The sequence below is a fragment of the Methylophaga sp. UBA2012 genome, from assembly GCF_002335235.1.
GTDB lineage: Bacteria > Pseudomonadota > Gammaproteobacteria > Nitrosococcales > Methylophagaceae > Methylophaga > Methylophaga thalassica.
In genome coordinates this window covers 115,344-283,559 of record NZ_DDCG01000003.1, presented here as the reverse complement: position 1 = coordinate 283,559, position 168,216 = coordinate 115,344, and the positions used below count along the sequence as shown (strand labels likewise).

At 43.6% G+C, this 168,216-nt stretch carries 173 protein-coding genes, 2 tRNA genes, 1 pseudogene and 1 riboswitch (1 of these 177 cut by a window edge); of the genes and pseudogenes, 56 read left to right on the top strand and 120 right to left on the bottom strand.

Annotated elements, in window-relative coordinates; translation table 11 throughout:
* The first annotated feature begins 420 nt into the window (after nt 1-420).
* Entirely contained in the window at nt 421-2,292 is a 1,872-nt protein-coding gene (locus tag B2248_RS04605) for a sulfatase-like hydrolase/transferase (protein WP_273178527.1), read from the top strand.
* Between the two features lie 186 nt (nt 2,293-2,478).
* Nucleotides 2,479-3,234: a lipopolysaccharide kinase InaA family protein gene (locus B2248_RS04600; RefSeq protein ID WP_273178529.1), complete on the top strand. Its 756-nt coding sequence runs from the start codon at nt 2,479-2,481 to the stop codon at nt 3,232-3,234.
* 7 nt (nt 3,235-3,241) lie between these two features.
* Here the strand turns inward: B2248_RS04600 and B2248_RS04595 are convergent, their stop codons facing one another.
* Entirely contained in the window at nt 3,242-3,613 is a 372-nt protein-coding gene (locus B2248_RS04595) for a cupin domain-containing protein (RefSeq protein ID WP_273178531.1), read from the bottom strand.
* A 26-nt stretch (nt 3,614-3,639) separates the two neighbouring features.
* Nucleotides 3,640-4,407 carry a class I SAM-dependent methyltransferase gene (locus tag B2248_RS04590; RefSeq protein WP_273178533.1) on the bottom strand — a complete coding sequence of 256 codons (768 nt, stop codon included), beginning with the start codon at nt 4,405-4,407 and terminating at the stop codon, nt 3,640-3,642.
* 117 nt (nt 4,408-4,524) lie between these two features.
* Between B2248_RS04590 and B2248_RS04585 the strand changes: the two genes are divergently transcribed.
* The 3 genes and pseudogenes from B2248_RS04585 to B2248_RS04575 all read left to right on the top strand — a co-directional run bounded on the left by B2248_RS04585 (nt 4,525) and on the right by B2248_RS04575 (nt 6,196).
* Nucleotides 4,525-4,953, top strand: coding sequence for a helix-turn-helix domain-containing protein (locus tag B2248_RS04585; protein WP_273178535.1), 429 nt, complete (start codon nt 4,525-4,527; stop codon nt 4,951-4,953).
* Between the two features lie 24 nt (nt 4,954-4,977).
* Nucleotides 4,978-5,307: pseudogene (locus B2248_RS04580) on the top strand (hypothetical protein); the annotation flags it as partial.
* A gap of 160 nt (nt 5,308-5,467) precedes the next feature.
* Complete coding sequence (locus B2248_RS04575) at nt 5,468-6,196, top strand: alpha/beta hydrolase (protein ID WP_273178537.1); 729 nt, start codon at nt 5,468-5,470, stop codon at nt 6,194-6,196.
* Between the two features lie 19 nt (nt 6,197-6,215).
* On the opposite strand, the gene cysK is transcribed toward B2248_RS04575, so the two are convergent.
* The 24 genes from cysK to B2248_RS04455 form a co-directional block, all read right to left on the bottom strand.
* Nucleotides 6,216-7,172, bottom strand: a complete 957-nt coding sequence (gene cysK / locus B2248_RS04570; RefSeq protein WP_273178539.1) for a cysteine synthase A — start codon at nt 7,170-7,172, stop codon at nt 6,216-6,218.
* Between the two features lie 71 nt (nt 7,173-7,243).
* A complete protein-coding gene (locus B2248_RS04565) occupies nt 7,244-7,459 on the bottom strand; it encodes a DUF2007 domain-containing protein (protein ID WP_007147060.1) in 216 nt (71 codons plus the stop codon).
* A 55-nt stretch (nt 7,460-7,514) separates the two neighbouring features.
* Complete coding sequence (locus B2248_RS04560; RefSeq protein ID WP_007147059.1) at nt 7,515-7,976, bottom strand: CBS domain-containing protein; 462 nt, start codon at nt 7,974-7,976, stop codon at nt 7,515-7,517.
* 22 nt (nt 7,977-7,998) lie between these two features.
* Nucleotides 7,999-8,196 (bottom strand): (Na+)-NQR maturation NqrM, encoded by a 198-nt coding sequence (gene nqrM, locus B2248_RS04555; protein ID WP_273178544.1) that lies wholly within the window; start codon nt 8,194-8,196, stop codon nt 7,999-8,001.
* Nucleotides 8,197-9,414 carry an NADH:ubiquinone reductase (Na(+)-transporting) subunit F gene (gene nqrF, locus B2248_RS04550; protein ID WP_273178784.1) on the bottom strand — a complete coding sequence of 406 codons (1,218 nt, stop codon included), beginning with the start codon at nt 9,412-9,414 and terminating at the stop codon, nt 8,197-8,199.
* Nucleotides 9,414-10,022 (bottom strand): NADH:ubiquinone reductase (Na(+)-transporting) subunit E, encoded by a 609-nt coding sequence (gene nqrE, locus B2248_RS04545; protein ID WP_007147056.1) that lies wholly within the window; start codon nt 10,020-10,022, stop codon nt 9,414-9,416. The genes nqrF and nqrE overlap by 1 nt, the downstream gene beginning before the upstream one ends.
* A complete protein-coding gene (locus tag B2248_RS04540; RefSeq protein WP_007147055.1) occupies nt 10,023-10,685 on the bottom strand; it encodes an NADH:ubiquinone reductase (Na(+)-transporting) subunit D in 663 nt (220 codons plus the stop codon).
* 3 nt (nt 10,686-10,688) lie between these two features.
* Nucleotides 10,689-11,513 (bottom strand): Na(+)-translocating NADH-quinone reductase subunit C, encoded by an 825-nt coding sequence (locus tag B2248_RS04535; RefSeq protein WP_273178547.1) that lies wholly within the window; start codon nt 11,511-11,513, stop codon nt 10,689-10,691.
* Between the two features lie 4 nt (nt 11,514-11,517).
* Complete coding sequence (locus tag B2248_RS04530; protein ID WP_273178549.1) at nt 11,518-12,726, bottom strand: NADH:ubiquinone reductase (Na(+)-transporting) subunit B; 1,209 nt, start codon at nt 12,724-12,726, stop codon at nt 11,518-11,520.
* A 3-nt stretch (nt 12,727-12,729) separates the two neighbouring features.
* Nucleotides 12,730-14,079, bottom strand: a complete 1,350-nt coding sequence (locus tag B2248_RS04525) for a Na(+)-translocating NADH-quinone reductase subunit A (protein WP_273178551.1) — start codon at nt 14,077-14,079, stop codon at nt 12,730-12,732.
* Between the two features lie 130 nt (nt 14,080-14,209).
* Nucleotides 14,210-15,367 (bottom strand): MFS transporter, encoded by a 1,158-nt coding sequence (locus B2248_RS04520; protein WP_273178552.1) that lies wholly within the window; start codon nt 15,365-15,367, stop codon nt 14,210-14,212.
* Nucleotides 15,368-15,376: 9 nt separating this feature from the next.
* A complete protein-coding gene (aroC, locus tag B2248_RS04515) occupies nt 15,377-16,474 on the bottom strand; it encodes a chorismate synthase (protein ID WP_273178554.1) in 1,098 nt (365 codons plus the stop codon).
* Between the two features lie 25 nt (nt 16,475-16,499).
* Nucleotides 16,500-17,858 carry a magnesium transporter gene (gene mgtE / locus B2248_RS04510; RefSeq protein ID WP_007147049.1) on the bottom strand — a complete coding sequence of 453 codons (1,359 nt, stop codon included), beginning with the start codon at nt 17,856-17,858 and terminating at the stop codon, nt 16,500-16,502.
* A gap of 180 nt (nt 17,859-18,038) precedes the next feature.
* Entirely contained in the window at nt 18,039-19,787 is a 1,749-nt protein-coding gene (gene ptsP, locus B2248_RS04505) for a phosphoenolpyruvate--protein phosphotransferase (protein ID WP_007147048.1), read from the bottom strand.
* Entirely contained in the window at nt 19,784-20,053 is a 270-nt protein-coding gene (locus tag B2248_RS04500; RefSeq protein ID WP_007147047.1) for an HPr family phosphocarrier protein, read from the bottom strand. The genes ptsP and B2248_RS04500 overlap by 4 nt, the downstream gene beginning before the upstream one ends.
* Nucleotides 20,050-20,457, bottom strand: coding sequence for a PTS sugar transporter subunit IIA (locus tag B2248_RS04495; protein ID WP_007147046.1), 408 nt, complete (start codon nt 20,455-20,457; stop codon nt 20,050-20,052). Before B2248_RS04495 ends, B2248_RS04500 begins: the two co-directional genes overlap by 4 nt.
* A gap of 117 nt (nt 20,458-20,574) precedes the next feature.
* Complete coding sequence (locus tag B2248_RS04490; protein ID WP_273178558.1) at nt 20,575-21,093, bottom strand: HPr kinase/phosphorylase; 519 nt, start codon at nt 21,091-21,093, stop codon at nt 20,575-20,577.
* Between the two features lie 2 nt (nt 21,094-21,095).
* A complete protein-coding gene (locus B2248_RS04485) occupies nt 21,096-21,557 on the bottom strand; it encodes a PTS sugar transporter subunit IIA (RefSeq protein ID WP_007147044.1) in 462 nt (153 codons plus the stop codon).
* Nucleotides 21,558-21,570: 13 nt separating this feature from the next.
* Nucleotides 21,571-21,897: a ribosome hibernation-promoting factor, HPF/YfiA family gene (gene hpf / locus B2248_RS04480; protein WP_007147043.1), complete on the bottom strand. Its 327-nt coding sequence runs from the start codon at nt 21,895-21,897 to the stop codon at nt 21,571-21,573.
* A 35-nt stretch (nt 21,898-21,932) separates the two neighbouring features.
* Nucleotides 21,933-23,387: an RNA polymerase factor sigma-54 gene (locus B2248_RS04475; protein WP_273178561.1), complete on the bottom strand. Its 1,455-nt coding sequence runs from the start codon at nt 23,385-23,387 to the stop codon at nt 21,933-21,935.
* A 94-nt stretch (nt 23,388-23,481) separates the two neighbouring features.
* The gene (gene metF / locus B2248_RS04470; RefSeq protein WP_007147041.1) at nt 23,482-24,333 is read right to left on the bottom strand and encodes a methylenetetrahydrofolate reductase [NAD(P)H]; all 852 of its coding nucleotides are present in this window, start codon (nt 24,331-24,333) and stop codon (nt 23,482-23,484) included.
* Between the two features lie 62 nt (nt 24,334-24,395).
* Entirely contained in the window at nt 24,396-25,706 is a 1,311-nt protein-coding gene (gene ahcY / locus B2248_RS04465) for an adenosylhomocysteinase (RefSeq protein WP_007147040.1), read from the bottom strand.
* 21 nt (nt 25,707-25,727) lie between these two features.
* Complete coding sequence (metK, locus tag B2248_RS04460; protein ID WP_273178564.1) at nt 25,728-26,888, bottom strand: methionine adenosyltransferase; 1,161 nt, start codon at nt 26,886-26,888, stop codon at nt 25,728-25,730.
* Between the two features lie 91 nt (nt 26,889-26,979).
* Nucleotides 26,980-27,059: riboswitch (S-adenosyl-L-homocysteine riboswitch) on the bottom strand.
* A 71-nt stretch (nt 27,060-27,130) separates the two neighbouring features.
* Nucleotides 27,131-27,823, bottom strand: a complete 693-nt coding sequence (locus B2248_RS04455; protein WP_273178566.1) for a M48 family metallopeptidase — start codon at nt 27,821-27,823, stop codon at nt 27,131-27,133.
* 72 nt (nt 27,824-27,895) lie between these two features.
* On the opposite strand from B2248_RS04455, the gene dusA reads away from it, so the two are divergent.
* Nucleotides 27,896-28,888 carry a tRNA dihydrouridine(20/20a) synthase DusA gene (dusA, locus tag B2248_RS04450; RefSeq protein ID WP_273178568.1) on the top strand — a complete coding sequence of 331 codons (993 nt, stop codon included), beginning with the start codon at nt 27,896-27,898 and terminating at the stop codon, nt 28,886-28,888.
* Here dusA and B2248_RS04445 read toward each other — a convergent pair.
* Complete coding sequence (locus tag B2248_RS04445; protein WP_007147036.1) at nt 28,885-29,667, bottom strand: ABC transporter permease; 783 nt, start codon at nt 29,665-29,667, stop codon at nt 28,885-28,887. The genes dusA and B2248_RS04445 overlap by 4 nt on opposite strands.
* A 5-nt stretch (nt 29,668-29,672) precedes the next feature.
* On the bottom strand, nt 29,673-30,587 hold the full coding sequence (locus B2248_RS04440; protein ID WP_273178569.1) for an ABC transporter ATP-binding protein: 915 nt from the start codon (nt 30,585-30,587) through the stop codon (nt 29,673-29,675).
* Between the two features lie 70 nt (nt 30,588-30,657).
* Here B2248_RS04440 and mutH point away from each other — a divergent pair, with 70 nt between their 5' ends.
* Together mutH and B2248_RS04430 are read left to right on the top strand one after the other, a co-directional pair.
* Nucleotides 30,658-31,329, top strand: coding sequence for a DNA mismatch repair endonuclease MutH (mutH, locus tag B2248_RS04435; protein WP_273178571.1), 672 nt, complete (start codon nt 30,658-30,660; stop codon nt 31,327-31,329).
* Nucleotides 31,330-31,389: 60 nt separating this feature from the next.
* Complete coding sequence (locus B2248_RS04430) at nt 31,390-32,703, top strand: GGDEF domain-containing response regulator (RefSeq protein WP_273178573.1); 1,314 nt, start codon at nt 31,390-31,392, stop codon at nt 32,701-32,703.
* Here the strand turns inward: B2248_RS04430 and prmB are convergent.
* The 7 genes from prmB to hxlA (B2248_RS04395) all read right to left on the bottom strand — a co-directional run bounded on the left by prmB (nt 32,700) and on the right by hxlA (B2248_RS04395) (nt 38,926).
* Nucleotides 32,700-33,626 (bottom strand): 50S ribosomal protein L3 N(5)-glutamine methyltransferase, encoded by a 927-nt coding sequence (prmB, locus tag B2248_RS04425; protein WP_273178575.1) that lies wholly within the window; start codon nt 33,624-33,626, stop codon nt 32,700-32,702. The two genes, B2248_RS04430 and prmB, sit on opposite strands and share 4 nt — an antisense overlap.
* Nucleotides 33,623-35,032 carry a 3-isopropylmalate dehydratase large subunit gene (leuC, locus tag B2248_RS04420; protein ID WP_273178576.1) on the bottom strand — a complete coding sequence of 470 codons (1,410 nt, stop codon included), beginning with the start codon at nt 35,030-35,032 and terminating at the stop codon, nt 33,623-33,625. The genes prmB and leuC overlap by 4 nt, the downstream gene beginning before the upstream one ends.
* Before the next feature lie 144 nt (nt 35,033-35,176).
* Nucleotides 35,177-35,716: a 6-phospho-3-hexuloisomerase gene (gene hxlB / locus B2248_RS04415; RefSeq protein WP_007147030.1), complete on the bottom strand. Its 540-nt coding sequence runs from the start codon at nt 35,714-35,716 to the stop codon at nt 35,177-35,179.
* Between the two features lie 11 nt (nt 35,717-35,727).
* Entirely contained in the window at nt 35,728-36,363 is a 636-nt protein-coding gene (gene hxlA / locus B2248_RS04410) for a 3-hexulose-6-phosphate synthase (RefSeq protein ID WP_007147029.1), read from the bottom strand.
* A gap of 166 nt (nt 36,364-36,529) precedes the next feature.
* Complete coding sequence (locus B2248_RS04405; RefSeq protein WP_273178579.1) at nt 36,530-37,513, bottom strand: transaldolase; 984 nt, start codon at nt 37,511-37,513, stop codon at nt 36,530-36,532.
* Between the two features lie 144 nt (nt 37,514-37,657).
* Entirely contained in the window at nt 37,658-37,972 is a 315-nt protein-coding gene (locus B2248_RS04400) for a hypothetical protein (protein WP_273178581.1), read from the bottom strand.
* A 312-nt stretch (nt 37,973-38,284) separates the two neighbouring features.
* Entirely contained in the window at nt 38,285-38,926 is a 642-nt protein-coding gene (gene hxlA, locus B2248_RS04395; protein ID WP_007147026.1) for a 3-hexulose-6-phosphate synthase, read from the bottom strand.
* A gap of 193 nt (nt 38,927-39,119) precedes the next feature.
* On the opposite strand from hxlA (B2248_RS04395), the gene B2248_RS04390 reads away from it, so the two are divergent.
* Together B2248_RS04390 and dhaK are read left to right on the top strand one after the other, a co-directional pair.
* On the top strand, nt 39,120-39,965 hold the full coding sequence (locus B2248_RS04390) for an HAD-IIA family hydrolase (RefSeq protein ID WP_273178583.1): 846 nt from the start codon (nt 39,120-39,122) through the stop codon (nt 39,963-39,965).
* 24 nt (nt 39,966-39,989) lie between these two features.
* Nucleotides 39,990-40,976 carry a dihydroxyacetone kinase subunit DhaK gene (gene dhaK, locus B2248_RS04385; RefSeq protein ID WP_273178585.1) on the top strand — a complete coding sequence of 329 codons (987 nt, stop codon included), beginning with the start codon at nt 39,990-39,992 and terminating at the stop codon, nt 40,974-40,976.
* Here dhaK and dhaL read toward each other — a convergent pair.
* The 9 genes from dhaL to B2248_RS04340 all read right to left on the bottom strand — a co-directional run bounded on the left by dhaL (nt 40,973) and on the right by B2248_RS04340 (nt 49,393).
* Complete coding sequence (gene dhaL, locus B2248_RS04380; RefSeq protein WP_273178587.1) at nt 40,973-41,602, bottom strand: dihydroxyacetone kinase subunit DhaL; 630 nt, start codon at nt 41,600-41,602, stop codon at nt 40,973-40,975. The genes dhaK and dhaL overlap by 4 nt on opposite strands.
* 84 nt (nt 41,603-41,686) lie before the next feature.
* Nucleotides 41,687-42,136 carry a nickel-responsive transcriptional regulator NikR gene (gene nikR / locus B2248_RS04375; protein ID WP_007147022.1) on the bottom strand — a complete coding sequence of 150 codons (450 nt, stop codon included), beginning with the start codon at nt 42,134-42,136 and terminating at the stop codon, nt 41,687-41,689.
* An 86-nt stretch (nt 42,137-42,222) separates the two neighbouring features.
* Nucleotides 42,223-43,593 carry a type III glutamate--ammonia ligase gene (glnT, locus tag B2248_RS04370; protein ID WP_273178589.1) on the bottom strand — a complete coding sequence of 457 codons (1,371 nt, stop codon included), beginning with the start codon at nt 43,591-43,593 and terminating at the stop codon, nt 42,223-42,225.
* A gap of 26 nt (nt 43,594-43,619) precedes the next feature.
* On the bottom strand, nt 43,620-44,384 hold the full coding sequence (locus B2248_RS04365) for a creatininase family protein (protein WP_273178590.1): 765 nt from the start codon (nt 44,382-44,384) through the stop codon (nt 43,620-43,622).
* The gene (locus B2248_RS04360) at nt 44,384-45,292 is read right to left on the bottom strand and encodes an ABC transporter ATP-binding protein (RefSeq protein WP_273178592.1); all 909 of its coding nucleotides are present in this window, start codon (nt 45,290-45,292) and stop codon (nt 44,384-44,386) included. The genes B2248_RS04365 and B2248_RS04360 overlap by 1 nt, the downstream gene beginning before the upstream one ends.
* A gap of 9 nt (nt 45,293-45,301) precedes the next feature.
* A complete protein-coding gene (locus tag B2248_RS04355; RefSeq protein WP_273178594.1) occupies nt 45,302-46,249 on the bottom strand; it encodes an ABC transporter permease in 948 nt (315 codons plus the stop codon).
* A 107-nt stretch (nt 46,250-46,356) separates the two neighbouring features.
* Entirely contained in the window at nt 46,357-47,322 is a 966-nt protein-coding gene (locus B2248_RS04350) for an ABC transporter substrate-binding protein (RefSeq protein WP_273178595.1), read from the bottom strand.
* A gap of 470 nt (nt 47,323-47,792) precedes the next feature.
* A complete protein-coding gene (locus B2248_RS04345) occupies nt 47,793-48,998 on the bottom strand; it encodes a porin (protein ID WP_273178597.1) in 1,206 nt (401 codons plus the stop codon).
* A gap of 319 nt (nt 48,999-49,317) precedes the next feature.
* A tRNA-Phe gene (locus B2248_RS04340) sits at nt 49,318-49,393 on the bottom strand.
* A gap of 139 nt (nt 49,394-49,532) precedes the next feature.
* On the opposite strand from B2248_RS04340, the gene B2248_RS04335 reads away from it, so the two are divergent.
* Nucleotides 49,533-50,624: a hypothetical protein gene (locus B2248_RS04335; RefSeq protein WP_273178599.1), complete on the top strand. Its 1,092-nt coding sequence runs from the start codon at nt 49,533-49,535 to the stop codon at nt 50,622-50,624.
* Nucleotides 50,625-50,665: 41 nt separating this feature from the next.
* Nucleotides 50,666-53,782, top strand: a complete 3,117-nt coding sequence (locus B2248_RS04330; protein ID WP_273178601.1) for an efflux RND transporter permease subunit — start codon at nt 50,666-50,668, stop codon at nt 53,780-53,782.
* 70 nt (nt 53,783-53,852) lie between these two features.
* On the opposite strand, the gene B2248_RS04325 is transcribed toward B2248_RS04330, so the two are convergent.
* The 5 genes from B2248_RS04325 to B2248_RS04305 all read right to left on the bottom strand — a co-directional run bounded on the left by B2248_RS04325 (nt 53,853) and on the right by B2248_RS04305 (nt 60,074).
* Entirely contained in the window at nt 53,853-54,959 is a 1,107-nt protein-coding gene (locus B2248_RS04325) for a hypothetical protein (RefSeq protein WP_273178603.1), read from the bottom strand.
* A gap of 28 nt (nt 54,960-54,987) precedes the next feature.
* On the bottom strand, nt 54,988-56,649 hold the full coding sequence (mutL, locus tag B2248_RS04320) for a DNA mismatch repair endonuclease MutL (protein WP_273178604.1): 1,662 nt from the start codon (nt 56,647-56,649) through the stop codon (nt 54,988-54,990).
* A gap of 33 nt (nt 56,650-56,682) precedes the next feature.
* Nucleotides 56,683-58,029, bottom strand: a complete 1,347-nt coding sequence (locus tag B2248_RS04315) for an N-acetylmuramoyl-L-alanine amidase (protein WP_273178605.1) — start codon at nt 58,027-58,029, stop codon at nt 56,683-56,685.
* Between the two features lie 98 nt (nt 58,030-58,127).
* Entirely contained in the window at nt 58,128-58,583 is a 456-nt protein-coding gene (tsaE, locus tag B2248_RS04310; protein WP_273178606.1) for a tRNA (adenosine(37)-N6)-threonylcarbamoyltransferase complex ATPase subunit type 1 TsaE, read from the bottom strand.
* A gap of 9 nt (nt 58,584-58,592) precedes the next feature.
* The gene (locus tag B2248_RS04305) at nt 58,593-60,074 is read right to left on the bottom strand and encodes an NAD(P)H-hydrate dehydratase (protein WP_273178607.1); all 1,482 of its coding nucleotides are present in this window, start codon (nt 60,072-60,074) and stop codon (nt 58,593-58,595) included.
* Nucleotides 60,075-60,118: 44 nt separating this feature from the next.
* Between B2248_RS04305 and queG the strand changes: the two genes are divergently transcribed.
* Nucleotides 60,119-61,189, top strand: a complete 1,071-nt coding sequence (gene queG / locus B2248_RS04300) for a tRNA epoxyqueuosine(34) reductase QueG (RefSeq protein ID WP_273178609.1) — start codon at nt 60,119-60,121, stop codon at nt 61,187-61,189.
* A gap of 54 nt (nt 61,190-61,243) precedes the next feature.
* A complete protein-coding gene (locus tag B2248_RS04295) occupies nt 61,244-63,181 on the top strand; it encodes a methyl-accepting chemotaxis protein (RefSeq protein ID WP_273178611.1) in 1,938 nt (645 codons plus the stop codon).
* Here B2248_RS04295 and B2248_RS04290 read toward each other — a convergent pair whose 3' ends face one another.
* The 6 genes from B2248_RS04290 to orn form a co-directional block, all read right to left on the bottom strand.
* Nucleotides 63,182-64,561, bottom strand: coding sequence for a sensor histidine kinase (locus B2248_RS04290; RefSeq protein ID WP_273178613.1), 1,380 nt, complete (start codon nt 64,559-64,561; stop codon nt 63,182-63,184). It lies immediately after the preceding gene.
* Between the two features lie 58 nt (nt 64,562-64,619).
* Complete coding sequence (gene phrB, locus B2248_RS04285) at nt 64,620-66,011, bottom strand: deoxyribodipyrimidine photo-lyase (protein ID WP_273178614.1); 1,392 nt, start codon at nt 66,009-66,011, stop codon at nt 64,620-64,622.
* The gene (locus tag B2248_RS04280; protein ID WP_273178616.1) at nt 66,011-67,549 is read right to left on the bottom strand and encodes a cryptochrome/photolyase family protein; all 1,539 of its coding nucleotides are present in this window, start codon (nt 67,547-67,549) and stop codon (nt 66,011-66,013) included. The genes phrB and B2248_RS04280 overlap by 1 nt, the downstream gene beginning before the upstream one ends.
* Before the next feature lie 5 nt (nt 67,550-67,554).
* Nucleotides 67,555-69,027, bottom strand: a complete 1,473-nt coding sequence (locus B2248_RS04275) for an exonuclease domain-containing protein (RefSeq protein ID WP_273270557.1) — start codon at nt 69,025-69,027, stop codon at nt 67,555-67,557.
* Entirely contained in the window at nt 69,020-69,178 is a 159-nt protein-coding gene (locus B2248_RS04270) for a DUF2256 domain-containing protein (RefSeq protein ID WP_007147002.1), read from the bottom strand. Before B2248_RS04270 ends, B2248_RS04275 begins: the two co-directional genes overlap by 8 nt.
* Nucleotides 69,179-69,244: 66 nt before the next feature.
* Entirely contained in the window at nt 69,245-69,802 is a 558-nt protein-coding gene (gene orn, locus B2248_RS04265; protein WP_273178620.1) for an oligoribonuclease, read from the bottom strand.
* A 114-nt stretch (nt 69,803-69,916) separates the two neighbouring features.
* Between orn and B2248_RS04260 the strand changes: the two genes are divergently transcribed.
* Both B2248_RS04260 and B2248_RS04255 read left to right on the top strand, forming a co-directional pair.
* On the top strand, nt 69,917-71,161 hold the full coding sequence (locus tag B2248_RS04260) for a M48 family metallopeptidase (RefSeq protein ID WP_273178622.1): 1,245 nt from the start codon (nt 69,917-69,919) through the stop codon (nt 71,159-71,161).
* A 1-nt stretch (nt 71,162) separates the two neighbouring features.
* Nucleotides 71,163-71,447 (top strand): c-type cytochrome, encoded by a 285-nt coding sequence (locus B2248_RS04255; RefSeq protein WP_273178623.1) that lies wholly within the window; start codon nt 71,163-71,165, stop codon nt 71,445-71,447.
* Here the strand turns inward: B2248_RS04255 and B2248_RS04250 are convergent.
* The 4 genes from B2248_RS04250 to trxB are packed head-to-tail and all read right to left on the bottom strand — an operon-like array spanning nt 71,440 to nt 75,235.
* Complete coding sequence (locus B2248_RS04250; RefSeq protein WP_273178625.1) at nt 71,440-72,471, bottom strand: GGDEF domain-containing protein; 1,032 nt, start codon at nt 72,469-72,471, stop codon at nt 71,440-71,442. The genes B2248_RS04255 and B2248_RS04250 overlap by 8 nt on opposite strands.
* A 56-nt stretch (nt 72,472-72,527) precedes the next feature.
* Nucleotides 72,528-73,805, bottom strand: a complete 1,278-nt coding sequence (locus B2248_RS04245) for an MFS transporter (RefSeq protein ID WP_273178627.1) — start codon at nt 73,803-73,805, stop codon at nt 72,528-72,530.
* A gap of 3 nt (nt 73,806-73,808) precedes the next feature.
* The gene (locus tag B2248_RS04240; RefSeq protein ID WP_273178629.1) at nt 73,809-74,249 is read right to left on the bottom strand and encodes a universal stress protein; all 441 of its coding nucleotides are present in this window, start codon (nt 74,247-74,249) and stop codon (nt 73,809-73,811) included.
* A gap of 50 nt (nt 74,250-74,299) precedes the next feature.
* The gene (gene trxB, locus B2248_RS04235; RefSeq protein ID WP_007146995.1) at nt 74,300-75,235 is read right to left on the bottom strand and encodes a thioredoxin-disulfide reductase; all 936 of its coding nucleotides are present in this window, start codon (nt 75,233-75,235) and stop codon (nt 74,300-74,302) included.
* A gap of 134 nt (nt 75,236-75,369) precedes the next feature.
* Between trxB and B2248_RS04230 the strand changes: the two genes are divergently transcribed.
* The 3 genes from B2248_RS04230 (at nt 75,370) to B2248_RS04220 (ending at nt 79,689) form a co-directional block, all read left to right on the top strand.
* On the top strand, nt 75,370-77,667 hold the full coding sequence (locus B2248_RS04230) for a DNA translocase FtsK (protein ID WP_273178631.1): 2,298 nt from the start codon (nt 75,370-75,372) through the stop codon (nt 77,665-77,667).
* Between the two features lie 64 nt (nt 77,668-77,731).
* Nucleotides 77,732-78,364, top strand: coding sequence for an outer membrane lipoprotein chaperone LolA (gene lolA / locus B2248_RS04225; protein WP_273178633.1), 633 nt, complete (start codon nt 77,732-77,734; stop codon nt 78,362-78,364).
* Nucleotides 78,361-79,689 (top strand): replication-associated recombination protein A, encoded by a 1,329-nt coding sequence (locus tag B2248_RS04220; RefSeq protein ID WP_273178635.1) that lies wholly within the window; start codon nt 78,361-78,363, stop codon nt 79,687-79,689. The genes lolA and B2248_RS04220 overlap by 4 nt, the downstream gene beginning before the upstream one ends.
* Nucleotide 79,690: 1 nt before the next feature.
* On the opposite strand, the gene B2248_RS04215 is transcribed toward B2248_RS04220, so the two are convergent.
* The 3 genes from B2248_RS04215 to B2248_RS04205 are packed head-to-tail and all read right to left on the bottom strand — an operon-like array spanning nt 79,691 to nt 81,993.
* Complete coding sequence (locus tag B2248_RS04215; protein WP_273178636.1) at nt 79,691-80,464, bottom strand: class I SAM-dependent methyltransferase; 774 nt, start codon at nt 80,462-80,464, stop codon at nt 79,691-79,693.
* Complete coding sequence (locus tag B2248_RS04210) at nt 80,436-81,422, bottom strand: cytochrome D1 domain-containing protein (RefSeq protein WP_273178638.1); 987 nt, start codon at nt 81,420-81,422, stop codon at nt 80,436-80,438. Before B2248_RS04210 ends, B2248_RS04215 begins: the two co-directional genes overlap by 29 nt.
* A 7-nt stretch (nt 81,423-81,429) precedes the next feature.
* Nucleotides 81,430-81,993: an SRPBCC family protein gene (locus tag B2248_RS04205; RefSeq protein ID WP_273178639.1), complete on the bottom strand. Its 564-nt coding sequence runs from the start codon at nt 81,991-81,993 to the stop codon at nt 81,430-81,432.
* 216 nt (nt 81,994-82,209) lie between these two features.
* Here B2248_RS04205 and B2248_RS04200 point away from each other — a divergent pair, with 216 nt between their 5' ends.
* The 10 genes from B2248_RS04200 to hisC are packed head-to-tail and all read left to right on the top strand — an operon-like array spanning nt 82,210 to nt 89,734.
* Complete coding sequence (locus B2248_RS04200; protein ID WP_007146988.1) at nt 82,210-83,013, top strand: ABC transporter ATP-binding protein; 804 nt, start codon at nt 82,210-82,212, stop codon at nt 83,011-83,013.
* Nucleotides 83,010-83,789 carry a lipid asymmetry maintenance ABC transporter permease subunit MlaE gene (gene mlaE, locus B2248_RS04195; RefSeq protein WP_007146987.1) on the top strand — a complete coding sequence of 260 codons (780 nt, stop codon included), beginning with the start codon at nt 83,010-83,012 and terminating at the stop codon, nt 83,787-83,789. Before B2248_RS04200 ends, mlaE begins: the two co-directional genes overlap by 4 nt.
* An 8-nt stretch (nt 83,790-83,797) precedes the next feature.
* Complete coding sequence (mlaD, locus tag B2248_RS04190) at nt 83,798-84,262, top strand: outer membrane lipid asymmetry maintenance protein MlaD (RefSeq protein WP_202796155.1); 465 nt, start codon at nt 83,798-83,800, stop codon at nt 84,260-84,262.
* A gap of 12 nt (nt 84,263-84,274) precedes the next feature.
* Nucleotides 84,275-84,895: an MlaC/ttg2D family ABC transporter substrate-binding protein gene (locus tag B2248_RS04185; RefSeq protein WP_139031946.1), complete on the top strand. Its 621-nt coding sequence runs from the start codon at nt 84,275-84,277 to the stop codon at nt 84,893-84,895.
* The gene (locus tag B2248_RS04180) at nt 84,892-85,197 is read left to right on the top strand and encodes an STAS domain-containing protein (RefSeq protein ID WP_273178643.1); all 306 of its coding nucleotides are present in this window, start codon (nt 84,892-84,894) and stop codon (nt 85,195-85,197) included. Before B2248_RS04185 ends, B2248_RS04180 begins: the two co-directional genes overlap by 4 nt.
* A gap of 19 nt (nt 85,198-85,216) precedes the next feature.
* The gene (locus B2248_RS04175) at nt 85,217-85,438 is read left to right on the top strand and encodes a BolA family protein (RefSeq protein ID WP_007146983.1); all 222 of its coding nucleotides are present in this window, start codon (nt 85,217-85,219) and stop codon (nt 85,436-85,438) included.
* Between the two features lie 23 nt (nt 85,439-85,461).
* On the top strand, nt 85,462-86,745 hold the full coding sequence (gene murA / locus B2248_RS04170) for a UDP-N-acetylglucosamine 1-carboxyvinyltransferase (RefSeq protein ID WP_273178645.1): 1,284 nt from the start codon (nt 85,462-85,464) through the stop codon (nt 86,743-86,745).
* A complete protein-coding gene (hisG, locus tag B2248_RS04165; RefSeq protein ID WP_007146981.1) occupies nt 86,738-87,382 on the top strand; it encodes an ATP phosphoribosyltransferase in 645 nt (214 codons plus the stop codon). The genes murA and hisG overlap by 8 nt, the downstream gene beginning before the upstream one ends.
* Nucleotides 87,375-88,676 (top strand): histidinol dehydrogenase, encoded by a 1,302-nt coding sequence (hisD, locus tag B2248_RS04160; protein WP_273178647.1) that lies wholly within the window; start codon nt 87,375-87,377, stop codon nt 88,674-88,676. Before hisG ends, hisD begins: the two co-directional genes overlap by 8 nt.
* 2 nt (nt 88,677-88,678) lie before the next feature.
* On the top strand, nt 88,679-89,734 hold the full coding sequence (hisC, locus tag B2248_RS04155; RefSeq protein ID WP_273178649.1) for a histidinol-phosphate transaminase: 1,056 nt from the start codon (nt 88,679-88,681) through the stop codon (nt 89,732-89,734).
* Here the strand turns inward: hisC and B2248_RS04150 are convergent, their stop codons facing one another.
* Nucleotides 89,735-90,289, bottom strand: a complete 555-nt coding sequence (locus tag B2248_RS04150; RefSeq protein WP_273178651.1) for a DUF4124 domain-containing protein — start codon at nt 90,287-90,289, stop codon at nt 89,735-89,737.
* A 125-nt stretch (nt 90,290-90,414) separates the two neighbouring features.
* Between B2248_RS04150 and B2248_RS04145 the strand changes: the two genes are divergently transcribed.
* Complete coding sequence (locus tag B2248_RS04145) at nt 90,415-91,170, top strand: sulfite exporter TauE/SafE family protein (protein WP_273178653.1); 756 nt, start codon at nt 90,415-90,417, stop codon at nt 91,168-91,170.
* A 3-nt stretch (nt 91,171-91,173) separates the two neighbouring features.
* Here the strand turns inward: B2248_RS04145 and pyrE are convergent, their stop codons facing one another.
* The 6 genes from pyrE to B2248_RS04115 all read right to left on the bottom strand — a co-directional run bounded on the left by pyrE (nt 91,174) and on the right by B2248_RS04115 (nt 95,762).
* Nucleotides 91,174-91,818, bottom strand: a complete 645-nt coding sequence (gene pyrE, locus B2248_RS04140; protein WP_273178786.1) for an orotate phosphoribosyltransferase — start codon at nt 91,816-91,818, stop codon at nt 91,174-91,176.
* On the bottom strand, nt 91,814-92,416 hold the full coding sequence (metW, locus tag B2248_RS04135) for a methionine biosynthesis protein MetW (RefSeq protein ID WP_007146975.1): 603 nt from the start codon (nt 92,414-92,416) through the stop codon (nt 91,814-91,816). Before metW ends, pyrE begins: the two co-directional genes overlap by 5 nt.
* Entirely contained in the window at nt 92,416-93,564 is a 1,149-nt protein-coding gene (gene metX / locus B2248_RS04130; protein ID WP_007146974.1) for a homoserine O-succinyltransferase MetX, read from the bottom strand. The genes metW and metX overlap by 1 nt, the downstream gene beginning before the upstream one ends.
* Before the next feature lie 64 nt (nt 93,565-93,628).
* Entirely contained in the window at nt 93,629-94,198 is a 570-nt protein-coding gene (locus tag B2248_RS04125) for a YggT family protein (protein ID WP_007146973.1), read from the bottom strand.
* Entirely contained in the window at nt 94,191-95,024 is an 834-nt protein-coding gene (gene proC, locus B2248_RS04120; RefSeq protein ID WP_273178654.1) for a pyrroline-5-carboxylate reductase, read from the bottom strand. The genes B2248_RS04125 and proC overlap by 8 nt, the downstream gene beginning before the upstream one ends.
* 48 nt (nt 95,025-95,072) lie before the next feature.
* Nucleotides 95,073-95,762, bottom strand: coding sequence for a YggS family pyridoxal phosphate-dependent enzyme (locus B2248_RS04115; protein WP_273178656.1), 690 nt, complete (start codon nt 95,760-95,762; stop codon nt 95,073-95,075).
* Nucleotides 95,763-95,852: 90 nt separating this feature from the next.
* On the opposite strand from B2248_RS04115, the gene B2248_RS04110 reads away from it, so the two are divergent.
* The 3 genes from B2248_RS04110 to B2248_RS04100 all read left to right on the top strand — a co-directional run bounded on the left by B2248_RS04110 (nt 95,853) and on the right by B2248_RS04100 (nt 99,040).
* A complete protein-coding gene (locus B2248_RS04110) occupies nt 95,853-96,890 on the top strand; it encodes a type IV pilus twitching motility protein PilT (RefSeq protein WP_007146970.1) in 1,038 nt (345 codons plus the stop codon).
* Nucleotides 96,891-96,901: 11 nt separating this feature from the next.
* Nucleotides 96,902-98,044: a PilT/PilU family type 4a pilus ATPase gene (locus B2248_RS04105; RefSeq protein WP_007146969.1), complete on the top strand. Its 1,143-nt coding sequence runs from the start codon at nt 96,902-96,904 to the stop codon at nt 98,042-98,044.
* 159 nt (nt 98,045-98,203) lie between these two features.
* Nucleotides 98,204-99,040 carry an OmpA family protein gene (locus tag B2248_RS04100; protein WP_007146968.1) on the top strand — a complete coding sequence of 279 codons (837 nt, stop codon included), beginning with the start codon at nt 98,204-98,206 and terminating at the stop codon, nt 99,038-99,040.
* 568 nt (nt 99,041-99,608) lie between these two features.
* On the opposite strand, the gene B2248_RS04095 is transcribed toward B2248_RS04100, so the two are convergent.
* Nucleotides 99,609-101,381, bottom strand: coding sequence for a methanol/ethanol family PQQ-dependent dehydrogenase (locus B2248_RS04095; protein ID WP_273178659.1), 1,773 nt, complete (start codon nt 101,379-101,381; stop codon nt 99,609-99,611).
* A 501-nt stretch (nt 101,382-101,882) separates the two neighbouring features.
* Between B2248_RS04095 and B2248_RS04090 the strand changes: the two genes are divergently transcribed.
* Nucleotides 101,883-102,182: a hypothetical protein gene (locus B2248_RS04090; protein ID WP_007146965.1), complete on the top strand. Its 300-nt coding sequence runs from the start codon at nt 101,883-101,885 to the stop codon at nt 102,180-102,182.
* On the opposite strand, the gene B2248_RS04085 is transcribed toward B2248_RS04090, so the two are convergent.
* From B2248_RS04085 to yihA, 11 genes are all read right to left on the bottom strand, one after another.
* Nucleotides 102,183-102,896 (bottom strand): hypothetical protein, encoded by a 714-nt coding sequence (locus B2248_RS04085; RefSeq protein WP_273178662.1) that lies wholly within the window; start codon nt 102,894-102,896, stop codon nt 102,183-102,185. It lies immediately after the preceding gene.
* A 14-nt stretch (nt 102,897-102,910) separates the two neighbouring features.
* Nucleotides 102,911-103,732 (bottom strand): phosphate ABC transporter ATP-binding protein PstB, encoded by an 822-nt coding sequence (pstB, locus tag B2248_RS04080; protein ID WP_379008298.1) that lies wholly within the window; start codon nt 103,730-103,732, stop codon nt 102,911-102,913.
* A gap of 20 nt (nt 103,733-103,752) precedes the next feature.
* Complete coding sequence (pstA, locus tag B2248_RS04075) at nt 103,753-104,658, bottom strand: phosphate ABC transporter permease PstA (protein WP_007146962.1); 906 nt, start codon at nt 104,656-104,658, stop codon at nt 103,753-103,755.
* Entirely contained in the window at nt 104,655-105,632 is a 978-nt protein-coding gene (gene pstC / locus B2248_RS04070; RefSeq protein ID WP_273178665.1) for a phosphate ABC transporter permease subunit PstC, read from the bottom strand. Before pstC ends, pstA begins: the two co-directional genes overlap by 4 nt.
* A gap of 122 nt (nt 105,633-105,754) precedes the next feature.
* Complete coding sequence (pstS, locus tag B2248_RS04065; RefSeq protein ID WP_007146960.1) at nt 105,755-106,813, bottom strand: phosphate ABC transporter substrate-binding protein PstS; 1,059 nt, start codon at nt 106,811-106,813, stop codon at nt 105,755-105,757.
* 313 nt (nt 106,814-107,126) lie between these two features.
* Nucleotides 107,127-107,528 (bottom strand): hypothetical protein, encoded by a 402-nt coding sequence (locus tag B2248_RS04060; protein WP_007146959.1) that lies wholly within the window; start codon nt 107,526-107,528, stop codon nt 107,127-107,129.
* Nucleotides 107,529-107,695: 167 nt separating this feature from the next.
* Nucleotides 107,696-107,772: transfer RNA gene (locus B2248_RS04055), tRNA-Arg, on the bottom strand.
* 102 nt (nt 107,773-107,874) lie between these two features.
* Nucleotides 107,875-110,376, bottom strand: a complete 2,502-nt coding sequence (locus tag B2248_RS04050; protein WP_007146958.1) for a glycogen/starch/alpha-glucan phosphorylase — start codon at nt 110,374-110,376, stop codon at nt 107,875-107,877.
* Between the two features lie 20 nt (nt 110,377-110,396).
* Nucleotides 110,397-110,948: a c-type cytochrome gene (locus tag B2248_RS04045; protein WP_273178668.1), complete on the bottom strand. Its 552-nt coding sequence runs from the start codon at nt 110,946-110,948 to the stop codon at nt 110,397-110,399.
* Nucleotides 110,914-112,170, bottom strand: a complete 1,257-nt coding sequence (gene soxC, locus B2248_RS04040; RefSeq protein WP_273178669.1) for a sulfite dehydrogenase — start codon at nt 112,168-112,170, stop codon at nt 110,914-110,916. The genes B2248_RS04045 and soxC overlap by 35 nt, the downstream gene beginning before the upstream one ends.
* A 12-nt stretch (nt 112,171-112,182) precedes the next feature.
* On the bottom strand, nt 112,183-112,809 hold the full coding sequence (yihA, locus tag B2248_RS04035; RefSeq protein ID WP_040576641.1) for a ribosome biogenesis GTP-binding protein YihA/YsxC: 627 nt from the start codon (nt 112,807-112,809) through the stop codon (nt 112,183-112,185).
* Nucleotides 112,810-112,900: 91 nt separating this feature from the next.
* On the opposite strand from yihA, the gene B2248_RS04030 reads away from it, so the two are divergent.
* The 4 genes from B2248_RS04030 to B2248_RS04015 all read left to right on the top strand — a co-directional run bounded on the left by B2248_RS04030 (nt 112,901) and on the right by B2248_RS04015 (nt 117,469).
* Entirely contained in the window at nt 112,901-113,509 is a 609-nt protein-coding gene (locus B2248_RS04030; RefSeq protein WP_007146953.1) for a c-type cytochrome, read from the top strand.
* Between the two features lie 90 nt (nt 113,510-113,599).
* Nucleotides 113,600-115,603 carry a cytochrome c biogenesis protein ResB gene (locus tag B2248_RS04025; RefSeq protein ID WP_273178673.1) on the top strand — a complete coding sequence of 668 codons (2,004 nt, stop codon included), beginning with the start codon at nt 113,600-113,602 and terminating at the stop codon, nt 115,601-115,603.
* A gap of 42 nt (nt 115,604-115,645) precedes the next feature.
* Nucleotides 115,646-116,803 (top strand): c-type cytochrome biogenesis protein CcsB, encoded by a 1,158-nt coding sequence (ccsB, locus tag B2248_RS04020; protein WP_273178674.1) that lies wholly within the window; start codon nt 115,646-115,648, stop codon nt 116,801-116,803.
* Nucleotides 116,804-116,833: 30 nt separating this feature from the next.
* Nucleotides 116,834-117,469, top strand: coding sequence for a thiol:disulfide interchange protein DsbA/DsbL (locus tag B2248_RS04015; RefSeq protein WP_007146950.1), 636 nt, complete (start codon nt 116,834-116,836; stop codon nt 117,467-117,469).
* A 30-nt stretch (nt 117,470-117,499) separates the two neighbouring features.
* Here B2248_RS04015 and mltF read toward each other — a convergent pair whose 3' ends face one another.
* The gene (gene mltF / locus B2248_RS04010) at nt 117,500-118,900 is read right to left on the bottom strand and encodes a membrane-bound lytic murein transglycosylase MltF (RefSeq protein WP_273178676.1); all 1,401 of its coding nucleotides are present in this window, start codon (nt 118,898-118,900) and stop codon (nt 117,500-117,502) included.
* A gap of 157 nt (nt 118,901-119,057) precedes the next feature.
* On the opposite strand from mltF, the gene yegQ reads away from it, so the two are divergent.
* Nucleotides 119,058-120,404, top strand: a complete 1,347-nt coding sequence (yegQ, locus tag B2248_RS04005) for a tRNA 5-hydroxyuridine modification protein YegQ (RefSeq protein ID WP_273178678.1) — start codon at nt 119,058-119,060, stop codon at nt 120,402-120,404.
* On the opposite strand, the gene tadA is transcribed toward yegQ, so the two are convergent.
* Nucleotides 120,401-120,853, bottom strand: a complete 453-nt coding sequence (gene tadA / locus B2248_RS04000) for a tRNA adenosine(34) deaminase TadA (RefSeq protein WP_040576640.1) — start codon at nt 120,851-120,853, stop codon at nt 120,401-120,403. The two genes, yegQ and tadA, sit on opposite strands and share 4 nt — an antisense overlap.
* Nucleotides 120,846-122,114 (bottom strand): lipid IV(A) 3-deoxy-D-manno-octulosonic acid transferase, encoded by a 1,269-nt coding sequence (waaA, locus tag B2248_RS03995; RefSeq protein ID WP_273178681.1) that lies wholly within the window; start codon nt 122,112-122,114, stop codon nt 120,846-120,848. Before waaA ends, tadA begins: the two co-directional genes overlap by 8 nt.
* 76 nt (nt 122,115-122,190) lie before the next feature.
* On the opposite strand from waaA, the gene lpxL reads away from it, so the two are divergent.
* Nucleotides 122,191-123,108: an LpxL/LpxP family Kdo(2)-lipid IV(A) lauroyl/palmitoleoyl acyltransferase gene (lpxL, locus tag B2248_RS03990; protein WP_273178683.1), complete on the top strand. Its 918-nt coding sequence runs from the start codon at nt 122,191-122,193 to the stop codon at nt 123,106-123,108.
* Here the strand turns inward: lpxL and B2248_RS03985 are convergent, their stop codons facing one another.
* The 4 genes from B2248_RS03985 to B2248_RS03970 form a co-directional block, all read right to left on the bottom strand.
* Nucleotides 123,109-123,591: an acyloxyacyl hydrolase gene (locus B2248_RS03985; RefSeq protein ID WP_273178685.1), complete on the bottom strand. Its 483-nt coding sequence runs from the start codon at nt 123,589-123,591 to the stop codon at nt 123,109-123,111.
* A gap of 131 nt (nt 123,592-123,722) precedes the next feature.
* Complete coding sequence (rpsI, locus tag B2248_RS03980) at nt 123,723-124,112, bottom strand: 30S ribosomal protein S9 (protein ID WP_007146943.1); 390 nt, start codon at nt 124,110-124,112, stop codon at nt 123,723-123,725.
* Nucleotides 124,113-124,124: 12 nt separating this feature from the next.
* Complete coding sequence (gene rplM / locus B2248_RS03975; protein ID WP_007146942.1) at nt 124,125-124,553, bottom strand: 50S ribosomal protein L13; 429 nt, start codon at nt 124,551-124,553, stop codon at nt 124,125-124,127.
* Nucleotides 124,554-124,638: 85 nt separating this feature from the next.
* Entirely contained in the window at nt 124,639-125,436 is a 798-nt protein-coding gene (locus B2248_RS03970) for an undecaprenyl-diphosphate phosphatase (protein ID WP_007146941.1), read from the bottom strand.
* A 132-nt stretch (nt 125,437-125,568) separates the two neighbouring features.
* On the opposite strand from B2248_RS03970, the gene B2248_RS03965 reads away from it, so the two are divergent.
* A complete protein-coding gene (locus tag B2248_RS03965; protein WP_273178689.1) occupies nt 125,569-129,426 on the top strand; it encodes an FAD/FMN-binding oxidoreductase in 3,858 nt (1,285 codons plus the stop codon).
* A gap of 72 nt (nt 129,427-129,498) precedes the next feature.
* Here the strand turns inward: B2248_RS03965 and B2248_RS03960 are convergent, their stop codons facing one another.
* From B2248_RS03960 to yeiP, 4 genes are read right to left on the bottom strand one after another with little or no spacing between them, the layout of a single operon-like run.
* Nucleotides 129,499-129,843 (bottom strand): HopJ type III effector protein, encoded by a 345-nt coding sequence (locus tag B2248_RS03960; RefSeq protein WP_273178690.1) that lies wholly within the window; start codon nt 129,841-129,843, stop codon nt 129,499-129,501.
* 10 nt (nt 129,844-129,853) lie between these two features.
* A complete protein-coding gene (locus B2248_RS03955; protein ID WP_273178692.1) occupies nt 129,854-130,522 on the bottom strand; it encodes a nitroreductase in 669 nt (222 codons plus the stop codon).
* 4 nt (nt 130,523-130,526) lie between these two features.
* Complete coding sequence (locus B2248_RS03950; RefSeq protein WP_007146937.1) at nt 130,527-130,901, bottom strand: YbaN family protein; 375 nt, start codon at nt 130,899-130,901, stop codon at nt 130,527-130,529.
* A gap of 9 nt (nt 130,902-130,910) precedes the next feature.
* The gene (gene yeiP / locus B2248_RS03945) at nt 130,911-131,477 is read right to left on the bottom strand and encodes an elongation factor P-like protein YeiP (protein ID WP_007146936.1); all 567 of its coding nucleotides are present in this window, start codon (nt 131,475-131,477) and stop codon (nt 130,911-130,913) included.
* A 157-nt stretch (nt 131,478-131,634) separates the two neighbouring features.
* Between yeiP and ylqF the strand changes: the two genes are divergently transcribed.
* The 10 genes from ylqF to gnd all read left to right on the top strand — a co-directional run bounded on the left by ylqF (nt 131,635) and on the right by gnd (nt 139,044).
* A complete protein-coding gene (gene ylqF, locus B2248_RS03940) occupies nt 131,635-132,552 on the top strand; it encodes a ribosome biogenesis GTPase YlqF (protein WP_273178694.1) in 918 nt (305 codons plus the stop codon).
* 51 nt (nt 132,553-132,603) lie between these two features.
* Nucleotides 132,604-133,125, top strand: a complete 522-nt coding sequence (locus tag B2248_RS03935; RefSeq protein ID WP_273178695.1) for a Slp family lipoprotein — start codon at nt 132,604-132,606, stop codon at nt 133,123-133,125.
* A gap of 100 nt (nt 133,126-133,225) precedes the next feature.
* Entirely contained in the window at nt 133,226-133,414 is a 189-nt protein-coding gene (locus tag B2248_RS03930; protein WP_007146933.1) for a hypothetical protein, read from the top strand.
* Nucleotides 133,411-133,665, top strand: coding sequence for a hypothetical protein (locus B2248_RS03925; RefSeq protein WP_007146932.1), 255 nt, complete (start codon nt 133,411-133,413; stop codon nt 133,663-133,665). The genes B2248_RS03930 and B2248_RS03925 overlap by 4 nt, the downstream gene beginning before the upstream one ends.
* Before the next feature lie 21 nt (nt 133,666-133,686).
* Nucleotides 133,687-133,902 carry a hypothetical protein gene (locus tag B2248_RS03920; protein WP_007146931.1) on the top strand — a complete coding sequence of 72 codons (216 nt, stop codon included), beginning with the start codon at nt 133,687-133,689 and terminating at the stop codon, nt 133,900-133,902.
* 124 nt (nt 133,903-134,026) lie between these two features.
* Complete coding sequence (locus B2248_RS03915; RefSeq protein WP_273178698.1) at nt 134,027-135,289, top strand: porin; 1,263 nt, start codon at nt 134,027-134,029, stop codon at nt 135,287-135,289.
* A gap of 37 nt (nt 135,290-135,326) precedes the next feature.
* Nucleotides 135,327-135,857 (top strand): FMN-binding protein, encoded by a 531-nt coding sequence (locus tag B2248_RS03910; protein ID WP_273178700.1) that lies wholly within the window; start codon nt 135,327-135,329, stop codon nt 135,855-135,857.
* A gap of 3 nt (nt 135,858-135,860) precedes the next feature.
* Nucleotides 135,861-136,580 carry a PepSY-associated TM helix domain-containing protein gene (locus tag B2248_RS03905; RefSeq protein ID WP_273178702.1) on the top strand — a complete coding sequence of 240 codons (720 nt, stop codon included), beginning with the start codon at nt 135,861-135,863 and terminating at the stop codon, nt 136,578-136,580.
* Between the two features lie 41 nt (nt 136,581-136,621).
* Nucleotides 136,622-137,581, top strand: a complete 960-nt coding sequence (locus B2248_RS03900; RefSeq protein WP_273178703.1) for a nucleotidyltransferase domain-containing protein — start codon at nt 136,622-136,624, stop codon at nt 137,579-137,581.
* Nucleotides 137,578-139,044, top strand: a complete 1,467-nt coding sequence (gnd, locus tag B2248_RS03895) for a decarboxylating NADP(+)-dependent phosphogluconate dehydrogenase (protein ID WP_273178705.1) — start codon at nt 137,578-137,580, stop codon at nt 139,042-139,044. Before B2248_RS03900 ends, gnd begins: the two co-directional genes overlap by 4 nt.
* Nucleotides 139,045-139,087: 43 nt before the next feature.
* Here the strand turns inward: gnd and B2248_RS03890 are convergent, their stop codons facing one another.
* From B2248_RS03890 to guaB, 10 genes are all read right to left on the bottom strand, one after another.
* Nucleotides 139,088-139,966 carry an SdiA-regulated domain-containing protein gene (locus tag B2248_RS03890; protein WP_273178707.1) on the bottom strand — a complete coding sequence of 293 codons (879 nt, stop codon included), beginning with the start codon at nt 139,964-139,966 and terminating at the stop codon, nt 139,088-139,090.
* Nucleotides 139,967-140,134: 168 nt separating this feature from the next.
* Nucleotides 140,135-140,530, bottom strand: coding sequence for a phosphate-starvation-inducible protein PsiE (locus B2248_RS03885; RefSeq protein WP_273178708.1), 396 nt, complete (start codon nt 140,528-140,530; stop codon nt 140,135-140,137).
* A 258-nt stretch (nt 140,531-140,788) separates the two neighbouring features.
* Nucleotides 140,789-141,013 (bottom strand): hypothetical protein, encoded by a 225-nt coding sequence (locus B2248_RS03880; protein WP_273178710.1) that lies wholly within the window; start codon nt 141,011-141,013, stop codon nt 140,789-140,791.
* Between the two features lie 12 nt (nt 141,014-141,025).
* Nucleotides 141,026-141,175: a hypothetical protein gene (locus B2248_RS03875; RefSeq protein WP_273178711.1), complete on the bottom strand. Its 150-nt coding sequence runs from the start codon at nt 141,173-141,175 to the stop codon at nt 141,026-141,028.
* Nucleotides 141,176-141,524: 349 nt separating this feature from the next.
* Nucleotides 141,525-141,833 carry a DUF3144 domain-containing protein gene (locus tag B2248_RS03870; RefSeq protein ID WP_273178713.1) on the bottom strand — a complete coding sequence of 103 codons (309 nt, stop codon included), beginning with the start codon at nt 141,831-141,833 and terminating at the stop codon, nt 141,525-141,527.
* Nucleotides 141,834-141,954: 121 nt separating this feature from the next.
* Nucleotides 141,955-143,271 carry an MFS transporter gene (locus B2248_RS03865; protein WP_273178714.1) on the bottom strand — a complete coding sequence of 439 codons (1,317 nt, stop codon included), beginning with the start codon at nt 143,269-143,271 and terminating at the stop codon, nt 141,955-141,957.
* A gap of 33 nt (nt 143,272-143,304) precedes the next feature.
* Nucleotides 143,305-143,736, bottom strand: a complete 432-nt coding sequence (locus B2248_RS03860; protein ID WP_007146919.1) for a DUF6524 family protein — start codon at nt 143,734-143,736, stop codon at nt 143,305-143,307.
* Between the two features lie 125 nt (nt 143,737-143,861).
* Nucleotides 143,862-144,137, bottom strand: a complete 276-nt coding sequence (locus tag B2248_RS03855; protein ID WP_273178716.1) for an acylphosphatase — start codon at nt 144,135-144,137, stop codon at nt 143,862-143,864.
* The gene (guaA, locus tag B2248_RS03850) at nt 144,128-145,705 is read right to left on the bottom strand and encodes a glutamine-hydrolyzing GMP synthase (RefSeq protein ID WP_273178718.1); all 1,578 of its coding nucleotides are present in this window, start codon (nt 145,703-145,705) and stop codon (nt 144,128-144,130) included. The genes B2248_RS03855 and guaA overlap by 10 nt, the downstream gene beginning before the upstream one ends.
* 60 nt (nt 145,706-145,765) lie before the next feature.
* A complete protein-coding gene (gene guaB / locus B2248_RS03845; protein WP_273178720.1) occupies nt 145,766-147,229 on the bottom strand; it encodes an IMP dehydrogenase in 1,464 nt (487 codons plus the stop codon).
* A gap of 63 nt (nt 147,230-147,292) precedes the next feature.
* Between guaB and xseA the strand changes: the two genes are divergently transcribed.
* Nucleotides 147,293-148,801, top strand: coding sequence for an exodeoxyribonuclease VII large subunit (xseA, locus tag B2248_RS03840; RefSeq protein ID WP_273178722.1), 1,509 nt, complete (start codon nt 147,293-147,295; stop codon nt 148,799-148,801).
* On the top strand, nt 148,791-149,627 hold the full coding sequence (locus B2248_RS03835; protein ID WP_273178724.1) for a peptidoglycan DD-metalloendopeptidase family protein: 837 nt from the start codon (nt 148,791-148,793) through the stop codon (nt 149,625-149,627). The genes xseA and B2248_RS03835 overlap by 11 nt, the downstream gene beginning before the upstream one ends.
* A 1-nt stretch (nt 149,628) precedes the next feature.
* Here the strand turns inward: B2248_RS03835 and B2248_RS03830 are convergent, their stop codons facing one another.
* The 10 genes from B2248_RS03830 to B2248_RS03785 form a co-directional block, all read right to left on the bottom strand.
* Nucleotides 149,629-152,319 (bottom strand): ABC transporter substrate-binding protein, encoded by a 2,691-nt coding sequence (locus tag B2248_RS03830; protein ID WP_273178725.1) that lies wholly within the window; start codon nt 152,317-152,319, stop codon nt 149,629-149,631.
* 63 nt (nt 152,320-152,382) lie between these two features.
* Complete coding sequence (lptB, locus tag B2248_RS03825) at nt 152,383-153,108, bottom strand: LPS export ABC transporter ATP-binding protein (protein WP_007146912.1); 726 nt, start codon at nt 153,106-153,108, stop codon at nt 152,383-152,385.
* Complete coding sequence (gene lptA, locus B2248_RS03820; protein WP_273178727.1) at nt 153,108-153,974, bottom strand: lipopolysaccharide transport periplasmic protein LptA; 867 nt, start codon at nt 153,972-153,974, stop codon at nt 153,108-153,110. The genes lptB and lptA overlap by 1 nt, the downstream gene beginning before the upstream one ends.
* Nucleotides 153,958-154,530: an LPS export ABC transporter periplasmic protein LptC gene (lptC, locus tag B2248_RS03815; RefSeq protein WP_040576635.1), complete on the bottom strand. Its 573-nt coding sequence runs from the start codon at nt 154,528-154,530 to the stop codon at nt 153,958-153,960. The genes lptA and lptC overlap by 17 nt, the downstream gene beginning before the upstream one ends.
* On the bottom strand, nt 154,514-155,035 hold the full coding sequence (kdsC, locus tag B2248_RS03810; protein WP_273178729.1) for a 3-deoxy-manno-octulosonate-8-phosphatase KdsC: 522 nt from the start codon (nt 155,033-155,035) through the stop codon (nt 154,514-154,516). The genes lptC and kdsC overlap by 17 nt, the downstream gene beginning before the upstream one ends.
* A 9-nt stretch (nt 155,036-155,044) precedes the next feature.
* On the bottom strand, nt 155,045-156,019 hold the full coding sequence (locus tag B2248_RS03805; RefSeq protein WP_007146908.1) for a KpsF/GutQ family sugar-phosphate isomerase: 975 nt from the start codon (nt 156,017-156,019) through the stop codon (nt 155,045-155,047).
* 2 nt (nt 156,020-156,021) lie between these two features.
* On the bottom strand, nt 156,022-157,008 hold the full coding sequence (locus B2248_RS03800) for a calcium/sodium antiporter (RefSeq protein ID WP_007146907.1): 987 nt from the start codon (nt 157,006-157,008) through the stop codon (nt 156,022-156,024).
* Nucleotides 157,009-157,105: 97 nt separating this feature from the next.
* Entirely contained in the window at nt 157,106-157,831 is a 726-nt protein-coding gene (locus B2248_RS03795; protein WP_007146906.1) for an MlaA family lipoprotein, read from the bottom strand.
* A gap of 136 nt (nt 157,832-157,967) precedes the next feature.
* Nucleotides 157,968-159,020, bottom strand: coding sequence for a glycosyltransferase family 4 protein (locus B2248_RS03790; protein ID WP_273178732.1), 1,053 nt, complete (start codon nt 159,018-159,020; stop codon nt 157,968-157,970).
* A complete protein-coding gene (locus B2248_RS03785) occupies nt 159,020-159,814 on the bottom strand; it encodes a UDP-2,3-diacylglucosamine diphosphatase (protein ID WP_007146904.1) in 795 nt (264 codons plus the stop codon). The genes B2248_RS03790 and B2248_RS03785 overlap by 1 nt, the downstream gene beginning before the upstream one ends.
* 142 nt (nt 159,815-159,956) lie before the next feature.
* Here B2248_RS03785 and prlC point away from each other — a divergent pair, with 142 nt between their 5' ends.
* On the top strand, nt 159,957-161,996 hold the full coding sequence (gene prlC / locus B2248_RS03780; protein ID WP_007146903.1) for an oligopeptidase A: 2,040 nt from the start codon (nt 159,957-159,959) through the stop codon (nt 161,994-161,996).
* A gap of 50 nt (nt 161,997-162,046) precedes the next feature.
* On the opposite strand, the gene B2248_RS03775 is transcribed toward prlC, so the two are convergent.
* The 4 genes from B2248_RS03775 to B2248_RS03760 all read right to left on the bottom strand — a co-directional run bounded on the left by B2248_RS03775 (nt 162,047) and on the right by B2248_RS03760 (nt 164,799).
* A complete protein-coding gene (locus tag B2248_RS03775) occupies nt 162,047-162,463 on the bottom strand; it encodes a hypothetical protein (protein WP_007146902.1) in 417 nt (138 codons plus the stop codon).
* A gap of 220 nt (nt 162,464-162,683) precedes the next feature.
* On the bottom strand, nt 162,684-163,121 hold the full coding sequence (locus B2248_RS03770; protein WP_273178735.1) for a helix-turn-helix domain-containing protein: 438 nt from the start codon (nt 163,119-163,121) through the stop codon (nt 162,684-162,686).
* 174 nt (nt 163,122-163,295) lie between these two features.
* The gene (locus B2248_RS03765) at nt 163,296-163,562 is read right to left on the bottom strand and encodes a DksA/TraR family C4-type zinc finger protein (RefSeq protein WP_007146900.1); all 267 of its coding nucleotides are present in this window, start codon (nt 163,560-163,562) and stop codon (nt 163,296-163,298) included.
* Nucleotides 163,563-163,635: 73 nt separating this feature from the next.
* Nucleotides 163,636-164,799, bottom strand: a complete 1,164-nt coding sequence (locus B2248_RS03760) for a sterol desaturase family protein (RefSeq protein WP_273178737.1) — start codon at nt 164,797-164,799, stop codon at nt 163,636-163,638.
* A gap of 214 nt (nt 164,800-165,013) precedes the next feature.
* Between B2248_RS03760 and ubiD the strand changes: the two genes are divergently transcribed.
* Complete coding sequence (gene ubiD / locus B2248_RS03755) at nt 165,014-166,486, top strand: 4-hydroxy-3-polyprenylbenzoate decarboxylase (protein ID WP_273178738.1); 1,473 nt, start codon at nt 165,014-165,016, stop codon at nt 166,484-166,486.
* Between the two features lie 2 nt (nt 166,487-166,488).
* Here ubiD and B2248_RS03750 read toward each other — a convergent pair whose 3' ends face one another.
* Genes B2248_RS03750 through moaD form a run of 3 tightly spaced genes read right to left on the bottom strand, consistent with a single transcriptional unit; the run spans nt 166,489 to nt 167,569 of the window.
* Nucleotides 166,489-166,884 carry an MAPEG family protein gene (locus B2248_RS03750; RefSeq protein ID WP_273178740.1) on the bottom strand — a complete coding sequence of 132 codons (396 nt, stop codon included), beginning with the start codon at nt 166,882-166,884 and terminating at the stop codon, nt 166,489-166,491.
* An 18-nt stretch (nt 166,885-166,902) separates the two neighbouring features.
* Nucleotides 166,903-167,340, bottom strand: a complete 438-nt coding sequence (locus tag B2248_RS03745; RefSeq protein WP_273178742.1) for a molybdenum cofactor biosynthesis protein MoaE — start codon at nt 167,338-167,340, stop codon at nt 166,903-166,905.
* Nucleotide 167,341: 1 nt separating this feature from the next.
* Nucleotides 167,342-167,569 (bottom strand): molybdopterin converting factor subunit 1, encoded by a 228-nt coding sequence (gene moaD, locus B2248_RS03740; protein WP_007146894.1) that lies wholly within the window; start codon nt 167,567-167,569, stop codon nt 167,342-167,344.
* A 47-nt stretch (nt 167,570-167,616) separates the two neighbouring features.
* Here moaD and moaC point away from each other — a divergent pair, with 47 nt between their 5' ends.
* The gene (moaC, locus tag B2248_RS03735; RefSeq protein ID WP_273178744.1) at nt 167,617-168,093 is read left to right on the top strand and encodes a cyclic pyranopterin monophosphate synthase MoaC; all 477 of its coding nucleotides are present in this window, start codon (nt 167,617-167,619) and stop codon (nt 168,091-168,093) included.
* Here moaC and B2248_RS03730 read toward each other — a convergent pair.
* On the bottom strand, nt 168,090-168,216 hold the 3' portion of the coding sequence (locus tag B2248_RS03730; protein WP_273178745.1) for a substrate-binding domain-containing protein. It continues 944 nt past the right edge of the window; the window shows 127 of its 1,071 coding nt (coding positions 945-1,071); its start codon lies beyond the right edge, outside the window; it ends in the stop codon at nt 168,090-168,092. The two genes, moaC and B2248_RS03730, sit on opposite strands and share 4 nt — an antisense overlap.

Below are 168,216 nucleotides of genomic sequence, written 5' to 3'. Positions count from 1 at the left end.
GTAGGTCACTGCCAGGCTTTAATACAAAAGAAGCCCATCCAATCGGATGGGCTTTTTTATTATTTGACATTTAGAAAGTGTGACCTACTTGAACGAAGTGACAACATCGCAGGAGCGATGTTGAATGAGCGAAGCGAGCCCGAAGGGGCGACTACATGGATGTAGGCGATAAAGTAGGTCACCGAGAGGCTTTTAGATAATAGAAAAGGTCATCCTCTATTAGAGTGGCCTTTTTATTGTCTCGTAATCTGCCAAGCTGATCGATGACTGCTGCAATATTGAGCTTTATTGAACCTTTCAGATAATTTGTGCTGAGACGATGATAACTGAAAAGGTGCTTTGTTCAGCTCATCTAAACTACTTAATATCTTGTTAAGCAAAGTCCATTATCGTAACGAGCATTATTTATGGACTGTTACTATGCTGAATCACGCCCGCCAAGTTAGATTGTTTTTTGTTGTTAGTTACCTGACTTTATTTTGTATCACCTGCTTATTTTGGCCATATGCAAAAACTGATAGCAACTGGTTAAATGGCTATTTATTTTTCTCATCTGCAATATATGCCTTCTTGTATTTATTGCCTGCCTTAGTGATCACAAAACTGATAGATCTCGTGGCATTTTTTAACAAACGTTATGAGAAAAAGTGGCTGCTCATCAGTAGGCAAGTTGCCTGGATACTGACATCAGTAATATTTCTGGCATTATATGTAGACTATGAAATTTATACGCTTTATGAATATCACTTTAACGGATTTGTGTGGAATCTGATAATAACCCCAGGTGGTATTGATGCACTAGGGGCTACGAGCTCGACCAAGGTGACTATAGCTACTGAAATTATCGCTATTATTGTATCGACGTATTTATTGATGTGGCTATCTGGAAAATTGGCACATCGAGCCCGTTTCACAGTTTCACGACGTGTTTATATAAGCGCTTTAGTGATCTTATTACTGCTGGCCCCATTAGAAGAAAGTGTTTACGCTTACAGTATTTATACGGGCAACGACGACTTTATCCAAGTCTCTAGTGTTATTCCCTTCCATCTAAAATCGAGTGCCCATAGCTTTTTCAAAAACATGGGTATTGAACAAGGTGGGCTTAAAAAGCTGAGACTGGCACATGGCAAAATACATTATCCACTGGAGAAGATTGCAACAGAACAATTAGCAACATATCCGAACATTATTATGCTTGTTGCAGAGTCATTTCGTTGGGATTTACTCGATCCAGAAATAACACCTAATTTATGGAAGTTGTCTCAAAAAGCACTTACATTTGATAATCATTACAGTGGCGGTAATCGGACAAGGATGGGATTGCTATCGATGTTTTATGGCATTGATGCACCATACTGGTATGGTTTTCAGCAGCAGAAGATTTCGCCTGTGCTGCTGAATGTCTTGCGTGATAAAGGCTATCAGTTTGATTTGCATACGAGTCAGAGTTTTGATTATCCAGAGTTACGTGATACGGTTTTTCATAATATGCCTGAATCTGTGATGGAAGAATTAAAAGATGGGGAACCATGGGCTCGTGATCATCAGAATATTAGTCACGTCATCAGTAATATCGATACACGCAACAAAAATAAACCTTTTTATAGCTTTATGTTTTTTGAGTCCACACATGCCCCTTATGCATTTCCTGAATCAATGGCTATCAGGAAAGATTATCTCAAAGATATGAACTATGCAGATCTCAATCTAAGAGATAATATTGTGCAAATCCACAATCGGTATATCAATGCTGCGCACACCATCGATGCTGAAGTAGGGCGATTGCTGAATTATCTAGATGAAAGCAAGCTATTAGAGAATACGATTATTTTATTCACTGGCGATCATGGTGAAGAATTCATGGAAAATGGACATTGGGGCCATGGACATAATGAAATGTTTCCTGAGCAACAAATCCATGTCCCGCTTATATTATCTATTCCAGGTACCAAGCCAGAACATATACGACATACAACCTCTCATATCCAGATTCCTGCTACGTTGATGGAGAAACTAGGGGTGACAACAAATGCTGATAAATATGCGCTTGCAGGCGATTTAAACTTATCACTGCCGTATCTGGTTGTTGGTAACTATAATTATCTTTCTGTTATAGATAACAGCCACAAAATTACCTTTCCGTTTACTTCAACAGATTATTTTCACTATACCGTCTTTACCCGTTATGACCAAAGTGTCAATACCGATGAAAAGCAGGAGGTAATTAAGCAAATCCAGCCTTTGATAGATGATGTTGCAAAGGATTGTCAGCGCTTTGTCAGCCATTAAAGAAGGTAAATCACTTTAAATCATCGTAATTTGTTGTATTTATCACTAATAAATAAAAAATGTCTCTATCTGAGGTAAAATAACAACAAATTCTGTCTGTGCGTAAAGCTCATTAATGCCTTTACCTATAACCACTATAAATCAGCAGAATAAGTGTTGATTTAAAGAGTAGAGGATTGGCGAGCATTGATTAAAGAAGTCTGGTCTGCGAGTAATACTGAAATCGCGACAAAGTTCTTAGATTATTTCCCACCATTAGAAAGTATATTCGACTATCAATCGACAATCATTTCTAAGGGAAAACAAAGTGAAGTAATGCGATTTAATATAGAGGGTACAGGCTTTTATATTAAACGCTATTTTAGAACTAAGGGGCTTAGAAGTCACTTAGGCTATTCACGTTTGCGGATGGAAATTCGTAATCAAAAGCGTTTCTTAAGATGGGGGCTCCATGCTGCAGCGGTGATTGCCTATGGTGAGCGCTATCACTTTTCACATACGCTTAAGGGTGCATTAGTTACTTTAGCTGTGAACAACAGCTCTAATCTTGAAGATATTTCCCGTAATTCACCCGAGTTATTTAAAAATAAGGCTTGGCTGAGTCAAGTGATAAAGCAGGTTGCTGAGATGGCGCGTATTCTCCATGAGCATCAGTTTTGTCATAACGATTTATTCTTACGAAATTTGCTCATACAGCAGAATAGTGATCAGCCAAAGCTGTTTCTTATTGATTGCCCATCTGGTTGTTTTTGGTTCGGCACTTTTCTTTCAAAACGTAAAGTTAAGGATATTGCTAGTCTGGATAAACATGCATCAGTTTATTTATCCAGAACACAGCGTTTACGTTTTTTACTCTATTATCGTCAGAGTAAACGCCTTACAAGTAGTGATAAACGATTCATTAGAGATGTGTTAGCTTATTCTCGACGAAAAAATGGATAATCCCTTCCTAGCTGAGCCCAGTATAGTTTGATTCAGTAAACCGTGGTGAGCAGATAGCTAAAAATATCAGATCGTCTTTACCGTTATTACTTATACGCTGCCTTGTTAAAGGGGGAATAATAACTACATCGCCAGTTGATATAACTTGTGATAGCTCTTCGCCTATTTCAACGATACCATGACCTTCTAGAATTACATAACGCTCAGTTGTTTGGTTTAAATGATGCCACTGTGTCGTTACTCCAGGCCTGACTCTGGCACGAGCAATAGACACATCTGGATCTGATGCATGATTAGATAACTCATTTATATAACACCCCTCAATAAAGAAATACTCTTTATCAGGATCATAGTGCTGGATTGTTGGTTTATTGATCATGTTATTTATAACCGTTATTTGATGGTTTATTGTTTTTTTGCCCAGTAAAGTCCAGTTTGAGTGGTAAAGCTACCATCTTTCTCTATTGATAATGCTTGCTTTACTTCCTGGTTAGCATCTAACTGTAATTGCTTAAGTATGCCCACTTTATCTGCTGGTGTGTTCATTCTGGTTACCCATGAGTCAAATTCCAGCCTGGTTGACCAGCTTTTATATTTTTCAATGGTGAAGCCGGCATTTTCAATTACTTCTCGCCATTCAGTATGATCGCGATTTCGTACATGTGATGGATCACGTAGATACTCGATAGTTTGTGAGTGCGTGTCGACAATTTTATTTGTGTCGCCCTCAATATCGATAATAAGCAAATAGCCACCTTTTCTGACTATATTTCCTATCTGCTCAATCGCAGAATTAAAATCCGACCAGTGATGAGCACTGTAACGGCTACAAACCAGATCTATGTCAGAGAAATGGTGATCTAGTTCTTCGGCTCGACATTGTTTTGCTTCAAGATTAATAAAGTCTTTTGAGCGAGCCTGTTCCTTGACGATATTTAGCATCGCACGTGATGAGTCTGTTGCAGTGACATTATCTACTAATGGCGCAAGCGTGTAACTAAGATGGCCTGCACCACAGCCAATATCAACGGCTGATTTTATGTCTGTGTGATGATGTTCGATAAGTACTTTTGCAAAAGATAAATCAGGTCCTTGACTATGTACTTGGCTTGTTAAATATTCAGTCGCTTGAGGATCAAATTGCTTTCCTACGCTTTGGTAATGTGTAGTCATTTTCTGTCTCCATTTTGTAGAAAACAAAGCATATACGTCTCATTATGGTGTTACTAGATTGGCATTTATCCTATTATAAGAACTGATAGGTAATGATTTAAATTAATGGGTGGAGCAGTGAGTAATAATCGCGATAATAGTTTGGGTGCATTTTTGAAATCGGCAAGAGAAAGAACATCACCTGAGCAATTCGGTATAAAGAAAGGAAGAAGACGAACGCCAGGACTTAGAAGAGAAGAAGTTGCACAATTAAGCGACATAAGCACGACTTGGTACACATGGTTAGAGCAGGGTAGGACAACTTCTGTGTCAGCCCAGTTATTAGCAAGATTGGCGCAAACACTAAAACTATCTCACGCAGAACGTCATTATTTATTTAAATTAGCCAATCAATTAGATAAAGATGAAATAACACAGCTATCGCCACAACTAAAACAGCATTTGTTAATGCTAACTGAAACAGTATCCGCACCAACATATGTCATGGATCGTCACTGGGATCTGGTCGCTTGGAATGATGAATGCAAAAAATTGTTTGGTGGATAGCTCAATACCGACAAAAATAAAAATTTACTACGATTTTTATTTTTGGACCCTGTAGCTAAAACACTAATTAGTGATTGGCAACAACGTGCAGAGCGCTTAGTGGCTGAGTACCGAGCAGATAGTGTCGACTGGCATTACGATAAGGTGCATTTGGCATTGGTAGATGAACTCACTGCACTATCTGAAGACTTTAAAAAAGCCTGGAGCAAGCAGCATGTATTACCTAGAGAGGGGGGGGAAAGAGGCTTTTTCCAACATGGTATTGAGTGTTTCTATGAGCAATTTACTTTGCGAGTTGCCGATAATCACGATATGAAAATGGTGATATTACGCCCTATAAATAAGAGTGGATAAGGTCTATGCACTAAAATGTAGCGCATAAGATGAATTGTAACTAATTGATTTAAGGGCTTACATCGCCGATTCTAGTCTATATGAGGCTTTCGGTCACTGAGTTATAAGCTGGCATCTGTTATGCAGGACATTATCTGACACCTGTGATAGGGAGGCCTCTATGAAACTGTTAATAATAGTTTTGCTTCTACTCAGCTCTAAAGTGGCGGTTAGTGATACCTCGGCAACATGGAACCGTATTATTTTATCTGGCGGTGCATATACATTGATGGGCTTAGCCCCACCAGAACTGAGAGCTGCGGACACACTCAATATCTTTCTCGAAGGTGATGGCGCGCCTGGTACAGCATTCGAATTAGCTGAATTTATTGGTGGTAATAGCGTTTATATTGCCAGACCTTGCCAGTATTTTTCCCGTCAACAATTCACCAATTGTGACAAAGCTTTATTGACATCACACCGCTATTCGCGGGCTGTGATTGACTCTATCAGTAGAGCCATTACAGTAATGAAAATTCGTTATCAAGCGAGTCGAGTTCGGCTTATCGGATTTTCAGGTGGTGGAGCTATTGCAACGATTATTGCTGCACAACGTGATGATATTGACTTGCTTGTTACCGTCGCTGGCAATCTTGATCACAAGCGCTGGACTGAGTTTAATGAGATTGCCCCTTTAATCGGCTCATTGAACCCGGTAGATTTCAGCGGCTCTCTTGAGGGGGTGAGACAAATTCACCTCATTGGTGAGCGTGACAATGTGGTGCCTGGCTCGGTATTAAGCTCTTATTTAGCTCACATGCAAAAACTGGATAATGTGAAAAGCTATATTATTTCTGGTGCTGACCATCTTTGTTGCTGGTCAATGGCACTTGCTGATGTTTTGGATTGAAGAAGATGCTTTGGCTAGCTTAACCCAAGCTAGCCAACCACTTATCATCTGAGCCTTCGTTCATACCCTCAAAAAGGTATGTGGAAAGATAACGTTCTCCCGTATCAGGTAACATGGCCAAAATAGTACTTCCAGGCTTGGCTTTTTCAGCTACCTTCATGGCCGCTGCTAAGGTGCCGCCGCATGATAAGCCAACGAAAATACCTTCTTCTCGAGCAAGACGTTGTGCCCAATTTTTAGCTTCTTCATCTGTCACAGGATAGAGTTCATCATAGATGTCACGATTTAATACATCAGGAATAAAGTCTGGTGTCCAACCTTGGATTTTATGTGGGGCCCATGCATTACCTGCCAGCATGGAAGCAGCGGCAGGTTCAGTTGCGATAATTTTTGTTTCTGGGCGTGCAGCTTTAATCATTTCACCTGCACCTGTTAAGGTACCACCGGTTCCCCAGCCAGATACCCAGTAGTCAAGAGGTTTACCTGCAAAATCAGACAGAATTTCTGGTCCTGTAGTATTTCGATGATAGGCTGGGTTCGCTGGGTTCTCGAATTGCCTGGCTAGAAACCAACCATACTTTTCAGCAAGCTGTTCAGCTTTTTTGACCATGCCTTTGCCACTTTCAGCTGCTGGGGTCAAAATGACCTTAGCTCCAAGGGCCCGCATAATCTTACGACGTTCCACGGAAAAGGTTTCGACCATGGTAGCAACAAAGGGATAGCCTTTCGCCGCACATACCATCGCGAGAGCAATACCGGTATTGCCTGAAGTGGCTTCAACGACTGTTTGACCCGGTTTCAGTACCCCACGTTTTTCTGCATCATTAATGACAGCATATGCCAAACGATCTTTGACGGAACCCATCGGGTTAAACGACTCAACTTTTACATACATATCAACGTGGGCTGGAGCTATGTTGTTGAGTTTGACTACTGGTGTATTGCCGATGGTATCGAGAATGCTGTTGTAAATCATAATGTGTTTTCGCTTCTTTATGCTGATCAAAAAGCTTACATGAAATCTATCAATCAGAGGCGTGTCGTAAGCTAGAGAATGTTATTTTCGTAATCGTTAATAATTGACTGTGCAAGATTCACTTTACTTTGCTCAACGAACACATGAGCGAAATCAGTGGCTGGAAGATCACCGACAGCGCCTTGTAAATAGTGGCCACCAACGTGACAGTCAATGTCATGGCTTTTCAACAAGCCAGCTACAATATGAGCTTCTAAAATATTATTAGCACGAAACATCAGTTGCATATGTTTCTCCAATGCTGTTGAGGCTTTAGCTAGCAAAATTCGCTGAGCGTCGTGTTTATTTTGTAGTAACGTGAATCTGTTGTTTAGTTGATTGCTTTGCAGGTTTCTTGCTGCTCTCGATATTTGAGGAGGTTTGCAATGCACGTAAAATATTTTGTCTGGTAATTGAACCAACTAAACGATTATCTTTGATGACAGGTAAACACTTATATGCAGTACTGAGAAACGTCTGAGCAACGTCAATAATAGAGTCATCAACATCGACTGTTGCACATGTCGTGTTCATAAACTCTCCAACTTGTCCTGCAGCTTCCCCTTGGTAAGCCGCATTTAAAGCTACTTTCATACAATCTTTTTCAGATAAAAAGCCAATCAGATTGCCATGATGATCGATGACAGGAGCACCAGACAACTTGAACTCTACTAATTGATTGATCGCCCGCAGAATATCCATATCCGGTGTGAAGGTAATTTTAGTACCATTCATATGATCTTTGACTTTTAACGGCGCTAACATATTTAGCTCTCCTCAATATGCGTTATTGTTGTTGGGCTTTCCGTTTTGCACATTCATCCCTTTCCTGGGCTGAGCAAGCTCCACCACAACTTCCACTTAAGCCAACTTGATTGAGACCACCACAACTACCTTTAATGGCTGAACGACCAAACAACACGCCTATTGCCATTGCAGCAACAACAACAAGTAACAGAACAAATGCGGCGATAAAAGTTGTCATCTAACCCCCAAAGTCATCCAGGAATATGTTCTCTCTCTCTACTCCAAGATCTTCCAGCATTCTGATTACTGCAGCGTTCATCATTGGCGGTCCACACATATAGAATTCACAGTCTTCTGGAGCGGGATGATCTTTAAGATAGTTTTCATACAGTACATTATGAATGAAGCCAGTGTAACCCTGCCAGTTATCTTCTGGCAATGGATCCGATAGCGCCACATTCCAGGTAAAGTTGTCATTTTCAGCAGCGAGTTCATCAAAATCTTCAGTGTAGAACATTTCACGCAAGCTACGAGCACCGTACCAGAAGCTGATCTTACGGTCGGTTTTAATTCTACGAAGCTGATCGAAAATATGTGAACGCATCGGTGCCATACCTGCACCACCACCGATAAAGACCATTTCTTTATCAGTATCTTTGGCAAAGAATTCACCAAAAGGTCCTGAGATAGTAACTTTATCACCTGGTTTTAAGTTGAATATATACGATGACATTTGACCTGGTGGAATATCATCGTTGTCTGGCGGCGGGGAAGCGATCCGCACATTCAGCATGATAATGCCTTCTTCTTCAGGATAGTTCGCCATAGAATATGCGCGGATAACATCCTCTTTTACAACGGATTTATAACGCCACATATCAAAGCGATCCCAATCGCCCCTATACTCATCTTCTACATCAAAACTTTTGTATTCAACGGTATGAGGTGGGCACTCAATCTGAATAAAACCACCTGCACGGAAATTTACATTTTCACCAACAGGTAATTCCAGTACTAATTCTTTAATAAACGTAGCAACATTGTGGTTAGAGCGAACAGTACAATCCCATTTTTTTACACCGAAAACTTCTTCGGGGACTTCAATTTTCATGTTCTGTTTAACGGCAACCTGACAGGATAAGCGGTCACCCTCTGCTGCTTCACGCTTGGTGATATGTGACTCTTCTGTTGGCAGGATTGAGCCACCACCCTCAAAGATTTTAACTTTACATTGCCCACAAGTACCGCCGCCGCCGCAAGCTGATGACACAAATAGATCTGCATCAGCAAGAGCACCTAACAATTTACTGCCGGCTTTAGTTTTGATGGTTTTTTCCTCATTGATGACAATTTCAATATCACCAGTTGAGACTAATCTTGAACGTGCCCCAAGTATTAAAAATACCAAGGCCATGATGATAAGGGTAAATAGTACGATGCCGAGTACGATTTCCATCACAATTGAATCCCAGAAAATGCCATAAAACCAAGTGCCATGAGACCTGCAGTGATAAAGGTAATCCCTAATCCTTGCAGCCCATCAGGTACATCTGAATATTTGAGTTTTTCACGTATGCCAGCGATAGCGGTAATCGCCATTGCCCAGCCAAGACCACTACCAACACCATAAACAGCACTTTCAGATAAGTTGTAGTCACGTTCAACCATGAACAAGGTTCCGCCCAGAATGGCACAGTTCACCGTGATTAACGGCAAGAATATACCCAATGCGTTGTACAAGGCTGGAGCATATTTATCCATGGCCATTTCAAGAATCTGTACCATCGCAGCAATAACACCAATGTAGCTGATAAGACCAAGAAAGCTTAAATCAACATCAGGTAAACCTGCCCAGGCAAGTGCACCATCTTTAAGTAGGTATTGGTAGATTAAGTTATTTGCTGGGACTGTAATGGCTTGAACCATGATGACGGCAATACCAAGACCAAGGGCTGTTTCAATTTTTTTCGATACGGCAAGAAAGGTACACATACCTAAAAAGAATGATAAAGCCAGGTTCTCAATAAAAATTGAGCGTACGAACAGGCTTAGATAATGTTCCATCTACAATACCTCCGTACGATGAACTTGGTGAATTTGATAGTCTGGCGCTTCGACCTGTTCTTTTTTCCAGCTACGCACAGCCCAGATCAGCAGACCAATGACAAAGAAGGCACTTGGTGGTAAGAGCATTAATCCGTTAGGTATATACCAACCACCATCATTGGCGACTGGAATCACTTGGTAGCCAAATAATTTTCCTGCGCCTAAGAGTTCACGACAGAAAGCAACTAACATAAGAATAAGGCTATAACCTAAGCCATTACCAATCCCATCCAGGAAACTCAGCATGGGCGGGTTTTTCATTGCGTAAGCTTCAGCACGGCCTAATACGATACAGTTGGTGATAATCAAGCCGACGAAGACCGACAGTTGTTTGCTGGCCTCAAATGCATAGGCTTTGAGAATCTGGTCAACAATAATGACCAGCGAAGCAATGATCGTCATTTGCACAATAATCCGAATACTACTCGGAATATGTTTACGGATAGCACTGATACAGGCACTCGAGAAGGCTGTAACCGTGGTCAAAGCCAATGACATGATAAGTGCGGACATCATATTGGTAGTGACTGCTAATGCAGAACAAATACCAAGAACTTGAAGTGTAATTGGATTGTTATCAATGAGAGGATCGATAACATTATTTTTTGCTTGGCTTGCCATAAGTTATTTCCCCAATTCAGAATGCATTTTTTTCAGGTAAGGCCCAAACCCCTGATCGCCTAACCAGAACTGTAGAAGGTTGGTGACACCATTACTGGTTAAGGTCGCTCCTGATAAGCCGTCTACCTTGTATTCGGCGTTAGCCGTATTTGGCTCAACATGACCACGAATCACACGAATTTCGACATTACCATCAGCATCAAAAATTTTCTTGCCAGCCCACTGAGCACGCCATTTAGGGTTATCAACTTCACCACCAAGTCCCGGTGTTTCCGCCTGTTCGTAAAAACGTAAACCACGAACCGTATTGAAGTCACCTTCCAATGCTAAAAATCCATATAAAGTGGACCATAGACCATAGCCATGAACGGGCAGTACGACTTGTTTAATCGCATCGCCTTCTTTCAGTATATACACAGGAGCATAGTTGGCGCGTCGACCGATGCTGGCTATATCATCTTTGTCGTCTATATTGATACTCATTTGTGGATCAGCTGATGCTGCACGCTGGTCATAACTGACAGGGTCGATGTTATTGTCAGCATAAGTACCTGTACTCAAGTCGACCAGCTTAACTTCAAACTGACTAAAAATTTCATCAACAGTACCTGCTTGATTACTCATTCCCGTGACAGCAAGAATATTCTTCTTTATATCGTCTTTTTTATTGTCGTCCTGTATGGGACGTAAATAAACAGCCGCTGTCGAAACCATCACTGAACAAATCAGACACAACAGAATAGCAATAAAAAGAGTTTTTTTCGGATCATCATTAGGCAAGTTGAGTAATCCACCTAACAATCCTTTTTTTGTATTAGTTTCAGCCATGATATTAAGTTCGCTTCATTCTGCGTTTGATATTGGCCTGAACAACAAAATAGTCGATCAGGGGCGCGAAAATATTGCCAAATAATATGGCTAGCATAATACCTTCAGGGAAGGCCGGGTTCACAACACGGATCATCACCGCCATAAAACCAATCAATGCACCATATATCCAGCGCCCTTTATTTGTCATCGCCGCAGAGACCGGATCAGTCGCCATAAAGACCATACCGAATGCAAGGCCGCCCATGGTTAAATGCCAATACCATGGAACACTAAACATCGGATTGGTATCACTGCCAATCAGGTTGAATAACAAGGACGTGATGACCATACCCAGAAATACGCCCAGAATGATCCTGAAGTTGGCAACTCGGGTATAAATCAGAAACGCTGCGCCAATTAATATGGCTAAAGTGGATGTTTCCCCTAGAGAGCCAGGCATTACACCTAAGAATGTTTGTGACCAACTGTAGCCTGCTTCTTTCACCGCGTCGATACCACCAGATGCAGCAAGCGCAAGTGGAGTAGCACCAGTGTAACCGTCAACGGCAGTCCACACTGCGTCCCCTGACATTGCTGCAGGATAAGCGAAATAAAGAAATGCGCGACCAGTCAGGGCAGGGTTAAGGAAGTTTTTACCAGTACCACCGAAGACTTCTTTACCAAGAACGACACCAAAAATAATACCGAGTGCGACCATCCATAATGGTGTAGATGGCGGTAACGTTAATGTATACAGCATGGAACTGACTAAGAAACCTTCATTAACTTCATGGTTTCTTACGGCGGCAAAGATGACTTCAAAAATACCACCAGCGACCAATGTCGTTATATACATGGGTAAAAAGTAAAGTAAGCCATGAAACATATTGGCGAATAAACTGTTAGGGTCATATGCTATACCCAGCGTACTCATTATCCAGTTACGCCAGCCATCCAGGCCTGTCATACCCATTTGGCTGATCGCATTATTCGCCTGAAAACCAGTATTCCAAAGCATCAATAATAAGACGGGGAATGTCGCTACGACGACATAACTCATTACCCGTTTTAGATCGATGGCGTCACGCACATGAGGAGAACCTCGTGTTACATCAGCGGGTGAATATATAAAGGTATCCACCATCTCATATAACGCGAAATACTTTTCGTATGGGCCGCCTTTTTGAAATTGTGGCTCGATACGATCAAGAAAACGTCTTAAGCGTGCCATCAACTATCCTTCTATCTCAATTTGTGTCAAGTTTGATCTGAGTGCAGGGCCATAGTCATATTTGCCTGAACAGACAAAGGAGCATAATGACAAATCTTCTTCATCAAGCTCTAAACAACCAAGCGCTTGTGCTGTATCGGTATCTTTGACCAGCAATGAACGGAGTAACTGTGTTGGTAAAATATCCAGTGGCATAACACGCTCAAATACACCAACAGGTACCATCGCTCTGGGGCTGCCATTTTGTGATGTGGTCAGAGCCACTTCTTTTTGGCCAAGAATGCTGGAAAAGAAAACATTGAGTGAAGAAAACTTACCTTTACCACCTGGACGAATCCAACCTAGTAATTCTCGTTCAATACCTTCTGCGATCACTGAAATTTGATTATGAAATCTGCCTAAGTAGGCTGCCCAGTTATTGGCTGTATGGCCATGCAAAACCGAACCAGAAACGATACGTGATGGAATATTTTGTACTTCACCCAATACAAGGTCCTGGGTACTTGCGCCTAAACGTGTACGTATCAATCGTGGTTTATTCACTAAAGGTCCAGCAAAAGCAATAATGCGCTCAACCCAAAGACGACCCGTAGTGAAAAGTTTGCCAATCGCTATCACGTCCTGATATCCAATTGTCCATACTGATTTACTGGCGTTGACAGGATCAAGCAGATGAATATGTGTTCCAGCTAAACCAGCGGGGTGTGGGCCTGAGAAAGTATGCACTTCAATATTACTTTTCTGGTTAACCGGGAGGGCCGTATCAGGGGCCTGACAGACATAGACTTTGCCTTCTGTCAGTTGGCTGAGGATGGTTAGACCGTGTTTAAAATCTTCAGCGTGTTCGTTAATGATAATGCTTGGGTCAGCAGCAAGAGGATTGGTATCAATGGCTGTGACAAAAATGGCATGTGGTACGGCATCAACAGCTGGAGAGCGACTATACGGGCGGTTGCGGAATGCTAACCATAAACCGGAGTCAATTAAGTTTTTGGTGATATCTGATCTTTTCAGATTGTCGAGCTTGTTTAAATCGTACTGCTTGAATGTGATCTCATCGTCACCTTCCAAATCAATGACGACTGATTGTAATGCGCGCTTGGCGCCGCGGTTAATGGCTTTGACTGTTCCTGCACCTGGAGAGGTGAACTGCACGCCAGGGTTTTTCTTATCAGTAAATAATGGTTGTCCGAGTTTGACCTTCTGGCCTTCTTCAACCATCATCGTAGGCCTCATACCTACATATTCATTGCCCAATATGGCTACCGAATTGACTTTATTGCCATCGTAGATAGTTTGTTCGGGTTTCCCCGAAATGGGCAAATCTAGCCCTTTCTTAATCGAGAAATGCATACTTCACCTGGTCAGGAGACAACGGACGTACCTGCTATCTGTGTTACGTTAAATTCCCAGTCTGTAAGTATAAGTATTGTTTTCGATGAAAGAAAGAACAAATCCAGATAAATATTAGCTCAAATCCTACTTATGTCAGGATGCTATCTGTTTCTTTTAGCCATCTATAAGCAACAATAAAGCCTAAAAAGCTAAGTACGCTGGCTATGATGAATGTCCAGGGCGCCCCGGGACTATCCCATAAATAGCCGCTGAATAAGCTACCAATGACGCCGCCAATCCCAAAACTTGCGCTGCTATACAGCGCTTGTCCTCTGCCTTGTGTGTTGCCAATAAAATGACGATGAACCCAGGCAATAGCTGAGGCATGAAAACTGCCGTAGCTGGCTGCATGTAAAAACTGAGCCATAATCAGTGCAGGCAGGTTTTGCGGAAACACAGCTATTAACAGCCAGCGTAATGACGTTAATAACAGACTGGCCATAAAGACGTTACGCAATCCAAACTTAGGCAACCAACGATGCATCACAAGAAAAATAATCACTTCAGATATGACGCCCAGCGCCCATAGCTGTCCAATGAGGCCACTACTGTAATGGTACTGCTCAAGATAGATGGTATAAAACGTGTAGTAAGGGCCGTGACTGGCCTGCATTAATAAGCAGATCAGTAAAAAAGCAATAACACTGGGTCGCTTCAGTATGGTTTTTAATGAGATGGTGGTGTGCTCTGAAGTGTCTGATGATTCAGGCACGGTGAGGCTGAATAGCCATATACCTGCAATGCTGATTAATAATGCGATAGGAATAATCTTCGGCTCAAAGTGCTCAAGTAAATTACCCAACACCATGACAATGACAATAAAGCCGATGGAACCCCATAAACGAATTTTGCTGTAATGGTGACTGTGTTCGCCGAGATGTTGCAGAGTGGTGACTTCAACCTGGGGTAATGACGCGTTCCAAAAGAAGCTAAACAGCATCAGAATCAATGCGACACCGAGGTAAGATTGGTCAACAAATATGGCGGCGAAGACGATGATAGTTGCAAAACTGGCAAGTCTCACAATTCTCATGCGGCGGCCATAATGATCGGCTAGCCAGCCCCAGATATTAGGCGCGATAATCCTTGAGCCCATAAGGATTGCTGTTAACTCACCGATCTGGCTTGGACTAAAGCCTTCCCATTTCAGGTAAAGGCTCCAGTACGGTACTAAGATGCCAAGACAAGCAAAATAAAAAAAATAAAAGCCGGACAGGCGCCAGTATGGCAATTGAGATAAAGGCACCTGAGTGAGTTAAGCCTGAGAAGGAATGATCGGGGTGTCAGTAGTGACGTCCATATTTTGAGCACGATGTCTCAACACATGATCCATTAAAACTAATGCCAGCATAGCTTCTGCTATAGGTGTCGCTCGAATACCAACACACGGATCATGGCGACCTTTCGTCACAACTTCAATGGCATTACCTTGTGTGTCAACACTTCGGCCTGGTAATCGCAGACTGGAAGTGGGTTTCAACGCGATGCTGACAAGTAAATCCTGACCACTGGTAATACCACCGAGCGTGCCGCCCGCATGATTACTGAGAAAACCTTCAGCAGTAATTTCATCACGATGTTCAGTGCCTTTTTGCGTCACGGAATCAAAGCCGGCACCAATCTCAACACCTTTGACGGCATTAATGCTCATCATAGCGTGAGCGATATCCGCATCAATACGGTCAAAAATCGGCTCTCCAAGTCCAACCGGTACATGGCGAGCAACAATATTGATTCTGGCGCCTACCGAGTTGCCTTCTTTACGTAAGGCATCCATATAAGCCTCGAGTTCAGTTTCTTTATCTGGGTCCGGTGAGAAAAAGGCACTTTTCTCTATATACGACCAGTCTAACTTTTCTGTTTTTATAGGACCGAGTTGCGATAAATAAGCATTTATTTCAATACCATAACGCTGACGAAGATATTTCTTTGCAATACCACCAGCGGCGACACGCATGGCCGTCTCTCTGGCAGAAGAACGACCACCGCCACGATAATCACGCACACCATATTTTTGGTGATAGGTGTAATCAGCATGAGCCGGTCTGAACTGATGCATGATGTTGCCGTAATCTTTGGAGCGTTGATCCACATTTTCAATCAACATACCAATGGGTGTACCAGTTGTCTTACCTTCAAAAACCCCAGACAGAATTTTGACCTGATCGGGTTCGCGGCGTTGCGTTTCATGACGAGTTTTACCTGGACGACGACGATCCAGATCGCTTTGTAAATCTGCTTCAGTTAATTCTAGTCCGGGAGGGCAGCCATCAACGATACAACCTAAAGCCGGGCCATGACTCTCGCCAAAGGTGGTAACAGTGAAGAGTTTTCCAAAGGTATTACCTGACATATCTCGTTCCGCTTTCGAGTGAAGATTAAACAATAAATAATTTGGCGAAGCCTAAAAAGGCCATAAAACCGACCACATCCGTCACAGTGGTGAGTAGTACGCTGCCTGATAAGGCTGGATCAATACCTATTCGCTTCAACCCCAACGGTATAGTTACGCCAGCAAGGGCTGCTGCCACTAAATTAATAATGATGGCAGTACCAATAAGTAGTCCTAAAGACACGCTATTAAACCAGATCACGGTGACTATCGCGATAGCTGTGGCCCATATCAAGCCATTTGTCGCACCAACCAGCATCTCTTTGCGCAATAACCAGCGTTCATTGTTGCTATTCAGTTGGCCCAATGCCATAGAGCGAATAACCAATGTTAAGGTCTGGCTTCCGGCTATGCCACCCATACTGGCAACAATGGGCATTAGGACTGCAAGGGCCACTTGTTTTTGTATTGTGGTTTCAAATAAACCAATAACCCATGACGCGAGAAATGCTGTCAGTAAGTTTACGGCAAGCCACACCGAGCGGCGATGAACACTGCGTTTGACGGTGGCGAAGGTGTCTTCATCTTCCCCCAAACCTGCCATGCTCAGCATCGAATGTTCTGCGTCATCACGGATAACGTCAACGACATCATCAATAGTGATACGACCGAGTAAGCGATTATCTTTATCGACAACAGGCGCGGAAATCAGATCATGTTTTTCAAATCGTCTGGCGACATCCCTATCCGTCATATTTGCTGGAATCGGATCAACCTGGTGCGACATCACTTCACTTACCAGAAGTGAACGGTTTCGGCTTACCACTTGTGATAAACGCAATGTGCCCAGGTAATGATCATTATGATCAACCACATACAAACTATCAGTATTTTCAGGTAATTCACCCAGCATGCGCAGATAGCGTAAAACAACCTCGAGTGTGATATCCGTACGTACTGTGGTGACGTCTGTATTCATCAGACCACCGGCACTTTCTTCATCGTAGGCTAAAACAGCTTCAACACGACGCCGGTGTTGAATATCCATCGCACGCAACACTTCATGGACGACATGATCCGGGAGATCTTGCAGAATATCGGCGATATCATCGGCATCAAGATCTTCGGTGGCATTAATCAGATCGGCGGTGTCCATATCTGTCATCAGATCGGTACGGACTTCCTCACCGATATATGACAAGACTTCACCACGTAAGTCAGGATTAATTAATGGCCAGCAGATTTTCCGCTCATTAGGAGGTAAAGATTCAAGAAGATGCGCTGTTTCGGCTGGATGTAGTCCTGCTAATAACCTACGCATTCTGACAAAACGTCCACTTTGCAGGGCATCAGATAAAGCATTAATAGATTGATTCAGGGCGTGATCGTGGTCCAGCTCAGACATATCCAGTTCTCAACAACGGAGGTTTTTAGGATTGTGATTAGTGCTTATTCTAGCTTGCTTGCCACTTGCTGAATAGCGTGAAATGCTTAGTGAGCAAAGAAAATAAGGAGATTCAGAGGTTTTATAAGGTGAGTGCTGACACCCATCATATACGATTTGGTGTCAGCACAGGTTCATTATTTAGTGAGACGGACCGTTAATTTTTTCAAGCAATAAATCCAGCTCTAGTGGGTCACTGGTATTCATAATATCCAATGTGTTAACGGGGAGTTCATTCAAGTTAGTTTCATTGATTACCTGTTTTACTTCGAGTATGGCATTGGGATGCATACTGAAGTTTTCCAATCCCATGGCCAGTAGAAGTCTTGTATAACGAGGGTCACCCGCCATTTCACCACACATGGACACATCCACATTATGCAGTTTTCCCGCCTGCAGCGTCATATATATCAGACGTAATACAGCTGGATGCAATGGGTCATAAAGATAGTTAACATGATCATCAATACGGTCAATGGCCAGTGTGTACTGGATTAAGTCATTGGTACCAATAGAGAGAAAGTCTACCTGTTGCGCAAATATTTCTGCGCAAACCGCACTTGCCGGAATCTCAATCATGGCGCCCACTTCAATATGATGATCGTATTCAAGATGCTCTTTATCCAGTTCCTGCTTACATTGCTCAAGCAGGTTCTTCGCTTGGAGCAGTTCATTCATGGTGGAAATCATCGGGAACATGATTTTGATTTTGCCAAAAGCAGAAGCGCGAAGAATTGCGCGCAGTTGGGTGCGGAACATGGCAGGTTGGCTTAGGCATAATCGAATGGCGCGCATACCTAAAGCTGGGTTAGTCACTACAGTTTGATTGAGGTTACGCCCACCATCAACGGTTTTGTCTGCCCCCAAATCGAATGTTCGAATTGTCACCGGTTGATTATTCATGCCTTCAACCACATCGCGATAGGCCGATAACTGTTCTTCTTCCTCTGGTGGTGACAGGCGGTTCATGTACAAAAACTCGGTACGATACAGTCCAATACCTTGCGCACCGGCGCTGCTGATTGTGGTTACATCTTCCGGTAACTCAGCATTGGCTAACAATGTGACTGATTTACCATCTCGTGTTTTTGTGGGTTGAGACTTATAACGACTCAGCGATGAGATATGTTCACGAAAAGCAATTAAACGGCCTTCATATTCATACTGTGTGCGTTCATCTGCCCCGAGCAACATAACGCCAGTCTCACCGTCAACAATCAGCGGTTCATTATCCTGAACATAACGACGAACAGATTCGACACCGACGATAGCCGGGATGCCCAGACTTCTTGCCAGAATGGTGGTGTGAGACGTCGCACCACCATGCTCTGTCACGAAGGCAACAATACCTTGGTGCTGCATAAGCACAGTGTCCGCTGGCGTCAGGTCTTCAGCAATAATAATATGGCCTTTTAGCCGACCATCCGGAATTTCATGATCCGCGACTTCCTGATCAGCCAGAATACGGTGAATACGATTGACCACATGATCAACGTCATCTCGACGTGTACGCAGATAAGGATCATCCATCTCATTAAAAACGTTAATCAACGCATCACGTTGCAACTGTAAGGCCCATTCGGCATTACAGCGGCGCTGACGGATCATATCTACCGGAATCTTATTTAGTGATGAGTCATTCAACATCAATAAATGGGTATCAATGAAGGATGTCACGTCAGCAGGCGCATTGGCCGGAATATGATTACGAATGGATTTTAACTGTTGTCTTGCCTGATCAATGGCATCGAGAAAACGGTCGACTTCTTGCTCTATTGCAAAGGCGGGGATTAAATATTCACGGACATCAGGCTGATTGTGAAAAAGAATATGGGCTCGGCCCATAGCAATGCCGCGAGAGACGCCAATTCCTTGTAGCTCAAGCGTCATTCACCTTCTCCAAAAAAATCATTAATAAGGGTATCTAGCGCTTGCAAAGCCTGTTCAGCATCATCACCTTCAGCGGTCACAGTGATTTGTGATCCTTTTGCCGCAGCCAGCATCATTACACCCATAATGCTTTTACCATTGACTGTTCTGTTTTCTCTGGTAACGGTAATCTCAGCATCATAAGCGGAAGCAGTAGTGACAAATTTAGCTGCTGCCCGTGCATGTAAGCCGAGTTTATTAATAATTGTGAATGTTTTTGTCATCATTTTCTTGAATAGCCTGTGTGATGACAGCGAACTACACCTTCTTGGCCGCCACTCAAGGCTTTGATTTCAAGTTCTTCTAAGTTTAGGGCTGGGTAGTTTAAAACGCGTATCAACATGGGTAGGTTTAAGCCTGAAACAACACGGATATCTGTTCTGTCAGATACTGCACAGGCTATATTACTTGGCGTTGAGCCGAACATGTCAGTCAGTATGAGAATACCGTGACCTTGATCAAGTTTTTTTAAATCTTCATCCATTTCCAAACGGATTGCTTCAGGATTGTCTTTGGTCTGGATTGAAATCACTTTGGTGGGAAGCGGGCAACAAGATAACATCTGGCGTGCAGTGTTAATCAGCTCTGTCCCGATGTTATTGTGCGAAACAAGTAAAATGCCTACGGTCATATTAGCTCTCTAAAAAAACAGCCAAAGCTGTATATAGACAAATCGGCTCAGCCTCTGTCTTGTAACGGTAATGAATGTAATGGATATACCGCATGTCATCAAGTTAATGTGAAATCATCACTGCTGAATTTGCTGTTGTTGGCGATATTTTAACTGTTCATTGGCATCATTTGTTGACTGTTGCATATTTAACCAGGTTAACAGGCGAATGAGCGCGGGTACCGGATTAGATAACGACAAATGTAGTGTCGGAATATTAATACCAAGAATAGTTTGATTGCTTTGGTTGCCTTCCAACTGACTATCCAGTGTTAATTTTTCATGCAGGATCAGCTGATAGTGAAGCGAAGCATAATCAGTGACATGTGTTGGACCAAACTGGTGTTCGATATTAATGGTGCCAAGTTCACGTGTGTTAAGCAGGCTTTTTAATAGTGAGGGAGAACGACCAATAAGTTGATTTTTTTCAATAGTGAGGTCAATCACATCATCAGCGACTAATTGATGACCTTCAATGATTAACTGCAAAGCCAGACTACTTTTCCCTATGCCGGGGGAACCGCTAATCAGTACGCCAGAGCCATTGACACAAACCATTACTCCATAGTGTGAGTTGGTTTGTATTGCTTGGACCATAGTTAATCTTCGTCGATAGAAAGGAGTAGTTCGAAAATTTGTTCGGCGCTTGTTGCGTTACGCAACTTCTGGCAGATATCAGGATCACGAAATAGAGTAACAAGACGTGATAAATGCTGTAGGTGATGATCTGTATCTTCTTCCGGTACGAGTAAACCAAAAGCAATATCAATAGGTTGATTATCGACAGACTCAAACGGCACTGGCGTTTCCAGTGTCAGCATAGCAGCAATGGTATGCGTTAAGCCCGGAACCCGGGCGTGGGGGATAGCCACGCCCTTACCAAGGCCGGTACTTCCGAGCCGTTCACGTTCCAATAAGACCTGGAATATTTTTTCTGCTGTTGTCGCGTTAGTATTACTGGCTAACTTTTGACTTAAGTTTTCCAGTACTTTCTTTTTGCTCGTGGCATTGTCATGAAAGCTGATACTGTCAGCATTAACCAATAATGCGGCAATTAGCATAAAAAAATCTCGTTTAGTTGACGTTGTGCTTCATATCGGCACCGACAGATTGATGATGATCGGTGATTTTATCTTTATGCTTGATGATTTGGCGATCAAGTTTAGCCACCAAATTCTCAATAGCAGAGTACATGTTTTCATTTTCATCTGAGGCGAACAAATCAGCACCACTTACATGAACAGTGGCTTCTGCTTTCTGACGTTGTTTTTCTACTGATAACACAACATGAACATTGGTCATGTGATCAAAATGGCGAGTCAATTTTTCGAATTTTTTGTTGACGTGATCGCGTAAGCTGTCAGTGATTTCGATATGTTGTCCGCTTAAATTTAACTGCATAATGATGGACTCCTTATTGAGTGATGATAACTGGTTTACACCAGTCGTTTTCGCTCATTCGATGGCGCTATTGCCAACGTTTCACGATATTTTGCAATTGTCCGTCTGGCGACATTAATGCCTTGTTCTCCGAGGATATCGGCAATTTTACTGTCGCTCAATGGTTTCCGTGGATTTTCTGCGGCAACCAGTTTCTTGATGATAGCGCGAATGGCTGTAGCTGAACATTCTCCGCCGGCATCTGTGCTGACATGACTGGAGAAAAAGTATTTCAGTTCAAAAATTCCTCTCGGTGTATGGAGGTATTTGCGGGTTGTTACACGGGAAATTGTGGATTCATGCATTTCTACAGTTTCAGCAATATCAGCTAATACCAGCGGTTTCATTGCTTCTTCACCAAAGTCGAGAAAATCTTTCTGTCTTTCGATGATCGCTTCGGTCACTTTTAATAGGGTTTCATTGCGACTTTGTAAGCTTTTTAGAAACCAGCGTGCTTCTTGCAAATTATTTTTCAGATAGGTATTTTCTGCGCTGTTATCGGCTCGATTAATGAGTTGCGCATAATGTTCAGCAATTTGTAAACGCGGTGCATTATCGGGATTGAGTGAGAGCACCCATTGGCCCTTAAGCTTTCTTGCATAGACATCTGGAACAATATATTCCGTGGTATCTGTTTGAATTTGACTGCCAGGACGAGGGTTTAACAGCTGAATGGAACGAACCAATTCGGTGAGTTCATCATCTGAGACTTTCAGAGCACGTTTGATTTGGGCGTAGTCACGTTTGGCCAGAGTATCGAGATGTTTATCGATAAGCTCTTTCAACAGATCAATATGAGGTAAACCTGATTCTTCATAAACACGAAGTTGTATCAGCAAACACTCGCGTAAATCACGGGCTGCCACTCCGACGGGATCAAAGTGCTGAATACGATGCAGCACCGTTTCGATTTCATCCAGCTCTATTTCAGCAAACTCTTCGCCTAAACTCGCTTGAATCTCTTCCAATGATGTTTTGAGATAACCATCATCTTCAATCGAGTCAATGATGGTTGTCGCGATGGCTTCTTCAATTTCTGTGAAGTGAGTCAGCCGCATTTGCCAGAGCAGATGTTGCTGCAGTGAATCGGTACTTTCATCCTGATTTTCCCTTTCCATATCACCATCATGGATAACATTGCTGTTATTAGTGCTGATAGGCTGATAATCGTAGGTATCTTCCCATTGACTATCGACGGGCAGATCTTCAGGAATGTTTTGATTTTCAAGTTCACTGATTTCACGACTTGTTTGATCTTCAGTGCTTGGTTTACGTGCGTTCTCATCGAAGTCAAAGTCTTCTTCCACTTCGAGTAGAGGATTGCTCTCCAGAGCTTCCTGAATTTCTGTCTGTAACTCAAGCGACGACAATTGCAGCAAACGAATGGCTTGCTGTAATTGCGGAGTCATCGATAGACTCTGGCCTACACGCAGCTGTAATGAGGGTTTCACGAGAATTCTTTATGTGTTTTTACGACCATGTAAATATGTTACCGCAAGTCTTGTGCCATTGCCTACAGCTACATACAAAATCTTAACTCAAGATTTATTTAATCAGCCCTAAACGATCACAAATAGTCAGAGTCGGGTCAACTTTATTCATCGTGTAAAAATGAATGCCGGGTACACCGAGCTCGATTAGCTGCTGAGTAAAGTCAGTCAAAAAATCAACAGTGAAAGCATTCATTGAAGCGCTATCATCATAAAATGCTTCAAGTTTTTTACGTAACCAACGCGGGATTTCTGCACCACAATTCGCTGAAAATCGAGCTAGTTGGGTGAAATTATTAATGGGCATAATCCCTGGAATAATCGGGATGTCTATGCCATGTTTCTGACAGTTATCAACAAAATAGCGGTAAGCATCAATATTGTAAAAATACTGTGTGATAGCACTATTTGCGCCTGCATCGACTTTTCGCTTGAAATTAATCAGGTCATCCTCTGCAGATTGAGCTTGCGGATGAACTTCAGGATAGGCAGCTACTTCAATGGTGAAAAAGTCTCCCGTCTCTGCACGGATAAACTCAACCAGCTCATTGGCATAACGAAAGTCACCAGGTGCTTGCATACCTGAAGGCAAATCACCACGAAGTGCGACGATACGATGGATATTATTATTGCGATAGGTATCAAGGAGAGCACGGATACGTTCAGCGGAAGAGCCCACACAAGAAAGATGGGGAGCTGCATCAATATTAGTCACTGCATGCTGTTTTTGGATGTCTATTACCGCATCCATAGTATTGTCTTGTGTTGAACCTCCAGCACCAAAGGTGACGGAAAAAAACTCAGGCTTTAGTGGCACAAGCTTTTCTCTGACAGCGCTTAAATTAGCAATGCCTTTTTCAGTTTTGGGTGGGAAGAATTCGCAACTCAGTGTGAGATTTTTTGCCATATCAGTAACTTAAATTAGAAAACTGGGCTGATAAACCAGCCCAGTTTTACATTGATTAAAGATTAATATCTGTAATGTTCAGGCTTGAACGGACCTGTTTTTTCCAGTCCCAGATATTTCGCTTGTGCATCAGTCAGGGTGGTGAGGTTGGCACCAATTCGACCTAAGTGCAGTTGTGCGACTTTTTCATCCAGTTTCTTCGGTAAAACGTAGACTTTATTTTCATAATTGTCAGCGTTCTGCCAGAGTTCAATTTGTGCCATGACCTGATTGGTGAATGAAGCAGACATCACAAAACTTGGATGACCCGTTGCACAACCGAGGTTAACCAGACGACCTTCTGCAAGCAGGATAATACGTTTGCCGTCAGGGAAAATGACATGGTCTACCTGAGGTTTAATATTTTCCCATTCGTATTTACGTAATGAAGCGACATCAATTTCAGAATCAAAGTGACCGATGTTACAAACGATCGCTTCATTTTTCATCTTCAGCATATGACCGTGATTGATAACGTCAATATTACCGGTAGTGGTGACAAAAATATCACCCATAGCAGCAACATCATCCATAGAGACAATACGGTAGCCTTCCATGCTGGCTTGAAGCGCACAGATGGGATCAATTTCAGTGACAAAAACGGTCGCACCCATTCCTCGGAACGCTTGAGCACAGCCTTTACCCACATCACCGTAACCTAAAACAACACAGATTTTACCGGCGATCATCACGTCAGTAGCACGTTTAATACCGTCCAGTAATGACTCACGACAGCCGTATAAATTATCAAATTTAGATTTGGTCACTGAGTCGTTCACATTGATGGCTGGCACTTTTAATGTACCTGCTTTCATCATTTCATACAGACGGTGAACACCTGTAGTGGTTTCTTCCGACAGACCTTTAACGTCTTTTAATAATTCTGGATATTTATCATGCATGATTTGGGTTAAGTCACCACCATCATCCAGAATCAGGTTAGGACGCCAGTTGTCCGGACCCATAATCGTTTGTTCGATACACCAGATGGCTTCTTCTTCTGTTTCACCTTTCCAGGCAAATACCGGAATACCCTGATCAGCAATAGCCGCTGCAGCATGATCCTGTGTGGAGAAAATATTGCACGATGACCAGCGAACTTCAGCGCCGAGTTCGACCAGTGTTTCAATTAACACAGCGGTCTGGATTGTCATGTGTAAGCAACCAGCAATGCGTGCACCTTTCAGTGGTGCTTGGCCTGCATATTCTTCACGTAATGCCATTAATCCTGGCATTTCGCTTTCAGCAATTTTAATTTCTTGATGACCCCATTTAGCCAGGCTGATGTCTGCAACTTTGTAGTCAGGGGTTAAGTTTTCTATTGGTGATTCCATCGTTCATTTCCTCAAATTCTTTTATAAACCGGCAGCATCGCGTAATACTTCTGCCATATCCGTTCTTTCCCAACTAAAATCAACATCTTCACGACCAAAGTGACCGTATGCTGCTGTTGGTTGATAGATCGGTTTGATCAAATCAAGCATCTTAATTAAGCCAACCGGACGTAAATCAAAGTGTTCACGTACCAGCGCGACCAGCTTCTCTTGAGAAATTTTTCCAGTACCGAATGTCTCAACACTAATTGATGTTGGGTCGGCAACACCAATCGCATAAGACACCTGAATTTCACAGCGATCTGCTAAACCGGCTGCAACGATATTTTTCGCCACATAACGGCCTGCATAAGCGGCACTACGATCGACTTTTGATGGATCTTTGCCAGAGAAAGCCCCACCACCATGACGAGCCATACCACCGTATGTATCGACAATGATTTTTCTTCCTGTCAGACCACAGTCACCGACAGGACCACCAATGATGAATTGGCCGGTAGGATTGATATGGATTTTTGTTTTGGCAGACAACCATTCAGCAGGCAGTGTCGGTTTGATAATGCTTTCCATGACGGCTTCATGCAGATCCGCTTGTGAAATATCCGGACTATGCTGTGTTGATAAGACAACAGCATCAATACCAACTGGCTTGCCATCTTGGTAAACAAATGTGACCTGACTTTTCGCATCCGGACGCAACCAGCTCAATTCGCCATTTTTGCGAACTTCAGATTGGCGTTTGACCAAACGATGTGCGTAGGTAATAGGCGCTGGCATTAAAACGTCAGTTTCATTGCTGGCATAACCAAACATCAGACCCTGATCGCCGGCACCCTGATTTTCTTCGGTATCTCTGTCTACACCCATAGCGATATCAGAAGATTGTTTACCGATCAAAGACATAACTGCACAGGTCTGACCATCAAAACCAACATCTGAGCTGTTATAACCGATATCTGTGATCGTTTTACGAACGACATCTTCCAGATCGACCCATGCCGATGTACTGATTTCACCTGCAACAATGGCGGTGCCAGTTTTTACTAAGGTTTCGCAAGCAACGCGAGCATGGGGATCCTGACGAAGAATTTCATCCAGGATGGCATCTGAAATTTGATCGGCAACTTTGTCTGGATGCCCTTCCGATACAGATTCAGAAGTGAAAAGATAATTGCTACTCATAGTCAACTTCCTCATTACAATGAGATTGTGGTAATGATAGTTGTGCTATTTGAGGGGGAATAAATCTCGCTCATTACTATCAGTTACCTGTTAATAATGAACGCAGTTTAAATAATTGAGTATTGAATAAGCCTAGCAGGTGAATGACCTGTTGCAGCGTTCCTTATTCGAAAGGACATATTAATCTATATAGAGAATTTTTCAAGCTTAATTATCTTCACAAAATCGTCACAACGCGTGGCCTAAAGGGTTAATCTGTCTCCATTTTGTCTCAGCCACAGTTTGTGCTCTCTAAATGTGGGACAAACATCAGCCACCAACTGCCAAAAAGACGCTGAGTGATTGTGATGATGAAGGTGACAAAGTTCATGCAGGATGACGTACTCGATCACTTCCTCAGGCGCCATGACGAGTTTCCAATTGAGCTGAATTTCACCTGAACGGTAGCAGCTTCCCCAGCGGGCTTTGTACGTTTTGACGATAAGGCTTTTAGGAGAGAATTGATGAGCTTCAGCCAATTGAAAAAATCGTGATGTCAGGATTGTATTGGCTTGCTCTCGGTACCACTTTTCCAGCTGGCGTCTAATGCCATCTGCTGTCATATCTTTTTTCTTTGTATAGAGTTGTATGACATTGTCTTCTTGCTTGATTGTATTTTCAGCGCTGGAGTTATGAATTTTTAATTCATAGGTTTCGCCTAAAAATAAAAATGACTCCCCATCGGCATAAACTTTTTCTTGTGTTACTGGCCGTTGCTGAAGCTTTTGTTTTATCCAGTAACTTTTTTTGTCTACAAAATGCTGTGCGGTGCTGACTGCAAGTTTCGCTGGTATCCGCACAATGACCTCACCTTGCTTGATAACAAGCGCCATACTCTTTCGGCGTGAACTGCGAATAATGGTGTAATGAAAGCCATCAGGATGTGTGTGTGTCATAAATAATCGTTATAAGCAGATTTTTGCGTGCTGATTTGAGAAAATGTCCCATTAATCTACGTTAATTGAATCATGTCATCATCATTATCTTTTATAGAATCTAGAAAATTATCTGTTGCGCCGATGCTGGATTGGACCGACCGTGATTTTCGTTATCTGTTACGGCTCATTTCGAAACATACCTTGCTCTATACGGAGATGGTGACTACTGGGGCGTTGATTCATGGCGATAGACAACGATTTTTAGCTCATGATGCAACGGAATATCCTCTCGCTTTGCAACTTGGTGGTTCTGATCCTGCTGCTCTAGCTGAGTGTGCAAAAATGGGGGAGGATGCGGGTTATAGTGAAATTAATCTGAATGTTGGTTGCCCAAGCGACCGTGTCCAGTCAGGCAGTTTTGGCGCGTGTTTAATGGCTGAACCTCAATTAGTGGCGGAGGGTGTGGCAGCGATGAAAAACGCCGTGAATATTCCTGTCACTGTTAAAACCCGACTCGGGATTGATGAACAGGATAGTTATCAATTTCTGACCGATTTTATTGATGCTGTGTCAGCAGCCGGTTGTGAAACTTTCATTCTGCATGCGCGCAAGGCATGGCTCAAAGGATTAAGTCCAAAAGAAAATCGTGATGTGCCGCCACTGGATTATGAGCGCGTTTATCAAATCAAAAAGGACTACCCCGAGCTACATATTGATATCAATGGTGGTATTCATAGTTTGGTGGAGGTTCAGGAACATCTGAAACATGTCGATGGCACAATGGTTGGACGGGCGATTTACCATGATCCCTATCTGCTAGCTGACGTGGATAACGTTATTTTTAACCAGCGTTCTGACTATATATTGAGCAGACATGAAGTGATTGAGGCGATGTTGCCGTATATCGAGCAAAGAATGAAACAGGGCCGACCACTGAAATCCATCACCCGACATTTATTGGGTTTATTTCAGGGCCAGCCTGGAGCCCGTCGCTGGCGGCGGCACTTAAGTGAGAATGCCCATTTGCCCGATGCGGGCATCCATACACTTCAACAAGCGCTAAGCCTGGTCGATAAGGTCTAGTTTCTAAGCCCGGTGCCTTTTTTCAACAGGTATAAGGCATATGCGGTTAAGGCCACTATAAACAACATAATAATGCTAAATGCCGCCATGATAGGGATATCTGAAATACCTAACATGCCGTAGCGGAAAGCATTCACCATGTACAAAATAGGATTTAGCAGTGACACGTTTTGCCAAAAGTCGGGTAATAAATCAATCGAATAAAATACCCCGCCCAAATAGGTTAATGGGGTCAGAATGAATGTTGGGATGATGGCAATTTCATCAAAACTGCGTGCATAAACGGCATTGATAAAACCGCCCAGCGCAAATAAAACCGCACTCAGAAATACCATGCTGATGGTAATAAAAATATGCTCTACCGGTAGATGCGTAAAGAAAAGCGACACTAGCGTCACTATCATCCCCACACATAAGCCCCGTGCTGTACCACCGGCTACATAACCCGCGAGAATTAAATAATTTGGGATAGGGGCGACAATCAGCTCTTCAATATGATTTTGGAATTTGGCACTGAAGAATGAAGAGGCCACATTTGAATAGGCATTATTGATAACGGCCATCATGATGATACCCGGTACGATATATTCCATATAGCTAAAGCCACCCATTTCCCCAATTCGACTCCCGATCAGATTACCGAAAATGATGAAATACAGGGTCATGGTGATGGCCGGTGGCAGAATCGTTTGCGGCCAGATTCTGAAGAAGCGGCGGATTTCACGAAATAGCAAGGTTGAAAACGCGACCCAGTGTCTTTGGTGACGAGTTGGTGTCATAGGTTTTACTCCGACTTCTCAACAAGGTTGAGAAATAATTCTTCCAGACGGTTCACTTTATTTTTCATACTGGTGACTTCGATATCTTTTTGAGTCAGTTGTTCAAAAACCGTGTTCAGTGATTCACCTCGGTGGATTTCGATTTCCAGCGTGGTGTTATCAATCTGATGATAATCAAAGCCATCAAGCTCAAAGGGGTGTTGAAGCGAGTGTTTGAGATCCAAAACAAAGGTTTCTTTATCCAGCCGATTTAATAGAGACTTCATATCGGTATTTTCGATTATCTGGCCTTTATCAATGATCGCAATATTACGGCATAAGCTTTCGGCTTCTTCCAAATAGTGGGTGGTCAGAATGATGGTGGTGCCTTCGGCATTAATCTTTCTGAGAAATGTCCACATGGAGCGACGCAGTTCAATATCAACACCTGCGGTCGGTTCATCCAGAATCAACAGACGTGGATTGTGAACCAGAGCGCGGGCTATCATCAGGCGACGTTTCATACCGCCAGACAGTGATCGAGATGGCGTGTGTCTCTTTTCCCATAGTCCAAGTTGTTTGAGTAGTTCATCCGCTCTGGGTTCTGCCTCGCTGGCGGGCATCCCATAATAACCTGCTTGCGCAACCAGAATATGCTTTACCTGCTCAAAGCCATTGAAATTGAATTCTTGCGGCACAAGTCCTATATAACTTTTGGCTTGCTCAGCATCGATATCCAAATCGGTGTCAAAGACTTGAATGGAGCCACTGGTTTTTGTGACTAGCGAAGTAACCACGCCAATAGTGGTTGACTTGCCCGCACCGTTGGGACCGAGTAATGCAAAAAAATCACCCTGTTCTACATCGAGATTAATGTTCTTTAATGCATGCAATCCGTTACGATACGTTTTACTTAGATTCTTGATAGATAATGCTTTCACTGTCTCTCTCAAGCGTGATAAAGGTGGCTAGGTTATCATGCCTGCAGCAAGATGAAAATTTGGTAAAACGATGGTTAGAAATTCTGCTCCACAATCAATCGATGAGCTGATGCAACGTTGTCATCACATAGCTGGAAAAAGCCTAGGACAGATTGCTCAAGAGGTAGGGTGTCGGGTGCCTGCAGATTTGTTGAGAAATAAAGGCTGGGTTGGTCAGCTATTAGAATCCTATCTTGGTGCTGATGCAGGCAATCAGGCAGAGCCAGACTTTATTTCACTAGGTATTGAGCTGAAAACATTACCATTAAACGCGCATGGTGAACCCAAAGAGTCAACGTATGTTTGTACAGTGTCATTGAGTGAATACGAAGCGCTGACATGGCAGGAAAGCTGGGTCAAACGAAAGCTATCACATGTGCTTTGGCTTCCGGTTGAGGCGGAGTCGTCCATTCCACTTGCTGAACGCTATATCGGCGCGGGTTGGTTATGGCAGCCAGATCAGATTGAAGAAGAAATTTTAAAGGCTGACTGGGAAGAATTAATGGACCGGTTAGCGCTAGGTGAACAGTCAGAGCTAACGGCAAGGGAAGGCCAGTATTTACAGGTTAGACCGAAAGCGGCTCATAGTCGTATATTGGCAAAAAGCTCCGATATTTCAGGTGAAACTATTTTGATGAATCCAAGAGGGTTTTATCTGAGAACAACTTTTACTAAGCGCTTACTCGCGAAGGCGTGCATTTGATGGTAACGTTGCATAAAAAATTAATGGATTAATTTGTATTACTCGGGAAATTAGAGAAATATGCTAAACGCGTTAGTTATAGATAGCTCACCAATGTTTTGTGGGCATATGATCGATTTATTAGAGTCTGCTGGTTTTAATGTTGAGACAGCAGAGAGTGGAGCTGATGGCTTAGGCAAGGCTGCTCAAGCGAGGTATCGTTTAGTTTGTTGCTCTGATAACTTACCCGACTATGCCAGCAGTGAATTCTGTAGTCAGCTAAGAGCACTAAGTGGTTATGATTTTGCCACCTTGCTGGTCTTAACAGAACATGACAATTCTAAAATTCTCAAACAAGCCTTATTGGCTGGTGCTACCGATATTTTCAGCAAAAATGATATGGCTGAAATGGATACTTATCTATCTCGTCTGAGCCAGCGAGAGTCGCGACAATTAAGTGGTCGGGTGTTATTTATTGAAGATTCCCGGGTTTTGCAAACCATTATCATCGACTTATTAACAGATATGGGACTTGATGTAGACGCTTATAACTATGCTGAGAGTGCATGGGAAGCGTTTAAAGGTGGGGACTACGATCTGGTTATCACTGACATTATGCTTGAAGGCAGTATGAGTGGTATCACCTTAGTGCGTAAAATCCGGCGTATGCAGAGTGAATATAGCAATGTGCCGATTATCGCGACATCAGGTTTCGATAATATGTCCCGTAAGATCGAATTATTCCATCTCGGTGTTAATGATTATGTGTCGAAACCGATTGTGCGAGAAGAATTGAGACAGCGCGTTTTCAATCATATAACCAGTTATCAAACAACGCAGGAGCTTCGTACACAACAAAAGTCTTTGCATAGTCTTGCCATGCTGGATGAAACGACGGGATTGTTTAATCGGCACGCTCTGAGAGAGTTCGCGAGTAAATATTTCAGTGAAGCTTATCGGTTTAATCGTTGCTTATCTCTTGCTGTCATTGATATTGATCATCTGAAAGATATTAATGAGCGTCATGGATTTGAGCGGGGAGACCAGATGTTATCTGAGCTGGGTTCGTGGATGAAACGCCATGTACGTGATGTGGATCTGGTTGCCAGATGGGCAGGAGATGAGTTGGTGCTTTTATTGCCGGAGTGTGATCTGGTATCGGCAAAAAATATGATGGAACGAATGGTACAGCGCCTCAATAAGTTAAAACCTGCCAATTTGGAAGTAACGGTAAGTATTGGCATTGCCCAATTAAGGCAGGCAGACAATGATAATCTAAATAGCTTATTCGAGTTAGCAGATAAAGCCATGTATCAGGCTAAAATGGCGGGTCGAAATTGTGTCAGAGTTTATGTTGAGTCTGAGGTCGTGCCTGAATTAAGTGATAATGATTAGCCATAACGCTGCTTAAATAGTTCACATGCGGCTTTATTCAGCATAAATATGCCATGACCACCGTTTTCTAATTCCAGCCATGTAAACGCGATATCAGGCCATTTATCATCGACCGCCAAATCGGTATTGCCCACTTCAACGAATAATAAACCTTGGTCGGTCATGTGCTCTGCGGCCCCAAGCAGGATTTTTTCTACTAAGGCCAGTCCATTATCCTCGGCTTCGAGAGCTGAGACCGGTTCATGCCGGTACTCTTCTGGAATAGAGGCCATTTCATCAGCCCCGACGTAAGGGGGATTGCTCACGATCAAATCGTATTTTGCGTCAGCTGGAAAAGCTTGCCAGATATCTGATTGAATAAGGTGTAAGTGGTCCTCTAATCCATGTTTCTTGCGGTTTATTTCTGCTACAGCAAGGGCATCTGTGCTGATATCACTCGCTGTCACTTCCGCTTGTTCAAAAGCCATGGCTAACGCAATAGCAATACAAGCACTTCCTGTACACATATCCAAAATAGTGAATACCGAGTCAGGCTCACTAAGCCATGGTTGGAATTGCGCTTCTATCAGCTCTGCAAAAGGCGAGCGGGGGATAAGAACTCGCTCATCGACAAAGAATGGTAGGCCTGCAAACCAGGCTTCATTTGTCAGGTACGGTAAGGGAATACGCTTTTCAACGCGTTTTTCAATGGCAATAAGCAATGCACGCTTTTCATCTTGGGTCAGTCTGGCATCTAAAAAGACTTCAGGTAAGGCGTCTACAGGCAAGTGTAAAACACTCAGTATGAGCTGCGATGCCTCATTAAAAGCGTCTTCATTACCATGGCCAAAAAATAATCCCGCTTCATTGAAGCGGGATGTTGACCATCGTAAAAAATCACGAAAAGTGTTTAATTCAGATTGAACAGCCAGATAATCAATCATAGATTTTGTGTGATATCAACAAAGTGACCTGCGATTGCAGCTGCCGCAGCCATTGCTGGACTGACCAGATGCGTTCTGCCACCTTGACCCTGACGTCCTTCAAAATTACGGTTAGATGTGGAGGCACAATGTTCACCAGCTTCAAGACGATCCGCATTCATGGCCAGGCACATGGAACAGCCAGGATCACGCCATTCAAATCCCGCTTCGATAAAGATTTTATCTAAACCTTCTTGCTCAGCTTGTTGTTTGACTAAACCTGAGCCTGGAACAACCATAGCTTGTTTGACGCTGGCAGCGACCTTTCCGCCTTGGATGGCCTCCGCTGCCTCACGTAAGTCTTCGATACGTGAATTTGTGCAAGAACCAATAAATACACGGTCCAGATAAATGTCAGTAATCGCTTGGTTGGCTTGCAGGCCCATATATTTAAGTGCTTTTTCCATGCCATTGCGTTTTACTGCATCTGATTCCTTGACGGGATCAGGAATAGCCGAATCAACCGATACAACCATTTCCGGCGACGTGCCCCATGTGACTTGAGGTTTGATATCTTCTGCTTTCAGTACGACGACTTTATCAAAATGGGCGCCATCATCAGAGTGTAATTCACGCCATGCTTTAACCGCTTTCTCCCAGTTTTCACCAGATGGCGAGAAAGGACGATCTTTCAGGTAGTTGATGGTGGTATCGTCAACCGCAATCATACCTGCGCGGGCGCCAGCTTCAATGGTCATATTACAGACGGTCATGCGACCTTCCATACTTAAGGCCTGAATCGCTTCACCGGCAAATTCGATGGCATAGCCTGTTCCACCAGCAGTGCCAATTTCTCCAATGATAGCAAGGACAATGTCTTTGGCTGTGATGCCGGGGTTAACCTGACCTTCAACGCGCACTTGCATATTTTTAGATTTACGCTGAATCAGGCATTGGGTTGCCATAACGTGCTCAACTTCGGAAGTACCAATACCAAAAGCTAAAGCACCAAAAGCACCGTGTGTTGAAGTGTGAGAGTCACCACAAACTACTGTCATACCTGGAAGCGTCGCGCCTTGCTCGGGGCCAACAACGTGCACAATACCTTGTCGTAAATCATTTAATCCAAATTCAGTAATACCAAATTCGACACAGTTGCTATCGAGCGTATCTACTTGCAAACGTGAAATAGGATCAGCAATACCTTGCTCGCGATGTGAAGTAGGAACGTTATGATCCGGTGTCGCTAAAATAGAGTTTAAACGATAGGGTTTACGGTCAGCTAAACGAAGGCCTTCAAAGGCTTGCGGTGATGTCACTTCATGAACAAGATGGCGATCGATATACAGTAAAGCTGTAGTGCCATCTGACTCAGATCGAACGACATGTTGATCCCAAAGCTTATCGTAAAGTGTTTTTGCTGACATATCTCTATTAAAACCGATTAGTGAGTTATAAGTATCCGGGCATTATACAGCGTCAGAGATGTAAGCTCTATCTGAACTGTAGACATAAAAAAAACGGGTAACCCGAAAGTTACCCGTTTCATTTTTACTGCTAAGGAAAAGTGATTATTCCATATTAGCGTGTCTGTATCGCATTTCTTCTTCTGGAATACCTTTCTCATGGATAAGATGAGAAACGATGGCTTCCAAGAAAATCAATGTCGATAATTCAAACATAGTACCCATAGGCATGCCCTTAGTAGGAGCAAAGCTATCATCGTTACCAATTTGAATTGTTTTGTCCGCTATATCACCAATCGTTGAACTTGCTTTTGAGCAGATTAATACTACTTTAGCGTTCTCTGATTTAGCTTTGTTCGCGAATGAAACCAACTGAGTTGTTTCACCTGAACCTGAGATAACGATTAATAAATCGCCTTCACGGATGCTAGGTGTGCTGATTTCACCTTGAACGTATACGGTGTAACCACTATGCATCAACCTCATACCCAGGAAGTTACCAACAAGACGTGAACGTCCGGCACCTGTAATGAAGATGCGTTTAGCATCATCACACATAGCAACGAATTCAGCTTCAAGAGAACTGTCAGTAGCCCCTAAAATATCAGTGATTTTGTTTACAACTAGATCACGATGCATTGTCATTTTTCTAATCCTTATGCTGCGTCAACTAATGCACGCAGTTCTTTTGCAGATTCAGCTGGAGATGGAGCGCCGTAGATAGCCGCACCAACAACAACGATGTCAGCACCAGCTTGAACTGTGCTTTGGATTGTATCTTTGTTGATACCACCAGCAACAGAAACTTTAACGTTCAGACCTAAACCAGCGATAGTTTTCAGATCTTCAAAAGGTGTTTGACCCGCAGCTTGTGCGTCAAGACCAGTGTGAACACCGATGATGTGTGCACCGTTAGCAGCAGCTTCTTTAGCTACAGCAGCTTTATCTTCAACACCGATTAAATCGATTTGAGCTTCAGCGTTGTTAGCGTTAGCTGCTTTGATAACGCCTTTCATTGTAGCCATGTCAGAAGCACCTAAAACTGTAGTGATGTCACCACCAGCTTCAAAGAAAGGAGTTGCTTCGTATTCACCAGCGTCCATTGTTTTCAGGTCAACCAGAATTTTTTTGTCTGGGTGAGCTGCTTTCAATGCTTTAACCAGTTTCAGACCGTTGTATTTAATACAAGGTGTACCGATTTCAAGGATATCGACATATGGCGCTACTTGTTCAGCCAGAGCCATTGTTGCGTCAAAGTCCAATGAGTCAAGAGCCATTTGGATTTCAGCCATGTTACATACTCCTAATTTATAGTAAAAATTATTGTTATCACGCTTGCTTAGGTGAAGCGGGACTATATGCAGAAATCAGTGACAAGTCAATTTCACTGACCCTGCTGCATTCGGGCCCACTCACAAATGGAGTGGGCTGAATACGGGGAAATTTAATTCTGATGAATTAGCTTTCCAGTTCTGCAAGACGGTTAGCCAGCAACTCTTCAAGAGTTTCAAGTGCTTTAGCAAAACCATCAATACCTTCTTGTAACTTTTCAGTCGCCATGCGATCTGCTGCGTGCATAGCTTTGAATGTTTCTTCTGTCATATCGATGCGTTCAACATCTGATGCTTTGGCATCTTCAACATTTAACTTACGTGGTAAGTCACCTTCAGTTGAGTGTAATTCGTCCAGTAAAGCAGGAGAAATAGTCAGAAGATCAACACCTGCTAATTCAGTGATTTCACCAACGTTACGGAAGCTCGCACCCATTACTTCAGTTTCTAAACCAAATTTCTTGAAGTAGTTGTAGATTTGAGTAACAGAAACAACACCTGGATCTTCTGCAGGTTCATAAGAATCACGACCAGTGTCTTTTTTGTACCAGTCAAGAATACGACCTACGAAAGGTGAAATCAGTTGGATACCATTTTCACCACAAGCAACAGCTTGGTGCAGACCAAATACCAGAGTCAGGTTAGTGTGAATACCTTCTTCTTCCAGTACTTTAGCAGCCATAACACCTTCCCAGGTTGCTGCGATTTTGATCAGGATACGCTCACGTGAAACACCAGCTGCTTCGTATTGAGCAATCAGGTCACGGCCTTTAGCAATGGTCGCTTCGGTGTCAAAAGACAGACGAGCATCAACTTCTGTAGATACACGACCTGGAACGATATCCAGAATTTTCAGACCAAATGAAACTGCTAAACGATCAAATGCGAGTGAAACCACTTCTGATGCAGGCGCGTCAGCACCTAATGTTTCACGAGCTGCTTTCAATGTGTCATCAACAATACCTTGGTATTGTGGCATTTGAGCTGCAGCAGTAATCAGTGAAGGGTTAGTTGTAGCATCACGAGGTGTAAATTTTTCGATAGCTTGAATATCACCAGTATCGGCGACAACAACGGTCATTTCCTTAAGCTGATCAAGTAAAGTAGCCATGTTTCGTACCTTTAATTTTTAAGTTAAAAATTAACAGCCATCGCATCTAACGCTGACTGTATGGTTGATTTTATTGATTATTATGTCGGCAAAGCCGGGATGTTGCCCGGCTTTGCCATAAATCTTTAGTGTGTAAGGTCAGGTTTAACCTTTGTTTTGAATATAACGTTCAACACCTGTCATTGGTTTTGCTTGTGCTTTGTTACGGATATATTGCTCAACACCTGTTAACACTTTTACAGATGTGGTTTTATTTCTAATATATTTTTCAACACCAGTCAGTTTTGAACCGCTATTTACTTGGTTTCTGATATAGCGTTCAACACCTGTCAAACCATCATTTGCTGTTTTTGCTGCTGGGCTTTGCTTAGCGCTGCTGGTTGGAGCAGGACTAGGACTTGATGAAAACAGGCTTTTAAAAAATCCACAAACTGATGCAAAGAAACCTTTATCACTCATAATATTATACCCCTGTTACATTTTAACCCCATCTGCCCAACATTAACGAGGTTGGTGCAACGGGTAAATTACTATTTTAGATTAATCGTGGCAAGTCGGAAAAACTCAAGCAAAAATGCCAGAAGTCGACATGCAATACGATTAATCCGTTTGAATTTGAGATTGGTCAATTAAAATCATAATTATTATCAATGACCAATAACCACTATCTTACCTGATTATTTAAATTAATAAATTAATCAGGTGAGCATGAAAAAAAACGAGTGGTCAACGACCACTCGTTTCATTTTCTGCTTAACGCAATGCTAGTGCTTATGCTGCGTCAACTAAAGCACGTAATTCTTTAGCTGCTTCAGCTGGAGAATCCGCACCGTAGATTGCTGCACCAACAACAACAATTGTCGCGCCAGCGCGAACAGTGTCTTGAATAGTGTTTTTGTTCAAACCACCAGCAACTGAAATGCGAACACCTAAGTTTAAGCTAGCGATGTCTTTCAGATCAGCGAATGGTGTTTGACCTGCTGCTTGAGCGTCAAGACCAGTGTGAACACCGATGATTTGAGCACCGTTACGAGCTGCTTCAGTTGCAACTGCTTTTTTGTCTTTAACACTGATTAAGTCGATTTGAGCTTCAGCGTTGTTAGCGTTAGCTGCTTTGATTACGCCGCCCATTGTCGCTTTGTCAGAAACACCTAATACTGTACAGATGTCAGCACCTGCTTCGTAGAATGGAGTTGCTTCGTATTCACCAGCGTCCATTGTTTTCAGGTCAACCAGGATCAGGTTGTTAGGGAATTTGCTTTTCAGTGCAGTAACCAGTTCAAGACCGTTGTACTTGATGCATGGTGTACCAATTTCTAAGATATCGACGTAAGGAGCAACTTGCTCTGCAAGTGCGATTGTTTGATCGAAATCCAGAGAATCCAGTGCCATTTGAATAAGTGCTTTTGCCATGCTGACATGCTCCTAATTAATTTAATTTATGAGTTATTACGTTGAAAATACGCTCGCAGACTATAAAGCAGATCAACAGATGCTGTCAATTTTTGACTCAATCTCGACATTTATCATCATTTTTATTACTAGACACAATGATTTGCAGTATGCGACTCTCTGTGACCAGATTATATAGTTGCGAGGATATATTTTGAATACAGAATCTGCGGTCTATTTAGATAACGTGGCTGGTCTAATTATCGATATGGATGGGGTGCTATGGCATGGTAATAAAGCGATGCCCGGATTAGAGGACTTTTTTCAGTTACTCAGGGAAAAGAAGCTACCTTTTGTATTAGCGACGAACAATGCCAGTTTGACTCAGCAGCAATATATCGAAAAGTTATCCTCAATGAATATTGAGGTCGAGGCTAAGGAAATTCTGACTTCCAGTATGGCCACGGTAAGTTATTTATGCGAACACTTACCCGCTGATAAAAAACGTGTATTTGTTATTGGTGAAGACGGGTTAAAACAACCCTTATTGGAAAATGACTTTGTACTGACCGATTTGTATGAAGTAGACCAGCCTGAAAAAGGAATCACGGGTCGAACAGCGGATATTGTTGTATCCGGACTTGACCGCACATTAACGTGGGATAAGTTGGCAACAGCGACATTAAATATTAATGCAGGCGCGGCTTTTTATGCGACAAATTCGGACTCCACTTTGCCTACCGAGCTTGGTGAAGTGATGGGTAATGGTGGCGTGTTAGCAGCGCTGGAGTCAGTCACCGGCGTGAAACCGATATCTATTGGTAAGCCCGAACCTATCTTGTATGAACAGGCATTAAAAATTTTAGGCACGACAAAAGACACCACCATTGCCATTGGTGACCGTCTTAATACCGATATTCTGGGAGCCGTTAATGCGGGAATCCGCAGCGTGCTGGTTTTAACCGGCGTGTCTTCGGCTGAGGATGTTAAGCAGGTTGATTATGAGCCAACATGGATTTTGGATGATTTGGCAGCATTAACAAAAGCCCTGGAAAATTAAAGAAAACAAAAAAGGAAGCGAGAGATGAAAAAATTGATTAATGGTGTGGAAAGTGTTCTTGAAGAAAGTTTGAATGGTTTTGCCAGAGCGCATAGCAATATTATTCAACTCAATCATCAGCCCCATTATGTCACTCGAAAAAATAAGCCTGAAAACAAAGTGGCTTTAATCTCTGGCGGTGGCGCTGGCCATGAACCATTGCATACTGGGTTGGTGGGAAAAGGCATGTTAGATGCCGCTTGTCCTGGGCAAGTATTTACCTCTCCAACACCCGACCAAATGCTGATGGCGGCACAAGAAGTGGAAAATGGCGCGGGTGTTTTATTTATCGTTAAAAATTATGCTGGCGATGTGATGAACTTTGAGATTGCCGCTGAAATGTTGGATTGTCCACACGAAACGGTTCTGGTGAATGATGATGTGTCTTTACCAAAGGATCACAGTACCGGACGCCGAGGTGTGGCTGGCACGTTGATTGTTGAAAAAATCGTGGGTGCTGCAGCAGAAGCCGGCGCAGATTTAGCTGCCTGTAAACAGCTTGGTGACAAAGTCGTCAATTCAACTGCCTCAATGGGAGTGGCTTTGACCAGTTGTACCGTGCCAGCGTTAGGACAGCCTACATTTGATATCTCGGATAATGAAGTCGAAATGGGCGTTGGCATCCATGGAGAACGAGGTAGAGAAGTCATGAGCCTGACTACAGCTGATGATCTTGTTCAGATACTCGCTAAAGCGATTGATGAGGAGTTAAAACCAACAAAAGATCAACGCGTTTTACTGCATATCAATGGTTTTGGTGCGACACCATTAATGGAGCTTTATCTGGTTTATGATTTGGCGGCACAGTTTTTTGAAGAGCGTGGTATAAAAATTGTTCGATCACTGGTGGGAAATTACACTACGTCACTGGATATGGCGGGTTGCTCAATTACCTTAACGCTGATGGACGATGAAATGCTGCAATATTGGGATGCCCCTGTTCATACTGCAGCATTACGTTGGGGGATTTAGGTTTTGCTGAGTTCGTCAGCAATAACACAGAGAATTAACTGAGAAGTTCTGGCGCCTGCGTCGATGTGGCCGCGGGCACGCTCACCCAAAAATGATGCTCTTCCCTTGGTTGCCAGCATATCTCTGGTCGATTGCATGCCTTGTCTAGCGGCAGTTTTAATATTGTTTAAAACAGTCGTTTTATCTGCATTTTGTTCGGCATCATTTTGCAATGATTGCATCACTGGAATCAGGGTATCCAGCATGGTTTTTTCACCGATATCGGCCTTACCTCGGGCTTTTATCGATTCAACACCTGCCGAATAAATATCTGTGATTCCATTTAGATCCAGTTCCTGCTCTTTGGCCGCTTTTCCCATACTGACAAACATTGAGCCGAGTAAAGAACCTGAGGCTCCGCCCATGGTGGACATGAGTGTCATGCCAATTTTCATCAAGGCGGCTGACCAATCAAGCTGAACCAGTTCATCATTCAGTTTAGCAACAGCTTCAAGTCCACGTAACAGATTGGTGACATGGTCACCATCACCTATTGCACGATCCAGTGCAGAGATTTCTGCTTCATTGTTAATAATTTCAGATTGAATCGCTGCGATGAGCGGCGGGAGAAAGCTTGTATCAGTCATGTTTTGGCCAGTGATTTTATTGCAAAATATAAAACTACTTAATCCATAGCATTCGGTCAACTGACAACGAGAGTAATAATGGCTTTAAGTTTGTTTGGGCGGTAGAGGGTGGATCGGGGGAATAATATCGGCGTTCAATAATAGTCGGCCGTAGACAACACCGCGTAGCGTAATCATTTTGTCAGCGATCATGTTCAGTCGATTAGCTGGACCTTGTACCAGAATGACTGAAAGTGTATTGGTATGGGTTAAATTGACATTGAGATTGCTAATCACTTCATCAATATATTCATATTGGAGATCATGGAGACGCTTCTGCAAACCTGGCACTGAATGGTTATAAACCAGATTAACCGTACCCGTCATCACGGTATCGCCTTGTTGAGCACGGTGCTCATTAATTTGTAAGTTGATCATGTCACAAATCGCTTGAGAGCGACTTTCAAAACCACGCTTGCTGACCATCTCATCCAAACCTTCTAACAGGCTTTCTGGTAAGGATATGCTTATACGGCTGACTTTTTCTTTGCTCATACGAACTCCTGGCGTATGTCATCATTATTGTTTAGTGATATAAGGCTATCACCCCAGTTTTTGGCCGGGGTGATACCTTGCTCTGTCTAAAATAAATGACTGTAGCGTTCAACTTCCCATGCGCTAACCACCGTGTGATATTCATTCCACTCGGCTTGTTTATAGCGAATAAACTCGTTTCTCAACTCACTACCTAATACTTCTTCTACAAAGGGATCGGCAGCGAATGCCTGAATCGCTTCGTCAAGCGTTCTTGGTAAGAACTGAATACCTAATTCTTCACGTTCGGCTTCGGTTAATTCATACAAATTACGTTCCTGAGGTTTGCCAGGATCAAGCCCTTCTTTGATGCCTTCCAGGCCAGCAGCTAAAACTAAGGCAGCTGCAAGGTATGGATTGACAGCGCCATCCGCATTTCGAGATTCACAACGGCCACCACCCATAGGAACGCGAACCGAATTAGTGCGGTTATTTGAACCAAATGAGTTAAAGACCGGTGCCCAAGTGAAGTAAGGCATATCACCTTGGCGAACCAAACGTTTGTATGAATTCACTGTGGGGGCAAACACTGCACACAAAGCAGGACCATGTTTTAAAACACCGGCGATGAATTGATAACCTAATTTGGTTAATCCCAAGCCGTGCTCATCTTCTTCAGGTTTACACTGGAACAGATTGGCTCCTGTTTCCAGATCATAAAGCGACATATTGAAGTGGGCGCCCGTGCCTGTTTTGTTCGAGAAAGGTTTAGGCATGAATGTGGCTAACAGATCTTCCTGTTTGGCATATTCTTTTGCCATCATCTTCAAGAAAGTAAAGCGGTCGCAACTGGTAATGGCATCAGCATAGTTGAAATCGAACTCGAACTGAGCGTTGGCATCTTCATGATCGAAGGAATAAAGTCCCCAACCGAGATCATCAATGCTGGTGGCCATTTTATCTAACCAACTGAAATTACTTAAAAAAGCACGAGTGTCGTAACATGGCTTTTTCAATTTATCATCAGGATCTGGAACGGATAAAGTCCCGTCGGCATTTTTCTTCACCAGATAAACTTCTGCTTCAATACCCAGATTCATGCCATAACCCAGCTCTTTTGCTTGCTCGAGTACCGACTTAAGTAACACACGAGTACTCAGCATATAGGGCTTTTTGTAAAGCGTATTATCGGCTGGCATCCAGGCTATTTCAGGCTGCCATGGCATTTGTATGATGTGATCAAGATCCGGCACAGAAGCGATTTCATCGTCATTAGGTTGTTGTCCCAAGCCATCTACGGCATAACCGGTGTAGAGTTCTGAACCATGCGCCATATGATGTAAATGAGAGAGTGGCACGACTTTACCCTTAGGAACACCGTGGATATCCACATAGGTACCCATGCAGTATTTCACGCCTTTGCTTTTTAACTCTTCTTGTATTTTTTTGATTTCATCATCAGTTTTGATGTTAATCATGAGATTACCCTTCTTTGGTTAACGGTTTATAAGAGAGACTGGTGGTAGCTTTGATCAAGCGGCGGTTGTTCCTTAATTGCTCTCATCACCAGTTGAGATAAGTCTTCACACATCCATGAAAAAAGTGCTTCACCATCCGCTTTGGTTGCTGTGGATGGTTTGCCTGTCACACCATTTAAACTGGTGCGATTGACAGGGTGGCTGAATACGCAGCCATCGGTTCGGTCCGGATCGTCTGCATCGAGTAATTTATCTTCACGCACTAACTCCGGATGTAAAGCCATCATCAAAGCTGTTTCAGCCTGATTGGCATGCCAGTCTTCCGCATCGTCATGATGGGCTTTACGTACCCGTTCTGAAATTTGAGCGGTATGCACAAGGCCGATCATTAAGTCGTCATGACGTGCTCTGAGCATTTCCAGCGCACAGCGAAGCGGTGCAGCATTGGTCACATGGCCATTGATAAGTAACAGCCGTTTAATACCTGAAGACGCCACCCAATCACCGATATCTGAAATAACATCAATCAGTGTTTTAGGATTAAGCGCCATGGTGCCGGGCCAGCGTTTTGAGTGGCCGATTGAGCAACCATAGGGTTGTGTCGGTAGTAAAATGACAGACGTCTGTTTCGCTACTTCTTTACACAAGGTGTCAGCAATGGCTGAGTCCATACCGCAACCCATATGTGGTCCATGCTGTTCAGTTGCGCCAACTGGAAGTAAAGCCGTATCCACGCCACTTTTGACAGCTTCTGCGACTTCTTCCCAGGTCATTTGTGCTAATTCATACATTAGAAAACACTCCCAACTTCATCATTTACCGGCACCATGCGAACAAGATTCAGATGATCGTCATCATCATCCTGTTTAGGCGGATGAATCAGTTCTTCCAGTCGTTTTTTAGTGGCGATAAATTCTGGTGATAAAAATTGTTCTGGATGACGTGGTTGGGGCACAGCGACTTCAATGATTTCTTGTACTTCACCAGGATTGGCTTTCAGTACCAGAATGCGATCAGCGAGATAAATAGCTTCATCCAGATCGTGGGTAATGAAAAATACCGTGACATCAATGTTTTTCCATATCTCCATCAGGTATGCCTGCATTTTGCTGCGTGTTTGTGCATCTAGTGCACCGAACGGTTCATCCATTAACAAGACTTTGGGTTTATTGGCTAATGCTCTAGCAATGGCCACCCGTTGCTTCATACCGCCAGAGAGTTGATGTGGATAGCTGTTCTCAAAGCGTGACAAGCCAATTAACTCGATCCACTGTCTGGCCTCCGCTTCTGCAGTGCCTTTGTCATAGCCAGACTCAATCAGGCCAAACATGATGTTTTTCTTGACGGTTAGCCATGGGAACAAGGTATAACCCTGGAATACCATGCCTCGCTCTGGACCGGGTTTATCAACCACTTTTCCATCCAGTCTTACCTCGCCTTCCGTAGCTTGTTCAAGGCCCGCCAAAATACGAATTAAAGTCGATTTACCACAGCCTGATGGTCCGATGACACAGACAAATTCACGTTTATGGATAGTCAGGTTAATATCTTTAAGGGCAGTAACAGTGCCATGTCGGCTTTGGAATGTTTTGCTTAATCCAGCAACTTCCATCGTTACCGGACGCTTTTTGATGCGGACGAAACGATCCCGGACAGCCTCTGACTGAATGCGATAATCAGGTAAGTTTGATTCACTCATCTCGTGCTCCTAATTTGCTTTTTGCCATGGGAAGAGACGACGTCCAAACCAGGCGAGTAATAAGTCAATGGTGAGGCCCAAGATGCCGATCATCATGATGGCGGCAAACACATTGTCGAAGTTTTTGTAACGGGCTTGCTGGGTGATAAACCAGGTGATGCCTGAGCTGGTACCGATCAATTCAGCCACAATCAGATAAGTCCAGGCCCAGCCCAGCAGAATGCGAGTATCCCGATACAGATCCGGCAAAATGCCTGGCAATACAATTCGAAATAGCATGGAGCGATTATTAGCTCCCAAGGTTTGGCCTGCTTCAAGTAAAGCCGGGTCCAGCTTACGGGTGGTATTGGCCACGATCAGTACTTGTTGAAAAAAGGTACCGATAAAAATAATCGCTATTTTTGGGGCCTGATAAATCCCTAGAATCGCCACCGCTAAGGCACCAAAAGCCGGTGCAGGTAAATAGCGAAAGAATTCAATAAAAGGCTCGAATAAACGAGAGAAAAAGTCATAGGTGCCAGCCAGGATGCCTAACGGTATGCCAATGATGGACGACAAAAGAAAGCCATAAAAAATAACCTGAATACTGCTCCATAGACTTTCATGTAGCCAGAGTTCACTGCTACGTTTAGGTTCAGTTGTAAATGACGTATAGAAAGCACGGAGTACTTCATGAGGTGCAGGCAAATAAATAGGGTTGGCCGGTTTGCCCTCAGGTATGGCTTTCCCCGCTGCAGAAGCTTTGTCACGTTCGGCATTAAAAACCATTTTATCGACCAACATACCTTCACGGAAATAGTTCACTGATCCTGGAGTGGTGATTTCTACTTCCGGATGCCAGATGAACGGTACATAACTGACCAGACACCAGATAAGAATAGGTAATATAAAACTGCTGATAGTCACCAACTTACGACTACGTGGTTCAAGCGGTTTATTAACTGAAAAGAGTGACATAAACAGTACCTTTGCTATTTTCAGACAACACGATCCCCTGCCTGGTCATGACATAAAAAATCAGGAGGAGAGAGGTACCGACAGAAATGCCGGTACCCGTTAACGGTTTACTCGCCTAATAAAAGGGATGGATCAATATAATTTTCGACAGTCTGTTTATCTGCATAGACTTTATTGTCGACATTAAACTTATCTGCAATTTCAGTTGAGCCATACAAAGAACCAAAACCATCCGCTTTTTTCATAAAGGCTTGTGCTTCTTCTTTAGTCAAAATTTTTGTGCCGTCGATAAAGGCTTTATAAACCTCAGGTTCGACACCAACTCGTGCGGCCATGATGCTGATCGCATCATCACGTGTTTTAGGATCATTTAAGTAATCAATTGCCATATACCAGGCATCAATGACTTTTTTCCATTCATCTTTGTGAGCAGCTAAGCTTGATGGTGATACCGCGAGCACATCGTAGATAAGGCCTGGTTCATCAGCGCTGGTGTAAATCGGTTTAGAGCCCGGAACAAGTTGCAAAGCTTGGCCTGAGCTCGGTTGCCATGCACCCACTGCATCGACTTGACCCGATGCCAACACTTGTGGCGTCTCATTCGTTGGGACATTAACTAATTCAACATCACTCTCAGTCATGCCCGCTTTTTCTAACCCATTAAGTAATAATAAGTGATCAACAAAACCTAGTTCGACACCGACTTTTTTACCTTTCAGATCGGTGATGGAGTTAATGCCGGGCGCGCCAACAATCATATCGTTGCCATTGCTGTAATCATTAATCAAAATCATCACATTCTGTGCACCAGTTGCGCCTGTTACCAGAGCATCACCATTGGTCATGGTGACCGCATCTAACTGACCTGCAGCAAAAGCATCCATACTGGCCACATAATCAAACCATTCAAATTGCACATCCACGCCGACTTTTTCGAACATGTGCTTTTCAATAGCAATTTCCCAAGCAACCCAGCCTGGCCAGTCACTGTAGCCAATTTTCAATGGTTCAGCGTTAGCATTTCCTGCGAGTAAGAAACCTGCAAAAAGAGAGAGAAATAGTCTTTTTTTCATTTTTAGATACCCCGGTTAGTATTACGATTTACCAATTTGGTAATACTGACGGTTGCACTATGTATGCCAGCAGGTGGGGGCAGGGATGTAAGAGAAGAAAATTGGCTTATTGATGAATTAATAAAAATGACTGGATAAGCCCGATAGAAGGTGCTTTACGAATGGATAACAGTGTATTAAAAGAATAAAAGGATGATTGGATACTGTTAATTTTTTTATTTTGAAGGCGATGCAAAAAGAAGGTTGGTTTTATTCTTTTGCACTAAAAAGAATCATCAGCGCATCAATAAGCCCCAAAATTGGGCGAGTTAATCTTCATCTGATGAAGTTAATAGCCCGAATACCCCAGCAGAAATAGGGAAGGATGTATTGAATAATAAGAATGATAGCGATAAAAAAAGCCCCAACCCGAAGGTTGAAGCTCTTTTATTAAGCTTTGAATCAATTCAATTGAATTGTTTCAGATTAGCTTACCAGCTGATGAAACCACCCAGAGATAATACATCAACTTCATCATCAGAAGACTGAACGTGGTATTCAGTTTCCATTTTTGAGTATTCAGCAACCAGTTTCAGGTTAGCTGTTACATCATGATAAATACCAACAGTTGTCATTTTGTTTTTATCAAGGTCAGCTACTGTACCGAAATCTGTGTTAGAGCTGTCTCTATCAAGTGTTGATTCACCGTATGATGCTGCAACAAAAGTTTGACCACCGAAACGGTAACCTAACTGTGCATAGTAACCATCACCATCACGTTCGACATTATCAGCACTAAATGCACCCAGACCAAGACCACCAATACCTTGGCCTTCATTGTCGTAGTATGAAGCTACTGCTTCAAAACCACCCAAGATTAATTGACCACCAACAGTGTAGGCATCTGTGTCACGGTCGGACACACCATTCACTTTAACTTTTTGAGTCATGCCATCTAACCACAGTTTCATAGAACCGCCATCAAATGCTGTTGCATAACTTAAAGATGCTTCATAACGAGCCTTTTTTTCATAAGCAGTGCTGTCATAATCAGCTGGTTGTAATAAATCATCACCATCAGCTACAGCTACAGCTACTTTAAAGCCGTTCATATCTGGCGTGGTATAACGAATTTGTGAACGCCAGTTGGCATAGTCATAACCCCAACCGATACGACCTAATGACGTTTGTCCAGTGTTTTGATTACCAGCTGCAGTAACACCGGTTGCACCAACACCGTATAAAGTTTGGTCTAACAGGATGTTATTCGCAGCGTAAAGACCTAAGCCTTTACCTAACATGACTTGACCGAAAGAACCATCAACAGTGGCGAACGCTTCACGTTGCTCCATCGAGCCGTCACCTTCCAAAGCACCGTCTGGATAGCTGCCATTGTTAGTTGATGGCGAGATTGAAACACGTGCTGCCACTTTAAGGCCATTGATTTCAGGCATTGCCACGTTAAAACCAAAGAATGTAGGTAACAGACCGTTAGCTACTTGTTGGTTATCTTGGTCAAATGCACCACCAGCGCTGTCTTGGTCGCTAGCGATAAAGAATTGGTTGATGTTACCGTCAACGCTGAATTCGTAGCCGTTTTCACCACCGACAACGATTGTCGCGTTAGCTGCACCAGCAGCTGTTAATGCTGCTGCACCGACTAATGTAGCCAGTGTTGATTTTTTTAATAATTTCATTCTGTTTCACCTTCTAATTGTTAACAGATTACTTTAAGTCTCTCTCGTAACCGGAGTTTGTCTCGGTTGTTAGCTATTTTGCATATAAAAAAATCTATTGCAACACTTTTACAACAATTTTTTTTATTTTGACGAGAAAATCACATTTCTGTGTTTTTTTTACCACAGATATTCTGATATCTGTTAACGAATGTATTGATGCATTGCGGTCTGAGGGGCTGGGTATAAAACGATAATTTGTTGTGGAAAATATACAACAGAAATAACAGGCAATAAAAAACCCAGCTTCTTTTCAGAAATCTGGGTTCTTTAGAATTCATGGTGGCTCGACCTGGAATCGAACCAGGGACACAGGGATTTTCAATCCCTTGCTCTACCAACTGAGCTATCGAGCCGATAAGGGTGCGTATTAAACCCTCTGGCAGTAATGATGTCAAGGGGAAATCATCATTAATTCTATTCCGGACTTGTCCGGTGAAGAGGGGCATGCTCTAATGACCAGCTATTTTTATTGATTATTCAATGGATAACTGAATGTCGGCATCAAGTAAAAAGTGGTTCTGGTCGTTGATAATTCTGGCTGCTCTTACGTTTATTGTAGTGGGGTTTTTATCGGATACATCCTGGACTGAGCGATTTAAAACGTTTATTTCCAGTCAGCACCAGGCGGATAGTGATGACGACGATGATGCGATTGAACAAGACGATGATGTAAATCGACCTCTGATTGTCAAACTAGACGAGGAAACAGCTCCTTATACTGGTATTGAAACGCTTAAGCTGACTAAGAGCTTATTGTTCCCTGAATTTAAAGCCTATGCCGAAGTGGTGGATATTCGTGAGCTGATTCAGTGGCGCTCACGACTCAATCAGCTTCGTTCGGCTGTCACTATCGCGAAGGTGACTGAAAATGCAGATCGACTCGAGTGGGAAAGGTTGAAAAAGTTGGCTAAGGGCACTGGTAGTGTAGCCAGTAAAAATGTGATTTATGCAGAAACTAGTTGGCGTGAGGCAAAAGCCAATCTCGAGTCTGCGGAGTTTCAGCTGGAAGATGCGAAAACAGAGCTTATTCAAAGTTGGGGCGAATCCATAGCTAACTGGGTCATGGATAAATCGTCCAAAGAGCTGGAGAGACTAATCAATCGTCATGACACATTATTGATGGTAACTCTGCCGATGGAATCGTCTTTACCAGCCGATGTGAATGTGATTCGGGTTTCACGTGCGGGGGATCGTGCATCAGCAAGAAAAGCCTATTTCGTTTCTCCAGCCTATATCAGTGCAAAACAAATCCAGGGTGAAACCTATTACTTCCGGATTGCGACCGGCAAGCTTCGTCTCGGGATGCGCTTGGATGCCTGGATTCCGGAAAATAGTGATCCTGATTCTGGTTTCCATATTCCGAATGAAGCGATCGTCTGGTATTCAGGGCAACCGTGGGCGTATATCCAATTGGATGACACCAGCTATAAACGCATTCCTTTGAGTGATGGCAAGCTGGTCGCTGGAGGCATTTTTATTCAGGATGAGTTTGAAGAAGGAAATCAACTGGTGATTTCAGGCGCACAAATGTTGTTATCCGAAGAGTTCCGCTGGCAGATTCATGATGAGGACGATGATGATTAAACACGTCTTCTCTAATTGTCTGCTGACCGAGGTGTAGCTGTATGTTGTCTAAAGTCGTTGCTTTCTCAGTGCGCTTTCGGGGTGTGGTCGTGGCGTTAGCCTCCATGCTGTTGATCTATGGCATATACAAGCTATCTAATTCCAGCCTGGATATCTTTCCAGAATTTGCCCCCAAACAAGTCATTATTCAAACAGAAGCGCAGGGGCTGACGGCTGAGCAAGTCGAAGTGTTGGTGACCCAGCCTTTAGAAAATGCCTTGGGTGGGCTGGTGGGTATGGAGTCTATCCGCTCACAATCTATCCCAAGCCTGTCGGTACTGATTCTGACGTTTTACGACAGTACAGATATTTATCTGGATAGACAGTTAGTGTCTGAACGCTTGTTAGGCTTGAAAGACGCTCTGCCTGCAGGTGTTGGGTCACCCTTAATGGTGCCGTTAGAGTCCTCGTCGGGCACAATTATGACCATTGGTCTGACCTCGGACTCACAAGACTTAATGACACTGCGCTCACTTGTTGACTGGACGCTTTCTCCGCGGTTGTTGAGTGTTGATGGTGTGGCAGATATCAATGTGTTTGGTGGCCATGAACGCCAATTGCAAATTCAAATCGACCCCAGCAAATTAGCGAAATATGGCATTTCGCTCGATGAAGTGATGACTGTGGCGCAACAAGCCACCGGCATTATGGGCACGGGCTTTATTGAAAATCAGAATCAGCGGATGACTATTCAAGTCAGCGGACAACCACTTAATGCCAAGCAGTTAGCCAAGGTTGTTGTCAGAAAACAGGGAAATACTGTTTTACGGCTGGGTGATATTGCAGCAGTGAAAGAAGCGCCAGCGCCCACAATCGGTGGTGCAGCTATTGGTGGTAAACCTGCTGTTGTTCTAATGGTGATTGGTCAGTACAAAGCCAATACGCTGGCGGTGACCGAAGGTATTGAAGCGGCTTTAGATGAGTTCAAAGATGGCTTTGCTGCGGAAGGTGTGGTCTTGCATGATGACTTATTCCGGCCTGCTAATTACATCCAGACCTCCTTGCATAATATTCAAGAGCATCTGATGGTCGGTGGTGGGCTGGTCATGCTGGTGCTGATTTTGTTTTTATTTAATATCCGTACCGCTGTTATTTCGATGACCGCCATTCCTCTGTCCTTATTTACGGCCATGATTGTGCTGTTAGAGTTTGGCATCAACATCAATATTATGGTGTTGGGGGGGCTGGCGATTGCGCTGGGTGAAGTGGTGGATGACGCTATCATTGATACTGAGAATATCTTTCGTCGCTTACGACAAAACGCGCTACTCGCGAAGCCAAAACCTGCGATGGAAGTGGTGTATCAAGCGTCGATGGAGGTACGGAGTTCCGTCGTCTATGCCAGCTTTATTGTGATGCTGGTATTTGTGCCCTTATTGACCTTGAGTGGGGTTGCCGGACGAATGTTTGAGCCGTTGGGTGAAGCCTATATTCTGGCTATTTTTGCCTCATTAGCGGTGGCATTAACGGTAACCCCGGCGCTTTGCCATATCTTGCTGACCCGGGCGGGAGATGTCAGTCATGACGAGCCACCATTGGTGAGGATGATTAAACCTGTTTATGGCCGTCTTTTATCATCGATAAGCCGTTTTCCAAGAGTGACATTATTGGGTGTGCTTGGGTTTTGTTTAGCGGGCTTAGCAATACTGCCTTTTTTAGGAGGAAGTTTTTTACCCGAGTTACGAGAAGGTCATTACATTATTCATACTGCCAGTGTGCCTGGGACATCCATTGAAGAATCCTTGCGAATCGGCGGCCGTATTGAGCAACGTGTGGCGGAAATACCCGGTGTTCGTTCAACGTCACAATGGGCGGGGCGTGCTGAGCGTGGTGCGGATACCTTTGGTACCCACTACAGCGAGTATGAAGTGGATCTGGAACCGATGGATGGTCCATCACAACAGCGGGTTCTGGATGAAATTCGTGAGATCTTAGAAGCGTTTCCCGGTGTGAATTCAGAAGTGAATACGTTTTTAACCGAACGTATTGATGAAACGATTTCTGGTTATACCTCACCGATTGTGGTGAATATTTATGGCAAAGATCTGGATGCTTTAGATCAGACAGCACAAGAAGTTGCCAAAGTTATCAGGGATATTGATGGCGCGGCAGATGTACAGTTGCGCGCGCCACCTGGCGAGCCTCAGCTCGAGGTTAGGCTGGATTTAGACAAACTGGCCTATTGGGGCTTACGTCCTGCTCAGGTGATGCAGGCTGTTAAAACAGGCTTTGATGGTGCTGTAGTCGGCCAGGTCTATGAAGGCAATCAGGTGTTTGATGTGGTTGTGGTTCTGCCCGAAAGATTGCGTCGACAACCCCAACAATTAAGAAATTTACCCATTCAGACACCTGATGGGGTGATGTTGCGCTTGCAGGATATTGCGACCATTCAACAGGTCTCTGGACGTCATATGATTCAGCATCGCGGATCACAGCGTTTACAGACCGTCACTGCCAATGTCACCGATCGTGATTTAAGCTCTTTCTTCGCTGAGCTTAAGCAACGGGTTCATGAGGAAGTGGCATTTACAGCGGATATTTATCCCGAATTTACTGGCGCAGCGGTAGCACAAGCACAATCGCGAGAGGATTTAATTGTGCATTCCACCTTGGCAGGTGTAGCGGTGTTATTGTTACTTTTTGTGGCATTACAAAGCTTTCGTAATATGTTGCTGGTGCTAATTAACTTACCGTTTTCTTTAGTCGGCGGCGTGCTGGCCGTCGTATTAACGAACGGCGTCTTGTCTATCGGTTCATTAGTCGGTTTTGTCACTCTTTTTGGGATTACCTTGCGTAATGCGATTATGTTGGTGTCACATTATCAATATATGGTGAAAGAAGAAGGGGCGGAATGGAATTTGGATACCGCCATTCGTGGTGCTCAGGAGCGTTTACCATCGATTCTGATTACCGCTTTAGTGACGGCGCTGGCGATGTTACCGATTGCAATGAACTCAGATAGCCCCGGCCGTGAAATCATGGGACCCATGGCTAGTATTATCATCGGTGGCTTGATTTCATCGACGATATTGAACTTATTAGTGCTGCCAAGCGTGATGTTGCGCTATGGACGATTTAACGCCGACAAGGAAAGTGAGTCAGGTGTAAACACCATTTAATCAAACGGGATTAAAAAGGCCACACCAATAATCAGCAATACAACAACAAAAAAGGCGATTTCTAAAATCATCAGTGAATGGCAAACGTTTGTGCTTGCTCGTTTCGTTGATCAGCAAAGAATTGATAGATTTGTTTTAACTCATCATTGGAGAAATGAATCAAAATCAGTTGCTGTCCAGGATAGATAAGATCCGGATTATGTCCCATCGTGCTGGTGGTGTAGTTATAGATGTAGCTGGATTCCACTTTATTATTCAGTATTTTGCCAAGAAATGAGCTTAGGCCGGTGGGTAAAGGTTCATCGGCATCAGCAGGAATGGTGACTCGGACCAGATCTTTATTAATGCCTATGCCTTCAAGGGTTAGGCCCTGGCGAAAACGCTGAATCAAACCTGACTGAATAATGCCCCATAATCCCTGACGATCGGCTTCGGTAACGCGATGCAGGTAAAACAATGCGTTGTCATCCAAACCTCCTGATTTGACAATATCATTCACTGACAACTCGATAGAGCCGCGATCGATTTCTGCGTGAATGGCCTGCTTGGGGGAGAGTTCGGATTGTGATAATAGACCAATCGTGGTTTTTTTCTGAATGGGCTGTTTGTTAATCACGGTAATTTGTGCATTTTTATCGACATTATTATCGTTTATTAAATCTATCAATGGGCTTTGTTGCTGGCTGCCGTCAGCTTTTTCTATGGTGACAATCGTGTTTTTATCTTCAGTGCTGTCATCAAGTGCCTGTATTGTCGTCTGTTGTTTTTCGGTCTCGGTGTATTCGATGGTGACAGGGGTGTCAGGGCTAAGACTTTTATCGGCTAGTAGCTGACCGATAGTTGTGTCACGTTTTTCTACTTTTGGAATCACAATCGTGCCGTCTTTACGGACGAACTCACCCTGTTTGCCATCCAGCGTGACAGCTTTACTACCCAGGTGGTCAACAAATTGTTCAGCTTCTTTCTCAGTAATCGCTTGTTGATCTTCGGAAGGTGCAACAGGTTCGATGGTGATTTCTTCTATTTGCGGATCTTCAATTTCAATCGGGGGCGAAACCGTATGCTCGGTGCGGGAGGGTTGTAAGTCAGCAAAAAGTAAATACGCTAATCCGACCAGTACAATTAAGGCAAGAATTGCCGGGACAAGGGATGGGGCTGAACGAGCTGACTTAGCCATAATATTTCTCTCTGGAGTTGTGTCATTATTATGAAGATGAGAATAAGCCAGTCAGTAAGCTGGGATCAAGTTTACGATAGCACTGTGTTTTTTCAATGCTATTACTGAGTACCTGTTCGATAATCGGTTTTGCTTGTTCAAGGTTATGGATCGGATTATCCGGTATTAAGCGTATCAGTTCATCGGTGATTAACGCGTCACTATCGCTGCTTTTGTCATCGAGTATTGCTGCTAAGCGGCTAACTAAATCAGGCAAGGCGACTTGCGATAAAAGAAATGGAATACGTTTAATTGTCAGCGAAGTGTCATCCACTTCAAACTCAATGCCATAAGAAGATAAACAGGTTTTAAAATTCTGGAATTTATTGATGTCTGAGACGGACAGCGGAAACCGAACAGGGACTAGAATCGGCCTGGAGCTCACAGTGTTGTTGTGAATAGCTTGCTTAAACTGTTGTTGGCGAATACGTTTGTCCGCTTGTTGCAGATCAATCAGCGCCGGTTCTGGAGCATGAATAACAATAAAACGGTTATGTAAAATCGATGCGGCTGACCAGTCAGCTCGAGCCGTCATCTTATTTTTAAGATTGGTCGATTTTTCTATCGTTGTTGTTTCTGCCTGATATGTCGATGCCTGCTCATTGATGTATATATTTTCTGGCAGCGTTAATTCCGTCTGACGACTATTTTTTACTTCAGTTTCTTGCAGTGCTTCCTGAATCGCCTTATTGATAAGCCCATGGATTAAACGTGCATCTCTGAAACGGACTTCATGCTTGGTTGGATGAACATTGACATCAACACGGTCTAACGGCATGGTCAGGTATAAAACATAAGCTGCCTGGCGACCAGATGGCAGCAATTCGCCATAGGCCTGACGAATGGCATGATTAATCACCCGGTCCTTGATCACACGGCCATTGATGAAGAAATATTGCACATCGGTTTGAGCTCGGTGGGCAGAGGCTTTGCTGACCCAACCAGATAAATGAATGTCTTCAAAAGACTGTTCCAGGTAGTTGGCATCACGAACAAAGGCCTGACCACAGATTTTTACCAGTCTTTGTGAGTACGCATCAGCTGACTTGAGTGCAGGTAATTTAATCGAAGTCTGTTCATCAAAACGGGCACTGAAACCAATGTCAAAGCGACTTAATGCGAGTCGATAGAAGGTGGTAATAAGATGGTGAAGCTCGGTTTTATTACTTCGCAGAAAGCGACGACGTGCCGGTAAATTAAAAAACAGTTCCGCGACACTCACGGTGGTGCCATCTGGATGAGCTGCTGGCTCTGGCTGTAACTGATCTGAACGCACTTGCCAGGCACAATCTTGTTCGGCTTGCTTGGATGTGAGGCTTAAACGCGTCACTGAAGCGATACTGGGTAATGCTTCACCACGAAAGCCTAAGCTACCGATCACGCTGAGTTGTTCGCTGCTATGTAATTTACTGGTGGCATGACGACTTAAGGCTAAAGCTAAGTCTTCAGGGTGAATACCACTACCATTATCGGTGACTTTAATCAGTTGGCTTCCCGCGCCTTCAATGACGATATCAATTTGGCTTGCATCGGCATCAATACTGTTTTCAACAAGCTCTTTGAGTACGGAAGCGGGACGCTCAACGACTTCACCAGCCGCAATCTGATTGGCTAAATGAAGTGGGAGAGCGTGAATTCTGGTTTCGTTCATACGCTAGAGTTTAACGTATGGATTCAAAGAGGTTTAGGGGATTTTTAACACATCACCAATTTGAATTTCGGATGAGGCCAGATTATTGACTGATTTAATGTCTGCCATTTTGACCTGATAGCGCTGAGCTATCATGCTCAGAGTATCACCACGGCTCACTATATGTTGCTGCGGCATACTGGTTCCTGGCAGGGGATTTTTTTGAAAATAATTACGAATACCGACCATCATCGCATGTGCCAGTTTATTTTGATGGTTAGCATTTTTCAGCTTCTGCTCTTCTTCCGGATTAGAAATAAACGCTGTTTCAACCAGAATAGAAGGGATATCGGGCGATTTGAGCACCACAAAGGCTGCTGACTCTACATGCTTTTTATGTACATGCCCTACGCGTTTTAGACCGGATAATACGGTTTCAGCGACTTCCAGACTGCCTTCCAAGCTCGCTGTTTGAGAAAGATCGAGTAACACTGACGCTAATAAATCGTCTTTATCTTCCAGACTGATCCCACCTGCTAAGTCAGCCGCATTCTCGCGGTCAGCAAGGATTTGAGCAGCCTCACTACTGGCACCGCGGCTGGATAACACATAAACCGAAGAACCTCTGGCATTGCGGTTAGTGAAGGCGTCAGCATGAATAGAAATAAACATATCGGCGCCATTTTCGCGGGCGCGACGAATACGTTGTCTTAAGCTGATAAAGACATCACTGTCCCGTGTCAGGTAAGAGCGCATTCCCGGTTCTTTATCCACCAGGTAGGCAAGCTTTTTGGCAATAGACAGGACAACGTCTTTTTCTTTGGTGCCATGAGGACCTAATGCACCTGAATCCTGGCCGCCATGGCCGGGGTCGATGGCAATAATGATGTCCCTTCGCGGCAGAATTTTATTGGTTTTAATGATTTTTTGTTGTTGTTCAACTTTATTTGTCACGGTGGCAGCGGGCTTATTCAACGCTTCATCTTTGACCGCAGCAATGGATTGTTTGAGCTGGGCATTGGTATAGCTTAAATCGACGACTAAACGGTTCGGATAATCTTTTTGTGGCGGTAAGGACTGAACCTGATATTGCACTTCATGTGCTAAATCCAATACGACGCGCAGTGTGTTTTGATCATAAGCAGCATAACGCACAGCTTTAATCGGCGTATTAATTAACGATGGAATGGTTAATTTGTCGCGTTGCTGAAAGCCTTTCAAATCGATGACCAGACGATCAGGATTAGCTAATGTAAACGCTTTGTAGCTGACTTTATTATCAAGATCAAAGACTAAACGGGCACTCTGGTTATCAGCAGATACACGAAGACCTTGAATCGCATCAGCCCAAGCAGGCACTGAAACATATAGTAGAAAAAAACTTAGCAGGAGACGGACCATCTCAACACCCTTATGATCACTTGGAGGTTATTTTCTCTTTGCTTAAAATTAAAATCAAGTTTTCTTTCTAAATAAATGAGATACAAAGGAAAGTTGAACTATTTGTGAAGTTTTCCACAGACTTCTTCACCCAAAGCTGTCATCGCTTGAATATCGACTTCTCTTCCTTTGGATTGATACGTCAATTGAATCATCAGATCGGGTGGCGGTAAAAATTCCTGACCCCGTTGAGCCCACTCGATCAGTGAAATGGCATTTGTGTGGAAATAGTCATCGATGCCCATGAACTCGAGTTCACCTGGGTCACTCAGCCGGTATAAATCAAAATGATAAATATCACGGTTATTGAGCTGATAATGCTCAACCAGGGTATAGGTCGGGCTTTTGACATTGCCCTGATGACCTAAAGCCTGCACAAAGCCGCGGGTAAAGGTGGTTTTCCCGGCGCCGAGTTCACCTTCAAGATGGATAGTAAAAAGCTGGGCAGGCGCAACTAAGGCGAGTTCTCTGCCTAAATCAAGCGTAGCTTGTTCGTTGTCGAGGTATCTATGCACGTTATTTTCTTATTTTAAGTTCAACAGGTGGCGGAGGTGAGGTAATAAGTCTAATGCCAGTAATCCTCGCTCTCCATGTTCTTTAGCCGCTCTGTCGGCTGCCATACCGTGAAGTATGACACCAAGGCTGGCGGCGTCAAAGAGTGACATTTTCTGCGCGAGTAATCCGCCGATAATGCCGGTCAAGGCATCTCCCATACCACCACTTGCCATACCGGGGTTGCCCGCGGTTGAGACTAGCGTTGTTTGACCATCACAAATCAGTGTGCCGGCGCCTTTAAGCACGACCACACCGCCATATTTTTGTTGAATTTGTTTAACTGCCTGAAAGCGATTGGCTTCTATCTCACTGCTGTTGGTGCCGAGTAACCTGGCTGCTTCACCTGGATGGGGCGTGAGTATCCAATTGGGCTTGTTATGGGGATGCTGACTTAATAAATTTAAGGCATCAGCATCAATGACCATCGGCTTATCTGTATTGATAAGTGTGTTAAATAAGGTTTCAGACCATGCATTTTGGCCCAGTCCCGGTCCAAAACTTATCACTGATGCTTTCGCTAATGGCGATGTTAAGTCATCAACTGAATGAATGGCTTTAACCATTAATTCCGGGCGGTCAATATTTAACCAGTTGGCATGTTCAGGATATGTCGCAATGCTAATAAGCCCCGCCCCTGTTCGCGCGCCAGCTTCTGCACAAATCCTGGCTGCACCTGACATTCCCTGATTACCACCCACAACCAGTAAATGCCCAAAGTCTCCTTTATGCGCTGAGCGTGCTCTCGGGCTTAGAAGTGACTGATAATGTTCGAACTGAGCCAGTTTGGTTGCAGTAGGAATTGTTTCGTATACCGTATCCGGTGCATCCAAATCATTAAAATAAATGCAGCCACATAGATTAGGCCCATCCCCAGTAAACAAGCCTTGATTCAAGCCTAAAAAACTAACGGTAACATCAGCCCGAACCGCTACCCCCATAATCTTTCCAGTATCCGCATTCAGGCCGGAAGGGATGTCGATAGATAACACCGGTGTGTTGGTCTTAGCATTCATGGCTTCAATCGCTTTTGCATAATCTCCAGCGACCGGGCGATCCAAGCCTGTACCAAACAAGGCATCAACGAGGACATCAGCGTCCTTGATGTCACCATTAAATGGTTGTGCTTTTTGGCCCGTGCTTAAAAAGCCTTGCCTGGCCTTAAAAGCTTCTTCACTCATTTTCTCGGGATTACCCAGTTCGATAACATCGACATTGAAACCCTGATTAATAGCTTGATGCGCGAGATCGTAACCATCACCACCATTATTACCGGCACCACACAGCACGATGATGTATTTGGTCTGAGGCCAGGTTTTGACCAAAATATCCAGAGCGGCTTTTGCCGCACGCGACATCAGTTCGCTACCGCTAATGTGATGATCTTCAATGATGCTGCGATCAATTTCACGGGTTTGCGCTGCTGTATATAAATTGTCCGGCAGTGTGTGCATAAGATGAGTCCTGTCATTCAATGCTGACAGCTTATAATAGGTTCATGGACAAACAAAACAGCGATATCAATTGGCAAGATTTTATTGTGCGTATGCAGCGTTGGGCGCGCTCGCTTGGTTTTCAGGCATTGGGCGTCAGTGATCTTGACTTGTCTGCAGCCGATAAGCAGTTACAGAACTGGCTGGAAAAAGGTTTTCATGGCGAGATGACCTTTATGGAAAAGCATGGGAGTAAGCGCACACACCCAGCACAGCTAGTCGAGGGAACACTTAGCGTTATCAGTGTCAGAATGGATTATTGGCCAGGGCAAGCAGCCGAACCGTGGTCGGTGATTAATGACAGTGAAAAGGCGTTTGTATCACGTTATGCCCTTGGCCGTGATTATCATAAATTGATGCGAAAACGTCTCGCAAAACTGGCCGAGCATATTCAAAAAGAGGTCGGCGAGTTTGGCTATCGGGTATTTACAGATAGCGCGCCGGTCATGGAAAAAGCCATTGCCGAAAAGGCAGGACTCGGCTGGATAGGAAAACATACCAATGTACTTAATCGTGATCACGGTTCTTACTTCTTTTTAGGCGAAATTTATACCGATTTACCGCTACCGGCGACGCAGTCTGTTTCTGCTCATTGTGGCAGTTGTTCAGCTTGTATTGATATCTGTCCAACGCAAGCCATTGTTGCCCCATATGAACTGGATGCGCGTCGCTGTATTTCTTATTTAACGATTGAGTTACGTGGCGCCATACCTGAAGAATTTCGACCTTTAATGGGAAATCGAATTTATGGCTGTGATGACTGCCAATTGATTTGTCCCTGGAACAAATATGCACAGGCCACCACGGAATCAGATTATTTACCCCGCGAGGGTTTAGATGCGCCTCAGCTTGTTGACCTGTTTATGTGGTCAGAGCACACCTTTTTATCTCGCCTGGAAGGGAGTCCGATACGGCGAATTGGCTATGATTGCTGGTTACGGAATATTGCGGTTGCTTTAGGTAATGCGAAAACGAGCCAGTCAGTTATTGAGGCATTACAGAGCCGCTCAAATCAAGTGTCAGATATGGTGCAGGAACACATTGACTGGGCGTTACAGCAGCATCAGGTGTCATAAAGCTGTCATTGAAGGGCTATAAACTCAGCACGTTTTTAACTGCTGAGAAATTAAGTGAAGTTATCGTTTGTTTCCCGCCTGATTACCTTTGTTATTGTTTTTGCTCTCATTCTGTCATCTGCTGTCGCCGTATGGGGATGGTACCAACTGGATAAACCTTATCAAATCACTCAGGAATTCAAGCAGTATCGTAATGCCTTTGACATAGATACACGGATTTTGCTCGAGCGTTACCTGGCTTCGGGACAGGCTAATTTATTACAGGATGCGGAAAATCAGCTTGATACCATGAAAGCAAAGACGTTTGATTGGTTAAGCGAGTCAGATAATAGCGCAATTCAAGAAGGCATCGACGCATTACAAGCAGAAGTGCAGCAGGTACGTTCTGCAGGCAAACTTTCAGCTAATCCACAAACTTTATTGATGAATAATGAACGCGAACGTAACGGTGACTTGCTGAGTTTGAACCGATATGCGGAAAAAGCAGAAGCCACCCCTGCATCACAGATTGCTGATTTTCTTCAAGTGTTGGTAGAGCTTGAGCATAGCCTGAATCAAATTTCACTTTATCGTCAACGTTATTTTGAGACTCAGGATAAGGCGATTGAGAAAAGCTTATTAGACGAAAATCAACATTTTGCTGACCTCGTTAATCAATTGAAAGCGATGCCGCGGTTTGGCGTCTACACAGAAGTTGATGAAGAAGCATTAATACCTGAAGAACCTGATGAGTTAGGTGATCTCAGTATCTCGTCATTGCAAAGTCTGACTCAGCGTTACGAAAAAGAACTTAACAATACTTTGGCTATGCAACAGCAAGTGACAGTCAGTAGAGAAGCGTTAAACCAGAAAATGCTAGCGTTTCAAGCAAGGCTGGCAACGTATGAAGCGCATATAGGTCAGATAAAAGCTGATATCACTCAGCGTTTGCAATGGATGATTTTATTTGCTGGACTCTTTATTGTTCCGGCCCTTTGTCTGCAGTTTGTCATGCAGAGTCGTCTGATGCGGTTTTTGTTTAAACTCGACACCTTTTTTAAAGCCATGCTCAATGGCCATTATCAGCAGAGTCTGACCTCTGAACTCGCTTTTGCTGAAACCAACTCAGTGGTCGAGGCAGCACTTCACCTTCAGCACTATCTTGGCGACTTGATAGATAAATTAGATCACCAGGCTCAGACATTGATTGATGCGAGTCGATCTTTGCAAGAAGAATCAAAGGCGACATCCACTCTTACACAGCAACAGCAGCATAGTACCGATCAAGTGGCTACTGCCGTGATGCAGTTGTCATACTCTTTTAAAGAGGTCGCCAATAACGCAACAGATGCATCAGAGCATGTGATGCAAGCAAACGAGGCAACACATTCTGCCCGGCATAAACTCAGCGAAGCATCAAACGCAACGCAACAGTTAGCTAAGGATCTACTCGATGCAGAAGCGGTTATTCATCGCTTGGAACAAAACAGTCAAAATATTCACTCTGTACTGGAAGTGATTCAGAGTGTTGCAGAACAAACCAATTTATTGGCATTAAATGCCGCTATTGAGGCCGCCAGAGCTGGTGAGCATGGCAGAGGTTTTGCCGTTGTGGCAGATGAAGTTCGATTGCTGGCATCGAGAACCACGGAGTCAACAGAAGAAATCAAAGCCATCATTGAGCAACTCACCAGTTCAGGTGCTGAGGCGACAAATATTATTGGCCGCCAGAGTTCCGCTGCGAAACGATGCGCGACACAGACTGACGAAGCAAATCTCGCCATGGAACCCGTTGTTTCTGCAATGGATAACATCACACAAATGAATTCATCGATTGCTGTGGCCACCCAACAGCAAACTGCGACTGTTGATGATATTGCCAGAGCTGCAGAGCAGATTAAATCAAGCTCCATTGATGTGAATCAACATATTGAGGGTATTGGTCAGTCTGGAAAAGGCTTAACGACTATTAGTGAAGAACTGAAATTATTAGTTGTTGCGCTGAAACAGTGATCAGGACTCAGCATTGCTTGCTAATGGGAGTTCAAACCAAAATGTCGAGCCAAGTTGTTCTTTACTTTGGTAGCCAATTCGTCCACCCATTGCCTCAATGAGTTTTTTGGTGATGACCAGGCCTACACCACTGCCTTCAGTGGTCGAATTTTCTTGTCCCAACCGAGAAAAACTTGAAAACAGTAATCGTTGATTTTCATGGGAAATACCTGGCCCGGTGTCAATAACCAGCACACGAAGTGAATCCGCCTGCTTTTTGTATTCGAGCATTAAACGGCCTTCCTGACGATTATATTTGATGGCATTACTGAGTAAATTGATTAGGATTTGTTTTAAACGCATGGGATCAGCATAGACAAATACCGCCGGATCGTCGGCGATCACAAACTTGATCTGCTTCTGCTTAGCCTGTGTGTCTACGAGCGAGATACAATCGGTGACGATGGCACCAATATTTGTCGGCTTGAGCGTCAAATCCAGATGGCCACTTTCGACTTTTGCCAGATCGAGCACTTGATTGACTAATGTTAGTAAGTGTTTGCTTGCTACCATAATATGATCAAGACTTTCAGCCTGCTGAGAACGAAGAGGCATTTTAGGATCGGTGGCGAGTAGCTGAGTGAAGCCTAATATGGCGTTAAGGGGGGTCCTTAACTCATGACTCATGCTGGATAAAAACTCTGTTTTGGCACGATTGGCTGTTTCAGCCTGTTCTTTTGCCATCATAAGCTCAGAAGTTTGTTGCTGAAGAATTTTGGTTAAATAGAGTGACTGCCAGTACTCTGCGTTAGCACGGGTTGCCTGTACCAGCAAAAAAATCATATATGAAACCAGCCCAAACAATATGCTGATGGTGCTTAAGTTCCATTTAAGCACTGTGGACAAAATGATAGGCAGAAATATCATGCACAAATACATCTGAGCGAGACGTTTCCATATAAATAAACTGGTTAATGCGCCCGCACCAATCCCGATGGTAAACATCAGAATCACCATATTGGTAAACAAGGTTTGATAGAGATAAAGGCATACCGCGACATAGATACCCCATGTGGTCGCGGAAATAAAAAAGACAGCAAACAGTTGTTTTAGCCATTTATCCAGTGCTTGCGGTTGTTTTAAAAATGAAAGCACGACATACAAGCGACATAAAAAAACGATACCCATAAAAGCGAATAAGACGTAGGTAAAAAGCGGGGCATCATCAATGATGGGAGAGTAATACGCTGAAATAAGCAAGGCTAGCAATACAATTACACCACCAGGAATGGTACGTTTTGCCAGATCCTTCGCCGCTTGTTGTTGTAATTGGGTTAGTGCTTTTGGATCCAGCTTCGGCAGAGCTGGATCAATATAACCGTCTGATTCACCATAGAACATAAGCGAATCATATGTTAAATCAAACGAATATCAAATACTTAGAGTGATTGTTTTGCCGTTACTTTAATGCATCAAACGCTGATATCGCTTCTTGTCGGGCTTTTTTGTAATCCACAACGGGCTCTGGATAACCAAACTCTTTTCGCTGTGCTGACGTTGGCGAATGTATCTGTTTTGCAGACAGTGATTTTAGCTCCGGTACAAACCGCCGGATAAACTCACCATCATGATCAAATTTTTCTGATTGTCGCTGAGGATTAAAGACTCTGAAATACGGTGCCGCATCACAGCCGGTGGATGCACTCCATTGCCAGCCACCATTATTCGCCGCAAATTCACCATCAATAAGGGTTTGCATAAAATATTTTTCGCCCTGACGCCAGTCAATAAATAAGAGTTTGGTTAAAAAGCTGGCGGCGATCATTCGTAAACGGTTGTGCATCCAGCCGGTTTGATTTAATTGACGCATGGCAGCATCGACAATGGGAAAGCCCGTGTTGCCGTCACACCAGGCCTTATACGCTGACTCACTATCATTCCACACCAGATTTTCTGTTTCTGGCTTGAAGGGTTTTTCTTTATTTAACTCAGGAAAGTGGATCAGTAATTGCCGGTAAAAGTCGCGCCAGGCGAGCTCTCTTAACCAGTCATTATCCTGCCAATGCAGGTTCTGCTCTGCACAATAATATTGAATGGTATGTAATAACCGTCTTGGACCGATTCGTCCCAGCGATAAATAAGGTGACAGAGTACTTGTTGCTGGCATCGCCGGATAATCGCGTTTGTCCGGATAGGCTTTGAGTTTTTTCTGACAAAACTGTTGAAGCTTTTGCAGGATTTCAGTTTCTTGAGCGAGCCATAAATCGTCACGGTATTTGCCAGCCCAGTCAGGATTGATGTTTTTTACCTCAATAGCTTTACCTTGTTTGGCTGGTTCGTCATAAGGTGACCGGGCTCGGTCTTCAAGAAGCGTTCGCCAGCTTCGGTAATAGGGGGTAAATACCTTATAAGGTTCCTCCTTTTGAGTAAGCACCGGCACCGGCACCAGTAAATCTGACTCTAGTGCATGGCATTCGATATGGTTTTCTAATAATGTCTGACTGACCTGTTCATCACGTCTGCATTCATCCAGTGCTGTTTCCTGCTGAAACCACACCGCCTCAATTTTATTTTGCTGGCAAAAAGCCAGTAAAGCGTCTGCTACATCAGCAAAATAATCGACCTCTATCAACGTGAACGCTATGCCTTTCTTGGCAAGATTCTGGCAAATATCATTGATCGAGGCCGCTTTTAGCCCTAATTTGGCATCAGACTCATCATGTTGTCGCCATTGTTTGGCGGTGGCAATAAAAAGAACCTGAATATCGCCAAGTTGCTGGGCCTGTGCAATAGCTGGATTATCATCTAAACGCAGATCATTTCTTAACCAGACTAACTGTGATGCTGACATTAGGCTTCCTTGTTCATTGTATCGAGATGTTGAAATAGCCATTCGGCACGTTCACGGATGGCTTGTTGTTCGCTGTTTGATTTTTTTGCCCAGTTTTTCGCCTGCATCGCAAGCCGAGGGTTATGGCTGATAAGCTCATTATGTTGATCAATAAAAAACCAATACAGTGTAGTAAAAGGGCAGGCTTTATCACCAGAAGCTTGTTTCGGATCAAATGGACAATGCTGGCAATAATTCGACATGCGGTTGATATAAGCGCCACTGGCAATATAAGGCTTACTGCCAACGATACCGCCATCCGCATATTGGCTCATACCGATCGTATTCGGCACCTCGACCCAACTGACCGCATCCACATACATGCCAAGGTACCAGTGATGAATGTGTTTCGGATCAACTTGCCATAGCAAGGCAAATAAACCTGTCACCATTAGCCTTTGAATATGGTGACCATAACCATGATCAAGCACTTGTTTTACGGCTTGATGCAAACACTGCATATCGGTGTCTGCTGTCCAATAGAAATCGGGTAAATCACGCTCGGCGTTGAGTGCATTAAACTGAAGCCAGTCTTTTCTATATGCCCAGTACAACCCTCTGATATATTCACGCCAACCCAGTATTTGTCGAATAAAGCCTTCAACAGCATTAAGCGGGGCTTTGTCATTTTTATAGGCTTGTTCAGCGGCCTGAATAACTTCCTGCGGTTGTAGTAATTTAAGGTTCAGGCTGGCGGAGAGTCGGGCATGATACAAAAAAGGTTGTTCAGTCCACATGGCATCCTGGTAATCACCAAAAAAAGGCAGGTAATGATCAATAAAATGCCGTAGTTGAATCAAGGCCTGGCGACGGGTCACTGGCCAGTTAAAAGTATTGATAGTGCCGGGCAATTGAGAGAAGTCTTTTTTTATCGTATCGATGACATCTTGTGTGATCTCATCAATGCTGTAATTAGGACTTTCCTTAATGACATCGGGACCTTGTTTGGAAAAACTTTGCCGGTTTGATTTATCAAAATTCCATTGGCCGCCCAGTGGTTTGCCATTATCTATCAAGATTTGGCTTGACTCTCGCAAATGCCGATACCAGTATTCCATAGTGGGCTTTTTACGTTGTTTTAACCAGTGACTGAATTCTCCGCGTTTAGCGATAAAGTGTACGTCTTCTAACCAGTCTATCTCTAGCTGATGTTGCTTAGCCGCGTGTTCAATTTCCTGCATCACCAGGAAATCACCGGGGAGCACGCAGCGAACTCGATCTATCTTATGGTCACTAAAGGTTTTTTTGAGGGCATCAGTGAACGATCTTAAACCATCGCTAATCGGCGAATAAAGCAACTGAAAATGTTTTTTCTGTATGTCTTCGGCAAAGTGGCGCATGGCTGACAGGAACACTACGCTACGTTGTTTGTTGGAAGGCGGCTGCAGTGAGGCTTGCGATATTTCGGCCATCCAGAAAATATCATTTTCCTGATCAATATCCTGCCAGATGAGACTGTCCCAGTTAAGTTGATCACCCAGAATAAGATTGAGTCTCATGACCGTTAACCCCAACCATCCATGATGATAGGTGATTGATGTTCCAGGGGATGAATTGTCAGATAAGGAAAGTTAGCGGCTTTAGCAGGAGTCAAAAACCGTAATAAAATCTTGTAGGTATCGATATCAAAGAATATCGGGCCCTGCTGATTCGTTAAATAGGTTTGTGGCTCACTTTGTTTATCCACTTGCCCCAAATAACACCATTGATCGATAAGATGATAGTGAGTGACATCAGACTGTGTTGATGTTGATTGTTCTGCAACGATGATGGGCGTTGACCAAGGCCATTGTTGATTTTTGATATGACTCAAGGCCATATCAACACGCAGGTTATAGCGCTGTGCTGGCTCTTTAGCACAACAGGCTCCCAGGCATTTTTTTAGTTGATAAGCAAAACAGCTGCCTGACGGTTTCTTTTCAATATGGCAGAGACGTTGACACAATTTATATTGCGTAATTAAGGCCAGTAATTTTGTTTGAGCCTGCTTTTTACTGCGAAATAAACCGTATTTGCTAGTGATATCAGAGGCGGCTGTCATATCGGCCAGAATGACATCTAATTCAGCATAACCTTGTTTGTTGATTGTTCTGCTGATTTGGTACAGTTTTTTTATCTTCGTCTGACGACGGTTATAACGCGGTGAAGTTTGTTTGATATAACTGTTTTCCAGCAACTGCGCGCCAAAGTCGGAGGGTGTTTCTATCCAGTCAATATGATGCAACTGCTGACTGATATCCAGTTCTTTATGATGTCTGTGATCGGCAGAAAAGTGACTGAGTACACGTTCTCTGATATTGACGGATTTTCCAATGTAGAGGAGTGCGCCAGTTTCGTCATAAAACTGATATACCCCTGGACCTTCTGGTAATTTTTGTATGAGCTGATTATCTAAATGACTGGGCAGACTGGGGCGTTTTAATATCTCGGCGATGCTCTGTTGTATCAGTGTTTCATCAACTTGTTGCTGAATAATTGTGAAATAAGACAGGATGGCATCGGTATCTGCCATGGCGCGGTGTCTGTCTGGAATATCAATCTGATGACGCTGGATGATTTTATCCAGACTATGGCCCTGATGCTGAGGATAGACCCGCCGGCTCAGTTTCACAGAGCATAAGGTTTTGGCAGAATAATCATAACCAGCACGTTTGAACTCTTGCTTCAAAAAACTGTAGTCAAAACGTGCGTTATGGGCGACCAGAATAGTGCCTTGTAATCGTTCGTACAATTCACTGGCAATCTCATCAAATGTGGGTGAATCAATCACCATCGCATCATCAATTCCAGTAATTTTGCTTATCCAGGGAGGAATCGGCCGCTGAGGATTAATTAAGCTTTGCCATTTATACTTCACTTCACCATCAATAACTTCGATCAAACCTATTTCTGTAATGCGATCGTGACTGGCACGACCACCTGTGGTCTCACAGTCCAATAGAATCATGTGTTCGGGGAAACTGCTCAGTTTAGTCATAGGCTAATAGTGATGAGCGAGGGTGACGACGACAGCGTTGTGAGCAATAAATAACATTGTCCCAGTCGCGTTGCCATTTCTTACGCCAGCTAAAAGGACGTTGGCAGACAGGGCAGATTTTACGAGGAAGAGTGGCTTTATTATGGGTCACAATGGTTCACTAAATAATTTCACAGATAGCTTGTCGCGCTATCTGTGAAATCAATGTGAACTGTGTTTATTCGGCTTCGGGAAGCTTGATGAAATGTTCTCGATAGTGTTCCAGTTCACGAATGGAGTCTTTGATATCATCCATTGCCAGGTGAGACGACCGTTTTTTGAAACTCTTTTCCACTTTTGGCGCCCAGCGGCGAGCCAGTTCTTTCAGGCTGCTCACATCAAGATTACGGTAGTGAAAGTAAGCTTCGAGTTCTGGCATGCAGCGCGCCAGAAAACGACGATCCTGGCAGATACTGTTACCACACATGGGTGAGACACCGGCAGGAACGTATTTCTTCAGAAACTCGATGGTTTGTTGTTCGGCTTCAGCCTCGTTGAGCGAGCTGTTGCGAACACGTTCAACCAGACCAGATTTGCCATGTTGGCGAGTATTCCATTCATCCATACCATTTAATATGGCATCATCCTGATGAATGGCTAAAATAGGGCCTTCAGCTAAGACATTGAGTTGTGCATCTGTCACAATGGTGGCAATTTCAATGATATAGTCATTATTGGTATCAAGACCGGTCATTTCCAGGTCGATCCAGATGAGATTATTTTTACTTTTGGCCATGATCTCCGTCTTTTTGTTGAGTTGGGTTTAGACTGATTGAACTAACTTGCCACAGATTGTATCAAAGGCTACTCTGCATGACATTTTATAAAGATTCAAATTGGACATAAATTTATGAACGAATTTAGCTGGATATTTTTAGCGGCTTTGTTTTTGATGACGGCAACGGAACTCTGGTTATCAATGCGGCAAGGTAAACACGTTCAGGCCCATCGCGATAAGGTTCCTAAAGCGTTTGAGGATCAAATCAGTCTGAGTGCTCACCAAAAAGCCGCAGACTATACCGTGGCGAAAGGTCGGTTTGGACGTAAAGAAAATATCTATGGCGTGATTATTCTCCTGGTATGGACATTTGGCGGTGGTCTGGCATTACTTTCTAACGCCTGGGATGGTCTGGGATTGTCGTCCATGCTGACGGGCGTTCTGTTTTTATTGAGCTTTATTGTTATCGGATCGTTATTAGATTTACCTTTTTCTTATTACAGAACCTTTGTTTTAGAAGATAAATTTGGCTTTAACCGTAATACTCCCGCATTGTTTTTTTCAGATTTTATTAAACAAACACTATTAACGCTGATCATGGGCGCTTTACTGATTTGGGTGGCACTGTGGATGATGCAAAGCACCGGTGAGTTATGGTGGTTATATCTATGGGCGGCATGGATTGGTTTCGCCTTATTTATGATGTGGGCTTATCCCGCTTTTATTGCACCGCTATTTAATAAATTTACACCGCTGGATGATGCTGCTTTACAGCAACGGGTAGAAAATCTATTAGCGCGATGCGGTTTTAAAAGCCAGGGTATTTTTGTGATGGATGGCTCACGCCGCAGTGGTCATGGCAATGCTTACTTCACAGGGTTGGGGAGTAATAAACGTATCGTCTTTTTTGATACTTTACTTAACACACTGAATGAAGATCAGATCGAAGCGGTTCTTGCCCATGAATTAGGTCATTTCCGTCGTAAGCATGTGGTGAAAAATATGGTGGTTATGGCTGTGATTAGTCTGATCGGCCTGGCGCTTCTTGGCTGGGCATCTAATCAGACATGGTTTTATGGAGGTTTGGGTGTCAGCCAGCAATCAAATGCCATGGCTTTGGCCTTGTTCATGTTAGTTATTCCGGTATTTATGTTCTTTTTACATCCGCTGATGACTTCACTGTCTCGTAAATATGAGTACGAAGCAGATGCCTATGCCGCCTCAGTATCAAGTGCGGATGATTTGATTGCTGCACTGGTCGCTTTGTATAAAGAAAATGCCAGTACCTTAACACCTGACCCGCTGGTTTCTGCTGTTTATGACTCGCATCCTCCTGCAGCAATGCGGATCGCTCACTTACAAACGAATTCTGCCTGAGATGTGGCAAAAAATAATTGTCTTTGCTAGCGGACTATTATTAAGCAGTATTGTGTTTGCTGATGGTAAACAGTTGCATGATACTGCTTGTTTGCAGTGTCATGCTTCCCTTGGAGGAGGAGATCCTTATCAGCTCTACAGTCGAACCGATAAGACAGTGAAAACTCTGGCGGGACTTGAGAAAAGGGTATCTTATTGTGTCAAAGCGGCTGATGTTACATGGACTGAACAACAAAAACGCACTGTGGTCGATTATTTAAATTCGACGTTTTACCATTTTAAATAAAATTTACCTGATTACGACCGCCCGTTTTCGAGCGATAAAGTGCTTGATCGGCGCGTTCAATCAAACTAATCGGGCTATCCTTGTCTTGGAAGCTACTGATGCCTGCTGAAACGGTTACCTGACCAATAGATTCATGACTGCCTTTTTTCTTCAGGCGGCTTTCAGAAAATTTTTCACGAATATTCTCTGTAATCATAAACGTCTCTTCGAGACTGGAATGCATGAATATCATAGCCATTTCTTCCCCTCCGAAACGTGCGGCCAAATGAATATCATTACACTGATTTTTTAATAGAGAAGCAAAAAACTGTAGCACCTTATCACCCAATAGATGCCCAAAGCTGTCATTTAAGCGTTTAAAATTATCGATATCAAATAACACAAGCGAGAAACTGTAACCTTTGCTGCATAAATACTGCAGCTCATTGTCAAAGGCGCCACGATTTAATAGCCCGGTCAGACTATCTGTTCTCGCCATTTCTTTTACGCTTTCCAATTCTTGCCGCAGTTTCATAATCTCTTCCGTTGAGCGTGTTAACTCACTCTTCAGTTCGCCACTGCTGCTGCTAATCTGTTGTGTGTTTATCAGGATCTGGTTGACCAGTATTTTGAGTTCATCAATATCATTACAGGTTTCGAGTTGTGCCTGGCTTTGCGTTAAACCCTGGCTGCATTGAGAAGCGGTTGCTTCCACCTTACTCAGGTTTTCCAGAGTATTATCAACAACGAGTTTTAAGCCATTATTGGTATTATTAAGCCGTTCAGGCATCCCCATTAATACATATTTTTCATAAAGATATTGCGTGACTTCTGGGGTAATTGCTTCATTTTTCTTTAAACGAGTATCAATGCTGTTCATCAAAGCCTGATTATCGCCCGAGACGTATTCATACCAAACCGCATAGTTCACAGGGGTGATGGGGGGGTTGTGGCGCTTCGCCAATAATAGACTTTGGCGTAAGTTTTCTGAGGCCTGTTGAAACTCGTGTTTATAGACGGGGGGAAACGACAATGTTTTACTCACGTGCTGGTATCCATATAGGCAACTGTCCAAGAGAATTCACTAATTCTCTAATTAAATCAAGTATATCGTGCTTGTTTACTGCGTTGCCACACGAAACAAGCCAACAGTGATGTGATGATGGGCAAAGCCATTAATATCAATTTACTGGACAACATGGCTTGAGCTGCGATGAAAGTAATGACAAGACACGCGGTCATGACAATGTTCTGTACCCAGTTATTACCAGCCAGTATGGTACCCAAATGTTGCTCGGGGGAATGCAACTGAATAAGCGCATTTAACGGAATAATAAACAGGCCACCAAAAAGCCCAAAGCTAAAAATCGCCGCCGCAAATGCTGAAACAGTATGTAATGCAGGAATAATAAAAAGAATGAGACTCATCCCGACAGCACCGACAGGGATAAAAGATGTTTTGATATGGCCTTTTTCTCCGGTTCCAGCGACCATAGAGCCAACAACGATGCCGATGCCAGAGCAAGCCAGTAGTCCTTGAATAATCATCGTGTTATTTTCAGCCAGGACGATTTTTGCAAAAGCAGGGAATACGGCAAGAAAGGTTTGCGAAATCCCCCAGAAAAACGATAACCCCAGCACGGAGTACCAAATAATGGGGTTTGTTTTTAGCTGTTTCACATTGGTTTTCAGTAAATGACCTTTTACGTAATCTTTCCAGGGAAATTGATGTGAAGTAGATGCAATGTTGATATCAGCTAAGCGACAAGCCAATCGCCATTCCACAACAGATAAAATCACCAAAAGCCAACCGGCAGGAGCAATGTGTCTGATTAAGCTGGCTTCATTATGATAGGTCTGATCGAGCAGAAGCCATTCAAATAATACGGTAAAGACAATAATCCCGGTTAAGATAGCAACAATCGTGGTTGCCTGAATAAAACCATTGGCAGGAGATAAGTGAGCATCACCGCCTAGTTGGCGGATATAGCCATACTTTGCTGGAGAATAAATTGCACTCTGGATGGCAAGTATCAATGTCATGAAAAAGGCGAAAACAAACCATCCTTGATAGTAAGCCAATGTTATTAACAGGGTAATGATGATGGCTGAGAAAGCCGAGATTCTCATGATAGAGGGTTTGGAAAAGCGATCTGACAGAAAGCCTGCCGGTGTAAATAAAAAGATGAAGGGTAAAAGAATAAGTCCGTTAACAACGGCAGTCAGCGCAACCTGCGTTTGATCATCATAAATTTTGAAAATGGTATTTTGAATAATAATCTTATGACCAAGATCAACCATCGCATTGATAAAAGCCACGGCAATAAAGCTCATAAAGCCCGGTAATTTTACCGTGCTCAACAGGTTGGATGATTTCAACGATTAGTCGTCCTTAAGTCTGACAGCGAGCACATCACAGTGAGCGTGATGAAGTACCGCATTAGCTGTTGAGCCCAAAAGGCGCTTAAAGCCATGTCGACCATGTGAACCAACAATAATCAGATCAACATTATTTTCGTCAGCAACACGGACGATGTCATGTCCTGACGTGCCTAATTCAACCCACTGCTGATTTAAAGGAATCGATAAACTTTCAGCCAGCGTCGCCAGTTGTTTTTTACCAGATTCCAATAGGGCATCACGCATATCGATATCGACGCTTATCATTGGTTCATAAGCAAAGTCGGTCAGAGGAAAGTCTTCAATAATATGGCAGATGCTGAGGTTTGCCTGATGCTGTTCAGCGAGTTCACGCGCTTTTGCACAGATCATATCTTTTTGTTTTGAAAAGTCCGTTGCAATCAAAATATGCTGATATTTCATGTTATTCCCTCATGAAAAAGGGGGCTGGTTAAGCCCCCTAATCGTATTACTTAATCATTATCTAAAAAGCGTTCTGCATCTAATGCTGCCATGCAGCCGGCGCCAGCAGATGTAATCGCCTGACGATAAATAGGATCGGATACATCGCCAGCAGCAAACACGCCAGGGACACTGGTTTGAGTGCCTTTTTTGAGAATGATGTAGTCATGTTCCATCTCTAACTGGCCTTTAAATATCCCGGTGTTAGGTTGGTGACCAATCGCAATAAACACACCGAGAACCGGGACTTCCTGAGTTGAACCATCTTCTGTACTTTTCACCCTGATGCCAGTGACACCAGAATCGTTACCTAATACTTCATCCAGTGTATGGTTCCATAAGATTTCGACATTACCTTCTTCTGCTTTTTTCAGCAGTTTATTCGATAAAATCTTTTCGGAACGGAAGGAGTCACGACGGTGAATAACAGTCACTTTTGAGGCAATATTCGATAGATATAACGCTTCTTCAACAGCCGTATTGCCACCACCAACAACAGCGACATGCTGACCCTTGTAGAAGAAACCATCACAAGTTGCACAAGCAGAAACACCACGACCTTTAAACGCTTCTTCAGACTCCATACCTAAGTATTTTGCAGAGGCGCCTGTCGCGATGATTAAGGCATCGGCTGTATATTCACCCGCGTCACCAATCAAACGAAATGGACGCTGAGATAAATCAGTCGTGTGGATATGATCAAAGATGATATCCGTACCGAAACGTTCAGCATGACGTTGCATACGCTGCATGAGTTCTGGTCCCTGGACACCTTCATCATCTCCCGGCCAGTTATCAACATCGGTGGTCGTGGTTAATTGTCCACCTTGTTCAATGCCGGTAATCAATACGGGCTCTAATGCTGCTCTGGCTGCATAAACCGCAGCAGTGTAGCCCGCAGGACCAGAGCCTAAAATCAGTAAACGACAGTGTTTGCTGTCAGCCATAAGAGGTGCCTCCAAGAGAGTTATAAGATATCTATGGTTAGAGTAACCATTGCAATGATTTTGGACAAGCATCTAACTTCAAAAGCTGTGTTAAAATCAAGCGTTAATTTATTGGCAGGGTTGGAAATATCACAGTGACACAGTCGACACGTGTAAATGACAAGCAGAAACAAGAACTCAACTCTGGCGCAGTCGGCTTCCGTCTGCGTGAGGCAGCACTGATTTTGTCAGTCGCAATAGCGGCATACTTACTGTTGTCTTTATGGTCTTACCAACCGACTGATCCAGGCTGGTCAACTACCGGAACCGATGATGTTATTGCTAATAGTGGTGGCATTGTTGGTGCATGGTTAGCCGATGCGTTGCTGTATGGCTTTGGTTTTCCCGCCTATTTATCGCCACTGATGATTGGCTTCAGTGGGTGGTTATTATTTAGCTGGGGTAAACGTGCTGATACCGAAGATGCGTTGCATTTCTGGGTATTAAAAATGGTGGGTTTATTAATGGCTTTAGCTGCCGCCAGTGGCCTCTCCAGCTTAAGTCTGACCGACTATGCCGCGTTGTTACCTTTGGGGGCTGGTGGTGTACTAGGTGAAGTTGTTGGGCATGGATTTGAGTCAGTGTTTGGCGCTTCTGGTACCAGTTTATTATTGCTGGCGGTGTTACTGACCGGAGTCACGCTTTTTACCGGACTGTCTTGGTTGATGGTCATTGATAAGCTCGGTGCTATGGCGATGGTCGTCGCTATTCACGTGGCCCGCTGGTTACGTGAAATCAGAGAAGAACTGGATGCTAAGCGCACTCGTCAAAAACGCGAAGAAACCTTCTTGCAGCAGAAAGAAAAGTTACAGCATAAGGCAAAAGTACGTATTGAGCCTGTCATAGAGAAAAAAGAGCCAAGCAAACGCGAAGAAAAAGAAAAACAAGTGCCTTTATTCGAAACGCCTGATGCGCCAGGCATGCCGGCACTGGCTTTATTGGATATGGCTCAACCCAGTAAGCAGGCCTATAGTGAAGAAGTATTGCAGGCGATGTCACGTCAGGTTGAGTTAAAACTGAAAGACTTTGGCGTGGAAGTTCAGGTTGTTGAAGTTCAGCCAGGGCCGGTGGTGACCCGCTTTGAATTGCAGCCCGCTCCAGGTATTAAAGTCAGCCGCATCAGTGGACTTGCGAAAGACTTAGCGAGAGCACTTTCCATCAGTAGTGTTCGGATTGTTGAAGTAATTCCAGGCAAACCAGTGGTGGGCTTAGAAATCCCTAATGAGAGTCGGGAAATTGTTCGCCTGCGTGAAATTCTGTCCTGTGAAGAGTATGAAAATAGCAAGTCAATGCTGATGATGGCCTTGGGTAAAGATATTGCCGGCCGTCCGGTAGTCGCTAACTTAGAAAAAATGCCTCACTTGCTGGTCGCGGGGACAACAGGTTCAGGGAAATCTGTCGCTGTAAATGCCATGATTCTGAGTTTGTTATATAAAGCCACTCCTGATGATGTGCGTATGATCATGGTCGATCCGAAAATGCTGGAATTATCTATCTATGAAGATATTCCGCATTTATTAGCGCCTGTCGTGACCGATATGAAAGAAGCCGCTAATGCCTTGCGTTGGTGTGTGGCTGAAATGGAACGTCGTTACCCATTAATGGCTGCTTTGGGTGTGCGAAATATTGCTGGTTACAACAAAAAAGTCAGAGATGCGATTGAACGTGGTGAACCGATTAAAGATCCGACCATTGATGTTGAGCCCGGTGAGGTAGGACCTACCTTAGAGCCATTACCGTTTATTGTGGTGATCATTGATGAGCTTGCTGACATGATGATGGTGGTCGGTAAACAAGTCGAAGAATTGATTGCACGCTTGGCGCAAAAAGCACGGGCTTCCGGTATTCACCTTATTCTGGCAACACAAAGACCTTCTGTGGATGTTATTACCGGCCTGATTAAAGCCAATATTCCAACACGGATGGCATTCCAGGTGTCATCGCGAATTGACTCACGTACGATTCTTGACCAAATGGGCGCTGAGCAACTTTTAGGGCAGGGCGATATGCTCTACTTACCGCCAGGTAGCGGACTTCCTGAACGTGTTCATGGAGCGTTTGTTGATGATCATGAAGTACATAACGTGGTCGAGCACTTAAAGAAAAACTCACAACCCAATTATCTTGAAGAAATCACTCAGGATCAGAGCAGTGATGACGGCGATAGTGCGATTGGTGATCCAAGTGATGCTGAGTCAGATCCTCTCTATGATCAGGCCGTGCAGATAGTGGTGGAAAGTCGCCGGGCATCGGTTTCAGGTATTCAACGCAGGTTGAAAATTGGTTATAACCGTGCAGCTCGAATCGTCGAGGCGATGGAAGCGGCTGGGGTTGTATCCGCCATGCAGGGTAATGGTAGTCGTGAAGTTCTGGCACCACCGCCACGCGACTAATTCAGGAACCAGACTGGCAATCCAGAGTCAGTAGAACATGCAATTTATCTTTCGGAGTCATTGAATGACCATAAAAAATTTAGCACAAGGCTTTTTGCTATTGTTGCTTCCTGTTGTTGCCATGGCAGATATGAGCGGCACAGAAAAGCTTGATCATTTTGTTAAACAAGTGAATACATTTCAGGCCCATTTTGAGCAAACCGTTCTGGATCCAGATGGTAATTTAGTTGAACAGGCTCAGGGCGAATTCCAATTGGCAAGACCGGGTAAATTTCGTTGGGATTACAATGACCCATACCCACAGCATATCGTGGCTGATGGCCAGAATGTCTGGTTCTATGATGTTGATTTAGAACAAGTCACCGTTAAAGCCCAAAATGAAGCCTTAGAGGATACGCCAGCCACCTTATTATCGGGACAGGCGCTACCTGAAGATAGCTACAATATTCGTAACCTGACATCTAATGATGGTTTAACCTGGGTAGAATTAACACCTAAACAGAGTGGCAGTAACTTTCAGTCTGTGATGCTCGCCTTTAATAAAGATGAGTTACAGCAAATGATCATGCGTGATAGCTTTGATCAAAGAACGCGCTTGATGTTCAGCCAGGTGAAGATTAATCCGCAGTTTAAAAAAGATACCTTTAAATTTAGTGCGCCCGAAGGCATAGACATTGTGGGTGAAGCGCAGCAGTGAGTTTGTTTGATCAAGTTGATGACTTAGCTGGACGGCCCCTAGCGGATCGTATGCGTCCAAAGACGCTTGACCAGTATATTGGACAGACGCATTTACTGGGTGCAGGTAAGCCGCTGCGTCAGGCGATTGCTTCTGGGCATCCTCATTCCATGATTTTCTGGGGCCCGCCCGGAACGGGGAAAACCACCTTAGCTAAACTGATTGCGGGTTATTGTGATGCGGAGTTTATTACTATCTCGGCAGTCTTAGCCGGGGTGAAAGAGGTGAGAGCGGCTGTTGCACGTGCTCAGCAATTATTGCAGGAGCGTGGCCGAAGAACCATGTTGTTTGTGGACGAGGTACATCGCTTTAATAAATCGCAGCAAGATGCTTTTTTACCTTATGTTGAAGATGGTACGTTCACCTTTATTGGTGCCACCACAGAAAATCCTTCTTTTGAATTAAATAATGCTTTGTTATCCCGCGCCAGGGTCTACGTGCTCAAATCCTTAGAAGCGGAGGATTTACGCCAGATCATTGATAGAGCGATGTCAGACGAGGAGTTAGGGCTTGCTGACCGAGGCATCGAAGTTGGCGAGTCATTACGTGATCAGTTAGCACAAACGGCAGATGGTGATGGTCGCAGAGTGTTAAATCTGCTTGAAATAGCCGTAGATTTGGCTGACAGCAAAGGTCAAAAAGCGGTGGATGAGCATGACCTTGCTGAAGTCTTATCCGGGACGATTCGACGTTTTGATAAAGGCGGTGAAGCTTTTTACGATCAAATTTCAGCCTTGCACAAATCCGTGCGTGGCTCAGCACCTGATGCGGCTCTCTATTGGTTATGTCGCATGTTGGATGGCGGTTGTGATCCTGTATACCTGATGCGCAGAGTGGTCAGAATGGCTGCTGAAGATATTGGTAATGCCGATCCTCGAGGCTTACGCATTGCGCTGGATGCCTGGGAAAGTTTTGACAAGCTGGGGAGTCCAGAAGGTGAATTGGCCATCGCCCAAGCAGTTGTTTATCTTGCCTGTGCACCCAAAAGTAATGCGGTGTATACCGCTTTTAAAGCTGCTATGCATGATGCCAAAACCCATGGCTCGGCTGAAGTACCGGTACATTTACGTAATGCGCCCACCAAATTGATGAAAGAGCTGGGCTATGGCAGAGAGTATCGTTATGCACATGATGAGCCTGATGCTTATGCTATTGGGGAAACCTATTTCCCCGAGTCAATGCGTGAGCGGGAATATTATCAACCGGTTAATCGTGGCCTGGAAATAAAAATAGCAGAGAAATTAGAGCGACTCAGAGCTATGGATAAGCAGGCTCGGCAGAAATAATCTAGCTATTGACGTAGAGATCGTAGCGGGTATTTTTACTCTGAATACTGGCGCTTGGCTTCTGATTGCCAACAAACTCAGCGCCTTTGGGACGTTTCACCACAACTCGACGCAGAGCTACCTGTCTCGCCACCGAGAGTAATTCTTCACTATCGGTATCTGGTCCGATAAGCTGGTGTAGCGCCTGCATCTCTTTTTTCACTAAGGCCGATTTATCCCGGCTGGGGTACATGGGATCCATATAAATGACATCAGGACGTTCCTGTACAGTCGATAAAAAATCGATGGCATTGGCATGATGGATCATCATTCGCTGAGTGATGAGTCTCACCTCATCGTCCATCTCTTCTTGTTGTAATGCATCCTCAATCAGCAAACTTATCACTGGGCTTTGCTCAAGCATCGTGACTGTACTTCCTAAAGAGGCTAATACAAAAGCATCCCTGGCAAAGCCAGCTGTGGCATCAATAATGTAGGGTGTATGTCCTTGTTTCATGCCAACTGCTTTGGCTAATGGCTGCCCTTTGCCACCACCGAATTTACGGCGATGATCATATTTGCCAGAACTGAAATCGATAAAAACAGGCTTACCGATATCAGGCACCTGCAAACTCAATCGCTGCTCTTCAACCAATAGTTGTACAAATGACTTATCAAGTGCCTTAATAGGCACAGAAAGTTTTGTTTCGAGAAGTTTTGCTCGAGGCAGCGCTGCTGAAGTCACTGCCACGAGACTATCTAGTGCATTATTCAACGGTGGTAATAAACTGTCCAAAGGAGCGAGGCCCCTTGCCTGTTTCAATGGAATTAATGACTTTTTCTGTTTTAGTATCAATTACAGAAACGGTATTATTTCCCCAGTTTACCGCATAAAGCTGTGAACCATCGGCGCTAATATCTATACCTTCAGGTGTATCTTCAATCTCAATAGTATTGGTAATGTTGAAAGAGGTGGTATCGACTACAGAGATGGTCGCCTCATCCTGATTGATGACGTAAAGCTTTTTATTATCTTTACTAACAACCGCGCAATAAGGCCATTCTCCGACAGGAATAGTGTTGATGACTTTGGCTGTTTTAGTATCAATCGCAGTGACATCGCTGCTTTCAACGTTGACACTATAAACACGAGAGCCATCAGGTGAAATGGCCAGTCCAAATGGTGACTTACCAACATCGATGGTATGGGTAACCTCGTCAGTGTTGAGGTTAATGAATGACACACTGTTATCATCGCGATTAGCCACATATAGCCGCTGATTCTTTGCATCACTGACAAGACCCGCAGGAGACTTTCCAACTGCAATCGTATCGATTAACTCTCCCGAGTCAGGATTAATAATTCGAATATTATTTTCGTACCAGTCTGCTACATAGACGCGTTTACCATCCTTAGAAGATGTCACACCAACAGGTCCAGGCCCGACTTTTATCTGACGGAGTTCAGTAAGCGACTTTAAATCAAGCACAGAAATCGTTTGTCCGTCTGGATTAGTGACAAAAGCCATATCATGATATGGGCTGACACTAATACCAGCTGGGTGTTCACCGACAGGAATGGTTTTGATAACGGTCTGTGTGCTGAGATCGATGACGCTGACATTACTCGATAGTTGATTGGTAATCAGCGCATACTCTGGCTTATCATCAGCACAGCTAGTTAGAATGAAGCAGAATGAAAGAAAAAAGGCGACCCTGAGAAGAGTCGCCTTTTGAGCATTTTGAAACCACATGATGGAATTATTTTTCCAGCATCGCTTTCAGGTTGTTCAGACCTGATGTGTAAACACCTTTAACGGCATTAACAGCATCTTCATCACTTTGACCTTCTGGTACTGGAGGGTTATCCATGAATGAACGATAGAATTTACCTTTCCAAGTGACTTCAGAACCACCATCTTTCGCTTTGACTGATAACCAAGATTTATAGTTATTTACAGGCAGAGTGTAGTAAGGTGTGTCTTTGCTGTTATATGTAATTGTTTTGATAACGCTCATTTTTTCGATTTTGTAGATCATCATCATTTTGTCGTTATCAAGCTTTTCTAATTTTTCAGTGATGGTTGGATGACCTTCACCTTTCAGTGTTAATTTACGTTCGTTATCACTTAGCATTTCAACACTTGCCACAGCTGGGTGCCATTTATCAATTGCGGTAAAGTCGCTTAACACGGCCCATACTTTTTCTGGTGAAGCATTGATAAAGACAGATTCTTTAACAGATTGTCTTGTTGGACCATGTGCAGTTGCAATCATCGGTAATACAGCAAGTGTAATGGCAAAAAACTGTAATATTTTTTTCATTATTTCTATCTCCGTTTTTCAATAAATCCGACAGTGACGTTAACAAAGCCATCCTGAACACAGTCTGAACAAATGTCATCGAACACGTATCACCATAAGTTGGACTGCACACTGTATCGGAACTATTTAACATTTTCCACAAGGATATTTGACTTAGTCACGCATATTAATGAAAATTAACGACCTTTATATTCTACTAGACAAGCGGAGAAGCCTGTGCCACTGATAAAAATCAGGGACTTGCACTTTTATCGTGGTGACCGAGTCATTTTTGATGGCGTAAACATCGACATTCAGCGTGGTAAGGTTACAGCTATCATGGGACCAAGTGGCACCGGTAAGACCACTTTACTAAAGCTGATTGGTGGTCAGTTACGCCCAGATAAGGGAACGATAGAAGTCGATGGACAGGATGTTCATAAGTTATCTCACTCTGAGCTCTATGAGCTTCGTAAACGTATGGGCATGCTATTTCAAAGCGGTGCCCTATTAACGGATATTAATGTTTTTGATAACGTCGCATTTCCGCTACGTGAACATACCAACCTGCCGGAATCGATGATACGCGACTTGGTGTTGATGAAGTTACAGGCCGTAGGGCTTCGTAATGCCCGTCATCTTTCACCAAACGAGTTATCTGGTGGTATGGCCAGACGTGTAGCGTTAGCTCGGGCTGTTGCGCTGGAGCCTATGATGATCATGTACGACGAACCATTTACAGGCCAGGACCCTATCTCTATGGGAACTCTCGTTAATCTGATTCACCGTATTAACGATGCCATGAAATTAACCAGTATTGTTGTCTCTCATGACGTGGCTGAAACAGCTGAAATTGCTGACTATATTTACCTTATGTCAGGGGGTAAAATTATCGAACACGGTTCTCCTGTGCAGTTGAAACGTTCGGGCTCACAATGGGTTCAGCAGTTCATGCAGGGATTGCCGGACGGCCCAGTTCCATTTCATTACGCTGGCCCCGACTTCGCTGAGGACTTACTCAATCCTGAGGATAATGCATGATAAACTATATTCGAAGTCTTGGACGATGGGGACTCGGCTCATTCGAACGTCTTGGACGTGCCCACCTATTATTAGTGGCGATGTTAGCAGGCATACCTGGTCTGTTTTTGAGGTTTTCGCTCGTTATACAGCAGTTATTTTCGATCGGTGTTCTTTCGGTGATGCTGATCCTGGTTTCTGGTTTATTTGTCGGTATGGTACTCGGACTGCAAGGGTATAATACGCTTGTCGATTTTGGTGCAGAAGAGTCACTTGGTGTCATGGTTTCTCTGTCTCTGGTAAGAGAGCTCGGACCTGTAGTCAGTGCTCTATTGTTCGCTGGTCGTGCAGGTTCTGCACTGACTGCCGAAATAGGCCTGATGAAAAGTACAGAACAGTTGTCAGGTATGGAAATGATGGCTGTTGACCCAATAAAGCGAATTATTGCTCCCCGTTTCTTGGCTGGGATTATCTCGATGCCTTTACTCGCTGCCATTTTTAGTGCTGTGGGTGTGTTGGGAGGCTTTTTGGTCGGTCATGGCTTGCTCGGCGTTGATGATGGCGCTTTCTGGTCTCAGATGCAGGCCAAAACAGACTTATTTGAAGATATTTTTAATGGCGTGATCAAAAGTGTCGTATTTGGTCTTGTTGTTACATGGATTGCCTTATTTGAAGGGTATGATGCGGTGCCAACGTCAGAAGGTGTTGGTAGAGCGACAACTCGTACAGTAGTACATTCAGCCTTTGCTATCTTGGGACTGGACTTTGTACTGACTGCGTTGATGTTTGGAGATTAGAGAGAATGATGCAGAGTAAGAGTACTGAAATTACTGTTGGAATGTTTGTCGCGGCGGGTATTGCTGCGTTATTTATGCTGGCAATGAAAGTGAGCAACCTCGGTGACTTAACGGAAGAAAAGGGATACCAGGTAACAGCTGAGTTTGGAAATATTGGTGGTTTAAAAGTTCGCTCACCGGTCACGATGGCAGGAGTGAGAGTCGGACGTGTTGCTGATATCAGTCTTGACCCAAAGACATTTGATGCCAAAGTCACACTTAATATTTATCCCCAGTTTGATAATATTCCGCTCGATACATCAGCCAGTATCTACACTGCTGGATTATTAGGTGAGCAATACATTGGTCTGGTTGCTGGTGCTGAAGATGAATCTTTAAAAAATGGCGATGTCATAACACTTACTCAACCAGCACTGGTTCTTGAACAAGTTATCGGCCAGTTTTTATACAGTAAAGCTGAAGGCAACGAATAAATGAACACGAAAATGATAAGCAAATATATTTTGTCTCTGATGGCAGGCTTTTTTCTTGCAACAAGTTTAACGGTTTCGGCGGATAGTATGCCTGTGCCTCAAGCATTGGTTAAAAATGCATCCGATGAAATGTTAAAAGCACTGAAAGATAATAAAGCTGAGCTAAACCACAACCCGGATAAGATTTACTCGTTAGTCGAACAAATTCTTATGCCGTATTTTGATTTTGAAAAAATGTCCAAACTGGCTTTGGGTAAAAACTGGCGCCAGCTAGATAATGAACAACGAGTTAAATTCGTTGAAGAGTTCCGACTGCTACTTATCAGAACCTATTCAACCGCTATGCTTGAATATACAAATGAAGAAATCCGCTTGTTACCTTTCCGTGATGATGTCTCCAGAAAACGGGTGACTGTGCCTATGGAAGTCGTTCAACCAGCAGGTCCTCCGATTCCTATGTCATTGGCGTTGTATGAAAATGATGACAATGCATGGAAAGTTTATGACGTGAAAATTGATGGCGTAAGTTTAGTCACAAATTACCGCTCAAGCTTTGCTACACAGATTCGTAACAAAGGTGTTGATAATCTGATCAGTGATTTAGCTGACCGTAATGCAAAATTAAAATCATGAGCGAATTGTTTGCTATCAAATACGAAGAGCACTCTAAGCGTTTTGTAGTGACCGGAGAAATGACACTTGAGTCAGCAAAGATTGCTTTAATAGAATCAAAAGGTGTCTTCGATGCGGTAAACGACATTGAAATTGATTTACAACATGTCACTCAGGCTGACAGCGCAGGTTTGGCTTTACTAGTAGATTGGATGAGAGCGGCTAAAAAAGCCAGGAAATCAATCGCATTCAAGCATTTACCTGAACAGATGGACGCTATTGCTAAAGCATCTGGCTTAGATGAATTGCTGCCACTAAAATAAATTTGAAAGCTATAAACTCATGAAAGCATCTGATATTAAACAAATGATTGAAGCCGGATTACCTGATGCCGAAGTACAGGTATTTGGTGATGATGGACAGCACTTTGATGCTCGCGTCGTCAGTCCATCTTTTGCAGGTAAAACTTTAGTACAACAACATAAAATGGTGAAAGAAACGCTGGGAGATAAATTTACCAGTGGTGAAATTCACGCTCTATCATTAAAAACTTCTGCGGCCTAGCAGTAGACAATACAAAGACTGTTATGGACAAATTGATTATTAGTGGCGGTGTAGCACTGGACGGTGAAATACGTATATCAGGTGCTAAGAATGCTGCATTACCCATTTTAATGGGGGCACTACTGGCTGACTCTGCTGTACGTATCGGTAATGTGCCACATTTGCATGATATTACCACTACACTTGAGTTACTCGGTCGCATGGGGGTCACACTTACCGTTGATGAACGGTCTGGTGTTGTTATTGACCCAACTACCTTGACTGACACCGAAGCGGCCTATGATCTTGTCAAAACCATGCGAGCTTCTATTCTGGTGCTTGGGCCGTTATTAGCAAAATATGGCAAAGCAGACGTATCACTTCCTGGTGGCTGCGCGATTGGTTCACGTCCGGTCGATCTACATCTGCGTGGCTTACAGCAAATGGGTGCAGACATACGTGTTGAAAATGGTTATATCCGTGCCACAAGTGGTAAGGGGTTGAAAGGGGCGCATATTTTCATGGATCAGGTTACCGTTACAGGTACTGAGAATCTGATGATGGCGGCCACTTTAGCGCAAGGAACTACCACCATTGAAAATGCAGCGAGAGAGCCGGAAGTCGTCGATCTAGCCAATTATCTGAATCAAATGGGGGCAAAAATATCTGGTATCGGAACCGCCACACTTGTGATTGAGGGCGTTAAGTCATTATCAGGTACCAAGTATCAGATATTACCGGACCGCATTGAAACAGGTACTTATCTCGTTGCAGCCGCATTGACCCGTGGACGAGTCAAGTTAAAAGATACTGATGCCAATCAATTAGAGTCTGTTTTGTTAAAGCTTGAAGAGGCTGGGGCATCCATCAGCGTCGGTGATGACTGGATTTCTCTCGACATGCATGGCAACAGACCTAAAGCTGTGAATATTAGAACAGCACCATATCCAGCTTTCCCAACGGATATGCAGGCTCAGTTCACTGCGTTGAATAGTATTGCTGAAGGCCAGGCCACTATTGTTGAAACGGTTTTTGAAAACCGCTTTATGCATGTGCAAGAAATGCAACGAATGGGGGCAAACTTACAAATCGAAGGTAACACTGTTGTCTGTAAGGGGCGTGATTACCTGACAGCTGCGCCAGTAATGGCGACTGATTTACGTGCATCTGCCTGTCTGGTTCTTGCTGCTTTGGTTGCCGAGGGTGAAACGGTAGTAGAGCGTATTTACCACATCGATCGTGGCTACGAATGTATTGAAGAGAAGTTGCAGCAGTTAGGCGCGAAGATTCGTCGTATTCCGAGCTCTGCGAGGTCAGATAATGTCTGATACGTTGACGCTTGCTTTATCAAAAGGACGCATTTTCAAAGAAACCTTACCTTTACTTGCAGCAGCAGGAATTGTGCCCGTTGATGATCCTGAAACCAGTCGTAAACTGATTCTTGATACCAACCTGCCTGATGTAAAATTGATTATTGTCAGGGCTTCTGATGTGCCTACTTATGTTGAATACGGCGGTGCGGATATTGGTGTGGCGGGTAAAGATGTTCTAATGGAACATCCGCACGCTGAACTATACGAACCTGTTGATTTGAAAATCGCGCGCTGTAAATTAATGACAGCGGGTAAGCCCGATGTTGAGCCAAGCTCTGGTAGATTGCGTGTAGCCACCAAATTTGTTGAGAGTACTCGCCGTTTCTATGCTGAAAAAGGCGAGCAAGTTGAAATTATCAAGCTCTATGGTTCAATGGAGCTGGCTCCGTTGGTTGGTCTGGCAGACCGAATCGTTGACGTAGTCGATACCGGTAACACCTTACGTGCTAACGGTTTGATTCCGATGGAACATATTGCGGATATAAGTTCTAGATTAGTGGTCAATAAAGCATCGATGAAAATGAAACATAAACGAATGCAATCTTTTATTGAACACATTAGAGACGCGGTTAGAGAACAAAACAATGATTGAATTAAAACAGCTCAGTGCATCACAAGCTGATTTCTGGTCTTCCCTTGAAGAAATTCTTGCCTGGGAAGGTGTATCAGATGACAAAGTAACAGACATTGTTAAGGAAATACTTGCAGAGGTGAAATCACGTGGTGATGAAGCCGTGCTTGAGTATAGCCGTCGTTTTGATCATGTCATTGCTGAAAAAATGTCTGATCTTGAGATTTCTGTGGAGCGAGCAAAAGCAGCATTAGAAAATATTCCGGCAGAACAAAGACAAGCGCTTGAAGCAGCAGCACAGCGTGTGCGTCAATATCATGACCATCAAAAACAGAGTTCGTGGAGCTATACGGAAGAAGACGGTACTTTGCTTGGACAACAGGTGACACCGTTAGACCGGGCTGGACTCTACGTACCAGGTGGTAAAGCCGCTTATCCATCCTCTGTATTAATGAATGCGATTCCGGCAAAAGTGGCTGGGGTACAAGAGCTAATTATGGTAGTACCGACACCGAATGGTGAAGTCAACGAGTTGGTATTGGCAGCGGCAGCCGTTGCAGGCGTCGATCGTATCTTTGCTGTGGGTGGTGCTCAGGCTGTAGCTGCACTGGCCTACGGTACAGAAACGATTCCACAGGTGGATAAGATTGTGGGGCCGGGTAACATCTTCGTGGCTACTGCAAAAGGCATGGTTTTTGGTACCGTTGGTATTGATATGATTGCCGGACCTTCTGAGATTTTGGTGATTTGTGATGGTAAAACCGATCCTGACTGGATTGCCATGGACCTGTTTTCACAGGCAGAACATGATGAAGATGCACAATCGATATTGATATCGCCTGATGCCGATTTCCTGGAAAAAGTCAAAGTTTCAATTGCTAAGCTTTTGCCGACCATGGAACGTAAAGAGATTATCTCCACATCACTCAAAAATCGTGCAGCGCTTATTCACGTTGACGATATGGATGTGGCTGTTGAGGTTGCCAACTTTATCGCCGCTGAACACTTAGAATTATCTGTCGATGAACCGATGGAAATGGCAAAGAAAATCCGTCATGCCGGTGCTATTTTCTTAGGCCGCTATACACCTGAGGCTTTGGGTGATTATTGTGCGGGACCTAACCACGTATTACCGACATCAAGAACAGCAAGATTCAGTTCGCCGCTGGGTGTGTATGACTTCCAAAAACGTTCCAGTTTGATTCAGGTGTCTGCACAAGGCGCACAGAGCTTAGGTCAGATCGCCTCGGTTCTAGCTCGCGGTGAAAGTCTTACAGCCCATGCTCGTTCAGCAGAATATCGTCTTAAGGATTAATCATGAGTCGCTTTTGGAGCGGTTTTGTTAATGAGTTAGACCCTTATGTGCCAGGTGAACAACCTAAACTGGCCAATTTGACTAAACTCAACACCAACGAGAATCCCTATGGCCCATCACCAAAAGTGATTGAGGCTATTCGCATGGCGGCAAGTGATCGCTTACGTTTATATCCGGATCCCACATCGGCCGAGCTACGCCAAGCGATTGCTGATTTTTATCGGATTGATGCTGCTTGGGTATTTGTTGGAAATGGTTCTGATGAAGTGCTTGGGCATGTTTTTAATGCATTCTTCAGACAAGAAGCACCTATTCTATTCCCAGATATCAGCTACAGCTTCTACCCGGTGTATTGTCAGCTTTATCAGATAAGCTATGACACTGTTCCACTTAGTCATGATTTTAGTATTAATGTTGATGATTATGATCGCATCAATGGCGGGATTATTTTTCCCAACCCCAATGCGCCAACAGGCTGCTTATTAGCACTGTCTGAAATCGAACGACTGTTACAGAAGAATACTGAGTCTGTTGTGGTAATAGATGAGGCCTATATTGATTTTGGTGGTGAGTCTGCGGTTAGTCTGGTAAAAGATTATCCCAACCTGTTAATCGTGCAGACCATGTCAAAATCACGCTCGCTGGCTGGAATGAGAGTTGGCTATGCGATTGGTCAAGCTGATCTTATTGAAGGATTAATCAGAGTTAAAGATAGTTTTAATTCTTATCCTGTTGACAGCCTGGCTTCTGCAGCTGGTGTTGCTGCAATGAATGATAAAGCTTATTTCAATGAAACCTGCCAAGCGGTGATCGATGAGCGGAATAAAGTGGTAGCAGGTCTTGAGGAGTTGGGATTTGATGTCCTGCCATCTGCTGCAAACTTTGTTTTTGCTTCACACAAGCAGGTAGATGCTGTAGAAATTGCTGCCGGGCTCAGAAAAGAAGGCATTATCGTCAGACACTTCACTAAGCCGAGAATTAATCAGTTTTTAAGAATCTCTATCGGTACAGCGGGTGAAAATCAGCAGTTATTATCTGTTTTAGATACTTTAGTCTAGTTACTGCTTACGTTTAAGCAGGTAATTAAGACGTTCAAGATCGTGCTGATACTTCGACTGTAATTCTGTAATTTCTGCTTTAAGTTCGGTAATAGCTTGTTGTCTGACTTGAATTTCCTCTTTAGCTGCATCTAGGCGTTTTTGCATATTGGCGGTGACTTTCGCCCCACTTAGCTCACGCTGAGCGGCTTCATTTTGTAGTTCATAGAGATATTGTTTGAGCTCAGGGAGTTTTTGTTGATGCATAGCAATTTGTTCTTGCCTATAAGCAATATCACTATCACGAGCGCGAATAAGATCTGCTTCAGAACGATAAGTAATCAGTAAGGTTTTATCGTAAGTTTGTTGCGCCTGTCGAGCTTCTTCTGCCTGTTTGGCCTGTTCTTCTGCTTGTAGACGTGCTTCTTCTTCGACTTTTTGTTTGGCGGCCTGCTCAAGTAGTTCCTGCTCAGTTAAAGCTGCAGGAACGCGTTCAATCAGGCGCATGGTTTCAGAGTCGATAATATCGTAGCCTTTTTGCGATGCGGCTGATGGTAATGTTGTGCTGAGAGTCATGACTCCGTTCTCATCAGGAAAGCGATACAACTGACCTGCACTGACTGAAAGGCTGAATGTAGAGCAAAATATCAACAGGGGTAGTTTAGGTATCATGATCTTGTCTGCGTGATTGGAGTCAACAATTGAATTTTCTTGATCAATTTATCTTGTTTTTGGTCTCATTGGTAGCCAATACTTTTTCTGCCTTCTCAGGTGGTGGTGCCGGCCTTATTCAATTTCCCGTTTTAATCTTCCTTGGTTTAAGTTTTTCTGTGGCTTTAGCAACCCATAAAGTGGCCAGCGTCGCTTTGGGTGTTGGAGCTGTTTTGCGATATTTGAAAACAAGTCGTTTGGAACGACAGTTTGTTATTTTAATGTTACTTACCGGGCTGCCTGGAGTAGTTTTGGGAGGAAATATTATTTTGCTCATTCCCGATCGTATGGCAGAGATAGCGCTGGGAATATTGACTGGTGGCTTGGGAATTTACTCTATTTTGAAACCACATTTAGGGCAAAACTATGAACCTGTACACCGAGACTGGATCGGCTGTGTTAGCGGTGGAATGATCTTGTTCCTGATAGGCTTCTTAAATGGCTCTCTAACCTCAGGTACGGGTCTTTTCGTGACACTATGGCTAGTAGGGTGGTTTGGTATGGATTATCAGCGTGCAGTCGCCTACACGCTGATAATGGTCGGTCTGTTTTGGAATGGCGCAGGCGCTATCACATTAGGACTGCTGGGGGATATTCGTTGGGACTGGCTACCTGCATTACTACTCGGATCTTTGCTAGGTGGTTATCTCGGATCCCATCTGGCAATAAAACACGGTAACCGCTGGATTAAACGTGCTTTTGAAATTGTGACTTTGTGTATATCCGCGAAATTAATTTACGGCTGATGTTCAGGCTACACCAAATTGTTTGCGATATGCGGTGACTGCTGGTAAATACTCGCCAAAATCGGGGCTATCTTTAAGGTAGCCTAAAAGGTCGTTCAGAGAAATAATATTCAATACAGGAATATTATGTTCGACCTGAACTTCTTGTATGGCAGAAAGCTCACCCTGACCGCGTTCTTGTCTGTCTAAAGCGATAATAACACCGGCGGGTTCTGCGCCAGCGGCACGGATTATCTCAACAGACTCTCTGACTGAGGTGCCGGCGGAGATAACATCATCGATAATAAGGACTTTGCCTTTCAGTTCAGCGCCAACCAGTTGACCACCTTCACCATGATCCTTGATTTCCTTTCGATTGAAGACATAAGGCATATCTTGATTATGCTGATCGGCTAAGGCGACCACGGTGGTAGAGGCTAGTGGTATGCCTTTGTAGGCTGGTCCAAATAACACATCAAACTCAAGTCCAGAGTCAGCAATGGTTTGAGCATAAAACCGACCGAGTTTTGCCAGACTGGCACCGCTATTAAACAAGCCGCTGTTAAAGAAATAGGGGCTTTGACGACCAGATTTCAGTGTAAATGAACCAAACCGCAAAACACCTGTGGCAATGGCAAACTCGATAAATTCTTTTTGATATTGTTTAATCATGTTGTTTTTGAACTCGGTAAATCGCGACCTGACCAAATAAGTTAGGCAGACATCGTATTCCTAAGCTGTCTTTATTGTTGTGGTTAACAATGCTTCTGTTATGAACCTTGAGTTGATGATCAGCACAAAGGTTCTCAAAATCTTGGATTGTGCATAAGTGAATATTTGGTGTTTCAAACCAAGCATTCGGAAGTGTTTTGGAGACCGGCATTTTTCCACCTAGTGCTAATTGCACACGGCATTGCCAGTGACCAAAGTTAGGGAAACCGATAATGCCATTTTTGCCAACACGAACGATTTCTTGCAATAAAAAGTCAGGGCGCTGAATCGCTTGTAAGGTTTGTGACAAGATAACAAAGTCAAAACTCTGATCAGCAAACTGCGCTAAACCTTCATCCAAATCTGCCTGGATAACATTGATCCCAGCTTCGATACATTCAGCAAATTTACTGTTATCAATTTCTAAGCCATAGCCTGTGATGTTTCTTTGTTGCAGATGTTTAAGCAGGCTACCGTTACCACAACCTAAATCCAGCACTTTGGCGCCATCAGGAATCCAGTCACTGATGATTTGCTGATCGACACGTAAGGCCATTATTTCACTCCTTCCGCAGCAATTTGTTGCATATAGGTGCCAAAGATTTCCAAATAGCGAGGTATGGGCATTAAAAACGCATCATGGCCCTGGTGAGCTTCAATTTCGGCATAACAGACGGATTTACCGGCAGCCAGCATGGCGTTGACGATTTCTTTTGAGCGTTCAGGTGAGAAGCGCCAGTCACTGGTAAATGAGATGATAAGCGACTTAGCCTGAATATTCGCAACGGTAGCGACAAGATCATCGTTAAACGCCTGGGCAGGATCAAAATAATCCAGTGCTTTAGTCATTAATAAATAGGTATTGGCGTCAAAGCGTTCAACGAAGCTGGTGCTTTGGTAACGTAAATAACTTTCGATTTGAAACTCAACATCATAGCCATATTGAATGGCGCCATTACGTAATTCACGGCCAAACTTTTCACCCATTGCTTCATCTGAAAGATAGGTGATATGCCCGAGCATACGTGCGAGCCCAAGTCCCTGACGTGGCAAGGTGTTATGTTTTATATAATAACCATCGTGGAAATCAGGATCAGATTTTATCGCGGTTCTGGCGACTTCATTAAAGGCAATATTTTGTGCTGATAATTTAGGGGCGGCGGCAATGACGATAGCATGCCGAACACGCTCGGGCAGGCTGATTGACCACTGTAAAGCTTGCATGCCACCGAGGCTGCCACCAATGACGGCTGCCCATTGCTGAATGCCTAGTCGATCAGCAAGCATCGCCTGACTTCGAACCCAGTCAGGGACGGTAACGATAGGAAAGTCAGGGCCATATAACTCGCCCGTTTCAGGATTAATCGTGTTTGGACCGGTGGAGCCTTTACAACCACCCAGATTGTTCAGACACACCACATAAAAATGGTTGGTATCAATCGCCTTGCCGGGACCGATAGCCGTATCCCACCAACCGGGTTTGCGATCTTCCATCGTATGGAAACCGGCGGCGTGGTGATCACCTGAAAGGGCGTGACAAATCAATACAGCATTGCTGCCATTCTCATTCAATGAGCCATAGGTTTCATAGACTAAGTCATAACTTGGTAGTGTCTTACCACAGTCAAGCTGAAGTGGCGTATCGATATGAATTGTCGATGGTTTCACCAGACCAACAGAGTCAGCTGGTATAGATTCCGGCATATATGGTTGATTCCCGTAAAAAAGCGTTAAGTCTAATCAGACTGCCGTGGCAGCGCAATCTGGATCATATATAGCGACCTGCTAATAGCGGCATGACTAACATCGATAAAACTTGTAATCCCAGTAATACAAACAGTGGAGATAAGTCTACACCTGCAACAGGCGGAATGGTTCTTCTAACTGGACGAAGTAAGGGAGCATTCATCTTACCGACTAAGGGCGCCACCGGATTATAACTTCCTGCGGGCGTGACCCAACTTAATATCACTTCGATAATAATGCTGACGGTGAAAATATTGATAAACAGCTGAAATAGTTCTGCAAAGAGTATTGTCAGCCAGAAAAGACCTTTGGGTAATACGCCAGCGAGCATGCCAACGGCAATGATTTTTATCAGTGCTACAACAATCAGTAATACCAGAGTGGCCGTATCCCAACGACCTGCGGCAGGAATAAAACGGCGAAGAAACTTCACCGGTACCTGGGTGAGTTTGATAATAAACTGCACCATAGGATTGTGATACTCCCAGTGGGCCCACTGCATAATCAAGCGCAGCGCAACAACAACCATGTATAAATAGATGAGGGTATCGATAAGAAAAATAAGCGGATTACTGATATAACTACTAGTCATAGTCTTGTCCTAATTGTTCAGCCAGTTCATCAGCCCGCTGCGCTGCCGCTGTGAGTGCTTGTTTAAACAAGCCTCGCAAATCACCTTGTTCAAACACATCCAGGGCACGTTCTGTTGTGCCACCTGGTGAGGTGACTCGCTGACGAAGCACGCAGGCCGATTCATCACTTTCCAATGCCATTTTAGCAGCACCGAAACTGGTTTCCAGTGCTAATAATCTGGCAGTTTCTTCTGGAAGACCTAACTCCATTCCTGCTGTTTGCAGGGCTTCAAGTACCAGGAAGAAATAGGCTGGTCCGCTGCCAGATAAGGCGGTTACGGCATCCATCTGTTTTTCATCACTAATCCATAATGCCAGACCAACAGCTCTAAGCATGGATTCAGCCAGCTCATGTTGTGCAGATGTCACATAGTCATTGGCACAGAGTGCGGTAGCGCCTGCCTGAACCAGCGAGGGTGTATTTGGCATAGCTCTGACGATAGCAGCACCTTCAAAGTCTAACCAGCGAGAAATGTCATTTAACCTGATTCCAGCAGCGATGGAGATGAGTAATTTATCCTGCTGCCATGCGGGTGCTATTTGACGAATAACCGATTGCAGCTGTTGCGGTTTCACAGCCAGGATGATGACATCTGCATCGGCAATTGCGGCGAGATTATCAGTAAAGGTTTTTACATTGTAGCGTGAGGATAAATTATCCAAAGCTTCGGTATTCGCATCCGAAACGTGAATGTTTTCTGCAGTAAACTGGTTGCTTATCAGGCCACCAATCAGGCTACGCGCCATATTGCCGCCACCAATAAATGCGATCGTGCATTGTTTCATTTGTTCACCTTATATCTATGTATCATCTGAGTCTGTCACATTGAAGAGCTAACGCTTATTACGTTGTCCAAATAATGCCGTACCAATACGTACCATTGTACTGCCGCAAGCGATGGCTGTAGACATGTCTGCTGTCATTCCCATAGATAAGGTATCTACCTGCGGGTATTTATGACGTAATTGCTGAAAAAGTTCATAAGCACGTGAGAAGCTGTCTTTTTCATCGGCGACGGAGTTTTTGGGCGAGGGAATCACCATCAGTCCTCTTAGATTGAGCTTATCGAGTGTTGCAATGTAGTCAGCTAACGTCAGTAACTTTTCTGGGCTGGTACCGGACTTGGTCTCTTCTTCGTCAATGTTGATTTGTATGCAGACATTGAGTGGTGCCAGTGAGTCAGGTCTGTGCTCATTTAAACGACGGGCAATTTTTTCTCTGTCGACACTCTGAACCCAGTCAAAATGCCCGGCGATATCACGGGTTTTATTTGATTGGATAGGACCAATGAAATGCCACTCCAAATCAAGATCGGCTAAAGCGTCAATTTTATCTAAGGCTTCCTGCAGGTAATTTTCACCAAACTGGCGTTGGCCTAATGCGGCTACTTCACGCAGGGTATCGGCTGGCCATGTTTTGCTAACAGCCAGTAACTGCACCGATTGTGGATCACGTTTTGCCGCTGATACCGATGTGCTTATTTCGTGATGAATTTGTTGGAAACGTTTTTTTACATCTGTCATGTTGCAAGCCTCATAAGGGCGCGATACCTTTATACTCATTGCTTAAATTTTGAATTAACTAGACTACACCAAACCGCATAGGAATCGTTGATGGATATTACTGAATTGCTTGCGTTCAGCGCAAAAAACAATGCTTCGGATTTACATGTTTCGTCAGGTGAGCCGCCAATGATTCGTGTGGATGGTGATATCAAGCGCATTAATCTGCCGGCGATGGAACATAAAGATGTCCACGCGATGATTTACGACATTATGAATGATAAACAGCGTAAAGATTTTGAAGAATTTCTTGAAGCTGATTTTTCATTTGAAGTACCGGGGCTGGCACGTTTTCGTGTTAATGCGTTTAATCAGAACCGTGGTGCTGCTGCCGTTTTCAGAACGATTCCATCAAAAGTACTCAGTCTGGAAGAACTGGGCGCTCCCGATATTTTTAAAACCATCGCGGATAATCATCGCGGTATTGTGTTGGTCACCGGGCCTACAGGTTCAGGTAAGTCCACTACGTTGGCCGGCATGATTAATTATCGAAATGAAAAAGATAATGAACATATTCTGACGATTGAAGACCCAATCGAATTTGTGCATCAAAGTAAAAAATGTTTGATTAATCAGCGTGAAGTGCATCGTGATACACATGGCTTTAGTGAAGCACTTCGAAGTGCGCTGCGTGAAGATCCGGATATTATCCTGGTCGGTGAGTTACGTGATCTGGAGACAATCAGACTGGCGCTGACAGCCGCAGAAACCGGACATTTGGTGTTTGGTACCTTACATACATCTTCGGCAGCCAAAACTATTGACCGGATTATTGATGTTTTCCCTGCTGCGGAAAAAGACATGGTGCGCTCCATGTTGTCAGAATCATTGCGTGCCGTTATTTCCCAGACATTGATGAAGAAAGTGGGAGGCGGACGCATCGCTGCACATGAAATTATGATTGGTACTCCGGCTATCAGAAACCTGATTCGAGAAGACAAAGTACCGCAGATGTACTCGGCTATTCAGACGGGCGGCGCTATTGGAATGCAAACCTTAGATCAGTGTTTGCAGGATTTAGTCAGACGACAAAAGGTCACCAAACAAGAGGCATTACCACGTGCTGTTAATAAAGACTTATTCCGTTAGAGGAGTGTGATATGGAAATTGTCACAATACTAAAAGCCGCTGTGAAACATGATGCCTCAGATGTATTTATTACCGCTGGCCGCCCGGTTACCTTGAAAGTGAATGGCCGAATGGCAACGCTCTCTCAGGAAGCACTGCAGGATGATGAGGCCAGAGATTTAGTACTGAGCACGATGTCAGATGCTCAGAAAAAAACATTTGAACGTGAAAAAGAGTGTAATTATGCACTGGAGACTAAAGGTGCAGGTCGCTTTCGTATCAGCGCGCTTTACCAGCGAAATAAAATTGCTATGGTCATGCGCCGTATCAAAGATGAAATTCCTACCATTGAAGAAATTCATGTGCCTCAGGTCATCAAAGAATTATCGATGACAAAACGTGGCTTAGTCATATTTGTCGGGGCGACAGGCAGTGGTAAGTCAACCACATTGGCGGCGATGATCGGTTATCGCAATCAAAACAGTACAGGCCACATTCTAACGATTGAAGATCCTATTGAGTTTGATCATAAGCATGCCGGATGTGTGGTGACACAAAGGGAAGTGGGGATTGATACTGATTCGTATGAAGTTGCTTTACGCAATTCACTGCGTCAGGCGCCGGATGTCATCATGATTGGTGAGATACGTACACGTGAGACCATGGATTACGGTGTGGCCTTTGCAGAAACCGGCCATCTTTGTTTATCCACCTTACACGCTAATAATGCGAATCAGGCAATGGATAGGATTATCAACTTTTTCCCTGAAGAGCGTCATCAACAATTATTTTTGGATCTTTCATTAAATCTTAAAGCGGTTATTGCACAGAGACTCATTCCTAAAAAGGATGGCTCGGGCAGGGCTGTTGCGGTTGAAGTACTTCTTAATACGCCGCTGATTGCTGATTTGATTGAGAAAGGCAAGATTTATGAAATCAAAGAAGTAATGAAACGTTCTAAAGAGCTTGGGATGCAGACGTTCGATCAAGCTGTCTATGATTTATATAAAGCAGGTGATATTAGCTACGAAGAAGCTTTACGTAATGCCGATTCAGCCAATGAAGTACGCTTAATGATCAAGCTAGGCATGGAGTCCGGCGAATTAGCCAAAGATAGTTCAGTTTCCAGTTTGTCATTACAAGCTGAACCCGAAGATGTGATAGGGCGTATGTGATTGTTGTTTTTTTGACACAGAGTTCACCCTATGACTTATAAGATCTATTAGACGTCAGGCAAATACTGGTTTAATATGTAGCGAAAGTACCACACTCGGTATTGAGCAAATCAATTTTAAGACGTGTTCGTTTATTTTTCTACGGAAAAGGAAGGCAATATGAAATTAACAAAACTCCTGTCAGCAGCTTTTGCAATAGCATTGCTGGCTGGTTGTGCGGGTAACCCGAAAACAACTAACCAAAACATTATGTGTGCAGTTGGTGGTGCTTTAGCTGGTGGTGCTGCTGGTGCTGCTGTTGGTGACTCTGATGCTTCTGCTGGTGGCGCAGTTGTCGGTTCAATGTTAGCGCTATTACTCTGCCCGAACGGTGATGAAGAACAAGAAGTGGCAGCTGTTGAAAAACCTGTCTGTGCTGTAGAACCACCTCCAGGTGCTTTAGTCGACCAAAATGGTTGCGCATATGACACTGATAAAGACGGTGTTTATGACGGTATTGATATGTGCCAACAAACTCCTCCTGGTGTCACTGTTGACCGTGTAGGTTGTGCGTTAGACTCTGATGGTGATGCAGTGCCTGATTATAAAGATCTGTGCCCTAACACACCGAAAGGCGTTATCGTTGACCAAGATGGTTGCCCATTAGCAGGTGAAAAAGTATTGTCTTTAGAAGGTGTTAACTTCGCATTTGATAAAGCAACTTTGACTGATGATGCGAAACAAATTCTTGAAGAAGCGGTAGCTGTTCTGAAAGATACTGACAGCGTTGTTGAAGTCCGTGTTGAAGGCCACACTGATAGCATCGGTAGTGAAGCTTACAACCAAAAACTGTCACAAGAACGTGCACAGTCTGTTGTTGATTACCTGACTTCACGTGGTATTAACGGTAGCTACCTGATTCCAGTCGGTATGGGCGAAAAATTCCCAGTTGCCACCAACGATACAGAAGCTGGAAGAGCGAAAAACCGTCGTGTTGACTTCGTTGTAAACGAATAAAACAAGACAGCATCAATTGATGTAGAAAAGGCCCTGCTTGCAGGGCCTTTTTTTTATCTGGCGTGAGAAGCTTCAGCATGCTTGCCTTAAAGATTGCATTTTAATATAGATACTAGGGCAATCATTTTCCTCTTTATCTTTGTTGTTTTTGTATATTCAAAAAGAGGTTCTTGTTGCGTGAGTGGATAATTCTGCTGTTGTCGATAAATGAGTGGGAAGGTTTGGACTTGGATAGGATAAGAACGGTCGTGTGAAAGCCTTAAGCTGAGTTTACTGAGAGATAAAGGGAGTTTTTCCTATATTGAGAGAGCCTTTATTTCTCTATTATTGATACAAGCTTTACGGCTTTCATTGGTTTTCCCTTCGCCCTTTCAGTTTTCTGATGAGGGCTTTTTTTTGCCTTAAGAAAATGAACTTAAAAAGGGATTAGAGAGTGAATAGAGCGGTAACAGAATCTTTATTTGGCACGAAGATAAAATAAACAGATACACATAAAAAAACTCCGATGATATTTCTATCACCGGAGTTTTTTGCACTGTGTCGAGCTTTGTATTACTACGCTGGCATTTTATAAGCTGAATACGCTCAGAACGCCGCCTAATGAAGTCCAGCTTGATAGAGATTTATAGGCACCTACAGCGCCTAAGCCATCAGTATCATTTTCCAGGTTATTGGTCATACCAATACCTGCCCAGCCACCAATACCTGACAATACAGCGATGTACTGTTTGCCATCATGTTTGTAAGTGTTCACGTTACCTACAATGCCTGATGGGGTTTTGAAGCGCCATAATTCACGGCCAGTTTGCGCATCTACTGCTTTTAGGTAGCCTTCCAATGTACCGTAGAAGACAACATCACCGGCCGTCGCCACTGCGCCTGACCATACAGAGAATCTTTCTTTATCTGACCAGACGATTTTACCTTCGCGAGCATCCCAGGCAATAAAGTTACCCATATTGTCTTTTTCCGCGGCGAACATATTTACTTCAGCACCAACATACGGTTGACCGGCTAAATATTCCACTTGGAACGGTTCCAGATCCATACAAATATGATTGGTAGGTACATAGAACAAGCCGGTTTTTGGTGAATACGCGGCAGGTTGTTGGTCCTTAGCACCATGTGCTGCCGGGCAAATTCCCGTCGTGCTTGTGTCTTCACCGTTATATTCTGGTGAGTACTGTTTATTACGATCCGGTAAACCTGTTTTCAGATTAACGCTATTTGCCCAGTTAACAGAGGGATCAAATTTGTTAGCCACTAATAACTCACCTGATGCACGATCCATGGTGTAGCCAAAGCCGTTACGGTCAAAGTGAACCGCTGTTTTGTACATTTTGCCTTTAACTTTCTGATCGGCCAGAATGACTTCGTTTACACCATCGTAATCCCACTCATCATGTGGCGTCATTTGGTAAACCCATTTAGCCATGCCAGTATCTAAATCACGGGCAAACAATGACATGGTCCATTTATTATCACCAGGCCGTTGTAATGGGTTCCATGTCGATGGATTACCCGTACCGTAGTAGAACAGATTGAGATCAGGATCATAAGAATACCAACCCCAAGTGGTACCACCACCAATTTTCCACTGATCACCTTGCCATGTTTTTAAAGATGAGTTTTCACCGATAGGTTTCAGCATTGAAGTTGTTTTCTCTGGATCCACTAACATTTCTGCATCAGGACCTGTGCTGTAGGCTTTATATAAAGACTTACCATTTAAATCATAAGTCTGAACATAACCACGAACACCAAACTCACCACCAGAGATACCCACTACGATTTTGTCTTTAAATACATGAGCAACACCGGTGTTAGTTGCACCTACTTTAGGATCATCGCGTTTATCAGACCAAACGACTTCACCCGTTTTAGCATCAAGAGCTACCAATGTGGTATCCGCCTGATTAAGGAAGATTTTGCCGTCACCGTAAGCTAAACCACGATTGATGACGTCACAGCACATAACCGGCACGGTATCATCGTAGTTTTGTTTTGGTTCGTATTTCCATTTGATAGCACCGTCATTGTTCAAATCTAATGCATACACAATGTTTGGAAATGGCGTATGAATATATAAGGTATCGCCAATAACAAGTGAATTACCTTCATGACCTCTTAATACGCCTGTAGAAAATGACCAGGCCATATTCAGATCTTTGACGTTATCTTTATTAATATCTGTCAATTCACTATAACGGTGGTTGGCGTAGTTACCTGCTGACATTACCCATTCATTTGGGTTTTTTTGCATAGAAAGCAATTCATCTGCATAACTTGTAATAGGCAGAGCCACTGACATTAGTGCCAGAGATATTGTCGTTTTTTTCATAAATTTTCCCTTCAAACTTAAGATAAAGGAGTGGCGGAAGCTGAAGTCGCCACTCCTGTACCAAACGCTGACGTATAAAAAAACATAGGGCTTTTCTATAAGTCATCATTTACCAAACACAAAATCATGTTTGATAATCCCCGAGGGGTTGGGAAAGACTAACAGTCAAAAAAAGGAATTAATTGCACTTGTTTCCATAAATAAATGCTGTCTGGAATCTCAGACAAGTGGACAGTTTCTATACAACGTTGTTTTTTCTACTTTGAATCTGTTGAGCGGTAATGATCGTAAAGTGTTTGTTTAGTTAGTGTTTTAACTGTAAAAGACAAAGTGATGCTGAGATGATTTAGCCTGATTTTATTCAGATTCGGTCACGGATATTTCGATATAATACATATACTAAAGGCTGATTTCTCTGGTGTTCAGTCTGCTTAATTCAGAATGAGCCAGCTAACGCGACCTCTATCCATTTGAATCATTCAAGAAATAAAAGCCGCTAATATGAGTAAAAAAGATTCTCAAGATATGATTGTAGAGTTCACGCCTCTGGAAAAAATTGAGGCGCTTTATGAAGAGCTACTCGATTGGTATGGTGAGGCAGATAGCAAACAACTCAGAGTAGCGGCCAAGTTTCTGTTGCTGGCTTTAGAGAAGTTTTCTATCCATGGTGGTAATAACTGGCACGAGTTGGTGACCGAATACATTGATATTCTTCGCAAAGATCCCGAGAAATTTCAAAAAATTATCGAAGCTAACCGGGGCGAATTAAAAGAAAAAAAATCTAACACGCGCTATCACTAGTCAAGTTTGCAGGAAAGATTGTCTTTTTTGCTCATCTTTTAGCAGTTTGGCAAATTTGCGTGTTTGTTTTGGCAGATAAATAAAATCGTCGACTAATGATTTCTTGCGACGTTTTTTTGTCAGCTCGGCAGGCTCAAAAAAATGTCTGGCATTATCATAAGACAATACAAATGGCTGATATCCTTCTCTCATCAGCAGGTAGCTCATAATTAACGAGCCTGTACGGTGATTTCCTTCCAGAAACAGCTGTGGCTGACTCAATATATTGGTAAACAATCCCGCTGTTCGTTTCCAGACATTGGTATGTTGATTTAAGGCTAACCAATCCATGAGTTGACCAATTCCGCCATTGCGAGCTGCATAAAAGTGGGCTTTTGTAGCCTCAAACTGATGTTGAGACTCTTCTTTAGAGATTGATGAAGTGTGGTAAAGAACAATATGGTTCAACTCTAACAACAGGTGTGAGTTACCCATAGCGAAAAGTTCTATACCATTAGCCAGATAAAAGTCGATCTTGGCGTAACCTGCGACCAGGTTTTCAATCACTTCTGTTGAAGGCGGCGTTCTTTTTACGCTGAGTGTTTGATTAATTTTGTCGAAGTTTTTTTTCGTATTAAGCAGACGTGACCTGACAGCAGCAATATCCAGTCGAGCGATATTGCTTGTCAGATCGTGCGTTGCATTATGAACTGCATTAAATGATGATGACCCCATAATAACGGTTTAGCTTAACTAAACTCACCTCGCACGTATTGTTTAGTTAACAACTGCTGAGGGTCTTCAAAAATCTTCTTAGTTTCATCCATTTCCACCAGATAACCCGTACGGCCACCTTGTGAAATATCCACACCTAAGAACGCGGTTGTATCAGCCACGCGTGTTGCTTGCTGCATATTGTGCGTGACTAAGGCCACACTGTAATGCTGTTTTAATTCCACCATTAGTTCTTCGATCTGACGCGTAGCAATCGGATCCAGTGCAGAACAAGGTTCATCCATTAATAAAACATCAGGTTCTGTCGCAATGGCTCTGGCAATACACAAACGTTGTTGCTGACCACCTGATAGTGATAAACCGCTATTTTTCAGTTTATCTTTAACGTCATTCCAAATAGCTGCACGTTTAAGTGCTTTGACCACCATCTCTTCTTCATCACCTTTATAACCATTTAATCTCAGACCAAATGCGACATTGTCATAAATGCTCATCGAGAAGGGATTAGGCAACTGAAAGACCATACCGATATAACGTCTTACGATTACAGCATCCACTTTTTTGCTGTAAATATCGTGCTTGTGATATTGGATGTGGCCTTCAAAACGGAATGAGTCGATGAGGTCATTCATCCGGTTCATGCTGCGTAATACAGTACTTTTGCCACAACCTGAGGGACCAATAAAGCCAGTGACTTTATTTTTCTCAATAGGAATCGTGGTGTCTCTGACCGCTCTGAAATCACCGTAGTAAATGTTTTTTACATGGCAGTCTAAAACAACCGGGCCTTTTGGCTCGTACTTTTTAGCAATGAATTCACCGGTATCGGTTTGCATGTTCATAGATTTTCCTTCCGTTATTCTTTAAATTTCGATCTGCCGACAACGCGGGCCAGAATATTGAAAAACAGCACAAGTAAGACAAGTACCAGTGAGGCTGCCCAAGCTAATTCAAGCTGATTTTCAAATGGCATGCCAGAAAAGTTGTAAATCAGTATGGATAAAGAGGCTGTAGGTTCAGCTAGTTCAGCCATGTAGTAGTTACTAAATAAGGCAGTGAACAGCAATGGCGCCGATTCACCTGCAGCACCTGCTACAGCCAATATCACACCAGTCAGAATGCCTGGTAAAGCCGTCGGTAGCACGACTTTCAAAATCACTTGAGTACGTGTACAGCCCATGCCAAATGCCGCATCTTTCATTTTTTGTGGCACTTGCTTCATGGCTTCTTCAGCGGCCAATGTGACGGTTGGTAACATCAGCACAGCTAACGCCACACCACCTGCCCAAGCCGAGTATGTTCCCGTGGTAATAACAATTACAGCGTAGACAAACACACCCGCTAAAATTGAAGGAAAACCAGTCAATACTTTGGCTAAAAAGCGTGACAGCGTTGCGATTTTGCTTGACGGGTTCAGTATGGATAAATAAAGCGCAGCCATGATACCAATCGGAATACTGATGGCTGAGGCAATGCCGACCATGGTTAAAGTACCGACAATCGCGTTACCAAAACCACCGCCCATTTCAAACCCAGCTGGTGGTAAGGCGGTAATCGCTTCCATATCCAGTCTTGCGCCACCCTGAACAATCAGCATATAAATCACTGAAAATAAGGGGATGCTGGCGAGTACCGCCAATACCCAGACCATAGAAGTCAGGAAGTAATTTTTTAAGGCTCTCACCTCAAAAAGATTTTTTTCCAGCGCCGGTAATTCAATTCTGGGAGGTAATACTGGCTCTTCCATTTGTAATTGACTCATTTTTTACCCTCAAATTTACGCATGGTGTATTGCTGCACAGCAAGGCCCGCGACATTTACGATGAATGTGATGAGTAATAGAACTAATGCCGCATACATCAATGCCTGGATTTCAATTTGACCCGCTTCAGGGAAGGTTGATGCAAGAAGTGAGGCTAGGGTATTTGCCGGGGCAAACAGCGATAAGTTGATGTTGTTAACGTTACCAATCAACATTGCGAGCGCCATCGTTTCCCCTAAAGCGCGTCCAAACCCCAGTACCAGACCAGCCAATATGCCGGACGAGGCGGTAGGTAACATGACTTTTAAGATCACTTCCCATTTTGTTGCACCCATGCCATAAGCCGCTTCTTTCACTTTATAAGGAATGCGACGGAAAGCATCGGCAGATATAGCTGCCACGGTGGGTAGAATCATAATGGCTAAAACCAGGGCGGCGGGTGCGAGACCTGGTCCGCTAAGGTCTGTACCAAATAATGGAAACCAGCCCAATGTCTCATGTAACCATTGCGCGCCGGGTCTGATTAATGGGATAAGCACATAGATACCCCACAAACCGTAAACAACAGAAGGAATAGCAGCTAATAATTCGATGATCGTTCTAAAAATCATTTCGAATTTAGCGTGAACAAAGCTCTGGGTTAAGAAAATAGCAATTGCCACACCTAAAAAGCCACCAAGGAGTAGTGCCAAAAACGAGCTATATAATGTGCCCCAGATTTCTGGCAATACACCAAACACACCTTCATTAGTATCCCAGGTGGTGCCGGTAATAAAACCAAGGCCGTGTGTTTTAATGGCAGGTAATGCCTGTGAGCCTAATTCAAAAATGATATAGGCGACCAAAAGAATAATGGATAAGGCGCAAAAATAAGCAAAAGAACGGAATACAGAGTCTTTTAAATAATCAGTGGTAGATGGTGGTGCAGACAGTGTTTTATCACTGCTTGCCTCTTTAAATGGATCGTAAACCATGTGCGTTCCTATCAATTATTCATTCGTATTTGAAACATGTTTTATGCTGTCTCTAAAACAGAGAAAATGCTGCAAGGTCAAACGTCCTTGCAGCATTTTAATCTGAGTCTTCAACGGCCTGATTACTGAATCATTTTTGCAGCGTTGCGAACTTTCTCAACAACGTTTTCTGGTAATGGGATATAGCCCATAGATTCAGATGATTCTTGACCTTTCGTTACCATGTATTCAATCAAGTCACGCATGGCTTTTGCTTTATCATCGTCTTGATTTTTGTAGACAAGTAACCAAGTGAAAGTAGCGATTGGGTAGGCATCATCACCTGCTGGATCCGTTGCCCATCCGCGTAAGTCTGGTACATCGCTACCTGGCAGAGTTGTTGATGGGAAAGGAGTAGTCGCTAATGCTGCAGCACCACTTTCGCTACCTGCACTCACAAATTTACCTTTTTGGTTTTCAAGAACAGCGGTTGGCATTTTAGTCAGTTTGGCAAAACCATATTCGATATAACCAATTGCACCTGGAGTTTGTTTGATTGTGGCTGTTACACCGTCATTTTTAGGCGCTTTAACAATGGTGCCTGCACTTGGCCAGTTCGGAGATTTAGAACCACCCACTGCTTCTTTGAATTCACTGTTGATCGCTGATAAGTGGTTAGTAAATACAAAGCTAGTACCACTTGAATCAGAACGAACAACGACAGTGATTTTTTCATCAGGCAGTTTCACGCCAGGGTTAGCTGCTTGAATTTTTGGATCATTCCATTTTGTAATTTTACCCATGAAGATTTCAGGATAAACGTCACGAGGCAGTTTCAATTCTTTGATGCCGTCTAAGTTGTATGACAGAACAACTTCACCGGCAGTCATTGGCAATAAAATAGCGCCTTTTTTCACTTGTTCGATTTCGCTGTCTTTCATCGCTGCGTCACTAGCAGCAAAATCAACAGTTTCATTGATAAAGTCTTGGATACCTGCACCACTACCTTTTGATTGATAGTCAATACGCACACCATCAGTTTGTTTGCTGTAGTCCTTGAACCATTTGTTATAAAGTGGAGCAGGGAAGCTGGCACCAGAACCATTTAATTTCAGTTCGGCATGGGCGACAGTTGATGACATAGCACCAACAAGTGCAGTAATAAGAAAGACTGACTTTGCATTTTTTGCAAATAGTTTCATAGAAACTCCTGACTAGTTAATTAAGCAATAAAAATCTTTAACTCGATAAGAGTAACGACCTTAAGTTAAAGATTTATGACAAAAGTAAACTTAGTCAGAAATTTTTATATTGAGATAGAGGGTTAACGCTGAATTCTTAATAAAATTAATAAAGTAGATGCTATTTTAGTAGCCTACATTTTATATATTTCATTTTCTGGAATGCATACCGTTTCATAAAATGAATATAAAAATATGAGGTTAGATTAAAAAGAGCGCCATATATAGGCGCTCTATTACAACATTAGAACGATTTATACGTAACAATCTGTTGCTAAATAGCGAACATCAGAAAGCTGTAGGCAATCCATACAAAACCAATTGTTGTAACAATAAAGCTGAGCGCGGAGAAAATTTTCCAAATAGCTTTATTCCAGAAGTCGGTATCAAAGGCAGCGATGACAAAAATCGTCGGATTGGTAAATCCACCAACAGCAATGCAAAGGCATGCGATCTTTGATAGCTCAATATTGGCGCCTGAAGCTGCACCGTAGAAACCCAAACTAAACAATGCCATAAGCGCATAGTCAACATGCGCTCTGATCATGGTTTTATAATCCACTAAAAAGTCGCCATCAATCCCTTTTATAGGGAACCAGCGAGCAAATGTCATTAACCATGCAGATAAAATCAAGGCTGTAATCATGGCGACAGCACCCAATAACAAAACATTCATTTCTCTCTCCTTATTGTTGGAGAGCGTATTAAAAATGTTTAGATGATATTGAGCAGCTGATAATTACCCCAGATTTTCGGGCAAGTTTCCCAGCATTTGATATGAGAACGTTTGTCACGTCCACAGATAATGAGGAATAGGGTGCTTGAATGTTTTTTGTTTAAAAGTGGCGCGCCTGACAGGAATCGAACCTGTGACCCCCAGCTTCGGAAACTGGTACTCTATCCAACTGAGCTACAGGCGCGTGAAGTTGAGCCGAAGATTATACGGACTTTGCTGATAATCTGCTACGGCTCAAGAGGTGTTTAGCCAAGAGAGTCGTTAACACCCTCTTGGCCGCTCAAAATTAAAACCGTGGATTAATTTTTTCTAATTTCCAGATATCGTTGTTGTACTCTTCCATGGTTCTGTCGGTAGAGAACATACCACTGTTAGCACTGTTCATAATACTCATTGCTATCCAGCGTTCTTTGTCTTGATAGACTTCCGCTGCACGTTGCTGGGCTTCCACATAGCTATGGAAGTCTGCAACCGTCATCCATGGGTCATTGGGGCTGGTGAAAGCAGCAATAATGTCATCAAAAGCACCTTCTTCACATTGGTTGAAGTGGCCTGATTCTAACAAGTTGACGACGCGTTTCAGATCGGCATCATTATCAATAATAAACCGTGGATTGTAGGTGGGCTTGAGCTCAGTGACTTCGTCTTCAGTCAGACCGAACAGAAAGAAGTTTTCAGCGCCGGCTTCATCACGGATTTCAATATTGGCTCCATCCAGTGTTCCAATAGTCATCGCGCCGTTCATCATAAATTTCATATTGCCCGTACCAGAGGCTTCTTTACCGGCGGTAGAGATCTGTTCTGATAAATCAGCTGCTGGGCAAATCACTTCCATGGCTGAAACTTGATAGTTTGGCAAAAAGACGACTTTTAACAGATCGCCCACATCCGGATCATTATTCACTGTGCTGGCAACATTATTAATCAGTTTGATGATGCGTTTTGCCATGACATAACCTGGTGCAGCTTTGCCACCAAACAGTACGCAGCGCGGCGTCATATTTTTGGTATCGCCACGTTTGATACGGTCATAAAGGTGAATAACATGCAGAATATTAAGTAGCTGACGTTTGTATTCATGAATGCGTTTTACCTGAATATCAAACATAGCTTCAGGATTGAACTCAACGCCACAGCTATCTTTCACTAATTTTGCCAAACGTTGTTTATTGGCAAGTTTAGCGGCATGCCATTTCTTTTGGAAAGCCTTGTCATGGGCATAGGCTTCCAGTTTTTTCAGCTCAGTCAGTTGGGTAATCCAGTTATCACCAATGGTGTCTGTGATGAGTTCACTTAAGTCTGGATTACACCAGGCGAGCCAGCGGCGTTGTGTCACACCATTGGTTTTGTTGTTGAATTTATGTGGCCAGAGTTCGTAAAAGTCGTGGAATAAGCCTTTTTTCAGTAACTCTGAGTGTAAGGCCGCGACACCATTGATGGAGAAGCTACCGACGATGGCCAGATGAGCCATACGAACTTGTTTTTCACCGCCTTCTTCAATAATAGACATGCGTGCAAGGCGCGCTTTGTCTCCAGGCCAACGAGTGGCGACTTCACGAAGAAAGCGTGCATTAATTTCATAAATAATTTCCAGAATGCGTGGTAACAGACGACCAAACATATTCACCGGCCAGCGCTCTAATGCTTCTGGTAACAGGGTATGGTTAGTGTAGGCCATGGTGCTGGAAGTAATTTCCCATGCTTTTTCCCAGCCTAATCCATGTTCATCCATTAATAGACGCATCAGTTCGGCAACAGCCACAGTCGGGTGGGTGTCATTTAATTGGAAACAATTTTTCTCAGCAAAATTATCGAAGGATTCACCATGTGTCGTGACCCAGTAATCGAGGATGTCCTGCAGACTGGCCGAGGCTAAGAAGTACTGTTGGCGCAGACGAAGTTCTTTACCATTCTCACTGGCATCATTGGGGTAGAGCACCATGCTGATATTTTCAGCTTCATTTTTGGCAGCAACCGCTTCGGTATAAGAGCCTGAGTTGAAGTCTTCCAGGTTAAACTCATCGGTGGCACCCGCTTTCCATAAACGCAGCACGTTAACTGTGCCATTTTGATAACCGGGAATGGGCAGATCAAAAGGGATAGCCAGTACATCATTTGTGTTGACCCAGTGGACTTTCATATCACCACTGTCGGTTGGGTGATATTCGGTGTGACCGCCAAATTTAACCCGTTGGGTAAATTCCGGACGTTCCAGTTCCCATGGATTACCATCCTGTAACCAGTGATCAGGTTTTTCCACCTGAAAACCGTTTTCGATACGTTGCTGGAACATGCCATATTCATAACGCAGCCCATAGCCTGTAACGGGGAGTTGTAAGGTGGCACAACTATCTATAAAACACGCCGCTAATCGCCCGAGACCGCCATTACCGAGCCCGGCGTCGTGTTCCATTTCGATTAAATCTTCAAAGTTTAAATGGAGTTCATTGAGTGCTTTGGTCGTTTCTTTTTCTAAACCGAGGTTTAGAACCGCATTGCCCATGGCTCTACCCATAAGAAATTCCATTGACAGATAATAAGCATGTTTACACTGCTTTTCTGCATAGGTGTGCTTAGTATGCTTCATGCGGTTGAACAGCCGGTCTCTTAATGTCAGTGCCAGTGATGAGTAGAGGTAATGACCTGAAGCACAACCTTTATCCTGAGCTAAGTGTGTACCGTAATAACGTTTGAAATCTTTGATAAGAGCATCGCTATTCATCCCTAGCTTTTCGGTATTGAATAATTCTGGGGCGGGGTTAGCAGTACATGCGTAACGTGGGCTCATAGACAGATCCTTAAATTATTTCAGCGTTTGTTTGGATAGACGGGAGAAAACCCATCCCGATTAGGCATCTTTACCTGAGGTAGTGTGACTTCATTGAGTTCCACATCGTTCTTGAGTATATCATCCTGATTTAAAATATAAGCGCAAAGTGCGTAGATTTCATTACTTGTTAGAGAAAAAGGGGCTGATGGTGGCATCGCACGACGAATATAGTCGTAAAGTGTTGTTGCATAAGGCCAATAACTGTTTACCGTTTTCTCTGGATACTCCTCGGTTAATGAACCGACATCTCCGACCAGAGGCATTGCGCTGGCGCCTATAGCACCAAACCCATGACAGCTTGCACAGTGTTGTTTAAACAGTTGCTCCCCTTGCTGTGCATTACCATGCCCTGCGGGTAAGTTTTTTCCATCCGGTGTAATAGTGAGGTTCCATGCTGATTGCTGCGATGCTTGTTCAGCATTTTTGCCCAAAGGCTGAAAGAGTGGCTCGGCGACAAGTGTCGCAGGAAATAGTAAAACAAAGATGAGATATCTATTAAAGATAGATATGACTAATCTGACCGTCTTCATTAACTTCCCAACTGACAATAGCGTTGTAGTGGAAAAAACTGTTGTCTCCACGTTCGGTGATAAGCGCTTCACGAGTCGGTTGCTGATAACCTGTTTCATCCGTTGCCCTGCTTTGTAATACGGCGTATTGACCTTGCCACTGCCATGGCAGACTAAAGCGGGTGAAGGCTTTATCCAGAATTGGGGCCTGGAGCTCAGCTTCCACCCAGGTTTTACCACCATCAGCTGAGACATCGACTTTGCTGATTTTGCCATTACCCGACCAGGCAAGCCCAGTAACTTGGTAAATACCTGGATTATCCGGCAGTGTCATACCAACTGAAGGGCTGGTAATAAGAGACTTGGCTTGCATGGGAAAACTGAATTGCCTAGCTTTACCGCTAGGTAATAAGTCAGTGTACTGAGCCGTTTCATCACGGGTCATCGCAGGCTCTTCAACTAATGTTAATTGCCTTAGCCATTTCACATTGACGATGCCTTCCCAACCAGGCAGCAACAACCGGACAGGATAACCATTTTCCGGTCGCAGGCGTTCGCCATTCTGATACAGCGCCAATATTGCATCGTTCATTAGTTTTTCAATAGGAACGCTGACATTGAGTGCGGCACCATCGGCGGCTTCTGCTATCGCCCATTTCGCTTTCGGCTGGACACCACATTCATTTAATAAAAGTCTGAGTGGCACACCGGTCCATTCAGCATTAGAAACAAGTCCGTGCACATAACCTGCAGCAGATTGGATGGGAGAACTACGCCAGCCAGCATTACTATTACCGCCACATTCTATAAAGCAGATTTTTGTGGTTTGTGGATAACGTTTTAAGGCATCAATCGAAAAGGTTAAAGGGGTATCGACTAAACCGTCTATCATGATTTCATGTGTCGATGGATTGATATCAGGCACACCATTATGATGACGTTCATAATGCAGGCCGTTAGGAGTAATGGTGCCTTGTAACTCTTCTAAAGGTGTCCAGGAGACACCGTTGCCAGGCACATTGGGGTTGGCCGATATCCAGCGAATGATATCTTTTTCGTAAATAGAAGGCTGCCCATAATTACTAAAGTTAGCGCCTGGTTTTAGCATCGACTCAGGCAGTATCTGCTGGAGTTCAGTTAATGATGACTGCGCTTTAACGGGTAAACTAAAGCCAAGAAAAACACTACTTAAAGCCGTGCCTTGAAGAAACTGACGTCGGCTTTTAAGTCGTTGTTTGCTCATGGCTAATAAGATCTAGTCAACAGTAGGGGGGATCGCATCATCAGTGACTTCAAACCAGTCATCTAGCTTTTGAATAGCTTCCTCTTTACCAGATTTGTTGAGCGAGGAAAAAAGCTGCACAGAAGCTTTTAATGACAGTTTTTGCAATTCATTTCTTACAGATAATAAGCTTTGTTTACCGGCACCTTTTTTGAGTTTGTCAGACTTAGTCAGCAGTATATGAACCGGTAAATCCGCCTGATTAGCCCAGGTGAGCATTTGTATATCAAATGGCTTCAATGGATGACGAATATCCATCATTAGCATCATTCCCCGCAAACACTGACGTGTTTCTAGATATTGAGCCAAAGTATGCTGCCATTTTAACTTCATTTTTTCAGGGACTTTGGCATAGCCATAGCCGGGAAGATCGACTAAAGCTCGCTGATCATCAAAGCTGAAGAAGTTGATCATTTGTGTGCGACCTGGCGTTTTACTTGTCCTTGCTAGCGCGCTGATGCCTGTTATGCAATTGATTGCACTGGATTTTCCGGCATTTGACCTGCCAGCAAACGCAACCTCATACCCACTATCTTCCGGTAGCTGGGACAGCTCGGTGGCACTGCCGTTATAATAAGCTTTTCTATATAGTTGTGACATGGAACCATTTTGGGTGAAAAATTATCCTAATAAGAGTAGCATACCCAAAGTTCTCGATGATGATTTAGCTTAGTTTTCAGGTAATAAAATAATGAAAAAATTATTGAAGATGGTCATGCTTGGCGTGGCAGTTACGATGAGTGCTCAGGCAATGGCGGCTGGTGATATTAACGCTGGTAAGCAAAAAGCGGCTGTTTGTGCGGCTTGCCATGGTACAGATGGAAATAGTTTGTCAGATGCCTTTCCTAAATTAGCCGGACAAAATGCCGGATACCTCGAAAAACAATTAGCTAATTTTAAAAGCGGTGAGCGTCAAAACGCATTGATGGCACCGATGGTGGCGAATTTATCAGAGCAAGATATGGCCGATTTAGCGGCCTATTTTGCCAGTAAAAAAATGGCGCCTGGTGCCGTTTCTGAAGATTTAGTCGAAGCTGGTGAAAAAATCTTCCGTGCGGGTAATAAAGAAACTGGCGTTCCTGCGTGTATGGCATGTCATGGTCCAAATGGTAATGGTGTGCCAGCAGCAAAGTGGCCTAAATTATCATCACAATACAGCACCTATGTGGAAGCTCAACTTCATGCTTTTGCTAAAGGGGAAAGAGCCAATGACCCTAACGGCATGATGCGTGATGTGGCTAGCAAAATGAGTGAAGCTGAAATTAAAGCGGTTTCTGCTTATGTCTTTGGTTTGAAATAATCGTCACATTTTCTCTGCATAGCTAAGTCTGTTAGCTATGCAGAGAATATTAAAAAATCGAGTAACGGAACTCGTTTCAAGGCTCACCCCATGTCACAAAATCAGGATTCATCAGTTTCTCATCGCAGTTTCGCTTGGCGGGTTTTCCACTTTTTAGGTACGATGGAATTAGCGATCACTTTATTGATCACCCTAGCTATCGCCTCTGTAATCGGCACCGTTCTTCAGCAAAACCAACCCTATCCTGATTATCTTATAAAGTTTGGCCCGTATTGGTTTGACGTTTTTGAAAAGCTGGGCTTATATGATGTTTACAGTGCGATTTGGTTTTTAGCCATCCTAGCTTTACTGGTGATCTCGACATCCGTATGTGTGTTTCGTCACGCGCCTTCAATGTTCAAGGATATGTTCAATCTGAGAACCAATGTGCAACTGAAATCGTTACGGTCAATGCATCATCGTAGCGAATGGGAAGTGCCTCAGCTTCAAGCACAAACGGTAGAATCTCTTCAATCTACACTCTCATCCAATGGTTACAGAACTCGAATAACGGATAAGAATGGCAGTATTTTAGTCTCTGCAATGCGCGGTGGCATGAATCGTCTTGGATACATACTGACGCATGTGGCGATTATTGTTATCTGTGTAGGCGGTCTGTTTGATAGCAACTTACCATTAAAACTTGCCGAATGGCAGGGGCGCATTCATGTTGAAACGCGTAATTTACCCTTGCCACAAATTCCAAAAGAAAGCCGTCTTCCTGTCGGTCCGCAAGCCTTCAGAGGCAGTGTCAGTATTCCGGAAGGCAGAGCAGCGAGTGTCGCTTATCTGGCCATGCGTGATGGGTATTTAGTGCAAAACTTGCCTTTCACCATCGAAGTAAAAGAGTTTCGTATAGAACATTACCCAACCGGGCAGCCGAAGTCGTTTGAATCTGATTTGGTCATTCATGATCCCGATTTGAAAAAGCCACTTGAGGCGACGATTGCGGTCAACCACCCACTTATCTATAAAGGTTATGCCATCTACCAGGCCAGCTTCGGTGATGGTGGCTCTGAGCTGACATTAAAAGCATGGCCTTTGTTTTCAGAAAAAGGTGAGCCCGTCAGCTTGCAGACAAAAGTCTTTGATACTCAGCAAATGTTGTGGGGTGATAAAGAAATGCAGCTTGAAATCACCGACTTTAGACCCTTCAATATCAATCCGGATCCTACCGAAGATAATCCGCAGAATGTACGCAATTTTGGTCCAAGCGTCGGATTCAAGCTTCGAGCCCCTACCGGTGAAGCACTGGAATATCAGAATTATATGAATCCGGTAGAACGTGATGGCAGATATTTTTATTTAAGTGGTGTGCGTAGCTCACCAGCAGAGGAGTTTGCTTATCTATATATACCTGCTGATGATAATGACGGTCTGGAAGGCTTCTATCATTTCCTGAAACGATTACATGATGAAACCGTGGTTAAGCAAGCTGCTGAAGAAATGAAACAAGCTACGCTTGCCAGCCTAAAAACGACGGATGATGACGTATTAGCACAAAGTTTACAAAAAACATTGGAAACCTTGGTTGAGATGTTTAACCGCGGTGGTTTTGGTGAAGTGAGTGACTTTATCGAAAAAACCTTACCAGAATCCGAGCGTGATGCCTTAGCTCCAGCTTATTTAGCGATGTTAAGAGAAATGTTGGGCCGTATTTACTTTTCAGGCTTGGATTTGCAACAAAATGAGACAGTTAATCAGTCTCAGATTTTGTTTCTACAGGATGCGATTGACGCGATAGGCAGTTTACCGCGCTACGGTTCTCCCGTGTTTTTGCAATTAACCGATTACCATCAAATTCAGTCAACAGGCATACAAATAGCGCATGCGCCAGGAAAAAGTATTGTCTATTTAGGCTGTGCATTCCTCATCGCGGGTGTGTTTTTATTATTTTATTTACCACAGCGACGTTTCTGGGCCTGGGTTACTGAAAAAGAAGGTAAATCACAAATTTATCTGGCGGGGATGACGAATAGAAACCCTCGCGAATTTGATAATTATTTTGAGGATATCAAAGCAAAACTTCAGTCAGAGTCGCGGAACTCTGACTAAGCATGATGTTCTTAGTTTCTGCTATGGGATGAGGCACAATATATGACAGCACACCTCTCAACAATGAACTCGACGCAACAGACACCATGGGCAGCCTGGTTCTGGCGTGTGTTAATGGTATTAGTTAGTGTCGGTTTAATAGGTACTTATTACGAGATTCTCGATTATTATGAAATTACCATCATTGCTCTGACAGCAATCGGGATGGGTTTTCTTGGACAATATTGGCCGGGGTTTCGTTGGCACAGCCTGGTAGTTGCAGCGCTTAGCTTGATAGCTGTTTCATTGTATGGCCAAAACCTGCAAGCGGGAGAATCTAACTTCTGGCTCAATTACATACTTGCCAGTCAGTCTGCCTTTATGTGGATGAGTGCTTTATTTGTGATGGCGACGTTGACGTATTTCGCTGGCAATATTTTTCGTTCCGGTTTTACAGAAAAAGTCGGTACCGGCTTAACCTGGGCAGCGGTTACGATGGGTATGATCGGACTTATGGTGCGTTGGCGTGAGTCATATCTGCATGGTGCGGATATTGGCCATATCCCTGTCAGTAATCTGTATGAAGTCTTTATTCTTTTTTCGGTAGTGACTGCTTTGTTATATCTGTTTTATGAACGTCGTTATCAAACCCGTAGTTTGGGTGGCTTCGTTTTATTGGTGATTAGCGCCGCGGTTATTTTCCAACTCTGGTATAGCTTTGAACGAAATGCTCATGAGATTCAGCCGCTTGTGCCAGCACTACAAAGCTACTGGATGAAAATTCATGTGCCTGCCAATTTTATTGGCTACGGTGCTTTTTCCATGGCAGCGATGATAGGTGTGGCCTATTTGCTGGTGGTATGGAGACAGCAGGTTAATCCTGACAGCCGCTGGGTTAAGGCGATGCCTGAATTAGGTCTGATGGATGACTTAATGTACAAGACTATTGCTTTGGGTTTTGCTTTCTTCACTCTAGCAACTATTTTAGGTGCCTTATGGGCGGCAGAAGCCTGGGGTGGTTATTGGTCATGGGATCCCAAAGAAACCTGGGCATTAATTGTCTGGCTGAACTACGCTGCTTGGCTTCATATGCGTTTAACGAAAGGTTGGAACGGGAAACCTATGGCATGGTGGGCAATCGTTGGGTTATTCGTGACCTTATTTGCCTTTCTTGGTGTCAATATGTTCTTAAGTGGCCTTCATTCGTATGGCACATTGTAATAATTAATTGAAAATAAAGGATACTCAACGATGATGAAATTAATGAAAACCCTTGCGACAGGACTATTTTTAGGCCTGGTTTCAACGGCAGCTTCTGCTGTGCCGATGAATTTCGTTGAAGGCACCCATTATTTTCCGACTACTGAGAAACTAGCGACACCAGACGATAATAAAATTGAAGTCGTTGAAATGTTTTCTTACACGTGCCCACACTGCTTTAAATTAGAGCCTGAAGTGGATGCCTGGAAAAAAACATTGCCAGAAAATGTACACTTTGTGAAAGTGCCTGCGATTTTCCGTGATAGCTGGTTAGAGTTGGCAAAAGTGTATTATGCCGCTGAAGCTATGGGTAATCTTGATAAAATTCATTCAAAATTATTCAATGCGATTCACGTTGAAAAACGCCGTTTAACGTCTGAAGATCAACTGCTTGATTTTGTTGCTGAGCAAGGTATTGACCGTGAAGAGTTCAAGAAAACAATGAATTCTTTCAGTGTGAAAGCAAAAGTCAAAAAAGCGCTTGTCATGAGCCAAACGTCAGGTATCACAGGCGTACCATCTTTTATTGTTAATGGTGCTTATCGTACGGATGCCAGTACAGCGGGCGGGGTACCTGAGTTATTTAACGTTGTGAATTTCCTGATAGAAAAATCATCTGAGAAGTAATAGAAAAAAGCCCGGTTCACCGGGCTTTTTTTATAAGGCTGCAGGTAATTTTTCGTCTACATCAGGTATAGATGGTGCTGCAGGCGTGGTCATATCTTCATGATGTAAGATGATATTTAAATAACGACGTGTATTTTGTACATATCTCACCGGCTCACTGCCGCGAGCATAACCATGTTTGGTTTTTGAGTACCATTTTTTCTTTGATAGTAATGGCAGGCTTTCTCTGACATCTGACCATGAGTCCGGATTTTTACCAATGCTTTGGGTGATCACTCTGGCATCTTCAAGATGGCCAAGACCTGTATTGTAGGCAGCTAAAGCAAACCAGGTACGGTCAGGATCTTTTATACGTTCGGGCAGGCGACTATATAACGATGCTAAGTAAGCTGCACCAGCGAAGATACTTTGTTCTGGATCTTCTCGATCGGTCACGCCGAGCTGTTTTGCTGTAGATCGCGTTAGCATCATCAAACCTTTTACGCCGGTGCTTGAAACTGCCTCTGGATTCCAATGCGATTCCTGATAAGCCATGGCCGCCAGAAGATGCCAGTCAAAACCATATTCATCTGCTGCCGCTTTGAATAAGTCTTTGTATTGTGGCAAATGCGTTTGAATACGACGATGAATGGCACGCGTATCGACATAATCAAAGCGACGAATATGGCCATAGTATTTTTCTATCAACTTATCCAGTTCACCAGAGGCTTCAATATCATGGAAAAAATCCACTACCTCAAGATAAAGTGATTCATCATCTGTGGGTGCCATAGCCCAAGCTAATGGCTGAGGGTCAGAAATATCAAAAGCGACACGCAGTTCGGGGAAGAGTGACTGATTTGCTGACATTTCATTCGAGTCAACGATGGTGTAATCAATCAGTTCTAATTGCACCAGTTCGAGTAAGCCTCGACTGTCCAATTCTTTATTCTCGCGCCAGGAGAGTTCTGGTATTTCTTGTTGTAATGCCTGTAATTGTTCTACATGACTACTATCGGCTACGACTTCCAGAGTGCCGTTGACGATATCAGTAATATCTTTCGGCCTGATATTGCCATGTTTATAGACGAGCTGCTGTGTGACTTCATGATAAACAGGGCCAAAGCGTAATAATTCTTTACGCTGTTCGGTAACGGTTAAACCGGCGGCAGCAATGTCTGCGCGGCCTTCTTCAATCATATGCAGCATGGTGCCGAGATTTTCAGGCACAATGACTTTGAGTTTGACACCCAGGCGATCAGCAAAGCGTTCAGCAAGCTCATATTCAAAGCCCGCCAGAGCATCATTGCCCTTAACGTAATAGCTGGTAAGGCTGTATCGGCTTAGCACGCGCAACTCGCCTCGCTCTTTTATTTGATCGAGTTGGGGTGGAGCTTCTCCACATGCCGTTAACATGGCCATAGCAAGTAGAGAAATGATCAATCGTCTCAATGAGCTTCCTCAATGTTTTACCAGGCAAAGATTATTACTTTATATTGAGTTGAATGCATCCGTTATCGATCTGTATTTGTGATGAGACTACTGTTTTTATTGGATTTTTATAGATTTAGATTATAATTATCCACTTTTTTTCTATGGGAAATCATCGATGAATGCGCCAGAATTATTATTACCCGCGGGCAGTTTGCAGCATATGCGCTATGCCTATGCTTATGGTGCCGATGCGGTTTATGCTGGCCAGCCGCGCTATAGTTTGCGGGTGCGTAATAATGATTTCCATAAACTGCCTGTTTTGCAACAAGGTATTGAAGAAGCCCATGCTTTGGGTAAGCAGTTCTTTGTGGCAAGTAATCTGATGCCACACAATGCAAAAATTAAAACTTATATGGCGGATATGGAACCGGTGATTGAAATGCAGCCAGATGCATTGATTATGGCCGATCCTGGTTTAATCATGATGGTACGTGAACGCTGGCCAGAAATGCCGGTTCATTTATCTGTACAAGCCAATACCGTTAACTATCAGGCAGTGAAATTCTGGCAATCTATGGGGTTATCCAGAGTGATCCTTTCACGCGAATTATCGTTGGATGAGATTGAAGAAATACGCCAGCTTTGTCCTGATATGGAGCTGGAGGTCTTTGTTCATGGTGCCTTATGTATTGCTTATTCAGGACGTTGTTTATTATCTGGTTATTTTAACCATCGAGATCCTAATCAAGGCACATGTACCAATGCCTGCCGTTGGGACTATAAAACGCATGCCAGTGATAATAATGATGATTCGCCACAGAAAATTGAGTTTAACGCCTTTGATGCGATGAATCAGCACAGTTTTTCTGATTGTGGCGGGCAAGAGAGACACCCTCTGGCAGATGAAGTGTATTTGATAGAAGAAACAAATCGGCCTGGCGAGTTGATGCCGATTTTTGAAGATGAACACGGCACCTACATCATGAATTCAAAAGATCTCCGGGCAATTCAGCATATCGAGAGATTAGTGAATATTGGTGTTGATTCACTGAAGATAGAAGGTCGTACCAAGTCCGTCTATTATGTTGCCCGCACCGCTCAGATATATCGCCAGGCGATTGATGATGCACTGGCTGGCCGTCGATTTAACCCTGAGCTCATCGGTCAACTGGATAATCTTTCAAACCGCGGCTATACCGATGGCTTTTATCAGCGACATCCGACTCAAGAACAGCAAAATTATTTACATGGTTATTCCAGTAATGAGCGTCAACAATATGTTGGTGAAGTTTTGGCGTATGATGCTGACAAGCAGTGTCTTGAGATTGATGTAAAAAACCGGTTTTCTGTCGGTGATAAATTAGAGCTGGTTATGCCTGAAGGAAACAAAACGCTGATACTCGATAAGTTATTAGATAAAGAACGTCATGATATTGAACTGGCGCCTGGTAGTGGTCACAAAGTCTATATTCCTTATCAGGGGGATATCCCTGAGAAAGCATTACTTGCTCGATATCTTTAACGTCTTGCTCTGAAAAAGTTTTTGATGAGCTGGCTACTTTCTTCTTTTAAAACATTTGCTGTGCATTCGACCCGGTGATTGAGATTAGGTAAGGCAAAAGCATCTATGCAGCTACCGGCAGCGCCTGTTTTAGGTTCTGCTGTTGCGTAGATACAGCGAGCGATACGGGCATGAACAAGTGCGCCAGCACACATCATGCAAGGTTCAAGGGTGATGTAAATTTCAGAGCCTGGCAAACGGTAATTTTGCATCGTCTGGCAGGCCTGTCTCAAGGCAACAATTTCAGCATGTGCCGTGGCATCCTGGCTAGCAATGGGTTGATTCCACCCCTGGCCAATGATTTGGTCATCGAGGACAATAATCGCACCGACAGGGACTTCACCTTGAGCTTCGGCATTACGGGCAAGCGCTAATGCTTTCTGCATCCAATAATGGTCTTTTTCAGACATGAATATTGTATTTAATTAAGTTGAGTAAACGTTGGCTGCCGCCCTGACTTTGCTTGATTAACTGTTGTCCGGCTTCACCCATAGCGGTGCGTTTTGGAGGGTTTTTTAATAATTCGATCACCGTTGTAGCCAGCATTTCTGCATTATCTACCTGGATAGCTGCCTGAGCAGTAATAAACTGCTGTGTAATTTCAGCAAAATTAAAGACATGAGGTCCCACGATCACCGGACGAGATAATGCGGCTGGTTCAAGGATATTATGTCCACCCGTTGGAACCAGACTGCCTCCAACAAATGCGATATCAGAGCAGGCATAAAATATAGGGAGTTCACCCATACTATCAATGACAAGGATCTGAATATCTCTCCGACAGAGACCATTTTCGCTGCGACGAAGAATTTTGAAGCCAGCACGTTGGCAGAGAGCCGCTACTTTATCAAATCGCTCTGGATGTCGAGGAACAATAATTAACAATAAATCTGGCACCTGAGCACGGATTTGGCGTGAGGCATTAAGAACAATTTCATCTTCACCTTCATGTGTACTGGCGGCAATAAAAACTGAGCGGTTCCCCCACATTGATCGAATGGCTTCAGCTTGCTCGACAATAGTAGGAGATAAATTGACTTCAAATTTGAGATTACCGACAGCATGCACTTTATCTCTATCGGCGCCAAGCTCTATAAAACGCTCACGATCTTGTTGAGCTTGGGCAGCTATCACGGTAAAGCTTTGTAGAATTTCTCGTGTTAGAGAAGGGATGCGCTGATAACCTTTTAATGAACGCTCAGACATCCTTGCATTGGCCAACACCAACGGAATATTTTGCTTACGGCAATGATGAATAAGATTGGGCCATAACTCAGTTTCCATAATGACACCAAATACAGGCTGGATAGCCTGTATAAATCGACGCATAATGACCGGCAAGTCATAGGGTAGATAACAGTGAATAACGTTATCTGCATATAATGCTTTTACCCGAGTGCTACCTGTCGGTGTCATTGTTGTAATGAGGATCTGATGCTCAGGGTACGTAGATTGGATTCCTGCAACCAAAGGCCGACAGGCCTCAACTTCCCCCATGGAAACGGCATGTACCCAGATAACTGACTTACTTTTATTGACGCTCGGCAGGGTGATTGCAAACCGCTCATCCCAACGTTTGAAGTAAGCACTGGCTTTTGTGCCTCGCCACAACAGACGCAGTAGGATAAAAGGTACAGCTAAAGTAAAAACGATATTATAAAAAACTCTCAAATCAGACTCATAAAGCAGCGAAAAGTAAGCAGGAATGATAGCATAGGCGCTACTTTGTGAAAGCAACAGAACCTGAATGAACATTTTCCAGAAACAATTTCTACATCCCCGCTTTTGGTTAAGTTGGCTGGGGCTGTTACTTATGCGTTTGTCAGTGTATTTGCCAGCCAAATTACAATATCGTATTGGTATGCTGCTCGGTCAGTTGATGCAACCCTTTATGCGTTCAAGAGCAAAAGTGGTGCGACGAAATCTGGAGTTATGTTTTCCAGAGATGAGCGATGCTGAACGAGAATATCTCGTCAAGAAAATCCTTAAAAATACAGGCATGATGATGATCGAAACCGCGATAAGCTGGTGGGCATCTGATAGGCAACTTCGCCGACGTGTCACTTATGAAGGGCTAGAGCATTTAGAAGCGGCTAAAGCAAAGGGAAAGGGAGTTATTTTGCTAACAGGGCATTTCACCAGTATGGAGATTGGTGGTCGGTTAATTATGTTACAAACCCCGGCTTATGTGATGTTCAGACATCTTAAGAACCCCTTATTTAATGCCGTTATGATGCGTTCACGAATTTACCATAGCGAAGGTATTGTAATGCGGGATGATGTCAGAGCCATGTTGCGCGCATTACGTAAGAATAAAGTTGTCTGGTATGCGCCTGATCAAGACTTTGGCCCAAGAAATAGTATCTTTGCCAAATTTTTTGGTGTGACTGCGGCCACCATTCCTGCAACGGCCAGAATGGTAAAAATGACAGGGGCAGAAGTGGTGCCATTTGTGCCTAAACGTAATTCAGATGGTAGTTACCATATTCAAATTTTCCCTGCATGGGAGGCATATCCATCTGGCGATGATATCGTCGATGCTCAACGTATAAATGACTGGATTGAGTCTCAAATTCGACAGATGCCCGAACAATATTTCTGGTTACATCGTCGCTTTAAAACTCAACCCGACGGAAAAGGGCGTTTATATAAGAAAGTCAGATAATTAAAAGCTATAGCTTAAAATTAATGATTCTGCACCAGGATTATTCTCACCGATATTAGCGTTGGATAGATGATATAAACCTAAGCCAAGTCGACTTTTATCACTAAACTGATAGGCAAGTTCGGCACCTGTTCTGAACTCAATATCGTAACCTAAATCAACCCCTCCACCTTGTTCATAAGCCGCAATAGCGAAGTTGGGTGTCAGTATCCAGTTGTTGTTGAGATAAATGTCATATCTCACACCAGCATAGCCCCAATAACCACCATCAGAAGTCAACGTTGCTCCAAGGGTAGGAATCAAATTAAAAGCCGACGCTTGTGGGGAAAATCGATATTCAACACCTATCTCAGCAGCAGTATTATCATCGAAAACCTCAAAGGCACCCACAGACAAAGCCATTTGTGATTCTTGTTCTGCGAAAGCCATAGAAGGGAGAAGGAGGGTGAGTGCAATTGAGGCGTTACGAAGATGTTTATTCATCGTTGGGTTCCATGCCAGAATTTAATAAAAAGGCTTTATAACATGCCTATTATTTGTGAGGCAAGAATCCCAGCCATAAAAAAAGGCCACCCAAGGGTAGCCTTCTTTCGATCTGCAAAAGCAGCCAACAATTAACGTTTTGAGAATTGAGGACGTTTACGTGCTTTATGAAGACCAATTTTCTTACGTTCAACGGCACGAGCATCACGAGTGATAAAGCCTGCTTTACGCAATTCAGCTTTTAATTCGTTGTCGTATTCGACTAATGCGCGGCTGATACCGTGACGAATTGCACCGGCTTGACCATTATTACCACCACCACGAACGGTGATTTTCAGGTCAAATTTTTCAAGCATGTCAACTAACTCTAAAGGTTGACGAACAACCATGCGAGAAGTTTCACGACCGAAATAATCTTCCAGTGTGCGAGTGTTAATTGAAATGTTGCCGCTGCCTGGTTTCAGGAATACACGAGCTGTTGAGCTTTTGCGGCGACCTGTAGCGTAGTATGAATCTGCCATGACAATATCCGATTAGATTTCCAGCACTTTAGGCTGTTGAGCTGTATGAGGGTGTTCTGCGCCAGCGTAAACTTTCAGTTTGCCGAACATCGCGCGACCCAGCGGGTTTTTAGGAAGCATACCTTTGACAGCCGTCTGGATAACACGCTCAGGTGCTTTGTCGAGTTGTTTTTCCAGCGAGATAGACTTGATACCACCGATATGACCTGTGTGGTGATAATAAATTTTATCTTTCATTTTGTTACCAGTTACACGCAGTTTTTCAGCGTTGATAACAACAATGTAATCGCCAGTGTCGACATGTGGTGTGTAGATAGCTTTATGCTTTCCACGTAAACGACGTGCGATTTCAGTAGCCATACGGCCTAATGTTTTGCCGTCAGCATCAATAACGAACCAGTCACGACGAACTTCTGCTGGTTTTGCACTTATGGTTTTCATCCGCGAGTTGCTCCTGATAATTACGCAGGCGGGCTAAATAAAGAGGGAGAATATTACGCACTAAGGAAAAAGCTGTCAACCTTATTTAAGTAAACAACCAAAACAATAATACGCCAAGCACCAGACGATATAGTACGAATGGCCACATCCCAATACGATCAAGCATTTTTAGAAATAAGAAAATGCATAAATAGGCGCTAACGGCAGAAAATAATGCGCCAGCACATAAAGCAAACCAGTCTATCACAAGTTGTGATTCGATAAGCTCAATAATTTTTAAACCACCCGCGAGAACAATGACCGGAATGGATAACAGAAAAGAAAAACGAGCTGCAGCCTCTCGTGTTAGACCCAACATCAAACCTGCAGTAATTGTTATGCCTGAACGTGATGTACCTGGAATCAGCGCAATCGCCTGAGCAATGCCAATAAAAAGTACATCAAACCAATTTAGTCGATTTTCATTACGAATGCGTTTACCTTGCCAATCTGCCCAGCCCAATAACAGGCCAAAAACGATAGTGGTTGTCGCAATGACAAGTGGACTGCGGAAACTTGTTTCTACCAGGTCCCCTAAAAATAAACCTGCTAAACCAACAGGAATAGTGCCAAACAGCACTGCCCAAGCTAATTTACTGTCACCGATAGTCTGCTTTTGCGCAACTGACTTAAACCAGTCCACTATCAAGGCCCGAATTGTCCGACGGAAATAGATAATAACGGCAGTTAATGTTCCGACGTGAACGGCAACGTCAAAGGCCAATCCTTGATCCTGCCAGTCAGCAATAATAGGTAATAAAATAAGGTGAGCCGAGCTGGAAATAGGTAAAAATTCAGTCAGGCCTTGTAATAAGGCTAAGGCGATAATATGTAACAAATCCATGGCAAAAACAGTCGTCCAGAAGCTTATTTAATAAAAGGCTTAATTTATGTGGGTCATATTATAGTCGCGCCCGTGTTAAAATTGCCGCTCTTAAACATCACTCTTACTTTAGAAAGAGGCTTATCTGTCAACATGTCTAACCGAATTCGCGAGATTCCGTACAACTATACCTCATTTTCTGATCGTGAAATCGTCATTCGTTTCCTAGGGGAACCAATGTGGGAGGTTTTGCAGCAACTCCGTGAGCAACGCAAAACTGGCCGCTCAGCAAAAATGCTGTTTGAAGTTCTAGGAGATATGTGGGTTATCCAACGTAACCCATTTATTCAGGACGATTTAGTCGAAAACCAAAAGCGTTGGGGCTCGCTTCGTCATGCTTTGCATCATCGACTGGATCAAATTCGTATCCGCGCAGAAGAGAATAATAATGACCTTGCTCTGCAATTGGAGAAAAGTGCGCGTCAAGCAGTAGAGCGGTTTGAACGTAATTTATTGAGCACCGCGGAACGCAGAAAGATGGTGATGCGTCGTTTATCCAAAACGACAAAAAAACATAATATCCAGTTTGATGGTCTGGCCCGTGTCTCACATGTAACTGATGCCACTGACTGGCGTGTTGAATACCCACTAGCGGTTGTGACGCCAGACTCTGAAGAAGAAATGGCAAAAATTATTGCTGCCTGTATCGACTTGGGATTAACAGTTATTCCTCGTGGTGGTGGTACTGGTTATACCGGTGGCGCTATTCCGCTCACGGCTGAAAGTGTGGTGGTTAACACTGAAAAACTGGAAGGCCTGGGGGAAGTTATTTATCGCCATATTCCTGGTCGTGATGAAAAAGTGCCTACCGTTCGAGCTGAGGCCGGCGTAGTTACACGTCGTGTTTCTGACTTAGCTGATCGCAGTGGCTTAGTGTTTGCTGTGGATCCAACGTCACAAGATGCCTCCACCATCGGTGGTAATGTGGCGATGAATGCTGGTGGTAAAAAAGCCGTGATGTGGGGTACGGCACTAGATAATCTGCTGTCATGGAGAATGGTGACGCCGGATGCCACCTGGATGGAAGTGGAACGGTTAAACCATAACCTGAGCAAAATTCATGATATTGAGTATGCCGAGTTTAAAATAACGCGCTTTGAAGCTGATGGTAAAACCGTTATTGGTGAGCCAGAAGTCATGAGAATACCTGCCAAAGAACTACGTAAGATTGGCTTAGGGAAAGACGTGACAAACAAGTTCCTCGGTGGTTTGCCGGGCATACAAAAAGAAGGCTGTGATGGTTTGATCACGTCTTCTGTTTTTGTTCTGCATCGTATGCCTGACTATATCCGTACGGTCTGTCTTGAGTTTTTCGGTAATGACTTAAGTAAAGCCGTACCGGCTATCGTAGAGACCAAAGATTACCTGGACAATAACAAAAACGTGTTACTGGCCGGGATGGAACATCTTGATGAGCGCTATGTAAAAGCCGTTGACTACTCAACCAAAGCGCCGCGTTCAGTGGCGCCGAAGATGGTCTTGCTTATTGATGTGGTAGGGGATGATGAGGACGCGGTAGCAGAAGCCTGCTCTGAAGTGGTTCGTCTTGCCAATGCGCGTGATGGTGAAGGCTTTGTGGCCGTCAGCCCTGAAGCGCGCAAACGTTTCTGGGCCGATCGTTCTCGGACAGCGGCGATTGCCAGACATACCAATGCGTTTAAGATTAATGAAGACGTCGTTATTCCTCTGGATCGTTTATCTGAATATAACGATGGTATTGAACGTATTAACATTGTTCAGTCCACACGCAATAAGCTAAAAACAGCGAAAGCAGTGAAAACCTATTTGAGTTCTAATCCAAAAGAACTGAAAGAGTGTGGCAATAAAGATTTGAGTGATAGTGTTGAAAACGATGCCATCGTCAATTCTAAAAACGAAGCCGCATGCCGTCATGTCGATGTGGTCATGGCACGCTGGCAGAAAATTTTAGACAGCCTGGACAAACCTGCTAAAGATTTAGCCGACCTGCTGTCTGATACTGCTACAGCCAATATCCTCGACGGTGATACGTTATTTAATGTACTACAGCGTCGTGACTTACGTATTTCGTATCGTGAAGAAATGGAAAAACCCTTAAAAGAGTTATTCCAAGGGCAAGCGCTGAGTGTATTACGTAATAAGCTGGACAGTATTCATAAAGAAAACCGTTCAGGTCGTTTGTTTGTCGCCACCCACATGCATGCCGGTGATGGTAATGTTCACACGAACATTCCAGTCAATTCTAATGACTACGAAATGATGCATGATGCTGAAGGCATTGTCGATGAAGTGATGGCATTAGCTGGGCGCCTGGGTGGTGTTATTTCCGGTGAACATGGTATTGGTCTGACCAAGATGCAATATCTGGACAAAGCTACCATTGATGCCTTTGCCGGGTACAAACAGAAAGTGGATCCCAATGGTCATTTCAATGCCGGTAAGTTATTAGCCGGTTCTGGTCTGGACAATGCTTATACACCGTCATTACGCCTGTTAGAGCAGGAAGCGTTGATTCTTGAACAAAGTGATCTGGGTGACATCAACAATGACATCAAAGACTGTCTGAGATGTGGTAAGTGTAAGCCTGAGTGTACAACTCATGTGCCTCGTGCCAACTTACTATACTCACCACGGAATAAAATTCTTGGTACAGGCTTGATTATTGAAGCTTTCTTGTACGAAGAACAAACGCGCCGTGGCATTTCAGTTCGTCACTTTGAAGAGATGAATGATGTGGCGGATCACTGCACGGTATGTCACCGCTGTCTGAATCCTTGCCCGGTCAATATCGACTTTGGTGATGTCAGTATCAAACTACGTGAAGTGCTGAAGAAACAAGGCAAGCGTCGTCCAAATATTGGCACCTGGACATCGATGGCCTATCTGAATGCGACTGATCCTCTGACAGTGAAAATCATGCGTAAAACCATGATTGAGTGGGGGTATCAGGCCCAGAAAATGGCGCATGGTGTTGCTAAAACACTAGGCTTATTAGGCAGCAAGAAAAAACGTCCCCTGCCTACGACAGGTAAAACGCCGATTCGTGAGCAAGTCGTTCATTTCATGAAAAAGCCAATGCCAACAGGTTTGCCGACACAAACTACACGTGCCATGTTGGGTGTTGAAGATGAGAAAATGATTCCGATTCTACGTGATCCGAAAAAGGTCAATGATGAATCAGATGCCGTTTTCTACTTCCCGGGTTGCGGTTCTGAGCGTTTGTTCAGCCAGGTAGGTTTGGCGACCTTAGCCATGTTGTATGAAGTGGGCACTGAAACTGTGCTGCCCCCTGGCTATCTGTGTTGTGGTTACCCGCAAGCATCAACAGGGGATAAGGAAAAAGCCACATCGATTTCGACATCTAATCAGGTGTTATTCCATCGTTTAGCGAATACGCTGAATTACATGGATATCAAAACCGTCATTGTCTCATGCGGTACCTGTATGGATCAGTTGCTGAAGTATCAGTTTGAGGCGATCTTCCCTGGCTGCCGCCTGTTGGATATTCATGAGTATCTGATGGAAAAAGGTGTCAAGCTGGAAGGCGTGGAAGGGGTTCAGTATATGTATCATGACCCATGCCACACTCCTATGAAAACGTATCAGCCGACCTCTGTGGCCAGTACTTTAATGGGACAGGAAGTAGCATTAAATGATCGTTGCTGTGGTGAAGCCGGTTCGTTTGCTGTGGCGCGTCCAGATATCGCGACGCAGGTGCGTTTCCGTAAGGAAGAGGAAATTACTAAAGGGATTCAGGAACTGACCGGGCAGGATAAGGCGAAAAATGGCAATGTGAAAATGTTGACGTCATGCCCAGCCTGTCAACAAGGCCTGAGCCGCTACAGTGAAGATACGGGTATTGATACCGACTATATTGTGGTTGAAATTGCCAAACACCTGAAAGGGGATAACTGGCATAAAGACTTCATCGATAGTGTTAAACAAGGTGGTATTGAACGCGTATTACTCTAAGTTAATCGCAGAAAATACTATAAAAAAAGGGAGCATCTGCTCCCTTTTTTATTTGATATATGAATCAACAGACTAGCGTGCTGTTAGTGGTTCACTCTCAAATTGCACGCCATCCCAACCGGTTTTCATAAAGTGGCGAATATTTTGGTGATCGTCCCCGTGTGGATTGGCTAACACATCATCCCGATAATACTGACCAAAGCAGGCTAGGGTTTCGTCAACACTAAGTGCATGTATTTTGCCAAAGCCAAGAATTTTGCATGAGCCATTATTTTGGCCGGCTTCATTGGTGGTACCACCGTTTTTAAATGCGGTAGGAGTAAATACATAATTAGCTTCAATGACTGACATAGTGTCATCAAATGCTATGTTTTCAGGGTGTGTTTTTAATTGCGTTAAAAAAGCCTGCAATTCCATTTTATCTCCATTATTCATCATAAAATTGAATGAAATTTTCTACTGTCTCACGTTCAGTTCTAAACTGATTCACCTGGGCTTCAGTATCTTCATAACCCAGCGCCATGCCCGAAAGAATGATGGCATCCTTTGGTATGGATAAGTGTTCTTTCACAACATTGGGATATTGCGCTAATGCTGCCTGAGGGCAGGTTGCCAAGCCACAATCTACCGCAGCCAGCATCACTGATTGCATGAACATACCCATGTCCATATATGAACCGGTTTGCATGATGCCATCCATCCAGAAAAAGAGCATCACCGGCGCATCAAAGGAACGGTAATTGGCTGCCCATTGCGCGCGTTGCCCTGCTTTATCGTCACGGGCAATGTTTAGCGTCTGATAAAGCTTTAAACCACAAGCTTTGCGTCTGTCATTGTAGGGAGAAGGCATTGGGTTGGGGTAGTACTGATAGGCAGGGGCGGTTGTTTCACCTTGTTCAAATGCAGAAACCATCGCATCAGCCAGACGCTGTTTTGCTTTTCCTCTGACGACAGCCACTTGCCAAGGCTGTGTATTTGAGCCGGAAGGACTGTGTCTAGCAGCCTCCAGAAGAGTCATTAGATCTTGCTGATTCACTTCTTTATCTAAAAAATGACGCACAGAATGGCGTTTTTGCATGGCTTCAATCGTATTCATCTGCTTAGTCTGATTCCTTTACACGAGATAAACAGGCTAACAGAATGAGTCCAATAGTAAATAACATGACTTGTAACCAAAGTCGGCCCCAAACGGCAGCAATTGAAATAGCAAATGACAGTATGATGATTAAATAGGCTTTCTTTTTAATATCCCGGCGCATGCTATGTGTTTGCTGCCATTGCCTTAGTGGTGGTCCGAACCATTTGTGATTGAGCAACATTTGATGAAACCGGGGAGAGCTTTCGGCAAAACACGCCAAGGCTAATATCAGAAAAATCGTTGTTGGCATCAACGGCAGGATGACACCAATGATGCCCAAGGCGACAAACATCCAGCCTAAGCAAATCAAAACAAGATGTTTGATACGTGTCTTCATACGATCGTTTTAGGCTCTCGACATAAATTTTCCTGTGTCGGTGTTGACCCTAATGACTTCTCCATTTTCGATATATTCTGGGACTTGTACTTCTAAGCCCGTCGATAAGGTTGCTGGTTTTGTGCGAGCCGCTGCCGTAGCGCCTTTTATCCCCGGCGATGTATCGACAATAGTCAAAGAAACCGCGGCTGGCAACTCTATAGCCACAAGTTGTTGTTGTAATAAAACAGCGACGATATTATCCAGACCATCATGGATATAGCCCAGCGCGTCTTCAATATCAGCAGCATTGATAGCGTATTGCTCAAAGGTTTCGTTGTTCATAAAGATGTAGCTGTCGCCATCCTGATAGGAAAATTGGACTAACTGGCGTTCACAGTCGACCTCTTTAAGAAAGTCTTCGCCTTTGAAGGATTCATCACGTTTTTGTTTCGTTTTCAGATGGTTAAAACGAACTTTATATAGTGTCGATGCACCACGCGAAGATGGGTTACGAATATCAATATCTTTAACGACATAGGGCTCATCATGTACTTCAACTACCATTCCACGTTTAAGATCACTGGCCTTGGGCATACTCTTGTTCCGATTCTCATAGAAAGTTCCGCATTATACGTTACCGAGACCTTAGCGGAACCAATTGCCATCTAGCAATGAGTAAAGCTAATCGGTGTTAATACGGCTTTGCGTTAGAATGTTACCCAATATCTATCGTAGTGAAAAAGGAACGTTAATGGCAATTCAGTGGTATCCCGGCCATATGCATAAAGCCAGCAAAGAAATGAGAGAGATCTTGCCGCAGGTGGATCTGATTATTGAAGTGCTGGATGCCCGAATTCCCTTCAGCAGCCAGAATCCTATGCTGGCAGAGATTCGCAAAGACAAACCTTGTATCAAGTTGCTGAATAAATATGATCTGGCTGATGTAACAATCACAGAGCGTTGGCAGCAGTATTATGAGCAGGAAAATCATACGAAAACGCTGACTATGGTGGCTCAGCAACAGGAAGGTATCGCTGATTTACTGACACTGTGTAGAAAAATGGTACCTGCCAAAGCAGAAGCGGGAAGACCGATTAACACGATGATTATGGGCATTCCGAATGTTGGAAAGTCCACATTGATTAACAGTCTTGCCGGTCGCCAAATAGCCAAAACAGGTAATGAACCGGCAATTACCAAAATGCAACAACGCATCAGACTAGAACAAGGTGTTGTCTTGCATGATACCCCTGGCGTGTTATGGCCAAATCTTGAAAACCCTCATGGTGGTTATCGTCTAGCCGTGACTGGCGCAATCAAAGAAACAGCAATTGATAATGATGATATTGCCTTATATGCCATCGAGTATTTGATGCAGGCCTATCCGGAACAGTTAAAACAACGCTTCGGTCTGGATACTTTAACTGAATATCCGCTGGAGAATATGGAAGCTATTGGAATCAAACGGGGCTGTCTGAGGTCTGGTGGTAAGGTAGATTTGGATCGTACTGCTAAGATCATTCTGACTGAGATCAGAGCAGGCATGCTGGGAAGGATCACCTGGGAGACACCTCAAATGATAGAAGCAGAATGGCAACAGGTTTTGATTGTCCGAGAAGAAAAAGCAGCAAAAAAGGCTGAGCGAAAAAAGAATAGAAAAAACAAATAACGACTTATATAAACTCATTAACTACTAAGGTATATGACAGGAGGTTTGCCAATGATTCGTTTCAGCATACTCATATTAGCTTTGGCTGTGCTAACAGCATGCAGTTATATGTCTCCCAAAATCCAACCGCCTGCGGAAGGGGACTTGTCACTTAAGCAGGTAGCAGACAATATTAATTTATATCAAGGTAGAACAGTTCGATGGGGCGGTAAAATTATTGCTGTTGAAAATAGCGAGCAGCAATCAGAAATTTTGGTCGTTCAGTTCCCGCTCAACCGAGTTGGCCGACCAGACGAAAGTAGTGACAGTGAAGGTCGTTTTTTTATTCGTAGTGCTGACTTTCTCGATCCTGAAGTTTATAAAACAGATAGTTTTATTACAGTACTGGGGCAGGTTGTCGATCAGAAAAATATCACTGTAGATCAAAATCAGCTTACCTTACCGGTTATTCAGCAGAGCAAAGAACAGCGTTGGCCGGCAAATAATCCTGTTTCAGGTCTGCCATACAACCCTAAACATGACTGGCCCTTTGTAGGCTACGGTTACTACGGTACAGGGTCTTATTCTCCTTAAAGACTTTTACCGAAACTTTACATTGTTTAAATAAGAATGATTTGCATTTAGATTTAAATGAATTTATACTCATCTCCACATTGTCAGGACGAGGTGAGTTATGAAAACAGCACAATTTAATACACAGGGAAGACATAGCATTCATCTGGCATTTGATGAAAATACGCTAGAGACCTTAATTCACGAAGGTAAGCTGCACGCGGCTGACTTTAACTGTCTGAATAAAAGTTCTAAAAAAACGGTCTGGAATATGCTGCTTTCTGCAGCGGCAAGGAAGTTAAAATCATGAATATGCCACTGAGTCGACCTGACTGGCAGCGTGATTGTTTGCTGGCATCCATCAAAGAGTTAGTGGCGTATTATCAAGTTAGCCCATCAGCTTGTTTGGCACTACAGATAAGTCGCAACTATCGCTTATTACTCACCCAAGACGACCGTGTTTCTATCAAAACATTATGGCAATCGTACGCGAGAGGTTGGTGGGATGTTTACTGCCGGCATCGAAACCTCAAACAACGCACAGCATTTTCCTTTTCCTAATCTTTATTTAATGGAGCCCCCATGGCGAGTAGAGCATGTAAACCAGAAACAATTTATGAATCTAATACTGTGGATATTCAACATTGCCCTGATTGTAAAATGATTCATCTCACAATGGGATCGATTACTGTGAGAATGAGTGAGCATCACTTCACTCAATTTGCCCAAGACATGAGTAAAGGTTTATTCGAATTTAATGCAGCATATGCTCAACCTAGCCTCCGTGTCATGATGTAATCCTGGTTGTAGGCATGATTATTTCCCGTTAATTGTGTGAAATATTCCTAAAACTAAGTGATAGTGATTCGCAATATAGGTATACTTTCTCTTGTTTTTACTATTGAAAACAGGATGAGAGAGCATGTACAAATTCAAGAAAACACTGCTGGCGAGTACATTGATGGTCGCCATGTCTTCAGCTCAGGCAGCTTCGCCCACGAATGAAGAAATCTGGCAGCTTCTGCAAGAAATGAAGCAACAGTTGAACGAAGTTAAGCAACAGAACGAACAACTGAAAACAGAAAATCAAACACTGAAACAACAAGTCGTTGCCACACAAGCTAAAGCCGAACAGGCAAATGAAACAGCTGAGGCATTAGCTGTGGCAACAGAAGAAGCAGTAAAAGCCTCTGCCGCTCAAGAAAGCAAAACGTCTATCGGTGGTTACGGAGAACTGCATTACAACAATCTACAAAATCAAGGTAGTGGTGCTGATAAGGATGAAATTGACTTTCATCGCTTTGTCTTATTTTTTAACCATGAGTTCAATGACCGACTTCGACTCTTTTCAGAGTTGGAGTTAGAACATTCTATTTCCGGTGATGGTCAAAATGGCGAGGTTGAGCTGGAACAGGCTTATATCCAATACGATATTAATGACAAACATCGTGTTAATGCGGGTTTATTCCTGGTGCCGGTTGGTTTATTGAACGAAACCCACGAGCCTAATACCTTTTATGGGGTAGAACGTAATAATGTTGAGAAAAACATTATTCCTACGACCTGGTGGGAAGGTGGTGTGATGTTTAGTGGAGAACTGGCACCTGGTTTTTCTTATGATGCCGCGATGACCTCTGGTTTAAATACTTCAGCCAGCAACGATTACTCAGTTCGTAGTGGTCGTCAAAAAGTCTCTGAAGCCGATGCCAGTGACTTTGCTTACACTGGGCGACTCAAATGGACCGCAATTCCAGGTGTTGAAGTCGCTACATCATTGCAATATCAGGAAGATATAACTCAAGGTAATGACCATGATGCGGGTAGTGCAGTGCTATGGGAAGCCCATACCGCTATTCAGCAAGGCAACTTTGGTTTCCGTGCTTTATATGCATCATGGCATTTAGAAGGTGATGGACCAAAATCAGTCGGTGCAGATAAGCAAATGGGCTGGTATCTGGAACCTTCTTATAAATTGACTGATGCGATTGGAATCTTCACACGTTATAGCTTATGGGATAACCAGGCGGGTAGCTCTGTTGATTCAGAAGTGCGCTCATGGGACTTAGGTGTGAACTGGTGGTTAGACCCACAAGTTGTCGTCAAATTTGATTATCAGGATCAGGATGCTGAAAATGAAGATGATGAATTTGATGGCTTCAATGTTGGTGTGGGTTATCAGTTTTAATCGATGAGTAATATAGGCGTGGTGAGTGGTTATTAAGATGAATAATGTCATTTCTGGTTTCAAATTAGCTTTGTTATGTTTAATCTTACTGCTCACCACGACGACATCTCATGCTCGTGGCGTCTACCAAACCAATGATGCTTTCTTAGCTGAAGTGTTTAACGGTACCCTTCCGCAAAGTGATGTTGTCTGGATGAAAGGTGATGTCCGACAGACGGTTGCGGATATTCTTGGTCATCCCTACGCCGGTCTTCGAATTCGTTATTGGCGAGAGGGGCAACGCAGCGCCTGGATACTTGAGGAAATCGGTAAAGAGGAGCCAATTACTTTTGGTGTGGTTATCAATGGCGACCGCGTCGAACAGGTCAAAGTACTGGCTTATCGTGAGAGTCGGGGAGGAGAAGTGAAATACCCGGCGTTCACACAGCAATTTCAGAATGTTGGATTGGTGGATAATCGGTTAGATAAACATATTGATGGTATCACTGGCGCAACATTATCTGTCAGGGCTATGACGAATGTCGTTAGGCTGGCATTATATCTGGATTCATCTATTAGCCAGAGTTGATCCATGAACCGCAAATTGCGCAGTTTTCATCGTGTTATCGGCGCCATCTTAGCCAGTTTTTTATTAATGTTTGCTATTACCGGAATAGCGCTCAACCATTCCAGCCAGCTTGAGCTTGATAAGCGTTATGTCAGTTGGGACTGGCTTATGTCTCAGTACGGTATAGGAGAGGTTAAGCCTGACGCTGCATTTTTGATTGATAACAAAATTTTTTCTCAATTTGGCAATCAACTTTTTCTTGATGCAACGCCGTTAATACATATTGAGCGCCCCTTATTAGGCGGGATCGCCCTTGAAGACATTATTGTTCTAACCACGGATGATGGCTTAATTCTATTAACCCGCGAGGGTGAATTTATTGAAAAAATGGGGGCCGAAGCCGGTATTCCTGCGCCTATCCAAAATATTGGTCTTTATCATGGTGAGCCGGTTTTACAGACCCGCCAATCAATGTGGCGCAGTAATTTTATGTTGGATAAATGGGAACCGATTTCATTACAAGGCGTCTCATGGAGTATGCCGCATCCTTTGCCACAGTCGGTAAATACAGAGCTGAAACAGTTTTTTTATGGTAAAGGTATCAGTATTCAGCAACTTCTTCTTGATATACATAACGGCCATATTCTCGGTCCAGTAGGAATTTGGCTGATTGATGCACTGAGTATTTTGATTATTTTCTTATCTTTATCTGGATTATGGATGTGGGGTAGACGACTGGGGTAATTTCTTGTCATGATGCCTTTAACAAAGGAGCGTAATACACGATGAGACAGGCAGATTTCCCGTATTTGCCAAAAGACTTTATTCAGACGGCTGAAGGTCTTATCTTTGCTGTGGTCAGTTATCATCCCCATCAACAAAAAATTGGTTGTTTTCTGCGTTATATTGAAAATCAAGGTCAATGGCAGAAAATTGATACTGAGCAGGCTAATCGTTTATTAGCCCGCCATTACCCTAAATATCTTTTTAAATCACTGCAGTTTGATGCTGAGTTTCATGCGGTAAAACCCGAGGATGTTGAGGTTCATCATCAACCAGAACAATATTTAAAGTCTCTTCTTGCTCGTTCTCCAAATGATGAAATTGAAGAAAAATGCCACCGTTTAATCGCTATCCTCACCAAATATGGTGTGAATACGGCTTCTCTAGGATTGACAGGATCAATGTTGATTGGTCAGCAAAAGAAAGGTTCGGATATTGATTTGGTGGTATATGGGCGCGAGGCTTTTCGTCAAACCCGTGAGGCAGTTAAACAAGCTGTTGCGGAGCAGCAACTCACGGCGCTTGACCTGTCACTCATGAAAGATAATTTCCAACGACGCGGTGGTGAACTTAATTTTGAAGAGTTTGCCTGGCATGAAGCCCGTAAATATAACAAGGCGGCGATTGATGGTACCAAATTTGATATTGGTATGGTCAGTTTGCCGGAAGAGTTAGTCGTTGATCATCACCACTATATTAAGCAAGGAATTTCTACCTTAAAAGCAGTGGTGATTGATGATCAGCAAGCATTTGATTTTCCCGCCCGCTATCTTATTGATAATGAAATGACGCCGGAAGTCATTTCATTTACCCATACCTATGTCGGTCAGGCACAAGCGGGAGAGACCATTGAGGTAGCAGGAGCGGTAGAGTGTGATTCGGCATCAGGACAACGTCGTTTAGTTGTTGGATCAACCCGTGAAGCTATTGGTGAATATATAAAGGTGTGTAGAGACTTATGAGAGAAGTAGATAATCCTGCAGTAGCAGATATTGGTGTTGTCGGACTTGCCGTGATGGGGCAGAACCTTGTTTTAAATATGAATGACAAGGGCTTCAAAGTGTCGGTATTTAACCGTACAACGAGTAAAGTCGATGACTTTATTAATGGACCAGCGAAAGATACCAATATCATTGGATTTCATGATCTGAAAAGTTTTGTGAATAGCCTGAAATTACCGCGGCGGGTCATGTTAATGGTCAAAGCCGGTCCGGTGGTGGATACTTTCATTGAGCAGTTGGTGCCGTACCTCGAGAAAGGCGACATCATCATTGATGGCGGAAACTCCTTATTCAATGATAGTGATAGAAGAACACAAGAATTACGTCAGAAAGGGATTTTATTTATCGGCAGTGGTGTTTCCGGAGGGGAAGAAGGCGCTCGCCATGGTCCTTCGTTAATGCCGGGTGGGAATCATGCAGGCTGGTCAGCAATTAAACCTATTTTTCAGGCTATCGCTGCACAGGTTGATGGTGAGCCGTGTTGTGACTGGGTCGGTAATGATGGTGCTGGACATTACGTCAAAATGGTACATAACGGCATTGAGTATGGTGATATGCAGCTTATATGCGAAGCGTATCAGATGATGAGGGAAGGGCTTGGCATGAGTGGTGATGAGATTCACCAGGTTTTTGCTGAGTGGAATGAAGGTGTGCTTGACTCATATTTGATTGAAATTACCCGCGATATTCTGGCCAAACGTGATGAGAATGGTGAGTTGCTGGTCGATCACATTCTCGATACTGCCGGACAGAAAGGCACGGGTAAATGGACAGGCATGAATGCACTTGATTTGGGTATACCATTAACCCTGATTGGTGAGGCCGTGTTCTCAAGATGTTTATCATCGTTAAAAGATGAACGGGTAAAAGCTTCAAAAGTGTTACCTGCTATTACCTCATCGTTTGAAGGGGATAAAGCGGAAATGGTCAACGCGATTCGTGATGCTTTATATGCATCAAAAATTATCTCCTACGCGCAAGGTTATATGCTGATGCGTGAAGCAGCTAAGATTTATGGCTGGGAGCTGAATTATGGTGGTATCGCTTTAATGTGGCGTGGTGGCTGTATTATTCGAAGTCAGTTCTTGGGTAAGATTCGTGATGCCTTTGATCTCAATCCTGATCTACATAATCTCTTACTGGACGACTTTTTTATTGACGCTATCACAGAATCGTTGCCGGGCTGGCGTAAGGCTGTAGCGACAGCGGTCAGTCTTGGCGTTCCTGTACCAACATTCAGCAGCGCGCTTTCCTTCTATGATGGTTATAGAAGTGAACGCTTACCTGCTAATTTATTACAGGCACAACGGGATTATTTTGGTGCGCATACTTATGAGCGTATTGATAAACCTCGGGGTGAGTTTTTTCATACGAACTGGACAGGGCAAGGTGGTGATGTTTCAGCGTCCACTTATGACGTTTAAACCAATAAAAAAAGCGGTCATCGGACCGCTTTTTTTATGCCTGTCAGAATGATTGTTTAAGTGTTGTTTTTCGGTTTAATTTGAGCATCTGATTTGGCTCTCCGACAATATAAATATGACCATCGTTATCAACCGCTACTCCTTCAGGTTGTTTCATAATCGGCCAAAAATTAAATGGGCCAGTTTTTAATGACAGACTGGCGACTTTGTCCCCGCTTAAATTGATCATATGCAGTGCATTGGATGCTTCGCTTAACACAAGAAGAAAAGGTTGTTGTTCTGCGTAAAACAGGCTGATGCCAGCCAAATCATCAACATGATCGGGTAATGAGTGATTAAGTTTTTCGACATCAATACTCGTCTCAGTATGGTGTAAGACATGATTCAAAATTCTAGGTGGCTCTTCCTGCAAGACAAAAAAACCATATTGGGCGGACCATGCCACCCCCTCCATACCTCTATTGCTGTGTTCTGCCCAATTCATGGGTAAGCGTTCACTCTTGTCATAGCTGACTTTAGTTGTCGTGTCATTAATGGAAAAGAACACCAGTTGCTGTCTTCTTTCTTCTGACACAACAAAGGTGTTATTTCCGAGATAATCCACACTTTCAGTATCAACAAAACCATCAAGATGAATACGTCGAACAATATCACCTTGTTTGGTCATTTCGATAAGCTGGGTAGGGTGATTGAGTACGGCGAATAGATGATCGCTTTCGGGGTGATAGGTCAGCCCTGACAAGTTGTCTTCAATACCTGAAATTTTGATGGGTTTGCCAACATCGTAATGAAAGTTCATATCCCATTCAGGCACATTCTTTATTTCTGCTTCAGTATGGGTATGACTAAGCAATAATACGATACTGGAACATAACACGGTAATGGTTAACCAGTGACTCAAAATGTATTTTAGATTTTGCATGTTTTCCCCAGATGACACTACAGACACAGGTTAGACTATGCAGACAAGCTTAATCAAAGCTGAAAAGAAGCTGGGAAATGAATTTATTGTAGAGATCGGGGTTAAATAAAAAAAAGGCGGAACTGTTACCAGTTCCGCCAAACAAGCTGCTCATCGCGTTATTTATGATCAGCTTTCAACCTTCTCCTGCATCAGTTTTTTGCAGTAGTAGATAACGATAATCGATGCGCCAAGCAAGAAAATCGATGAGGCTATTCCTAGAATGCGCCACGTATCGATGTTTTTCATGTCCAGAATCAAATAACGCGCTAAGGCAACAATCGCAATATATAACGGTATTTTTATTGGCAACTCGCCTGACTCATAATAAACGGCAACCATGGTCAGTACTTCCAGGTAGATGAACATCAACAGCAAATCTGTCAATGACACATAGCTGTTATCAATCATTACTTTCACTTCGATGCCGATAGCTACCATCGTCGCTATGGCAACTAATATCAATCCTATGTCCTGAGCGAAAAGAAGAGATCGGCTTACCGAATTTTTAATTGGGTGCTGCATTGTTTTTTCTCCATTAAAAAAACACACCACACAAGAATGACTGTTTTTTAAACATGCTTTTGCAAGTTGTTTAAGAAGCAGAGATCCAAAATTGTGTAGCGATTAAATACTAGCAGTGCTAATAGGGAGAATGTTTGTCTGACTTTCCGTAAATTTGTTTAAGCTTGGGACTGAGAGACAAGTAAAAAACGAAGAAGAGCGTGGGGAGTAATCAATAACGCTTCAGACACAAGACCATGAAGCGTTATTGATAAGCGTTTAACGACGACGATTTCCTGCTGGAATAAGTAGCAGAAGTGTTCCTAAGCCGATACTACTTGCACCGAGCCAATCTGGAATATGCAAGTTATCTTTTTCATCAATCTGAAGTTCAATAACCCCCAGATCCGCTTCATGGGTTGTTTTAGTAAATGGAATATCATCCATGACTAACCCCGTTGTTCCGGCTGCAATTAATAAAATACCGAGAAATTTAAGTAACATTTTGATTCCTGTTTACTTGTTATGACCTGGTGCATTTTCGCTATTACCCGGACCATTGGCATCGTGGCCTGGTGGAACCACTTTATGCGGATGGTAGTGATGACACGCACTCAGAAATAATAATGCAGAAAGACTAAGCAACTTTAAAGCGTGAATAAACATACGTTTCTCCGTAATAAACACGCTTAAAGACTAACATGACCGACTGTCATCTGCTTGTGAAAAAGACGGTTAGTGACTGATTGCATCAACGTGTTTAGCTGAGCCAGCTTCAGAGGAAGGTATCTCTTGATAGCGATCTGATTGCATCAGATATCGGGTGGCGCAACCATTTAAGGTGAGAAGCAGACAGGTAAAGATTATCCCGCTAACGGGTTTAAAAAAACGAGCTGACATAGAGACAAATCCAATCATCATTAATGATTAGATGCTATATGAATTCAGCTGGTTTTTCCGATAATTTTGTTATCAGCAACGCAAACCGGTTTTGATACAGAGGGGTATTTTGCAGCTAACCTTTTTGTTTTAGCTCTTCTGAGACTTGAATATACTGGTCAAAGTTTTGAATATAATCATCCATATTCATTTCCAACATTTGACGATATTCTTTTACAAAAAAGTCGATAGTTTCCTGTTTCGCGTCTGACATATCCTTGCTTTGGGTCCATCCTGAAGCACTGAACCATGCCGTATAGCGTGCCAGCCCATACATAAATGAAGCACTTACTTCACCTGCGGCAGTCCCCTTTTCCATTTGCTCATTAGCTATACGAATAAACGCATCAGCACGGTCAAAAAAGGCAGTATCTCTCTCACTCATAAGGTTTCGCTTTTTATTTTATTGTTGGCCCTAAAGGCCAGAAAGACGACTTATAAGCATAAACAATATGTGAAATTACGGTTAAGGAATCCAACCTATATATCCATGTGATAATGACTATTTATTGCGCTTCTTTCATTAGATAGGCTGAAATCATTGAGCTAAAACTCATCAAAGCAAACACTGATAAAACCACTTGTTCACCATACCAGTGCGAAACAATACTGAATAAACCGCCTAATAAAAGAAAAACGCCAATAATGCTATTCGATAGCGCAGTATAAATAGCCCGTTTATCCTGATCGGCAATATCGACTAAGTGAATTGAACGACCCATTCGGACACCTTCGTATGCGACCATCAGTGCAAATAATAATGCAGGTAATACCCAGTAAACCTCTAATAAGTGATAACTGGCTGCAATAACGGTCAGTAACAAGGCCACACCAGCGCTGAAACCTGACAAGAGTAAAACCTTCCTGCTGGAGATATCAGCAAGACGTCCCCAGACATAGCCACTGACCAGACTGGCCAGGGAGGAGGCGAGTAATAAGCTTCCTAAGCCGCCGATATTATTATTCAAGTGTTCAGCGTTTAATGCCAGCATAAACGGTGGCGCCAATGCTGTGGCGATAAGCAACGCTCGAGTCACAATAAAAAGTCCTAACTCCCTGTCTTTATAGAGATAAGAAAAATTTTGTTTAGCGATAATAAACAGGCTACCCCCACCTTCTGTTGCACCTTTCTGCTCTTCCAATGTAGAGAATAAGGCGCTGGCAATGACCCAAAATCCTGCTGCAAAAAAAAGACCGATGGTGACCAACGTTAATTTATCAACGAGGTTAAGAGAAATCAGTACGGCATAGGCAATAACCAGTCCGGCTGACAAAGAAGAAGCCGTTCCGGTTGCTGTGCCACGCTTGGATTTACTGACTGTTTTACCCAATACGTCTTTATAAGAGACTGAACACATACTGCGTGACAGGGCCAAAAGACCTAATAAACACACAATTGTAATACCGAGCGGGGTTCCTTCCAGACTGAGAACGGCAATGCCCATGCCTGCTGCACACATACCCTGAATAAAACTCCCTAAGACCCAGGCATATTTACGCAAAGACAAAGAGCGAATGGTATTGGCGATAAACAACTGAGGTAATAAGGAACCTGCTTCGCGAATCGGAACTAATAAACCGATGAAATAAGCAGGTGCGCCTAGCGTCGTCATAATCCAGCTCAAAATCAATTTTGGATTAACAAAGGCATCCGCTGATTTTGTTAATGACAGAGAGATAATATGAGTTGAGAAATTTCTGGGCTGCTCATCACATGCTTGTTCTGGTATATCTTTGCACGCTCGGCCATCATCCTCAGAGGTAAGTGTATTCCATGCTAGCTTTGCAGCCGTTTCAGTGAAATCTTGTTCTCGTTTTGGCACGGTTAAGAGATGTTCCTGTTTTAAGGGCTAGTTTTAATCTTCATCGACGTCATCTGTATCAATTTGACCTGAGATACGACGACGAATATGTGACCAAGACATACCTACTGCTAAAACTGCGGCAATCAGGAATAAGGCGATATAGCTAAGAATCGAGAAATCGTTAATACCTAATAAACCTAGATCGACCAGCCACCATATAATAATGGCAAAAAAGGCTAAAGCCAGTAGCAAGCCAAGTCCACCTAAAGAACGGAAGGTCGCCCTAAGGTAAATCGTCCAGCCAATTAGCAATAACACGGTTGTCATCGCAAACGGTGGTGTTTTAAATGTGCCCTGACCAAAGAAAGCGTCTTGTGCCCAGTGATAATAGCTATAGCCGCTTGGGTTATAACTGACAAAAACTAAAAGCAAAGCAAATAGAAAACGAAGTAAAAAGCTCTGGAAGTTAAAGCGTTGAGCCATGTGATTTCCTTTTTATTTATCGTTTTGGTGATTGGGAATACATCATAGCGTTTGTTTTATGTTTAGCAATCCTGAGCTACTAAGCAATTTAAAAGTCAAACGTAAAGATCAACCAAACGTAGAGTTCAACGAATCTCAAAATCAGTGAATGTCAGGTTAGCTGATTGTTCTGTGACTTCAATTGTGGTGACCTCAGCAAACCGCGGGCCTTGATTGGCCCAGTTGAGCATATCTTCCAGTTGCTGAGCTTCACCTTGAATGAGTAATTCTACCGGGCCATCAGCTAGGTTTCTGACCCAGCCGGTTACACCAAGTTTATGTGCTTGTTGCTGGGCCGAGTAGCGGTAACTGACGCCTTGAACCCGGCCACTGATTAGACAATGTTTTTGCTTTATTCCCATTCAATCGTGGCGGGTGGTTTGCCTGAGATATCATAAACAACTCGAGAAATACCGGCTGTTTCATTGATGATACGACGTGAAACCAGATCGAGGAAATCATAAGGCAGATTGGCCCAGCGTGCTGTCATAAAATCAATCGTTTCTACAGCGCGTAGTGATACGACATAGTCATAACGACGACCATCGCCCATAACCCCAACAGATTTTACCGGTAGAAATACAGCAAACGCCTGACTGGTTTTATCATAGAGATCATGTTTACGTAGTTCTTCGATAAAGATGTTGTCTGCTTTACGTAATAGATCCGCAAATTCTTTTTTCACTTCACCAAGAATACGTACACCTAGACCTGGACCAGGGAAGGGGTGACGGTAAACCATATCTGAAGGCAGACCAAGTTCCACACCCAGTTTACGTACTTCATCTTTGAACAACTCACGTAACGGTTCAACCAGTTTGAGTTTCATATGTTCAGGCAGGCCACCGACGTTATGATGCGTTTTAATCACATGGGCTTTGCCGGTTTTTGCTGCTGCTGACTCGATAACGTCAGGGTAGATGGTGCCTTGAGCCAGCCATTTCACATTTTTCAGTTTGGCTGATTCTTCATCAAAGACTTCAACAAAGACACGGCCGATGATTTTACGTTTTTTCTCAGGATCCGCTTCGCCGGCTAATTCTTTCAGGAAGCGGTCTTCAGCATCGACACGAATGACACGAATGCCCATGTGTTTTGCAAACATGGCCATCACTTGATCACCTTCGTTTTCACGAAGCAGACCGTTATCCACAAATACGCAGGTTAACTGGTCGCCAATCGCTTTATGCAGCAAAGCAGCAACAACCGATGAGTCAACGCCGCCAGATAAGCCTAATAACACGTCATCATCACCGACCTGTTCACGAATAGCCGTGATACTGTCTTCGATAATATTGGCGGATGTCCATAAACATTCGCAGCCACAGATATCGACAAGGAAACGCTCAATCATGCGTTGACCTTGTGTGGTATGAGTGACTTCCGGATGGAATTGAACACCATAAAAGCGACGATCTTCATCGGCCATACCGGCGATAGGTGCGCTATCGGTGCTGGCGATAACTTTAAAACCTTCAGGTAATTCAGAAACGCGATCACCATGACTCATCCAGACATCCAACATACCCCAGCCTTCTGCTGTGGTGTGATCTTCGATATCACGTAATAATTCTGAGTGACCACGTGCACGAATTTGTGCATAACCGAATTCACGATGATTCGATGACTCTACAGCGCCACCAAGTTGGGCGGCCATTGTTTGCATGCCATAACAAATGCCGAATACCGGCAGTCCCATTTCAAAGACAATTTGTGGGGCACTTGGCGCGGCTTCGCCAATGGTTGAGTCCGGGCCACCCGACAGAATAATGCCTTTAGGATTGAATTCACGAATCTCGGCTTCGGTTATTTCCGGGTTACGAAGTTCACAATACACGCCGGCTTCACGAATACGACGCGCGATTAATTGCGTGTACTGCGAGCCAAAATCAAGGATAAGAATACGATGGTCGTGAATATTGCTGGTCATTGAGGTATCTTCAACTCTGTTAAATAACAACTGCCCCAGAAAGGGGCAGTTGTGAATGGTTTAGTTAACGCGGTAGTTCGGTGCTTCTTTGATGATGGTGACGTCATGAACATGACTTTCACTCATTCCGGCAGAAGTGACTTTAACGAATTGCGGTTTGGTACGCATATCTTCAATCGTTGCTGAACCGGTGTAACCCATGCTGGCACGGATGCCACCGATAAGCTGATGAATGACGGCGCTCAGGCTGCCTTTGAATGGTACGCGGCCTTCAATACCTTCTGGAACCAGTTTGTCTGCTTCGCTGGATTCCTGGAAGTAACGATCACTTGAGCCTTGTTTTTGCTGCATAGCGCCCATCGAACCCATACCGCGGTAGGACTTGTATGAACGACCTTGATAAAGTTCGACTTCACCTGGTGCTTCTTCAGTACCGGCAAACATACCGCCGATCATGATGGTGTGTGCACCAGCAACCAGTGCTTTTGCGATATCACCTGAGAAACGAATACCACCGTCAGCGATAACGGGTATACCTGTACCTTCTAACGCTTTTGCTACATTGCTGATGGCGCTGATTTGAGGAACGCCGACACCCGCAACAATACGTGTTGTACAAATTGAGCCAGGACCAATACCGACTTTAACTGCATCGGCACCCGCTTCAACTAAGGCCAAAGCCGCTTCAGCAGTAGCAATGTTGCCACCAATGACCTGAACCTGAGGGAAATTTTGTTTTACCCATTTGACCTGATCCAGAACACCTTGTGAATGGCCGTGAGCGGTATCGACAACGATAACATCAACACCAGCAGCCGCTAAGGCTTCAACGCGTGTATTACTTTCCGAACCAATACCAACAGCAGCACCTACACGTAAACGCTCCTGATCATCTTTAGATGCCAGTGGGTTATCTGTTTGTTTTTGGATATCTTTGACAGTAATCATGCCAGTCAGATGGAAGTTATCATCTGTAACCAGCACTTTCTCTATACGGTTGGTATGTAAAAGACTTAATACTTCTTCACGGGAAGCGTCTTCTTTTACGGTGACCAGTTTGTCTTTTTTGGTCATGATTTCAGAAACAGGGTTGTCGTAATGCGTTTCAAAACGTAGATCACGACTTGTAACAATACCAACCAGATCATCACCATCAACAACAGGTACACCAGAGATATTATGTGAACGGGTCAGTTCAACCACTTCACCAATGGTGGTGTTTGGTGACACAGTGATGGGATCACGAACAACACCGCTTTCAAATTTTTTGACCTTACGGACTTCATTAGCCTGTTGTTCGATGGTCATGTTTTTATGCAGAATCCCCAAACCACCTTCCTGAGCCATAGCGATAGCTAAACGACTTTCGGTGACGGTATCCATAGCTGCAGAGAGCAAGGGGATGTTAATAGTGATATCACGTGTTAACTTGGTGGTTAAATTGACATCACGTGGGAGAACGTTTGAGTACGCAGGTAGGAGTAATACGTCATCAAACGTCAGGGCTTCTTGAGCAATTCTCATCGGGCACGTTCCTGAAATTACCTGTAATATGATCGTGCAATTATATCAGGAATATCTAGTGTTATGGCAGTACAATCTACATCTAATCAAACAAGCGCATTAGCAAATCGCGCAGTGAAAGATGTGTACCCGGTTTCACGTTTAGTCAGAGAAGCCCGTGTGCTGCTGGAAGGCTCATTTCCATTGATTTGGGTTGAAGGCGAGATATCAAATTTGGCCATGCCCGCCTCAGGACACATTTACTTCACTTTAAAAGACGAAGCCGCGCAAGTTCGTTGTGCCATGTTTCGTAATCGTAATAATCAACTGCGCTTCACGCCTGAAAATGGCATGCAGGTTTTGTTGCGGGTGCGGGTTAGCTTATACGAGGGGCGTGGTGAGTTTCAGCTCATTGTTGAGCATATGGAAGAGGCGGGAAGTGGTGCATTACAGCGAGCATATGAGGCTCTGAAGCACCGACTTGGTCAAGAAGGTCTGTTTGATCAGACGCACAAAAAAACATTACCAATATTACCTAAATCCATAGGCATTATTTCATCGCCAGACGGTGCTGCTGTGCATGATATTGTCAGTGTGCTGAAACGCCGTTTTCCAGCCGTTGATGTGGTGTTATATCCCGTCGCAGTTCAAGGCGAAAATGCAGCAGGACAATTAGTGGCCGCCGTTAAACTCGCGGACCAGCGACGTGATTGTGATGTCATCATTATTGGTAGGGGTGGTGGCTCGCTGGAAGATCTATGGAGCTTTAATGATGAGCAGTTAGCAAGGGCCATTTTTGCTTGTGAGTTGCCCATTATTTCTGCTGTTGGACATGAGATTGATTTTACGATTTGTGATTTTGTCGCAGATGTCAGGGCGCCAACACCATCAGCTGCTGCAGAGTTAGCCGTGCCGGATGCGCAACAATATGTGTTGAGTTTTCAGCGCTATCAGCAGCAATTAACGCATATTATTCGTCATCGTCTTACCTCTGAACAACGTCATTTACAACATTTGCACAGAGCATTGCCCAGACCAGATTTGATATTACGTCAACAAACGCAATGGCTAACGCAACAAAAACGTATGTTGGACTCTGCCTGGCATCACCAATTGCTGAATTACCAGCAAAAGCTGGATTATTTATCCGTCAGATTAAAACATCCCAAAGCGCAGATTGATAAACAGCGATCTGCACTCAACAGTCTGTCTCACCGTTTACAGACTGCCTTCAGAACACAACAAAAAAGCGTCTACCAACAATTTCAGTCTTTGCAATTCAGATTGCAGAGACAAGTGCCATTGCCACAGATAGATGAACAACAGAAGTTGGTGCAAACGTTGGCGAAACAGAATCAACGATTGATCCTGCAACAACTTCAGCAAGCAAAACAGTTTCTGGCACAGCAGATGCGAACATTGGCCGCTGTTAGTCCATTAAATACCTTGGATCGTGGATATAGCATTACGAGCAAGCGCGATTCCGGCGAAGTCATTACAACGGCGGCAGCTGTCAGCCCCGGTGATGAGGTGTTAATACGTTTACACCAAGGAATGTTGAGTTGTGAGGTGAAGAAAGTTGATGAAAAGTAGAGCATGGTTATTTTCAGTTTTATTATTAATCTGCTCGGACGTTTTGGCTAAATTACCCGAACAATCTGCCGTGCCGGGCGGAGTAATGATTTTATCTGTAGGGAATAGCCACCAAACAAAGCCCGATGTGTATTTTGAAGATAAGCCGGTCATGGTCGTGAAAGCGGATGGACTTTGGCAAGCCGTAATTGGCATTCCATTATCGGCCAAAGCAGGTACTTTACGAATTGTAGTCAAGCGTGGCGAAGAGAAAAGTACTCAGTTATTTTCGATTAAGGATAAACAGTATCCGACGCAATACATTACGGTGAAGGATGAGCGCAAAGTAAATCCGAATCCTTTAGATATGAAGCGGATTAACCAGGAATCCAGCCGTATTCAAGAGGCGTTAACTGCCTGGACTGAGATCAATAATGAACCTGTCAACTTTGTCTGGCCAATAAAAGGCCGGGTAAGTGGCTTATTTGGTCGTCGCCGAGTCTTTAATGGCGAACCCAGAAATCCGCACAGTGGAATGGATATCGCTGCTAAAACCGGAACACCAATTCATGCGCCTGCTGCAGGAATTGTCAGAGGAACAGGCAATTACTTTTTTAATGGTAATACGGTATTTATTGATCACGGCCAAGGCTTGATCACGATGTTTTGTCACTTGAGCCGTATTGATGTGCAAGATGGTGAGACAGTTAAACAGGGCGATATTATCGGTGCCGTAGGTGCCACTGGCCGGGTAACAGGGCCTCACTTGCATCTTGGTGTTAGCCTCAATAACGAACGTGTTGAGCCACGCTTATTTTTCCCACCGGAGTCTGAATTAAAAAATTAACTCAGAGATAGGGGCGAACTAGTTGGGTTAATTGAGCAAAGTCGATCGGTTTGGTGACATAGGCTGTAAACAAGCCTTTTGCAGAGTCTTTATTTTCCTGCATTGCCGCCGCCGTCAGGGCTATAACAGCAATATCTTTAAATTGATCTGAATTTTTGAGTATTCTTGTCGCCTCGATACCTGACATACCGGGTAAATTAATATCCATCAATATGAGATCAGGCCGTTGTTGATGGATAAATTCGAGTCCATCTTCGGCAGATACACAATTATGAAACGTGACGTGTGGGTAGCGTGAGAAGAAGACTTCTATCAAGCGAATATTGGCTGGATTGTCTTCAATGTAAAGCACATGCCGTGGTTCAGTATTCAGTTGTGTATCGTTACGTCTTGCTGAAATCTGCTTGTTAAGCGCCTCCAAAGCCGGACGTTGTTCCGATTGCCAAGCCGGCTGTTGTGTTGATAAAGGAAGCTCAATCCAGAAGCTACTGCCTTGACCTTCTGTACTGGCAAAATCAATTTTACCTCCCATTGCTTCGATCAGACGTTTACTGATGCTGAGTCCGACGCCACTGCCTTCAATATTGGCGTATTCCTGGCCCAGGCGTTCAAATGCAGTAAAAACATGGGCTTGTTTACTGATTGGAATGCCATGACCCGTATCGGTAATCGTCATTTTCAAACAACCATTTTGTGGAACCAATCGCGTAGTGATAATAACCTGACCACCCGCTTTATTGTATTTGATGGCATTAGTGACTAAGTTAATAAAGACTTGTTTTAATTTGGTCAGATCGGCAACCACAACGGTGTCATTCTGTTCTGGCAAAGTGATCTCTACATCATATTTTTTTGCCATCGTTTCCAACATAGGTAAACACGCATCAAAAATATGTTTGATTGGAATATGCTCAGTGGATAATTGAATATTCCCAGACTCGATTTTAGAGAGTTCGAGTACGTCATTAATCAGGTTTAACAGATGTTCACCGCTTTCAATGATTTGTTTGATTTGATGGCGTTGTTGTTCTGAAGGTGGCGGATCATTATCTGTCAGAAGCAGTTGCGAAAAACCTAAAATACCGTTTAAAGGGGTTCTGAGTTCATGACTCATGGCGGATAAAAATTCAGATTTAGCTTTATTGGCACGTTCTGCTTCTAATTTAGCTTGGACCAATGCCTTTTGTTCTGCTTTTTGTCTGGAAATATCCCGGGCAATACCGGTAAAAAAATGTTTTTCATCCCATTTGAAATGGCTGATGGTTAATTCAATCGGAAAAATAGTGCCACTTTTATGAAGGGCTTCTAATTCTATCGGTTTGCCAATAATCCGGCTTTCATCTGTGGATAAAAACCGTGACATTCCTAATTTATGCATATCTCGATAACTGGCAGGCATTAATGCCGTTATGTTCTGGCCGATAATTTCATCGGCTTCGTAACCATAGAGCTGTACCGATGCTTTATTGAAGCTGACAATAATGCCATTACCATCGATAGTAATGACACTATCAATAGTATTGTCGAGTAATGTCTGCAGTTTGAGACTTTCCTGTTTCGCGGTCGCTTCTAAAGCAGAACGGTTCTCCAACTCTTGTTTTATTGATTCAGTTTTGGTTTGGATCTCTTCTGTTAATACCCGGTTATGGTGGCGTTTGAACAAATAGAAAATAATGATGACAAGACTAAGACTGCCAAGGATCATCACCAGCCATTTAAACATCAGAACTTCATTGTCAGGTTCTGTGTAGATAAACTCATCCAGATCTCGTTGTTTCTTGTTAATTCCCAAGCTCTCGTAAACGTCAGCAATTTGTTTCCAGCGACTGACCGTGATATGACCAAACTCGACCGTTGGAAAAAGACTAAGCTTTAATAATTGTTCTGCTTCATAGTGAACATGAGCAGGTGTTTTATGTTGAGGATTATATTTCTCCAGAACCAAATCGATGATTTCATCAGTGTGTTCGGCGGTGTATGTCCACCCTTGATAGGTCGCGTTTCGAAACGCATCTACCAAATCTGGGTTGTCATCAATATATTGTTCAGTTGTAAAGAGGATGTCACTGTAGAAATTAATGCCATAATCCCTTGGTGAAATAACCCTGTAGGGTTCATTCTGTTCTTGCATGTAAAAGGGTTCATTGGAAATATAGGCTGTGACACCATCGATGCGACCACTGATCAGATCATTGAGGTAGTTTTTACTGGGGGGAACAAAATTTATCTTAGACGTATCAACATGCTGCTTCAGAAAAATAGCTGTTAAATCATCAGCTTCAGATTGCCGGTTGATGGTTCTGCCGATAAAATCTGCTGCAGAATAAATACCAGAGTCAGCTTTAACTAACCATACATATGGACTACTCTGAAAGGTGGCTCCCAATGCGACAAAGGGACGGCCTTTCATATATTCCATGACTATTCCGGTGCCGGATATGCCAAAGTCGACATTTCCATTTTCCACTTCATCGTAGGGATGGTTATAACCGCTAAGTATCTCTACATCCAACCCTGCCTGACGGTAAAAGCCTTTCTCTTTCGCAGCATAGATTCCTGCGAACTGAAACTGATGTTCCCAGTGAAGTTTTATCGTGACATGCTTAAGATCGTTATTTTTTGTATTTTCTTCAGTGTATGCTGCACCACTGTAAAAAAATACAAAAATAATGAAAAGCCATTTTAAATTCATAGACATAGCCAAAGTAGATCTGTTTCTATGGTAACTGAACAGATTACTCTTCCGCTAGTAATGTCACATCCTGAAATCACGGCCCAGATAGACACTTAACACATTTTTATCTTTAAGAATGTCTTCAGGCGTTCCACGGGCAATTACTTCACCTTCGTTAAAGATATAAGCTCGTTGACAAACTTTGAGCGTTTCACGGACGTTATGATCAGTGATTAATATACCAATCCCTCGTGCTGCCAATTCTTGAATGATGCCTTGAATATCCAGAACTGAAATCGGGTCCACGCCAGCAAAAGGTTCGTCTAATAAAATGAATTGAGGATCCATCGCGAGTGCACGGGCAATCTCTACACGTCTTCGTTCACCCCCTGATAAAGCCATGCCTTTTGAGTGACGGATATGTTCAATATGGAAGTCTTTTAGTAACTGTTCGAGTAGTTGTTGTTTGGAGAGATCATTCAGTTCAGTGCGGGTCTCAATGATGCCATAAAGGTTATCTTCCACACTGAGCTTACGAAAAACCGAGGCTTCCTGAGGCAAATAACCAATGCCCAGTTTAGCCCGGTCATGGATGGCATAATGGGTAAGTTCTTGTTGATCGAGATAAATATAACCGTGATCAACGGGCACTAAGCCAACAATCATATAAAAGCTGGTTGTTTTACCGGCGCCATTAGGGCCCAACAAACCTACAATTTCACCACTATTAACGTCCAGTGATATATCTTTAACGACTTGCCTATCGCCATATTGCTTAGCAAGCTGATGGGCTGAAAGGATACTCATTAGTTGTCAATCGCTTCTAGATAATAATCATTCACCCAACCAATCACGGTCTCTCCATTGAGCGTACCTCTGACTTGCGCCCAGCCTTGTTGGCGGCTTAAAACGATCACACGAAGATTTTGGTCGAGAGTGCCCAGACGTTGATAACCTGTTCCTGGACCTGTGCGGACATTCAAACGGCTGGTGGTAATAACTTCAGGGTATTCCTTAACTGACAATGGTGCTTCAGCAGCAGGTTTGGGTGTTGTCGGTGTGGCTTCTTCAGCTTGAACGGGTGCTTTTTCAGCAGGCGCGGCTACTTCAGGCGTGTCAACAGGTTTAGGCTTAGGCGTGGTTGGCTTAGCTTTTTTCTGCTGCGTCATGGGTTGGATGATCATGTGGATACGACCTGAATCATGCGTTTCGCCACCCACATTCACAGGTGCAGAGTTAGCACTAACAACATTTTTAGCGATGTCATACTCTATACGATTACCGATGAATTCATCACCATTTTGCCAGACGTGACCTTCACCAATCAGATAAATTTTTTGCTTATCTGCATAATATTCCATACGAATCGCTTTCGCTTTGACAGGTGATTCGCCTGGCTTGTGAACTTGTTGATAGGTGGCCAGTTTCCCTACTGCGACAGCCTTGGTCAGCTGTTTATTTTCATTGTAGTAAAACGTGATGATATCACCAGTGATTTTTAATGTACCCTGCGTGAGGATAGCATCCCCTTTGTATTGGGTTACACCTTCCTGATCATCCATCTGAGCATGGTCGGCTTCGATATTAATCGGCTTTTCACGGTCACTCGGCAACGCCCAACTGATTGCTGGTAACATCAAACATACCGTTAATAACTTAGTTAGCAGGTGCATCATATTGTCCTTTCACCCTGGAATGCAGGTTAATGGTTTCATCATTCATATCTGCATGTAAACCTACTGAGTCAGTATCGCCATTTGGGGTTTTGATGGTGACAGCATGGTCGGTATATGCAGTATTGTATTGTGTGTCTAAAGTTAACTTATCGGTCAGCATTTTAAATGCCGGATCATTCTCATTAGTGATAATAACATTTCCTGTTAACAGGATAGTTTTGTTATCACCCTGGGTGTGACCATGATCTGAGGTGATGACCCACGAGTCTTTACCCGGTTTTAAGAATTCTGCAATGGGATCAATGATTTCAGTACTGTCATCGGCTGGGTAATGAGCCATTTCTTTACCTTTGATAACCCTGGCCGGCGTGCCATTGATATCCATGATCGTCATTGTAAAATCAGTCATTGCGTAATCACTGCTGCGATGAATATCGTTCTTTTCAGCTTCAACAGGTTCGTTTTCGCCTGACAATAGGAGCCAGATGCTCAGGATAGCTACCAGAGGCAATAAGATGCGTAGATAACGAGGTAGATTAAAAATGGCGTTCAATTTGGTCTTGCAGGTTTCCCTGTCCTTCCATTATCAACTCACACACTTCACGAGCAGCACCGTGCCCCCCTTTTGAGGTGGTAATAAAGTGAGCATGTTTTTTTACAATCGGGTCAGCATCTTGAACCGCTATGGCGAGTCCAACACGACTCATGATAGATAAGTCTACCCAATCATCGCCAACATAGGCACATTGTTCCGGCGATAATTTAAGTTCTTTTATCAGTTGCTGGAAAACCGGCAGTTTTACTCGTTGGCCCTGGTAAACGTATTTTATACCTAAACTTTGCATTCGATGTTCAACTGTACGGGAGGTGCGGCCAGTAATAATGGCAATTTCAACACCAGTATATTGCAACAGTTTCATCCCATGTCCGTCGCGTGAATGGAAGGCTTTGTATTCTTCACCATTATCACCAATGATGATTTGACCATTGGTTAACACACCGTCCACATCGAATACGACGAGTTTTACCTTTTTTGCTTTTTCTAAAATATCTTGCATGAGTTTCTCTTAAACGACGCCTGCCCGAAGCAGATCGTGCATATTAATCGCACCACATAATTGCTGTTGTTTATCCACTATCAGTAAGGCATTAATTTTAAACCGCTGCATTAATTCTAATGCTTCGGCGGCCAGCATCTCAGCCGTCCCCGTTTTACACTGCCTCGTCATATAGTCTGACAATTTTTCTGTATGAATGTTTATTTCCTGAGATAACACCCGGCGTAAGTCGCCATCAGTGAATACGCCCAGAATGTGTTGTTTTTCATCGACCACTGCCGTCATGCCCAGACCTTTGTTGGTCATTTCAATCAATGCTTCACTGATGAGAGCATGTTCATTGATTTCGGGGATAGCATCTCCAGTATGCATAATGTCAGAAACGCGAAGTAATAAACGACGTCCTAACAAGCCGCCCGGGTGAGAGCGGGCAAAATCTTCAGCTGTAAAACCACGGGTTTCGAGTAAAGCTACTGCCAGGGCATCTCCCATTACCAAAGCTGCTGTGGTGCTTGAGGTTGGGGCAAGACCTAGTGGACAGGCTTCTCGCGCAACACTCACATCTATATGCGCTGTCGCACAGGTCGCTAAAGTCGATTCAGGTCTGCCTGTCATGGCGATAAATGGAATGCCCAGGCGTTTAATCAATGGCAGGATGGTCAGAATTTCACTGGTTTCACCAGAGTTGGATAGAGCAAGGACGACGTCTTTATCGGTAATCATCCCCAAATCACCATGGCTGGCTTCGCCGGGATGAACAAAAAACGCGGGAGTGCCGGTGCTAGCAAGCGTCGCAGCTAATTTACTGCCAATATGACCTGATTTGCCCATACCAATGACGACTACGCGTCCCTGGCAGTTGAGCATAAACTCACAGGCACGCATGAAGTCTTCATTGATACGTTCATGTAATGCCTGAATAGCCTCAATTTCCGTATCAATAACAGCTTTGGCAAGTGTGCTGAGTTTTTCTTTATCGATCACGTTTAACTTAATCCTGGTGTGTTTTGATAAACAAGCAAGCCATTGTATGTGACATAAACGACTAACATCAGTACACCGGCAACACGGCCAATTCGCCCATTCTGGCTGAAACGGGCGAAGCAGTATAGGCCGACGGATAATCCAATCATGAAAGGAATATCTCTGTAAAGTAACATAGGATCAATGTGGGAAGGCGCAATCAATCCAGGCATGGCCAATACCGCGAGAATATTAAATATATTAGAACCCAGAATGTTACCGACGGCGATGTCATGTTCATTTTTCAATGCCGACACAACAGATGCGGCCAGCTCAGGTAAGCTGGTACCAATAGCGACCACTGTCAGACCAATGATTAAGTCACTGACGCCAAGCAGGTGAGCAATACCTGTTGCACCCCATACTAGGGATTTAGATCCGATTAACAACGCGATAAGGCCAATCACAAAATAAAATGTCGCCTGTTTCCCGGTCATTTTAGTGGTGCCGTATTCTGCTTCAAACTCTGCTTCCAACGGATCCTGCTTATTACTCCCTTTGATAGCTAACCAAGCCATTCCGGCCAAGGTAATAATAAATCCGCTGAATAGGATAATGCCGTCCATCCTATTCAATTCACCATCGAGTAATAATACTAATGACAATGCCATCACGAACAATAAGACGGGAAATTCACGTTTTAAAGTGTCAGAATGCACGGTCAAAGGGGCAATAAGTAAGGTGATAGCCAGTACCAGACCAATATTGGTAATGTTAGAGCCAATGGCATTACCAATACCCAAAGCCGGAGCACCGTCGATAGCAGCCAGTGCTGAAACCAACATTTCTGGGGCGGATGTGCCAAAACCAACAATGGTAAGACCAACGATTAGCGGTGATACACCAAAATTGGTGGCGATGTTTGCGGCTCCATCAACAAATCGATCTGCTCCCCAAATCAAAATCACGAATCCAGCGATAATGGCTGATATAAACAGAATAGTTGTCATGAGCTTCCATGTGGATTAAATGTTAATTTTAGATATGAAAAAGCCGGGATATACCCGGCTAATCATTATAAGGACTCGCTTGCTACTTGTCGTTAGATCATTCGTCAAACAAATCAAAATCATCATCACTAGTTGGAGGATGACCGTCATGGACAAGATATTCTCGATGCTGAAGATAGGCATCTCTTACATAGCTGTATTCATCTGAAGCTGCTGCTTCATCAAGTACTTTTTCAGCTTTTAATAAATTGGCACGGTTATCAACTATGCGAACACCACGGAATGCATTACGAGCACCAGGACCCTCAACATAGGTCACAGGATCAGTGTAGTAATCACCTACCAGGCCAAATGAGTCACGTACCGTTCTTGGTCCGAAAAATGGCAGCACGATATAAGCACCTGGTTCTACTCCCCAAGCTCCTAACGTTTGACCAAAATCTTCATTATTTTTGTAGTTACCACTGAGGCTAGCCACATCAAAAATACCGGCGACACCAACCGTTGTATTCAATACAAAACGGCCAGTATCGTTCGCCGCTTGTTTAAATTTGAACTGTAATAAATCGTTGATAATCACAGTGATGTCGTTGAGGTTACTAAAAAAGTTGCTCACGCCTTGGCTAAGTGGGGCAGGCATTACCGTGTCGTATCCCTTAGCTACAGGTTTCAGGATGGCTTTATCCACTGTGTCGTTAAACTTGTACATTGCACGGTTATATCCCTCAAGAGGGTCTTTGGGATTGTTGCTTGTGGCACAGCCAGTGAGCAGCAATACTGTTGCCAAAAAACCGAGTTTGAAAACTGAGCTCAGGGTAGACATCGAATTATGATCCTTTAAATTTTATTCTTATCGACCCGAGAAATAATCGCACGCGGACTTATAGCAATGCAAGTCATCTGTTGCGTTTATGACATGGTAATGTGAACTGAGTTGCAAAAAAACAACAGGACGGATTTTAAAGACACCAAAATGAGTGATTTGTGATATCGGTATCTTCCAGTTTACTGCTCTGCTGATTATTGAACATGAAGTCTGAAAATACTCTTGTACAGGCCATCCAGCTATGATTTTTTGCATACTCAATACAATCGTCAGCAGACAGTCTTAAGGCTTTTTTCGCAGCTGTTGTGAGATCGTCATCAAGAAATCCGGTCACCCCCTGTTGTACGATGTCAGCCGGTCCTGTGACAGGGTAGGCTGCGATGGGAACTCCGCAGGCCATCGCTTCCAGTAATACCAGACCGAAAGTATCTGTCTTACTTGGGAAAACAAAGACATCTGCTGCAGCGACATAAGAGGCGAGCTCTCTGCCAAATTTAGCTCCAGTAAAGGTAACGTCAGGATATTTTTGCTGCAGGTGTTCGAGATCCGGGCCATCACCCACCACCACCTTATTACCGTCAATGTCTAACTGCAGAAAGGCTTCAATATTTTTCTCAATAGCCACGCGTCCCATATTCATAAATACAGGACCGGTTAAACCAAGCTGTTTTGGATTATCAGGTGTGAATATATCTGTGTCCACACCTCGTCCCCATACTTCAACATTCTTGAAACCATGAGAAATCAGACGTTGCTTTTGAGAGGCTGTTGGAACCAGTGTATGGACGGCTTTGCCATGAAAACGTCGAAACCAGGCATAACTCCAGCTCAATGGAATGGGAAGGCGCAAACGGACATATTCAGGGAACTGCGTATGATAAGAGGTGGTAAATTGCACATCGTTTTTAATACACCATCTTCTTGCTGCCATCCCTAAAGGACCTTCAGTAGCAATATGGACGGCATTAGCCTGATAGGCATCGAGTAATTTACTAACCTTTCTGCCTGGAAATAACGATAATGGAATGCTCGGATAAGTCGGGCAGGGGACAGTCTTAAACTGTTCAGGGGTAATTAGATGAACATCGTGACCCAGCTCGATTAAATGTTTACGGGTCTGCTTCAGGGTGCGTACCACCCCATTTACCTGGGGTTCCCAGGCATCGGTGATGATGACGATTTTCATTAGGCTGCCTGAGCGATGGCTTGTGGTTGTTCGATGATGTCGGCCCAGTACAAAATTTCCATTTTGCCATTAGGGTGCTCAACTAAAGCTGTACAGCTTTCTACCCAGTCACCACAGTTGAAGTAATCAACATTATTAATACGGGTGATTTCTGCGCGATGAATATGACCACAAACAACACCATCAACTCCTTGTTTGGCTGCTTCATGGGCCACCGCTTCTTCAAAATTACTGATGTACTGCACCGCATTTTTCACTTTATGTTTTAAGAATGCTGCCAGTGACCAATAAGAGAAACCCATTTTACGGCGAACATAATTAACAAGCCGGTTCGCTCTCAGCAGATAGTCATAGAGTCGTCCGCCTAATTTTGCCAGTAAGGGAGAAATTTTGACCACACTGTCGAATTGATCACCATGCAGAATCAGCAGTTTTTTACCATCCGCCGTGGTGTGAATCATTTCATTTTGAATTTCGATATTACCGAATACCGCGCCATTGAAGTCACGCAATAACTCATCATGATTGCCAGGTACGTAGATGACTTTGGTGTTATGTTTTGCTTTACCTAATAAGGTACGAACAACGTTGTTATGTGCCTGAGGCCAAAACATACGTTTTTTCATTTCCCAGACGTCAACAATATCTCCTACCAGGTATAAATAATCGCATTCGACCTTATGCAAAAAATCCAGTAAAAAGTCTGCGCTGCAACCACGAAATCCCAGATGGATATCAGAAATCCAGACGCTGCGAACTTTTAACTTCTCTTTATGACTCACTTGTGTTTGCATAATGTGTCGTTTCCTTAGTATTTTGAGGGCACACTATCGAATAAATATTGCAGCATGATGAATGTTATGTTGCAGAATGATGACGATAACTTATTGAATTAATTGTCGTATCATTAAACAACAGCCAAAATTGAGACGCCCAATGAGCAATCCATTATTAGAAAATTATGTATTACCGCCTTTCTCTGAGATTAAACCTGAGCATGTTGAGCCTGCGGTGACGCAAGCCATCAGTCAGGCTCGGCAAGCAGTAGATAAACTACTCACTCAAGTCAGTCATCCGACATGGGAAACCCTTGTCGAGCCGATGGAAGATATCGATGTATCAATTGATCGTGTCTGGTCGCCGGTGAGTCACATGAATTCAGTGGTGAATTCTGATGAGTTAAGAAAAGCCTACAATGCGTGTTTGCCTATGCTGAGTGAGTTCGGTACCGAGCTGGGTCAGAATGAAGACCTGTATCGCGCATATAAACAATTGGCTGAGAGTGAGGCTTATCAGTCACTCGATACGGCTCAGAAAAAAGTCATTGATAATGCGGTCAGGGATTTCCGTTTATCCGGGGTTGAGCTAAATCAGGCCGATCGCGATGAATATAAAAATATCACGCAAAAACTGACCGAATTGAGTGCTAAGTTTGAAGAAAATCTGATGGATGCGACACACGGTTGGAAAAAGCATGTTACGGATAAAGAATTGTTATCTGGATTACCCGAATCCACCATTGCCATGGCAGAGCAATTCGCCAAACGTGATAATGTTGATGGCTGGGTGTTCACACTGGATTTCCCGTCTTATATGCCGGTCATGTCTTATGCGGATAATCGTGAATTCCGCGAAGAAATGTACACCGCATTTGCGACCAAAGCCTCTGACCAGGGACCCAATGCCGGACAGTGGGACAATACGCAGGTCATGGCGGATATTCTCAAACTTCGTCATCGTTTAGCTAACTTACTTGGCTTTGCTAACCATGCTGAGCGATCACTGGCAACAAAAATGGCACAAAGTCCGGAACAAGTCATGGACTTTCTGACTGATCTGGCCGAGCGTAGTAAACCGATTGCGGTTAAAGAATTTGAAGAACTGAAAGTCTTCGCAAAAGAAACAGCAGGCATGGATGAATTACAAGCCTGGGATGTCACTTACTTTGCTGAGAAATTACGCCAGCAGCGCTACAGCATTTCTCAAGAAGAGTTAAAGCCATACTTTCCCGAAGATAAAGTCGTCAGTGGGTTATTTGCTGTCGTCAACCGCCTATATGGTTTGGTTATCAGTGAACGTACCGATATTGATACCTGGCATAAAGATGTCCGCTTCTTTGAAATTCGCGAATCAAACGGCAACTTACGTGGTCAGTTTTATCTGGATTTATATGCTCGCCAGCACAAACGTGGTGGCGCTTGGATGGATGAATGTCTGGTGCGTCGGAAAACGGCCAAGGGGCTGCAAACGCCAGTGGCTTTCCTGACCTGTAATTTCTCTGAGCCTGTCGGTGATAAACCAGCCTTATTTACCCATGATGAAGTTACCACCTTATTCCATGAATTTGGTCATGGTCTGCATCATATGCTGACAAAAATTGATTATGCGGGTGTGTCAGGAATTAATGGTGTGGCTTGGGATGCGGTCGAGTTACCTAGTCAGTTTATGGAAAACTGGTGTTGGGAAAGAGAAGCCTTAGATCTCATTTCTGGTCATTATGAAACCGGTGAAAAACTGCCTGAAGAACTGTATGAAAAAATGATTGCGGCGCGTAATTTCCAGTCAGCGATGATGATGGTGCGTCAGCTCGAATTCTCTATTTTTGATTTCCGTTTGCATCTGGAATTTGATCCAGAAGGTGGAAATCAAGTGGATAAAATTCTGGCCGAGGTACGCGATCAGGTTGCCGTGGTACAGCCACCAAAATTTAATCGCTTTGCTCATAGCTTTGGTCATATCTTTGCTGGTGGTTATGCCGCTGGTTATTACAGCTATAAGTGGGCAGAAGTATTATCAGCCGATGCATTTTCTAAATTTGAAGAAAAAGGCATTTTTGATCGCGAAACGGGGCTGGAATTTTTGAATAATATTCTGGAGCAGGGCGGTTCAAAAGAACCGATGGAATTATTCATTGCATTCCGTGGCCGCGAACCTGAAATAGATGCCCTATTAAGACATTCTGGTATTGCTGCATAAATAAAAAAAAGGGCCGAAAGGCCCTTTTTTATTCTATCGCGTTATTTTTATTAAGAGTTTGCACAAATCTGCACAGTTTGTTGTGCTGACTGGATAATGGTCATCACTTCATCTTTAGAAATTTTGCCAGCATCAATATCTTTTTTAAGTTCTTCATTCAGGGCTTGTGTGGCTTGTGCGACATCACCGCCTTTCGCAACAGGCATAATCGCTTTTTCGCGATATTTTTCAGGGAAGATGCCTAAGCCTTCCAGCTGACATCCTGCCATTTTCTGCACATAAGCATCGGCTTCTCTTTTAATTGCCGCTGCACTCAGATCGGGTCTGTCCATACCGAGCTTTTTGATCACCATGGGACGGAGTTGCTCACTGTAGTGTTTTTTGTAGGCTTCTTCATGCTCTGCATCTACAGCAAACGCCTGTTGTGCAAGAAAAAGCAGAGGGATTAAAGCAAGGTATTTTTTCATTATCTATTCTCTCTTAAATATAGGTCATTTTCAGCTAGAGACTGATCAGGCTGAACAATAAATCGCTCACAGTCAATTTATATTTGCATGCTCAAGCTCAAGTGATATCAATAATGAAAACCAAATACTATGATCGTCAGCGTCTTTGAAAAACAGACGTCGAAGATTTCGCCCAACTGAGTTTGTTTCTCCGTAGTAATTACGGTACTGAAAAATGCGACTATTTTTTAGTTTTCTTTTTATCTTTGGCTTTTTTCTTGTCTTTTTTAGCGGACTTATCTTTTTTAGATTTTTTATCTTTATTTTTGGTTTTGTCGGCTTTTGATTTTTTCTTATCTTTGCTTTTGACTTTTTTAGGTTTTTCTTCAGTTAAGGCATCTGCTGTTTGAGCACCTTGGGCTGGATTTTCATTTGAGCTGGAAGGGAAGGCATCCATACCGAGTTGACGAAACCGGGCAGCCCAATAACGTACCTGACCGATAGTCAGTCCAGTTTGTGTTGCTGCCTGCATTTGACTGGCACCGCTATGGAGAGCAAGTAAAACATTGGCTCGAGCACTATAGTCATTGGTGGAAGCAGCTATCGTTTTACAGCGTTTAACCTGGGCTGGGGTGAGTAATTTTTTGCGGGGACTGCTTACCTGTTCTGTGCTTGTCATTGTCAACTCCATAAAGTGACCGAAAAAGAACTAAATAGCGGCTATATCAAAATATTACGATTATGAATGAAGCGTATGACATTTTTGTGACAAATGAAATGGTGAGAAAAACTTAATTGTTTACTGGCATTAAAAAAGGGCTATTCGCCCTTTTTTATTTGAGTACATTTCTACTCAGCGTAGTTGACTGTCTTTACTGCCTCGCCGGTTAAACATACTAGCGGCTTTATTTTCGTTATCTATTTCCTGTTGGCATTTCACGCACAGGTAAACGCCAGGAATGGCCTTACGACGACCTTCAGGTATTTCAGCATCGCATTCTTCACAATGCGTCAGACTTTCGCCTTGTGGTAAACGTGAGCGCGCTTGTTGAATCGCGTCATCAACACTGGCATCTATTTGATCTTGTACTGCCCCATCTCGGGACCATCCTCCAGCCATAACAACCTCCAACTGACTGATTTAATTATTTTTCATTATAGGCCTAAGTTATCTTAGACCCAATAGTCATTATTCAAGAGACTTTTTTGCCTAGCCGTTGTTTCCAGCGATAGATCGGGTACCAAGTCTGTCCGAGAATATGTCGTGGTAGCCGAACTGTTGTGCCGTATTCGGCAGGCCAGTAATTTCCTGGGAGATGATAGGTACCGAATAAGCGATCAAACAACACTGTGTGAGCTGAGTAGTTGGTATCAATAGCCGGTTTCTCTGAGCTGTGATGCCAATGATGGAATTGTGGTGTGACAAAAATATACTTGAGGGGGCCAAAAGGAATATCCACATTACAGTGAATCAGAATGGCCTGAAGAGCAGCAAAGGTGACATATATATTTAATGCCGACTCATCCGCACCCAGTAAATAGAGTGGGATCATTACCATGGCGCGTTCGGAAAATACCTGCACAAAATGACCACGGGATCCTGCTAACCAGTCCAGATGTTCAACAGAGTGATGAACCGCATGAATAGGCCAGAGGCTTTTAACTTCATGATAGGCCCGATGTTCCCAATACAATACAAAGTCTGCTGCCAGGACAATTAATATGACTTGCAACCAAACGGGCATAGCTTGAACGGCAGACTGCACCGATGGACTCACGGCCCAATCAAAATGGCTGGCATGATAGTTGGCAAAAATCAAAATCGCGGAGATAGCCAGATGGTTAAAGCAGAAATAAAACATATCGATTCCCCACTCAGGGCGGGTGATAACTTGATCTCGATATTTAGGAAACAGCTTTTCCATTGTCATGAAAATAGCAACGGAACCCAAAAAGGCCAGGATTAACCAATCGATGCCCAAAGATAATTCTTTTGGCTCTACATTACCGATAGGGATGCTGTAACCACCTAAAGCAAAGCCGATTAACGTTAAAGTGATAGCGCCTAAACCATACGCTTTGTATTTGCCCTTGTTTAAGACAAAGGTCAATACAGCAAAAAATAATGAGAAATACATAGCGTATTTCAAAACTCGTTGTAACTGCTCAGCATCATAAATCTCGCGCAGAGCGGCGGTTGTTAAATAAGCTGGATATAGATAGGCCAGTACGGCCAAAAGGCTTAATACACTGAGTGTAAACGATAAATAACAGCTAATTCGACCTTCGCCAAAACGGAATTCTTTCGCTGGATTTTTTTCAATCTGCTTCGATTGATATTGGTAATGTTCTGTCATGATTTGAGCTGAGATTATTAAACTTGGCAGACATGATGTCGGTATTTGTGAACTTCTTCAATATGCTTAGCGAAGACTCTAATATGCGTTGAGTAGCAAAAAGGCGTGTTTTAGATAGATACTTTGTATTATGGCTTTAGCCGATCTTTTTTATCCAGTAAGATTCTGACGTAAGCTCATCAGAGCTTAAATCTGTAGTTAACTGAGTATCTGAATGAAATACACCGATTTACGTGACTTTATCAATGGCCTGGAACAGCAGGGTGAATTAAAACGGATTAAAACCGAAGTCGATCCGTCACTGGAAATGACGGAAATTGCTGATCGCGTATTACGAGCGGGTGGTCCGGCATTGCTGTTTGAAAATCCAAAAGGATCTCATGTCCCTGCGTTACTGAATCTGTTTGGTACACCCAAACGAGTGGCGATGGGGATGGGGGAAGACTCTGTCGAGGCTTTACGTGAAATCGGTAAGTTACTCGCTTTTCTGAAAGAACCTGAACCACCCAAGGGAATGAAAGATGCGTGGGAGAAACTCCCCATCTTTAAAAAAGTGCTGACCATGTCACCCAAGCTAGTCAAAAAGGCAGCGTGTCAGGAGTTGGTGCTTCAAGGCGATGATATTGATTTGGCAAAGTATCCAATCCAACTATGTTGGCCGGAAGATGCCGCGCCTTTAATTACCTGGGGGCTGGTGGTGACCAAAGGCCCACACAAGGAACGGCAGAACTTGGGCATTTATCGCCAACAAGTCATCGGCAAAAATCGAGTGATTATGCGCTGGTTATCACATCGTGGTGGTGCACTGGATTTTAAAGAATGGCAACAGACCCATCCGGGAGAGCCGTTTCCTATTAGCGTGGTTTTGGGTTGCGATCCTGCCACCATTTTAGGTGCTGTCACACCTGTGCCTGATACTTTGTCCGAATATGCTTTTGCAGGGTTACTGCGTGGCAGTAAAACCGAATTAGTCAAATGTATGGGTAATGATTTACAAGTACCGGCTAATGCGGAAATTGTACTGGAAGGCTTTATTTATCCCGATGATATGGCACCAGAAGGGCCGTATGGCGATCATACGGGTTATTACAATGAAGTGGATAGCTTTCCTGTCTTTACTATCGAACGAATAACACAACGCCAGAATCCGATTTACCACAGTACCTATACCGGTCGCCCACCAGATGAACCGGCTATTCTTGGTGTTGCCCTGAATGAAGTGTTTGTGCCGATATTACAAAAACAATTTCCAGAAATTGTTGATTTCTATCTACCACCAGAAGGCTGTTCTTACCGAATGGCGGTGGTGAGTATGAAAAAACAGTATCCCGGCCATGCCAAACGCGTGATGATGGGCGTATGGTCTTTCCTGCGTCAGTTTATGTACACCAAGTTTGTGATTGTGGTGGATGATGATGTCAATGTAAGAGACTGGAAAGATGTGATTTGGGCGATCACCACGCGGATGGATCCTGCCCGGGATACCACGCTGGTAGAAAATACACCCATCGATTATTTAGACTTTGCTTCGCCGGTCTCAGGACTGGGTTCTAAAATGGGTATGGATGCCACCAATAAACTGCCGGGTGAAACCGATAGAGAATGGGGACGGCCGATCGTGCGAGATGCTGAAGTGGTCAAACGCATTGATGCTATATGGGATGAGCTCGGTTTAAGTGGCGATTAAAGTCAATTGATCGGCATCAAATAGGCTAAAGCAAAATAGACGATATTTAATATCGATAAGGCAATAATCAGATAAAGCGTGATTTTCATGCCAAGAACACGCTTTTTTATATCCTGGTTTTTGATGCCAATAGCATGAATGATCCGACCGGTTAGCAAAGTGATGCCAGCAAGGTGAATGATCCAGTTATACACCACAATATTTTCCAGTAGAAACATCAAAATTAAGGTGATCGGAATATATTCGGTGGCATTTCCCTGCGCACGGATAGCGGCTTGTAATTCATCATTACCACCGTCACCCAAGCCGATTTTATGCTTGCGACGGACGGCGATAACGCCCAGTGATAATTTGACAATCAGTAAGGCGCAGAGGCTGGCATACAATGCTGTAATCATAATGACTTTCCTTGTTTGTTAGTGACCACCAGTGTTCCCTGTGACCCAATGTCCACCTTCATTCGTAAACTCTTTTTTCCAGAACGGTGCTTTGTACTTCAGCTCTTCAATTAACCAGTCACAAGCATCCAGCGCGGCACGACGATGCGCTGACCAGCAAGCAATGACGACAATGGCATCTCCGGGGTGGACTTCCCCGACACGATGAACTATCAGACAATCGAGTAATGGCCATTTTTGCCTTGCCATATCTTCTAACTTTTCCAGGTAGCGGGCGGTCATCGCTGGGTAATGTTCAAGCACCATCTTTTTTATATCAGTACGATCACTAAAGTCTCGCATAGAACCGATAAAGCTGGCCGTCGCGCCATACTGACCTGCTAAGTTCTGCGCTGACTGTTGCTCAGCAATGATTTGCCACGGCTCAATAAGATGGTCACTTACCCAACTGGCCATATTAACCTCCGGTTACCGGTGGGAAAAAGGCGACTTCATCGCCGTCTTGTACTGGTGTGTTGAGTTTTGCGTAGTCTAAATTGATAGCGACAAGCAGATTATCCGGCACAGGCTTATTTTGGGTGGCCTGATTCCATGCATCTAGAGCGGTACTGGCAGTAGTCAGTTCCATATCGGCTTGACCGAGTTTTTCTCGAAGACTGGCAAAAAATTTGACTTGAATACTCATCTGGTTGATCGTTTCAGCTAATTTAAAGTTAGAGGATAACATTTGCGATGACGGATTTGACCCATTTTAATCAAGCAGGTGAAGCACATATGGTTGATGTCGGCGGTAAAGCCACGACAGACCGTATTGCCATTGCTGAGGGCACCATCGTTATGTTACCTGAGACATTTAATTTAGTAGAACAGGGCGGACATAAAAAGGGCGATGTATTAGGGATTGCCCGGATTGCCGGCATTATGGCGGCGAAAAAAACAGCGGATTTAGTGCCATTATGTCATCCACTGGCGTTGACCAAGGTGTCAGTCGATTTTGTCTTAGACAGTGAAACAGATTCCATACACTGCCGGGCAACAGTGGGAACCAGTGGTCAAACTGGCGTAGAAATGGAAGCGCTTACCGCTGTTCAGGTGACGCTTTTGACCATTTACGATATGTGTAAAGCGGTTGATAAAGGTATGACGATGACTAATATTCGTTTGTTGGAAAAAGCGGGTGGGAAAAGCGGACATTGGCAGCGTAATTAAGCGAAGATTTCGTCAAAGCTCACAAGCTGACCAGAACGTGTTGTGTCATAGCCTTTAAAATCTTTCACTTTCCGATGGAAAGACTGGCTTTTCAATAAACTGATAATGGCCTGTACTCTTGGG

Coding starts and splice junctions, on each gene's coding strand:
- nqrE (WP_007147056.1), bottom strand. CDS start 10,022: ATGGAACATTATCTAAGCCTGTTCGTACGCTCAATTTTTATTGAGAAC.
- hxlA (WP_007147026.1), bottom strand. CDS start 38,926: ATGGCAAAAGCACTTATTCAAATGGCACTGGATTCTCTGGATTTCGAT.
- mutH (WP_273178571.1), top strand. CDS start 30,658: ATGGTTAGAAATTCTGCTCCACAATCAATCGATGAGCTGATGCAACGT.
- B2248_RS03965 (WP_273178689.1), top strand. CDS start 125,569: ATGTCTAACCGAATTCGCGAGATTCCGTACAACTATACCTCATTTTCT.
- B2248_RS03970 (WP_007146941.1), bottom strand. CDS start 125,436: ATGGATTTGTTACATATTATCGCCTTAGCCTTATTACAAGGCCTGACT.
- B2248_RS04360 (WP_273178592.1), bottom strand. CDS start 45,292: ATGAGTGAATCAAACTTACCTGATTATCGCATTCAGTCAGAGGCTGTC.
- B2248_RS03915 (WP_273178698.1), top strand. CDS start 134,027: ATGTACAAATTCAAGAAAACACTGCTGGCGAGTACATTGATGGTCGCC.
- hisD (WP_273178647.1), top strand. CDS start 87,375: ATGATTGAATTAAAACAGCTCAGTGCATCACAAGCTGATTTCTGGTCT.
- B2248_RS04530 (WP_273178549.1), bottom strand. CDS start 12,726: ATGGCACGCTTAAGACGTTTTCTTGATCGTATCGAGCCACAATTTCAA.
- B2248_RS03890 (WP_273178707.1), bottom strand. CDS start 139,966: ATGCAAAATCTAAAATACATTTTGAGTCACTGGTTAACCATTACCGTG.
- metK (WP_273178564.1), bottom strand. CDS start 26,888: ATGAGTAGCAATTATCTTTTCACTTCTGAATCTGTATCGGAAGGGCAT.
- B2248_RS04605 (WP_273178527.1), top strand. CDS start 421: ATGCTGAATCACGCCCGCCAAGTTAGATTGTTTTTTGTTGTTAGTTAC.
- lptA (WP_273178727.1), bottom strand. CDS start 153,974: ATGCACCTGCTAACTAAGTTATTAACGGTATGTTTGATGTTACCAGCA.
- B2248_RS04095 (WP_273178659.1), bottom strand. CDS start 101,381: ATGAAAAAAACGACAATATCTCTGGCACTAATGTCAGTGGCTCTGCCT.
- B2248_RS04430 (WP_273178573.1), top strand. CDS start 31,390: ATGCTAAACGCGTTAGTTATAGATAGCTCACCAATGTTTTGTGGGCAT.
- B2248_RS04110 (WP_007146970.1), top strand. CDS start 95,853: ATGGATATTACTGAATTGCTTGCGTTCAGCGCAAAAAACAATGCTTCG.
- B2248_RS03900 (WP_273178703.1), top strand. CDS start 136,622: ATGAGACAGGCAGATTTCCCGTATTTGCCAAAAGACTTTATTCAGACG.
- B2248_RS04445 (WP_007147036.1), bottom strand. CDS start 29,667: ATGACACCAACTCGTCACCAAAGACACTGGGTCGCGTTTTCAACCTTG.
- B2248_RS03920 (WP_007146931.1), top strand. CDS start 133,687: ATGGCGAGTAGAGCATGTAAACCAGAAACAATTTATGAATCTAATACT.
- B2248_RS03785 (WP_007146904.1), bottom strand. CDS start 159,814: ATGCAAACACAAGTGAGTCATAAAGAGAAGTTAAAAGTTCGCAGCGTC.
- B2248_RS04305 (WP_273178607.1), bottom strand. CDS start 60,074: ATGCACACACTGCCGGACAATTTATATACAGCAGCGCAAACCCGTGAA.
- mgtE (WP_007147049.1), bottom strand. CDS start 17,858: ATGTCTGAGCTGGACCACGATCACGCCCTGAATCAATCTATTAATGCT.
- metW (WP_007146975.1), bottom strand. CDS start 92,416: ATGGCCTTACGTGTCGATCAGCAAATCATCAGTGACTGGATTCCTGAT.
- tadA (WP_040576640.1), bottom strand. CDS start 120,853: ATGTCTGAAAAAGACCATTATTGGATGCAGAAAGCATTAGCGCTTGCC.
- B2248_RS04335 (WP_273178599.1), top strand. CDS start 49,533: ATGTCGGCATCAAGTAAAAAGTGGTTCTGGTCGTTGATAATTCTGGCT.
- leuC (WP_273178576.1), bottom strand. CDS start 35,032: ATGTCAGCAAAAACACTTTACGATAAGCTTTGGGATCAACATGTCGTT.
- nqrM (WP_273178544.1), bottom strand. CDS start 8,196: ATGACAACTTTTATCGCCGCATTTGTTCTGTTACTTGTTGTTGTTGCT.
- B2248_RS04030 (WP_007146953.1), top strand. CDS start 112,901: ATGAAAAAATTATTGAAGATGGTCATGCTTGGCGTGGCAGTTACGATG.
- B2248_RS03835 (WP_273178724.1), top strand. CDS start 148,791: ATGAAAAGTAGAGCATGGTTATTTTCAGTTTTATTATTAATCTGCTCG.
- B2248_RS04260 (WP_273178622.1), top strand. CDS start 69,917: ATGAACGAATTTAGCTGGATATTTTTAGCGGCTTTGTTTTTGATGACG.
- B2248_RS04185 (WP_139031946.1), top strand. CDS start 84,275: ATGATAAGCAAATATATTTTGTCTCTGATGGCAGGCTTTTTTCTTGCA.
- metX (WP_007146974.1), bottom strand. CDS start 93,564: ATGCCGGAATCTATACCAGCTGACTCTGTTGGTCTGGTGAAACCATCG.
- B2248_RS04100 (WP_007146968.1), top strand. CDS start 98,204: ATGAAATTAACAAAACTCCTGTCAGCAGCTTTTGCAATAGCATTGCTG.
- queG (WP_273178609.1), top strand. CDS start 60,119: ATGGACAAACAAAACAGCGATATCAATTGGCAAGATTTTATTGTGCGT.
- B2248_RS03760 (WP_273178737.1), bottom strand. CDS start 164,799: ATGACAGAACATTACCAATATCAATCGAAGCAGATTGAAAAAAATCCA.
- B2248_RS04180 (WP_273178643.1), top strand. CDS start 84,892: ATGAGCGAATTGTTTGCTATCAAATACGAAGAGCACTCTAAGCGTTTT.
- nqrF (WP_273178784.1), bottom strand. CDS start 9,414: ATGGAAATCGTACTCGGCATCGTACTATTTACCCTTATCATCATGGCC.
- hpf (WP_007147043.1), bottom strand. CDS start 21,897: ATGCAGTTAAATTTAAGCGGACAACATATCGAAATCACTGACAGCTTA.
- rpsI (WP_007146943.1), bottom strand. CDS start 124,112: ATGGCAGATTCATACTACGCTACAGGTCGCCGCAAAAGCTCAACAGCT.
- B2248_RS04045 (WP_273178668.1), bottom strand. CDS start 110,948: ATGAAGACGGTCAGATTAGTCATATCTATCTTTAATAGATATCTCATC.
- nikR (WP_007147022.1), bottom strand. CDS start 42,136: ATGAGCAAAGAAAAAGTCAGCCGTATAAGCATATCCTTACCAGAAAGC.
- B2248_RS04500 (WP_007147047.1), bottom strand. CDS start 20,053: ATGATGACAAAAACATTCACAATTATTAATAAACTCGGCTTACATGCA.
- B2248_RS04125 (WP_007146973.1), bottom strand. CDS start 94,198: ATGACTAGTAGTTATATCAGTAATCCGCTTATTTTTCTTATCGATACC.
- prmB (WP_273178575.1), bottom strand. CDS start 33,626: ATGATTGATTATCTGGCTGTTCAATCTGAATTAAACACTTTTCGTGAT.
- B2248_RS04325 (WP_273178603.1), bottom strand. CDS start 54,959: ATGGCTAAGTCAGCTCGTTCAGCCCCATCCCTTGTCCCGGCAATTCTT.
- B2248_RS03950 (WP_007146937.1), bottom strand. CDS start 130,901: ATGAAGACACGTATCAAACATCTTGTTTTGATTTGCTTAGGCTGGATG.
- B2248_RS04115 (WP_273178656.1), bottom strand. CDS start 95,762: ATGACAGATGTAAAAAAACGTTTCCAACAAATTCATCACGAAATAAGC.
- B2248_RS03860 (WP_007146919.1), bottom strand. CDS start 143,736: ATGGCTCAACGCTTTAACTTCCAGAGCTTTTTACTTCGTTTTCTATTT.
- B2248_RS03795 (WP_007146906.1), bottom strand. CDS start 157,831: ATGTCTACCCTGAGCTCAGTTTTCAAACTCGGTTTTTTGGCAACAGTA.
- B2248_RS04575 (WP_273178537.1), top strand. CDS start 5,468: ATGAAACTGTTAATAATAGTTTTGCTTCTACTCAGCTCTAAAGTGGCG.
- ahcY (WP_007147040.1), bottom strand. CDS start 25,706: ATGGAATCACCAATAGAAAACTTAACCCCTGACTACAAAGTTGCAGAC.
- B2248_RS04595 (WP_273178531.1), bottom strand. CDS start 3,613: ATGATCAATAAACCAACAATCCAGCACTATGATCCTGATAAAGAGTAT.
- B2248_RS03870 (WP_273178713.1), bottom strand. CDS start 141,833: ATGAGTGAGAGAGATACTGCCTTTTTTGACCGTGCTGATGCGTTTATT.
- yihA (WP_040576641.1), bottom strand. CDS start 112,809: ATGTCACAACTATATAGAAAAGCTTATTATAACGGCAGTGCCACCGAG.
- B2248_RS04275 (WP_273270557.1), bottom strand. CDS start 69,027: ATGACTAAACTGAGCAGTTTCCCCGAACACATGATTCTATTGGACTGT.
- pstC (WP_273178665.1), bottom strand. CDS start 105,632: ATGGTTTACGATCCATTTAAAGAGGCAAGCAGTGATAAAACACTGTCT.
- hxlB (WP_007147030.1), bottom strand. CDS start 35,716: ATGACAATGCATCGTGATCTAGTTGTAAACAAAATCACTGATATTTTA.
- hisC (WP_273178649.1), top strand. CDS start 88,679: ATGAGTCGCTTTTGGAGCGGTTTTGTTAATGAGTTAGACCCTTATGTG.
- B2248_RS04085 (WP_273178662.1), bottom strand. CDS start 102,896: ATGGGGTCATCATCATTTAATGCAGTTCATAATGCAACGCACGATCTG.
- B2248_RS03875 (WP_273178711.1), bottom strand. CDS start 141,175: ATGTTTATTCACGCTTTAAAGTTGCTTAGTCTTTCTGCATTATTATTT.
- ubiD (WP_273178738.1), top strand. CDS start 165,014: ATGAAATACACCGATTTACGTGACTTTATCAATGGCCTGGAACAGCAG.
- B2248_RS04240 (WP_273178629.1), bottom strand. CDS start 74,249: ATGAAATATCAGCATATTTTGATTGCAACGGACTTTTCAAAACAAAAA.
- pstS (WP_007146960.1), bottom strand. CDS start 106,813: ATGAAACTATTTGCAAAAAATGCAAAGTCAGTCTTTCTTATTACTGCA.
- B2248_RS04205 (WP_273178639.1), bottom strand. CDS start 81,993: ATGAAAAAAATATTACAGTTTTTTGCCATTACACTTGCTGTATTACCG.
- phrB (WP_273178614.1), bottom strand. CDS start 66,011: ATGTCAGCATCACAGTTAGTCTGGTTAAGAAATGATCTGCGTTTAGAT.
- cysK (WP_273178539.1), bottom strand. CDS start 7,172: ATGATTTACAACAGCATTCTCGATACCATCGGCAATACACCAGTAGTC.
- murA (WP_273178645.1), top strand. CDS start 85,462: ATGGACAAATTGATTATTAGTGGCGGTGTAGCACTGGACGGTGAAATA.
- ylqF (WP_273178694.1), top strand. CDS start 131,635: ATGGCAATTCAGTGGTATCCCGGCCATATGCATAAAGCCAGCAAAGAA.
- orn (WP_273178620.1), bottom strand. CDS start 69,802: ATGGCCAAAAGTAAAAATAATCTCATCTGGATCGACCTGGAAATGACC.
- aroC (WP_273178554.1), bottom strand. CDS start 16,474: ATGTCAGGTAATACCTTTGGAAAACTCTTCACTGTTACCACCTTTGGC.
- B2248_RS04255 (WP_273178623.1), top strand. CDS start 71,163: ATGTGGCAAAAAATAATTGTCTTTGCTAGCGGACTATTATTAAGCAGT.
- dusA (WP_273178568.1), top strand. CDS start 27,896: ATGTCATCATCATTATCTTTTATAGAATCTAGAAAATTATCTGTTGCG.
- pstB (WP_379008298.1), bottom strand. CDS start 103,732: ATGCAAACCGATACCGGTGAATTCATTGCTAAAAAGTACGAGCCAAAA.
- mlaE (WP_007146987.1), top strand. CDS start 83,010: ATGATAAACTATATTCGAAGTCTTGGACGATGGGGACTCGGCTCATTC.
- pstA (WP_007146962.1), bottom strand. CDS start 104,658: ATGAGTCAATTACAAATGGAAGAGCCAGTATTACCTCCCAGAATTGAA.
- B2248_RS03855 (WP_273178716.1), bottom strand. CDS start 144,137: ATGGGAATAAAGCAAAAACATTGTCTAATCAGTGGCCGGGTTCAAGGC.
- B2248_RS04490 (WP_273178558.1), bottom strand. CDS start 21,093: ATGGTCCAAGCAATACAAACCAACTCACACTATGGAGTAATGGTTTGT.
- yeiP (WP_007146936.1), bottom strand. CDS start 131,477: ATGCCCAAGGCCAGTGATCTTAAACGTGGAATGGTAGTTGAAGTACAT.
- B2248_RS03800 (WP_007146907.1), bottom strand. CDS start 157,008: ATGACAACTATTCTGTTTATATCAGCCATTATCGCTGGATTCGTGATT.
- guaA (WP_273178718.1), bottom strand. CDS start 145,705: ATGACCAGCAATATTCACGACCATCGTATTCTTATCCTTGATTTTGGC.
- B2248_RS04015 (WP_007146950.1), top strand. CDS start 116,834: ATGATGAAATTAATGAAAACCCTTGCGACAGGACTATTTTTAGGCCTG.
- B2248_RS03935 (WP_273178695.1), top strand. CDS start 132,604: ATGATTCGTTTCAGCATACTCATATTAGCTTTGGCTGTGCTAACAGCA.
- B2248_RS03960 (WP_273178690.1), bottom strand. CDS start 129,843: ATGGAATTGCAGGCTTTTTTAACGCAATTAAAAACACACCCTGAAAAC.
- lptB (WP_007146912.1), bottom strand. CDS start 153,108: ATGAGTATCCTTTCAGCCCATCAGCTTGCTAAGCAATATGGCGATAGG.
- B2248_RS04060 (WP_007146959.1), bottom strand. CDS start 107,528: ATGAATGTTTTGTTATTGGGTGCTGTCGCCATGATTACAGCCTTGATT.
- B2248_RS04405 (WP_273178579.1), bottom strand. CDS start 37,513: ATGGCTACTTTACTTGATCAGCTTAAGGAAATGACCGTTGTTGTCGCC.
- guaB (WP_273178720.1), bottom strand. CDS start 147,229: ATGAGAATTGCTCAAGAAGCCCTGACGTTTGATGACGTATTACTCCTA.
- B2248_RS03880 (WP_273178710.1), bottom strand. CDS start 141,013: ATGTTACTTAAATTTCTCGGTATTTTATTAATTGCAGCCGGAACAACG.
- hisG (WP_007146981.1), top strand. CDS start 86,738: ATGTCTGATACGTTGACGCTTGCTTTATCAAAAGGACGCATTTTCAAA.
- B2248_RS04365 (WP_273178590.1), bottom strand. CDS start 44,384: ATGTATGAATTAGCACAAATGACCTGGGAAGAAGTCGCAGAAGCTGTC.
- B2248_RS04315 (WP_273178605.1), bottom strand. CDS start 58,029: ATGGTCCGTCTCCTGCTAAGTTTTTTTCTACTATATGTTTCAGTGCCT.
- B2248_RS03925 (WP_007146932.1), top strand. CDS start 133,411: ATGAATATGCCACTGAGTCGACCTGACTGGCAGCGTGATTGTTTGCTG.
- B2248_RS03830 (WP_273178725.1), bottom strand. CDS start 152,319: ATGAATTTAAAATGGCTTTTCATTATTTTTGTATTTTTTTACAGTGGT.
- glnT (WP_273178589.1), bottom strand. CDS start 43,593: ATGATTAACATCAAAACTGATGATGAAATCAAAAAAATACAAGAAGAG.
- ptsP (WP_007147048.1), bottom strand. CDS start 19,787: ATGACGCTTGAGCTACAAGGAATTGGCGTCTCTCGCGGCATTGCTATG.
- B2248_RS04590 (WP_273178533.1), bottom strand. CDS start 4,407: ATGACTACACATTACCAAAGCGTAGGAAAGCAATTTGATCCTCAAGCG.
- B2248_RS04210 (WP_273178638.1), bottom strand. CDS start 81,422: ATGTGGTTTCAAAATGCTCAAAAGGCGACTCTTCTCAGGGTCGCCTTT.
- B2248_RS04150 (WP_273178651.1), bottom strand. CDS start 90,289: ATGACTCTCAGCACAACATTACCATCAGCCGCATCGCAAAAAGGCTAC.
- B2248_RS03745 (WP_273178742.1), bottom strand. CDS start 167,340: ATGGCCAGTTGGGTAAGTGACCATCTTATTGAGCCGTGGCAAATCATT.
- B2248_RS04345 (WP_273178597.1), bottom strand. CDS start 48,998: ATGAAATTATTAAAAAAATCAACACTGGCTACATTAGTCGGTGCAGCA.
- B2248_RS03955 (WP_273178692.1), bottom strand. CDS start 130,522: ATGAATACGATTGAAGCCATGCAAAAACGCCATTCTGTGCGTCATTTT.
- B2248_RS03985 (WP_273178685.1), bottom strand. CDS start 123,591: ATGAATAAACATCTTCGTAACGCCTCAATTGCACTCACCCTCCTTCTC.
- B2248_RS04400 (WP_273178581.1), bottom strand. CDS start 37,972: ATGAGTGATAAAGGTTTCTTTGCATCAGTTTGTGGATTTTTTAAAAGC.
- B2248_RS04455 (WP_273178566.1), bottom strand. CDS start 27,823: ATGACACACACACATCCTGATGGCTTTCATTACACCATTATTCGCAGT.
- B2248_RS04105 (WP_007146969.1), top strand. CDS start 96,902: ATGGAAATTGTCACAATACTAAAAGCCGCTGTGAAACATGATGCCTCA.
- B2248_RS04540 (WP_007147055.1), bottom strand. CDS start 10,685: ATGGCAAGCCAAGCAAAAAATAATGTTATCGATCCTCTCATTGATAAC.
- hxlA (WP_007147029.1), bottom strand. CDS start 36,363: ATGGCTGAAATCCAAATGGCTCTTGACTCATTGGACTTTGACGCAACA.
- gnd (WP_273178705.1), top strand. CDS start 137,578: ATGAGAGAAGTAGATAATCCTGCAGTAGCAGATATTGGTGTTGTCGGA.
- B2248_RS04485 (WP_007147044.1), bottom strand. CDS start 21,557: ATGCTAATTGCCGCATTATTGGTTAATGCTGACAGTATCAGCTTTCAT.
- dhaL (WP_273178587.1), bottom strand. CDS start 41,602: ATGACTGATACAAGCTTTCTCCCGCCGCTCATCGCAGCGATTCAATCT.
- soxC (WP_273178669.1), bottom strand. CDS start 112,170: ATGAGCAAACAACGACTTAAAAGCCGACGTCAGTTTCTTCAAGGCACG.
- B2248_RS04535 (WP_273178547.1), bottom strand. CDS start 11,513: ATGGCTGAAACTAATACAAAAAAAGGATTGTTAGGTGGATTACTCAAC.
- B2248_RS04525 (WP_273178551.1), bottom strand. CDS start 14,079: ATGCATTTCTCGATTAAGAAAGGGCTAGATTTGCCCATTTCGGGGAAA.
- ccsB (WP_273178674.1), top strand. CDS start 115,646: ATGACAGCACACCTCTCAACAATGAACTCGACGCAACAGACACCATGG.
- prlC (WP_007146903.1), top strand. CDS start 159,957: ATGAGCAATCCATTATTAGAAAATTATGTATTACCGCCTTTCTCTGAG.
- B2248_RS04355 (WP_273178594.1), bottom strand. CDS start 46,249: ATGTCACTCTTTTCAGTTAATAAACCGCTTGAACCACGTAGTCGTAAG.
- B2248_RS04290 (WP_273178613.1), bottom strand. CDS start 64,561: ATGTTCTATGGTGAATCAGACGGTTATATTGATCCAGCTCTGCCGAAG.
- mlaD (WP_202796155.1), top strand. CDS start 83,798: ATGCAGAGTAAGAGTACTGAAATTACTGTTGGAATGTTTGTCGCGGCG.
- kdsC (WP_273178729.1), bottom strand. CDS start 155,035: ATGCAAGATATTTTAGAAAAAGCAAAAAAGGTAAAACTCGTCGTATTC.
- B2248_RS04025 (WP_273178673.1), top strand. CDS start 113,600: ATGTCACAAAATCAGGATTCATCAGTTTCTCATCGCAGTTTCGCTTGG.
- trxB (WP_007146995.1), bottom strand. CDS start 75,235: ATGGCTGACAGCAAACACTGTCGTTTACTGATTTTAGGCTCTGGTCCT.
- B2248_RS03885 (WP_273178708.1), bottom strand. CDS start 140,530: ATGCAGCACCCAATTAAAAATTCGGTAAGCCGATCTCTTCTTTTCGCT.
- lolA (WP_273178633.1), top strand. CDS start 77,732: ATGACCATAAAAAATTTAGCACAAGGCTTTTTGCTATTGTTGCTTCCT.
- B2248_RS04175 (WP_007146983.1), top strand. CDS start 85,217: ATGAAAGCATCTGATATTAAACAAATGATTGAAGCCGGATTACCTGAT.
- proC (WP_273178654.1), bottom strand. CDS start 95,024: ATGAAACAATGCACGATCGCATTTATTGGTGGCGGCAATATGGCGCGT.
- B2248_RS03790 (WP_273178732.1), bottom strand. CDS start 159,020: ATGAAAATCGTCATCATCACCGATGCCTGGGAACCCCAGGTAAATGGG.
- B2248_RS03765 (WP_007146900.1), bottom strand. CDS start 163,562: ATGGCTGGAGGATGGTCCCGAGATGGGGCAGTACAAGATCAAATAGAT.
- B2248_RS04050 (WP_007146958.1), bottom strand. CDS start 110,376: ATGAGCCCACGTTACGCATGTACTGCTAACCCCGCCCCAGAATTATTC.
- dhaK (WP_273178585.1), top strand. CDS start 39,990: ATGAAAAAATTGATTAATGGTGTGGAAAGTGTTCTTGAAGAAAGTTTG.
- B2248_RS04350 (WP_273178595.1), bottom strand. CDS start 47,322: ATGAAAAAAAGACTATTTCTCTCTCTTTTTGCAGGTTTCTTACTCGCA.
- lpxL (WP_273178683.1), top strand. CDS start 122,191: ATGAACATTTTCCAGAAACAATTTCTACATCCCCGCTTTTGGTTAAGT.
- B2248_RS03910 (WP_273178700.1), top strand. CDS start 135,327: ATGAATAATGTCATTTCTGGTTTCAAATTAGCTTTGTTATGTTTAATC.
- xseA (WP_273178722.1), top strand. CDS start 147,293: ATGGCAGTACAATCTACATCTAATCAAACAAGCGCATTAGCAAATCGC.
- B2248_RS04565 (WP_007147060.1), bottom strand. CDS start 7,459: ATGCAACTGATGTTTCGTGCTAATAATATTTTAGAAGCTCATATTGTA.
- B2248_RS04330 (WP_273178601.1), top strand. CDS start 50,666: ATGTTGTCTAAAGTCGTTGCTTTCTCAGTGCGCTTTCGGGGTGTGGTC.
- mutL (WP_273178604.1), bottom strand. CDS start 56,649: ATGAACGAAACCAGAATTCACGCTCTCCCACTTCATTTAGCCAATCAG.
- B2248_RS03770 (WP_273178735.1), bottom strand. CDS start 163,121: ATGACAAGCACAGAACAGGTAAGCAGTCCCCGCAAAAAATTACTCACC.
- yegQ (WP_273178678.1), top strand. CDS start 119,058: ATGAATGCGCCAGAATTATTATTACCCGCGGGCAGTTTGCAGCATATG.
- B2248_RS04560 (WP_007147059.1), bottom strand. CDS start 7,976: ATGTTAGCGCCGTTAAAAGTCAAAGATCATATGAATGGTACTAAAATT.
- metF (WP_007147041.1), bottom strand. CDS start 24,333: ATGGCAAAAAATCTCACACTGAGTTGCGAATTCTTCCCACCCAAAACT.
- B2248_RS03930 (WP_007146933.1), top strand. CDS start 133,226: ATGAAAACAGCACAATTTAATACACAGGGAAGACATAGCATTCATCTG.
- moaD (WP_007146894.1), bottom strand. CDS start 167,569: ATGAGTATTCAAGTCAAATTTTTTGCCAGTCTTCGAGAAAAACTCGGT.
- B2248_RS03750 (WP_273178740.1), bottom strand. CDS start 166,884: ATGATTACAGCATTGTATGCCAGCCTCTGCGCCTTACTGATTGTCAAA.
- B2248_RS03905 (WP_273178702.1), top strand. CDS start 135,861: ATGAACCGCAAATTGCGCAGTTTTCATCGTGTTATCGGCGCCATCTTA.
- B2248_RS04495 (WP_007147046.1), bottom strand. CDS start 20,457: ATGACCGTAGGCATTTTACTTGTTTCGCACAATAACATCGGGACAGAG.
- moaC (WP_273178744.1), top strand. CDS start 167,617: ATGACGGATTTGACCCATTTTAATCAAGCAGGTGAAGCACATATGGTT.
- B2248_RS03775 (WP_007146902.1), bottom strand. CDS start 162,463: ATGAAAAAATACCTTGCTTTAATCCCTCTGCTTTTTCTTGCACAACAG.
- rplM (WP_007146942.1), bottom strand. CDS start 124,553: ATGAAAACCATAAGTGCAAAACCAGCAGAAGTTCGTCGTGACTGGTTC.
- B2248_RS04280 (WP_273178616.1), bottom strand. CDS start 67,549: ATGAGACTCAATCTTATTCTGGGTGATCAACTTAACTGGGACAGTCTC.
- B2248_RS04090 (WP_007146965.1), top strand. CDS start 101,883: ATGAGTAAAAAAGATTCTCAAGATATGATTGTAGAGTTCACGCCTCTG.